Annotated in this window: 197 protein-coding genes, 7 tRNA genes, 1 other RNA gene and 18 pseudogenes (2 of these 223 only partly in view); 133 read left to right on the plus strand and 90 right to left on the minus strand. The window is 70.7% G+C overall.

Features of this window, described 5'->3' with window-relative positions; all coding sequences use genetic code 11:
• Positions 1–1,950, minus strand: partial view of an alpha-amylase family glycosyl hydrolase gene (locus tag QQK49_RS04520; RefSeq protein WP_284302905.1) — the 5' portion only. Its footprint begins 219 nt before the window's first position; the window shows 1,950 of its 2,169 coding nt (coding positions 1–1,950); its start codon is at positions 1,948–1,950; its stop codon lies off the left edge, out of view.
• A 601-nt stretch (positions 1,951–2,551) separates the two neighbouring features.
• On the opposite strand from QQK49_RS04520, the gene QQK49_RS04525 reads away from it, so the two are divergent.
• Both QQK49_RS04525 and QQK49_RS04530 read left to right on the plus strand, forming a co-directional pair.
• Positions 2,552–2,707, plus strand: a complete 156-nt coding sequence (locus QQK49_RS04525; RefSeq protein WP_284302906.1) for a hypothetical protein — start codon at positions 2,552–2,554, stop codon at positions 2,705–2,707.
• A complete protein-coding gene (locus tag QQK49_RS04530; RefSeq protein ID WP_284302907.1) occupies positions 2,704–4,203 on the plus strand; it encodes a M14 family metallopeptidase in 1,500 nt (499 codons plus the stop codon). Before QQK49_RS04525 ends, QQK49_RS04530 begins: the two co-directional genes overlap by 4 nt.
• Positions 4,204–4,328: 125 nt before the next feature.
• Here QQK49_RS04530 and lpdA read toward each other — a convergent pair whose 3' ends face one another.
• Positions 4,329–5,726 (minus strand): dihydrolipoyl dehydrogenase, encoded by a 1,398-nt coding sequence (gene lpdA, locus QQK49_RS04535; RefSeq protein WP_284302908.1) that lies wholly within the window; start codon positions 5,724–5,726, stop codon positions 4,329–4,331.
• 541 nt (positions 5,727–6,267) lie between these two features.
• Between lpdA and QQK49_RS04540 the strand changes: the two genes are divergently transcribed.
• The 3 genes and pseudogenes from QQK49_RS04540 to QQK49_RS04550 all read left to right on the plus strand — a co-directional run bounded on the left by QQK49_RS04540 (position 6,268) and on the right by QQK49_RS04550 (position 9,738).
• On the plus strand, positions 6,268–7,047 hold the full coding sequence (locus QQK49_RS04540; RefSeq protein ID WP_284302909.1) for a hotdog family protein: 780 nt from the start codon (positions 6,268–6,270) through the stop codon (positions 7,045–7,047).
• A gap of 61 nt (positions 7,048–7,108) precedes the next feature.
• The gene (locus QQK49_RS04545) at positions 7,109–8,800 is read left to right on the plus strand and encodes an ABC-F family ATP-binding cassette domain-containing protein (protein ID WP_284302910.1); all 1,692 of its coding nucleotides are present in this window, start codon (positions 7,109–7,111) and stop codon (positions 8,798–8,800) included.
• A 93-nt stretch (positions 8,801–8,893) separates the two neighbouring features.
• Positions 8,894–9,738: pseudogene (locus tag QQK49_RS04550) on the plus strand (PHP domain-containing protein).
• 434 nt (positions 9,739–10,172) lie between these two features.
• Here the strand turns inward: QQK49_RS04550 and QQK49_RS04555 are convergent.
• The 3 genes from QQK49_RS04555 to QQK49_RS04565 all read right to left on the minus strand — a co-directional run bounded on the left by QQK49_RS04555 (position 10,173) and on the right by QQK49_RS04565 (position 13,083).
• The gene (locus QQK49_RS04555; protein WP_284302911.1) at positions 10,173–11,801 is read right to left on the minus strand and encodes a DEAD/DEAH box helicase; all 1,629 of its coding nucleotides are present in this window, start codon (positions 11,799–11,801) and stop codon (positions 10,173–10,175) included.
• 267 nt (positions 11,802–12,068) lie between these two features.
• A complete protein-coding gene (locus QQK49_RS04560; RefSeq protein ID WP_284302912.1) occupies positions 12,069–12,293 on the minus strand; it encodes a DUF3107 domain-containing protein in 225 nt (74 codons plus the stop codon).
• Positions 12,294–12,393: 100 nt separating this feature from the next.
• On the minus strand, positions 12,394–13,083 hold the full coding sequence (locus tag QQK49_RS04565) for a TetR/AcrR family transcriptional regulator (protein ID WP_284302913.1): 690 nt from the start codon (positions 13,081–13,083) through the stop codon (positions 12,394–12,396).
• A 175-nt stretch (positions 13,084–13,258) separates the two neighbouring features.
• Between QQK49_RS04565 and QQK49_RS04570 the strand changes: the two genes are divergently transcribed.
• From QQK49_RS04570 to QQK49_RS04595, 6 genes and pseudogenes are all read left to right on the plus strand, one after another.
• Positions 13,259–13,807, plus strand: coding sequence for a UvrD-helicase domain-containing protein (locus QQK49_RS04570; RefSeq protein ID WP_284302914.1), 549 nt, complete (start codon positions 13,259–13,261; stop codon positions 13,805–13,807).
• Positions 13,792–16,872, plus strand: a complete 3,081-nt coding sequence (locus QQK49_RS04575; RefSeq protein ID WP_284302915.1) for a PD-(D/E)XK nuclease family protein — start codon at positions 13,792–13,794, stop codon at positions 16,870–16,872. The genes QQK49_RS04570 and QQK49_RS04575 overlap by 16 nt, the downstream gene beginning before the upstream one ends.
• On the plus strand, positions 16,869–17,567 hold the full coding sequence (locus QQK49_RS04580; protein WP_284302916.1) for a UvrD-helicase domain-containing protein: 699 nt from the start codon (positions 16,869–16,871) through the stop codon (positions 17,565–17,567). The genes QQK49_RS04575 and QQK49_RS04580 overlap by 4 nt, the downstream gene beginning before the upstream one ends.
• Positions 17,513–19,015: a UvrD-helicase domain-containing protein gene (locus QQK49_RS04585; protein ID WP_284302917.1), complete on the plus strand. Its 1,503-nt coding sequence runs from the start codon at positions 17,513–17,515 to the stop codon at positions 19,013–19,015. Before QQK49_RS04580 ends, QQK49_RS04585 begins: the two co-directional genes overlap by 55 nt.
• Positions 19,016–19,041: 26 nt before the next feature.
• A pseudogene (locus QQK49_RS23150) lies at positions 19,042–19,323 on the plus strand (hypothetical protein); the annotation flags it as partial.
• A gap of 593 nt (positions 19,324–19,916) precedes the next feature.
• Positions 19,917–20,381 (plus strand): PD-(D/E)XK nuclease family protein, encoded by a 465-nt coding sequence (locus QQK49_RS04595; RefSeq protein WP_431310569.1) that lies wholly within the window; start codon positions 19,917–19,919, stop codon positions 20,379–20,381.
• Between the two features lie 519 nt (positions 20,382–20,900).
• On the opposite strand, the pseudogene QQK49_RS23155 reads toward QQK49_RS04595, so the two are convergent.
• A pseudogene (locus QQK49_RS23155) lies at positions 20,901–21,170 on the minus strand (phosphotransferase); the annotation flags it as partial.
• Here QQK49_RS23155 and QQK49_RS04600 point away from each other — a divergent pair.
• Both QQK49_RS04600 and nudC read left to right on the plus strand, forming a co-directional pair.
• Positions 21,161–21,625, plus strand: a complete 465-nt coding sequence (locus QQK49_RS04600) for a hypothetical protein (RefSeq protein ID WP_284302920.1) — start codon at positions 21,161–21,163, stop codon at positions 21,623–21,625. The pseudogene QQK49_RS23155 and the gene QQK49_RS04600 sit on opposite strands and share 10 nt — an antisense overlap.
• Before the next feature lie 153 nt (positions 21,626–21,778).
• Positions 21,779–22,777 carry an NAD(+) diphosphatase gene (gene nudC, locus QQK49_RS04605; RefSeq protein WP_284302921.1) on the plus strand — a complete coding sequence of 333 codons (999 nt, stop codon included), beginning with the start codon at positions 21,779–21,781 and terminating at the stop codon, positions 22,775–22,777.
• A 60-nt stretch (positions 22,778–22,837) separates the two neighbouring features.
• Here the strand turns inward: nudC and QQK49_RS04610 are convergent, their stop codons facing one another.
• Positions 22,838–23,128, minus strand: a complete 291-nt coding sequence (locus tag QQK49_RS04610; RefSeq protein ID WP_284302922.1) for a glutaredoxin domain-containing protein — start codon at positions 23,126–23,128, stop codon at positions 22,838–22,840.
• 63 nt (positions 23,129–23,191) lie between these two features.
• On the opposite strand from QQK49_RS04610, the gene QQK49_RS04615 reads away from it, so the two are divergent.
• The 4 genes from QQK49_RS04615 (at position 23,192) to QQK49_RS04630 (ending at position 26,374) form a co-directional block, all read left to right on the plus strand.
• Positions 23,192–25,315, plus strand: coding sequence for an ATP-dependent DNA helicase UvrD2 (locus tag QQK49_RS04615; protein ID WP_284302923.1), 2,124 nt, complete (start codon positions 23,192–23,194; stop codon positions 25,313–25,315).
• A gap of 117 nt (positions 25,316–25,432) precedes the next feature.
• Positions 25,433–25,636: a hypothetical protein gene (locus QQK49_RS04620; protein ID WP_284302924.1), complete on the plus strand. Its 204-nt coding sequence runs from the start codon at positions 25,433–25,435 to the stop codon at positions 25,634–25,636.
• Between the two features lie 101 nt (positions 25,637–25,737).
• Positions 25,738–26,010: a WhiB family transcriptional regulator gene (locus QQK49_RS04625; protein WP_284302925.1), complete on the plus strand. Its 273-nt coding sequence runs from the start codon at positions 25,738–25,740 to the stop codon at positions 26,008–26,010.
• Between the two features lie 220 nt (positions 26,011–26,230).
• A complete protein-coding gene (locus QQK49_RS04630) occupies positions 26,231–26,374 on the plus strand; it encodes a hypothetical protein (protein ID WP_284302926.1) in 144 nt (47 codons plus the stop codon).
• Positions 26,375–26,456: 82 nt separating this feature from the next.
• Here the strand turns inward: QQK49_RS04630 and QQK49_RS04635 are convergent, their stop codons facing one another.
• From QQK49_RS04635 to QQK49_RS04645, 3 genes are all read right to left on the minus strand, one after another.
• Positions 26,457–27,776 carry an ABC1 kinase family protein gene (locus QQK49_RS04635; RefSeq protein ID WP_284302927.1) on the minus strand — a complete coding sequence of 440 codons (1,320 nt, stop codon included), beginning with the start codon at positions 27,774–27,776 and terminating at the stop codon, positions 26,457–26,459.
• A 91-nt stretch (positions 27,777–27,867) separates the two neighbouring features.
• Entirely contained in the window at positions 27,868–28,704 is an 837-nt protein-coding gene (locus QQK49_RS04640) for a hypothetical protein (protein WP_284302928.1), read from the minus strand.
• A gap of 178 nt (positions 28,705–28,882) precedes the next feature.
• Positions 28,883–29,047 carry a DUF5679 domain-containing protein gene (locus tag QQK49_RS04645; RefSeq protein WP_284302929.1) on the minus strand — a complete coding sequence of 55 codons (165 nt, stop codon included), beginning with the start codon at positions 29,045–29,047 and terminating at the stop codon, positions 28,883–28,885.
• A 221-nt stretch (positions 29,048–29,268) separates the two neighbouring features.
• Here QQK49_RS04645 and QQK49_RS04650 point away from each other — a divergent pair, with 221 nt between their 5' ends.
• On the plus strand, positions 29,269–29,838 hold the full coding sequence (locus tag QQK49_RS04650) for a SprT-like domain-containing protein (protein WP_284302930.1): 570 nt from the start codon (positions 29,269–29,271) through the stop codon (positions 29,836–29,838).
• Here QQK49_RS04650 and QQK49_RS04655 read toward each other — a convergent pair.
• From QQK49_RS04655 to QQK49_RS04665, 3 genes are read right to left on the minus strand one after another with little or no spacing between them, the layout of a single operon-like run.
• On the minus strand, positions 29,828–30,697 hold the full coding sequence (locus tag QQK49_RS04655; RefSeq protein ID WP_284302931.1) for a YwiC-like family protein: 870 nt from the start codon (positions 30,695–30,697) through the stop codon (positions 29,828–29,830). The genes QQK49_RS04650 and QQK49_RS04655 overlap by 11 nt on opposite strands.
• Positions 30,684–31,655 (minus strand): zinc-dependent metalloprotease, encoded by a 972-nt coding sequence (locus QQK49_RS04660; RefSeq protein WP_284302932.1) that lies wholly within the window; start codon positions 31,653–31,655, stop codon positions 30,684–30,686. Before QQK49_RS04660 ends, QQK49_RS04655 begins: the two co-directional genes overlap by 14 nt.
• Positions 31,652–32,251, minus strand: coding sequence for a zinc-dependent metalloprotease (locus tag QQK49_RS04665; protein WP_284302933.1), 600 nt, complete (start codon positions 32,249–32,251; stop codon positions 31,652–31,654). Before QQK49_RS04665 ends, QQK49_RS04660 begins: the two co-directional genes overlap by 4 nt.
• A 194-nt stretch (positions 32,252–32,445) precedes the next feature.
• Here QQK49_RS04665 and QQK49_RS04670 point away from each other — a divergent pair, with 194 nt between their 5' ends.
• Both QQK49_RS04670 and QQK49_RS04675 read left to right on the plus strand, forming a co-directional pair.
• Positions 32,446–32,871: a molybdenum cofactor biosynthesis protein MoaE gene (locus QQK49_RS04670; protein ID WP_284302934.1), complete on the plus strand. Its 426-nt coding sequence runs from the start codon at positions 32,446–32,448 to the stop codon at positions 32,869–32,871.
• 95 nt (positions 32,872–32,966) lie between these two features.
• The gene (locus QQK49_RS04675) at positions 32,967–34,040 is read left to right on the plus strand and encodes a YlbL family protein (protein ID WP_284302935.1); all 1,074 of its coding nucleotides are present in this window, start codon (positions 32,967–32,969) and stop codon (positions 34,038–34,040) included.
• A gap of 15 nt (positions 34,041–34,055) precedes the next feature.
• Here the strand turns inward: QQK49_RS04675 and QQK49_RS04680 are convergent, their stop codons facing one another.
• The gene (locus tag QQK49_RS04680; protein ID WP_284302936.1) at positions 34,056–34,658 is read right to left on the minus strand and encodes a PPA1309 family protein; all 603 of its coding nucleotides are present in this window, start codon (positions 34,656–34,658) and stop codon (positions 34,056–34,058) included.
• Positions 34,659–35,120: 462 nt separating this feature from the next.
• On the opposite strand from QQK49_RS04680, the gene QQK49_RS04685 reads away from it, so the two are divergent.
• Both QQK49_RS04685 and QQK49_RS04690 read left to right on the plus strand, forming a co-directional pair.
• Complete coding sequence (locus tag QQK49_RS04685; protein WP_348536249.1) at positions 35,121–38,066, plus strand: UPF0182 family membrane protein; 2,946 nt, start codon at positions 35,121–35,123, stop codon at positions 38,064–38,066.
• A 104-nt stretch (positions 38,067–38,170) separates the two neighbouring features.
• A tRNA-Met gene (locus tag QQK49_RS04690) sits at positions 38,171–38,247 on the plus strand.
• A 116-nt stretch (positions 38,248–38,363) separates the two neighbouring features.
• On the opposite strand, the gene QQK49_RS04695 is transcribed toward QQK49_RS04690, so the two are convergent.
• From QQK49_RS04695 to speB, 3 genes are all read right to left on the minus strand, one after another.
• On the minus strand, positions 38,364–38,684 hold the full coding sequence (locus QQK49_RS04695) for a hypothetical protein (protein WP_284302937.1): 321 nt from the start codon (positions 38,682–38,684) through the stop codon (positions 38,364–38,366).
• 26 nt (positions 38,685–38,710) lie between these two features.
• Positions 38,711–39,166, minus strand: coding sequence for a type II toxin-antitoxin system Phd/YefM family antitoxin (locus QQK49_RS04700; protein ID WP_284302938.1), 456 nt, complete (start codon positions 39,164–39,166; stop codon positions 38,711–38,713).
• Between the two features lie 69 nt (positions 39,167–39,235).
• Complete coding sequence (gene speB, locus QQK49_RS04705) at positions 39,236–40,198, minus strand: agmatinase (RefSeq protein ID WP_284302939.1); 963 nt, start codon at positions 40,196–40,198, stop codon at positions 39,236–39,238.
• A gap of 195 nt (positions 40,199–40,393) precedes the next feature.
• Here speB and QQK49_RS04710 point away from each other — a divergent pair, with 195 nt between their 5' ends.
• The 3 genes and pseudogenes from QQK49_RS04710 (at position 40,394) to QQK49_RS04720 (ending at position 43,792) form a co-directional block, all read left to right on the plus strand.
• On the plus strand, positions 40,394–41,476 hold the full coding sequence (locus QQK49_RS04710; protein ID WP_284302940.1) for an S-(hydroxymethyl)mycothiol dehydrogenase: 1,083 nt from the start codon (positions 40,394–40,396) through the stop codon (positions 41,474–41,476).
• Positions 41,477–41,517: 41 nt separating this feature from the next.
• Positions 41,518–42,140 (plus strand): annotated as a pseudogene (locus QQK49_RS04715) (MBL fold metallo-hydrolase).
• 61 nt (positions 42,141–42,201) lie between these two features.
• Positions 42,202–43,792: pseudogene (locus tag QQK49_RS04720) on the plus strand (IS1182 family transposase).
• Between the two features lie 256 nt (positions 43,793–44,048).
• On the opposite strand, the gene QQK49_RS04725 reads toward QQK49_RS04720, so the two are convergent.
• Positions 44,049–44,537: a hypothetical protein gene (locus QQK49_RS04725; RefSeq protein WP_284302941.1), complete on the minus strand. Its 489-nt coding sequence runs from the start codon at positions 44,535–44,537 to the stop codon at positions 44,049–44,051.
• A 568-nt stretch (positions 44,538–45,105) separates the two neighbouring features.
• Between QQK49_RS04725 and soxR the strand changes: the two genes are divergently transcribed.
• The 3 genes from soxR (at position 45,106) to QQK49_RS04740 (ending at position 48,221) form a co-directional block, all read left to right on the plus strand.
• On the plus strand, positions 45,106–45,588 hold the full coding sequence (gene soxR, locus QQK49_RS04730) for a redox-sensitive transcriptional activator SoxR (RefSeq protein ID WP_284302942.1): 483 nt from the start codon (positions 45,106–45,108) through the stop codon (positions 45,586–45,588).
• 37 nt (positions 45,589–45,625) lie between these two features.
• Positions 45,626–46,894, plus strand: coding sequence for a M16 family metallopeptidase (locus tag QQK49_RS04735; protein ID WP_284302943.1), 1,269 nt, complete (start codon positions 45,626–45,628; stop codon positions 46,892–46,894).
• A 184-nt stretch (positions 46,895–47,078) separates the two neighbouring features.
• Complete coding sequence (locus QQK49_RS04740; RefSeq protein WP_284302944.1) at positions 47,079–48,221, plus strand: M16 family metallopeptidase; 1,143 nt, start codon at positions 47,079–47,081, stop codon at positions 48,219–48,221.
• Between the two features lie 48 nt (positions 48,222–48,269).
• On the opposite strand, the gene QQK49_RS04745 is transcribed toward QQK49_RS04740, so the two are convergent.
• The 5 genes and pseudogenes from QQK49_RS04745 to QQK49_RS04765 all read right to left on the minus strand — a co-directional run bounded on the left by QQK49_RS04745 (position 48,270) and on the right by QQK49_RS04765 (position 52,903).
• A complete protein-coding gene (locus QQK49_RS04745) occupies positions 48,270–49,070 on the minus strand; it encodes an inositol monophosphatase family protein (protein ID WP_284302945.1) in 801 nt (266 codons plus the stop codon).
• 77 nt (positions 49,071–49,147) lie between these two features.
• A complete protein-coding gene (ppk2, locus tag QQK49_RS04750; RefSeq protein ID WP_284302946.1) occupies positions 49,148–49,987 on the minus strand; it encodes a polyphosphate kinase 2 in 840 nt (279 codons plus the stop codon).
• 43 nt (positions 49,988–50,030) lie between these two features.
• On the minus strand, positions 50,031–51,101 hold the full coding sequence (gene rsgA / locus QQK49_RS04755) for a ribosome small subunit-dependent GTPase A (protein ID WP_284302947.1): 1,071 nt from the start codon (positions 51,099–51,101) through the stop codon (positions 50,031–50,033).
• Positions 51,098–52,397: pseudogene (gene aroA / locus QQK49_RS04760) on the minus strand (3-phosphoshikimate 1-carboxyvinyltransferase). Before aroA ends, rsgA begins: the two are co-directional and overlap by 4 nt.
• A 23-nt stretch (positions 52,398–52,420) precedes the next feature.
• A complete protein-coding gene (locus QQK49_RS04765) occupies positions 52,421–52,903 on the minus strand; it encodes a DoxX family protein (protein WP_284302948.1) in 483 nt (160 codons plus the stop codon).
• Positions 52,904–53,118: 215 nt separating this feature from the next.
• Here QQK49_RS04765 and QQK49_RS04770 point away from each other — a divergent pair, with 215 nt between their 5' ends.
• From QQK49_RS04770 to rsrA, 3 genes are all read left to right on the plus strand, one after another.
• Positions 53,119–53,970, plus strand: a complete 852-nt coding sequence (locus QQK49_RS04770) for an SOS response-associated peptidase (RefSeq protein ID WP_284302949.1) — start codon at positions 53,119–53,121, stop codon at positions 53,968–53,970.
• A 297-nt stretch (positions 53,971–54,267) separates the two neighbouring features.
• Positions 54,268–55,047 carry a sigma-70 family RNA polymerase sigma factor gene (locus QQK49_RS04775; RefSeq protein WP_431310570.1) on the plus strand — a complete coding sequence of 260 codons (780 nt, stop codon included), beginning with the start codon at positions 54,268–54,270 and terminating at the stop codon, positions 55,045–55,047.
• Positions 55,044–55,325 (plus strand): mycothiol system anti-sigma-R factor, encoded by a 282-nt coding sequence (rsrA, locus tag QQK49_RS04780; RefSeq protein WP_284302951.1) that lies wholly within the window; start codon positions 55,044–55,046, stop codon positions 55,323–55,325. Before QQK49_RS04775 ends, rsrA begins: the two co-directional genes overlap by 4 nt.
• A 74-nt stretch (positions 55,326–55,399) precedes the next feature.
• On the opposite strand, the gene QQK49_RS23160 is transcribed toward rsrA, so the two are convergent.
• The gene (locus QQK49_RS23160) at positions 55,400–55,474 is read right to left on the minus strand and encodes a 50S ribosomal protein bL37 (protein ID WP_431310571.1); all 75 of its coding nucleotides are present in this window, start codon (positions 55,472–55,474) and stop codon (positions 55,400–55,402) included.
• Positions 55,475–56,005: 531 nt separating this feature from the next.
• Between QQK49_RS23160 and QQK49_RS04785 the strand changes: the two genes are divergently transcribed.
• The 5 genes from QQK49_RS04785 (at position 56,006) to thrC (ending at position 62,073) form a co-directional block, all read left to right on the plus strand.
• Positions 56,006–57,187 (plus strand): HD-GYP domain-containing protein, encoded by a 1,182-nt coding sequence (locus QQK49_RS04785; RefSeq protein WP_284302952.1) that lies wholly within the window; start codon positions 56,006–56,008, stop codon positions 57,185–57,187.
• A complete protein-coding gene (locus tag QQK49_RS04790) occupies positions 57,124–57,522 on the plus strand; it encodes an HD-GYP domain-containing protein (protein WP_348536250.1) in 399 nt (132 codons plus the stop codon). The genes QQK49_RS04785 and QQK49_RS04790 overlap by 64 nt, the downstream gene beginning before the upstream one ends.
• Positions 57,519–58,850: an HD-GYP domain-containing protein gene (locus QQK49_RS04795; RefSeq protein ID WP_284302954.1), complete on the plus strand. Its 1,332-nt coding sequence runs from the start codon at positions 57,519–57,521 to the stop codon at positions 58,848–58,850. The genes QQK49_RS04790 and QQK49_RS04795 overlap by 4 nt, the downstream gene beginning before the upstream one ends.
• A 56-nt stretch (positions 58,851–58,906) precedes the next feature.
• Positions 58,907–60,205 carry a nucleotide sugar dehydrogenase gene (locus tag QQK49_RS04800; protein WP_284302955.1) on the plus strand — a complete coding sequence of 433 codons (1,299 nt, stop codon included), beginning with the start codon at positions 58,907–58,909 and terminating at the stop codon, positions 60,203–60,205.
• 428 nt (positions 60,206–60,633) lie between these two features.
• A complete protein-coding gene (gene thrC, locus QQK49_RS04805) occupies positions 60,634–62,073 on the plus strand; it encodes a threonine synthase (RefSeq protein ID WP_284302956.1) in 1,440 nt (479 codons plus the stop codon).
• A 42-nt stretch (positions 62,074–62,115) separates the two neighbouring features.
• Here the strand turns inward: thrC and QQK49_RS04810 are convergent, their stop codons facing one another.
• Positions 62,116–62,922 (minus strand): GNAT family N-acetyltransferase, encoded by an 807-nt coding sequence (locus QQK49_RS04810; RefSeq protein WP_284302957.1) that lies wholly within the window; start codon positions 62,920–62,922, stop codon positions 62,116–62,118.
• 167 nt (positions 62,923–63,089) lie between these two features.
• Here QQK49_RS04810 and QQK49_RS04815 point away from each other — a divergent pair, with 167 nt between their 5' ends.
• Entirely contained in the window at positions 63,090–64,001 is a 912-nt protein-coding gene (locus QQK49_RS04815; protein ID WP_284302958.1) for an SDR family oxidoreductase, read from the plus strand.
• Between the two features lie 15 nt (positions 64,002–64,016).
• Here QQK49_RS04815 and QQK49_RS04820 read toward each other — a convergent pair whose 3' ends face one another.
• The 4 genes from QQK49_RS04820 to wecB all read right to left on the minus strand — a co-directional run bounded on the left by QQK49_RS04820 (position 64,017) and on the right by wecB (position 67,196).
• Positions 64,017–64,586: a Uma2 family endonuclease gene (locus QQK49_RS04820; RefSeq protein ID WP_284302959.1), complete on the minus strand. Its 570-nt coding sequence runs from the start codon at positions 64,584–64,586 to the stop codon at positions 64,017–64,019.
• Between the two features lie 108 nt (positions 64,587–64,694).
• Positions 64,695–65,270 (minus strand): Uma2 family endonuclease, encoded by a 576-nt coding sequence (locus QQK49_RS04825; RefSeq protein WP_284302960.1) that lies wholly within the window; start codon positions 65,268–65,270, stop codon positions 64,695–64,697.
• A 93-nt stretch (positions 65,271–65,363) separates the two neighbouring features.
• Positions 65,364–65,936 (minus strand): dienelactone hydrolase family protein, encoded by a 573-nt coding sequence (locus QQK49_RS04830; protein WP_284302961.1) that lies wholly within the window; start codon positions 65,934–65,936, stop codon positions 65,364–65,366.
• Positions 65,937–66,110: 174 nt separating this feature from the next.
• The gene (wecB, locus tag QQK49_RS04835; RefSeq protein WP_284302962.1) at positions 66,111–67,196 is read right to left on the minus strand and encodes a non-hydrolyzing UDP-N-acetylglucosamine 2-epimerase; all 1,086 of its coding nucleotides are present in this window, start codon (positions 67,194–67,196) and stop codon (positions 66,111–66,113) included.
• Between the two features lie 237 nt (positions 67,197–67,433).
• Here wecB and QQK49_RS04840 point away from each other — a divergent pair, with 237 nt between their 5' ends.
• The 3 genes from QQK49_RS04840 (at position 67,434) to QQK49_RS04850 (ending at position 71,428) form a co-directional block, all read left to right on the plus strand.
• Positions 67,434–68,528: a DegT/DnrJ/EryC1/StrS family aminotransferase gene (locus QQK49_RS04840; RefSeq protein WP_284302963.1), complete on the plus strand. Its 1,095-nt coding sequence runs from the start codon at positions 67,434–67,436 to the stop codon at positions 68,526–68,528.
• Complete coding sequence (locus tag QQK49_RS04845; protein WP_284302964.1) at positions 68,528–69,517, plus strand: Gfo/Idh/MocA family protein; 990 nt, start codon at positions 68,528–68,530, stop codon at positions 69,515–69,517. Before QQK49_RS04840 ends, QQK49_RS04845 begins: the two co-directional genes overlap by 1 nt.
• A 159-nt stretch (positions 69,518–69,676) precedes the next feature.
• A complete protein-coding gene (locus QQK49_RS04850) occupies positions 69,677–71,428 on the plus strand; it encodes a SpoIID/LytB domain-containing protein (RefSeq protein ID WP_284302965.1) in 1,752 nt (583 codons plus the stop codon).
• A 69-nt stretch (positions 71,429–71,497) separates the two neighbouring features.
• Here QQK49_RS04850 and QQK49_RS04855 read toward each other — a convergent pair whose 3' ends face one another.
• A complete protein-coding gene (locus tag QQK49_RS04855; protein ID WP_284302966.1) occupies positions 71,498–73,048 on the minus strand; it encodes a SulP family inorganic anion transporter in 1,551 nt (516 codons plus the stop codon).
• Positions 73,049–73,331: 283 nt separating this feature from the next.
• Here QQK49_RS04855 and QQK49_RS04860 point away from each other — a divergent pair, with 283 nt between their 5' ends.
• From QQK49_RS04860 to QQK49_RS04870, 3 genes are read left to right on the plus strand one after another with little or no spacing between them, the layout of a single operon-like run.
• Positions 73,332–74,462: an acyltransferase family protein gene (locus tag QQK49_RS04860; protein ID WP_284302967.1), complete on the plus strand. Its 1,131-nt coding sequence runs from the start codon at positions 73,332–73,334 to the stop codon at positions 74,460–74,462.
• A gap of 47 nt (positions 74,463–74,509) precedes the next feature.
• A complete protein-coding gene (locus tag QQK49_RS04865) occupies positions 74,510–74,920 on the plus strand; it encodes a MerR family transcriptional regulator (RefSeq protein WP_284305824.1) in 411 nt (136 codons plus the stop codon).
• Positions 74,921–74,964: 44 nt separating this feature from the next.
• Positions 74,965–76,584 (plus strand): peptide chain release factor 3, encoded by a 1,620-nt coding sequence (locus QQK49_RS04870; protein WP_431310509.1) that lies wholly within the window; start codon positions 74,965–74,967, stop codon positions 76,582–76,584.
• A 36-nt stretch (positions 76,585–76,620) separates the two neighbouring features.
• Here QQK49_RS04870 and QQK49_RS04875 read toward each other — a convergent pair whose 3' ends face one another.
• From QQK49_RS04875 to arsB, 6 genes are read right to left on the minus strand one after another with little or no spacing between them, the layout of a single operon-like run.
• Positions 76,621–77,037, minus strand: a complete 417-nt coding sequence (locus QQK49_RS04875; protein WP_284302969.1) for an arsenate reductase ArsC — start codon at positions 77,035–77,037, stop codon at positions 76,621–76,623.
• Between the two features lie 24 nt (positions 77,038–77,061).
• Positions 77,062–77,250 (minus strand): low molecular weight phosphatase family protein, encoded by a 189-nt coding sequence (locus QQK49_RS04880; protein ID WP_284302970.1) that lies wholly within the window; start codon positions 77,248–77,250, stop codon positions 77,062–77,064.
• Positions 77,251–77,261: 11 nt separating this feature from the next.
• Positions 77,262–78,089: an arsenate reductase/protein-tyrosine-phosphatase family protein gene (locus tag QQK49_RS22585; RefSeq protein ID WP_348536087.1), complete on the minus strand. Its 828-nt coding sequence runs from the start codon at positions 78,087–78,089 to the stop codon at positions 77,262–77,264.
• Complete coding sequence (gene arsA, locus QQK49_RS04895; RefSeq protein ID WP_284302971.1) at positions 78,086–79,945, minus strand: arsenical pump-driving ATPase; 1,860 nt, start codon at positions 79,943–79,945, stop codon at positions 78,086–78,088. Before arsA ends, QQK49_RS22585 begins: the two co-directional genes overlap by 4 nt.
• The gene (arsD, locus tag QQK49_RS04900; RefSeq protein WP_284302972.1) at positions 79,885–80,358 is read right to left on the minus strand and encodes an arsenite efflux transporter metallochaperone ArsD; all 474 of its coding nucleotides are present in this window, start codon (positions 80,356–80,358) and stop codon (positions 79,885–79,887) included. Before arsD ends, arsA begins: the two co-directional genes overlap by 61 nt.
• A gap of 43 nt (positions 80,359–80,401) precedes the next feature.
• The gene (arsB, locus tag QQK49_RS04905; protein WP_284302973.1) at positions 80,402–81,490 is read right to left on the minus strand and encodes an ACR3 family arsenite efflux transporter; all 1,089 of its coding nucleotides are present in this window, start codon (positions 81,488–81,490) and stop codon (positions 80,402–80,404) included.
• Positions 81,491–81,572: 82 nt separating this feature from the next.
• On the opposite strand from arsB, the gene QQK49_RS04910 reads away from it, so the two are divergent.
• Complete coding sequence (locus tag QQK49_RS04910; RefSeq protein WP_284302974.1) at positions 81,573–81,983, plus strand: ArsR/SmtB family transcription factor; 411 nt, start codon at positions 81,573–81,575, stop codon at positions 81,981–81,983.
• Positions 81,984–82,169: 186 nt separating this feature from the next.
• On the opposite strand, the gene QQK49_RS04915 is transcribed toward QQK49_RS04910, so the two are convergent.
• The 3 genes from QQK49_RS04915 to QQK49_RS04925 form a co-directional block, all read right to left on the minus strand.
• Positions 82,170–83,117, minus strand: a complete 948-nt coding sequence (locus tag QQK49_RS04915) for an aldo/keto reductase (RefSeq protein ID WP_284302975.1) — start codon at positions 83,115–83,117, stop codon at positions 82,170–82,172.
• A 101-nt stretch (positions 83,118–83,218) separates the two neighbouring features.
• Entirely contained in the window at positions 83,219–83,875 is a 657-nt protein-coding gene (locus QQK49_RS04920; protein WP_284302976.1) for a CoA transferase subunit B, read from the minus strand.
• Positions 83,875–84,660: a CoA transferase subunit A gene (locus QQK49_RS04925; RefSeq protein ID WP_284302977.1), complete on the minus strand. Its 786-nt coding sequence runs from the start codon at positions 84,658–84,660 to the stop codon at positions 83,875–83,877. Before QQK49_RS04925 ends, QQK49_RS04920 begins: the two co-directional genes overlap by 1 nt.
• A gap of 279 nt (positions 84,661–84,939) precedes the next feature.
• Between QQK49_RS04925 and QQK49_RS04930 the strand changes: the two genes are divergently transcribed.
• Positions 84,940–86,445 carry a peptidoglycan-binding domain-containing protein gene (locus tag QQK49_RS04930; protein WP_284302978.1) on the plus strand — a complete coding sequence of 502 codons (1,506 nt, stop codon included), beginning with the start codon at positions 84,940–84,942 and terminating at the stop codon, positions 86,443–86,445.
• On the opposite strand, the gene QQK49_RS04935 is transcribed toward QQK49_RS04930, so the two are convergent.
• Complete coding sequence (locus tag QQK49_RS04935; RefSeq protein ID WP_284302979.1) at positions 86,426–87,196, minus strand: TIGR03089 family protein; 771 nt, start codon at positions 87,194–87,196, stop codon at positions 86,426–86,428. The two genes, QQK49_RS04930 and QQK49_RS04935, sit on opposite strands and share 20 nt — an antisense overlap.
• Positions 87,197–87,369: 173 nt before the next feature.
• Between QQK49_RS04935 and QQK49_RS04940 the strand changes: the two genes are divergently transcribed.
• A complete protein-coding gene (locus QQK49_RS04940) occupies positions 87,370–88,425 on the plus strand; it encodes a DNA-3-methyladenine glycosylase family protein (protein WP_284302980.1) in 1,056 nt (351 codons plus the stop codon).
• Positions 88,426–88,543: 118 nt separating this feature from the next.
• Here the strand turns inward: QQK49_RS04940 and QQK49_RS04945 are convergent, their stop codons facing one another.
• Genes QQK49_RS04945 through QQK49_RS04955 form a run of 3 tightly spaced genes read right to left on the minus strand, consistent with a single transcriptional unit; the run spans position 88,544 to position 90,569 of the window.
• Positions 88,544–88,771, minus strand: coding sequence for a hypothetical protein (locus tag QQK49_RS04945; protein WP_284302981.1), 228 nt, complete (start codon positions 88,769–88,771; stop codon positions 88,544–88,546).
• Entirely contained in the window at positions 88,768–89,565 is a 798-nt protein-coding gene (locus QQK49_RS04950) for a hypothetical protein (protein WP_284302982.1), read from the minus strand. Before QQK49_RS04950 ends, QQK49_RS04945 begins: the two co-directional genes overlap by 4 nt.
• The gene (locus tag QQK49_RS04955; protein WP_284302983.1) at positions 89,562–90,569 is read right to left on the minus strand and encodes a 2-phospho-L-lactate transferase CofD family protein; all 1,008 of its coding nucleotides are present in this window, start codon (positions 90,567–90,569) and stop codon (positions 89,562–89,564) included. Before QQK49_RS04955 ends, QQK49_RS04950 begins: the two co-directional genes overlap by 4 nt.
• A gap of 393 nt (positions 90,570–90,962) precedes the next feature.
• Between QQK49_RS04955 and QQK49_RS04960 the strand changes: the two genes are divergently transcribed.
• A complete protein-coding gene (locus tag QQK49_RS04960; protein ID WP_284302984.1) occupies positions 90,963–91,229 on the plus strand; it encodes a WhiB family transcriptional regulator in 267 nt (88 codons plus the stop codon).
• Positions 91,230–91,342: 113 nt separating this feature from the next.
• Here the strand turns inward: QQK49_RS04960 and QQK49_RS04965 are convergent, their stop codons facing one another.
• Positions 91,343–91,783: a metallopeptidase family protein gene (locus QQK49_RS04965; RefSeq protein WP_284302985.1), complete on the minus strand. Its 441-nt coding sequence runs from the start codon at positions 91,781–91,783 to the stop codon at positions 91,343–91,345.
• Positions 91,784–91,866: 83 nt separating this feature from the next.
• On the opposite strand from QQK49_RS04965, the gene QQK49_RS04970 reads away from it, so the two are divergent.
• From QQK49_RS04970 to secA, 19 genes and pseudogenes are all read left to right on the plus strand, one after another.
• Positions 91,867–92,259 (plus strand): DUF3499 domain-containing protein, encoded by a 393-nt coding sequence (locus QQK49_RS04970; RefSeq protein WP_284305826.1) that lies wholly within the window; start codon positions 91,867–91,869, stop codon positions 92,257–92,259.
• A gap of 66 nt (positions 92,260–92,325) precedes the next feature.
• Positions 92,326–93,744 carry a phosphomannomutase/phosphoglucomutase gene (locus QQK49_RS04975; protein WP_284302986.1) on the plus strand — a complete coding sequence of 473 codons (1,419 nt, stop codon included), beginning with the start codon at positions 92,326–92,328 and terminating at the stop codon, positions 93,742–93,744.
• A gap of 46 nt (positions 93,745–93,790) precedes the next feature.
• Positions 93,791–94,006, plus strand: a complete 216-nt coding sequence (locus QQK49_RS04980; protein ID WP_284302987.1) for a Trm112 family protein — start codon at positions 93,791–93,793, stop codon at positions 94,004–94,006.
• Positions 94,007–94,010: 4 nt separating this feature from the next.
• Positions 94,011–95,192 carry an SIS domain-containing protein gene (locus tag QQK49_RS04985; RefSeq protein WP_284302988.1) on the plus strand — a complete coding sequence of 394 codons (1,182 nt, stop codon included), beginning with the start codon at positions 94,011–94,013 and terminating at the stop codon, positions 95,190–95,192.
• A 55-nt stretch (positions 95,193–95,247) separates the two neighbouring features.
• Complete coding sequence (locus tag QQK49_RS04990) at positions 95,248–96,612, plus strand: mycothione reductase (protein WP_284302989.1); 1,365 nt, start codon at positions 95,248–95,250, stop codon at positions 96,610–96,612.
• Between the two features lie 278 nt (positions 96,613–96,890).
• On the plus strand, positions 96,891–98,507 hold the full coding sequence (locus tag QQK49_RS04995; protein WP_284302990.1) for an Ig-like domain-containing protein: 1,617 nt from the start codon (positions 96,891–96,893) through the stop codon (positions 98,505–98,507).
• A 7-nt stretch (positions 98,508–98,514) separates the two neighbouring features.
• Positions 98,515–99,174, plus strand: coding sequence for a class F sortase (locus tag QQK49_RS05000; protein WP_284302991.1), 660 nt, complete (start codon positions 98,515–98,517; stop codon positions 99,172–99,174).
• A gap of 197 nt (positions 99,175–99,371) precedes the next feature.
• Positions 99,372–100,816 (plus strand): annotated as a pseudogene (ahcY, locus tag QQK49_RS05005) (adenosylhomocysteinase).
• A 321-nt stretch (positions 100,817–101,137) separates the two neighbouring features.
• Positions 101,138–101,814, plus strand: a pseudogene (mtrA, locus tag QQK49_RS05010) (MtrAB system response regulator MtrA).
• A gap of 218 nt (positions 101,815–102,032) precedes the next feature.
• Positions 102,033–103,220: pseudogene (locus tag QQK49_RS05015) on the plus strand (histidine kinase dimerization/phospho-acceptor domain-containing protein); the annotation flags it as partial.
• A gap of 68 nt (positions 103,221–103,288) precedes the next feature.
• Positions 103,289–103,396: pseudogene (locus QQK49_RS05020) on the plus strand (hypothetical protein); the annotation flags it as partial.
• Between the two features lie 114 nt (positions 103,397–103,510).
• Positions 103,511–103,723: a hypothetical protein gene (locus QQK49_RS05025; protein WP_284305977.1), complete on the plus strand. Its 213-nt coding sequence runs from the start codon at positions 103,511–103,513 to the stop codon at positions 103,721–103,723.
• Positions 103,720–105,489 carry an LpqB family beta-propeller domain-containing protein gene (locus QQK49_RS05030; RefSeq protein ID WP_284302992.1) on the plus strand — a complete coding sequence of 590 codons (1,770 nt, stop codon included), beginning with the start codon at positions 103,720–103,722 and terminating at the stop codon, positions 105,487–105,489. The genes QQK49_RS05025 and QQK49_RS05030 overlap by 4 nt, the downstream gene beginning before the upstream one ends.
• Before the next feature lie 73 nt (positions 105,490–105,562).
• On the plus strand, positions 105,563–106,423 hold the full coding sequence (locus QQK49_RS05035; protein ID WP_284302993.1) for a ComF family protein: 861 nt from the start codon (positions 105,563–105,565) through the stop codon (positions 106,421–106,423).
• Between the two features lie 274 nt (positions 106,424–106,697).
• Positions 106,698–107,348: a ribosome hibernation-promoting factor, HPF/YfiA family gene (hpf, locus tag QQK49_RS05040; RefSeq protein WP_284302994.1), complete on the plus strand. Its 651-nt coding sequence runs from the start codon at positions 106,698–106,700 to the stop codon at positions 107,346–107,348.
• A gap of 143 nt (positions 107,349–107,491) precedes the next feature.
• Positions 107,492–108,172, plus strand: a complete 681-nt coding sequence (locus QQK49_RS05045; protein WP_284302995.1) for a response regulator — start codon at positions 107,492–107,494, stop codon at positions 108,170–108,172.
• Positions 108,159–109,427 carry a winged helix-turn-helix domain-containing protein gene (locus tag QQK49_RS05050; protein ID WP_284302996.1) on the plus strand — a complete coding sequence of 423 codons (1,269 nt, stop codon included), beginning with the start codon at positions 108,159–108,161 and terminating at the stop codon, positions 109,425–109,427. The genes QQK49_RS05045 and QQK49_RS05050 overlap by 14 nt, the downstream gene beginning before the upstream one ends.
• Before the next feature lie 4 nt (positions 109,428–109,431).
• Positions 109,432–109,716: a GNAT family N-acetyltransferase gene (locus QQK49_RS05055; RefSeq protein WP_284302997.1), complete on the plus strand. Its 285-nt coding sequence runs from the start codon at positions 109,432–109,434 to the stop codon at positions 109,714–109,716.
• Between the two features lie 162 nt (positions 109,717–109,878).
• Positions 109,879–112,610, plus strand: a pseudogene (gene secA, locus QQK49_RS05060) (preprotein translocase subunit SecA).
• A gap of 19 nt (positions 112,611–112,629) precedes the next feature.
• Here secA and QQK49_RS05065 read toward each other — a convergent pair.
• Entirely contained in the window at positions 112,630–113,157 is a 528-nt protein-coding gene (locus tag QQK49_RS05065) for an Rv3235 family protein (protein WP_284302998.1), read from the minus strand.
• 146 nt (positions 113,158–113,303) lie between these two features.
• Between QQK49_RS05065 and QQK49_RS05070 the strand changes: the two genes are divergently transcribed.
• Positions 113,304–114,803 (plus strand): WS/DGAT/MGAT family O-acyltransferase, encoded by a 1,500-nt coding sequence (locus QQK49_RS05070; protein WP_284302999.1) that lies wholly within the window; start codon positions 113,304–113,306, stop codon positions 114,801–114,803.
• The gene (locus QQK49_RS05075; RefSeq protein WP_284303000.1) at positions 114,800–115,186 is read left to right on the plus strand and encodes a DUF6912 family protein; all 387 of its coding nucleotides are present in this window, start codon (positions 114,800–114,802) and stop codon (positions 115,184–115,186) included. The genes QQK49_RS05070 and QQK49_RS05075 overlap by 4 nt, the downstream gene beginning before the upstream one ends.
• Here QQK49_RS05075 and QQK49_RS05080 read toward each other — a convergent pair.
• Together QQK49_RS05080 and QQK49_RS05085 are read right to left on the minus strand one after the other, a co-directional pair.
• Positions 115,171–115,461, minus strand: coding sequence for a hypothetical protein (locus QQK49_RS05080; protein WP_284303001.1), 291 nt, complete (start codon positions 115,459–115,461; stop codon positions 115,171–115,173). The two genes, QQK49_RS05075 and QQK49_RS05080, sit on opposite strands and share 16 nt — an antisense overlap.
• Positions 115,458–115,646, minus strand: a complete 189-nt coding sequence (locus QQK49_RS05085; protein ID WP_284303002.1) for a hypothetical protein — start codon at positions 115,644–115,646, stop codon at positions 115,458–115,460. The genes QQK49_RS05080 and QQK49_RS05085 overlap by 4 nt, the downstream gene beginning before the upstream one ends.
• Before the next feature lie 184 nt (positions 115,647–115,830).
• Between QQK49_RS05085 and QQK49_RS22590 the strand changes: the two genes are divergently transcribed.
• The 4 genes from QQK49_RS22590 (at position 115,831) to QQK49_RS22600 (ending at position 122,352) form a co-directional block, all read left to right on the plus strand.
• Entirely contained in the window at positions 115,831–117,615 is a 1,785-nt protein-coding gene (locus QQK49_RS22590; protein ID WP_348536089.1) for a hypothetical protein, read from the plus strand.
• Positions 117,616–117,620: 5 nt separating this feature from the next.
• Entirely contained in the window at positions 117,621–120,758 is a 3,138-nt protein-coding gene (locus QQK49_RS22595) for an NAD-glutamate dehydrogenase (protein ID WP_348536090.1), read from the plus strand.
• A gap of 92 nt (positions 120,759–120,850) precedes the next feature.
• On the plus strand, positions 120,851–122,149 hold the full coding sequence (locus QQK49_RS05095) for a PAS domain-containing sensor histidine kinase (protein WP_348536091.1): 1,299 nt from the start codon (positions 120,851–120,853) through the stop codon (positions 122,147–122,149).
• Between the two features lie 8 nt (positions 122,150–122,157).
• Positions 122,158–122,352 (plus strand): ATP-binding protein, encoded by a 195-nt coding sequence (locus tag QQK49_RS22600; RefSeq protein ID WP_348536092.1) that lies wholly within the window; start codon positions 122,158–122,160, stop codon positions 122,350–122,352.
• Positions 122,353–122,470: 118 nt separating this feature from the next.
• On the opposite strand, the gene QQK49_RS05100 is transcribed toward QQK49_RS22600, so the two are convergent.
• On the minus strand, positions 122,471–122,719 hold the full coding sequence (locus QQK49_RS05100) for a WhiB family transcriptional regulator (protein ID WP_009482385.1): 249 nt from the start codon (positions 122,717–122,719) through the stop codon (positions 122,471–122,473).
• 414 nt (positions 122,720–123,133) lie between these two features.
• Between QQK49_RS05100 and QQK49_RS05105 the strand changes: the two genes are divergently transcribed.
• Positions 123,134–124,579: a nitronate monooxygenase gene (locus QQK49_RS05105; protein ID WP_284303003.1), complete on the plus strand. Its 1,446-nt coding sequence runs from the start codon at positions 123,134–123,136 to the stop codon at positions 124,577–124,579.
• 11 nt (positions 124,580–124,590) lie between these two features.
• Here the strand turns inward: QQK49_RS05105 and QQK49_RS05110 are convergent, their stop codons facing one another.
• On the minus strand, positions 124,591–125,562 hold the full coding sequence (locus QQK49_RS05110) for a helix-turn-helix transcriptional regulator (protein ID WP_284303004.1): 972 nt from the start codon (positions 125,560–125,562) through the stop codon (positions 124,591–124,593).
• A gap of 63 nt (positions 125,563–125,625) precedes the next feature.
• On the opposite strand from QQK49_RS05110, the gene QQK49_RS05115 reads away from it, so the two are divergent.
• Both QQK49_RS05115 and QQK49_RS05120 read left to right on the plus strand, forming a co-directional pair.
• Complete coding sequence (locus QQK49_RS05115; protein WP_284303005.1) at positions 125,626–126,651, plus strand: ABC transporter ATP-binding protein; 1,026 nt, start codon at positions 125,626–125,628, stop codon at positions 126,649–126,651.
• A 79-nt stretch (positions 126,652–126,730) separates the two neighbouring features.
• Entirely contained in the window at positions 126,731–127,474 is a 744-nt protein-coding gene (locus QQK49_RS05120) for an ABC transporter permease (protein WP_284303006.1), read from the plus strand.
• Between the two features lie 64 nt (positions 127,475–127,538).
• Here QQK49_RS05120 and QQK49_RS05125 read toward each other — a convergent pair whose 3' ends face one another.
• Positions 127,539–127,727, minus strand: coding sequence for a hypothetical protein (locus QQK49_RS05125; protein WP_284303007.1), 189 nt, complete (start codon positions 127,725–127,727; stop codon positions 127,539–127,541).
• 93 nt (positions 127,728–127,820) lie between these two features.
• Positions 127,821–128,423, minus strand: coding sequence for a TIGR03086 family metal-binding protein (locus QQK49_RS05130; protein ID WP_284303008.1), 603 nt, complete (start codon positions 128,421–128,423; stop codon positions 127,821–127,823).
• A gap of 127 nt (positions 128,424–128,550) precedes the next feature.
• Here QQK49_RS05130 and QQK49_RS23165 point away from each other — a divergent pair.
• Positions 128,551–129,321 (plus strand): annotated as a pseudogene (locus tag QQK49_RS23165) (helix-turn-helix domain-containing protein); the annotation flags it as partial.
• Positions 129,322–129,423: 102 nt separating this feature from the next.
• On the opposite strand, the gene helR reads toward QQK49_RS23165, so the two are convergent.
• On the minus strand, positions 129,424–131,562 hold the full coding sequence (gene helR / locus QQK49_RS05135) for an RNA polymerase recycling motor ATPase HelR (RefSeq protein ID WP_284303009.1): 2,139 nt from the start codon (positions 131,560–131,562) through the stop codon (positions 129,424–129,426).
• Positions 131,563–131,878: 316 nt separating this feature from the next.
• Here helR and QQK49_RS05140 point away from each other — a divergent pair, with 316 nt between their 5' ends.
• The 7 genes from QQK49_RS05140 to QQK49_RS05170 all read left to right on the plus strand — a co-directional run bounded on the left by QQK49_RS05140 (position 131,879) and on the right by QQK49_RS05170 (position 140,150).
• On the plus strand, positions 131,879–132,955 hold the full coding sequence (locus tag QQK49_RS05140; protein WP_284303010.1) for an NAD/NADP-dependent octopine/nopaline dehydrogenase family protein: 1,077 nt from the start codon (positions 131,879–131,881) through the stop codon (positions 132,953–132,955).
• 249 nt (positions 132,956–133,204) lie between these two features.
• Positions 133,205–133,489: a phospholipase D-like domain-containing protein gene (locus QQK49_RS05145; protein ID WP_284303011.1), complete on the plus strand. Its 285-nt coding sequence runs from the start codon at positions 133,205–133,207 to the stop codon at positions 133,487–133,489.
• Positions 133,438–134,280: a phospholipase D-like domain-containing protein gene (locus QQK49_RS05150; protein ID WP_284303012.1), complete on the plus strand. Its 843-nt coding sequence runs from the start codon at positions 133,438–133,440 to the stop codon at positions 134,278–134,280. Before QQK49_RS05145 ends, QQK49_RS05150 begins: the two co-directional genes overlap by 52 nt.
• A gap of 135 nt (positions 134,281–134,415) precedes the next feature.
• Entirely contained in the window at positions 134,416–136,605 is a 2,190-nt protein-coding gene (locus QQK49_RS05155; protein ID WP_284303013.1) for an ATP-binding protein, read from the plus strand.
• An 11-nt stretch (positions 136,606–136,616) separates the two neighbouring features.
• Positions 136,617–137,729: a peptide chain release factor 2 gene (gene prfB, locus QQK49_RS05160; RefSeq protein WP_284303014.1), complete on the plus strand. Its 1,113-nt coding sequence runs from the start codon at positions 136,617–136,619 to the stop codon at positions 137,727–137,729.
• A 20-nt stretch (positions 137,730–137,749) separates the two neighbouring features.
• The gene (locus tag QQK49_RS05165) at positions 137,750–138,559 is read left to right on the plus strand and encodes a Cof-type HAD-IIB family hydrolase (protein ID WP_284303015.1); all 810 of its coding nucleotides are present in this window, start codon (positions 137,750–137,752) and stop codon (positions 138,557–138,559) included.
• A 133-nt stretch (positions 138,560–138,692) separates the two neighbouring features.
• Positions 138,693–140,150 carry a sodium/glutamate symporter gene (locus QQK49_RS05170; protein ID WP_284303016.1) on the plus strand — a complete coding sequence of 486 codons (1,458 nt, stop codon included), beginning with the start codon at positions 138,693–138,695 and terminating at the stop codon, positions 140,148–140,150.
• 98 nt (positions 140,151–140,248) lie between these two features.
• On the opposite strand, the gene QQK49_RS05175 is transcribed toward QQK49_RS05170, so the two are convergent.
• The 4 genes and pseudogenes from QQK49_RS05175 to QQK49_RS05190 all read right to left on the minus strand — a co-directional run bounded on the left by QQK49_RS05175 (position 140,249) and on the right by QQK49_RS05190 (position 144,070).
• A complete protein-coding gene (locus QQK49_RS05175) occupies positions 140,249–140,638 on the minus strand; it encodes a biotin/lipoyl-containing protein (protein ID WP_284303017.1) in 390 nt (129 codons plus the stop codon).
• A gap of 34 nt (positions 140,639–140,672) precedes the next feature.
• Positions 140,673–140,960 (minus strand): hypothetical protein, encoded by a 288-nt coding sequence (locus QQK49_RS05180; RefSeq protein WP_284303018.1) that lies wholly within the window; start codon positions 140,958–140,960, stop codon positions 140,673–140,675.
• A gap of 28 nt (positions 140,961–140,988) precedes the next feature.
• A pseudogene (locus QQK49_RS05185) lies at positions 140,989–142,547 on the minus strand (acyl-CoA carboxylase subunit beta).
• Between the two features lie 23 nt (positions 142,548–142,570).
• Positions 142,571–144,070 (minus strand): methylmalonyl-CoA carboxytransferase subunit 5S, encoded by a 1,500-nt coding sequence (locus QQK49_RS05190; RefSeq protein ID WP_284303019.1) that lies wholly within the window; start codon positions 144,068–144,070, stop codon positions 142,571–142,573.
• Positions 144,071–144,374: 304 nt separating this feature from the next.
• Here QQK49_RS05190 and QQK49_RS05195 point away from each other — a divergent pair, with 304 nt between their 5' ends.
• From QQK49_RS05195 to QQK49_RS05220, 6 genes are all read left to right on the plus strand, one after another.
• Positions 144,375–145,232, plus strand: coding sequence for a cell division ATP-binding protein FtsE (locus QQK49_RS05195; RefSeq protein WP_348536093.1), 858 nt, complete (start codon positions 144,375–144,377; stop codon positions 145,230–145,232).
• On the plus strand, positions 145,229–146,137 hold the full coding sequence (gene ftsX, locus QQK49_RS05200) for a permease-like cell division protein FtsX (protein WP_284303020.1): 909 nt from the start codon (positions 145,229–145,231) through the stop codon (positions 146,135–146,137). The genes QQK49_RS05195 and ftsX overlap by 4 nt, the downstream gene beginning before the upstream one ends.
• Positions 146,138–146,241: 104 nt before the next feature.
• On the plus strand, positions 146,242–146,712 hold the full coding sequence (smpB, locus tag QQK49_RS05205) for an SsrA-binding protein SmpB (protein ID WP_284303021.1): 471 nt from the start codon (positions 146,242–146,244) through the stop codon (positions 146,710–146,712).
• 133 nt (positions 146,713–146,845) lie between these two features.
• Positions 146,846–147,268, plus strand: a complete 423-nt coding sequence (locus tag QQK49_RS05210; RefSeq protein WP_284303022.1) for a pyridoxamine 5'-phosphate oxidase family protein — start codon at positions 146,846–146,848, stop codon at positions 147,266–147,268.
• Between the two features lie 156 nt (positions 147,269–147,424).
• Positions 147,425–147,790: a transfer-messenger RNA gene (gene ssrA, locus QQK49_RS05215) on the plus strand.
• Between the two features lie 303 nt (positions 147,791–148,093).
• Positions 148,094–148,933: a class II glutamine amidotransferase gene (locus tag QQK49_RS05220; protein ID WP_284303023.1), complete on the plus strand. Its 840-nt coding sequence runs from the start codon at positions 148,094–148,096 to the stop codon at positions 148,931–148,933.
• A gap of 81 nt (positions 148,934–149,014) precedes the next feature.
• Here QQK49_RS05220 and hutG read toward each other — a convergent pair whose 3' ends face one another.
• Both hutG and QQK49_RS05230 read right to left on the minus strand, forming a co-directional pair.
• Positions 149,015–149,977 carry a formimidoylglutamase gene (hutG, locus tag QQK49_RS05225; RefSeq protein WP_284303024.1) on the minus strand — a complete coding sequence of 321 codons (963 nt, stop codon included), beginning with the start codon at positions 149,975–149,977 and terminating at the stop codon, positions 149,015–149,017.
• Positions 149,974–150,836: pseudogene (locus QQK49_RS05230) on the minus strand (PhzF family phenazine biosynthesis protein). The gene hutG and the pseudogene QQK49_RS05230 overlap by 4 nt, the downstream one beginning before the upstream one ends.
• A 160-nt stretch (positions 150,837–150,996) precedes the next feature.
• On the opposite strand from QQK49_RS05230, the gene QQK49_RS05235 reads away from it, so the two are divergent.
• The 5 genes from QQK49_RS05235 (at position 150,997) to hutH (ending at position 157,836) form a co-directional block, all read left to right on the plus strand.
• Positions 150,997–151,752 (plus strand): IclR family transcriptional regulator, encoded by a 756-nt coding sequence (locus QQK49_RS05235; protein ID WP_284303025.1) that lies wholly within the window; start codon positions 150,997–150,999, stop codon positions 151,750–151,752.
• A gap of 155 nt (positions 151,753–151,907) precedes the next feature.
• Positions 151,908–153,632: a urocanate hydratase gene (gene hutU, locus QQK49_RS05240; RefSeq protein WP_284303026.1), complete on the plus strand. Its 1,725-nt coding sequence runs from the start codon at positions 151,908–151,910 to the stop codon at positions 153,630–153,632.
• A complete protein-coding gene (gene hutI, locus QQK49_RS05245) occupies positions 153,629–154,822 on the plus strand; it encodes an imidazolonepropionase (protein ID WP_284303027.1) in 1,194 nt (397 codons plus the stop codon). Before hutU ends, hutI begins: the two co-directional genes overlap by 4 nt.
• 47 nt (positions 154,823–154,869) lie before the next feature.
• The gene (locus tag QQK49_RS05250) at positions 154,870–156,207 is read left to right on the plus strand and encodes a YjiH family protein (RefSeq protein ID WP_284303028.1); all 1,338 of its coding nucleotides are present in this window, start codon (positions 154,870–154,872) and stop codon (positions 156,205–156,207) included.
• A gap of 78 nt (positions 156,208–156,285) precedes the next feature.
• Positions 156,286–157,836 carry a histidine ammonia-lyase gene (gene hutH, locus QQK49_RS05255; RefSeq protein WP_284303029.1) on the plus strand — a complete coding sequence of 517 codons (1,551 nt, stop codon included), beginning with the start codon at positions 156,286–156,288 and terminating at the stop codon, positions 157,834–157,836.
• A gap of 125 nt (positions 157,837–157,961) precedes the next feature.
• On the opposite strand, the gene trxA is transcribed toward hutH, so the two are convergent.
• Positions 157,962–158,465: a thioredoxin gene (trxA, locus tag QQK49_RS05260; protein ID WP_284303030.1), complete on the minus strand. Its 504-nt coding sequence runs from the start codon at positions 158,463–158,465 to the stop codon at positions 157,962–157,964.
• Positions 158,466–160,095: 1,630 nt separating this feature from the next.
• Between trxA and QQK49_RS05265 the strand changes: the two genes are divergently transcribed.
• Together QQK49_RS05265 and QQK49_RS05270 are read left to right on the plus strand one after the other, a co-directional pair.
• On the plus strand, positions 160,096–161,271 hold the full coding sequence (locus QQK49_RS05265) for a DEAD/DEAH box helicase (RefSeq protein WP_284303031.1): 1,176 nt from the start codon (positions 160,096–160,098) through the stop codon (positions 161,269–161,271).
• A gap of 175 nt (positions 161,272–161,446) precedes the next feature.
• Entirely contained in the window at positions 161,447–162,685 is a 1,239-nt protein-coding gene (locus QQK49_RS05270; protein WP_284303032.1) for a YqgE/AlgH family protein, read from the plus strand.
• Positions 162,686–163,005: 320 nt separating this feature from the next.
• On the opposite strand, the gene QQK49_RS05275 is transcribed toward QQK49_RS05270, so the two are convergent.
• On the minus strand, positions 163,006–163,773 hold the full coding sequence (locus QQK49_RS05275; protein WP_284303033.1) for a polysaccharide deacetylase family protein: 768 nt from the start codon (positions 163,771–163,773) through the stop codon (positions 163,006–163,008).
• A gap of 163 nt (positions 163,774–163,936) precedes the next feature.
• Between QQK49_RS05275 and QQK49_RS05280 the strand changes: the two genes are divergently transcribed.
• The 4 genes from QQK49_RS05280 to QQK49_RS05295 all read left to right on the plus strand — a co-directional run bounded on the left by QQK49_RS05280 (position 163,937) and on the right by QQK49_RS05295 (position 168,458).
• Positions 163,937–164,236 (plus strand): DUF3039 domain-containing protein, encoded by a 300-nt coding sequence (locus tag QQK49_RS05280; RefSeq protein WP_284303034.1) that lies wholly within the window; start codon positions 163,937–163,939, stop codon positions 164,234–164,236.
• A gap of 184 nt (positions 164,237–164,420) precedes the next feature.
• Entirely contained in the window at positions 164,421–166,163 is a 1,743-nt protein-coding gene (locus QQK49_RS05285; protein WP_284303035.1) for a DEAD/DEAH box helicase, read from the plus strand.
• Positions 166,164–166,204: 41 nt separating this feature from the next.
• Positions 166,205–167,113, plus strand: a complete 909-nt coding sequence (locus QQK49_RS05290; RefSeq protein WP_284303036.1) for an RDD family protein — start codon at positions 166,205–166,207, stop codon at positions 167,111–167,113.
• Between the two features lie 94 nt (positions 167,114–167,207).
• On the plus strand, positions 167,208–168,458 hold the full coding sequence (locus QQK49_RS05295; protein ID WP_348536095.1) for an acetyl-CoA hydrolase/transferase family protein: 1,251 nt from the start codon (positions 167,208–167,210) through the stop codon (positions 168,456–168,458).
• Positions 168,459–168,490: 32 nt separating this feature from the next.
• Here the strand turns inward: QQK49_RS05295 and QQK49_RS05300 are convergent, their stop codons facing one another.
• Both QQK49_RS05300 and QQK49_RS05305 read right to left on the minus strand, forming a co-directional pair.
• On the minus strand, positions 168,491–169,108 hold the full coding sequence (locus QQK49_RS05300) for an isochorismatase family protein (protein ID WP_284303037.1): 618 nt from the start codon (positions 169,106–169,108) through the stop codon (positions 168,491–168,493).
• Complete coding sequence (locus QQK49_RS05305) at positions 169,105–170,427, minus strand: nicotinate phosphoribosyltransferase (RefSeq protein ID WP_284303038.1); 1,323 nt, start codon at positions 170,425–170,427, stop codon at positions 169,105–169,107. The genes QQK49_RS05300 and QQK49_RS05305 overlap by 4 nt, the downstream gene beginning before the upstream one ends.
• A gap of 22 nt (positions 170,428–170,449) precedes the next feature.
• Between QQK49_RS05305 and clpS the strand changes: the two genes are divergently transcribed.
• From clpS to rdgB, 9 genes and pseudogenes are all read left to right on the plus strand, one after another.
• Positions 170,450–170,743, plus strand: a complete 294-nt coding sequence (gene clpS / locus QQK49_RS05310; RefSeq protein ID WP_284303039.1) for an ATP-dependent Clp protease adapter ClpS — start codon at positions 170,450–170,452, stop codon at positions 170,741–170,743.
• A 1-nt stretch (position 170,744) separates the two neighbouring features.
• On the plus strand, positions 170,745–171,398 hold the full coding sequence (locus QQK49_RS05315; RefSeq protein WP_284303040.1) for a DUF2017 family protein: 654 nt from the start codon (positions 170,745–170,747) through the stop codon (positions 171,396–171,398).
• 165 nt (positions 171,399–171,563) lie between these two features.
• Positions 171,564–172,445, plus strand: coding sequence for a basic amino acid ABC transporter substrate-binding protein (locus QQK49_RS05320; RefSeq protein ID WP_284303041.1), 882 nt, complete (start codon positions 171,564–171,566; stop codon positions 172,443–172,445).
• 88 nt (positions 172,446–172,533) lie between these two features.
• Positions 172,534–173,367, plus strand: coding sequence for an amino acid ABC transporter permease (locus QQK49_RS05325; protein ID WP_284303042.1), 834 nt, complete (start codon positions 172,534–172,536; stop codon positions 173,365–173,367).
• A 2-nt stretch (positions 173,368–173,369) separates the two neighbouring features.
• Positions 173,370–174,284, plus strand: coding sequence for an amino acid ABC transporter ATP-binding protein (locus tag QQK49_RS05330; protein ID WP_284303043.1), 915 nt, complete (start codon positions 173,370–173,372; stop codon positions 174,282–174,284).
• A gap of 69 nt (positions 174,285–174,353) precedes the next feature.
• Positions 174,354–175,161 (plus strand): annotated as a pseudogene (gene murI, locus QQK49_RS05335) (glutamate racemase).
• Positions 175,158–175,925: an MBL fold metallo-hydrolase gene (locus QQK49_RS05340; protein WP_284303044.1), complete on the plus strand. Its 768-nt coding sequence runs from the start codon at positions 175,158–175,160 to the stop codon at positions 175,923–175,925. The pseudogene murI and the gene QQK49_RS05340 overlap by 4 nt, the downstream one beginning before the upstream one ends.
• A 154-nt stretch (positions 175,926–176,079) precedes the next feature.
• Complete coding sequence (gene rph / locus QQK49_RS05345; RefSeq protein WP_284303045.1) at positions 176,080–176,838, plus strand: ribonuclease PH; 759 nt, start codon at positions 176,080–176,082, stop codon at positions 176,836–176,838.
• Positions 176,835–177,446: an RdgB/HAM1 family non-canonical purine NTP pyrophosphatase gene (gene rdgB / locus QQK49_RS05350; RefSeq protein ID WP_284303046.1), complete on the plus strand. Its 612-nt coding sequence runs from the start codon at positions 176,835–176,837 to the stop codon at positions 177,444–177,446. Before rph ends, rdgB begins: the two co-directional genes overlap by 4 nt.
• Before the next feature lie 64 nt (positions 177,447–177,510).
• Here rdgB and QQK49_RS05355 read toward each other — a convergent pair.
• A tRNA-Leu gene (locus tag QQK49_RS05355) sits at positions 177,511–177,592 on the minus strand.
• Between the two features lie 52 nt (positions 177,593–177,644).
• On the minus strand, positions 177,645–178,121 hold the full coding sequence (gene bcp / locus QQK49_RS05360) for a thioredoxin-dependent thiol peroxidase (RefSeq protein WP_284303047.1): 477 nt from the start codon (positions 178,119–178,121) through the stop codon (positions 177,645–177,647).
• A gap of 185 nt (positions 178,122–178,306) precedes the next feature.
• Here bcp and QQK49_RS05365 point away from each other — a divergent pair, with 185 nt between their 5' ends.
• Positions 178,307–178,573 (plus strand): DUF3618 domain-containing protein, encoded by a 267-nt coding sequence (locus tag QQK49_RS05365; protein WP_284303048.1) that lies wholly within the window; start codon positions 178,307–178,309, stop codon positions 178,571–178,573.
• Positions 178,574–178,664: 91 nt separating this feature from the next.
• Here QQK49_RS05365 and QQK49_RS05370 read toward each other — a convergent pair whose 3' ends face one another.
• Together QQK49_RS05370 and tdh are read right to left on the minus strand one after the other, a co-directional pair.
• Positions 178,665–179,849: a glycine C-acetyltransferase gene (locus tag QQK49_RS05370; RefSeq protein ID WP_284303049.1), complete on the minus strand. Its 1,185-nt coding sequence runs from the start codon at positions 179,847–179,849 to the stop codon at positions 178,665–178,667.
• Between the two features lie 38 nt (positions 179,850–179,887).
• Entirely contained in the window at positions 179,888–180,934 is a 1,047-nt protein-coding gene (tdh, locus tag QQK49_RS05375; RefSeq protein ID WP_284303050.1) for an L-threonine 3-dehydrogenase, read from the minus strand.
• A gap of 152 nt (positions 180,935–181,086) precedes the next feature.
• On the opposite strand from tdh, the gene QQK49_RS05380 reads away from it, so the two are divergent.
• Positions 181,087–181,162 (plus strand) — tRNA-Lys (locus tag QQK49_RS05380).
• Between the two features lie 545 nt (positions 181,163–181,707).
• Positions 181,708–182,046 (plus strand): hypothetical protein, encoded by a 339-nt coding sequence (locus tag QQK49_RS05385; RefSeq protein ID WP_284303051.1) that lies wholly within the window; start codon positions 181,708–181,710, stop codon positions 182,044–182,046.
• 100 nt (positions 182,047–182,146) lie between these two features.
• On the opposite strand, the gene QQK49_RS05390 is transcribed toward QQK49_RS05385, so the two are convergent.
• The 3 genes from QQK49_RS05390 to orn form a co-directional block, all read right to left on the minus strand.
• A complete protein-coding gene (locus tag QQK49_RS05390; protein ID WP_284303052.1) occupies positions 182,147–182,740 on the minus strand; it encodes a copper resistance CopC family protein in 594 nt (197 codons plus the stop codon).
• A 141-nt stretch (positions 182,741–182,881) separates the two neighbouring features.
• A tRNA-His gene (locus QQK49_RS05395) sits at positions 182,882–182,957 on the minus strand.
• 167 nt (positions 182,958–183,124) lie between these two features.
• Positions 183,125–183,763, minus strand: a complete 639-nt coding sequence (gene orn, locus QQK49_RS05400; protein WP_431310510.1) for an oligoribonuclease — start codon at positions 183,761–183,763, stop codon at positions 183,125–183,127.
• 183 nt (positions 183,764–183,946) lie between these two features.
• Between orn and QQK49_RS05405 the strand changes: the two genes are divergently transcribed.
• The 4 genes and pseudogenes from QQK49_RS05405 (at position 183,947) to QQK49_RS05420 (ending at position 190,442) form a co-directional block, all read left to right on the plus strand.
• Positions 183,947–184,336 carry a PrsW family intramembrane metalloprotease gene (locus tag QQK49_RS05405; RefSeq protein WP_284303054.1) on the plus strand — a complete coding sequence of 130 codons (390 nt, stop codon included), beginning with the start codon at positions 183,947–183,949 and terminating at the stop codon, positions 184,334–184,336.
• Complete coding sequence (locus QQK49_RS05410; protein WP_284303055.1) at positions 184,291–185,097, plus strand: PrsW family intramembrane metalloprotease; 807 nt, start codon at positions 184,291–184,293, stop codon at positions 185,095–185,097. Before QQK49_RS05405 ends, QQK49_RS05410 begins: the two co-directional genes overlap by 46 nt.
• A gap of 101 nt (positions 185,098–185,198) precedes the next feature.
• Positions 185,199–189,094, plus strand: a pseudogene (locus QQK49_RS05415) (Pls/PosA family non-ribosomal peptide synthetase).
• On the plus strand, positions 189,087–190,442 hold the full coding sequence (locus QQK49_RS05420; protein WP_284303056.1) for a M1 family metallopeptidase: 1,356 nt from the start codon (positions 189,087–189,089) through the stop codon (positions 190,440–190,442). Before QQK49_RS05415 ends, QQK49_RS05420 begins: the two are co-directional and overlap by 8 nt.
• Positions 190,443–190,493: 51 nt before the next feature.
• Here QQK49_RS05420 and QQK49_RS05425 read toward each other — a convergent pair whose 3' ends face one another.
• From QQK49_RS05425 to QQK49_RS05445, 5 genes are all read right to left on the minus strand, one after another.
• On the minus strand, positions 190,494–191,258 hold the full coding sequence (locus QQK49_RS05425; protein ID WP_284303057.1) for a 4'-phosphopantetheinyl transferase family protein: 765 nt from the start codon (positions 191,256–191,258) through the stop codon (positions 190,494–190,496).
• A gap of 135 nt (positions 191,259–191,393) precedes the next feature.
• Positions 191,394–192,761 carry a polyhydroxyalkanoate depolymerase gene (phaZ, locus tag QQK49_RS05430; RefSeq protein ID WP_284303058.1) on the minus strand — a complete coding sequence of 456 codons (1,368 nt, stop codon included), beginning with the start codon at positions 192,759–192,761 and terminating at the stop codon, positions 191,394–191,396.
• Between the two features lie 558 nt (positions 192,762–193,319).
• On the minus strand, positions 193,320–193,751 hold the full coding sequence (locus tag QQK49_RS05435; RefSeq protein WP_284303059.1) for a hypothetical protein: 432 nt from the start codon (positions 193,749–193,751) through the stop codon (positions 193,320–193,322).
• A 150-nt stretch (positions 193,752–193,901) separates the two neighbouring features.
• Positions 193,902–193,975, minus strand: a tRNA-Arg gene (locus tag QQK49_RS05440).
• A 34-nt stretch (positions 193,976–194,009) separates the two neighbouring features.
• The gene (locus tag QQK49_RS05445; RefSeq protein ID WP_284303060.1) at positions 194,010–194,255 is read right to left on the minus strand and encodes a hypothetical protein; all 246 of its coding nucleotides are present in this window, start codon (positions 194,253–194,255) and stop codon (positions 194,010–194,012) included.
• An 869-nt stretch (positions 194,256–195,124) separates the two neighbouring features.
• On the opposite strand from QQK49_RS05445, the gene QQK49_RS05450 reads away from it, so the two are divergent.
• From QQK49_RS05450 to ettA, 4 genes are all read left to right on the plus strand, one after another.
• Complete coding sequence (locus QQK49_RS05450; protein WP_284303061.1) at positions 195,125–196,255, plus strand: hypothetical protein; 1,131 nt, start codon at positions 195,125–195,127, stop codon at positions 196,253–196,255.
• Positions 196,252–197,943 (plus strand): GTPase, encoded by a 1,692-nt coding sequence (locus tag QQK49_RS05455; protein WP_284303062.1) that lies wholly within the window; start codon positions 196,252–196,254, stop codon positions 197,941–197,943. Before QQK49_RS05450 ends, QQK49_RS05455 begins: the two co-directional genes overlap by 4 nt.
• 134 nt (positions 197,944–198,077) lie before the next feature.
• Positions 198,078–198,521, plus strand: coding sequence for a single-stranded DNA-binding protein (locus tag QQK49_RS05460; RefSeq protein WP_284303063.1), 444 nt, complete (start codon positions 198,078–198,080; stop codon positions 198,519–198,521).
• 93 nt (positions 198,522–198,614) lie between these two features.
• Positions 198,615–200,297: an energy-dependent translational throttle protein EttA gene (gene ettA, locus QQK49_RS05465; RefSeq protein WP_284303064.1), complete on the plus strand. Its 1,683-nt coding sequence runs from the start codon at positions 198,615–198,617 to the stop codon at positions 200,295–200,297.
• Positions 200,298–200,477: 180 nt separating this feature from the next.
• Here the strand turns inward: ettA and QQK49_RS05470 are convergent, their stop codons facing one another.
• Together QQK49_RS05470 and QQK49_RS05475 are read right to left on the minus strand one after the other, a co-directional pair.
• Positions 200,478–200,690 carry a hypothetical protein gene (locus QQK49_RS05470; protein ID WP_284303065.1) on the minus strand — a complete coding sequence of 71 codons (213 nt, stop codon included), beginning with the start codon at positions 200,688–200,690 and terminating at the stop codon, positions 200,478–200,480.
• A gap of 46 nt (positions 200,691–200,736) precedes the next feature.
• Positions 200,737–201,633, minus strand: coding sequence for an acyl-CoA thioesterase (locus QQK49_RS05475; protein ID WP_348536099.1), 897 nt, complete (start codon positions 201,631–201,633; stop codon positions 200,737–200,739).
• Between the two features lie 43 nt (positions 201,634–201,676).
• On the opposite strand from QQK49_RS05475, the gene QQK49_RS05480 reads away from it, so the two are divergent.
• Entirely contained in the window at positions 201,677–202,129 is a 453-nt protein-coding gene (locus QQK49_RS05480) for an acyl-CoA thioesterase (protein ID WP_284303066.1), read from the plus strand.
• Positions 202,126–202,746 (plus strand): DUF8185 domain-containing protein, encoded by a 621-nt coding sequence (locus QQK49_RS05485; RefSeq protein WP_284303067.1) that lies wholly within the window; start codon positions 202,126–202,128, stop codon positions 202,744–202,746. The genes QQK49_RS05480 and QQK49_RS05485 overlap by 4 nt, the downstream gene beginning before the upstream one ends.
• Positions 202,747–202,829: 83 nt before the next feature.
• Here QQK49_RS05485 and QQK49_RS05490 read toward each other — a convergent pair whose 3' ends face one another.
• The 5 genes from QQK49_RS05490 to QQK49_RS05510 all read right to left on the minus strand — a co-directional run bounded on the left by QQK49_RS05490 (position 202,830) and on the right by QQK49_RS05510 (position 207,297).
• The gene (locus QQK49_RS05490; protein ID WP_284303068.1) at positions 202,830–203,369 is read right to left on the minus strand and encodes a hypothetical protein; all 540 of its coding nucleotides are present in this window, start codon (positions 203,367–203,369) and stop codon (positions 202,830–202,832) included.
• Between the two features lie 206 nt (positions 203,370–203,575).
• The gene (locus tag QQK49_RS05495; protein ID WP_284303069.1) at positions 203,576–203,995 is read right to left on the minus strand and encodes an acyl-CoA thioesterase; all 420 of its coding nucleotides are present in this window, start codon (positions 203,993–203,995) and stop codon (positions 203,576–203,578) included.
• The gene (locus tag QQK49_RS05500; RefSeq protein WP_284305829.1) at positions 203,992–205,719 is read right to left on the minus strand and encodes a glycoside hydrolase family 13 protein; all 1,728 of its coding nucleotides are present in this window, start codon (positions 205,717–205,719) and stop codon (positions 203,992–203,994) included. The genes QQK49_RS05495 and QQK49_RS05500 overlap by 4 nt, the downstream gene beginning before the upstream one ends.
• A 78-nt stretch (positions 205,720–205,797) precedes the next feature.
• Positions 205,798–206,232, minus strand: coding sequence for a globin (locus QQK49_RS05505; RefSeq protein WP_284303070.1), 435 nt, complete (start codon positions 206,230–206,232; stop codon positions 205,798–205,800).
• A gap of 60 nt (positions 206,233–206,292) precedes the next feature.
• Positions 206,293–207,297 carry a mechanosensitive ion channel family protein gene (locus tag QQK49_RS05510; protein WP_284303071.1) on the minus strand — a complete coding sequence of 335 codons (1,005 nt, stop codon included), beginning with the start codon at positions 207,295–207,297 and terminating at the stop codon, positions 206,293–206,295.
• 422 nt (positions 207,298–207,719) lie between these two features.
• Here QQK49_RS05510 and QQK49_RS22610 point away from each other — a divergent pair.
• Positions 207,720–207,881, plus strand: a pseudogene (locus tag QQK49_RS22610) (hypothetical protein); the annotation flags it as partial.
• Between the two features lie 218 nt (positions 207,882–208,099).
• Positions 208,100–209,611, plus strand: a complete 1,512-nt coding sequence (gene malQ / locus QQK49_RS05515; RefSeq protein WP_348536100.1) for a 4-alpha-glucanotransferase — start codon at positions 208,100–208,102, stop codon at positions 209,609–209,611.
• Here the strand turns inward: malQ and QQK49_RS05520 are convergent.
• Positions 209,599–210,954, minus strand: a complete 1,356-nt coding sequence (locus QQK49_RS05520; protein ID WP_284303072.1) for an MFS transporter — start codon at positions 210,952–210,954, stop codon at positions 209,599–209,601. The genes malQ and QQK49_RS05520 overlap by 13 nt on opposite strands.
• Positions 210,932–213,497 (minus strand): annotated as a pseudogene (gene pepN / locus QQK49_RS05525) (aminopeptidase N). Before pepN ends, QQK49_RS05520 begins: the two are co-directional and overlap by 23 nt.
• A 186-nt stretch (positions 213,498–213,683) precedes the next feature.
• On the opposite strand from pepN, the gene QQK49_RS05530 reads away from it, so the two are divergent.
• Together QQK49_RS05530 and QQK49_RS05535 are read left to right on the plus strand one after the other, a co-directional pair.
• Complete coding sequence (locus QQK49_RS05530) at positions 213,684–214,289, plus strand: mycothiol-dependent nitroreductase Rv2466c family protein (RefSeq protein ID WP_284303073.1); 606 nt, start codon at positions 213,684–213,686, stop codon at positions 214,287–214,289.
• A gap of 86 nt (positions 214,290–214,375) precedes the next feature.
• A complete protein-coding gene (locus tag QQK49_RS05535; RefSeq protein WP_284303074.1) occupies positions 214,376–215,494 on the plus strand; it encodes a PP2C family protein-serine/threonine phosphatase in 1,119 nt (372 codons plus the stop codon).
• 82 nt (positions 215,495–215,576) lie between these two features.
• Here QQK49_RS05535 and QQK49_RS05540 read toward each other — a convergent pair.
• The 6 genes from QQK49_RS05540 to QQK49_RS05565 all read right to left on the minus strand — a co-directional run bounded on the left by QQK49_RS05540 (position 215,577) and on the right by QQK49_RS05565 (position 221,418).
• A tRNA-Gly gene (locus tag QQK49_RS05540) sits at positions 215,577–215,650 on the minus strand.
• A 61-nt stretch (positions 215,651–215,711) separates the two neighbouring features.
• Positions 215,712–216,623, minus strand: coding sequence for a 4Fe-4S dicluster domain-containing protein (locus QQK49_RS05545; protein ID WP_284303075.1), 912 nt, complete (start codon positions 216,621–216,623; stop codon positions 215,712–215,714).
• Positions 216,602–217,249 (minus strand): TorD/DmsD family molecular chaperone, encoded by a 648-nt coding sequence (locus QQK49_RS05550; protein WP_284303076.1) that lies wholly within the window; start codon positions 217,247–217,249, stop codon positions 216,602–216,604. The genes QQK49_RS05545 and QQK49_RS05550 overlap by 22 nt, the downstream gene beginning before the upstream one ends.
• Positions 217,246–218,247: a dimethyl sulfoxide reductase anchor subunit family protein gene (locus QQK49_RS05555; protein ID WP_284303077.1), complete on the minus strand. Its 1,002-nt coding sequence runs from the start codon at positions 218,245–218,247 to the stop codon at positions 217,246–217,248. The genes QQK49_RS05550 and QQK49_RS05555 overlap by 4 nt, the downstream gene beginning before the upstream one ends.
• Position 218,248: 1 nt before the next feature.
• Positions 218,249–218,878 (minus strand): DMSO/selenate family reductase complex B subunit, encoded by a 630-nt coding sequence (locus QQK49_RS05560; RefSeq protein ID WP_284303078.1) that lies wholly within the window; start codon positions 218,876–218,878, stop codon positions 218,249–218,251.
• A 17-nt stretch (positions 218,879–218,895) separates the two neighbouring features.
• Positions 218,896–221,418 carry a DMSO/selenate family reductase complex A subunit gene (locus QQK49_RS05565; RefSeq protein ID WP_284303079.1) on the minus strand — a complete coding sequence of 841 codons (2,523 nt, stop codon included), beginning with the start codon at positions 221,416–221,418 and terminating at the stop codon, positions 218,896–218,898.
• Between the two features lie 134 nt (positions 221,419–221,552).
• Between QQK49_RS05565 and QQK49_RS05570 the strand changes: the two genes are divergently transcribed.
• The 7 genes from QQK49_RS05570 (at position 221,553) to QQK49_RS05600 (ending at position 228,653) form a co-directional block, all read left to right on the plus strand.
• A tRNA-Pro gene (locus QQK49_RS05570) sits at positions 221,553–221,626 on the plus strand.
• A gap of 229 nt (positions 221,627–221,855) precedes the next feature.
• Positions 221,856–223,358 carry a trigger factor gene (gene tig, locus QQK49_RS05575; RefSeq protein ID WP_284303080.1) on the plus strand — a complete coding sequence of 501 codons (1,503 nt, stop codon included), beginning with the start codon at positions 221,856–221,858 and terminating at the stop codon, positions 223,356–223,358.
• 208 nt (positions 223,359–223,566) lie between these two features.
• Complete coding sequence (locus QQK49_RS05580; protein WP_284303081.1) at positions 223,567–224,187, plus strand: ATP-dependent Clp protease proteolytic subunit; 621 nt, start codon at positions 223,567–223,569, stop codon at positions 224,185–224,187.
• 24 nt (positions 224,188–224,211) lie between these two features.
• On the plus strand, positions 224,212–224,871 hold the full coding sequence (locus QQK49_RS05585; RefSeq protein WP_284303082.1) for an ATP-dependent Clp protease proteolytic subunit: 660 nt from the start codon (positions 224,212–224,214) through the stop codon (positions 224,869–224,871).
• Between the two features lie 202 nt (positions 224,872–225,073).
• Positions 225,074–226,594 (plus strand): arginine-ornithine antiporter, encoded by a 1,521-nt coding sequence (arcD, locus tag QQK49_RS05590; RefSeq protein ID WP_284303083.1) that lies wholly within the window; start codon positions 225,074–225,076, stop codon positions 226,592–226,594.
• Positions 226,595–226,807: 213 nt separating this feature from the next.
• Positions 226,808–228,067 (plus strand): ATP-dependent Clp protease ATP-binding subunit ClpX, encoded by a 1,260-nt coding sequence (clpX, locus tag QQK49_RS05595; RefSeq protein ID WP_284303084.1) that lies wholly within the window; start codon positions 226,808–226,810, stop codon positions 228,065–228,067.
• 91 nt (positions 228,068–228,158) lie between these two features.
• Complete coding sequence (locus QQK49_RS05600) at positions 228,159–228,653, plus strand: hypothetical protein (protein ID WP_284303085.1); 495 nt, start codon at positions 228,159–228,161, stop codon at positions 228,651–228,653.
• A 123-nt stretch (positions 228,654–228,776) separates the two neighbouring features.
• Here QQK49_RS05600 and QQK49_RS05605 read toward each other — a convergent pair whose 3' ends face one another.
• A protein-coding gene (locus QQK49_RS05605) for a PTS mannitol transporter subunit IICBA (protein WP_284303086.1) crosses the window boundary here: on the minus strand, positions 228,777–229,685 show its 3' portion. It continues 1,167 nt past the right edge of the window; only the last 909 of its 2,076 coding nucleotides appear in the window; the start codon falls outside the window, past its right edge — the gene reads right to left on this strand; its stop codon occupies positions 228,777–228,779.

Consider the following 229,685-nt stretch of genomic DNA (forward strand, 5'->3'; position numbering starts at 1 on the left):
CGCCACCCGCATCCGGCCGTCGCTCGTCATCGGCCACGTGGTCGCCATCCGCACCGCCGGCGTCGTCGCGACACGATCGACCTTGGTGGCGGCCTTGTGCGCCACCGCCGACAGAGGCGGCACCGTCACCGTGACCTTGCCGGTGCGGTCGGAGCGGACCGCCGTCTTCGTGCCGAACACCGGCGCGAAACTCTCTCGCGCGTTGTACGTCGGGAACGTCACCGTCTTCGCCGTCGTCGCGTTGTTCACCGCGACGACGTACTCCCGCTGGTCCTTCGCGTCGATCCGCGAGAACGCGAAGACCCCCGCACGTGACGGCGCCAGGCGGGTCACCTGCGCGCCGTCGGCCAGGGCCGGGTGCTCCTCTCGCAGGTTCGCGAGCCCAGAGAGCTGCCGGTAGAGACGCGAATCCGTGTCGAACCGGTCGCGGGCGCCGGCCGGGCCGAGGAGCGTGGGTTCCTCGGCGTACAGCTCGGTCTTCGTCGCGAACATGTCGTGACGCGCGGCCTGGTCGTTGCCGGTGCCGATGAAGCCCTGCTCGTCGCCGTAGTAGACGATCGGCTGGCCGCGGGTCAGGTACATGAGGGTGTTGGCCAACTCCACGCGGCGCAGCAGATCGGCCCGATCGAACGGCTTCTTGCCGTTCGCTCCCGTCCGGCCCTGATTGAGCAGGAAGGGCAGACGACCCATGTCGTGGTTGCCGGTGAACGTCGGCAGCGAGTACGCGTTGGAGTCGGCATCGGTGTAGAGGTCGTCATTGCGGTAGAAGGCGCCGAGGGCCTGCGGGGTGCCGCCGGCCACGAACTCCTGCGCCGCCTTCTGGAAGCCGAAGTCCAGCGCCGCGGGCAGCGTGCCGCGGGTCGAGTACCGGCTCATCTCCAGAGGATCGGGGTCGGCGATCTCGCCGAACATGAAGAAGTCGTCGTTGCCCGCCTTCTTCGCGCGCTCGATCATGCGCGGGGAGAACTGCTGCCAGAACTCCATGTTGACGTGCCGGGTCGTGTCGATGCGGAACCCGTCGATACCCAGGTCGACCCACGCCTCGTAGATCTCGCCCATCCCGTCGACCACCTCGGGACGCTCGGTGAAGAGGTCGTCGAGCCCGAAGAAGTCGCCGTACAGGGAGTTCTCGCCCTCGAACGTCGTGTCGCCCCGGTTGTGGTACATCGTCGGGTCATTGAGCCAGGCCGGGACCTTGACAGTGCGGTCCGCCTCCGACTCGAACGTCGGGGTGAGCGGGAAGGACGTCCGGACGTCCAGCTTCGGAAACACCGAGGTGCCGGCGTAGTCGCGGTCGTCGAAGACCCGCCCGGAGGCGTCGCGGTAGGGCTCCTTGCTCTTCGAGATGTACACGTACCGGTTCTCGGTGTACTTGATGACGTCGGCCGTGTGGTTGGTGATGATGTCGAAGTAGACCTTCATCCCCTTGGCGTGGGCCGCGGCGATGAGCTTCTTCATCTCCTCGTTGGTGCCGAAGTGCGGGTCGATCTGCGTGAAGTCGGTGACCCAGTAGCCGTGATATCCCGCGCTCTCCTGACCGGCGGGCCCCTGCACGGGCCGGTTCTTGAACGAGGGGGTGAGCCAGATCGCGGTCGTGCCCATGCCCTGGATGTAATCCAGCTTCTGCATGATTCCGGCGAGGTCACCACCGTGGAAGAAGCCCTTGTGGGTGGGGTCGAACCCGGTCTTGAGCGGGCCACCGGAGAGTCCGCCGCGATCGTTGGCGGGATTTCCGTTGGCGAACCGGTCGGCCATGACGAAGTAATAGCGCTCACGCGTCGGCGCGTGACGCAGTGAGGTGCGGGGTGTGGGCTGGACCCCGTCGGCCGACGGCGCCGCCGGGTGCGGCTGCTGCGCGGGAGCGGCAAGCGCGCCCCAGGCAGCCGGCGTCATCAGGGACAGGGAGAGGGCGGCAGTGGTGCCGATGACGAGGGTGCGGCGGGAATTCACGACAGCTCCTTTGCTGCAGTAGCAGATCCAGCGTCAGCGTAGGTCACCTCGGGCCCCGTGTGGGGTGGAGTCGTGTGGCGGTGTGGTGAACGGCCGCCGACACGGGCGGCCACGGTGTCGGCACCGGACGCCACCCGGAGCCGGCGGGGGCGACGAGACGCGCCTCGCGGGCGGTGCGCCCGGCGGCATCGGGTGGGGGCGCAGGGTAATGAAAAGGTAAAGACCCGTGGGTAACTCTGGGTCGTTCGCCTACCCGAGGGCTAGGTTCCTCGGACCTGCCAGGAATTCTGGGGCACCCTCGAAGATGCGGAGTCATCATGCCAGCACCCAGAGCACATCGGCTCGGCGGAATTCTCGCCGCGAGCCTGAGTACGTCCGCCCTCGTCGCCGGAAGTTTCGGCTTCTTCGGCACCGACCTCATGACCGAGAAGGGCGCTGCTCCCCACGCGTCCCCTGTGAAAAATGCCCCTGCCGCCGTCGGCCTGCAGACCGCCGCCGATCCCGGACCGTTCCCCGCCTCCGTCGTTCCCGCCGGTGGCAGCATCACGATCCCGGGTGAGCGCGAGGGGAAAGTACCCTCCCCATCGTCTCCTACCCTCAGGTGCAGCCGAAGAGCCCGGGAAAGATGGACTTCGAGCATTATCACACGGGTATCGAGATCGAATGGTGGCTCAAGAAGTGGGCCGCCGATCACCCCGACATCGTCGATCTGTACGTCGTGGGTGAATCCTTCTCCGGAAACCGATCTACCAGTTGACGCTCACGAACAAGGCCGCGGGCAAGGACACCGACAAGCCCGCCGCCTACTTCGAGGGCAACCGGCACTCCGGTGAGGTCACCTCGGCGGAGGCCTCGCTCTGGCTGGCCTGGCATCTCATCGAGAACAAGGACTCGCGCCAGATCGAATCGCTCCTGAAGGACAAGGCGATCTACATCCGCCCGGTGAACAACCCCGACGGGCACGACATGTACCTGTACACGGCACAGACGAACCGCTCGTCCGTGCGGCCCCACGACAGCGACGGCGACGGTCGCATCGACGAGGACCCCGGTGAGGACCTCAACGGAGACGGCTTCATCTCCCAGATGCGGCAGCACGTCGGAGCCGGCAAGGGCACCCACGTCATCGACGACCGTGACCCCGCCGGCAACGCGATGCGCAACGTCGGGCAGGGCAAGGGCGACTACCTCATCACGCCGGAGGGTATCGACAACGACGGCGACGGCCGCATCAACGAGGACGGCATCGGCGGGCTCGACCTGCACCGCAACTACCCGACCAACTGGCGGGTGGAGGCCTCCGCGGACGCGACCGGGCGAGGGTTCACGCAGAACGGCGCCGGTGAATATCCGTTGTCCGAACCGGAGACCCGTCACGTGTACACGTGGCTGATGTCGCACACCAACATCGGGGTCGTCAACAGCATGGACACGCGGGTTCCGATGCACCTGCGCGGCCCCTCGACCTGTGAGCAGGACGAATGCATGGCCCCCAAGGACGCGCAGTTGTACGAGGCGTTCGACAAGAAGGGTGTCTCCTTCACCGGCTACCCCTATGCCGGCAACGTCTACCGCGACTACGCCACCCGATTCGGCGGAAATCCGACCCCGCTGTTCGGCCACGGACCTGACTTCGGCTACTTCGGATACGGCGCCATGTGGTACGGCGACGAACTCTGGAACGGCGGTCAGAACACCGACTACGACAAGGATGGACGCTACGACGAATGGGAATTGTCGCGGTGGTGTCACGAGAACGGGCGCAAGAATTGCTTCATCCCGTGGACCAAGCAGGCACACCCCACCCTGGGTGAGGTCGAGATCGGAGGGATCAACCCCAAGTTCTGGTCGCAGAACCCGCAGCCCGATCTGCTCGAGCCGTGGGCGGCCAACCAGAGCAAGTTCAACCTGTGGATGACCAGGCAGTTGCCGGAGGTCGGGATCGTCTCCGCCAACGCCAAGGCCGTCCGCGGCAGCGAGGACGGGGCCACGCACGAGATCACGGTCCGCGTGCGCAACACCGGGCAGCTCCCGACCGCGCTGGAGATGGCCAAGCAGATCAAGATCGTGCGTCCCGACACGGTCCGGGTCGACGGCGCACAACCGGTGGGAACGCCACCCGCCTATCACCTGGACGCGCGGCAGGCCATGAAGGTCACGCTGCGGGTCAAGAAGACCGGCGGCGACAAGGTCACCGTGACCTCCGTGAGTACACGCGGAGGAGTGGACTCCACCTCCGTCGCGCTTCGCTGACCAGGCTCGTCGACGGTGGGCCGGCTCCCCGGAGCCGGCCCACCCCGGCGGTCCCCACCCCAGCGCGAACGGCCCGATCCTCACGAGGATCGGGCCGTTCGCTGCTGTGCTGGGGTGCTGCCGGGTCAGTAGTTGATCATGTGCCCGGAGATGCCGTGGACGGCCTCCTTGATCGCCTCGCCGAGGGTCGGGTGGGCAAACACGGTGCGCGAGAGCTCGTCGGCGGTGAGGTCCCACTGCTTGGCCACGTTGAGGGCCGGGAGGAGTTCGGTGACGTCCGGCCCGATCATGTGGCAGCCGAGGATCTCGTTGTACTTGGCGTCGGCCACGACCTTGACGAACCCGACGGCGTCGCCGAGCCCCTGCGCCTTGCCGTTGGCGGTGAAGGGGAACGTCGCCGTCTTGACGTCGTAGCCCTTGTCCTTGGCCTGCTGCTCGGAGTACCCCATCGAGCCGATCTGCGGGTGGCAGTACGTGGCTCGCGGGATGAAGTCGAAGTCGATCGGCATGGTGTCGGCGCCGGCGATGGTCTCGGCGGCGACGATGCCCATGGCCTCGGCGACGTGGGCGAGCATCAGCTTGGCCGTGACGTCGCCGATGGCGTAGACGCCGTCGATGTTGGTGCGGCAGTAGTCGTCGATCTTGATCGCGCCGCGCTCGGTGAGTTCGACGCCGAGGGTGTCCAGCCCGTAGCCCTCGGTGCGCGGCTGGAAGCCGATGGCCGAGAGCAGGCGGTCGGCCTCGAGGGTCTGGGACTCGCCGCCGTCGGCGGGCGCCACGGTCACCTTGACGCCGGAGTCGGTGTCCTCCACGCCCTCGACCTTGGTGGAGGTCATGACCTTGACGCCGAGCTTCTTGTAGTGCTTGGCGAGTTCCTTGCTGACCTCCGGGTCCTCGGTGGGCACCATGCGGTCGAGGAACTCCACGATCGTCACGTCGACGCCGAAGTTCTTCATGACGTAGGCGAACTCGACGCCGATGGCGCCGGATCCGGCGATGATGATGCTGCCCGGGAGTTCCTCGTCGAGGATCTGCTCCTCGTAGGTGACGACGTTCTTGCTGACCTTGACACCCGGCAGCATCTTGGTGACCGCGCCGGCGGCGATGATGAGGTCGTCGTAGGTGACCTCCTTGGCGCCGTCCTTGGTCTCGACGGAGATCTTGCCCTTCTCACCGAGGGTGCCCCAGCCGTCGATCTCGGTGATCTTGTTCTTCTTCATGAGGAAGTGGACACCCTTGACGATGCCCGAACTCACCTGACGGCTGCGCTTGTGCGTGGGGCCGTAGGACATGGTGGCGTCACCCTCGATGCCGTACTTCTTCTTGTCGTGGGCGAGGGTGTGGGCCAGTTCGGCGTTCTTGAGCAGCGCCTTGCTGGGGATGCAGCCGACGTTGAGGCAGACCCCGCCCCAGTACTGCTTCTCGATGACGGCAACGGACTTGCCGAGTTGCGAGGCGCGGATGGCGGCGACATAACCGCCGGGACCAGCACCGAGGACGACGACGTCGTAGTGATCAGCCATGGCGGTCAGCCTACCGGGATGCTCCCGCGTGCGGTCGGGGTACGCCACCCCCAGCCTCACCGCCCTCCGGTGGAGCCCCGGCGGCACCCCCGACGACGCGCCTCGGACAGGAGGCCACGACGAGACAGGAGGCCTGGCGCGACTGTGTCAGACCTCTCCTGCTGTTTCAGGTGAGGGGTGGGAGGATGGCGCCGGACGATGACGTCGATGCAGGAGGAGCGCGCACCGTGGCGAGCAGGACCCCCGACACAGCACAGAGGGCCAAGAACCGGACCGGGAACTTCTTCGAGGACTTCGAGATCGGACAGGAGATCCTGCACGCGACACCCCGGACCGTGAGCGAGGGCGACGTCGCCCTCTACACGGCTCTGTACGGCTCGCGTTTCGCGGCCACGAGCGCCGAGACGTTCGCCCGCGACCTCGGCTATCCGCGGATGCCGGCCGACTCCCTGCTCGCCTTCCACCTGGTGTTCGGCAAGACCGTGCCCGACATCTCGCTCAACGCCGTCGCCAACCTCGGCTACGCGGGGGCCGGTTCGGCGTGCCCGTCTACCCCGGCGACACCGTGTCCACCACCTCGACCGTCATCGGCCTCAAGCCCAACTCCTCGGGCCGCAACGGCAACGTGTACGTCCGGTCGGTCGGCGTCAACCAGGACGGGGAGGTCGCGCTCGACTACGTGCGGTGGGTCATGGTCAACCGCCGTGAGGCCACCGAGGAGATCGGCGAGGCCGTGATCCCCGACCTGCCCGGCGCCGTGGCCGCCGAGGACCTCGTCGTGCCGGTCGAGATCTCCGGCTACGACGAGGTGATGAAGACCCTCGCGGGCAGCGAACACCTCTGGGGCGACTACGAGGTGGGCGAGAAGATCGACCACGTCGACGGCATGACGATCGAGGAGTCCGATCACATGCTCGCCACCCGGCTGTACCAGAACACGGCGAAGGTGCACTTCAACCAGTTCGCGCAGAAGGACACGAAGATCGGGCGCCGCCTCATCTACGGCGGACACGTCATCAGCCTGGCCCGCGCGTTGTCGTTCAACGGGCTCGGCAACGCGTTCGCCATCGCGGCGATCAACGCCGGCGCGCACGCCAACCCCACGTTCGCCGGTGACACCATCCACGCCTGGAGCGAGGTGCTCGAGCGCATGGAGATCCCCGGACGCACCGACGTCGGCGCCCTGCGCCTGCGCACGGTCGCCACCAAGGACCTGCCCTGCGCCGACTTCCCTCTGCGGATCACCGAGGGCGACAAGGCCGGCGCCTACCACCCGCAGGTCGTCCTCGACCTCGACTACACGGTGCTCATCCCGCGCTGACCCGCGCCGGAGCACAAAACCGCTGGCCCGCACCCTCGGGCCTCTGTCAGGCTCGTGGCCCGTGGGACACATCGAAGCCAACGAGATCGACTACGTCCTCCCCGACGGCAGGCCGCTGCTCGGCGGAGTGAGCCTGCGCGTGGGCGAGGGCGCCAAGGTCGCGCTCGTCGGACCCAACGGGACGGGCAAGACGACGCTCCTGCGGATCATCTCCGGTGAGCTCGCGGCCCACGACGGGGCGATCACGCGCAGCGGGAACCTGGCCGTCATGCCCCAGTTCATCGGCCGTCTGGGGCGCGACGGCGAGGGGTCCACCATCCGCGATCTGCTGCTGACCGTCGCTCCGCCGGCCATCCGCGAGGCGGCGGCGCGCGTCGACGTCTCCGAGGTCGCGATCATGGAGGTCGACGACGAGCCCGCCCAGATGGCCTACGCCCAGGCGCTCGCCGACTGGGCCGAGGTCGGCGGCTACGACTGGGAGACCCTGGCCGACGTGTGCACCGTTGCGGCGCTCTCGGTGCCGTACGAGAAGGCGCAGTGGCGTGACGTGAACACGCTCTCGGGCGGGGAGCAGAAGCGGCTGGTGCTCGAGGCCCTGCTGCGTGGCCCCGACGACGTGCTGCTGCTCGACGAGCCCGACAACTACCTCGACGTGCCGACCAAGCGGTGGTTGGAGGAGCACCTGGTCGCCTCACCCAAGACGGTGCTGCTCATCAGCCACGACCGCGAACTCCTCTCGGCCGTCGCGACCCGCATCGCCACTCTCGAACCCCAGGCCTCCGGAGCCACGTGCTGGGTGCATCCCGGCGGCTTCGCGACCTACCACGAGGCGCGCCGCGACCGGCAGGCCCGGCTCGTCGAACAGCGCAAACGCTGGGACGAGGAGCACGCCAAGCTCAAGGCCCTCGTGCAGATGTACAAGCAGAAGGCGGCCTACAACTCCGACATGGCCGCCCGCTACCAGGCGGCGCGCACCCGCCTGGCGCGGTTCGAGGCCGCCGGCCCGCCCGAGGCGCTGCCGTTCGAGCAGAACGTCACGATGCGGCTGCGTGGTGGCCGCACGGCCAAGCGGGCCGTCATCGCCGAGCGCCTCGAACTCACCGATCTCATGCGGCCCTTCGACCTGGAGGTCTGGTACGGCGAACGGGTCGCCGTGCTCGGCTCGAACGGGTCGGGCAAGTCGCACTTCCTGCGGCTGCTGGCCGCGGGCGGCAGCGATCCCGACGTCGAGCACCGGCCGGTGGGCGACATGGTGCCCGACCGGGTCGCGCACACGGGATCCGTCAGGCTCGGGTCGAGGGTGCGGCCCGGCTGGTTCGCGCAGACCCACCACCACGCGCACCTGCAGGGACGGACGCTGCTGGAGATCCTCTACCGCGGCGACGACCACCGCGCCGGGATGCCGCAGGACCTCGCCGCCCGAGCGCTCGACCGGTACGAACTCGCCCGGTCGGCCGAGCAGACGTTCGGGTCGCTCTCGGGCGGGCAGCAGGCGAGGTTTCAGATCCTGCTGCTCGAACTCAGTGGCGCGACGCTGCTCCTGCTCGACGAGCCCACGGACAACCTCGACCTGCACTCGGCCGAGGCCCTGGAGGAGGGACTCGAGGCGTTCGACGGGACCGTCGTCGCCGTCACGCACGACCGTTGGTTCGCGCGCGGGTTCGACCGGTTCCTCGTCTTCGGTGCCGACGGGCGCGTGTACGAGGCCCCCGAACCCGTGTGGGAGGAAGGGCGCGTCGTGCGCTCGCGCTGAGGCGCGGTCGTGTCGCCTGGGCCTCCCGCTCCGGGACGCTGCCGGAGGGGAAGCGCTCCGGGACGCCGGATCCGCCTCGCCTACGCTGGCGTGATGATCGTCGACCTCCACGCTCACACGCTCGCCTCGGACGGCACGGACACCCCGACCGGTCTGGTCGAGAACGCTGCCGCGGCCGGGCTGGACGTCGTCGCCATCACCGATCACGACACCACCGCGGGGTGGCGCGAGGCCATCGACGCGGCGACCCGTCTCGGTGTGGGGCTGCTGCCGGGGATCGAGATCTCCTGCTCGTGGCGGGGGATCAGCGTCCATCTCCTGGGGTATCTCCACGACCCCACGGACGACGCCCTGCTCGCCGAACTCGACGCCGCGCGGGAGAGCCGGGACAGCCGCGCCCGGCGGATCACCGACCTCCTCGCCGCCGACGTGCCCGTCACCTGGGACGACGTTCTGCGCCAGGTGGCGACGGGCGCGACCATCGGGCGCCCGCACATCGCCGACGCGCTGGTGGCGAACGGTGTGGTGCCCGACCGCGACGCCGCCTTCGCCGAGTACCTGTACACCGGGTCGCCGTACTACGCCTCGCACTACGCGCCGGACCCGGTCGAGGCCGTCCGCCTCGTGCGCGCCGCCGGGGAGTGCCGGTGATGGCCCACCCGTTCGCCGCCAAGCGCGGACGCATCGTCGGCGACGACGTCGTCGCCGACATGGTCGCCGCGGGCCTGTTCGCCCTGGAGGCGGATCACCCCGATCACACCGACGACCAGCGGGAACGCGCCCTGTCTCTGGCCGCCGACCTCGGCATCCACGTCACCGGGTCCAGCGACTACCACGGCTCCGGCAAACCCCAGGGGCTCGGAGCGCGCACGACCGACCCCGCCGTCCTGGAGGCGCTGCTGGCCGAGCCGACGTACCGGGGGATCGTCCGCCCCTGAGCGGCTACGTGAGGCCGGGGCGCGCGTCGCGCCGGCGGGCGGAAAGGGCCGCGAATGCAGCGCGCCCCGGACCGCGGGGACGGTCCGAGGCGCGCGGGTGGCATGCCCGGGGAGAGCATGCGCACCCAGAAGGCGGACTGCGACCCGAAGGGGTGGGCCGCAGGCCGCGAAGGGCAGGCCATGCCAAGGAACACCCGCGGATCCCCAGACATCGCATCATCGATGCGCCCCGTCGTGCGATCCCCCCATGACGACGTCACAGACACCCCCAAGCGGTCTGTGACGGCCCTGAATCTAGGACGCGATGTGGTCACTTGTCCAAGTCATCCACGATACGGACGGCGCCCACCATCCGAGATTTTTCGGAGAGTGGGCGCCGTTGTGGAACAACGTATGTCGCTGCCGGCGGGGGCCGGCGGGCGTCGGTCGGTGGGTCAGTCGGCCGAGCCGGCGGGCTCGCCGCCACGGGTGCGGCGACGACGCCGCGGAGAGCGACGCTCGGAGGACGAGCCGCCACCCGCATCGCCCTCGCGCGGGGAGTCCGTGCCGCGGCGGCCACGCCCACGCGGACGGCCGGCTCCACGGCCGAATCCACCACCGGACTTGTCGGACTTGCCGGACTTGCCGGTCTCACCGAGATCCTCGATCTCCTCGGCCGCGAGACCGGCGCGGGTGCGTGCCGACTTCGGCAGGCGACCGGTGGCCTTGGGGGTGATCCCGAGGTCCTCGTAGAGGTGCTCGGAGGAGGAGTACGTCTCCAGGGGCTCGGGGATGCCGAGGCCCAGGGCCTTGTCGATGAGTCCCCAGCGCGGCATGTCGTCCCAGTCGACGAGGGTGACCGCGACACCCGTGTGTCCCGCCCGCCCGGTGCGGCCCGTGCGGTGCAGGTAGGTCTTCTCGTCCTCGGGGCACTGGTAGTTGATGACGTGGGTGACGTTCTCGACGTCGATACCGCGGGCCGCCACGTCGGTGGCCACGAGGATGTCGACCTTGCCGTTGCGGAACGCCCGCAGCGCCTGCTCGCGGGCGCCCTGCCCCAGGTCACCGTGGATGCTGGCGGCCGCGAACCCGCGGTCGACGAGCTCCTCGGCGACCTTGGCCGCGGTGCGCTTGGTGCGGCTGAAGACGATGGTGAGCCCGCGCCCCTCGGCCTGGAGGATGCGCGCGACCATCTCGACCTTGTCCATCGCGTGGGCGCGGTAGACGAACTGCTCGATGGCCTTGACGGTCTGACCCTCGTCGTCGGTCTCGATGGCGCGGATGTGCGTCGGACGGCTCATGTACCGGCGGGCCAGGGTGACCACGGCGCCGGGCATCGTGGCCGAGAACAGCATGGTCTGCCGCGAGGCCGGGGTCTTGGCCAGCAGCTTCTCGACGTCGGGCAGGAACCCGAGGTCGAGCATCTCGTCGGCCTCGTCGAGCACGAGCGTGCGCACCGAACTCAGCACCAGGTGGCCCTGCTGCATGAGGTCGATGAGGCGGCCGGGGGTGCCGACGACGACCTCGACGCCCTTCTTGAGCGCCTCGATCTGCGGCTCGAACGCGCGACCGCCGTAGATGGTGGTGACGCGGATGCCACGACGCTTGGCTGCGCGCTCCAGGTCGCCCGCGACCTGGTTGGCGAGCTCGCGCGTCGGCGCGACCACGAGGGCCTGCGGACGCCCGGGGTGGGCCAGGGTGTCGACGTCGTCGTCACCCGGGGCGATGACCCGGTCGAGCAGCGGGACGCCGAAGCCCAGCGTCTTGCCCGTACCGGTCTTGGCCTGGCCGATGATGTCGTGGCCCCCGAGGGCCACCGGCAGCGTCATGGACTGGATGGGGAACGGGGTGACGATCCCCGAATCGGCCAGGGCTGCAACGATGTCCGGGTGGACGTCGAAGTCGGCGAAGGTCTGGACCGGGGCCTCCGGCGCGGACGCGGTGGCGTCTGTCGATGTGGTGGCCTCTGTCGTCTCGGCGGCCTCGGTGGCGTCTGTCGCCTCAGCGGCAGCGGTGGTTTCTGTCGCCTCGGCGGCCTCGGTGGGCTCGCTCGTGACCTGGTCGCGGGGGTCGGTGGTGCGCATGGATGAAAGTCCTTCGATCGTCCCGGGCGCGTGGCGCAGCCGGGGTGAGACGGGCCGATCGGAGGTCATTCGCCGCGCCCGCAGGGCGCGTAGGCGGCTCGTCCGCCGAAGGAAATCGCAAGGTCGTGCCGACCGGTCACCGTGGTGGTCGACCCCAGTCTAACGGTGATGCCCGGCTCCGTCGGTGACGGCGCCGGGCATCGGGTCCGTTCCAGTGCACATCAGGGCGCGTACAGGCGCCCGTGAGGAGGACCGGAAGGGTCGGGCTCACTGCATGCCGAAGCCGACTCCACCCTTGCGCGCCGCACCGATCTCGACGTAGGCGATCGCCGGCCCCGGGACCAGCACGATGCTGCCCTTGGCGTCGGCCAGACGCAGCGAGCCGGAACTCTCGAACGCCGACTTCACCGCCGCCTCGATGTCCTCCTGGGTCTGGTCGGAGTCGATGGTGATCTCGCGGCTCGTGTTCTGGACACCGATCTTGACCTCCACGAGGTCTCCTTTCGGACGCGGCGGTACACGCCTTCGACGTGCACCGCGATGGCGATCGAACGACCCGTGGTTGCAGGTGAGCGATCGATTCTCGTCCAGGTTAACGGTCGCCGGTGTGGCGTTCTTCCCGCGTCTGGGTCGGGGAGGTCGATGCCCGGGCCTCGTCGACGACCGGGAAGGTGCGGATACCGCGCCACACGACGTCGGCGAGCAGCCTGGCGGCCTCCGCCTGGGGGATCTGGGAGTCCTGCGCCAGCCAGACCCGCGCGGCCGTCTGCCCCATCCCGACGACACCGGTCGCGACGAGGCGCGCCTCGGCCTCGCGCAGGCCGGTCTGGTCCATGACGATGTCGGCGACGGCCTTGGAGGTCAGGGTCTCGACCCGGCGGACCCGGTCGGCGACGTGGCTGTCCTGACGCAGGTCCGACTCGAACACCAGCCGGTAGGCACCGCCGTGGCGGGCCACGTACCCGAGGTAGGCCTCCATGGTGGCCACCACGCGCGCCTCGTTGTCGTCGGTCGACTTCAGGGCGGCGCCGACGTCGTCGAGGATCTGGTCGCAGGCGGCGTCGAGCAGCGCGAGGTACAGCTCGAGCTTGCCCGGGAAGTGTTGGTACAGCACGGGCTTGGAGACGCCGGCACGTTCGGCGATCTCGTCCATCCCCGCAGCGTGGTAGCCGGACTCGACGAAGACGCCGAGGGCGGCGTCGAGGAGTTGAACGCGTCGGGCCTCACGCGGTAGACGCGTTCCACGGGGGACGCTGGGATTGTCACCGGAACTCGTTGGCATGGCCGGCCGGCTCCTTCCGACTGATTCACGCGGATCCGTCGACCCGAGAAAATGCATCCTATCGACGCCGGTGAGGCTGGACGTGCGGTGGCCGCGAACTGGTATGAGAAGTGTCGTCATCGCAGGTCAAAGGCGGCCTCGCAGGGTTGTCGGTGGTCTCTGCTGCAATGGGCCCATGGTCGAGACGAGGCGCACTTCCACCCGCGGGGCGACCGCAGGTCCGCAGCGGCCGGCCCGCCGAGTCGACGAGCCGCTCGTCGGTGTCGAATCCCTCGACCCCTCCCAGCGCGCCGCCGTCGCCGCTCGGGGCCCGCTGGTGCGCGTCCTCGGCGGCCCCGGCACGGGCAAGTCGACGGTGGCGGTGCACTCGGTGCTGTCCCGGGTGGCCGACGCGACGGTGCGCCCGCAGGAGGCCGTGGTCCTCGCGCCGACGCGGGTGGCCGCTGCACGGTTGCGTCTGCAGCTCACGACGATGCTGGCCGCCACGACGGCCTCTCCGCTGGTGTGCAGCGTCCAGGCGTTCGCGTACGGGGTGCTGCGGCGCCGCGCCGCCGAGCAGGGAGATCCGGAGCCGCGGCTGCTCAGCGGGCCGGAGCAGGACGTCATCCTGCGTGAGCTGCTGGCGGGGCACGAGGCCGGTCTGGGGCGCCGCCCGTCCTGGCCGCCCGAACTGATCGAGGCCACGCGCACGCGGGGTTCCGGGCCGAGTTGCGCGACCTGTTGATGCGCGCGGTCGAGCACGGTCTCGACCCGGTGGGCCTGGCCGAGCTGGCCGACCGTGAGGGACGGCCCGTGTGGGCCGCCGCCGCGCAGGTGCTGGCCGAGTACGACGAGGTCACGGCCCTGTCGTCGCCCGGGGGCTACGACCCCGCGTGGATCCTCACGGCCGTCGGCGATCTGCTCGAGGACGACGCCGAGGCCAGGGCCGACGTCCACCGGCAGGTGAAGGTGGTCGTCGTCGACGACGCCCAGGAGCTCACCGCTCCGGCGGCGCGGCTGCTGCGACTCCTGCGCTCGGGGGCGGGAGAGGTGGTGCTCGTCGGAGACCCCGACGCCGCCACGCAGACGTTCCGCGGCGCCGACCCGCGTCTGATGATGGAGGAGGTCGCCACGCAGACGGTGCTCGAACGCACCTGGCGACTGCCCACCAAGGTGGCCACGGTGGTCTCCCGCGTGACCGACCGGATCGGGTCCTCCGGTGCCGTCGCGCACCGCCTGGGGCCCGACGGTCATGGTCGTGAAGCGACGGTGACCACGGGCGCGGGGAGTGACCGAGGCACAGACGCAGACGCAGACACACACACCGACACAGGCGCCGCTGGGGACACGCAGTCCCGGGAGGCTCGTGCCGCAGTTCGTGACGAAGGCGGTCGGGCCCACCAGCCGACCCTGTTCGATCTCCTCGACGGCGATGTGGTCGGTGGCGACCTGGCCGACAGGGGTGCCGAGGGCGCGGGTGCGACGGACGCACCGGCGGCCGAAGGTCACCCGGCTGCGGTGGCGGCCGCTGCTCCCGCCGGTTCCGTCACGTCGGTCGTCGGGGACGACGAGGGAGCTGACGACGGTGTCGGCGGCGACGGTCGTGAGGGGACGTCGCTCGAGCAGGGCGGGTCGCTCCTGCGGGAGGGGCGGGTGGAGACCGCGGTGGTGGCGACCGCGGCCGCCGAGGCGCGCTACATCTCGGCCCGTCTGCGGCGGGCGCACCTGGTCGAGCACGTCCCGTACTCCCGGATGGCGGTGATCGTGCGCGGCGCGGGGCGCAGTGCCACGATGCGGCGGGTGCTGGCCGGTGACGGGATCCCGATCGACGTGCCCGGCGCCCGCGTGCCGCTGCGCGACGAGCCCGCGGTGCGGCCGTTCCTGCGCCTGTTCGACGTCGCCCTGGCCACGGCGGCGCCGCCGGCCGAAGCGGAGGAGCAGCCCGGTGGACTCGACGCCGAGACGGTGCTCGACCTGCTCGCCTCCCCGTTGGGGACCACCGACTCCCTGGCCGTGCGCCGTCTGCTCCGGGCGCTGCGCCGGGCCGAACGCACTCGGGTGGGGCCTGACGGCGACGTCGCCCCACGCAGCACCGATGACCTGCTCGTCGCCGCCGTGCGGGGCGATGAGGTGCTCGATCACGTCGAGGACGGGGCGCCGTCGGCGGGGTTGCGGCGGATCCGCGATGTCCTCGCCGCCGGTGTGCACGCCGCGCGACGCGAGGGCGACGCGTGGGCCTCGGGCGTCACGGCCGAGACGGTGCTGTGGGCGATGTGGCAGGCCTCCGGGCTCGCCGAGCCGTGGCGACGAGCCGCGCTGGCCGGCAGCCAACGCGCCGACCGCGACCTCGACGCCGTGGTGGCGTTGACCGACGCCGCGGGCCGCTACGTCGACCGGCTGCCCAAGCGCGGGCCCGACGGCTTCCTCGAACACGTCCGCGGCCAGGACGTCGCGGGGGACACGCTGGTGGCCCGCGCTCCGAGCGACGAGTGCGTCACGCTGACGACACCGGCCGGAGCCGCGGGCCTGGACTGGGACCTCGTCGTGGTCGCCGGGGTGCAGGAGGGCGTGTGGCCCGACCTGCGGCTCCGTGGCTCGGTGCTGGGCTCGGCCGACCTCGTCGACACCGTCACCGGCCGGGGCCACTCGTCGGTGGCGGCCAGGAGCGCCATCCGTTCCGACGAGGCGCGCCTGTTCCTCGTGGCGGTCAGCCGCACCCGCGACACGCTGCTCTGCACGGCCGTGCGCAATGACGAGGAGACCCCCTCGCCGTTCCTCGACCTCGTCGACCACGCCGACGGACCCCGTCCGTACGCGCCGTTGCCCCCGCCGATGACGCTCCCCGACGTCGTGGCCGGCCTGCGTCGACGCCTGGCGGCGGGCGCGCTCGTCTCGGGGGAGGACGCCACCCCGGCCGAGATCGACGTCGAGGCGGCCCGACTCCTCGCGCGACTGGCCGAGGCCGGGGCGTCGGGGGCACACCCCGACGAGTGGTGGGGTCTGCACCGGATCAGTGACGATCGACCGCGACGCGGTGAGACCGACCGGCTCACCGTCTCACCCTCCAAGGTCGAGTCGTTCGCGCGGTGCGAAGTGCGGTGGCTGCTCGCCGGCAGCGGTGGACAGGCGGGCGGGGGCAGCATCGCGACCTCGCTCGGCACGCTCGTGCACGACATCGCCGCCACGACCGACAACGGCGACTACCCGGCGCTGGTGGCCGAACTCGACCGGCGCTGGTCCGAACTCGATCTGCCGCAGGGATGGCTCGAGCGGCGACAGCACGAGAAGGCGATGGCGATGCTCGACCGGCTGGCGCGCCAGCACACCGCCGCGCTGGCCTCGGGGTGGGAGGTCGTGGGCACCGAGATCGACGTCGAGGTGCAGGTCGGGCGGGCCGTCGTGCGCGGGCGCGTCGACCGGCTCGAACGCGACGCCGAGGGCAGGCTGCGGGTCGTCGACCTCAAGACGGGTTCCTCCTCGTCCAAGCCGAAGACCGAGGACCTGCCGCAGTTGCCCCAGCTCGGCGCCTACCAGGTGGCCGTCGAGGAGGGCGGCTTCGGCGGGCTGGGGCGTGACTCGGCCGGGGCGGCTCTCATGCAGATCGGTGAGGGCGGCGGCAAGAAGGGCTCCACCCAGCACCAACCCCCGCTGGCCGACGCCGAGGACCCCGACTGGGCGCGCACCCTGCTCACGAACACGGCCGAGGGGATGGCCGGCGCCACGTATCGCGCCCGCGCCGGAACCTGGTGCCGGATGTGCGAGTCGCGGTTCAGTTGCCCGATCCAACCCGAGGGGGAGACGCTCCGATGACCATCGCCGACGTGCGGTACTCCGCCGCGCAGATCGCCACGGCCCTCGGACTGCCGACGCCCACTCCCGAGCAGCAGGCCGTGATCGAGGCGCCCTTGACCTCGATGCTCGTCGTGGCCGGAGCCGGGTCGGGCAAGACCGAGACGATGTCCGGTCGGGTCGTCTGGCTCGTGGCCAACGGATTGGTCGACCCCGAGCGCATCCTCGGCCTCACGTTCACGCGCAAGGCGGCGGGCGAGCTGGCCGAGCGCATCGGGGGACGCCTCCGCCGCCTGACCACGACAGAGCTGCGCAGCGAATCGGCCGGTGGGGCGCTCGAGGCCGACGCGCTGCCGACCGTGGCGACCTACCACTCCTACGCCGGGGGCTCGTCACCGAGCACGGCCTGCGTCTCGGCGTCGAACCCGACGCACGTCTGCTCACCGAGGCCGCCGCCTGGCAGTACGCGCACGAGGTCGTCGTCCGCTACGACGGGCCGATGGAGGAGGTCCGCAACGCGGAGTCCACCGTCACTGCGGCGGTGCGCGACCTCGCGGGAGGCCTGGCCGAACACCTCACCACGACCGATGACCTGCGGCGATACCTCGCTGACCTCGAGGCGCACGTCCAGAGCCTGCCGTCCGGCTCGGGCAGGTCGAGCATGCCGGCCCCGGTCAAGGAGCTCGTGGAACACGTGCGGGCCCAACGCCAGGTGATCCCGCTGCTCGAGGCGTACGCCGCCGCCAAGGGCGCGGCCGAGTCGATCGACTTCGCCGACCAGATGGCGCTGGCGGCCACCCTGGCCGAACTGGATCCCGGTGTCGCCGCCGCCGAACGCTCGCGCTATTCCGTCGTGCTGCTGGATGAGTTCCAGGACACCAGCGAGGCCCAGATGCGACTGCTGCACGCCGTGTTCGCCGACCCCCGGGGCGGCATCACCCGACCGGTCACCGCCGTGGGCGACCCCCACCAGTCCATCTACGGCTGGCGTGGGGCGAGCGCGACGACGTTGGCGGCCTTCCCCCAGCGGTTCACCGTGCCCGACGCCGCGTGGGTCTCGGCCGACGCCGAGGCCGCGGCGCGGCCCACCGGTGACGGGGTCGCGGTGATCCCCCCGGTCCTGCCCCTCTCGACGAGCTGGCGCAACGACGCCGCCATCCTCACCGTGGCCAACACGACCGCGGCGCCGCTGTCGGCGGCGAGCCCGGTTCCGGTCCAGGAGTTGCGGCCCTCGCCCGTCGCCGGCGCCGGAACGGTCGAGGCCGCGCGGACGGCAACGGCGTGGGAGGAGGCCGACCTCGTCGCCGACTGGATCGCGGATCAGTGGTGGGACGCCGGATCCGCGCGACGCACCACGGGCGTGACCGCTGCCGTCCTGTGCCGCAGGCGAGCCCAGTTCGCCGCCGTCGCCGACGCACTCGGGGCCCGGGGGATCCCGGTGGAGGTCGTCGGTCTGGGCGGTCTGCTCACCCGGCCCGAGGTGAGCGACGTCGTCTCCCTGTTGCGCGTCGTGCACGACCCCTCCCGCGGCGACGCGCTCATGCGGCTGCTGACGGGATCGTTCGTGCGGCTCGGCGCGGCCGATCTCGACGGCCTCGGCGCCTGGTCCCGCGAGATGCGGTCCCGCCGCGACGCCGCAGACGTCCCTCCGCCGGACGGGCAGGACGGGCAGGACGGGCACGCCGGGCAGGACGGGCACGCCGGGCAGGACGGAGACGACGGTCACGGCCACCCGGAGGGCGGGGGGCATCTCGAGCGCGACGGCGGTGAGGGTGAGGACGTCGAGGAGGAACCGAGTCTCGTCGAGGCCGTCGACGCGTTGCCGGAGATCGACTGGGTGGGCAGACAGGGGCAGCGGCTCTCGCCGACGGCGCACCGGCGGTTGACCCGGCTCGCCGAGGCCATCGCCACCGTGCGGTCCGCGGTGGGGCATCCCCTGCCCGAGCTCGTCGTCCTGGCCGAGCGCACGCTGGGGCTCGACGTCGAGGTCGCGGCGAGCGTGGACACCCTGCCCGAGACCGCCCGCCTGCAGCTCGACGCCTTCGCCGACGCGGCGGCCTCCTTCGCCTACGGCGCGGACCGGCCGACCCTCGGCGGCTTCCTCGACTGGCTCGACGCCGCCCGTGACGAGGAGCGGGGCTGGACTCGCCCGCCTCGCACGTGAGTGAGGGCGCGGTCCAGGTGCTCACCGTGCATGCCGCCAAGGGGCTGGAATGGGACATCGTCGCCGTACCGGGCCTGGTCGAGGCGGCCTTTCCCTCTCACCGCAGTTACCGGCCACCCAAGGGCGGCGGGTTGCCCACGCCCACCTCCAAGGGGTGGCTCACGGGGCTCGGCTCGGTGCCGTATGACCTGCGGGGCGACGCCGCGGGCCTCCCGCACCTGCCGTGGCGCGCCGTGGAGGACCTCACGGAGCTGTCCACGGCCATCGGCACCTTCGCCAAGGAGGGCGGCGCGCACGCCCTGGACGAGGAACGGCGACTCGCCTACGTGGCGTTCACCCGGGCCCGGCACCGCCTGCTGCTCACGGCGAGCGTCTGGCTCGACGGCACGGCGCCACGCGTCCCCTCACGCTTCCTCACCGACCTCCTCGACCGCCCCGGGCTGGTCCGGATCCTCATGTGGGAACCCGATCCCGAGCCGGACGCGGTCAACCCGGCTCTCGCCGATTCGCCGGCCGCGCGGTGGCCGGTGCAGCGTGACGATCCGCGGGACGCCGCGGAACGCCAGGCGGCTGCCTGGGTCGCGGCCGCCCTGGCCACCGACCCCGCAGCCACCGGCACCTCCACGCGCGACGCCGAATCTGCGGGTGCTGGTGCGGGGGCCGGGACGGCCGACGAGCAGGAACGACGCGAGATGCGACACCTCGCGGACGCCGTCGAGGTCCTCCTGTCAGAGCGTGACGAGGCCCGCGGTGACTCCGGCGTCCCTCGCCTGCCCGGGCACCTGTCGACGTCGGCACTGGTCGAGTTGAACAGCGACCCCGCGGGGTACGCGGCCCGTCTGCGGCGTCCTATGCCGGCGCCCCCGGCCACCGCGGCGCGACTGGGGACGGAGTTCCACGCCTGGATCGAACGCCATTACCGCAGTGCAAGTCTCGTGGACGACCTCGATCTCGAGGGGTTCGCCGACGAGAGCGAGGAGATCCCCGATCTCGAGACGGCCAGACGCCTGTTCCTGCAGAGCGAATGGGCAGGTGCGACCCCCTGGAGGTGGAGGTGTCGCTGGAGACCGTGGTGGCCGGACTGCCCGTCCGAGGCCGGATCGACGCGGTCTTTCCCCGCAAGGGCGGTGGCGTGACGATCGTCGACTGGAAGACCGGAGCGCCCCCGGCGCCGGAGGTCCTGGCCGAGCGGGCGATCCAGCTCGCGGTGTACCGGCTCGCCTACTCCCGGTGGAGCGGGCTGCCGCCGGAGGACATCGACGCCGCGTTCTACTACGCCGCGACGGGCACGACCGTCCACCCGCCCATGCCGCAGGAGGACGACCTCGTCGCCCTCCTGGTCGAGCTCACCGCAGGGGAGGTCTGAGCTCGTCCGGCCCACCCGTGGGACGCACCTCGCCCCCGGGTCCTGGCCACGGGAGTCGCGACCACCCTCGGGGAGGGGCGCGGCCCGTCCGTCGTCGGGGACACGATCGCCCTCGTGGGCACCGGTCGCCGCGTCGCCGGTCCTCGCGGCACCGGTCGTCGCCCCGGTCCCCTCCGGTCCGGTGAGCGCGGCGGTCGATCCGGTGCGCCCGCTTCGGGAGGAGTAGAAGTCCTCGTCGGCGGGCTCCTCCTCGAACGTGACGGGCAGGGCGCCGCGGGCTGCCTCACCGGTGGAGGGAGCGGCGGGAACGTCGTCCTCCAGGTAGTCCAACAGCCGGTGCATGGTGCGCACGGTGTGCTCGACCGCCACCTCGTCGCCGCGGTGGTGCGCCGACAGCAGACGCGACAGCAGGCGGAGCTCACCCAACAGGCGGGCACGTTCGCGCAGGTGGGGGTCGACGGGCTCACGACGGTGCTGGGCGTACGCGCCGAACACGGTGTCCACGGCGTCGGGCGGGGCCGATCGGGCGAGCGCGGCCAGGTCCTCGGCCGGGTCCCCGATCTTGGCGCCCTCCCAACTGACCAGCGCCGAGACGTGTCCCGAGCTCGTGTCCTCGGTGGGGAAGTCGGCCAGCAGATGGGCGTTGGAGAGGTAGCCGTGCACGGGCACCGTCGCGAACCGCCACCACGACACGTCGTCGAGCAGGTGCTCCCAGCGGGACAGCAGCGCCGACGGCACGAGCCCGGTGCGGGCCCCCGGTCGACGTCGCTCACGAGACGGTGCCGGCATTCGCCCGCGTCGTACACCGGCACTCCGGTCTCGTCCAGGGCCTGGACCGGTACGTCGTGCAGGGCGGCCAGGGCGGCGCCGATGCCCGTCGCGATGCCGGGGCCGGCGGGCAGGAGCGCGAAATCGACGATGCGTCCGTGCAGGTAGGGGTAGACCATCGCCCGGCGGCCGTCGCCGAGAGCAGCGACGCCGACCGGCGCGGGGACGTCGAACGGCAGGTGGCGCGCGACCTCCTCCAGAAAGGGGATCGAGGTGTCCTGCAACGCCGCCGACACCGGATCTCCCGGCAGCCGCACCACCCAGGCCCGTTCACGGTCGTCGATGACGAACCCCACGTGGAACTGCTCCCCGACGCTCTCGGCGACCACGTGGATGCCGACCGGCAGCAGACCGGGCACGGCGCCGTCGGCGAGGGCAGCGAGATGGTGGGGGTGATCTTCACCCCGCCACGGTAGCCCGGCCGAATGCGACCTCGTCCGCGACGCACCCGGGCGGCCGAGGATCGCGCCCGGATGACGGCGGCGGGCCGCGACGGCGGGTCGAGATGACGGGTCACCGGAGCGTCGTCGCCGCGCGGCCCGGGGGAGGCGCCTCGTACCGTGGGGCCCATGAAGCTCGTCCACGATCGACACTCCGGGGAACGCATCGACCTCGACCTGCGCGGGCTGCTCAGCGACCCCTCGACCCGGGTCCTCCCGCTCGTGGGCGAGCGGGCTCCGGTGCAGGAGAACGAGAACGGCGGGATGCCCACCCTGTCGACACGCGCGCCGCGGGAGGGCGATGTCACCGGCGAGGTCGTCGTCTTCCTCGGCCGCGACGAGGCGGGACGGGCTCTGATCGTCGTCGCCGAGCCCGCCGAGGACCCGGCGGGCGTCGCCTCCCCGGCGGACACGATCACCGACGACCTCGACGCCCAGGGCGACACCGCCGACACCGCCGAGATCACCGAGATCTCTTGGCAGGGCTTGCGTGACATCGGGCCGTGGCTCCCACCGGGTGACGCCGAGGCGTTCATGGCCGCGCAGGGGATGGCCGCCTGGCATCGGTCCCACCGGTTCTGCCCGCGCTGCGGAGCGGCGACTGAGTCGGCCGCCGCGGGGTGGGTCCGCCGGTGCCCGGTCGAGGGGCGGGAGCTCTATCCCCGCACCGACCCGGCCGTCATCATGGGCATCCGTGACGCCGACGACCGGCTCCTGCTCGGCCGCGGGCCGCAGTGGCCGGAGGGCCGGCGGTCGGTCCTGGCGGGGTTCGTCGAGCCGGGGGAGAGCCTCGAGGACGCGGTGCGGCGCGAGGTCGCCGAGGAGGTGGGCATCGTCGTCGACCGGGTGGAGTACGTCGACAGCCAACCGTGGCCCTTTCCGGCCTCCCTCATGCTGGGGTTCGCCGGCTGGTCGACCACGACGGACATCGTCTGCGACCCGGCCGAGATGGCCGAGGCCGAGTGGTTCACGCGCGAGGAGGTCGCCCGTGCCGTGCGGGAGGGCGAACTCCTGCTGCCGGGGCGGTTGTCGATCGCGCGGCGGCTCATCGAGGGCTGGTTCGGAAAACGGATGTTCGTCCCGCAGATCGACGAGCGCGGCGGGCAACCCTGGATCCGCCCGTCCTGATCATCGGGTGAAGCGTCGGGCGCTGTGATCGGCGCGGTGACCAGCACCGACGCCGGTCCGTCAGGAGGCTGACAGGCGCAGCCGCACGTCGGCGACTCCCGGATTGGTGGCGGTCGTCCCGTCGGGGAACACGACCGTCGGCACCACGCGGTTGCCGCCGTTGATCTTCTCGACCGCTGCCGAGGCGGCGGCAGCGTCGGGGGCGTTCTCGACGTCGATCGTTTCGAACTCGATCCCCGCGTCGGTGAGGTCGGAGACGAGCAGTGAGCAGTAGGGACACCAGGAGGTCGTGTAGAGGGTCACCGTTCCGGCGCGAGGCGTGCGGGGGTGTGCGTGTGGGGAGGCGTTCATCACCGACGATCCTAGGAGACTGCCGAAATCCTGCCGTCGGGCGGTCTGACAGGATCGGTGGCGATGAGCACCACGCCCCCTCCCGCCGCCGTCGGTCCCGACGACATCCTGGCGGCTCTCGACCCCGATCAGCGTGAGGTCGCGAGCAGCCCCCTGGGTGCCATGTGCGTCCTCGCCGGGGCGGGGTCGGGCAAGACGCGGGCCATCACCCACCGCATCGCCTACGGCGTCGCCTCCGGCGCCTACCAGCCGCAACGCGTGCTGGCCGTCACGTTCACCGCGCGAGCCGCCGCCGAGATGCGCACGCGTCTGCGGCACCTCGGCATCGCCGGGGTCCAGGCGCGCACCTTCCACTCCGCCGCGCTGCGCCAGCTCCACTACTTCTGGCCGCGGGCGGTCGGCGGCGCCGCGCCCGAGATCATGCCGCACAAGGCGGCCGTCGTCGCCGAGGCGGCTGCGCGGGTGCGGATCTCCACCGACCGGGCGATCGTGCGCGACCTCGCGGCCGAGATCGAATGGGCCAAGGTCAGCATGCTCACCGACGAGACCTACCCGGAGGTCGCGGCCCGGGTGGGGCGCGACGTGGCCGGGGTCGATCTGCAGACCATGGGCCGGTTGCTCGCCCAGTACGAGGCCACCAAGACCGGGCGAGGGGTCATCGACTTCGAGGACGTCCTGCTCCTCATGGTCGCCATCCTGGGGGAGTCCGAGGAGATCGCCCGCGAGGTCCGCGGGCAGTACCGCCATTTCGTCGTCGACGAGTACCAGGACGTCAACGCGGTCCAGCAGCGCCTCCTCGACCTGTGGGTGGGGCAGCGACGCGACGTGTGCGTCGTCGGAGACCCGGCGCAGACGATCTACAGCTTCACGGGGGCCGGGCCGCAGTACCTGACGGGTTTCGCGCGCCGGTACCCCGATGCGCGCACGGTGCACCTCAACCGCAACTACCGCAGCTCTCCGCAGATCGTCGAGTTGGCCAACACGGTCCTGCGTGGGGCGGGTGGGCCCGCACGTCGCCTCGTGGCGCAGAGCGAGACCGGGCCGACCCCCACGTTGTCCGCGTTCCCCGACGACCCGGCGGAGGCGGTCGGTGTCGCCGCCGAGATCGCGCGGCTGATCGAGCGCGGCACCCCGGCCTCCGAGATCGCCGTCCTCTACCGCACCAACGCGCAGTCCGAGGCGTTCGAGGACGCGCTCGCCGACGTCGGCATCCCCTACCTCGTCCGCGGCGGTGAGCGGTTCTTCTCCCGCGCCGAGGTCAAGCGGGCCATCCTGCTGCTGCGCGGAGCCGTGCGCAGCGACGACCCGGCGACGCCCCTGCCGGACGCCGTCGGCGACGTGCTCTCCACCCTCGGCTGGTCGCCGGACGCGCCCGTGGCCCGTGGGGCCGTGCGTGAGCAGTGGGAGTCCCTCGACGCGCTCGTCCGGCTGGCGGCCGACCTCGTGACGACCGCGCCGGGTGCCCGCATGCGCGAGTTGGTCGCCGACCTCGACGAACGCGCCGCCGCCCAGCACGCGCCGACCGTGCAGGGCGTCACGCTGGCGTCCCTCCACGCCGCCAAGGGCCTGGAGTGGGACGTCGTGTTTCTCGCCGGGGTGGCCGAGGGCCTCATGCCCATCGCGATGGCCGAGGGCGCCGAGGCCGTCGAGGAGGAGCGTCGCCTTCTCTACGTCGGCCTGACCCGTGCCCGTCGCGAGCTGCGCCTGTCGTGGGCGGCGGCACGGACGCCGGGTGGGCGCGCGGGGCGCCGGCCGTCCCGGTTCCTCGAGGGCGCGACCTCCGTGCTCGGCGACGGCGCCCGCGCCGCGCGGGGTGGTCTCGGCGCCTCCTCGGCACGTCGTGAACGCCGTGCCCGTACCGGAGCCAGGCGTGTCACCTGCGCCCGGTGCGGCGCCGATCTCGACACCGCCTCGGACCGCACCCGAGGACGCTGCGAGGGATGTCCGCCCTCCTACGACGAGGCCCTGTTCGACGCCCTGACCGCATGGCGTCAGGAGACGTCGGCGGCCGCCAAGGTGCCCGCGTACGTGGTGTTCACCGACGCCACCTTGGAGGCGATCGCCGAAAGACGTCCCGTCGATCGCGCCGAATTGGCGACGATCCGCGGTGTCGGCGCACGAAAACTCGACATGTATGCCGACGACGTTCTCGACGTCCTCGCAGATCAGAGGGCTGGCGAGGAGTAATTCTCGCCGACGGGGACAGGCGGATCGAGACTGCTTCGTTAAATGCGTTGCACGGTTGATTCGGCTGGCCCTACGCTGGTCATGTCGCTACGGCGGCACGCCTCGATCAGGGGCGGAATGGAACAGACCGACCTCGAGAGCAGAAAGGGGAGACACCTGATGATGATCATCACCACCGGAGGCGCCGTTCACGGCGTCCACACCGAGCGCACGCTCGCCGATACGTCCGCAACGCCGACGTTCGACGCCACCGCCACGTGCGGTACGCGCTACTCCGTCTCCCCGCGATTTCGCCTCTCGACGCTCGCTCTGAACAGCTGACGCGTCAGCGGTACCCATCCGTCCAGTTCCAACGCATCCTCACCTTTCGTCGAGGATCGTCCGGGGTCAATGGCACCCCGGAGACCATCGAGGTTTCTCCCATGCATCCCGTGCGCCGAGTCCATCGCGACGTCCATCCCGTCCTGCCGTGCCGTAGGCACGACGCCGAGCTCTGGTTCGCCGACACCCCGAACGACGTCGAGCGCGCCAAGGAACTCTGCCTGGACTGCCCGCTGCTCCAGACCTGCCTGCAGACCGCACTCGAGCGTGCGGAGCCCTGCGGTGTCTGGGGTGGGCAGCTGCTGGTCGGGGGCAAGATCGTCGCCCGCAAACGACCCCGTGGGCGTCCCCGCAAGACCGAGGTCGCGGCCTGACCTACCCGTCAGGCCATCGCCCTCCTTGCTCCACCCACTCCTGTTCCGCGCGGCTCCTGTTCCGCGCGGCCGTGGCCGTCCTGTCGTACCGGTGAACCGGTACGACAGGAGGCCAGCCGCCGCTCACCAGACCGCTACACCCACCCGTCCTCCGCGTTGCGTTGCGCTTGCGCTTGCCCTGCGGAGGGCCCTTCGGCAGACCCCGAAAGGAGTGAACACCGTGCAGTCATGGCTGAAGTCCTTCCTCGTTCCCACCGACCGTGCGCGCCGAGTCGACGGACGCACCTGTGAACAGGATTTCCACCTGTCGACCTGGCACCCCGACCGCACCGCGCTCGGTTCCCAGGGACACCCCATCCGCTGAGCGCCGTCCGGCCTCACCTCACCCGAGAGCGGCACGACGATCGTCGTGCCGCTCTCGGCATGTCCGGGTGTTGCGGTGCGCCTCAGACCGGGGAGAACTCGGCACCCGGCAGGCCCTCGGCGAGGATGCGCCGGGCCGGGACGACCCCGTTGATCTGGCACAGGACGCCGATGCCGCCGGCCCAGACCCGCTGGATGAGCATGTATTCGGTCGGCAGGTTGAGCCGCAACGAGGTGCGGAAGTCGACCGAGCGGGGATTGCGCAGCCTCTCGGCGTGGCTGCGCAGCCAGTCGCGGGAGAACCGGTACTCCGGCTCGCGGACGGGGTCGATGAACGGGTCGATGAGGTCGAGGAGCTCTTCGGCGTCGACCTCCATGTGCGGACGGATGAACCCCTCCTCCCGCAGCCCGTCGAGCACGGTCTGCGCGTCGTCCTCCAGAGCCCGCGTGAGCAATCGCCCGATGGCCGTGGGCAACCCACCGGGCAGCCGGTCGGTGGAGCCGAAGTCCATCACCCCGAGGCGTCCGTCGGGCAGGATGCGGAAGTTGCCCGGATGCGGGTCGGCGTGCAGCAGGCGCGCGCGTTCCGGGCCGGCCAGATGGAACTCCAGGTACCGGGTGGCCGCGTGATCGCGCTGCTCGGTCGTGCCGCCGGAGATGATGCGCGACAGCGGCGTTCCCTCGAGCCATTGGCTGACGATGATCGTGGGGCCGTGGTGGACGACGGCCGGGACGACGATGTGCGGATCGCCCGCGAACGCCTTGGCGAAGACCTTCTGGCCCGCGGCCTCGCGTTCGTAGTCGAGTTCCTCCTCGACGCGGGCGACGAACTCCTCGAGCAACGGCTGGAGGTCGAGGCCCGGCAGCCAGCCCGCAGACATGCGGGTCACCCGCGCGAGTCGTCGGAAGTCGCCGACGAGAGCAGGGCCGGCGCCCGGGTACTGCACCTTGACCGCCACGTCGCGTCCGTCCTTCCACACGGCGCGGTGCACCTGACCGATGGAGGCCGACGCGGCCGGTTCGTCGTCGAAGTGGCGGAACTTCGAGGGCCACCGCGGACCGAGGTTCTCCGCGAGGACGCGGTGGACGGTGGCGGTCGGCATCGAGGGGGCCGAGTCCTGCAGCTTGGTGAGGGCGACCCGGTAGGGGGCCGCGAGATCCTCGGGCATCGCCGCCTCGAAGATCGACAGCGCCTGCCCCACCTTCATGGCTCCGCCCTTGAGTTCGCCCAGGACACTGAACAACTGCTCGGCGGTGCGGTTCTGCAACTGGAGAGCGATGTCCTCGGCCGGGACGCCCGTCAGGCGCCGGCCGGCCCCGAGCGCGGCGCGCCCGGCCACCCCCAACGGGAGGGAGGCCAGCTTGGCCGTACGCGTGATGGCACGGCGGGGCGGTTCGCTCACCTGCTCATTGTCTCCTGGGCCCCGTCGGGGTGCGCAACCGCGGGTGCCCCGCCGGGGGCCCGGGCTCGTGACCGCTCTTCGGCCCGGCCGCTCATCGAGGGTGACGGTGACACCGGGGATGGCGCGACCAGGTGCGTCGCACGACCCGCGGCGGGTGCATCGACATCTCGACGGAGACGTCCGGCTCGAGCAGATCCCGGCTCTCCGGCGTCGTCGCGTCGAGGTGGGCCAGGATGCGCGAACAGGCCAGCGCGGCGGCCATGGTCGTCAGCGCGGAGGCCGACGCCGGCTCGTGCAGTCGTCCCATCTGGGCGAGCAGATGGGCCCAGGCCGGGTCGTGGTCGGCGCGCGTGAGGTCCAGGCACAGCAGGCAGGGGCCGGTGGAGTCGACGAACGGACCGACGACGACCGAGCGCGGCCGCAGCAGGACCGGCAGGCAGACAAGATCGTCGACCGGCCGCCCACCGACCGGGGAGAGGGCGCCGGCGGCCACACGCACCAGCAGGTCGACCTGGTCACCGGCCGACGGCGTGTGGCCGGAGCGGTGGGCGAGATCGAGGTCGTCGAACGCCGAGCGCCCCTGCAGGACCTGCGCGCCCGACTGCCGCAGCAGGTCGGCCAGCTCGCGGCTCGTCGCGCCGTCCCCGTCGACGAGGATCGAGGGGTGCGGCCGGCGTGCGGACGATCGGGCGTCGACGAGGAGTCCGCGATCGAGCAGGTCCAGGACGAGCCGGCCGAACCGGTCGGACCCGGCCTGGGGAGCGAGCACGTCCTCCAGGGGGAGCGAACCGTCGAGCAGCTCCAGTGAACGGATCTCGGCCTCCGACAGCCCCGAGAGGACGACCGTGCCGTCGGGGTCGAGCCCCAGTTGGACTTCGGCGGGGCCGCGCCTCAGCAGCGGGACGGACGGACCGAGAGCAGGGAACACGGGCACTCCAGACCAGATCGGTGCGACGGGGACGGACGACGCCGGTGGGTCGACGGGGCCTCAGTGTGTGCTCCCGTCGCCGACCCACCGGCGTCCTCGTCCACAGGCGTCATCGGCCCGCGGGCATGCGAACGGGGTGGCCGCGCCGAGCGCGTGCCACCCCGTGTCCTTCGCGTCCTCAGGCCTTGCCGAGGATGCGGTTGAGCTTGGTGCTGCACTCGGGGCAGGTTCCCTTGGCCATCCGACGTCCGTTGGTCTCGACGACGTTGCCTTCGGTCTCGCGCTTCGCCTTGCACTTCACGCAGTAGAACTCGCCCTTGTAGGTCTCGCCGGTCTCGGTCATGTGCGTAGGTCTCCTTGTCGCTGTGGGCCGCCCGTGCGACGGCCCCGATCAAGAGCCCACCCTAGGGGCAGGCCGTGCCCGGTGCCCGTATTGGCCTGGCGACGCGCGGTGTCGTCGCGCCGGATTCGGGCCCGACACGCCGTCGCTCTCACGGGTCGTCCACACCGGGGAACCGCCTCTGCGGACCACCATTGTCGGAGGGAGGGGATAGCGTTTCGGCCATGTCCAGCAGGCCCCCGTCCCGCGCTCGCCGCGACCCCCGCCCCGATGCGTACGACATCGACGGCGAAGTGGTCGCGGTCCGTCGCAGCGCGCGCCGCCGGCGCACCGTCAGTGCCCGCCGTGAGGCGGGCCGTCTCGTCGTCATGGTGCCGGCGACCCTGTCGGCGGCCGAGGAACACCGGTTCGTGGAGCAACTCAGCCGCAAGATGCGCGACCGGGAACACCGTGGTCACGCCGGGGACTCCGCCCTGGAGACCCGGGCGGCGGAGCTCTCCGAGCTCTATCTCGGTGGCCGCGCGGTACCGACGTCGGTGCGGTGGAGCACGCGTCAACGGCGGCGGTGGGGCTCCTGCACGCCCGCCACGGGCGAGATCCGCATCTCCGAACACGCACGTGGACTGCCCGACGACGTCTTTGACTACCTCCTGCTGCACGAGCTGGCCCATCTGCTCGTGGAGGGGCACGGTCCGCGGTTCTGGGCCGAGCTGGCCGGGTACCCCGACCTGGAGCGGGCGCGCGGATTCCTCGACGGGGTCGCCTACGCGCAGGACCAGGGTCTCACCAGGTGAGAAGAAGGATGAGCGTCAGCACCGTCGACAGGGCGATCTCACCCAGCCCGACCTTCATCGGGCGGATCGCGCGGCCGGCCAGAACAGCGGCGCGGGCCGTCGTGACCGCGAAGAAGGCCACGAGCAGCCCCTGCGTCAGCGCCGGTGGCCGCAATGATTCCGGCAGGAGCCAGGGGAGGATCAGCCACAGTGCCGTCGCGGCGGCGTGGTAGGCGATCGAGGCGTGTTTGTAGCCGCGAGAACGGCGCTCGCGGATGAGGGTCTTGACGTACAGGCTCGTGCCCACGAAGTAGAGCGCCACCGCGAGCGTCATGCCGAGCAGCGGGGGATCGGTCAGCGCCGTGGTGACCGACCCCAGTCGTCCGGCGCTCGCGGCCACCAGCGTCATCAGGGAGGCGGCGAGGATCGTGACGATGTCGTTGCCCAGCGCGCGGTCGTCGCGGCGCCAGGAGTACCAGAGGCTGATGCCTCCGAGCGGGGCGAACACGGGAGCCCACACGAGCAGTGAGGGCTGCAGCGCCAGGAGCACCAGGCCGGCGGCCAGGCAGATCCCGCCGTAGGTGAGCATCGGCCGCAGGTAGACCGGCTTGCGGCGCGATCGCAGCCACAGGCCGGTGGCCGCAAAGCACAGGTACCCCACGATCCAGCAGATCAGCAGCGGCAGGTGCGTCGGCGCGAGGCCGGCGTGGACCGCCCCGACGAGGAACGGGACGACGAGCATGGCCCAGGCACCGTGTTGCTTCGGCACCCAGGCCGCGCGGGCGCTGCCCCGCTTCCCGCCCCGCCGCGCACCCGTCGGCGGGCGCGCGGCCGCAGCCGCGCGCCGCGCCCCGGTGGGGGCTTCGTCAGCGGCCTTCATCGGGCTTGCCGTCGCCGGACGGATCGCGTCGATCGGGCCCCTCGTTCCCCGTCGCCGTGTCGGAGTCGCCGGGCTTCGTGGGCCACGGACCCGCGTCGGCGGGACCCTCGTCGGCGTGAGCCTCACCCTCGACGTCGACCCGCTTGCGGGCGTCCTCACCGGCGAGGATCGCCTCGAGGGCGGCGTCGAGGTCGTCCCCGAGTTCGGAGGTGCCCGACCCGGCGGTGCGCTCGACGAAGCCGAGCGGGTCGTCCAGGTCCTCGGCGCCAGGGGCGACGTCGGGATGGGCCCAGGCGGCGTCACGGGTCGTCGCGTCGGAGGCGTCCTCCAGCGCCCGCCACAGGTTGGCGGCGTCGCGCAGGCGGCGCGGACGCAGCTCCAACCCCACGAGCTGGCCGAACAGCTGCTCGGAGACACCACCGGCGGCGCGACGGCGCCGGACGGCCTCACCGAGAGCGGCGGCCTGCGGCAGGTGTCCGGCGGTGGCCTTGTCCGTCACGACGTCGACCCAACCCTCCACGAGCGCCAGCAGCGTCTCGAGGCGGGTGAGCGCGGCCTTCTGGGCCGGGCTCGGGTCGGAGGTGAACAGCGAATCGGTGAGCGCCTCCTGCATGGCCTGCGGGTCGCTCGGGTCGAGCCCGGCGACCTTGGCCTCGATGCCCTCGGTGTCGATCGAGATGTCGCGGGCGTAGGCCTGGACGGCGGTGACGAGCTGCGGCCCGAGCCACGGCGCACCGGCGAACAGCCGCACGCGCGCGGCCTCGCGGACCGCCAGGTAGAGCTGGACCTGCGCCGCGTCGATCTCGAGGCCCTCGGCGAACTCGGCGATGTTGCCGGGCAGCACCACGACGGCACCGTTCGCCACGAGGGGGAGCCCGACCTCGGTGCCCGTGAGGACGTCGCCGGCGAGCACGCCGACGGCCCGGCCGATCTGCGCGCCGAACATCGAGCTGCTCATGCGCGTGAGCATCGGCTCCATCTGGCCGAGCACGGCCGACAGGTCCATCCCCGGGGGAGCCCCGGCATCCCGGGCATCGCCATGCCTTCGGGCAGCCCCTGCTCACCGAGCTGGTCGAGCTGGCTCTTGAGAGCCGAGGTGATCGCGGCGTTGACGCCCTGGGCGACCGGAGAGACGAGCTTGCCCCACATCGGCATGGTCTCGGCCACCCACTCGGCGCGGCTCCACGCCTTGACGACACCGGCACCGGGGGAGTCGAACGAGGTGACCTCGTCCAGCCACATCCCGGCGACGCGCCCGGCCTCCTCGGCGGCCCGTCGCTGCTGGTCACCCACGGAGGCGTCACCGCCCTCGGCCGCGACGGTCTTGCGTGCGACGTCGGCGCAGAGGTCGAGGTCGACGCCGTCGGTGGGCGGCGCGGAGAACATCGCCTGGAGCTGGGCACCGAGCATCGCCATCATGGACGGGTCGATGCGGTCGAGGCCCATGGACTTCATCGCCTCGGCCATCGCCGGGTCCCCGCCGCCCAGCAGCTGCTCGAACAGCTTGCCGAAGTCGGGCTGCTCGGGCTCGTTCGGGTGGGACGGGTTGGACATCAGGACTCCCATCTGCCTGAGACACTGTCTTCTCCACCTAACCACGGGCGGCTCCGGGAGGTTCCCGCGGACCAGGTCCGCGCGGGTCTTCGTCCCACGTATCGTCCGTTCGGCGTCCCGCATGTCGACGGTCGCCGCCGGTGGGGGCTGATGCAGCCCTCGCCTTCACGCATGACGATGAGGAGTCGAGACCCATGTCGCAGGTTCCGCCGCTGGTGGCCGTGAGCGAGACGCCGTTGTCGGTCGACGAGGTGCTCCGCGCCGTGGCCCACCCGCGCGTCGGAGGTGTCGTCACCTTCCTCGGGGTCGTGCGCGACCACGACGGGGGCAAGGACGTCGGCGCGCTCGACTACTCCGCGCACCCCTCGGCGCTCACGGCTCTGACCGAGCTGGTGGAGGCCACCCTGCGCCGCGAGGGGGTCGTCACCGCCGCCGCCGTGCACCGCAAGGGTCACCTGGAGATCGGTGACCTCGCGGTGGTCCTCGCGGTCGGCGCCGAGCACCGTGGCCAGGCCTTCGACGCCTGCCGGGCGCTCATCGACGACCTCAAGGCGCAGGTCCCGATCTGGAAGCACCAGGTGTTCGCCGACGGGTCGGACGAGTGGGTCGGCACGCCGTGAGGGGTTTTCGACGCCGAGACCCCCGAGATCGCACCCGGATCGGGGACATCCCACCCGAGCAGGCGCAGGACGGTCACGACGCGCCGGACCCGCAGGTGAGCGGATCCCCAGATCGCCGAGGCCGGCAGCCCCTGCTCGGCCGGACGCTGTCGCTCCTGCTGTTGCTCGTGGTCGTGGTCGGTCTGGTGGCGCAGTTCGTCACCCTGCCGTTCGTCATCCTGCGCCCCGGGCCGGCGGTCGACGTGATCGGCAAGCCCGAACAGGGCGCACCGGTCGTCACCGTCGAGGGCGCCCGCACCTACCCCACCTCCGGCGCGCTCTACTTCACGACGGTGGCCCAGTACGGAGGGCCGGACCGGCGTCCCAGCGCGTGGGACGTGCTCGGAGCGACCATCGACCCGCGCAGCGAGATCCGGCGTGAGGAGGAGGTGTTCCCGCCGCAGGTGACCCAGCAGCAGGTCAAGGAGCAGAACAGCGCCGCGATGACCCACTCCCAGGAGGGTGCGGTGGCCGTCGCGCTCCGTGAGCTCGGTCGGCCCGTGACGGAGGCGGCCGTCGTGGCCGAGGTGATCCCCGACGGACCGGCCCAGGGCGTGCTGCAGAAGGATGACGTCATCACGGCGGTGGGCAGCACGAAGATCACGCGGGCGCCTCAGCTGACCGACGAGATCCAGAAGGCCACCGGTGCTGTCACCCTCACCCTGACCAGGGGCGGAGCGTCCATGAGTAAGACCATCACTCCGGTCGAGCAGCAGGGGCGGCGGCTCGTCGGCGTCCTGGTGCAGCCGACGTTCTCCTTCGGGGTGGACGTCACGATCCACGCCGGCGACGTCGGTGGCCCGTCGGCGGGGATGATGTTCGCCCTCGGTGTGTACGACACCCTCACCCCGGGCGCGTTGACGGGTGGGCAACGGATCGCGGGCACCGGCACGATGAACTCCACCGGCGCGGTCGGGGCCATCGGCGGTCTGCCGCAGAAGATGGACGGCGCCAAGGCCTCGGGGGCCACGTTCTTCCTGGCCCCGAAGGACAACTGTGCCGACGTGCCCGGCAACGTCCCCGACGGGCTGACCGTCACCCCCGTGGACACCTTCGAGGTGGCGCTGCACGCCGTGCAGGAGATCGCCGCGGGCAAGGGAGACGCGCTGCCGCGCTGCCCGGGAGTCTGATCCGGCGCGCCCGCCTCAGTCCTGGAGCGTGGCGGCCAGAGCGCTGATCAGGCCGGGGGCGATGTCCTCGCCGGAGGCCACCTGGTCGTCGCTGTCGTGAGCACGCTGACGCACGAGGCAGACGCGCTCGCCGTCGCGCAGCACCGCTGCGAGCAGCCGGATGTCGGCGCGATCCGGATGATCGAGGAGCGCCTGGGTCGCCGCGGCCGGGTCGTCGGGGAGATCCTGCTCCGCCTCCGGGGGCAGGACGATGCGCTCCACCGCGACCGCCACCCCGTCGACCTGAGGCGGCCACGCGATCTGGGCCAGCAGTTCTTCGACGTCCTGGTGCGAGGGCAGGTCGTCCTGCTCGACGGAGACGTACGACGACCCGGGGGCGGGCGGCCCGTCCTCCTCGGTCTCGTCCGCCGCCCCGACGCCGTCGGGCCGGTCGCTGCGGTCGTGCTCGTCGTGCTCACGCAGATGGTCGGCGAGCCCGGGCTCGGCGTCGGCGAACTGCGCGCCGTCGACGAGCGCGAACAGGCGGATGGGTTGGTCCCATCCGGCGGCGGCCACGTATTTCTCGGCCTCGATCGCGCACGAGAGCAGGGGCGGGTGGACGGGGATGAACTCGGTCACCGGCTCATCGTGCCAAACGACCGCCGCCGGCGCGCGGACCGGTCGACGCGCCGCTGGAGGCCGGTCCACCGGCGATCACCGGCGGGCCATGTCGCAGATGTCCGGTGCGACTTCGCCGGGACGGGTTCTCGTATCGACGTGCGCGCTGGGTACGGTGGTGTTCGACACACCTGCCCGCGGGCCACGTGCCTCGATGCGGCGGTGTGCGTAGGCACACGACAGGACAGGTGGACACAGCGTGAGTGACCAGACCCCCCGGCCCGGCGACGACGTGCCCGAGGGTGGTGGCGGCAGCACACCGCGCGGATTCGGCGGCCCGGGTGGTTTCGGTGGGCCGACGGGTCCTGGCGGACCTGCCGGACCGGGACGCCCCGGCGGATTCGGTGGCCGGGGCGGCGGGCGGGGAGTTCCTCCGCCGGCGGCGCTCAGCGCAAGCCGAGCAAGTTCGGTCTGACGCTCGCGATCGTCCTCGTCCTTCTCGGCGCTCTCGCGGCGGGAGCGACGTTCTGGACCGACGTGCTCTGGTTCTCCTCGGTGGGCTACTCCCAGGTGTTGTGGACCCGCATCGGCGCCCAGGCCGGCCTGTTCTTCGTCGCCGCGCTCATCGTGGGCGGTCTGGTGGCGCTGTCGTTGATCGTCGCCTACCGCTCCCGGCCCATCTACGCGCCCTCGGACCCGCAGCAGGAGGCGCTGGACCGGTACCGCGAGATCCTCGACCCGCTGCGTCGCATCGGCCTCATCGTGGCGCCGCTGATCTTCGGCGCCTTCGCCGGCCTCGCCGCGGCGAGCCAGTGGCAGACGCTGCTGTTGTGGATCAACGCCCAGCCCTTCGGTACGGCCGACCCCACGTTCGGCATGGACGTCGGGTTCTTCGTGTTCACGCTGCCGTGGCTGCAGTTCCTCGTCTCCTTCGGCACGATGGCGCTCGTCCTCGCCCTCGTCACCGCGGCCGTGACGCACTACGTGTACGGCGGGCTCCAGCTGGCCGGCGGCGGTCCGCGCACGACGACGGCGGCCCGCGTCCACCTCTCGATCCTCGCCGCCCTGCTCGTGCTGCTGCGAGCCGTCTCCTACTGGCTGGAGCGGTACGAGCTGTCGACGCAGACCGGCAACCTCATCACGGGTCTGCAGTACACCGACAACAACGCGGTCCTGCCCACCAAGGCCATCCTCGCCATCGCCGCGCTCATCTGCGCCGGGCTGTTCGTGGCCACCATCTGGAGCCGGTCCTGGCGTCTGCCGATGATCGGTCTGGGCATGCTGCTCGTCACCTCCCTCGTGGTCGGCAGCCTGTACCCGCTCGCGTTCCAGAACCTGCGGGTGCAGCCCTCCGAGCAGTACCTGGAGGCGGAGTTCATCCAGAAGAACATCGACGCCACCCGGGCCGCCTACGGGTTCGACGACATCAAGAAGGAGGAGTACAACGCCACGACCGAGGCCTCGCCCGGCCAGTTGCGTGAGGACGCCGCGACGGTCCCCGGCATCCGCCTCCTCGACCCGACGATCGTGCCCCGCACCTTCACCCAGACCCAGGGTCTGCGCCGCTACTACGGCTTCCCCGACGTCCTGGACGTCGACCGCTACTCGATCGAGGGCCAGACCCGCGACACGGTGATCGCGGCGCGCGAGCTCGACCTCAACGGTGTGCCGCAGCGCAACTGGGTCAACGACCACACGGTCTACACCCACGGCTACGGCGTCGTCGCGGCCTACGGCAACCGCCAGACCAGCGACGGCGAGCCGAGCTATTACGTGCGCGACATCCCGCCACGAGGCGAGCTCGGTGAGTTCGAGCCGCGCATCTACTTCGGCGAGCGGTCCACCCAATACTCGATCGTCGGCAAGTCCGATGGCGGCAACGATCGCGAACTCGACTTCCAGTCGGCCGAGGGCGAGCAGTACAACACCTACGCCGGTGGCGGCGGTGTGGCGATGGACAACATCGTCAAGCGGGCCGCGTACGCCATCAAGTACCGCGAGTACCGCATCATGCTGTCCGAGCAGGTCGGCGACTACTCGACGATGCTGGACCACCGCACGCCTCGCGAGCGGGTGGAGCGGGTGGCGCCCTGGCTCACCCTCGACGGCAACGCCTACCCGGCGGTCGTCGACGGGCGCGTCCAGTGGATCATCGACGCCTACACGACCTCGGCCAACTACCCGTATTCGCAGAAGCAGTCGCTGGAGACGGCGACGACCGACGCCGTCACCTCGCGCGCCCAGAGCGTCGAGGCGGTCCGCTCCGGTGAGGTCAACTACATCCGCAACTCGGTCAAGGCGACCGTGGACGCCAGCTCCGGTGAGGTGCGTCTCTACAGCTGGGACGACCAGGACCCGCTGCTCAAGGCGTGGAGCGCGGCGTTCAGCGACACCGTGCGTCCGATGACGGAGATCAGCGGTGACCTGATGTCGCACCTGCGCTACCCCGAGGACCTGTTCAAGGTGCAGCGCCAGCTCATCACGCGCTACCACATCACCGACGCGGGTAGCTTCTACACCGGTGGTGAGTACTGGAAGGTGCCGGAGGACCCGACCTCGGGTAACCCGGGCCAGGCCGGTCTGCCCGACCAGCCTCCGTACTACCTCTCGATCGCGATGCCGGGGCAGGAGAGCCCGTCGTTCTCCCTGACGACGTCGTTCTCGCCGGTGGGTGCGGATCGCCCCTACCTGACGGGCTTCATGGCCGTCGACTCCGACGCGGGCTCCGAGGCCGGTAAACGCCGTGAGGGTTACGGCGCGATGCGGCTGCTGGCCCTGCCGAGCTCGACGAACGTGCCGGGTCCGACGCAGGTGCAGAACCGGATCGACTCCTCGAACGACAACTCCGAGGAGTTCGGCCTGACGCTGAGCCAGTTCCTCAACCTCAACAGTCAGGGTGGCTCGCGGGTGCACAAGGGCAACCTGTTGACGTTGCCCGTCGGTGGCGGTCTGCTCTACGTGCAGCCCGAGTACGTCAGTGGTACCGCAGGGTCGACCTACCCGCGTCTGCAGGCGGTCGTCGTCTCCTTCGGTAACGACATCGCCTGGGCCTCGACGCTCGACGCCGCGCTGGACGAGCTGTTCCAGGGCGATTCCGGCGCGCAGGCCGGGGACAGTGGGGTCTCACCGACGCCGGAGAAGCCGGGCGCGACGCCGACCCCGGGGCAGACACCCTCACCCTCGCCGACGCAGAGCGAGCAGCCGCAGGAGCTGCAGACGGCGTTGGCCGACGTCCGGCGTCACTACGACGCGGGTCAGAAGGCCATGCAGGCCGGAGACTGGGCCGCCTACGGCGAGGCTCAGAAGCAGCTCGACGCCGCGATCAAGCGGGCCATCGAACTGCAGCCCGAGCGGGGCCGGGTCTCGGTGCCGACGTCCACGGCGTCGCCGGCTCCGAGCCCGACGGCCACGGGGACGCCGACCGGCTGATCGAGCGCAGTGCGAATCGGGCGTCCGACGTGGTGACCGGATCACCACGTCGGACGCCCGATTTGGACGATGGGAGGGCCCTCGCGTAAGGTGGTGTTCACCGACGCGGGGTGGAGCAGTTCGGTAGCTCGCCGGGCTCATAACCCGGAGGTCGCAGGTTCAAATCCTGCCCCCGCTACCACAGAAGGGCCCCTGATCAGCGGAAACGCCGATCAGGGGCCTTTGTCATGCCTACGCACGGAGGCTCCCGCCGCCGTGACCCGTCGATGTGAAGTAGCTGGTCGACCGCCCCCAGGCTCAGGTCTTGGTCTCGTGCGGGTGGTTCGTCGACACGCGGATCAATACGACCTCCATCTCCTCGACGTAGAACCAGATCCGCGCACCGCCGGCCAGCTTGTGCTGCCCCTGCTCGTGTGTGCGACCGTCGCGTGTGACTGTGGCCAGGTCATCCTTGAGGGGGTAGTTGTCGGCAGTCCTGTCGCAGGGCCGGGTCGTCAAGAACTCCCAGGCGTCGACCACAACGCCGCGTTGTACGGCCAGGAGGTCTTGCCACCCTTTGGCCGCCTGACGGGTACCGAAGACGACCTTGAACTCGGACTTACGCAGCGGTCGTTCCACTCGGGAACTGCGCTTCGCCACCCAGATCAGTCCGTGGGGTGCGGGACCGGAGTCGGCTCGTCGAGCCAGTCGAGCTGGGAGTCGGTGGTGTAGCCGGCAGCCCTGCTTGCGGCAGTCTCACGCCAGGCGACGATTTCGGCCAGGAACGGCGTGAAGTCCTTGATGGACGCACAGGCGCGCGCGCTGTGGACGATCTCGTTCGCAAACATGTCCCGACCTGCAGGAGTAAGGAACCCCATCCAGGGGAAACGATCTGCAAGGCGATCGACGAAGGGGACCTCGTCGGGGCCAAGTGACGCGGCGATGAGGTCAGCCGCCATGGTGAGCACGGTGAACTGATCGTCGCGCTCGCTCTTGCGCGTGAGGATGAGGGTCTCGCCGTCACGACGAGTGATCTCGACCGGACCCTGATCGGCAGCGTGGAAGACCTCGGAACCCCTGCGGGAGAGGTCGGAAGAGGATGCACGAGTCATGAGGGCCATGACAGACATTGTTTCTGAATACGTTCAGAAGTGTCAAGCGGTGCCGGGAGGTGTCAGCGCCGAGGGTTCTCAGGTGTCGGCGCGGTCGTTCAGCCCCATGAGTGTGAGGAGTTCCCAGGCGCTGTGGGCGGCGGCGAGACCGGTGATGCCCGCGTGGTCGTAGGCCGGTGCCACCTCCACGACGTCGCCGCCGATGATGTCCAGGCCACGCAGCCGGCGCAGCACCGAGAAGAACTCACGGGTGCTGATCCCCGCCACCTCGGGCGTTCCCGTGCCCGGCGCCTGCGACGGGTCGAGCACGTCGATATCGATCGACACGTATACCGGGCGGGAACCGAGCCGGCCGCGGATCTGCTCGGCGATGCTCTGCATCGACTGCTCCTGGAACGCCTCGCTCCGGATGATGGCGAAGCCGGCCCGGCGGTCGTCGACCAACTCCTCGGGATCGTAGATCCCGCCACGGATGCCGACGTGCTGGCAGTGCTCGAGGTCGAGCAGCCCTTCCTCGGCCGCACGGCGGAACGGGGAGCCGTGCCAGACGTCCGCGCCGTGCAGCACGTCCCAGGTGTCGAGGTGGGCATCGAAGTGCAGGACCGCCAGCGGCCCGTGAACCCCCGCCGCAGCCCGCAACAGCGGGAGCGCGATCGTGTGGTCGCCACCGAGCGCCAGGATCCTCGTCCCCCCGGCCACGAGGCGCGCGGCGTGCGCATGGATCGTCTCGACGGCCCGGCCGATGTCGTAGGGGCCGACGCCGATGTCTCCGGCATCGACGACCTGCCGATCCCGGAAGGGGAAGGTGTCGTGGGACTGGTGGTAGGGATGGAGTTGGCGCGAGTTCTCGCGAATGTGCGCCGGCCCGAAACGGGCCCCGGGCCGAAAGCTCGTGCCCGAATCGAACGGGATGCCCAGGACCGCGAGATCGGCGTGTTCGACGTCCTCGATCCTCGGAAGCAGGGCGAAGGTGGCGATCCCTACGTAACGGGGAAGATCGGGATCGTCGCGCTGCCCGGTGATCCGTCGGTCGTTCGTCATCGACGATCCTCCCTCTGCGGCGCTCTCGGCTCGCGCGGCCCGGGCGAGGCGCCGTCGCGCCATGAGCCTCACGTCCGAGCCTAGGTCATCGGGTGCGGCCGGAGCCCGTCGCCGCGGCAGGTCCCGGTCGAGTACCCATTCCCCTGGCGCGGCTGATTGAATGGCGATCACCACAGCGCCGACGAAAGGGCAGTGATGCCGAGCACCGTCAAAGGAGTGATCGCCCGGGGCAAGGGGGATCCGGTCGAACTCGTCGACATCGTGATCCCCGACCCCGGCCCCGGTGAAGCGGTCGTCGCGATCCAGGCATGCGGGGTGTGCCACACCGACCTGCACTACCGCGAGGGCGGCATCAACGACGACTTCCCGTTCCTCCTCGGACACGAGGCCGCCGGCGTCGTCGAGGCGGTCGGTGAGGGCGTGACCGAGGTGGAGTCGGGCGACTTCGTCGTCCTCAACTGGCGGGCCGTGTGCGGTGAGTGCCGCGCCTGCCACAAGGGGCAGCCCCAGTACTGCTTCGCCACCCACAACGCCACGCAGAAGATGACGCTGACCGACGGCACCGAGCTGACACCGGCGCTGGGCATCGGCGCGTTCGCGGAGAAGACGCTGGTCGCGGCCGGACAGTGCACCAAGGTCGCGCAGGCCGACCCGGCCGCCGTCGGCCTCCTCGGATGCGGCGTGATGGCCGGCTTCGGTGCCGCCGTCAACACCGGCGGAATCCAGCGCGGTGAGTCGATCGCCGTCTTCGGGTGCGGGGGAGTGGGCAACGCGGCCATCGCCGGAGCCCGCGTCGTCGGTGCGACGACCATCATCGCCGTCGACGTCGACGACCGAAAGCTCTCGTGGGCCAAGGAGTTCGGCGCCACCCACACGATCAACTCCCGCGAGGAGGACCCGGTCGAGAAGATCCGCGAGCTGACCGGCGGATTCGGCGCCGACGTCGTCGTCGAGGCCGTCGGACGCCCCGAGACCTACGAGCAGGCGTTCTACGCCCGCGATCTCGCCGGGCGTGTGGTCCTCGTCGGCGTCCCGACGCCCGACCTCGAGGTCACCCTGCCCCTCATCGAGATCTTCGGCCGTGGCGGGGCGTTGAAGAGCAGTTGGTACGGCGATTGCCTGCCCAACCGCGACTTCCCGATGCTCGTGGAGCTGTACCGACAGGGCCGCCTGGACTTGGAGAAGTTCGTCAGCGAGCGCATCGACCTCGATGCGGTGGAAGGAGCGTTCGCCAAGATGCACGAAGGCACCGTTCTGCGGTCGGTGGTGGTCCTGTGAGCGCCTCGGAGATCGTCACGACGCCGGGATCGATCGACGGCGTGCGCGTCGAACGCGTCATCACGACCGGCACCTTCGCCCTGGACGGGGGCGAGTGGGAGGTCGACAACAACATCTGGCTCCTCGGCGACGACGAGGAGGTCGTCGTCATCGACGCGGCCCACGAGGCCGAGCCCATCATCGAGGCCATCGACGGGCGCACGGTGCGCGCCATCGTGCTCACCCACGGTCACAACGACCACATCAACGCCAGCAAGGAGCTGAGCGAGGCGACGGGCGCCCCCGCTGGATCCACCCCGACGACCGCATGCTGTGGGACGCGGTGTTCCCCGAGGAGGAGCCCGACGCCACGCTGACCGAGGGCCAGACGATCGAGGTCGCCGGCGCGCGCCTCACCGTCCTCCACACGCCCGGTCACGCCCCGGGCTCGGTGTGCCTGCACAGTCCCGAACTGGCCGTGCTGTTCAGCGGTGACACCCTGTTCCAGGGTGGCCCCGGCGCGACCGGCCGGTCGTTCAGCGACTTCGACACGATCGTCGCCTCGGTCACCGACCGGCTGCTGACCCTGCCGGGGGAGACCCTCGTCCTCACCGGGCACGGCGACTCCACGACGATCGGCGCCGAGGCCCCTGACCGTCAGAAATGGATCGACGACCAGGCCTAGGAGACTGCTGAACAATGGCGCGCCTCCCGAGGTCCTCGGGCTGACCTGAAATTCTGAGGTCATGCAGGGTGAGGCCGATCGGCAGCGTGAGCTGCTGGATGTTGAGTCAGTGGCTGGTCATCTGCTCGAGCCGGGCAGCGTGTTCGCGTTGTTGGCCGAGCATCGGGACCGGTTGTTCCCGAGCGAGTTGTTCGCCGACCTGTTCCCGACCGGCCGCGGTCGGCCCTCGATCCCGGGCGAGGTGATTGCCTCGGTCATCGTGCTCCAAGCGCTCTACGGCCATTCGGACCGCGAAGCCGTCGACGCCTTGACCTTCGACCTGCGGTGGAAGGCCGCGTGCGGGTACGCGATCGACAAGCCGGGTTTCGACCCGTCGACGCTGACCTACTGGCGTCGCCGGCTGGCCGCGAGCAACCGGCCGCAGCGGATCTTCGAGGTGGTCCGCGAGGTGATCACCGAAACCGGGGCGGTGGCAGGGAAGCAGCGTCGGGCGCTGGATTCCACGATCCTCGACGACGCGGTCGCCCGGCAGGACACCGTGACGCAGCTGATCGCGCAGATCCGCCGCGTGGGTCGTGAGGTTCCTGGCGCCAAGGGCCTGATCACCGAGCACTGCACCCGCCTGGTTGTGTTGACCGGACAGGACTACCACTTGACCGGGAAGCCGCCGATCGCGTGGGACGACCCGGCTGCTCGTGAAGGGCTGGTGTCCGCGCTGGTCGGCGACGCACTCGCCCTGCTCGCTGTGCTGGATGTCGAGGCCATCACCAAGACGGGCGGGAAGCCGGCTGATGCGGTCGCGCTGCTGGCGCTGGTCGCGGGCCAGGACGTGGAGCCGACCGAGGACTCCGATGGCACCGACGGCCGGTGGCGCATCGCCCGGAAGACGGCGCCGGATCGGGTGATCTCGACCGTCGACCCCGACACCCGACACCCGACACGCCCACAAGACCCGGAAACGACGCCAGGACGGGTTCAAGGCCCACGTCGTGGTGGAGCCCGATACCGGGTTGACCACCGTGTGTGCGTTGACCAAGACCAACGGCCCGGCCAACTCCGATGCCACCGTTGGTGCCGAACTGGTCACTGCCGACTCGACCCTGGCAACCGACCAGCAGGTCGAGGTGCTCGGGGACTCGGCCTACGCCACCGGCGACATGCTCCACACCCTGGACGGCAAGAAGTGGCTACCGCTGCTCAAACCGTGGCCGCTGCGCCCCACGGTCGAAGGCGGATTCACCCTCGATGACTTCCGCTACGACGCCGACGCCCTGACCTGCCCGGCGGGCATCACCAGGAAGCGGTCCGCGAAGGGTACCGTCACCTTCGGTGCCGCCTGTCGCGGCTGCCCGCTACGACAGCGATGCACCACTTCGGCAAGCGGGCGCACGGTGTTGATCGGCGAACACCACCAACTGCAACGCGAACACCGCAAACGAGCCGCCGATGACGGCTTCCAGGCCCACTATCGGCAGCACCGACCGATGGTCGAACGCTCGATCGCCTGGCTCACCCGCGGCGCCCGACGCGTCCCATACCGAGGCGTCGAGAAGAACAACAACTGGCTCCACCACCGCGTCGCCGCCCTCAACCTGCGTCGACTCCGCGCCATGGGTCTCACGATGATCGACGGAGCCTGGGCCCTGGCCTGACGGGGCCCTCGCGGGCTCAATCCGCCCCTTGCACGCGGCTGCAGAGCCGCGCAGGATGGCCCACGGCGGGCGGAACGACCCCGTTGTCGCACCCAGAGTGCTGACTCAAACTCTCCGCTCGACGGCCTTGGCGGCGATCCGCCCGCCACCCACGCCGCCAGATGACCGGTTGTTCAGCAGTCTCCTAGGTGGGCCTAGGTGGTTTCAGCAGACACCTGGTGACGTTGCCCGATCCGCGAGGGGCATCCGGTGGCGGTCAGGCGTCGAGTTCCAGGGCTCGTGCGGTCGCGTGCAGGCCGTCGTCGTTTCCGGTGCGCGCGGCTGAGGCCAGCGCGGTGTCGGCGAGCTTGATGACGTGCTCTCCGCCGTGCGCGAGGGCCGCCTGCCACAGGTCGTCGGCCGTCCGCCCCTCCAGTGCCGTGTCGGGGAGGTCGCCGGTCGCCCGATAGGCCGCGACGACCGCACACGTGGCGGCCCACGCAGCCCTGACCGACTGTTCGTGCAGTGATGTCGGGAGGTGCGGCAGCACCCGGGCGACCGCCGCGGGTGCCGTGGCCGCGTGGACGAGCATCGTCGGCTGTCCGTGCGCCCCTCGCGCGTAACGGGCGACTGCGGCGTCGACGACGGCCTCCAGCGCGTCGAGCGGCTCTGCCGGCGGGCCCCAGGCACCGACCGCCTCGATCCACCCCGGCGTGGTCGGCAGTTGCGCCAGCCGGGTGCGGATGCGGTCTTCCTGCTCGGGCACCGGGGGACTCCGGCGAGGGCAGCCTCGGTCGTCAGATCGCCGAACGGAACGCTGGTGGGCACCGGCTCCCACCGCGCCGCCCAGTACGCCAGCGCGTGGGCCAGTTCGTCCAGGCGCGGCCCCGTCTCGTGCTCCGTCAGCGCCTGCACGGCGTGACCGACACGGATGACGCCGTGCGTGGCCCCGGCGGCGATGCCGGGCAGGAGTCGCGGCCACCACGTCGTGAGGACCTCGTTCCACGGCTGTTCGCGGACCTGCGTGAGCATGAGACCGATCCAGTCACGGGAGCGGGTGGCGTCGCCGAGGGGGTCACGCCACGCCTCCGGGCGGATCGGGTCGACGCCGCGTGGCAGGTCGTCGAGGCGCTGGGAGTAGGCGTCGGTCCAGGCGTGGATGCGGTCGCCCTCGCCGCGGCGGGCGAGCGCCTCGACGACCATCGGGCCGTGGTTGGTCAGATGGCCGTCGAACTCGGGGCCGGTGGCGTGGTAGCGCTCGAGGGCCTCGTCATAGGTGCCGGGTGCGATCATGACGCCAGTGGACGATGTGAAGTGGACTTGAGGTCAACCCCATGAGCCGACCTGCGGACCCGATCCGGCGCACGGACCCGATGGCGATCGGCGACGTCGCAGCCCGCAGCGGTGTCGCGGTGTCGGCGTTGCGTCACTACGAGAGCCTCGGGCTCATCGCCGCCGAACGCACGCCGGGCGGGCACCGCACCTTCCACCGGGCCGTGCTGCGCCGCCTCGCCGTCATCCGGGCCGGTCAGCGAGTCGGGTTGTCGCTGGAGGAGATCCGCGCCTCGTTCGGCGGGCTCGACCCCCACGACGCGCCGACGCGCACCCAGTGGCGGACCATCTCCAAGCGGTGGGCCCCGCTGCTGGACGCGAGGATCCTCGAGCTGCAGAAGGTGCGCGACAGCCTCGAGTACTGCGTCGGCTGCGGATGCCTGTCGATGCGTCAGTGCGCCCTCTACAACCCGCAGGACACCCTCGGCGGCGGGTCCGCGCCCGGCGCGCGTCGCCTGTTCCCCGGCGCACCCGAGGAGGAGTGAGTCCGGCTCACCCGCGCCGGGACCGTACGCTGGGGTGATGCCGTTGGACTACCCGATCGAGGAGACGACGCTGCCCAACGGGCTGCGCGTCGTCGTCAGTGAGGACCACGCCGCGCCGGTGGTGGCGGTCAACCTGTGGGTGGGCGTGGGGTCCCGCCACGAACAGCAGGGAAGGACCGGATTCGCCCACCTCTTCGAGCACCTGATGTTCCAGGGGTCGCGCAATGTCGCGAGCGGAGAACACTTCTCGGCGTTGATGGGTGCCGGCGGGCGGCTCAACGCGACGACGTGGTTCGACCGCACCAACTACTTCGAGACGCTGCCCTCGAGCGCGCTCGACCTCGCGTTGTGGCTCGAGGCGGACCGGCACGGGTATCTCCTGGACGCCGTCAATCAGGAGAACCTCGACAACCAGCGCGACGTGGTCAAGGAGGAGAAGCGTCAGCGCTACGACAACCAGCCGTACGGCGAGGCGCTGCACCACCTCTACGCGAGCGTCTTCCCGGTCGGCCACCCCTACCACCACCCGACGATCGGGTCGATGGAGGATCTCGACGCTGCGACCGTGGAGGACGTGCACGCCTTCTTCCGGCGCTACTACCACCCGGGCAACACGGTGCTCACCCTGTGCGGAGACGTCTCGCCCGACGACGGATTCGCCGCGGCAGAGCGGTATTTCGGTCCGCTGACCCCGGGCGCGGACGTGCCCCCGGCCTCGACCCCGCCCCTGGCGCCGGGGGAGGCGAGCAGGGTCGAGGTCGACCAGGAGGTCCCCGCACCCCGCCTCTACCTGGGCTTCCGCCTCCCGCAGGACCACACGACCGACTTCGACGCGGCCTCCCTGGCCATGGAGATCCTCGGTGGGACCGCGATCTCCCGCCTGGAGAAGCGACTCGTCCGCGGCCGTGAGATCGCGACCTTCGCCTCGAGCGCCGCGCTCGGCCTCGCCGACGGGGTCTCGCTGGGATTCCTCGCCGCTCAGCCCGTCGACGGGGTGTCCTTGGACGAACTCGAGGACGCCGTGGTCGCCGAGCTCGAGGACCTCGCGGCCACCGGGCCCACCGATGTGGAGATGCAGGCCGCCTCGGCCCAGAACGAACGCGAGTGGCTCTCGACCCTCGGCGACGTCGAGCACCGCGCCGACCAGATCGGGCGACTCACGACCCTCTACGCCGACCCCGGCGGCATCAACACCTACCTCGACCGGCTGGACGCGCTGTCCGCGGACCACGTCCAGGAGGCCGCGCGCGCGTGGTTGCGGCCTGAGCATCGAGCCGTCGTCGCCTACGCAGGAGGCCAGGCATGAGCACCCGACCCGTCATCCCTCGCCCCGGCCCGTGGACCTTTCCCGAGCCGCAGCGGCACGACCTCGGATGTGGCGCCGACCTGCTGACCTTCGACATCCCCGGTCAGCACGTGGTGTCGGTGCAGATCGTCTCCCCGTTGCCGCTGGATTCCGAACCGGTGCACCTCGAGGGGTGGGCTCGATCATGGCACGCACCCTGGACGAGGGGGCGGGCGAGCACGACGCCGAGGAGATGGTCGAACTCCTCGAACGCACCGGTGTGGCCATGCACGCCGGCGTCGGCGAGCGGGGTCTGGCCGTCGACCTCGACGTCCCGTCGCGGCGCCTGGCCGAGGCGCTGGAGCTCGCGGTGGACGTCGTGACCCGGCCGCGCTTCGGCGAGGCGGAGGTGCGACGTCATGTCCGGACGCGCCTGGCCGAGATCGACCAGGAGGACGCCAACCCCGGCATGCGTGCGGCCCGCGAGTTCGCGGCCACGTTCTACGCCGACGGCACCCGAGCCTCGCGGCCCACGGCGGGTTCGCGCGAGACCGTGGCGGCCCTGACGTCCGAGGACGTCCGCGCCCATCACGCACGTCTCTCACCGCGCGGGTCGACCGTCGTCGTCGCCGGTGACCTGCGGGGACTCCCGGTCAGCCGTCTGGTGGACTCGGCGTTCGCCGGTTGGTCCGGCCCGGGTGCGCAGGGCGAGCCCGAGCCGCTGCGCCGCGCCACGGACGCCGCGCGCATCGTCGTGGTCGACCGGCCTGGCAGCGTGCAGAGCGAGCTGTATCTCGGCTGCGCCGGACCCGATCGCCGCGTCCCGGGCGGCTGGGCGCCGTTCCCCGTGCTCGCCTACCTCCTCGGCGGATCTCCGAACGCCCGCCTGGACGCGGTGCTGCGCGAGGAGAAGGGATACACCTACGGCATGCGTGCCGTGTCCCGGCCGCGCACCTCCGGTGGGTTGTTCATCGCCTCGGGATCGGTCCGCACCGAGGTCACCGCCGAGGCACTCGAACTCACCCTCGGGATCCTCGATGACGCCGCGCAGGGGTTCACCGCGGAGGAGACCTCCGCCGGCGTCGACTTCCTCGCCCTGACCGCTCCCGGCCGATACGCCACCGCCGACGCGGTGGCCGCGGAGGCCGCCGCGCGGGCCTTCGACGGACTGGGCACCGCCCACACCACGCAGGTGCTCGCCGACACCCTGGCCCTGTCGGCCGAGCGCGTCTCACAGGCCTACGTCGATCACATCGACCGGCGGCGGACCGTCGTGATCGTCGGTGACGCCGACCGGATCGTCGGTCCGCTCGAGGCGCTCGGCCACCCCGTGTCCGTCGTCTCCTGACACCTCACGTCCGCCTCGCTGCCGCGGGGGTGAGGCGGGGGTGAGCGGTCAGGAGGCGGCGGAGTCCGTCGCCCGAAGGCGGTCGAGGACCTGGTCGTGCAGCAGCCCGTTGGTGGCCAGGGCGCCTGCGCCCCACGGCCCGCCCTCACCCTGCAGGGAGGAGAAGCGGCCACCGGCCTCGGTGACGATCGGCACGAGAGCGGCCATGTCGTGCACCTCGAGCGAGGGCTCGCAGGCGATGTCGACACCGCCCTCGGCCACCATCATGTAGGACCAGAAATCGCCGTAGGCGCGGGTGCGCCACACGTCGTCGGTGAGGCCGAGGAACTGCTCGTGCAGGCCCGCCGCACGCCATTCGGTCAGCTCGGAGTAGGACAACGAGGCATCGGTCAGGCTCGAGACCGAGGACACCTTCATGCGCCGTGCGCCCGCGAGCGAGCGGCCCGTCCAGGCGCCCGTGCCCCGCGCCGCCCACCAGCGGCGGTTGAGCGCCGGCGCCGACACCAGACCGACGACGACCTCGTCGTCCTCCACCAGCGCCATGAGAGTGGCCCACACGGGGACTCCGCGGACGTAGTTCTTCGTGCCGTCGATGGGATCGACGATCCACTTGCGGCTGCCGTGCCCGGTGGTGCCGCCCTCCTCACCCTGGACGGCGTCGCGCGAACGCGCCCGCTTGAGCTGGCTGCGGATCAGCTCCTCGGCGTCCCGGTCGGCGTCGCTGACGGGCGTCAGATCGGGCTTGGACTCGACCACGAGATCCTCGGCCTGATAGCGCCCCATCGTGACGCGTTCGACGGAGTCGGCGAGGACATGGGCGAGGCGGAGGTCGTCGTTGTAGTCGGGCACGACTCCACGCTATCGCCCGAAAGGACCTGGAGGGGGCAGGGATCGGCGCCCGCGGCGCGTGTCCCGCCGATCCGTGCTCAGTCCTCGGGGTCGGTGTAGGGCGAGGGGATGGAGTCGTCGCCGACGGTGGAGGCGTGGTCGGGCACCTCGAGCTGCAGGGAACGGTCGGTGCGGCGGTACCCCGTCGACGCCGGACGCTTGGGCAGCTTGAGCTTGGGCTGGTCGACCTGCTCGTAGGGCACCGAATCCAGCAGGTGGGCGATCATGTTGATGCGCGCCGCACGCTTGTCGTTGCTCTCGACGACGTTCCACCGCGCCTCGGGGATGTCGGTGTGGACGAACATGTCGTCCTTGGCGCGGCTGTAGTCCTCCCACCGGGTGAGGGATTCCAGATCGGTGGGGGAGAGCTTCCAGCGCCGCATCGGATCGGTGAGCCGGGACTCGAAACGCTTGACCTGTTCGGCGTCGCTGACGGAGAACCAGTACTTGCGCAGCATGATTCCGTCCTCGATGAGCATGCGCTCGAAGATCGGGCATTGGCGCAGGAACCGGCGGTACTGCTCGGAGGTGCAATACCCCATGACGCGTTCGACGCCGGCGCGGTTGTACCAGGACCGGTCGAACAGACGGATCTCACCGGCGGCGGGCAGTTGCTCGACGTAACGCTGGAAGTACCACTGGGTCTGCTGCCGCTCGGTCGGAGCCGGGAGGGCGACGATCTGCGCGGTGCGCGGGTTGAGGTATTCGGTGACCCGCTTGATGGCGCCGCCCTTGCCCGCGGCGTCGCGGCCCTCGAAGACGATGACGAGACGCTGCCCGCTCTCCTTGATCCACTGCTGCATCTCGACGAGTTCCTGCTGCAGACGCAGGAGCTCGGCCTCGTACACGGACTTCTTCATCTTCTTCTTCTGAGCCATCCCTTGATGATGGCACCCCGGCGCGATCGGCGGAGGTTTGGCCTCAGCGGTTGTGCGCGCCGTGCGAGGTGTCGCCGCGGGCGTGCAGCAGGCGGCGCAACGAGTCGAGCCGCGCCCGACCGGCCGCCCCGGCGTGTCCGCCCTCGACCCACGCGTCCAGGCCGCACTCCGGCGCGTCGTCGTCGTGCGTGCACCCACGCGGGCAGTCTTCGAGGCCACCCGCCATGTCGGGGAAGTGGGTGACGATGCGGTCGATGTCGATGTGGGCCAGCCCGAAGGACCGGACGCCGGGGGTGTCGACGATCCATCCACGGGTTCCGGCCTCGTCGGGCGGCAGCTCGAGGGCGATCGCGGAGGTCGACGTGTGGCGACCACGGCCGGTGACGTCGTTGACGTGCCCGGTGGCGCGGTCGGCGTCGGGCACGAGGGCGTTGACCAGGGTCGACTTGCCCACCCCGGAGTGACCGACGAGGACGCTGACCCGACCCGACAGGTACTCCCGGACCTGCTCGACCGCCCCGATCTGCTGGATGCCGTCGACGGGCTCACCCGTGAACGACGTGACGACCATGGGCACCTCGAGCGCGGTGTAGGCCGCGAGCAGCGCGGGAGGGTCGTCGAGGTCGATGCGGTCGGCCTTGGTGAGCACGAGCAGCGGATCGAGCCCGGCGTCGTAGGCGGCCACCAGGCACCGGTCGATCATCCGCGGCCGCGGCTCGGGATCGGCGAGGGCCGTGACGACGACGAGCTGGTCGGCGTTGGCGACGATGACCCGCTCGACCGGATCGGTGTCGTCGGCCGTGCGGCGCAGCACCGACCGGCGGGGTTCGATCCGCACGATGCGTGCGAGCCGGTCCGGCCCGCCGCGCAGGTCGCCGACGAGCGCGACGTCGTCACCGACGACGGCGGCCTTGCGCCCCAGCTCGCGCGCCCGCATGGCGATGACCGTGTGGTCCTCGACGCGCACGGTGTACCGGCCGCGGTCGACGGTGACGACGGTGCCGATCACCGCGTCCTCGTGCCGGGGTCGCTCCTTGGTGCGCGGGCGGGATCCCCGGCGACCGGGCCGGACCCGGACGTCGCTCTCGTCGTAGCGGTTCGCGAGGCGGCTCACCCGCGGCTGCCGGTGTCGGGTCCGCCCACCATCGACTCCCACATGTCGGCGAACGCGGGCAGGGTCTTGCCGGTCGTGGCGATGTCCTCCACGAGGACACCCGGCGTGCCGAGGGCGAGCACCGCGGCGGCCATGCCCATGCGGTGGTCGGCGTAGGTCTGCAGGGTCGCGGGCCGGAACTCCCCGGGCCGGATGTGCAGGCCGTCGTCGAGGATCTCGACCCGGCCACCCACCGCCCCGATCTCGTGGGCCAGGGCGCTCAGCCGGTCGGTCTCGTGTCCGCGCAGGTGCTCGACGCCCCGCAACCAACTGGGCGAGTCGGCGAAGGCGGCCACCGCCGCGACGACGGGGGTCAGTTCGCCGACGTCGTGCAGGTCGACGTCGAGCCCGTGGGGCCGGTCGGGACCGGTCACCGTCAGACCCTCGCGGGTGAGGGTGACCTCGCCGCCCATCGCGTCGAAGATGTCGCGGATGCCGTCGCCGGCCTGGGTCGTGTGGTGCGGCCAATCAGGTACGTGCACACGGCCGCCCGTGACCATCGCGGCGGCGAGGAAGGCCGCGGCGTTGGACAGGTCGGGCTCGACGACCACGTCGAGAGGATGGATCGGCCCGGGCTCCACGCGCCAGGTGTTGGAGTCGCCGTCGTCGACGGCCACCCCGGCGTCGCGCAAGGCCTCGACGGTCATGACGAGGTGCGGCTCGCTCGGAACCGGCTTGCCGTCGTGGACGACCGTGATGCCGGCGGTGAAGCGCGCTCCCGCCAGCAGCAGCCCGGAGATGAACTGGGAGCTCTCGGAGGCGTCCATCTCGACCAGGCCACCGGCGACGGCGCCGCGGCCGTGGACCGTGAACGGCAGGAGGCCGGGTGCCTGCGCGGAGTCCTCGACGGTGACACCCAGGACGCGCAGCGCGTCGAGGCCGGTGGCCATGGGCCGCCGGCGTGCCCTCGTCGCCGTCGAACCGGACGGGGCCGTCGGCGAGCGCGGCCACCGGCGGCAGGAACCGCATCACGGTGCCGGCCAGGCCACAGTCGATGTCGACGTCACCGCGGACGACCCCCGGCGTGACGATCCAGTCGTCGTCGACCTCGACGATCTCGGCTCCCAGGGAGCGCAACGCGCCCGCCATGAGCTCGGTGTCGCGGCTGCGCAGCGGGGACCGCAGTCGTGAGGGCCCCTCGGCGAGGGCAGCCAGCACGAGGTAGCGATTGGTCAGGGACTTGCTGCCCGGCAGCCGCACCGTCGCGTCGACCGGGGTCGACGTCGACGGTGCGTGCCACAGCACGGGATCCGGGATCACCTGGAGCGCGTCCTCGGTGCTCAGTGGATGGCGAGCTTGGCCTGCGCCTTGGCCAGGCGGGCCTCGCGCTTGGCGACCTTGGCCGCGTTCTGGGCCCGCCAGGCGATCCCGGGCTTTCCGGCCGTGTCGACGGCGGCGAGCATGACGCCGCCGAGGAGGCCGAGGTTCTTGAAGAACTGGATGCGCTGCATCGTGCGCGCTCCGGCCTCCTCCTCCTTCCAGAAGGCGTGGCCGACCACCGTGGTGGGGACGAGGGAGGCGGCGAGGACCGTGCCGGCCAGGCGCGGCATCCGGCCGGTGGCCAGCATCAGGCCGGAGACGGCCATGAGGGCGCCGTTGGCGCGGACCAGCATCTCGGGGTCGTTCGGAGCCCCCGTCAGGTCGGCGACCTTCTCGGCCACCGGGGCCGCGACCTCGACGCGACCGCCCGGGTGGCGAAGGGCGTCGAGGCCCCCGCTGACGAAGATGGCGGCGAGCATGGGACGGGCGAGTCGACGGATCATCGGTGCTCCTTGTTGTCGGGTCGACGGACCCCGACCTCGACGGGGACCCGCTCCTACCGTAGTCGGCATGACCGACACGTGCCGTGCGGTGTCGGCCGCGGGGCTGCCGGGCTACCGTCCTGGAGAGGGTCCGGTGGGTCCGGTGCACAGCCGGGCGGGCGGGCGCATCGAGGCGTCGACCGGTGGGGGCGACGTGAGAACACGAGGAGGGCCGGATGTGCGGTCGGTACGCGGCGTCGGCGGGCAACGACGACCTGGTGGAGGAGTTCGACGTCGTCCTGGACCGCACCGGTGAGCCGGTGCGCTCCGTGCTGAAGTCCCCGCAGGACCCGCCGGCCGGGAGCCCCGATCACAACGTGGCACCCAGCAAGAACGTGCGGGTGGTGCTCGAGCGTGTGCCGAAGAACGGCGACGGGGGAGCCGGTGATGGCGACGGCAGCAGGGACCCGGTGCGTCAGCTGCGTCTGCTCACCTGGGGGCTCGTGCCGTCGTGGGCCAAGGACCCGTCGGTGGGGGCACGGATGACCAATGCCCGTGCCGAGACCGTGTTGGACAAGCCGGCGTTCCGCAAGGCGGCGTTGGCCCGTCGGGCGATCGTCCCCGCCGACGGATGGTACGAGTGGCAGAAGAGCCCGACCGTGAAGCTCGACGGCAAGCCCCGCAAGCAGCCGTTCTTCATCCACCGGGCCGACGGCGCGCCGGTGGCTCTGGCGGGGTTGTACGAGTTCTGGAAGGACCCCTCGCTCGATCCGGCCGACCCGGTGTCGTGGTTGACGACGGTCACGATCGTCACGACCGCTGCCGAGCCGGGCCTGGACCGCATCCACGACCGTCAGCCGCTCGTCCTCGAGCCGGAGGACTGGGGGCGATGGCTCGGTCCGGGCACGGACGACCCCGACGAGGTGGCGGCGTTGTTGGCGTTCGCCACGCCGGGCAGGTTCGACGCCTACCCGGTGGGTCGCGCGGTCGGGTCGTCGCGGGTGAACGGGGCGGGTCTGCTCGAGCCCGCCCCACCGGAGGAACTGCAGGGAGTCCTCGACCCGGCCACGGGGGAGATCGTCGGCTGAGGCCCGCACGTTCGCGAGCGCAGCGAGCCTGAACGTGCGGAACGGAGGTACGCCGCGGCGCCAGCCGTGTCAGTGCAGTTCCGGGGGTACACGGGGGCGGAGCCCCCGTGCGTAGTGAGCCTGAACGTGCGGAACGGGGGGCGTCGCGACGTAGTCGCGTCGATGCAGTCGGGGGCACACGGGGGCGGAGCCCCCGTGCGTGGGCGGAGCCCCCGTGCGTGTGGGAATGCGGGCGTCACCGGTTGTCGTTGACGCTGCTGTCCGCGAGTTGGCCCGAAGGAGAACAGCGTGCTGGTGATGACCGACCGCTTCCAGCCCTCACGCGTCGGGGTCGCCGGCGGGGAGAGCGCGAGCGGCATCCCGATCGGGGCACTACCCTGGAAGGTGATGAACCAGTCGCCTGCACCGCCGGCTTCGCGCCCTGCGCCCGAACCCGGTGAGAAGAGTCCTGTCAGAGCCGCAGACTCCTCGGAGTCCGACGAGCTGATCGTCGATGTGGCGAGTGAGTCGTCCGCGGATCGTGCGGCGCGTTTCGAGCGTGACGCGATGCCGTACCTGGATCAGTTGTACAGCGCGGCGTTGCGGACGACGCGTAATCCGGCGGATGCCGAGGATCTGGTGCAGGAGACGTATGCGAAGGCGTTCGCGGCGTTCCATCAGTACAAGCCGGGGACCAACCTCAAGGCGTGGCTGTACCGCATCCTCACGAACACCTACATCAACTCGTATCGCAAGAAGCAGCGTCAGCCTCAGCAGTCCGACGCGGCGGAGGTCGAGGACTACCAGTTGGCTCGTGCGGAGTCGCACACGTCCACGGGTCTGCGTTCGGCCGAGGTGGAGGCCCTGGATCATCTGCCGGACAGTGATGTGATCCGGGCGCTGGCGTCTCTGGGTGAGGACTTCCGGCTGGCGGTGTACCTGGCCGATGTCGAGGGCTTCGCCTACAAGGAGATCGCCGAGATCATGGACACGCCGATCGGCACGGTGATGTCCAGGCTGCACCGGGGGCGACGTCAGTTGCGTGAGCTCCTCACCGATTACGCGATCGAGCGCGGGTACACGGGGGTGGGGTCGTGAGTGCCGAGCCCGTCCGCCCCACCGACTGCTCGGAGTTCCGCTTGCGGGTCTACGAGTACATCGACGCCGAGATGGAAGAGGTCGACTGCGGCCGTATCCGGGCGCATCTGGCCGAGTGCGGCACCTGCATGAGCGAGTACGAACGTGACCTGGTGCTGAAGGCGCTGGTGCGTCGGTCGTGTGCGTGTGAGCCGGCGCCGACCACGTTGCGCATGCAGATCCTCGCGCGCATCACGACGGTCACCGTCGAGGTCCGCTCGGAGGACTCCCGCGGCTGAACCGTTGCCGGCACGCGCCGGAGGGCCCCTACCGATCGATCGGTGGGGGCCCTCCGGCGTTGACTGCGTCAGGCTCAGGCGTTGGGCTTCTTGCCGTGGTTGGCCTTGTTTCCCTTGCGGGAGCGACGCTTACGGGCTCGCTTGCTCATGTGTGCTCCTTCGTTGGCAGTTTCGTGCCTCGGCTGTATCCTCCCACAGGCGCCCGCCTGGTCCCAAGCCGCCGCGGGGCTCCCGTGTGTGTGTGGTGCCTGCGACCGGCGAGTCGGTCGAGTTCCGGCGAGTCGAGCGCGTCACGGGGTGAGGCCTCCGGTATTGATCTGCGTGGTCGGTCCTGCCTGCTGTCCAATTCGGACGTTCGACCATTTGTCATATTAGCGTAAAAGGAGCAAAGAATGGGCAAAGTCGCCCGAAACGTGTCTTGTCGGGCGTCCGAAGGTGGATATATTGAAGGCGCATTGAAAGCCGATGGGGGTCGGAACTTCATTGCTATTCCTCGATATTCATTGCCCGCCGGCCGCTCCGGTCAGTTACCGATCTGTCCCTGGGGGAGAGGTGCGGCGGTGGGCCTCACCACATGGAGTTGATTCCGATGACCGCTGCCCGCTGCTGGTGGTGGACCCCGTCCTTCTGACGGTGGTTCCCCTCCTGAAAAAACCCTGACCCTCGTCTACCATCGAGGGATGAATCGACAGCCGCCGCAACAAGATCGGCTCGGACCGCAGTCCGCGGGCCCCGGGTCGACGACGGCGGTAGGCATTCAGGACGCCCGTCCCGGCCCCGGCCGTGGCGGGCGTCCTGCCGTTCTCGTCCTCACCGTGGTGGTGGCGGTGCTCGCGGTCTGCATCACGTGGGCGGCCGACTCCTACCGTGAGGCGCGGATCGAGGACTTCCCGGCGTTCACCGTCCTGCTCGTGGCGGCCGCGGCCAGCGCCGGCCTCCGGTTCGGGCACGCGCAGCAGCGCGTCTCCTTCTCGTTCACCGCGGTCGTGCTCCTCGCTGCGATCCCGCTGGTGGGGCCGCTCGGGGCGGTCCTGCTCGGTGTCGGTGCGGCGGTCCTCGACGCACGTCAGGGGTGGTGGCAGGCCTGGACCTTCAACGGCATGATGTTCGGCCTCGCCGCGGCCGTGGCCTCCCTGGTCTACGGCGCCGTGGGTGGCGCCTTCGTCGTCGACGGGCGGCTCGTCGTGAACACCCCGGGCACGCCCGGCCCCGAGGTCCTCATCACGTCGGTGCTCGGCCCCCTGCTCCTGTCCGACATCGCGTTCCTCCTCACCAACCTGGCGGTGCTGCTGGTCGTCACGCGCAAGGACGCCGCCGCCCCGAGTCGGGTCCGGCTCGTGGCGGGGGTGTTGTGGACCTCGCCCCTGTTCCTCGCCTGGGGTGTCGTCGCGTTCGTCGTCATCGTGCTCTGGGCGCAGGCCGGGGTCGGTCCACTCGCGATCCTGCTGGTCATCGCGCCGTTGGTCATGGCTCGGCACATCTACGGGTTGTTGTCGGACGAGCGGCGGGTCCGCGCGAGCATCATCGACGCCCTGGCGGGTGCGGGTCGGGACAACGGCATGCTGGCCCACGGGGATCGGGTCGTGGGCTACGCGACGGCCATCGCCGCCGAGATGGGGCTCCGCCCGGCGGAACGGTCGGTGCTGCAGTACACCGCGCGCCTGCACGGCGTCGGGTCCCGGCAACCGTGCTCCCGCGCCCTGCGCCTGGGGGCCGACCCCGGGAGAGCGTGGCGGCGGCGCTGGTCGCCCACCAGGTCGTCGGCCTCATCGGCTTCCTCGACGCCTCGGCGCAGGCGATCCGCCACCAGGCGGAATGGTTCGACGGCTCGGGCGGCCCCGATGGCCTGTCCGGATCGGTGATTCCGCGGGACGCGCGGATCCTCGCAGTCGCCGACGCCGTGGACCTCGCCGTCCGGAGCTCCGGGTCGGACCGGCCGGCCTGTGAGGCACTCGTGGAGATCCGGGCGCTGGCCGGGACCAGGTTCGACCCGGCCGTCGTCGACGCCTTCGCCCGCACCCTCCGTCCGCCACCTGATGGACCCGAGCTCGAGATCGAGACCGAGTCCCAGCCCGAGCCCCTGGCACGGCCTGCGTCGGCGGTGGCTGCGGAGCCGGGGGTGTCGCGGGCCTCCACCGGACGGCGGCAGGGTCTGGGGAGGGCCCGGCGTCTGCGCTCCGGTGGGGCGGCGAGATGATGCGCTACCGGGCCGCGGTGGCCGTCACCGGAGTGTTCTTCGCGGCAGGTGTGGTCCTCGCGGTTCTGGCGGCCCTCGGTGCCTCACCCGCCGGCGCGCCGCAGGCCGACGGGACGCTGCTGCTGCTCATCTACTTCGCGGCGATCCTGTTCGGCGCCACCCTCCAGGTGCACGAGAGCGACGAGAGCTCGCACATGGTCGACGTCGGGGACACCGCCGCGCTGGCGTTGAGCATCACCTACGCGCTCCCGGCGGGTCCGGTGACGCCCGGTGTGAGCTGGGTGGTGGGGGTCTCGGCCGCCGGGTTGATCGGAGGCGGGATCCTCTCGGGCCTGATGTCTCCGGTGGGCCTCAGCGCGGTCGTCGGGCGGGCCCTGCCGCGCGTCGTCTCCGTCGCCATCCTCGCCACCCTCGTCCACGGCCGGATGGACGATTCCGAGATCGGTGACCTGCTGCGACAGGAGCCGGGGAATGCCGTCGCCGTGTTCCTGCTGGCCCTCGTGTATCTCGTGCTCCTGCTGGAGGCGCCGTTGCGGGCCGAGTTCACGGACCGTGAGACGGAGAGTCGGCGGGAGGCGCACCTGTCGGCGCTGCGCGAGAGCGTTCTGCTCGGATTCCTGCCGGCCTCGACGGCGGTCCTCATCGCCCTCGCCCAGCCCTACCTCGGCCTGGCGACCCTGCCTGTCCTGCTCCTGCCCCTGGCGTTCAACCAGATCGCCGTCCGCCGCCACGAGGAGCTGCGGGGCCACTCGCGGCAGAGCGTGCTCGCTTTGTCCCGGATGCCCGAGGCGATGGGCCTGGTCCGCCCCGGGCACGCCGCCCGCGTGGCGCGCCTCGCCGTCCGGATCGCCCGCGAACTCGATCTGGGTCGCCGGGAGATCGTCGAGATCGAGCGTGCGGCGCTCCTGCACGACCTGGGGCAGGTCCGGCTCGCCATGCCCGTGCCCTCCGGGGCCACCGTCCTCGCCGCGCCCGCCGACCAGGAGGACATCGCCGCCGTCGGTGCGGCGATCGCCCGCGCGACGGGCGTCCTCGACGCGGAGTCCGTCCTCATCGAGGCGCAGTCCCTGCCCTATCAGCACCACGTGTCGCACGTGCGCACGATCCCGCTGGGCAGCCGCATCCTCAAGGTCGCCAACGCCCACGACGACCTGCGCACCGGCGAGGTCGGCGGCCTGCCTCCCGGGGACGCCCACGCGGCCCTCGAACGGATCTACCTCGGGCTCGGCCACGAGTACGACCCCCGCGTCGTCGAGGCGCTGGCGGAGACTCTCGGCGCCGGGGTGTCGGGACCGGGCACCGGAGCCGCGGAGGTCGCGACGCCCTAAGATCGCCCAGGAAGCATCGAACCGTCGGCGGCAGCGCCGGAAGTGAGGAACCGCTCGTGAACATCACCGTCGTGGGCCTGGGCAAGATCGGCCTCCCGCTCGCCGTGCAGTTCGCCGGCAAGGGGCACCGCGTCCTCGGCGCGGACGTCAACCCGGCCGTCGTCGAGACCGTCAACGCCGGCAACGAGCCCTTCCCCGGTGAGGCCGACCTGCAGACCAAGCTGAGCACCGCCGTCGAGGCCGGTCTGCTCGAGGCCACGACGGACACCGCCGCCGCCGTGTCGGAGTCCGACGCCGTGGTCATCGTCGTGCCGCTGTTCGTCGACGCCGAGGGAAAGCCCGACTTCGGGTGGATGGAGTCGGCCACCCAGGACATCGCGCGTGGTCTGCGCCCGGACACCCTGGTGTCGTACGAGACGACCCTGCCCGTGGGCACCACCCGCACCCGGTGGAAGCCGATGCTCGAGGAGGGGTCGGGCCTGGTCGAGGGCAGCGACTTCCACCTCGTGTTCTCCCCCGAGCGGGTCCTCACCGGCCGCGTGTTCGCCGACCTGCGCAAGTACCCCAAGCTCATCGGTGGGCTCGACGGACTCGGCGGAGCCGGCGCCCGCCGCGGCATCGAGTTCTACGAGGCCGTCCTCGACTTCGACGACCGGCCTGACCTGACCCGCGGCAACGGTGTCTGGGACCTCGGCTCGGCCGAGGCCGCCGAGATGGCCAAGCTCGCCGAGACCACCTACCGCGACGTCAACATCGGACTGGCCAACCAGTTCGGCCGGTTCGCCGCCGCCAACGGCATCGACGTCTACCAGGTCATCGAGGCCAGCAACTCCCAGCCGTACAGCCACATCCACCGCCCGGGCATCGCCGTGGGCGGCCACTGCATCCCGGTCTACCCGCGCCTGTACCTGTGGAACGACCCGGAGGCCACCGTGGTCCGCGCCGCCCGCGAGGCCAACGCCGACATGCCGTCCTACACCGTCGGTGTCGCCACCGGCGCGGCCGGCGACCTGTCCGGCAAGACGGTCGCCGTGCTGGGGGCCGCCTACCGCGGCGGCGTCAAGGAAACGGCGTTCTCCGGCGTCTTCGCCACCGTCGAGGCGCTCCGGGCGCAGGGGGCGACGGTCGTCGTGCACGACCCCATGTACTCCGATGACGAGCTGGCGAAGTTCGGGTGGACCCCCTACCGGCTCGGTGACGCCGTCGACGTGGCCATCGTGCAGGCCGATCACGCGGAGTACCGGGAGCTGTCGGCGAGCGACCTCCCGGGCGTCTCCGTCGTCATCGACGGCCGCAACCACCTCGACCCCGCCCGGTTCGAGGGCGTCACGTTCCGGACCGTCGGGCGCGCCTGACCCGCGCCCCCGCCCAGATCGGCGACCGGCCGTCACCTCCTCCGAGGTGACGGCCGGTTCGTGTATCCGGTTGCGGTGATAGCAGGTTCGGTCCGTGAAGGATTCAGCTCGTGAGGGTGCGGTGCTACCAGGTGCGGAAGGTCGACGTCGCCTTGTCGGTCGGGACCGAGAGCACTTCACACCCGGCTCCGGCACGACGGCGGGGTATATGTCGTGGTGCAGCGGTGATCTCGACACGAAGAACAACACGGACAACATCGACGGCGTGGGCTCTCTGAGCGCTGCAGGTCAGGAGGTCGACCATGGCCATGGGGGCGTCTCGATGTCGTCGGTGTTGTTCTTCGCACCTCGCCTATCCGGGTGGTGAGGGCGGGCGACGCCGGTGGACGGTTCCCGGTTGTCGGGGACGCTCCGCCTACCCTGGGTGGGTGCGCTATCTCTCCACCCGTGACGCCAGCGGCGACGCCTCCCAGCGGTTCTGCGACATCCTCATCGGCGGGCTCGCCCCCGACGGCGGTCTGTATCTACCGGAGTCCTACCCGCAGGTCGACGACGCCACCCTCACGTCGTGGCGGCGTCTGCTCGAAGAGAAGGGGTACGCTGCCCTCGCGCACGCGATCCTGTCCCTCTACATCGACGACATCGACAGCGAAGACCTCCTCGGCATCTGTCGCCGGGCCTACACGGCCGAGAAGTTCCGCACCGAGGACATCGTGCCGGTCACCCGGCTCGACGAGCGCCTCGCCCTCGGGCACCTGTCGAACGGCCCGACGGCGGCGTTCAAGGACATGGCCATGCAACTCCTCGGCGAGCTCTTCGAGTACGAGCTGGCCCGCCGCGACCAGAGTCTCGCCGTGCTGGGCGCCACCAGCGGCGACACCGGCAGCTCGGCGATCTTCGCGCTCAAGGGCCGGGCGCGGATCCACGTGTTCATGCTCAGCCCGCTCGGTCGGATGACGCCGTTCCAGCAGGCGCAGATGTTCAGCGTGGACGACCCCAAGGTCGTCAACCTCGCCGTCGACGGGGTGTTCGACGACTGCCAGGACATCGTCAAGAAGGTGGCCTCCGACCTGGAGTTCAAGGAGTTGCACCGGCTCGGCGCCGTCAACTCGATCAACTGGGCGCGGCTGCTCGCCCAGGTCGTCTACTACGTGGCGTGCTGGATCCGCTGCACCGAGCGCAACGACCAGCAGGTCTCGTTCTCGGTGCCCACCGGCAACTTCGGCGACGTCTGCGCCGGCCACGTCGCCAAGCAGATGGGGGTGCCGATCGACGCCCTCGTCGTCGCCACCAACGAGAACGACGTCCTCGACGAGTTCTTCCGCACCGGCGTCTACCGGGTGCGCAGAAGCGCCGAGACGCAGGAGACGTCCAGCCCGTCGATGGACATCTCCAAGGCGAGCAACTTCGAGCGGTTCGTGTTCGACCTGCTCGGGCGTGACGGTGCCCGCACCGCCGAGTTGTTCTCGGGTCTGGGCACGGGCGAGGGGTTCGATCTGTCGGACGTCCCGGCCTTGGCGCAGGCGCGCTCCCGGTACGGATTCCGCTCGGGCCGTTCGACCCACGCCGACCGCGTCGCGACCATCGCGGCCGTGGACAAGGAGTTCGGGGTCGTCGTCGACCCGCACACGGCCGACGCGCTGAAGGTCGCCTTCGACGTCCTCGACGGCGACGACGTCGCCACCCCGGTGGTCGTCCTCGAGACGGCCCTGCCGGTCAAGTTCGCCGAGACCATCCGCGAGGCCCTCGGACACGACCCGGAGACCCCCGAGGCGTTCGCCCACCTGGCCGACGCCGAGCGCCACGTCACCGAGATCGACAACGACGCCGACCTCGTCAAGAAGATCATCGTCGAGACCCTCACCTGAGCGACGCTCTGTTTCGAGGCGCTCGGGGGCTCGCACCTGGGGTCAGGGTCGGTGCCACTCGTACGGGGTGGTGGTCGTGACCTCGACGAAGCCCGACCTCGCGAGGATGGGGCGGGAGTACGGCGTGCAGTCGCTCTGGATCAGCGTCTTGCCCCGGTCGAGCGCGGAACGTGCCCGTGCGGCGGTCAGCGCGCGGTAGATGCCGCGGCGGCGCCAGTGTGGCCGGGTCGCCCCACCCCAGATGCCGGCGAACTCGGTGTCCGGCACCGGTTCCAGCCGCCCCGCGGACACGATCGTCCCCTCGGCCTCGGCGATCCACAGCTCCATGTCGTCCGTGCCGAGCGACAACCGGTACAGGAGCGCGTCCGCCATCGACGTGCTCGGCGGGCCGCCGAACACCTCGTCCTGCATGGCGGCCATGGCTCGCACGTCGTCCTCGTCCGTGATGCGCCGCAGCGTGATCCCCTCCGGCAGCGCCGGTGCGTCGGCGAGATCGACGGCGCGGCCGATCATCACCGATTCCCGCTCGCCGGCGACGAACCCGTGCGCGATCAGCGCCGCGGCGAGCTCGGCGTCGCCCTCGTCGTGACCACGGGTCTTCCACTCCACCTCGACCACCTCGGAGTCGGCGAGGTAGTGGGCGAGGGTCTCGCCGACGAGCGCATCGAGGTCGGCGCGGGAGAGTCCCGCGAGGGCACCGAGCTCGTGGACGACGAACCCACGACCTCCGACGTAGGTCGAGCGCAGGACCGACCCGTCACGCTCCCACCGCAGGGCCGAGGCGAACTCGGCGTCGCCGCGGAGCTGGGTGTCGTAGGCGTCAAGGAGGTCCGCGCTCGAGTGTGTCATCTCCGAAGCATCGCCGGTGCGCTCCCCGGAGTCACCGCATTTTCTCCCTCCCGCGGCGCGGCGCCCCGGGCCTGCGGTGAGCACTCGCCGACGCGCGCCGCGGACCGGCCGGCCGTAGCGTGGGCGGAGATCTGTGGAGCCGATCCCCTACGCACTCAGGAGCATCCGTGAAGAAGCCCGACGTGGTACGCAACGCCGAGAAGCTCGTCCGCGACGACGAGGAGGGCAAGATCTTTCCGTCGCAACAGCAGACGCCACCCGGTCTCACCGGCGAGATGGACCCGGTGCCCGACCACGGCGAGCAGACGTGGAGGGGCCGCGGGCGCCTGGAGGGGTTGAAGGCGTTCATCACCGGCGCCGACTCCGGGATCGGTCGGGCCGTGGCCATCGCCTACGCCCGTGAGGGTGCCGACGTGGCGATCGGCTACCTGCCCGAGGAGCAGGTGGACGCCGAGGAGACCGCCCGCGTGGTCGAGGAGGCCGGACGCACCGCCGTCCTCGTGCCGGCCGACCTGCGCACGAACGAGGAATGCGTGCGGTCGATCGGCGAGGCCGTCGAGGGTCTCGGCGGCCTGGACATCCTCGTCAACAACGCGGGATACCACTGGGAACGCAGTGGCGAGGGTCTCGAAGGGCTGGACCTGGAGGAGATGGACCGCACGTTCCGCACCAACCTGAACGCGATCCTGTGGCTCAGCCGGGCGGCCTTGCCGCACCTGGGCGAGGGCGCCTCGATCATCAACACGAGTTCGGTGCAGGCCTACGATCCGTCGACGTCGCTGCTCGACTACGCGGCCACGAAGGCCGCCGTCAACAACCTCACGGTCAACCTGGCAGCGGACCTGGGCCCGAAGGGCATCCGCGTCAACGCCGTCGCGCCCGGTCCGATCTGGACGCCGCTGCAACCGGCGACGCGGTTTCCGGAGAAGGTCGAGTCGTTCGGCGCGAACACCCCGCTCGGTCGAGCGGGCCAGCCGTCGGAGATGGCGGGCGCCTACGTGTTCCTCGCCTCCCCGGAGGAGGCCAGTTACGTCTCCGGCACGGTGATCGGCGTCACCGGCGGCCGCCCGGTCTTCTGATTCCGACGTTTCGTCTCACCCGCGGCGGGCCTGGTCACCGACCAGGCCCGCCGGGCTGAGCGTGATCGGGAACGGGCGGCTCACCGACAGCGTCTGCTCACCCTCGGCCGCGCCGACCTCGACGAACAGGCCGTCCTGCAGGTCCCAGGCCGTGATGCTCGGCGGAGTGGCATCGGTGCCGGGATCGACGACCCAGTAGGAGGCGCATCCCGCCTCCTCGTAGCGCGCCTTCTTGAGGTTGAGGTCGTACAGGCGGGTGCTGGGGGAAAGGATCTCCACGGCGAGCAGGGGCGCGGTCGGCAGGCCTCGCTCTGTCAGCTCGTCCATCGAGGCGACGAGGACATCGGGCTGCAGCGAGGTGTCGGGCGCGAGCCGGACGTCGAAGGGGGCGGCCAGGACCTCCAAACCGGCCGGGCAGAGAGCATGTAACGCGCTGCCCAGCCGCATCGAGATGCGCTGGTGACGCCGGCTCGGCGCGGGTGTCACGACGAGCAGCCCGTCGAGCAGTTCGTACCGGTTGCCGTCGTCAGGCATGGTGTCGAGGTCATCGACGGTCCAGGTGTGTCGAGTCGGCAGGGTGGTCATGGTGCCCATGGTCGCTGTTCCCGTCGTCGTGGTCCAGGGTCATGAGGCGATCATCGACGTTGAGTGTGGTCTCGGCGCAGCGTCATCCACAGGGTGCCCCGCGTCGGTTCAGCGGCGTCTGTGCGTCTCGACGAGGGCTGCGGGCACGATGGTGACCGGGAACGGCTCGGCGAGCGTCAGGGACTCCTCGCCTCGGACGGTACCGACCTGCGTGTAGGTGTCCCCGTCGAGATCCCAGGCGGTGATCGAGGCGGCGGCGTCGTCGGTGCCGGGGTCGACGACCCAGTACGAGGGGCAGCGGGCGACCTCGTAGCGCGCCTTCTTGAGGTTGAGGTCGACCAGGCGGGTACTGGGCGAGAGGATCTCGACGGCGAGCAGTGGCGACCCGTCGAGTCCGCGTCGGGTGAGTCGGTCCTGATGAGCGACGAGCAGGTCTGGCTGCACGGCGGTGTCCGGGGCGAGCCGGACGTCGAAGGGGGCGCAGAACACCTCGAGGTCCGGCGGGCAGGCGCGCTGGAGGAGGAAAGCGAGCCTCACCGAGGCGCGCTGGTGCCGCAGGAGGGGTGCGGGCGTCACGACGAGCGTTCCGTCGATGAGCTCGTACCGATTGCCGTCGTCAGGCATGGTGTCGAGGTCATCGACGGTCCAGGTGTGTCGTACGGGCAGTGTCGTCACAGTGCTCATGGTCGTCGCTCCGCGGGGTGGGGTCCAGGGGCATGGACCGATCGTCGTCCGCGGTGTGGGTGGCGTGGCGTCGTCATCCACAGCCATCCGGACTCACGCCCAATCGAGGAAATCCCGGATCCGCGCGACGGTGAGATCGACGAGGTCGGCGTCGTACTCGGGCAGGTGCCGTTCGGTGAACAGATGTCCCGAGCCGGGCTGCACGTGGTCCTCGAACATCGCCCCGGACAGCTCCACGGCCTGCTGCAGCCGGACGACGTGCTCGGGCTTCACCCAGTGGTCGTGCTCGAACCGGTGGATCTGCACGGGTATCCCGGGCCACGACGCACCCTCGCGGACCGGGTTGGTGTTGCCGAGGAGGATCAGGTGCCGCGTGCGGGGTCGCTCGGCGACGAGCCGGTGGGCGAACGAGGCGCCGAGGGAGAACCCGATCATCGAGACGTCCTCGGGGAGTCCGGCGATGTCACCGCGGACCCGGTCCAGCAGGGTGTCATACCCCATGGAGTCCCGGTATCCGATGCCGTCGGCCTCGGTGGTGAACACCCGGCCGCGGTAGTAGTCGGGTGCCACGACCTCGCGTCCGTCCGCCGACAGCGCGGCGACGACGGCCTGAACGCCACGGGTCAGGCCGTAGGCCGAGTGCAGGACGAGTACGGGAGTCCCCATCACTCGATGATGCCCTGCCCTGCCGGTCGAGGGCAGAACGGTTGCATACACGGGTGTGGCGGGCGCCGTTGCGCGACAACGGCGATGCCCTTCGCAGGCGGCATCGAAGAAGGCAGCGTTCTGGTCGTGATGACGACCGTTTCGCTGCAGTCTGCGATGCAGTCCGGGGTGTCGTCAGCGGGCGCGTTCCAGGAGGACCTTCGCCACGCGGTCGGCGGTGTGGCCGTCGCCGTAGGGGGTGCCGCGCTCGGACGTCGGAGCCTGGCGCACCGCGACGTCGGCGAGCTGCGTCAGGTCGTTGTCGAGGATGTTCCAGCCGCCCTCGAGGGTCTCGACCCACTCGGTCTCCGGGCGGATCGTCGTGCACGGCGTGCCGAGGAGGAAGGCCTCCTTCTGCAGGCCACCGGAGTCGGTGACGACGCCCGCCGCGCCCATGACCGCGCGCACCATCTGCGGGTAGGCCAGGGGAGAGGTGCCGTACAACGAGCCGCCCACGAGGTCCAGGCCGTGCTCCTTCGCCTTCGCGACCAGCCGCGGGTGGGCCAGCAGCACGACCGGCGCCGGCGCGGCCCGCAACGCCTCGAGGATGGCCCCGAGCCGCTCCTTCGTGTCGGTGTTGTCGGGCCGGTGGATCGTGGCCAGCAGGTACGGCTGCTCCAGATCGAGGCCCTCACCGAGCCCGGACACGTCGAGAGCCTCCGCCAGGGGAGTGCCGGCGACCGTGTCCCGCACCAGGTGACAGACGTCGGTCATGACGTCGCCGACCATGACGCTGCGCTCGGCCAGTCCCTCATGGGTGAGGTGCTTCATCGCCTCGTCGGTGGGCGCGAGGAGCAGATCGGCCGCGTGGTCGGTGAGCACCCGGTTGTGCTCTTCGGGCATCCGCCGGTTGAACGACCGCAGCCCCGCCTCCAGGTGGGCCACGGGCAGGTGCATCTTGACCGCGGACACCGCTGCCGCCAACGTCGAGTTCGTGTCGCCGTAGACCAGGACCCAGTCCGGCCGGTGCTCCTCCAGCACGGGGTCGAGCCCGGCGAGCATCGTGCCGGTCTGCACGCCGTGGCTCCCGGAGCCGACACCGAGGTGCACGTCCGGGTCGGGGATGCCGAGATCGGCGAAGAACACGTCCGACATCACCGCGTCGTAGTGCTGCCCGGTGTGGACGATGACGTGCTCCACACCGGCACCGGTGAGGGCGGTGGCGATCGGGCCGAGCTTGACGAACTGCGGGCGGGCGCCGACGACACTCAGGACCTTCATCTGTGACCTTTCACGAGCAGAACACGGGGCGACTGTAGGCTGGCCGACAGTGACGGCCGTGCTGACGTCGCCCATTCTGCCCCGACCACGTCGTCGCGGCAGGAGCCGCCACCGACACGGCTTCCCGTGTCGGCGCGTGAGGGGTGTGCGCAACAGCAGCGGCCGCCCGCACGAACGGACCCGTGACGTCGCGGGCCGTCGACGAACAGCGGTACGCCTGGAAGGGGCATCTCCGACATGACCGACTTCATCCCTCCTGCCAAACCCCTCATCGGCGATGAGGAGCGAGCGGCGGTCGACCGTGTGCTGCGCAGCGGCATGATCGCGCAGGGCCCGGAGGTCAAGGCGTTCGAGGAGGAGTTCGCCGCCCACTTCGGCCTGGGCCGTGAGTGCGTCGCCGTGAACTCCGGCACCTCGGGTCAGCACCTCGGGCTGCTCGCGGCCGGCGTGGGCGTCGGCGACGAGGTGATCGTCCCCTCGTTCACCTTCGCCGCGACCGCCAACTCCGTCGCCCTCACCGGAGCCACCCCGGTCTTCGCCGACATCGAGGAGGGCTCGTTCTGCCTCGACCCCGCGAGCGTTCGGTCGGTCGTCACCGAGCGCACCGTCGGCATCATGCCGGTGCACCTCTACGGTCACCCGGCGAACATGACCGGCCTGCAGGCCCTGGCCGAGGAGCTCGGCCTCAAGATCTTCGAGGACGCGGCGCAGGCGCATGGCGCGTCGTTGAACGGCACCCCCGTGGGCGCGTTCGGCACGTTCGGCATGTTCAGCCTCTACCCCACCAAGAACATGACCTCGGGTGAGGGCGGCATGGTCTCCTGCGTCGACGCCGAGACGGCGCGCCTGGTGCGTCTGTACCGCAACCAGGGGATGGAGAAGCAGTACCACAACGAGGTCGTCGGCCTGAACAACCGCATGACCGACATCCACGCCGCCATCGGGCGTGAGCAGCTCAAGAAGGTCGACGGCTGGACGCGGACCCGGCAGGAGAACGCCGCGTTCCTCTCGGCCAACATCACCGGCGTGACCACCCCGCCGGTCGCCGAGGGCGCCGTGCACGTCTACCACCAGTACACGGTGCGGGTGCCCGAGGGGCGCGACGAGTTCGCCGCCGCGCTCAAGAGCGAGTACAACGTCGGCTCGGGCATGTTCTACCCGGTGCCCAACCACGAGCTCGCGCCGTTCGCACAGAACGCCCACGCCGACCTGCCCGTCACGGCGAAGGCTGCGAAGGAGTGTTTGTCGCTGCCCGTGCACCCCAGCGTCGACCAGGCCGGACTCGAGCGCATCGTCGAGGCCGTCAACGCCCTCGCAAAGGCAGGTGCGTGATGGCGAACCTCCGCGCAGGCCTCATCGGCCTGGGGATGATGGGCCGCCACCACGGGCGCGTCCTCGCCGGACTCGAGGGTGTCGACCTCGTGGCCGTCGCCGATGCCAGCGGCCAGGACCCGCACGACGTCGCCAAGGGTCGGCCCCTGCTGACGACCGTCGACGAGCTCATCGGGCAGAACCTCGACTACTGCATGGTGGCCGTGCCGACGGCCTACCACGTCGACGTCGCGCTCGCGCTGGCCGAGGCCGGCGTGCACGCGATGATCGAGAAGCCGCTCGCCCGCGACACCCCCGGCGCCGAGAAGATCGCGCAGGCCTTCGAGAGCGCCGGACTCGTCGGTGCGGTCGGGCACATCGAGCGGTACAACCCCTCGCTGCAGCAGGCGCGGGCCCGCATCGAGAACGGTGATCTCGGCGACGTCTACCAGATCATCACGCGCCGGCAGGGCCCGTTCCCCGCGCGCATCGCCGACGTGGGCGTGGTCAAGGACCTCGCCACGCACGACATCGACCTCACGAGCTGGGTGCGTCAGCAGCCGTTCACCTCGGTGGCGGCGCGGACCGCGTTCCGCAGCGGGCGCGAGTTCGAGGACATGGTCGCCGTCACCGGTCAGCTGGCCGACGGCACGATCACCAGCCACCTGGTCAACTGGCTCTCGCCGTTCAAGGAGCGCGTCACCGTCATCACCGGTGAGAAGGGCGCCTTCGTCGCCGACACCCTCACGGCCGACCTCACGTTCCACGCCAACGGCAGCGTCAAGACCGAGTGGGAGGACATCGCCAACTTCCGCGGCGTGTCCGAGGGCGACGTCGTGCGGTACGCCATCGCCAAGCGTGAGCCGCTGCTGGTGGAGCACGAGAACTTCCGGGACGCGGTGCTGGGCAAGGACGCCGACATCGTCACCCTCAGCCAGGGACTGGCCACGGTGCGGGTGGCCGAGGCCGTCATCGAGTCCGCCGAGACGGGCCGCACCATCGACGTCTGAACCGGTTTCGGCCGGGGAAGGGCGCACGATCTGCATTTTCTCCCCGACCTCCTCGACACGCCCCTGACCTGCGGATTCGTCCGCGTGTCAGGGGTTCGTCGCATCCGGGGTCGGTGAGTCGCCGGTCAGGAGCGCGGCGAGCCCGCCGATGGGGATGGCGTGAAGTCGTCGACCGCAGCCCTCGTCCGTGTCCTCGTCGTCCCCGCCGTCGGACTCTCCTTGTGCCTCACCGACGGTGCCTCCGCCCCGGCCGCACACGCCGCCCCCACCGCCGCCGACCCGATCTCCACGCTGGGATCGGACGGCAAGATCACCTTCGAGGGTCGCGGCTTCGGCCACGGCCGTGGCATGAGCCAGTGGGGCGCCTACGGAGCCGCCGATGCCGGTCTGTCCTGGCGGCAGATCCTCGGGTTCTACTATCCCGGCGCCACCCAGGCCTCCCAACGTGATTCGGAGATGCGGGTCTGGATCTCGCGCGACAAGGACGGGGCCACGCAGGTGCCCCCGCAGGCGGGTCTGACCGCAACGGTCGGCCGCCAGGTGTACCGCCTCCCCACCGGGGCGAACTACACCGCATGGCGTGCGCTGCAGAGCGGCTCCACCGTGGCGCTGCAGCACCGCGACGCACGCGGCACGTGGCGCGCCTACCGGATCCCGACGACCACCGCCGTCGTGTTCTCCGCCGGCGGTCTGGTGTCGGTGACGATGCCGAACGGCCGGACCGAGCAGTACGCCGGCTCCGTCGTCGCCCGCTCCCAGGGCGGAAAGGTCATCACCGTGGTCAGCACGACCACCGAGCGGTACCTGCGCGGCGTCGTCCCCAACGAGATGCCGTCGTCCTGGCACGTCGAGGCCAACGCGGCCCAGTCGGTCGCCGCCCGCACCTACGCCTCCTCCTACCGGGCGCGACAGCGGGCCAAGGGCGCGGTGTGGGACATCTGCGACACCGTGACCTGCCAGGTCTACCGGGGTCAGGCCGAGGTCGTCGGCGGCACCCGGCGCGTTCTCGACGATGCGCGCGCGACCGCCGCCATCGCGGCCACTGCCGGCACCGTGCTGAAGACCCCCGGCGGCAACTTCGTCCACGCCGAGTTCTCGGCCTCCAACGGCGGGTACACGGTCAACGGGGGAGCGTTCTCGCAGGTCGCCAAGCCCGACCCCTACGACGGGCGCATGAAGAACCCGAACTCGGCCTGGACCCGGACCGTGAACGCCTCCGTGCTGGTCTCCCAGTTCGGTCTCGGGCAACTCCGGTCGCTGCAGGTGCTCGACCGCGACGGCCGGGGTGCCGAGGGTGGTCGTGCGAAGACGGTGCGTCTGATCGGCGCGAAGAGGACCGTGGACGTGAGCGGCACGAAGATGCGGCAGGTCCTCGGCCTGAAGTCCGACTGGTTCACGATCCGCACGCAGGACGGCGTCACCAAGCCGAGCCCCGGCGGGCGTCCGGCCGCGGGCACGAAGCCGCCGGCGCTGCCCGGCACGACCGCGATGTTCGCGGAGTGGAGCGGCGACCGGACCCTGGACCGGCTGACCATCCGGAGCGGGCGGTTGATGATGGACCGCGGCCGCGGCGGCGGCACGTACGGACCCCGCACCCCGGTCGCGGGCGCTCCGGCCGGCCTGGCGCGGATCGTCGGGGTCGGCGACGTCGACTACGACCGCCGCGCCGACGTGGTCGCGATCGACACGCGCAACCGCCTCGTCGTGCTCAAGGGCAACGGCAAGGGCGCCGTCACCAAGGCCCTCGTCCACGGCGGAGGCTGGAGCGCCTTCCGATCCCTGGAGCTGCGCGACGTCACCAAGGACCGGCGGGCGGACATCATCGCCACCCGCACCGACGGTCGTCGCCTGCTCTACGTCGGCACGGCTCGCGGCGTGGTCGTGGGGAAGGGCGCCTACACCGGTCGGTGAGATCACGGGGCGCGACGTCGGCGGGCGCCCCGGGAGTCGAATGAGGAGTTCTCGGGTGGTCCGGGACCGTCAGTGGTCCGCGCCGAGATTCCCGCTGAGCCGTGCGTGGCGCTCCTGGGAGGCCTGGTTGAGTCCGACGATCTCCACGGTCTTGCCCTTGGCGGCGTACTTCGTCTCGATGGCGTCGAGCGCGGCGACGGTGGAGGCGTCCCAGATGTGGGAGTCGGTGAGGTCGATGACGACACGGGCCGGATCGCCCGCGTAGTCGAACTGGTAGACGAGGTCGTTGCTGCTGGCGAAGAACAGCTCGCCGGCCACGCGGTAGCGCACGGTGTCGACCCGGCCGTCGTCGGTGGTGTCGCCCTCGAAGGTCTTCTCGACGTTCGCGAAGTGCGCCACCCGGCGGGCGAACACGACGAAGGCGACGTTGACCCCGGCGATGACGCCGTAGGCGAGGTTGTGGGTGGCGACGGTGACGACGACGGTGACGAGCATGACCAGGGTCTCGCTGTAGGGCATCCGGCGCAGCGTGGCGGGATGGATGCTGTGCCAGTCCAGCGTCGCCACCGAGACCATGATCATGACGGCGACGAGGGCCGCCATCGGGATGCGGCCGACGGCATCTCCCAGCCCGACGACGAGGATCAGCAGGAACACCCCGGCGAGGAAGGTCGAGATCCGGGTCCGGGCACCGGAGGCCTTCACGTTGATCATCGTCTGACCGATCATCGCGCACCCGCCCATGCCGCCGAAGAATCCGGAGGCGAGGTTGGCGATGCCGAGACCGCGTGCCTCCGTCGACTTGTTCGAGTGCGTGTCGGTGACGTCGTCCACCAACTTGGCGGTCATCAGCGACTCCAGCAGGCCGACAAGGGCCATGGCCAGGGCGAAGGGGCCGATGATCGTCAGCGTCTCGAGTGTGAGGGGGACGTTCGGGAGGAACAGCGACGGGAGGGAGTCGGGCAGGTTGCCCTGGTCGCCGACCGTGGGCACCTGCCAGGCGAAGACGACCGCAGCCGTCGTCAGCACGACGATCGTCACCAGAGGCGCCGGGACGAGATTCGTGAGCCGGGGAAGACCGAACAGGATGACCAGCCCGGCCGCCACGAGGGCGTACACCGACCGGGGGGCGTCCGTCAGGTGCGGGAGCTGTGCCAGGAAGATGAGGATCGCGAGGGCGTTGACGAAACCGACCATGACCATGCGGGGGATGAACCGCATGAGCCGGGCCACTCCGAGCACCGCCAGGACGATCTGCAGCACCCCGGCGAGCAGCACCGTGGCGATGAAGTAGTCGAACCCGTGCTCGCGGGCGACGGGGGCGATGACGAGGGCAACCGCCCCGGTGGCGGCCGTGATCATGGCCGGTCGCCCACCGACGATCGAGATCGTGACCGCCATGACGAACGAGGAGAAGAGACCGACCCGCGGGTCGACACCGGCGATGATCGAGAAGCTGATCGCCTCGGGGATGAGCGCGAGGGCGACGACGAGGCCTGCGAGGATCTCGGTCTTCAGTCGCCGGGGATCGCGCAGCGCGGCGCGGACGGACGTCTCTCCGGCGTCGGCGTCGGGCACGTAGGCCGACGGCGGTCGAGCGAGGATGTCGGGTTCGGACATGGGGCTCCGTTCGTGAGGACCTGCGCAGGCAGGACACGGCGTCGCGTGAGGGGAATCAGGTCTGGGATGTGGGTTCGGCGTCGCGAGACGCGGCCCGACTCAACTCTCACGCTACGTTAGAGTTGGGTTCCCTGAGAAATCTCACCGAATCCAGGTCGGGCGTCCGGTTTCGCGTTGCTCTCACCGCCAACCTCCCGTAACGTGAAGGTTGAATCTGACGGGGCGTCAGAGTTGACGTGCGACTGGTCGGGGAGTTCGCCTCGACGCCACGATCCTGGGGGAAATGTGCATGGTGACCATGACCGGTGAGGCGGCTCAGCGGGGCTCCGGCGTCGCCTCTTCGCCGCGGCGTGCCGACGCCCTGTCCGCGCTCTTCGATCCGAAGGCCAACAGCCTCAACAACCTTCGACTCATCCTCGCGACCCTCGTGGCCGTCGTGCACGCCTCGGCGATCCTCACCGGCAACCAGCCCCACTTCGGCGCGACCGAGGTCGGCTCGATGGCCGTCGACGCCTTCTTCGTCCTCTCCGGCTTCCTCGTGGCGAGTTCGTACGACCGGCTGGGGTCGTTCGTGCGCTACGCCTGGCACCGGTTCCTGCGCATCATGCCGCTGTTCTGGGTCGTGCTGGTGGTGACCGCGTTCGTCGTCGCACCGCTCATCGCGGCCCTCGAAGGGCGGCCCGCGACATCGGCCTTGACCGGGCCCAACCCCTCGTGGCGGTACGTCACCGACAACTTCCTCCTCTACATCGCGCCGCACAACTTCGGCGTGGCCGGGCTCCCCACGGGAACGGCGACTCCCGGGGTGGTCAACGGTGCCCTGTGGACCCTGTTCTACGAGGCCGTCTGTTATGTCCTCGTCGCCGTCATCGGTGTCCTCGGTCTCCTGCGGCGTCGTCGCTGGCTCGTGATAGCCGCGACCGTGGCCGTGGCGCTCGTGACGATCGGCAAGGAGTTCGGGGTCATCGATCCTCCTGCTCAGCTGTTCATCCGCTTCTTCCTCGTCTTCCTCCTGGGCACCCTCGCCTACATGTACGCCGACCGGTTGCCGATCACGGGAAGGTGGGCGCTGGTGTCCCTGGGCGTCCTCGCGGTCAGCCTGGCGTTCCTCACGGACTACCGCGCGTTCGGCGCTGCGGCCTTCGCCTATCTGTGCATCTGGGCCGTCGTGAAGACGCCCTTCCTGCGCCGGAGCCTTCCGTGGGATCTGTCGTACGGGATGTACGTCTTCCACTGGCCGACCGAGACGGTCCTCGTCGTCTCGGGAGTGGCCGGCGCTCTCGGGCTCGCGGGGTACACGGTCCTCGCGGTGCTCATCGCTGCGAGCCTGGCCTTCGTCTCGTGGAACGTCCTCGAGAAGCCGGCGTTGTCCCACAAGAGCGCGCCGCTGCCCTTCGACCGGAAGCGGCGATGAGCCGACCGGAGGAGTCGCAGGCCGCTGAGCCTGCACGGGTGGGGACGATGCAGATCGGCGAGGTGGCCGAATGCGTCGGCCTCAGCCTGCGCACGATCCGTCACTACGAGGACGTGGGCCTGCTCACTCCGGCCGGCCGGACCAAGGGCGGGTTCCGCCTGTACGACGACGCCGACTGCGCCCGGTTGCGCATGCTCAAGCACATGAAACCGCTGGAGTACTCTCTGGAGGAGATGCGCGACCTCGTCCGGGTCGTGGATGCGCTCGCGACGACGGCTCCCGGAGGCGGGCCCGAGGCCGAGCTCATCGATCGATTGGACATCTACCGCGAGGGGATCGACCAGCGGGCCCAACGGCTCGCCCGTCAACTGGACCAGGTGACGGACCTGCGCGGACAACTCGCCTCCCTGGTGGAGGAGCGGCGTCCGTCCTCGATCACCCGCCCCCAGGCGGGGTGACCCGTCGCGGCGCCGCCGCACCGACCATGACCGGAGGACCACCTGTGTCGTCGACGACGACCCTTCACGACATCGACCTGCCCGCCCGAGTGAAGCAGGAGGCGGCGCGCCGTCGCACCTTCGCGATCATCTCCCACCCCGATGCGGGCAAGTCGACCCTGACGGAGGCCCTCGCGTTGCACGCGGCGGCGATCGTCCGCGCCGGCGCCGTGCACGGCAAGCACGGCCGTCAGGGGGTGACCTCCGACTGGTTGGAGATGGAACGCGCGCGCGGCATCTCGATCACGTCCTCGGCGCTGCAGTTCACCGTGGGGGACGTCCACATCAACATGCTCGACACGCCGGGCCACGCCGACTTCTCCGAGGACACCTACCGCGTCCTCGCGGCCGTCGACTGCGCGGTCATGCTCCTCGACGCCGCCAAGGGGTTGGAGCCGCAGACCCTCAAGCTCTTCGAGGTGTGCCGAGCCCGGCGGATCCCGGTCATCACGTTCGTCAACAAGTGGGACCGGCCCGGCCTCGAGCCCCTCGCCCTGCTCGACGAGATCCACGCGCGCCTGGGGCTGGAGACGGTTCCCGTGACGTGGCCCGTCGGTGTCGCCGGCGACTTCCGTGGGGTCGTCGACCGCCGGACCGGCGGGATGGTCGAGTACGAGCGGACTCCGGGCGGGGTCACTCTCGCCCGGGAGCAGGACCTCTCACCGGAGGAGGCCGTGGCCCGTCACGGCGAGGACTGGGTGCGGGCCCGCGAGGAGCACGAACTCCTCGCTCTCACCGCCGAGGAGGATCGCGACGCCTTCCTGCGTGGGGAGTCGACGCCAGTGCTGTTCGGCGCCGCCGTCCTCAACATGGGAGTGGGTGCCCTGCTCGACCTGCTCGTCGACACCGCGCCCGCGCCCGCGCCGTGGCCGCTGATCGACGGGGGCGCGCGGGAGCTCGACGCCCCGTTCTCCGGGTTCGTCTTCAAGGTGCAGGCCGGCATGGACACCGCCCATCGTGACCGCCTCGCGTTCGTGCGCGTGTGCTCCGGCCGGTTCGAGCGCGGCATGCCGCTGGTCCACGCGGCCACCGGCCGGCCGTTCGTCTCCAAGTACGCCCAGAGCGTGTTCGGTCGGGAGCGGCACACCGTCGACGAGGCCTACCCCGGTGACATCGTCGGCCTGGTCAACGCGGCCGCCCTGCGGGTGGGGGACACCCTCTACGACGGGCCACCGGTCACCTTTCCGCCGGTGCCGCGGTTCTCCCCGGAGCACTTCCGGGTGGCGCGGGTGGCGGACGCGGGCCGGTCGAAACAGTTCCGGCGCGGGATCACCCAGCTCGACGAGGAGGGCGTGGTCCAGGTGTGTCACTCCGACGCTCGGGGCAGCGCCTCGCCGGTGCTGGCGGCCGTGGGCCCGATGCAGTTCGAGGTCGTCTCCCACCGGATGGCCTCGGAGTTCAACGCCCCCATCCGGCTGGAGGCCCTGCCGTACGAGATCGCGCGGCGCCCGGTCCCCGAGGTCGTCGGTGACGTCACCCGGGCCATCGGCGCGGAGGTGCTCGAGCGCACCGACGGCACGCTCATGGCGGTGTTCCGCGACAAGTGGCGGCTCGCGACGATCGAACGCGACCTGCCTCCCGGCTCCCTGCGGCCCCTGTTCGGTGAGGAGCACGTGGCGCCGTAAGTCGGTTCCTGTGCCTGTACCTGTATCGGTACAAGCTCAGCTGAGGTGGCGCACCTCGACGCCCATGTCGGTGAGCAGGGCGGCGACGCGCGCCTTGATCTCATCCCGGATCGGGCGGACCGCCTCGACGCCCTGACCTGCGGGGTCGCTGAGCACCCAGTCCTCGTACCGCTTCCCCGGAAAGATCGGGCAGGTGTCGCCGCAGCCCATGGTGATGACGGCGTCGGAGGCCTGCACGGCCTCGGTCGTGAGGAGCTTCGGCGTCTCGGCCGAGATGTCGATGCCCTCCTCGAGCATCGCCTCACGGACGGCGGGGTTGATGGTCTCGGCCGGGGCGGACCCGGCCGAGCGGACCTCCACGGCGCCGCCGGAGAGGTGGTGGGCGTAGGCCGCGCCCATCTGCGAGCGGCCCGCGTTGTGCACGCAGACGAACATGACGGACGGAGTACTCATCGGATTGCCCTTCGGTGGGTGATGTCAGCGGCCGTTCAGCAGGTCGCCGAGGAGGTGGGTGACGCGCACCTGGATGTCGTCGGTGATCTCGCGGACGGTGACGAGATCGGCACCCTCGGGGTCGGCGACGGGCCAATCCTCGTAGCGCCGTCCCGGGTGGTAGGGGCATTCGTCGCCGCATCCCATGGTGATGACGACGTCGGCTGCCAGCAAGACGTCCCGCGTCAACGGCTTGGGGAAGGCGTCGGGCAGGGGATGCCACGCTCGGCGAGCACCTGCACCGCCACCGGATTGATCTCCCCGGTCGGTTGGGAGCCGGCCGACCGGACGTTGACCCGGCCGCCGGAGAGGTGCCGGGCCAAGGCGGCCGCGATCTGCGAGCGGCCCGCGTTGTGGACGCAGACGAAGAGCAGCTCCGGCAACGGCTTGGCCTGACGCCCCTCCGCCTGGGCTCGCGCCACCAACTGCTCCTTGGCGAACCGTTCCACCAGGACCGGGAGATAGGTGGGCACCGTGTTGGTCGGTGCGAGGGCCGCGTGAGCGCCACGGACCGCTGCACGCACGGACGCCTCGTCGAACACGCCCTCGAAGCGACGGACGAGGTCGTCCGCCACGGCCTGATAACGTTCGGCATGCCCTGCCGGCTGCCCGGTGAGGTCGAGGGCGAGTGCCGTCACCCGCGCGAAGACGTCTTCGCGGATGAGCCGCATGCGCTCCTCGCCCTCGATGCCGCGCGTCGACGGCTCGTCGGTCTCCCACACCTCGATCGGGGCGGTGCCGGGGCGCTCGATGACGGCCTCGGTGCCGAGCACGATCACCCGGTCGACGGAGTCGAGCAGGGCGGGGTCGATCGGCTTGGTGAACTCGCCCTCCATGGACGCGCCGACCTCCTCCACCACTGCGCGCGAGGCCTTGTTGAGGGAGCCGCCGGGCCTGGTGCCGGCCGAATGGACGGTGATCGCCTCCCCGGCGATCTGTCGCATGAGGGCGGCGGCCATCTGCGACTTGCCGCCGTTCTTGACACACACGAAGAGGACGGAGGGAGTACTCATGGGATCTCCTGGAGGTCGACGATCGAGGACGTGCTCAGGGCGAGCAACGCGGCGGCCCCGACGGGTTCGTCGGCCAGCGCGGGCACGATCGCGACACGGCGTGCCTGGTCGTAGACGGTGCCCACGGGGCCGGTCTCGGCGGCGGCCCGCGCGGTCAGCAGGGGATCGGTCGGGGCGGCGGCGAACAGGCTGTGGTTGACGACCCAGGCCCACGGCTCGATGTCCGCGCGACGCAGGTCGTCCTGGAGGTCCGTCGCCTCGAGCACGGGGGTCGTCTCGGGCAGGGTGACGATGACGACCTTGGTCTGCGCCGGGTCCTGCAGGCGCATCAACGGGGTCGTGTAGTGGGCCGCCGCACCCATCTGACGCGCCATCTGCCGGTGATAGGAGCCGGTCGCGTCCATGAGGAGCAGGGTGTGCCCGGTGGGGGCCGTGTCCATGACGACGTAGTGCCTGCGGGAGGCCGCGACCGCCTTGGAGAACTGCTGGAAGACGGCGATCTCCTCCGTGCAGGGGGAGCGGAGGTCCTCCTGGAGCACCGCGCGTCCGGCATCGTCCAGACCCTTGCCCTGGGTGGCCATGATGCGGCCGCGGTAGTCAGCCACCGCCTGCTCGGGATCGATCCTCGAGGTCTCGAGCCCCTCGACGGCCTCGGGCAGGGCGCGGGTCAGATGCGCCGCCGGATCGGTCGTCGTGAGGTGCACTCGATGGCCGCGGGCGGCCAGCGCCACGGCGATGGCGGCGGCGATCGTCGTCTTGCCGACCCCGCCCTTGCCCATGCACATGATGAGACCGGTGTTCCCGTCGGCCTCGATGGCGTCCACCAGGTCAGGCAGGGAGGCATCGTCCGTAGCGGCGGCGGGCTCGGCAGAGGTGCGGACCGACGGAGCCCCGAGGCTGGTCTCCGCCGGGTTCGCGAGCAGGAGGCGCAGGGCGTCGACACCCATCGTGTCGACGGGCAGGAGGCCGATCTCGGTGCGGGACAACCCGGCGAGCGGCCCGGGCAACTCGGCCAGCGCACGCTGTTCGCGCTCGCGGAGTGCGGTGGCGAGCCGGTCGCCGCTGCCCGTCTCCGGCATGAGCGCGTTGATCACCAGGTGGGGCTCGCGCATCCCGACGTCGGCGAGTTCGGCACTGGTGCGGGCCACCTCGGCGAGGCTGCTCGGCTGCGCCCGGGCCACGAGCACGAGGCGGGTGAGGGCCGGATCGCCGAGGACCTCGACGGCACGGGCGTACTCGGTCCGCTGCCGTTCGAGCCCGGCCATGGGCCCGAGGCAGGAGGCGTCACCCTTGCCCCGGTCGAGGAACTCGGTCCACTCGCCGGGCAGCTGCAACAGGCGGATCGTGTGGCCGGTGGGGGCGGTGTCGAACACGACGTGGTCGAACCCGCGGGTGTCCTCGGTGTCACCGAGCAGGCCGGTGAACTCGTTGAACGACGCGATCTCGGTGGTGCACGACCCGGAGAGCTGCTCGGTCATCGACGCGATCTCCGGCTCGGGCAGCAGCCCGCGGACCGGGCCGATGATCCGCTCACGGTAGGCCTCGGCAGCCTGCTCGGGGTCGATCTCGAGCGCGGACAGGCCCGGGACGTCCGGGACGGGGGTGATGCGGTTGCCGACGCTCACCCCGAACACCTGGCCGACGTTGGAGGCCGGGTCGGTACTGGTCAGCAGGACCCGTCGGCCCTGCTCGGCGAGCGCGACAGCCGTCGCGCACGCCAACGACGTCTTGCCCACTCCGCCCTTGCCGGTGAAGAAGACGAACCGGGGGAGATCGTCGAGGAAGGGCGCAGACATCAGCAGCAGCCGCTCGTGGAGGTGCCGGGTGCCGAGGCCGCCGGCGAGGGGGAGCAGCATGCCGAGTCCTCGTCGGTGGAGGAGCAACACCCGTCGTCGGCGCCGGCCGCGGTGAGGCCGAGATCGCGGTGCGTGCTGTCCTGGCCGTTCGAGGTGTCGGCCGCGTCGGCGGACAGCCCTGCCCACCGCAGGAGTTCGCCCCGGTCGGGGTAGCGCCCGGTCAGCACGGTCACTCCGTCGACGAGGGTCAGCGGCAGCCCGGCCGAGCCCGCGACCTGGAGGAACGAGCGGACCGTCTCGTCCTCGGCGAAGGCCTGGGGGTCATTCGCGAGGTTGTGTCGCTGCAGTTCGCCACCGGCGTCGACGACGTGATCCAGGTCGGCCGTGAACGTGACGAGCCGCTGGTCGAGGTCGGGGCCGCACACGCCGGTGTTGCAGCACAGAGCGGGTTCGTAGACGTGGATCGCAGGCATGATGACCTCCTGATGAGCTCTCGGGTGGCCTGCGTGGTGGGTGTCAGCGGTGCGTCGTCGACGGGGTGTCGGTCGTGTGCGGGAATCGGCGGCGCAGCCACAGGCTGACGTAGACGAGCCCGACGAGCACGGGCACCTCGATGAGGGGTCCGACGACCCCGGCGAGGGCCTGCCCGGAGGTGGCGCCGAAGGTGGCGATGGCCACCGCGATGGCGAGTTCGAAGTTGTTGCCGGCGGCGGTGAAGGCCAGGGTCGTCGTCCGCTCGTACGTCATCCCGACCGCGCGGCCGAGCAGGTAGCCGGCGCCCCACATGATGCCGAAGTAGGCCAGCAGCGGCAGCGCGATCCGGACGACGTCGAGCGGGCGGCTCGTGATCTCCTCACCCTGGAGGGCGAAGAGCAGGACGATGGTGAACAGCAGACCGTAGAGCGCCCACGGGCCGATCCTCGGCAGGAATCGGTTCTCGTATCCCTCGCGGCCCCAGCGCTTCTCGCCGATCGTGCGCGAGAGGTACCCCGCGAGCAGCGGGATGCCGAGGAAGATGATCACACTCACCGCGATCTGCCACATCGACACGTCCAGCGCGGCCTGTTCGAGCCCGAGCCAGGCGGGCAGCACGGACAGGTAGAACCAGCCGAGGACCGCGAACATGAACACCTGGAAGATCGAGTTGAGCGCGACGAGGACGGCCGCCGCCTCCCGGTCGCCGCACGCGAGGTCGTTCCAGATGATGACCATCGCGATGCAGCGGGCCAGCCCGACGATGATGAGGCCGGTGCGGTATTCCGGCAGGTCGGGCAGCAGGAGCCAGGCGAGGGCGAACATCAGTGCGGGGCCGACGAGCCAGTTGAGCACGAGGGAGCTCACGAGCATCCGCGCGTCGCCCGTGACGGTGCCGAGGCGGTCGTAGCGCACCTTGGCCAGCGGCGGGTACATCATGACGAGCAGGCCGATGGCGATGGGGAGTGAGACCCCCTGCAGCTGAACGGCGGCCAGCGCCTCGCCGAGGCCCGGGACGAGCCGGCCGAGCAGCAGCCCGGCGACCATCGCGGCCCCGATCCAGACGGGCAGGAAGCGGTCGAGCGTGGACAGGCGTTGCGCGACGGGCGCGGATGTCGCGGTGCTGGTCATCGGAACCTCTCATCGACGGTTGTCGATACGAATCTTGAACCATGTATTGATGAGTGTCAATCAGTGGGCGTACGGTGGGAGCATGACCGCCCACGTCGCTCCCGCCTCCCGAGCGTCCGCCCCCGCCACGGCGCCGGCGGCCGCACCCGGGATCGACGACACGTGCTGCGCCGCGTCCGACGACGCGCTGATGGAGGCCGACCGAGCCGCCTGCCTCGCCGCGGTCTTCAAGGCGCTCTCCGACCCCACCCGGGTGCGTCTCGTCGGCTACCTCGCGTCGGCGCAGGGCGGCACGGTCTGCGCCTGTCACCTGCCCGATCGTCTCGGCATCAGCCAGCCGACGCTCAGCCACCACCTCAAGAAACTCACCGCGGCCGGCATCATCACCCGTGAGCAGCGGGGGCGGTGGGCGCACTACGCCGTCGTCCCCAAGGTGCTCGACGTGGCCCGCGACTACCTCGGCACGTCCATCGGCGACGCACGCTGCTGCTGACCATCGACCGGAACGCGGCGCGACCGTCACCCACCGGATCCTGAGCCGGTGCACGATCCTGCCCGACGACACGCACGACTCGAGCGGCCCCGCCGTGCACGTGTGCACCTCAGCCGCCGAGACAGGGCGCGTCGTCGGCCGCATCGTGAAGGGGCTGCTGAGGGAGGACGCGTTGTCGGCCTGCTGTCAGGACACGCCGTCGAGGTCGGCCATGAGGTCGGGGGAGAGGTCCAGCTCGGCGGCCGTCAGGGCCTGGTCCAGCTGGTCGAGCGAGCTCACGCCGAGGATCGGGCGGGCGACGGGAGTAGAGGCCAGCAACCACGCGAGGACGACCTGACCACGACTCGCGCCCAGACGATCGGCCACGTCGCTCAACGCGGAAAGGCGCCGCGTCGTCCCGGGGTGGTCGTACTCCTGCGGGAACGGGCGCTCGGGCCGGTCGTAACTGCCCTGCACCAGCGGTGAGTAGGCCCACAGCTCCAGGTCCGGGTTCTCGGTCAGGTAGTCGACGGTCTCGTCGGTGACGAATCCGAAGCGGTGATCCTTGCCTGGTACGACGACGTCAGGCCGCGGACGCACGTAGGACGTCGTGAGCTGCAGCAGCGAGAACGGCTCCCAACCGTCGCGGGCGGCGATGCCCCGAGCCCGCTCGACCCGCCACGTCGGGTGGTTCGACAGGCCGATGCGGCGCACGACCCCCTCACGCACGGCCCCGCCGAAGGCGGCGACGACGTCCTCCAGTGGGGTGCCGCGGTCCTCGCCGTGCGCCCAGTACACGTCGATCACGTCGACGCCGAGGCGCTCACGGCTGCGGTCGAGTTCGCGCGCGACCACCTCGGGCGCCAGACCCTCGACGACGGAGAACTCGCCTGGCGTCACCGGCTCCTGACCGACCTTGGTCGCGATGACGAGCTCCTCCCGGAGGCCGGGGTTGCTCGCCAGCCACCGCCCGATGACGGTCTCGCTCGTGCCGCCCGCGCCCGTCCCGCTCTGCCAGAACGCGTAACAGTTCGCCGTGTCCAGCGTGCGGCCGCCGGCCTCGACGAACCGGTCGAGCAGCGCGAACGACGTCGCCTCGTCGGTGCGGGTGCCGAAGTACATGGTGCCGAGCACGAGATCAGCCGGAGATGCCATGGCTCACACCGTAGTCCGACGCGTCGAGGGCCCCGACAACGGCGGACGGGCCCGGGGAGTCCCCGGGCCCGTCGACGAGCGGTGATGCGCCCGTGTCGGTCTCAGATGACCTCGGGCGCCGCCTGCAGGTCGACCGTGAGTGGCGCGCCCGTGCGTTCCTTGATCTCCTCCTCGGTGACGCCCTCGGCGAGCTCACGCAGGACGAGACCGTCCTCGGTGACGTCGATGACGCCGAGGTCGGTGATGATGCGCTGCACGACACCCAGGCCCGTGATGGGCAGGGTGCACTGCTCCATGATCTTCGCGCCGCCCTTCTTGTCGTTGTGCTCCATGAGCACGATGACCTTCTTGGCGCCGTGGACGAGGTCCATCGCCCCGCCCATCCCCTTGACCATCTTGCCGGGGATGATCCAGTTGGCGATGTCGCCGCGGACGCTCACCTGCATGGCGCCGAGGATGGCCGCGTCGACCTTGCCCGAGCGGATCATGCCGAAGCTCGTGGCCGAGTCGAAGATCGAGGCCCCCTTGCGCAGGGTGACCGTCTCCTTGCCGGCGTTGATGAGGTCGGGGTCGACCGCGTCCTCCGTCGGGTAGGCGCCGACACCCAACAGACCGTTCTCGGACTGCAGGACCAGCTCGACGTCGTCGTCGACGTAGTTCGGCACCATCGTGGGCAACCCGATGCCGAGGTTGACGTAGTCGCCGTCCTTGAGCTCCTTGGCGGCGCGGGCCGCCATCTGCTGACGGGAGAGTGCCATCACTTGCCTCCTTCGTTCGGCTCGCGGACGGTGCGCTTCTCGATGCGCTTGTCGGCGGCCTGTTCGGGGGTGAGGGCGACGACACGCTGGACGAAGATGCCCGGCAGGTGCACGTCGTCCGGGTCGATGTCGCCGGGCTCGACGAGCTCTTCGACCTCGGCGATGGTGATGCGTCCCGCCATGGCGCACGGCGGGTTGAAGTTGCGGGCGGCCGTGCGGAAGACGAGGTTGCCGTGCCGGTCACCCTTCCACGCGCGCACCAGCCCGAAGTCCGTGGTGATGGACTCCTCGAGCACGAACGTCTTCTCCTCGCCGTCCCACTCGAACACCTTGGTGTCCTTGGGCGGTGAGGTCAGCACGACCTCGCCCTCGCTGCCGTACCGCAGGGGCAGGCCACCCTCGGCGACCCACGTGCCCACCCCGGTCTGGGTGTAGAACGCCGCGATGCCGGAGCCGCCCGCCCGCATCTTCTCGGCCAGGGTGCCCTGGGGAGTCAGCTCGACCTCCAACTCGCCGTGGAGGTACTGCCGCTCGAACTCCTTGTTCTCACCGACGTAAGAGGCCTGGATGCGCCGGATCCGCTTGTCGCGGAGCAGGATGCCCAGGCCCCAGTCGTCGACGCCGCAGTTGTTGGAGACGATCGACAACTCGGAGACGCCGGAGTCGTGGAGGGCGGAGATCAAGGTGGAGGGGATGCCGCAGAGGCCGAAACCTCCGACCGACAGCATCGCTCCGTCGGGAATGTCGGCGACCGCTTCGGCCGCGCTGCTGACGACTTTGTCCATGCACGCGACTCTATCCATCCGCCGCGGCGGGCTCAGGCGGTAGGTCGAAGCCGGTTCGGACGGTGGCGCGCCCCGGGGGTCTCCCGTGTCGCCGCCCTGACGCACCTGACCTGTCGCTGACGGGGTGAAGGGGCGATCCGCACACCCTCCGACGCGGTCCTTTACTCAGCAACGACGCCGCCCGGCCGACGATGAAGACATCCCCCGCAAGGTGGCCGGGACGGTCACCGCAGCAGGCGTCTCACCTGCCATGCGCCGCCGAACTCCCGGAGACCTCACATGTCCACCGCCGCTCGACGCCTGCTCACCCTCGCCCTGGTCGGAGTCACGCTCGCCACGGGCGCCCCACCGGCCTTCGCCGACGACAGCCACGCCGACGAGGATCTGGTCCTTCGGGGTCCGTCCGCCGGCGTGTCCCAGGTGACCCTCGCCCAGGCCGTGACGGCGGTGCCGCGCCCGGCCGTGTCGCTGCCCGCCGCGCTCGACGCGCGGCCCACGTATCAGGCGGGGGTGTCGTGCGACCCCGTCGACCGCCCGGGATCCACCCGGCTCGGCCGGCTCCTCGTCGACACCTACGGCACCGGCTACTTCGGGGTGTCGCGCTACTGCAACGGATCCACCAGCGAGCACCACGAGGGGCGCGCCGTCGACTGGATGCTCGATGCGGCGAATCCCGCCCACGCGGCGGTGGCCGATGCCTTCCTCACCCAGCTGGTGGCCGCGGACGGCGCGATGGCCCGGCGCCTGGGCATCCAGTACGTCATCTGGAACCGCAAGACCTGGCGCGCCTACGCCCCCGAGCGCGGCTGGACGCCCTACACCGGCGCCAGCCCGCACACCGACCACATCCACATCTCGCTCACCTGGGACGGCGCCATGGCGCGCACCTCCTGGTGGACGGGCCGGGCCGTGACGACCCGCGACGTCGGGACGTGCCGGGTGTACGCCGGGCAGCCTGCGCCGCTGTACACCGGCGTGCGGACCAAGTCGTGCGCCGGCGGACTTCCTGCCGCGCCGCCCTCGACGCTGCCGGTCGTGGCCATCGGCTCCCGGGACGCGACGAACGTCAAGCGCGGGCAGAGCGCCCTCGGCATCACCGCGGACGGCGTCTTCGGCTCGGGCACCCAGCGCGCGGTGCTCGCCTACCAGCGCAGCTCCGGGCTGCCGCAGACCGGCGCGTTCGACAAGGCCACGTGGAACCGGCTCGTGCCCTCGGCCGTGACCGCTCCGCCCGTCACGTCTCCCGGCCCGACGACGCCCGCTCCGACGACGCCGTCCACGACGACGCGCCCCCCGGTCGCCTCACCGCCGAGGACCTCTCGCCCCACGACGACGCTGCGGGTTCCCGCCGCGGTCGTCCGGCCCCTGGCCGCGCACAAGCGCACGGTCCTGCGCGCCGGCGCCACGGGCACCGCCGTCCGCTCACTGCAGAGCACCCTGGGCGTGCGTGTCACCGGCCGTCACGACGCGGCGACGGTCGCTGCCGTCAAGCGCGTGCAGGCGCGGTGGAAGCTGCCGCAGACGGGCGTGGTCGACCTGCGCACCTGGAACCGGGTCGAACTGACGCGCTACCCCTGGCTCGGCTACACCGGCACGACGCTGCGATCAGGCTCGAAGGGCCCCGGGGTCGTCGCCCTGCAGCGGGCGCTCAAGGTCGGGGCGGACGGGCAGTTCGGTCCGCGCACGGCCCAGGCGGTGCGCGGGGTGCAGGCGCGGTACGGCCTGCCGGCCACGGGTGTCGTCGACGCCGCCACGTGGCGCGCGATCAGTCACGCGGCGCGCTGACACCCTCGCTCGCGAGGACGTCGGCGAACGCACCGGAGCCGGGATCGCCGCCCTGCTCGGCCTCCCACTGCGGGTCGGTGAGGACGATCGAGCCGCCCGCCGCCCAGGTCGAGGCGGCGGCGCGCAGCACCTCGGGCAGGGGGAGTGATGCCGACAGGTGCACCCGCGCATCGCTCGCCGGCGACACCAGCTCGCCGTACGTGAGGTCGATCGAGCCGGTCACGGCCGGATCGTCCGCGCTCGCACTGTCGTAGGGCTCCATCTCGTCGGCGTAGGTGAGGAGCACGGCCGCCTCGTCGATCACCCCGGGCGGCAACGCGACCGGACTCGTGCGGGCCAACGCCGCACGGGTGAGCGCGACGACGGCGTCCGGCGTGGTGGTGTCGAACTCACCGGCGGCGATGCGGGACCCGTCGGCCACGACGATGTCGGCAGCGACGTCGATGCCTGCAGTGACGTCGGTGGCGCTCTCACCCGACTCGTCGACGACGACGGTCGCGCCGAGGGTCCACGTGCCGAGAGCCCACGCGAGCAACCGCCAGTGCGGGGCTCCCACGAGGAGCACGCGCGTGCCGACCTCGGCGTCGAGGTCCTCCTGGAGGAGGTCGGCCACCTTGGAGGCCCACGTCGCGAGCACGCGACCGGAGAGTTCGATGCGCTCGCCGGGGGCGTACCAGATGAGGCGAGGGCGGGCCGACTCCCCGGAGCGCAGGAGGCTGACGAGGGAGTCCGGACGGACGGCTGCAGGCATGACCCCTTGCTACGTCACGGAGGTCACGAAGAGCAAGACGAACGGGACGCGCCGACCAGACACGCCTCGGACAGCAGGGAATGTCCGAAACAGCCGCGCACGCGCTACGGTCTCGTCCTCGCCCACTGTCCGAGATCGGATCTCCGGGGCGAGGAGGGGAGGGACGCGGCGTCGTGAGCATCGACCGACCCCACCACCGCTCCGGAGACGCCGCCGATCTCATTCCTGACGCAGACCCGGTGCCGGGCGCCTCGGACGCGTCCGCTGCCGACGCCCCCGCCCACGACGCCTCGGTTCATGACACCCCTCCAGGCCCGGACGCGGAGCGCGTGTGGCGGCCGGGGAGGCCGGTGGATCTGGGGGCGACGCTCGGCGGCATGCGGCGCGGCTCGGGAGACCCGACGTGGCGCCGGCTCGGCGACGGATTCGCCAAGGCGTGGCGCACCCCGGCCGGTGACGTGACGGTCCGGTTCGCGACCCGGCCCGCCGACGGTGAGGTCGTGGTGTCGGCCTGGGGTCCTGGCGCGGAGTGGGTGTGCGATCGGACCCCGGTGATCCTCGGCGCCGACGACGACGTGTCCGGTTTCGTCCCGCGGCACGACGTGGTGGCCACGCTCTGGCGGCGTCACCCCGGCTGGCGCGTGCCGTGCACGGGTCTGGTGATGGAGTCGCTGGTCCCGGCCGTCCTCGAGCAACTCGTCACCGGCACCGAGGCGTTCGGCGGCTACCGCTATCTCGTGCGTCGCCACGGGGAGGCTGCTCCCGGCCCGTTCGGCCTGGTCCTCGCGCCCACCCCACGTGGGTGGAGCCGGATCCCCTCCTGGGAATGGGCGAAGGCGGGAGTCGACGGCAGCCGCGCCGAGACCGTCCTGCGCGCCGCCACGCGCGCCGGCCGTCTCGAGGAGTCCGTGACTCTCGGGGCGGTCACGGCCCGCCGCCGGCTGCAGTCGATCCGGGGGATCGGGGTCTGGACGGCCTCGGAGGTGCTGCACCGGGCGCTCGGTGACGCCGATGCCGTCAGCTTCGGCGACTACCACGTCGCCAAGAACATCGGCTGGGCGCTGCTCGGGGAGCAGATCGACGACCACGCACTGGCCGAGTTGCTCGAACCGTATGCGGGACACCGCTACCGGGTGCAGCGCCTCATCGAGCTGGGCGGTATCCACCGACCCCGCCGAGGTCCGCGCATGTCAGTGCGTACCCACACCCCCTCCGTCGTGCGCCGCTGACCCCGGGCCACCTGCGCATCTCCGCCGGATACGCCACGGCAACCCCTCTCGACCAGGAAGTGCACCGACCTCCTGAGCCTGCCCTTGGGGCCTCCGGTCCGGACGTCGCTCTCCAGTTTCAGGTGCTTGTGTCCCCCAGGAAGGCGACCAGTGCGCTGGTGCCCTCTGGTGTCGCGTCATGGCTCACCGGGGTGCTCAGGACGCCCTCGAGAGCGAGGGCAGCGACGAGGCGGCCGATCGCGGTGCCGAGGGTCAGGTCGTCGGGGGCGTCCAGACGGACCCCGACCTGCAGCACTGTCGCCGCGACTCGCGAGGGGTCGATCGTCGTCGAGACGCGTCGTCTCACCGGATGCCACTGCGACACCTCGGCGAACGGGCGCAACGCCAACCGGCAGGCGCGCGCCACGCGCTCCTCGACGGGGTCCGGAGTTCCCCGCCGGTCGGCAGGCCGACCTCGATCGCCTCCGCGGTCCCCGGTTGCACGCCGAGCGCGGCCCGCGCCGACTCGTAGCGTCCGGTCCAGTCGTCGCCGTTCGCCGTGGCCGGAATCCCCGACGCCTGCGCAGCGGGCGCCGACGCAGCGGCCGCCGGACCCGTGATGAGGACGGCCGGGGCGTCCGTCAGTGACAGCACGGCCGCGGTCGCCGGGGCGGCGATCCCGTGCTGCGCGAGCATCACCGGCACTCCGGTCGGTGTGGCCCGCGAGGCGAGCAGCACCGCCACGATCCCCTCGTCGCCGAGCACGGTCCAGAGGTCCGCCGCTGCCTGCTGCGGGTCCTCGGGAGGAAAGGCGAGCTGCGGGTCGGCCGTCGTGACGGTGGCTCCGGCATCGAGGAGTTCGGCCTCGCCGACGCGGACGAGCCGTCTGATCCCGGCCTCGTCGAGGAGTTCGGCGACGACCGCTCCACCGCGTCGCACGACCTCGACGACCCGGTGTCGGGTCGGCACCCGGGGTCCGATCGCGGCGGCGTCGACGACGAGGACGGCCGGTCCTCCTGCGGAGACGCGCGCTCGCCGGGCGGCCTCGATGATCTCCTCGGGGGAGGCGCCGGTGAGCGGCCGCAGAACGGTGCTCTCGGCAGCGGCCGACTCCTCGACCCTCACCGTGTCGTCGAGGTTCTCCGGCCGGTCGGTGGTCACCGGCGGCCTCCTGCGAGGCGTCCTGCCAGGGAGATCGCGTCGTCCGCGATCGCCCGCGGGTCCGAGGTGCACCCGGCGAGCGTGATGTCGGAGCGCCCCAGATCGAGGTCGGCCGGCTCGTCCTCGGGGACGAGATACCCGTCGAGGATGTCCTCGAACAGGCGGGCCATGTCTCTGGAGGTGTAGTCGAGGTTCAGAGTTGTGAGCGTCTCCTCCTCACCCCCACGAGGCGGAAGGAGCGCCGGGCTCACCCCGATGACCGGGGCCGTGGTTCCGCGCAGGGCGTCGCGCAGGCCCGGCAGGCCGAGCATGACGCCCAGGCCGGTGACGGGCATCGTCAGCGGGACGATCACCGCGTCGGCGGACCGGACGGCGTCCAGCACTCCGGGCGCCGGGTGGGCGGAGCCGAGCCCCGCGGCGGTCACGCCGACGGGCGCCTCCGACCTCTCCCTCCGAGCCGCCCACTCCAGGGCGTGGACCCCGCGTCGCTCACCCTCGCCCTCGAGGACGACGTGCGCCTCGATGGGGGAGTCGCTCATGGGCACCAGGCGCACCGGCCCCGGGCCGGTCATCCGCGCGCAGACCTCGGTCAGCGTGAGCCCCGCCCCCAGCCACCGGCTGCGGGCGATGGCGGCGGCGAAGGTGGCGTCGTCGAGGGGGTACCACTCCGGTGCCGCGTCGAGCCGTCGCAGCCGCTCGTAGACGGCGTGAGACTCCCGGTCGTCGCCGGCGCCGCCACCGTCGAAGCTCGGGCCGACGAGCGCGGCAACGGCGTCCAGATCGGGACAGAACCGGAGCCCGCAGAGGGTGATGTCCTCCGAGGTGCACCCGATCACGGTGAGCTCCACAGGCGGGTCGGGGTGGTCGGTGACGACAGGGGTCGCCGAGCCCTCGGCGCCCGCGGGCGACGTGGCCGACGAGGCCTGCGATGTCGTGAGAAGGTCGACGAGGCCGCGGACGACGTGCTGACCGCCGGGACCACAGGCGAGTGCGGTGAGCTGCATGGAGGTCAGTCTGTCATCGGTCACTCCGGTCGCCGCCGGTGTCCGACGGGCATGGTCGGGGCGTCTCCGATGGGTCGTTCTCGAGCCGGCTGCCGGTGAGGTCACGGCCCGATCAGGGGCGCCACACTGACCACAGGCGAGGCCCGCGAAATCGGCTTATGGATCACTTGACCAGGTCATACGTTCAGGAACGAAAGCCTTACAGGCTAAGCATCACCGGCTTGACTTCCCGGGATGACACGCGTGTAATTCTGCGTGTCGTCGCTCTCCGCGTCGGAGGATGAAACCCAGATGGTTTCATTCCCGGTCGGAGCGGTTCCTGGGGGAGGGGCCACGGCGCCGGCGGCCGCTTCGGCGGCACGGCCTAGCAGCAGACCGGAACCAGGAGGGGCCATGAACGAACTACTGCTCATCGCGAGTTCGGATGCCGTCGAGGAGACCGTACTCTCCTGGCAGGACCGGGCGCTGTGCGCTCAGACCGACCCGGAGGCGTTCTTCCCCGAGAAGGGCGGCTCGACCCGTGAGGCCAAGCGCGTCTGCGTCGGGTGCGAGGTGCGGGCCGAGTGCCTCGAATACGCCCTCGAGCACGACGAGCGGTTCGGCATCTGGGGTGGGCTGTCCGAGCGGGAGCGTCGCAAGCTGCGCAAGCGCGCCGTCTGACGGACGAGCAGACACACTTTTCGAGCGACTGCGGCGGGGGACATCGGTCCCTCGCCGCAGTCGTTCGGCGTTTCGGGTCGTTCCGGCGTCTCAGGTCGTCCGGCGCAAGCGCGTCAGGACTCGTCCTGGTCCCGGTACCCCGGATCGAGGGTCGTCGGTTCGACCCCGAGCGCCGCGGCGAGTTGCTCGACGACGATGTCGTTGACCATGACCGCGAGGTCGCGCGGGTCGTCGACACGGGTCTCGATCGGCCTGCGGAACAGGACGATCCGCGCCGGCAGCCCCCGCTCGGAGGGGAACAGGCGGCTGAGGGGGACCTGCTCGGGTTCGAAGGGCGTCGGGTCCGAGGGCGGCACGAGCTCGACGGCGAACTCGATGTCACCGATTCCGGAGGCGACGCGCCGTTCGATGCGTTCGACGGCGTCGAGGACGAGGTCGTCGAACATCTCCGAACGCGAGGTCATCGACGGCACCGGCGGCCACACCAACGGGCCGCGCACCCCGCGACCGCGCCGGTCGCGTCGACTCAGGGATCGGGTCGGACGGCGGCTCATGGCCGCCACTGTACGGCGTGGTTCCCGGCGTGGAGCGCCGCGCATCGGCGCCTCGGGACGCTACTCTCGGGGGCGTGAGTCTGATGCGACGGTGTTCTCGAACGGCCTGCGGGCGATCCGCCGTGGCGACCCTGACGTACGTGTACGCGGAGCAGACCGCTGTCCTCGGACACCTCGCCACGTTCGCCGAGCCGCACACCTACGACCTGTGCGCCTTCCACGCCGAGCGGCTCACCGCCCCCCAGGGCTGGGAGTTGCTGCGGCTCTCCATGCACTTCGAGGAGCCCGCCGACGGCGACGACCTGCTCGCGGTGGCCGACGCCGTGCGTGAGGAGCGCGGGGTCGTCTCGCCGCCGCTGCCCGGGCTCGGTGGGCTCGAGCACGACGAGCAGGCCCGTGCCGACGGCAACGGGACCGACGGCCTCGGCGGCCACCGCGTCTCCCATCTGAGGGTCCTGCGGGAGGGCCGGTCCTGACGGGCCACCGCCCGCCGCCACCCGGCGTGGTGGGCTCCCACCCCGGCACCGATTAGGCTGGCCTGCGTGAACGAGACCCGCCTGTCCGACTTCATCAAGGCCTACGACGTCCGGGGACTCGTCCCCGAGCAGCTCGACGCCTCCGTCGCCCGCGCCATCGGCGCCGCGTTCGCGCGGGTCGTCGCGGCTCCCGACGGCGCGAGGGGCATCGTCGTCGGTCACGACATGCGGCCCTCCTCACCCGAACTCTCGCGGGCCTTCGCCGAGGGGGCGCGCGCCAACGGGTTCGACGTCACCCTCATCGGCCTGTGCTCGACCGACGGTCTGTACTACGCCAGCGGCGCGCTCGATCTGCCGGGGGCGATGTTCACCGCCAGCCACAATCCCGCGCAGTACAACGGCATCAAGATGTGTCGCTCCGGGGCTCGTCCCGTGGGTCAGGACACCGGCCTCGCCGAGATCACCGCCGTCGCGCAGGCGATCTGTGACGGCGCCGAGCCCGAGGTGCCGGACGGGTCGACCCTCGAGCCGGGCGCCGTGGTGGAGCGCGATCTGCTCGCCGATTACGGCGCCTTCCTGCGCGGACTCGTCGACCTGTCGGGTTCGCGGCCGCTCAAGGTCGTGGTCGACGCCGGCAACGGCATGGGCGGGCACACCGTTCCCTCGGTGCTGGCCGATCTGCCGCTGGAGATCGTCCCGCTGTACTTCGATCTGGACGGCACCTTTCCCAACCACGAGGCCAACCCGCTCGAGCCGGAGAACCTGCGCGATCTGCAGGCCGCGGTCCTCGAGCACGGCGCCGACATCGGTCTGGCCTTCGACGGCGACGCCGACCGCTGCTTCGTCGTCGACGAGCGCGGTCTGCCGGTCAGCCCGTCGGCGATCACGGCCCTGGTGGCTGCACGAGAGATCGGCAAGGAGGTGGCCCAGGGCGTCGCGGCGCAGGACGTGGCGATCGTCCACAACGTCATCTCGAGCCGCGCGGTCCCCGAGGTCGTCGCCGAGCACGGCGCCCGCGCGGTGCGCACCCGCGTGGGGCATTCGTTCATCAAGGCCGAGATGGCCCGCGTGGGAGCCGTTTTCGGCGGTGAGCACTCCGCGCACTACTACTTCCGCGATTTCTGGTTCGCCGACACCGGCATGCTCGCGGCGATGCACGTCCTCACGGCGCTGGGGGAGCAGGACGCGCCCTGCTCCCAACTCGTGGCGGAGTACGACCGCTACCCGGCCTCCGGCGAGATCAACTCCCGCGTCGAGGACGTCCCCGCCGCGCTCGAGCGCGTGCTCGCCTGGGCGCCGCAGGACGCGACCACCGACCACCTCGACGGCCTCACCCTCGGCTCGGTCACGGGCCCGATGTGGTGGCTGAACATCCGCAAGAGCAACACCGAGCCGTTGCTGCGGCTCAACGTCGAGGCGCAGGACGTCGACACCCTGACCCGGGTCCGCGACGAGGTCCTGGGTCTCATCCGCCAGGGTTCCTGACCCCGCCCGCCTCACCCACCTCATCCACCCCGATCCAGGAGTAGACATGACCCAGTCCGCCGGTTCCGCCCCCATCGCCCCGTGGCTGCGGGAGATCCTGCGCTGCCCGGTGACGGGCTCGGAGCTCGTCGACGGCGTGGCCCCCGACGGCACGCCCGAGCTGCAGGCCGTCGAGGCCGATGCGCAGGGAGTCCGCCGCGCCTACCGCGTCGAGGGCGCGATCCCGGTGCTGCTGGCCGATGAGGCCAGGACGATCTCCTGACGCGATGAGCTACCTCGACGAGGAACGCCTGGACGACCAGGATCACCTGCGCGCCTGTGACAGCCGGGGCTCGCTGCGGGCGCTCGCGACGGCGGGCGCCCAGGTGCGCGAGGCGTTGTCGCTGTCGGCCGAGGCCGACACGGCCCGGCTCGCGCGGGGCGATCGGCCGAGGTCGGTCCTGGTCGCCTCCCTCGGCGGCTCGGCGGTCGTCGCCGACGTCCTCGATCTGCTGGCCGAGCCCACCTCGCCGGTGCCGGTCTCGGTGTGCCGCAACGTGCCTCTGCCGGGCTGGGTCGGACCGCTCGACCTCGTCGTGGCCGTGTCGTTGTCGGGGCGCGCCGCCGGTCCGCTGGCCGTCGCCGTCGAGGCGGCGCGTCGTGGCGCCCAGTTGCTCACCGTGGGTGCGGCGGATTCGCCGCTGGCCGCCGTCTCCCAGCGGGCGCGGGGAGTCCACGTCGATGTCGGGCGCGACCGCCTGTCCTCCCGCACGGCCCTCTGGTCGTTGCTCGTCCCGGTGCTCGTGGGTGCGCGTGACCTGGGCCTCTTCGAGTTGAGCGACGCCGACATCTCGGCCACGGCCGACCGGTTGGACGAGGAGGCGGAGGGCTGCCGTCCGTCCTCGGAGTCGTTCGTCAACCCCGCCAAGAGCCTGGCCCTGACCCTCGCCGAGACGGTGCCGGTCGTCCTCGGCGACGGCCCGCTGGGTGGGGTCGCGGCTACTCGGGCGGCCTCGATGCTCGCGCGCACCGCGCGCCTGCCGGCCACCCACGGGGAGTTGCCCGACGCGGCCTCCCAGGTGGTCGCCACGTTCGACGGCCCGTTCACCGCGGGCGGAGGCGAGGGCATCGGCGCCCGCCGCGGCGACGACATCTTCGCCGACCCGTTCCTCGACGGGCCCGCCCAACCGCGGCTGGGGCTGCTCATGCTGCGCGATCACGTCGGCGAGATCACCTCACCGCAGATGGCCGACCTGGCCGTGCTCACCGAGGCCGTGCTCGACACCGCCGGCGACGCGGGGGCGAGGGTCGCGACCATCGAGGCGGAGGCGGGTCATCCGCTCACCCGCCTCGCCGGACTCATCGCCCGCACCGACTTCATGTCGACCTACCTCGCCATCGGTCTGGGCATGGACCCGGCCGTGTCGCGCCACATCGCCGCCCTGCGCGATCACACCAGCGAGCGCTGAGCGGGCTCCCCGCAGCCGTGCGCGGAGCCCACGACCGGCTCGGTAGCCTGAAGAGGTGGACCACTACGACCTCGTCATCATCGGCACCGGCTCCGGCAACTCGCTCGTCACCCCGGATTTCGACGACAAGCGCGTCGCCGTCATCGAATCCGGACTCTTCGGCGGCACCTGCCTCAACGTCGGCTGCATCCCGACCAAGATGTTCGTGTACGCCGCGGAGGTCGCCGCGACGATCCGGTCTGCGAGCACCTACGGCGTCGACGCGCACGTGGACGGCGTCCGCTGGCGTGACATCCGCGACCGGGTGTTCGGGCGCATCGACCCGATCTCCGACGGCGGACGTCGCTACCGCCTCGAGTCCGACCACACGGACGCCTACCTCGGCCGGGCGAGGTTCGTCGACGCCCACACCCTCGAGGTCGCGCTGAACGACGGCGGTACCGCGACCGTGAGCGGCGACCAGATCGTCGTCGCGACCGGGTCGCACCCCGTCGTCCCCGAGCAGGTCGCCTTGGCCGGGGTCCCCTTCCACACCTCCGACACGGTCATGCGCATCGACGAGCTGCCCGAACGCATGGTCATCATCGGTGGCGGCTACATCGCGACCGAGTTCGCGCACGTCTTCTCCTCCCTCGGTGTGGAGGTGACCCTCGTCGTGCGGGGCGAGCACTTCCTGCGGCATCTCGACGGCGAGGTGTCCCGGCGGTTCACCGAGGTGGCGACGGACTCGTGGGACGTGCGACTGCGCACGCAGGTCACCTCCCTGACCACGGCCGGTGCGGACCGGGTCGACGTCGCGCTGACCGACGACTCGGTGGTCAAGGACGCGCTGCTCCTGGTCTGCACGGGACGCGCGGCGAGTGTCGACGATCTCGACCTGCCCGCCGCGGGCGTGGCCCAGCACGCCGACGGCCGGATCGTCGTCGACGAGCACGGCCGCACGTCGGTGCCGGGCATCTGGTCCCTCGGGGACGTGTCCTCGGACTACCAACTCAAGCACGTCGCCAACCACGAGGCCCGCGTGGTGGCGCACAACCTCGTCCACCCCGACGACCTGCGCTCGTACGAGGAGGCGTTCGTGCCCGAGGCCGTGTTCACGCACCCGCAGATCGCCGCGGTCGGCGCCACGCAGGAGGAACTCGACGCGGCCGGCGTCCCCTACCGGGTCAAGGTGCAGGAGTACGCCGACGTCGCCTACGGCTGGGCGATGGAGGACCGGACCGGGTTCTGCAAGGTGCTCGCCTCGCCGGAGGGCCGCCTGCTGGGGGTCCACATCATGGGTCACGAGGCGTCCATCGTCATCCAGCCCGCGATCCAGGCGATGAACGCCGGGTGGACCGCGCAGGAGACCGCCACCCGCCAGATGTGGATCCACCCCGCCCTCACCGAGGTCCTGGAGAACGCCCTGCTCGGCGTCTGACCCTCTGCTCGCACCGCCCGACATCGCGTCTCGGACCGCCTCCACGTGGGGGCGGTCCGAGCCGGTTCGGGGGACCGGTCAGGGAGGGGCCGGGGGATCGCCGGGTGCGGGTGACGTGGCGTATCTGCGGGCGGTTTGCCGGGATTCTTGGCCGAAAACTTAAGCGACTCAGACATTTTGGCCGCTTCTCCGATGCCTGTGCGTTCATACGATCGCAGCGGTGGACGTACTCGGCCGACCGGGTCGGGGCGTCGCCCGCGACAGAGAAGAGCCTGACGATGTTCCCCTCCACCCGTTCCCTGCGCCTGTGCGGCGCCGTCGTCCTCACTGCGTGCAGTGCCGGCGCCGGACTCACCGTGGCCCAGGCGGCCGAGGTCCCCGGAGCCGTGACCGACGTGCGCCTGGAGGAGACCCTCGCCACCAGTTGGTCCCAGATGCGACTCCAGCTCGACTGGAAGGTGCCCGACGGCACCGACGCCGGGGACACGTTCACCCTGAGGCTGCCCGAGCAGCTCCAGGCCACCGACGGACTCCGGTTCGGCTTGAAGGACGCGAGCGGCAACGTCGTCGCGAACGCCGACGTCGACGGCGAGCTGGTCACCTTCACGATGACCGACTACGCCGAGACGCACACCGGCGTTCACGGGTCGGCGTGGTTCTGGGTGCGGTTCACCTCGGCCGTCGAACCGGGTGACGACCTGTCGCTGGTGTTCGAAGTGGGGTCCACGACCTTCACCGACACGATCACGGTCGAGGCGCCCGGCCCCGACGACCCGCGCAGTGCGCTCAAATGGCAGCGGTGGGAGACCGACGACGCCGGCGAGCGTGAGGACCGCTTCCTCTGGGCCATCGACGGGCCCGTCGTGCAGGAGAACATGGTCGGCTCGACCTACCAGATCGTCGACACCCCCGGCCCCGGCCAGGAGATCGACTGCGAGGCGGTGTCGGTGTGGTCGGGCACTCGCGACGGGTCCTGGGCCGATCCGACGTTCGTCGCCGAGGACCGTTGGAACCTCGAGTGCGGCCCGAACCAGGTCAGCGTGACCGTGAAGCCGACCACCGACGAGATCGGCCGCGCGTTCCGGCTGCTCGGTGAGTCCGCTGTCACCGACACCACCCTGGAGGAGTACCGCAACTCCGGATTCGTGCGCCTGTGGGGCACGGCCGAACTGCCGGTCGACCAGGTCGTCCGCGCCGGCGGTGGTGGCGACGGGACGGGTGAGGTTCCCACACCCGGCCCCACCACGACGACCCCGGCGAGCCCGACACCGACCACGTCCGAGCCGACGACATCTACGCCCACCACGCCGGAGCCGACGACCCCAGAGCCGACCGTGACGGTCACCCAGCCCGGCTCACCCGCTCCGACGGTGACGTCGGAGCCCACCGTGACGGTCACGCTGCCCGGCTCACCTGCGCCGACGACGACGGTCACTGCGCCCGCGCCGCCGGTGGACGTCGATGTCGACGTGGACGTGACGGTGACACCCGCTCCGCCGGTGTCGATCACGCCGACGGCCACCTCGACGACGATCGTCCTGCCCGGGGCGCCGGCTCCCACCACTTCCGGTACGCCGGATCCGACGGTGACGGTGCCCGGCTTTCCGGCGGAGCCGACCACGACGGTGACGTTGCCGGGAGCGGCCACCCCCACGCCGACCACGACTACGACCACGCCCACCGCCACGACCACGGTGACCGTGAGCCCGGGCACGACGCCCGCTCCGGCCGCCACGCCGCGGACCGTCGCGCCGGCCAGTCCCACGCGGATCGACAGCGGTGTTCCGGCCGAGGGGATGAACCCGAAGGTCGCCGGCGCCGGCGGCGCGATCGCCCTGGTGAGCGGCATCGGACTCCTCGCGCTCTCGCGGCGCCGCACGTCCGCCGAGAGCTGAGCCGGGCGTGCCCGCACCACGACCCGTCACCGCCCGGAGCGTCCTCCGGGCGGTGTTCGGTGTCGGCGTGGCGGCCGGACTCGGCCTGGCGGGGTGGGGTCTGGTTCCGCCGCCCGCGGCGCCCGTCCCCACGACCACTTTCGACCACCGCGCCGCCGAGACGGTCGCCATCGGGTCGTCCACCTCGACGAGTGATCCGACCCCGGATCCCGTCGTCCTCGAACCGGCGCGGCTGCGGATCCCCGCGCTGGGCGTCGACGCCGCGGTCCGGGCGGAGTCGGTCACGGCCACAGGCGAACTCGTCGTCCCCGGTGACCCGGCCGTGCTCGGATCCTGGACCGCCGGTGAGACAGGGGAGGCGAGCGCCGCGCCGGACGGCGTCCTCGTCATCGCCGGACACGTCGACATGCGGGGTGATCTCGGCGCCCTGCACGACCTCGCCGAGGTGAGTCCCGGCACGCAGATCGATCTCGTCGGTGCCGGGGGAGGCGTCGAGCACTGGCGGGTCGACGCCCTCGAGGTCCGCGGCAAGGACGACCTGCCCGACTTCTCCGCGACCGGGCCGCGGCGCCTCGCCGTCGTGACCTGCGGCGGGCCCGTGGTCGACACCGCGACCGGTCGCGGCTACCGCGACAACGTCATCGCCTGGGCCACGCCCGCACGCTGAGGCACCCCGGCCCGACGTGCCCGTCGCGCGCAAGGGGCGTGGGGCGCGAGACGCCGGGGCGATAGACTGGCGCCAGTTCCGGCGTGGGTGATGACCCGCTGCGTGACGACCGGCTTCCCGACACGGGTGAGCGGTCCGTCCCGGCCCAGAAGGGCGTCGCCGGGGCCGATCTGACATCGACCCACGAAAGAGTGCACATGACTGTGGAACACCAGGTCCGCGACCTGTCCCTGGCCGAAGCCGGCCGACACCAGATCCGCCTCGCCGAGCACGAGATGCCGGGCCTCATGTCCCTGCGCGAGGAGTACGCGGGCAAGGCCCCCCTCGCCGGCGCGAAGATCGCCGGCTCCCTGCACATGACCGTGCAGACGGCCGTCCTCATCGAGACCCTCATCGACCTCGGTGCCGAGGTCCGCTGGGCCTCCTGCAACATCTACTCCACCCAGGACGAGGCGGCCGCCGCAGTCGTCGTCGGCCCCAACGGCACCCCCGAGGACCCCCAGGGCGTCCCCGTCTTCGCCTGGAAGGGCGAGACGCTGGAGGAGTACTGGAACTGCACCGACAAGATTCTCACCTGGCCCGGCGGCGAGTTCGCCAACATGATCCTCGACGACGGTGGCGACGCCACGATGCTCGTGCACAAGGGTCGCGAGTGGGAGCTGGCCGGCGGCGTGCCCCCCACCACCGAAGAGGACTCCGAGGAGTTCAGCGTGTTCAAGGCCCTCGTGCGTCGCACGATGGAGGAGAACCCCGACAAGTGGACCGAGGTCGCCACCCACATCAAGGGCGTCACCGAAGAGACCACCACCGGCGTGCACCGCCTCTACGAGCTGCACCGCGACGGCGAACTCCTCTTCCCGGCGATCAACGTCAACGACTCCGTCACCAAGAGCAAGTTCGACAACAAGTACGGCTGCCGCCACAGCCTCATCGACGGCATCAACCGCGCCACCGACGTCCTCATCGGCGGCAAGGTCGCCGTCGTCTGCGGCTACGGCGACGTCGGCAAGGGCTGCGCCGACTCCTCCGCGGCCAAGGCGCCCGCGTCATCGTCACCGAGATCGACCCCATCTGCGCGCTCCAGGCCGCGATGGAGGGCTACCAGGTGGCCACCCTCGAAGACGTCGTCGAAGACGCCGACATCTTCGTCACCACCACCGGCAACTACGACGTCATCACCGCCGACCACATGGCCCGCATGAAGAACAAGGCCATCGTCGGCAACATCGGCCACTTCGACAACGAGATCGACATGGCCGGCCTCGCCAAGCTCCCCGGCGTCACCAAGACCGAGATCAAGCCCCAGGTCCACGAATGGACCTTCGAGAACGGCAACTCGATCATCGTCCTGTCCGAAGGCCGCCTCCTCAACCTCGGCAACGCCACCGGCCACCCGAGCTTCGTCATGAGCAACTCCTTCGCCAACCAGACGATCGCGCAGATCGAACTCTTCACCAAGGCCGGCAAGGAAGAGCAGTACCCCACCGGCGTCTACGTGCTCCCCAAGCACCTCGACGAAAAGGTCGCCCGCGCCCACCTCTCCGCCCTCGGCGTCCGACTCACCGAACTCACCAAGTCACAGGCCGCCTACATCGGCGTCGACGTCGCCGGCCCCTACAAGCCGGACCACTACCGCTACTGACGCACGGGGGCTCCGCCCCGTGTACCCCCGGAACTGCACAGGGCTCGCTTCGCTCGCGCGCTCTGGACGTTCCGGAAAACCAAGCTCGCTTCGCTCGACGGTTTTCCGGGCCGCTCACGCGGCCTCAGGTGGTCGCCGTGGGTTCGAGCCTGGCCTTTCGGGTCTGGCCTGGGACCGGCGTTCGGTATGGCATTCGGGCCCCCGACTTTCTCGGAAGTCGGGGGCCCGTCGCCGTTCCGATGGATGCCACGCCGTCCGGGTCGGGATCTGGGCGGCTGCCGGGAGGTAAGATCGAGCCGGAACATCCGGCGGAGGAGATTCATGAAGGCACGCGTACTCGTCGTCGACGACGACCTGGCCCTCGCGGAGATGCTCGGTATCGTCCTGCGCAACGAAGGCTTCGACGTCGACCACGTCGCCGACGGATCCGAAGTCCTCGGAGTCTTCAGAGAGACCCGCCCCGACCTCGTCCTCCTCGACGTGATGCTCCCCGGCATGGACGGCATCGACGTGTGCAAACGCCTCCGCGGCGAGAGCCCCGTGCCCATCATCATGCTCACCGCACGCACCGACACCGTCGACGTCGTCGTCGGCCTCGAATCCGGCGCCGACGACTACGTCAGCAAACCCTTCAAACCCCAAGAACTCATCGCGCGCGTCCGTGCCCGACTCCGCCGCGGCGAAGACCCCGCACCCGAACGCCTCACCATCGGCGACCTCACCATCGACGTCGCCGGCCACTCCGTCAAACGCGGTGGCGTCGCGCTGTCCCTCACCCCCTCGAGTTCGACCTCCTCGTCGCCCTCGCCCGCAAACCCTGGCAGGTGTTCACCCGCGAGGTCCTCCTCGAACAGGTCTGGGGATACCGCCACGCCGGTGACACGCGCCTCGTCAACGTCCACGTGCAGCGGCTGCGCAGCAAGGTCGAGAAAGATCCCGAACACCCCGAGATCGTCCTCACCGTCCGCGGCGTCGGGTACAAGGCCGGCCCGGCCTGAGCATGCTCGCCCCGGCGGCCGAAGACGGCGACGGCCCGGTCGCCGACGGTCACGACCCCACACCCGCCGCCGCGACCGGTGACCCCACCACCGGAACGCGTCGCACCTCCGGAATCCGCGGATTCCTCACGCGCCTCTCCGATGCGGCCGCGCGCCTCTGGCGGGGCGCCCGCGGACTCTGGCGCACCAGCCTGCAGTTCCGCGTCGTACTCACGACGATGCTCATCGGGACCGTCCTCACCGTCACCCTGCAGTCCTTCCTCTACGGCCGCATCGCCGACGGGCTCGTCTCCGCGCGCATGGAGATGGCCCAGAACGACGCCGCCCAGAGCGCCGCCGACCTGCGCCGCGTCCTCGACGAACACGACCAGGCCGACGCCGAGGAGTTCCTCACCTCCACCCACGACGTCATCGGACGCCAGGAGGAGAACGAGAACCGCGAAATCACCCTCAACCGGTCCCCCTCCAACCGATCCGGCCCGGCGGCCATCGTGGCGTTCGACACCAGCTACCCGCCCGAGATGATGCCCGAGGACCTGCGCCAGGCCATCTCCGACGACCCCACACACCAGCAGGTGCAGATCGTGCCCCTGCCCGTGGGCGATCAACCCGACGTGCCGGCGGTCGTCGTCGGCACCCAGATCGTCATCCCCGAGGCCGGCCCCTACGAGCTGTACTACATCTACCCGATGGCCCGCGAAGAGCGCCTCATGGTCGTCATCTGGCGGGTGTTCCTCGTCGGATCGGTGGCCATCGTCGCCACCCTCGGGCTCGTGGCCTTCATCGTCACCCGCCTCGTCGTCGACCCTCTGCGTCAGGCCTCCGAGGTCGCCGGACGCCTCAGCGGCGGTCACCTCAACGAACGGATGCTCGTCCGCGGCGAGGACGACATCGCCCGCCTCGCCACCGCGTTCAACGACATGGCCGAACACCTGCAACAACAGATCCGCCAGCTCGAGGACCTCTCCCGCGTGCAGCAACGGTTCGTCTCCGACGTGTCCCACGAACTACGCACGCCGCTGACGACCATCCACATGGCCTCGGAGGTCATCCACGACCAGCGGGACGGGTTCGACCCCGTCGTCGCGCGGTCCACCGAGCTGTTGTACGCGCAGGTGCAGCGGTTCGAGGAGCTGCTGGCCGACCTGCTGGAGATCAGCCGGTTCGACGCGGGCGGCGCCGTCCTCGATCTGGAGCGGGTCGACCTGCGCGACATCGTCTCCAGGGCCATCGTCGGGGCCGAACAACTCGCCGTGTCCCGGGGCAGTGAGGTCCTCGTCGTCGGGGGCGAGGTGCCCCGGGAGGCGGCCGTGGAGCCGCGCCGGATCGAACGGATCCTGCGCAACCTGCTCGTCAACGCCATCGAACACGGCGAGGGCCGCCCGGTCACCATCGAACTCGGCTCCGACGACGACGCCGTGGCGATCGTCGTCGCCGACCGGGGCATCGGCCTGAAACCGGGGAGGCCGACCTCGTGTTCAACCGGTTCTGGCGCGCCGACCCCTCCCGTAAACGCACCACCGGCGGCACCGGCCTCGGCCTGGCCATCGCCCTCGAGGACGCCCACCTGCACCGCGGCTGGCTGCAGGCCTGGGGCGAGCCGGGCACCGGCGCCCGGTTCCGGCTCACGCTGCCGCGCACCGCAGGTGCCGACCTCGAGAGCTCCCCGGTCCCGCTCGAACCGCCGGTCATCGTCGTGAGTGACGCGTCCGGTGCCGGCGAGGGGCCCGGCGTCGAGGACGAGCCGGACACAGGCCCTGCGTCCGAGGTGAGCGCGGCCGGCACGACCACCGACACCGGCTCGATGTCCGACGACGGGGCCGTCGGGACCGGTGAGAACCACCCCGACGCGCACGGGAGGGCGTTCGACGACGGCTCCCGCCCTGCGCGGGCGGAGGATCGGCGATGAACGGCCACGGCAGGCGCGGGCGTCGCGTGTCCCGGGTGATCGGGTGGACCCTGGCGGCGTCCCTACTCGGCGCGTGCGGCGGACTGCCGTCCTCCAGCCCGGTGGGGCGCGGGCTGGAGGTGGGCGCCAACGACTACGCGCCGATCCGCCTGCAGTTCGATCCGCCGGCGCCGGGGGCCTCCCCGCAGCAGATCGTCGACGGGTTCCTCCTCGCGAGTTCCTCCGACGACGACGACTACTCGGCCGCCCGCCTGTTCCTCACGGGGGCGGCCTCATCGGCCTGGACCCCCCGCAGCGGCGTGACGGTCTACTCCGACTCGAACGACCTCACCCTGGAGGGCGACGGCGAGAAGGTGTCCGTGCGGGCACCGGTCAGGGCTCGTCTGGACTCCTCGGGCCGCTACTACGTCGCCTCGCCCGGCGAGGTCGCCACCTCCACGCTGGGCCTGACGCAGGTCGCCGGGGAGTGGCGGATCTCGGAGCTGCCCGACGACTTCGGCCTCTGGCTCACTCCGTTCCACTTCGGCCGCGCCTACGGCCGGTTCGCGTTGACCTATGCCGATCCGGTCGACCGTTCGCTCATCTCCGACTACCGCTGGTTCCGGCAGGGGCAGGGGTTGGCCACCTCCCTCGCGAAGGCCCAACTGGCCGACGTGCCGCCCTACCTCCAGGGCGCGGCGGTCACCGGATTCCCGCCCAAGAGCCGCCTGGTGGTGGATTCGGTGCCGATCGTCGAGAACGTGGCGCAGGTCGAGCTGAGCACCGAGATCCGGGACGTCGCGACCGTGGAGCAGCGCCGCAGCGCCTGGGCGCAGATGTTCCGGACGCTGCGTCAGGTGCAGGGCGTGACCGCGGTGTCGTTGTCGGTCGAGGGCGGTCGTCTGTCGTTGGTCGGTGTCGACGGTCTGCCCACCAGCCTCGCGGCGCTCGGGTTCGCCCAACCCGAGGCCGCGCCCCGCGCCATCGTGCTGCGCACGGGGACCCGGTTATCGGCCGCGGACTTCACCGGGTGGTTGACCGGTGGCGAGAACCAGCGCGCGGTGGACGCCCCGCCGCTGCCCGAGGTGCCGCTGCGGTGGGAGCGGCTCGCGATCTCCCAGGACCTCGGCAGCGGGATCGGCGTCGACAAGGCCCGCGCGTCGATCTACCGGTGGACCCCCCGCGACTCGGGCAGCCCACCCACCTTCGGGTCCTCCCTCACCGAGCCGGCGTTCGACCGCCGCGGGCAGGGCTGGATCGCCGGTGTGGACGGCGCCGGCCGGCCGCGCATCTGGTACATCCAGGCGGATCTGCCGGTCCGCACCGCCCCCGAGGTCATCGAGGCGCCCTGGCTGGACCAGCGGGTCACCGCGGTCAAACCCGCCCCCGGAGGCCGCAGGCTGGCCATCGCCCTGACCGACGGCGCCGGGCAGACCTCGGTGTACGTCAGCGGTATCGCGGTGGAACAGGGCGGGACCCCCGTCGCCCTGCAGAAGCCGTGGCGCATCGCGGCCGGGTTGACCGACGTCCGTGACCTGAGCTGGGTGGACGACTCCGCGGTGGCCGTGGTGGCCGGCCGCAAGGGAGCGAAAGTGGCGCCCCGGATCCTGCCGCTGGGCGAGCAGGAGGCCCCGCTGGCCGAGGTGAACGGAGCCGCGCAGATCGTCACCTCCGGCGGTGAACGTGGCGTGGTCGTCGTGTCCGAGGACGGCGCGGTCTGGCGACGCATCGGTGGTGGGTGGCATCGCCACGACGAGGTCGGCGAGCTCATCGTCCCCGGCTCCTGATCGCGCCGGGGTTCTCCACACGCGCGGGACCCGCGACGCGAGCAGGCCGCGCACGCGCGGCAGGCTGTCACCCATGTCACCCATGGCCTCCCTGCCACCCACGGCGCCCCTGCGCAAGACCGTCGGCCTCGCCCGGACGGCGGTGAGGCTCGCCTCGGCCCTGGTGGACCTCGCGCTCCCCGCGGTGTGCGCGGGCTGCGGGGAGCTCGGTACTCCCTGGTGCGCGACCTGCGCGTCCTTCCTCGACCGTTCCGCCGCGTACCCGCGCATCGTGGCCGGGCGCGTGGGCCGTGCCGCGACTCCGCACGGCGTCGTCGTCGCCGCCGGGCCCTACGACGGCCCGCTGCGTTCGGCGATCGTCGCGTTCAAGGACGGTGGCAGGCGCGACCTCCTACCCGTCCTCGCACCGGCGATGCGAGCGGCGCTGGTCACGGCGCTGACGATCACGGCCGACGAGCCGGGTGGACCGGGCGAACCATGCGAGGTCAGCGAGCCCGTCTACGTCGTCCCGGCGCCGTCCTCGCCCCGCTCCCGGCGTGTGCGCGGCGACGTGCCGACCCACCTGCTGATCCGCGCCGCGCTCGCCGGCGCAGGCGTGTTGCCCGGCCGCACGCTGGTGTGGGCCCCGGTGTTGCGCCACACCCGGCGGGTCGCCGACCAGGCCCGGCTGACGCGGCTCGAACGCACCGGCAACACCGACCACGCGTTCACCGTGCGCCCCGGCACGCCCGTCACGAGTGGCGCCCCGGTCCTCGTGGCCGACGACGTCGTGACCACCGGCGCCACCGCTCGTGAGTGCGTCCGGGCCCTCGTCGGTGTGGGGGCACGACCGATCGCGGTCTGTGCCCTGGCCTTCACCCCGGCGCGCGAGACCGGCACCCCGGGCACGACGGACACGACCGGCACGACCGGCATGTCCGTCTTGTCCACCTGACCCTGGTCACGAGCGTCGCCACCAGGTCGGGAATGTGCACATGACCCGCGCCACGGGCTGGGCATTCCTCGCGCGTCACACGCTTGTCGACTACCGTTCATCATGAGCGCCCAGCGCGGGGCGCGTGCTGTTGTCCTCTCCGACCGCAGTCGGGATCAGCCGCCGCACAGCGGAGTTCCGGAACCGGTCGCCATCGGTTTGGCGAAGGGGGTGAAGAACCCGTCGTCCGGGCTCGCGTGAGCCCGTCATCCCCGAACAGCACTGGAGGATTCCCGTGGAGATCGTCGTCACCGGCCGTCAGCTCAAGATCTCGGACCGCTTCAGAGAGGTCCTCGAGGACAAGCTCACCAAGGTCGAGCAACTCGCACCGCGCACGCAGCGCATCGAGGTCGTCCTCACCCACGAGACCGGGCGCGGCACCCCCAAGGGCAGCGAACGACTCGAGATCACCTGCTTCGCCAAGGGACCCGTCGTCCGCGCCGAGGCGTTCGCCGAGGACAAGTATTCGGCCCTGGACCTGGCGCTGGGCAAATTGCAGGAACGGCTCCGCCGAGCAGGCGACCGCCGCAAGGTCTCCCGTCGACGCGGCGGCCCCGACCTCGCCGAGGCGACCTCCGGGCTCAAGATCGCCGAGATGGGCGGACCCGAGCCCACGCAGGATCTCGCGGCCTCCGACGGTGACCCCGCCGAGCGCATCCCGGCCGAGGGCGATTCGCCGATCGGTGTGCGCGAGAAGGTCCACAAGACCTCCCCGATGACCCTCGAGCAGGCCGTGTCGTCGATGGAACTCGTCGGACACGACTTCTTCCTCTTCCACGACAGCGAGACCGACCGGCCGAGCGTGGTCTACAAGCGCCGCGGCTGGGACTACGGAGTCATCCACCTCGAGGTCGACGCCTCGGGCGGTCAGGCGGCCGCCGTCTGATCCACACGGACGCTGCAGTGGTGGGGGCAGGGCGACACGCTCTGCCCCCACCGGCGTCCGAGGCGCGCGTAGGTGCCCGCAGCGCCCACGACACCGGGTTCTCCGTCCCGGAGGGGTTCGGGCCCGCGTGACATGATGACCGGATGAGCGAACAGGCGACGACCGAGGGTCGACGCACGCGAGTCCTCATCGTCGATGACCATGTGCTCTACCGCCGCGGGCTCGAAGTGGTGCTGACCACCGAGGACGACCTGGAGATCGTGGGGGAGGCCGCCGACGGGCCCGAGGCCGTCGGCCGCGTGAAGGAGCTGGCACCCGACGTCGTCCTCATGGACGTGCGCATGCCGGGGGGCGACGGCATCGAGGCGTGCCGCGAGATCCGGGAGAACGATCCCAGCGTGGAGATCATCATGATCACCACCTCGGAGGACGAGCGTGACCTGGTGGCCGCCATCCGCGCGGGCGCCAAGGGCTACCTGCTCAAGGACGCCCCGCCGGAGGACATCATCGACGGCATCCGGGCGGTGCGCGCGGGTCGGTCGCTGTTGTCGCCCTCGCTCGCCTCGACGCTGCTGGAGGAGTTCGCCGCGCTCATCGAGACGGAGGAGCGCGTGGACGATCCCCGGGCGGCGCTCACCGACCGCGAGCGCGAGGTGCTGGCCGTCATCGGGGAGGGGCTGAGCAACCGGGACATCGCCGCGCGCCTGTTCATCAGCGAGAACACCGTCAAGAACCACGTGCACAACATCCTGGACAAGCTCCGGCTCACCTCGAGGACCGAGGCGGCCCTGGTGGCGGCCCGGTGGCGGCGTGACCGCTCCTGAGGCGGCGGCGGGCCCCGTCACCCGGTTGAGCGCGCGACAGGCCCGTCGGGTGGCGTTGGAGGCGCAGGGCTTCGGCCGTCGCCACCGCCCCCGCGGCGAGGTCACCACGGCCCACCTCAAGCGGGTCGTGGACCGCCTGGGCGTGGTCCAGATCGACAGCGTCAACGTCGTCACGCGCAGTCACTACCTCCCGTTCTTCTCCCGTCTCGGACCGTACGACCCCGCTCGCCTCGACCGTCTGCGCGACCGCGGTCCGCGGCACCTGGTGGAGTACTGGGCGCACGAGGCGTCGCTGATCCCTCCCTCGACGTGGCCGCTGCTGGGATTTCGGATGCGCCGCGTGCTGGAGGAGGCGTGGGGCAACATGCAGCGGGTCGTCGCCGAGCATCCCGGGCTCGTGGGGATGGTGCTCGAGGAGGTGGGCACCCACGGGCCCGTCACCGCACGGGAACTCGACGCGCGCCTCAGTCTGGACGCACCGCGGCGCCGCGACCAGTGGGGCTGGAACTGGAGCGCCGTCAAGACCGCCCTGGAGCACCTGTTCTGGGCCGGGCAGATCTGCAGCGCGGGCCGCACCACGCAGTTCGAGCGGCGCTACGTCCTGCCCGAGCGGATCCTCGCCCCCGAGGTCGTCGACCGGGGTCCGCACGGCGCGGCGCCGATGAGCGATGAGGACTCCTTCGCCGCGCTCATCGAGATCTCGGCGCGGGCCCTCGGGGTCGGCAGCGAGCGGTGCCTGCGCGACTACTTCCGGCTCTCGCCCGCGCAGGCGCGGTCGGCGATCACCCGGCTCGTGGCCGACGGAGTGCTGCTGCCGGTGCAGATCGAGGGTTGGCAGCGGCCGGCGTACCTGCACCGGGAGGCCCGCCTGCCCTCACGCCGCACGGAGGCGTGTGCGCTGCTCAGCCCGTTCGACTCGCTCGTCTGGCAGCGCGAACGCACCAGTGCGCTGTTCGGCTTCGACTACCGCCTCGAGATCTACGTGCCGGCGGACCGGCGGGTGCACGGGTACTACGTGCTGCCCTTCCTCCTCGACGACGACCTCCTCGCGCGCGTCGACCTCAAGGCGGACCGGGCCGCGGGAGTCCTGCAGGTCAGGTCGCTGCACTGGGAACCGGCGGCCCAGGGCGGCCGGACACGCGACGCGGCCGAGCGCCTCGCCGCCGAACTCGCGCGACTGGCCGACTTCCTCGGGCTGGGCGCGGTGGCCGGGCCGGACCCCGGCGCACGCGTCGGCGGCGGCGTGGCACGCTGAACCCATGAGTGACGTGCAGGTGACCAAGAACGAGCAGGCGGGTCGGTACGAGGCCCACATCGACGGCGAGCTCGCGGGTTTCGCCGAGTACGAGCGCTCCGAGGGCGTCGTGGAGTTCCCCCACACGGTGACCGAGCCGGAGTTCGGCGGTCGCGGCGTGGCCTCGGCGCTCGCCCGCACCAGCCTGGACGAGGCACGCGCGGAGGGGCTGCAGGTCATCCCCTCGTGTTCGTTCTACGCGGGATGGATCTCCAAGCACCCCGAGTACGCCGACCTCGTGCGTTCCTGAGCGTCCCGGCGCCCCACGGCGGGCCCACCAGGTCACTCGATCACGACCCGCCTGATCGGGGCGTGACAGGTTCGGGGTCTTCCAGCGTTTACCCTTGAGAGACCACCGAGTACGGCGCCGGGCAGGAGTCAGGCGCCGTCGCCATGTGCAAGGAGTCAGGCCGTGCCGAAGATCGTCGACCGAATCCTGCGTGCCGGAGAAGGACGTGTCGTCAAGCGTCTCGAAGGCATCGCGGCTCAGGTCAACGCCATCGAAGAGGACTTCGAGAAGCTCACCGACGCGGAGTTGCGCGAGGAGACCGACGTCTTCAAGAAGCGCATCGCCGACGGGGAGTCGCTCGACAGCCTCCTTCCAGAGGCGTTCGCGGCCGTGCGAGAGGCGGGCAAGCGCACGCTGGGCAAGCGTCACTTCGACGTCCAGATCATGGGTGGTGCGGCCCTGCACATGGGCAACGTCGCCGAGATGAAGACCGGTGAGGGCAAGACGCTGGTCGCGACCCTGCCCAGCTACCTCAACGCCCTCTCGGGCAAGGGCGTGCACGTCATCACGGTCAACGACTACCTCGCCGAGTACCAGTCGGAGCTCATGGGCCGTGTGCACCGCGCACTCGGGCTCGAGACCGGCTGCATCCTCGCGCACATGACCCCCACGCAGCGTCGGGCCGAGTACGCCAAGGACATCACCTACGGCACCAACAACGAGTTCGGCTTCGACTACCTGCGCGACAACATGGCCTGGCAGACCGCCGACCTCGTGCAGCGCGGCCACAACTTCGCCATCGTCGACGAGGTCGACTCGATCCTCATCGACGAGGCCCGCACCCCGCTCATCATCTCCGGCCCCTCGGACGCGGCCACCAAGTGGTACACGCAGTTCGCGCGGCTGGTGCGGCATCTCGACCGTGGCACCCCGGCCGACCGCATGCGCGGCATCGAGTCCACGGGCGACTACGAGGTCGACGAGAAGAAGAAGACCGTCGGCATCCTCGAGCCGGGCATCGAGAAGATCGAGGACCTGCTCGGTATCGACAACCTCTACGAGGCGGTCAACACCCCGCTCATCGGCTACCTGAACAACGCCATCAAGGCCAAGGAGTTGTTCAAGCGCGACAAGGACTACGTCGTCATCGACGGCGAGATCCTCATCGTCGACGAGCACACCGGCCGCATCCTCAAGGGACGCCGGTACAACGAGGGCATGCACCAGGCCATCGAGGCCAAGGAGGGGGTGGAGATCCAGAACGAGAACCAGACCCTCGCCACGGTCACCCTCCAGAACTACTTCCGTCTCTACGACAAGCTCGCCGGCATGACCGGTACGGCGCAGACCGAGGCCGCCGAACTCCACCAGATCTACAAGGTGGGCGTGGTGCAGATCCACACCAACCGCCCGATGATCCGCAAGGACCAGTCGGACCTGGTGTACCGCACCGAGAAGGCCAAGTTCGACGCGGTCGTCGAAGACATCGTCGAGCGTCACGCGGCCGGTCAACCGGTGCTGGTCGGCACCACGAGCGTGGAGAAGAGCGAGTACCTCAGCAGCAAGCTGGAGGAGCGTTCGGTCGCACACGCCGTGCTCAACGCCAAGCAGCACGAGCGTGAGGCGAGCATCGTCGCCGACGCGGGTCGCAAGGGCGCCGTCACCGTGGCCACCAACATGGCCGGTCGCGGTACCGACATCATGCTGGGCGGCAACCCCGAGTTCCGTGCCGTCGCCGCGCTCAAGCAGCGCGGACTCTCCCCGGAGGAGACCCCCGAGGAGTACGAGGCCGCCTGGGACGACGCGCTGGCGCAGGCCGAGCGCGAGGTGGTCTCCGAGCACGACGAGGTCACCGAGCTGGGTGGCCTGTACGTGCTCGGCACCGAGCGTCACGAGTCGCGCCGCATCGACAACCAGTTGCGGGGTCGCTCCGGCCGTCAGGGAGACCCGGGGAGTCCCGCTTCTACCTGTCGCTGCAGGACGACCTCATGCGCATGTTCAACGCCTCCCTCGTCGACCGGTTCATGACGTCGGCGGGCATGGACGACTCGGTCCCGATCGAGTCCAAGCTCGTCAGCCGCTCGATCCAGAGCGCGCAGACGCAGGTCGAGGGCCGCAACTTCGAGATCCGCAAGAACGTCCTCAAGTACGACGACGTGCTCAACACCCAGCGCAAGGTCATCTACGAAGAGCGGCGCCGCGTGCTCGAGGGCGAGGACCTCACCGAGCAGATGCGCCACTTCCTCACCGACGTCGTCGAGGGGTACGTCCACGCCGCGACGGCCGAGGGATTCTCCGAGGACTGGGACCTCGATCAGCTCTGGGCCGCCTGCGGCACCCTGTACCCGATGGGCGTCACCATCGACGAGGTCCTCGAGGCCGCCGGTGGTCTGCCGGGCATCGACGCCCAGGTGCTCAAGGACGAACTGCTCAGCGACGCCCACCGCGCGTTCGATGCCCGCGAGGCCGAGCTCGGTCCGCGCGCGCTGCGTGAGGTGGAGCGGCGCGTCGTGCTGTCGGTCCTGGACCGCAAGTGGCGCGAGCACCTCTACGAGATGGACTACCTCCAGGAGGGCATCGGCCTGCGGGCGATGGCTCAGCGCGACCCGGTCGTGGAGTACAGCCGCGAGGGCTACCAGATGTTCAACGCGATGCTCGAGAGCATCAAGGAGGAGTCGGTCGGTTACCTGTTCAACGTCGACGTGCAGATCGACGAGAGCCAGTTGCCGCCGGAGGAGGGCGAGGACTCCGGTGTCGCCGTCCGCGGTGACGGGCTCGAGGTCAACCGCCGTGAGGCGTTGCAGTACTCGGCGCCCGCGGAGGACGGATCGGTCGAGCGTCACCGCGACGACAGCAGTCGCGACCGCAAGTCGCGCCGGGCCGCCAAGCGCGCCCAGCGCAAGAAGGGCCGCTGAGCCTCGACACTCTCTGGCGCTAGCCGATCTCGCAGGCGGTGACGAGCCAGCGCCCGTCGAGTCCTTCGAGGCGTAGGGCCATGACGCGCACCCGCTGGTGGTCGTCGAGCACGGCGCAGGCCTCGACGATGCTCGTGTCCTCCGTCTGCGTGACGACGGTGGCGCGCACGCGTCGCAGTCGGATCGGGCGTCGGGTGTTGCCGCCCCGGCGGGCGGCGCGCCCGGAGCGGCGCACCACCGAGTCGTACACGTGCGGGCCGAGCCAGCGCATGACCTGGGTGGCCGGGCGTGCGCCGATGGCCGCCTCGTAGAGGGCGACGGCGACCCGGCACGTCCAGTCGTGCGGATCGGGCAGGGCGGACAGGGCCGTGCCGATCGGGCCGAAGTCGTCGACGAGTCGCAGCGTGGGAGCGCCCTCGCGAGGGTGATCCGTGCTCGCCTCGGACCCGGCCGCGCGAGGTGCCGCCTCCGCCAGGGGGTGGATGCGGATGGCCGGACGGTAGGCCTGCACGGCGAGGCCGGTGTGAACGGCGTGGACGGCGGTCATGACGACTCCTCGATGGGGACTGCCGGGAGGGGACCCGAGCGCTGCTGGTGTCAAGTATGGGGCGCGGGGTGCGACCCACATCCGGGCGCGTTCACAGACCCTGGGGACCGCGGTGCCGAGCCCTGTCCCCGTGGCACGATGACGAGGTGCCTGATCGACTGAGCCCCGTGGATGCCTCCTTCCTCTACCTCGAGGAGCCGACGACGGCCATGCACGTCGGGTCCGTGATGATCCTCGAGGGCCCGCAGGCGGCGCGGGAACGCGGCGGCGACCGCGGTGATGCGCCCGACCGGCGGGCTCTTCAGCACGAGGACCTCATGGCCCTCGTGGCCGACCGGATCGGGGAGAACTCGCGCTACCGGCAGCGGGTCCGTGAGCTGCCCGGGCGGATCTCGGGGCCGGTGTGGGTCGACGACGTCGACTTCGACCTCAGCTACCACGTGCGGCGCTCGGCGTTGCCCGCGCCGGGCTCGGAGGAGCAACTCGCCGAGTTCGTCGCGCGCATCCAGAGCCGGCCGCTGGATCGCGAACACCCGCTGTGGGAGCTGTACGTCGTCGAGGGCCTGGAGCACGGGCGGATCGCCCTGGTCACCAAGACCCACCAGGCGCTCGTCGACGGGATCACCGCGGTCGACATCGGCCACCTCATGCTCGATCCCGAACCGGTGACGGACATCCCGCGGCCCCCGTCGTGGACCTCGAGGCGTGAACCGAGCGACGTCCAGCTCGTGGCCGACGCGGTGCGCGACTTCGCCCGACGTCCCCTGACGCTCGTCGAGCGGATCCGCGGAGGGATCGTCGGTGGTGCCGTCGACGCCGCGCGGGGGACCCTCGGTGGGGCGGGCAGTCTCGTGACGCAGGTCGCGCGCACCGCGGCCAGCCCGGCCCCCTCCAGCGCACTCAACGCGCGCGTGCGGGCCACACGGCGCTTCCGGATGCTGCGCACCGATCTGGCGGAATACCGCGCGGTGCGCGACGCCATGGCCACCGCCGACAGGCACGTGGAGGTCACCGTGACCGACGTCGCGCTCACCGTCCTCACCGGGGGTCTGCGCACGTGGCTGCAGGCGCGCGGCGAGCCGGTGCACTCGGCGACCACGGTGCGTGCGATGGTGCCGATCAGCGTCTCCGAGGGCGGGGCCGAGATGACCTCGGGTGATCGCGGGGTCTCCTCCAGCCAGGTGCTCGCCTGCTTCGTCGACCTGCCCGTGGGGGAGCCGAGCAGCCGGCTCAGGCTGGAGCGGATCGCGTATCAGACCCGGCATCAGGCCCGGTCCTCGCATGCCATCCCTGCGGCTGCGCTGACCGGGGTCGCGGGCTTCGCGCCGCCGACGCTGCACCATCTGGGCGCCCGGCTCGCCAACGCCGTCACGCGGCGCCGGTTCAACCTCGTCGTCACCAACGTGCCCGGCCCCCAAGTGCCCCTCTACGTCGGTCGCGCCCGGATGGAGGCGACGTACCCGGTGATGCCGTTGAACCGGGGCCAGGCCCTCGCCATCGGACTGACCTCCTACGACGGGGAGGTCTTCATCGGTCTCAACGGTGACCGGGCGGCGATGGCGGATCTGGGGATCCTCGCCGACGGGGTCGTCGACGCGTTGGCCGAACTGCAGACGGTCGTGGGAGTCAAGGAGTTCGAGGTATGAGCGTGCGTGTGTACCTGGCCGCCGGAACGGACGGTGTGCGGGCGTTGCGGGACTCGGGTGAGCTGCGGGCACCCGCCTTCTTCGTCACCCCCGCCATGCGGGCCGAGGACCCGAGGGCGGACGAGGAGGACCTCGAGTACGAGGCGGCACTCCTCGCCGAGGAGGCGGCGCGGGAGGCCGATGCCGGTGTCGTGGTCGTCGCCGCCGACGTGCCCGCGAGCAGCGTCGCCGACGTCGAGACCCCACCTGTCGTCCTCGGGCCCGTGCCCCGATCGGCCGTCGTGTCACTGCACGTCGCCGAACACGGCGGGGGAGTCGAGGACGAGCTTCTCTGGTACGACGTCGCCGAACTCGACGACGTGGCGGCCTACCTTCGGATCTGACTCTCGTCGGCGAGGATCCGGCGCGCCGCGGAGGCCAGCGCAGTGTGCGGGTGCGGTCTGCCGGAGCGCGGTGGTGCGGGGTCGCGCATCTCGCCTGCGAAGCGGGTCAGCGCGCCGGCGAGTTCCTCCATCGCGCCGGCCAGCTCCGCCGCGTCGCGAGCAGCACCCTGGTCGAGGGCGTCGGCCTCGGCGATCGCCGCCCGCAGCATCCGTGCACCGGCCTGCAGATCGGCGGCGAGCGCCGCGCACGATCCCGCGTCACCCGCGCGGTTCACCGGTGATCCTCCGCGAGCCGCGCCAGCCGCGCTTCCAGGCGGTCCAGGGCGTCGTCGAGCACCACCTGCGTGCGGTCGTCACCGGTGTCCGGGGACGCCCGGTGCAGGCGTTCGACGATCTCCAGGGCCACTTGGCCGATCGATGTTCCGGAACCGGCCGGGCTGCCGGGTGCGGCGCTGTCCACGCCCCCAGCGTACGGCGCATGTCGCGCGGCACCGCCGGGTTGTTCCCGCCACGCCGCGGGCACGTCACCCGACCCGGGTCGCGGAGTAGCGCTCTTCACGTGGTTCCCGGCCCCCGATGTCGGTTTGTTCGAACCAGGGGCAGGAGCCCAAGCGGCCTCCTAGCATCGAGGGAGCAAGTACACCGTGGTGCGAGCGAAGGAGAAGGACGCGATGGCGACGTCGTTGGAGGAATCTCGGCAACAGCTGTTGGCCTCGGCCGCGGAGATGGTCGACCGGCACGAGGGCGGATCCGCCGAACTGCTCCTGACGCGGTACTACCGGCACATGCTCACCGAGGACCTTCTCGCCCGCCGCAGCGAAGACCTCCTGGGTGCCGTCGTCTCGCACCGCAGCCTCGCCCACGAGCGCCCGGTCGGCATGCCCAAGGTGCGCGTCTTCACGCCCTCGGTCGAGCAGGAGGGCTGGTCGACGGGCAACACCGTCATCGAGATCGTCACCGACGACATGCCCTTCCTCGTCGACTCCGTCAGCGCCGAACTCGCCCGTCAGGGCCGGGTGCTGCATCTCATGGTCCACCCCCAGATGGTCGTCCGCCGCGACGCGGCCGGCGTGCTGCAGGAGGTCCTCGACCGCGACGTGGCCGACGCGCCCGAGGAGTTCGGGATCACCACCGAATCCTGGATGCACCTGCAGATCGGCCGAGAGAGCGACCCGGCCGAGCGCGAGCGTCTCGCGGGTTCGCTGCTGCAGATCCTCGAAGACGTGCGGCTCTCGGTGGAGGACTGGCCGCGGATGGCCGCGCGTGCCAGCGCCGTCGCCGAACAGCTGCGCGACGACCCGCCGGTCGGCATCGACGCCGAGCGCGTCGGCCAGGTGCGGGGGCTGCTCGAGTGGATGGCCACCGACCAGTTCACCTTCCTCGGCTACCGCCAGTACCGCCTGGTGGAGAAGGACGGCCGCCCTGCGCAGATCCCGATCTCCGGAACCGGCCTGGGGTTGCTGCGCCACGACGGGCCGAGCGAGACCGTCGACTCCATCGACCGGGTGAGCTTCCTGCCGCCCGGTCCCGTGGCCGACAAGGCCGCCGAGAAGCGCCTCGAGGTCATCACCAAGGCCAACTCGCGCAGCACCGTGCACCGCTCGGCCTACCTCGACTACGTCGGCATCAAGACCTTCGACGCCGCCGGTGAGGTCACCGGCGAGCACCGGTTCCTCGGCCTGTTCACCGCCAGCGCCTACACGTGGTCGGTCAAGACCGTGCCGTACCTCAGCGAGAAGGTCGCCTCGATCATCGAGCGCAGCGGATTCGCGCCCGACTCCCACCTGGGCAAGGACCTCCTGGGAGTGCTCGAGACCTACCCGCGTGACGAACTGTTCCAGGCCGACGTCGGCGTCCTGACCGACACGGCCGTCGCCGTCGTCCACCTGCGCGAACAGCGACGCACCCGGCTCTTCCTGCGGCAGGACGAGTACAACCGCTTCATGTCGTGCCTGGTCTACCTGCCGCGCGACCGCTACACCACGCCGGTCCGCCTGCGCATGGAGGCGTTGCTCAAGGAGGCGTTCAACGGCGCGAACGTCGAGTACACGACCCGCGTGTCGGAGTCGAGCCTCGCCCGGCTGCACTTCGTCGTGCGGGTCGAGCCCGGTGAGAGTCTGCCCGCCGTCGACGTCGAGGAGTTGCAGCGCCGGCTCATCGACACCACGCGGTCGTGGGACGAGGACCTGGCGGACTCCGCCCGTGGCGAGTACGGGGAGGAGCAGGGCAGCCGGCTCGTCTCCAAGTACCGCCACGGATTCCCCGAGGGGTACAAGGCCGACTTCACGCCGCGTATCGCGGTGGCCGACCTGCGGCACCTGGAGGAACTCACCGAGGAGGGCCAGTTCCGGCTCAACCTGTACCAGCCCACCTCGGCCCCGCAGGGGAGCGCCGGCTCAAGCTGTACCGGCGCGGCCGGCTCACCCTGAGCAACGTGCTGCCGGTCTTCGCCGACATGGGCCTGGAGGTCACCGACGAGCGGCCGTACGAGGTCCTCGACTCCTCGGGCGCCGTCTTCCACATCTACGACTTCGGCCTGCGCGCCTCCTCCGAGGCGGCGTGGACCCAGGGTCCCGAGGGCGTGCGCGCGGTCTTCCAGGACGCCTTCGAGGCTGTCTGGACCGACCTCGCCGAGAGTGACGGGTTCAACGCCCTGGTCCTGCGCGCCGGCCTCACCTGGCGTCAGGTCGTCATCCTGCGCACCGTGGCCACCTACCTGCGTCAGGCGGGAACGACGTTCAGCCACCGCTACATCCAGGACACCCTGCGCACCAACGCGCACATCGCGCGGATGCTCGTGGAGTTCTTCGAGGCGCGGTTCGACCCCGCCCACCCCAGTGGCGAGGACATGGCCGGCCGCGACGAGGCGCAGCGGGTCGTGGAGGCGTCGATCCTCGAGGCGCTGGAGAGCGTGGCGAGCCTGGACGAGGACCGCATCGTGCGCGCCTTCCTCGACGTCCTCAAGGGGTCGCTGCGGACCAACTTCTACCAGCGTCGCGACGACGGGCACGGCGGGGAGACGTTCAAGCAGACCGTCTGCCTCAAGCTCAACCCCGGCGCGATCCCCGGCCTGCCCGAGCCGCGGCCGATGTTCGAGATCTGGGTCTACGGACCCCGCGTCGAGGGCGTGCACCTGCGCTTCGGCAAGGTCGCCCGAGGAGGTCTGCGCTGGAGTGACCGCCGTGAGGACTTCCGCACCGAGATCCTCGGCCTGGTCAAGGCGCAGATGGTCAAGAACGCCGTTATCGTGCCCACCGGCAGCAAGGGCGGCTTCGTCGCCAAGCAGTTGCCCGACCCCTCCGACCGGGACGCGTGGCTGGCCGAGGGCATCGAGTCCTACAAGCTGTTCATCTCCAGCCTGCTCGACGTCACCGACAACCTGATCAAGGGCGAGGTCGTGCCGCCGCCGAACGTGGTCCGGCACGATCCCGACGACACCTACCTCGTCGTCGCCGCCGACAAGGGCACGGCCAAGTTCTCCGACATCGCCAACGGCGTGGCGCAGTCCTACGGCTTCTGGCTCGACGACGCGTTCGCCTCCGGCGGGTCGGCCGGCTACGACCACAAGGGCATGGGTATCACCGCGCGCGGTGCGTGGGAGTCGGTCAAGCGGCACTTCCGCGAGATGGGCCACGACACCCAGACCGAGGACTTCACGGCCGTCGGTGTCGGTGACATGAGCGGCGACGTGTTCGGCAACGGCATGCTGCTCTCGGAGCACATCCGTCTCGTGGCCGCCTTCGACCACCGGCACATCTTCGTCGACCCCGACCCCGACGCCGCCACCGGATACGCCGAGCGCCGACGCCTGTTCGAGCTGCCCCGCTCCTCCTGGGCCGACTACGACACCTCCCTCATCAGCGAGGGCGGCGGGGTGTACCCGCGCACGGCCAAGTCGATCCCGGTGAGCGCGCAGATGCGCGCCGCTCTGAGCCTGGAGGACGGCGTGGAGAAGATGACGCCGACCGAACTCATGCAGGCCATCCTGCTGGCGCGGGTCGACCTGCTGTGGAACGGCGGCATCGGCACCTACATCAAGGCCTCCATCGAGGACCACGGCCGGATCGGCGACCGGGCCAACGACGCCATCCGCGTCGACGGCCGCGACCTGCGCGTCAAGGTCGTCGGCGAGGGCGGCAACCTCGGCGCCAGCCAGCTCGGCCGCATCGAGGCCGCGCTGGCCGGGGTGCGGATCAACACCGACGCCATCGACAACTCCGCCGGCGTCGACACCTCCGACCACGAGGTCAACATCAAGATCCTGCTCACCGACCTCATGCGCGAGGACGACCTCACGCTCAAGCAGCGCAACGAGTTGCTCGCGTCGATGACCGACGACGTCGGCCGCAAGGTGCTGCGCGACAACTACGAGCAGAACGTCCTGCTCGGCAACGCGCGCCGCCAGGAGTACCGGATGGTCGGCGTGCATCAGCGCTTCATGAACTGGCTGTCGGAGCGCGGGGAGTTGGACCGCCAGCTGGAGTTCCTGCCCAGCGACGCCCGCATCGAGGAGCGGGTCGCCGAGGGGCGCGGTCTCACCTCACCGGAGTTCGCGGTGCTGGTGGCCTACGCCAAGCTGGCGCTCAAGGCCGACCTCATCGAGGGCGACCTGCCCGACGAGCCCTGGTTCACCGGCACGCTGGCGGAGTACTTCCCGGCGCCGATCCAGGAGCGCTACGGCGACCGGCTGGCCGATCACCCCCTGCACCGCGAGATCGTCGTCAACTCGGTGGCCAACTCCATCGTCAACCGCGGCGGGATCACGTTCGTCTACCGCACGATCGAGGAGACGAGCGCGAGCACCGAGCAGATCGCCCGCGCGTTCGTCATCGCCCGCGAGGTGTTCGACCTCAAGGGGTTCGTCGAGCAGGTGGAGCGTCTGGACAACATCGTCTCCACCGACGCGCAGACCTCGCTGTACCTGGAGTTCCGCCGGCTGATGGATCGAGCGGTCCGGTGGTTCCTGCAGAACCGGCCCTCCCCGCTGGACGTCGGCGCCGAGATAGGGCGCTTCCGCGGCGCGGTGGAGGAGCTGGGGGTCCGGGTGCCGGACTGGCTGCTGGGCACCGAGCGCGGCCGGCTGCGCAGCGACGCCGAGGGCTACATGGCTCAGGGCGTGCCCGAGGAGCTCGCAGTCGAGACGGCCTCGCTGCTCGACCGGTTCAGCCTGCTCGACATCGTCGAGCTCGCGGCCGAGCAGTCCGCCGGGCCCGAGGAGTTGGCGGCGTTGTACTTCGCCACCTCCGAGCGGTTCGACGTCGACGTCATGCTCTCGCGGGTGGGCACGCTGCCGCGTGAGGACCGGTGGGACGCCCTGGCCCGCGGCGCCATGCGCGACGACCTCTACGCGGTGCTCGAGGGCCTGACGAGGGTCATCCACGAGACGACCGACACCTCCGCCGACACGGCGGCCCGCATCGACGAGTGGTGCGCGGCCAACTCCACCGCTCTCGAACGCAGCCGCACATCGCTGGCCGACATCGCCGAGCTCGAGTCCCCGGGCGTCGCACCGCTGTCGGTGGCGCTGCGGACCCTGCGCGGACTCGTGCGGGCCGGCAGCGTCACGAGCTGACCCCGGCGACGCCGGCGCACCCGCGCCCGCCGGTCCACCGCCTGCGGCCCGTCGCCCTTCGGGGGTGACGGGCCGCTGGCTACCCTGGGGTCATGCCGTCGTTGAGCAGCCTCCTCGAGCGGATCGGCACGGCGCCGGCCGATGCCGAATGGCTCCACCTCCTCGTCGGGGACTGGCAGCTCATCTCCGACCTGTCGTTCGCCGACCTCGCCCTGTGGGGTCGCACCGAGCAGGGGAGCGTCGCGAGGTGGACCTGCCTCACGCACGTGCGGCCCAACACGGGCCCGTTGGTCTTCTACGACGACATGGTGGGCAAGGAGGCCGACCCCTCCCGGCGCCGACTCCTCGTGCGGTGCCTCACGACCCAGCAGCTCGTCACCGACGAGAGGCCGGACTGGCGCGAGGACATGCCGCTGCGGGAGGAGGCCATCCCCGTCATGTCCGAGGGGCGGGTCATCGCGGTGATGACGCGCCACAGCAACCTCGCCTCGATGCGCACGCCGAGTCGGCTCGAGATTACCTACCGCGCCACGGCCGACGCCCTCGTGGGCATGGTCGCCAGCGGTCACTTTCCCCAGCGCGGGGCGATGACCGGCAGGCGGCGGGGGATGCCGCGGGTCGGCGACGGGGTCGCGCGTATCGACCTGGACGGGATCGTCACCTACGCCAGCCCCAACGCGATCTCGGCCCTGCACCGGTTCGGTGAGCACGGGCGGGTGCTGGGGGACTACCTCAGCCGGATGGTGACCGAGCACCTCGACGACCACTCGGTGGTCGACGAGTCGCTGCCGCTCGTGCTCACGGGCAAGGCGGCCATCACCACGGAGGTCGAGGGCCTGGGGGTCAGCCTGACCCTGAGGTCGATCCCGTTGAGCGACAACGGGCGACGCATCGGTGGCCTGGTGCTCGTCCGCGATGTCAGCGAGCTGCGGCGGCGCGAACGTGAACTCCTCACCAAGGACGCGACGATCCGCGAGATCCACCACCGGGTCAAGAACAACCTGCAGACCGTCGCCGCCCTGCTGCGTCTGCAGTCCCGGCGGGTCACCGACGAGCAGGCCCGCGGGGCGCTGCAGGAGGCCGAGCGGCGCATCGGGTCCATCGCCGTGGTGCACGAGGCGCTGAGCCGCACCATCGACGAGGCGGTCGACTTCGACGCCATCGTGTCGCGCGTGTTCACCTCACTGGTGGAGGTCGCGGGGCGGGGCAAGGCCGCGGAGTGGCGGTTCGACGGCAGCTTCGGGATGGTGGCCGCCGAGGACGCCAACGCGCTGGCCATGGTCGTCACCGAACTCGTCCACAACGCGGTCGAGCACGGCCTGGCCGACACCGACGGGGGACTCGTGCGCCTGCGGGCCACGCGGCACCGGCAGGGGAGGAGCAGCGGCTGACCGTCGACGTGGAGGACGACGGCAGCGGGCTGCCCGAGGGATTCCGGCCCGGGCGCTCCGGGCTCGGCACGCAGATCGTCACGGCACTCGTGCAGGACCTGCGCGGGTCGATCACGTGGTCGCGCCGCGACGAGGGTGGGACGCGGGTGACGTTCGACGCGCGCCTGCGCCCGATCTCGGGGACCGAACGCCGGGGGATGTGAACGCCGCCCTTGCCGTCGAGGGCGTAGGTCGAGGGAGGGGCCCCCGACGGACCGATGACCGGCCCCGTCGGGGCCGGTCATCGGGTCATCGGCTCGGGTGAGCCGGCGTGCGAACGGTTCAGCCGGCCCTGCGGGCCCGGGCGTTGCGGCGCTTGAGAGCGCGACGCTCGTCCTCGGACAGACCGCCCCAGACTCCGGCGTCCTGACCGGATTCCAGAGCCCACTTCAGGCAGGTGTCCTGGACCTCGCAGCGACGGCAGACGGCCTTGGCCTCTTCGATCTGCATGAGGGCGGGACCGGTGTTGCCGATGGGGAAGAAGAGTTCGGGGTCCTCGTCCAAGCATGCAGCGCGGTTACGCCAGTCCATGCGGGTACTCCTTGCCTCGCTGTTTGAACCAGGGCGGGGGTCGTGCCTGGGCAGGCACGGACGTCCGTCTTGGTCGGGGATGACATCATCGCGGGGAGCCGCAGGCTGTTGTCACAGCCTGTGCGACCCCCGTCGGGCACTCGAATCAACGCATCGTCGTTCGGTGTTGTTCCCTCAAGCCTCACAGAGATGCCCAGGGCACACAAGGGGATCGAGCTGTTTTGCGCACATGGTCGAAAGTGACCTTCGCCACAGAAGGGTGCAGAGACATCTTACTGCATCGGCATGAATTCGTCACCGCCCCGGGCGGCCTCGCAAGTGACCCGTCCGTATCGCGAAACCGGGCGTGCGCCCCCGGTTCCGACCCCCTACGTTACCTACGTTGACGTAAGTTACGGTTCCGGAGGTCCGAACGTGGTCGCACCCGACGCACCCCTGATCATCCAGGGTGGGATGGGCGTCGCCGTCTCGTCCTGGCAACTCGCCCGAGAGGTCTCCCTCGCCGGGCACCTGGGCGTGGTCTCGGGGACGGCGCTCGACGCCGTGCTCGCACGCTCGCTGCAGGACGGCGACCCCGGTGGCCACCGGCGCCGCGCCCTCGAGCACTTCCCCGACCAGGAGATGGCCGCGCGCGTCGTCGAGCGCTATCACCGGCCCGACGGACGGCAGGGGCGTCCCTACCGCCCGAACCCGACGCTGACGGTCACCCCGAGCACGGCGGCGATCGAGCTGAGCGTCCTCGGCAACTTCGTCGAGGTGTGGCTCGCCAAGGAGGGCCACGACGGGCTAGTCGGCATCAACTTCCTCGAGAAGATCCAGATGGGCACCCCCGCCGCGGCTCTCGGCGCGATGCTCGCGGGCGTCGACTACGTGCTCATGGGGGCGGGCATCCCGCGCGAGATCCCCAAGCTGCTGCGCGATCTCGAGGCCGGGCGCACCGGCGGCGTCACCATCGACGTCGCGGGAGCGACCACGCGGCACGTCAGCACCATCGACCCGGTATCGGTCATGGGTGCTCATCTGCCGCAGCTGCGGCGTCCGAAGTTCCTCGCCATCGTCTCGCTGCACTCCCTGGCCACCTACCTCAACCGCGACCCGGACATCCGCCCCGACGGCTTCGTCGTCGAGGGTCCGCCGGCCGGTGGCCACTCCGCCCCGCCGCGCGGTCGGATGACCCTCGACGAGCACGGCGAGCCGGTCTACGGCGACCGCGACATGGCCGACCTCGCGGCCGTCGCCAAGCTGGGACTCCCCTTCTGGCTGGCGGGCGCCCACGGCACGCCCGAGGGTGTGGTCGCCGCGCGTGAGGCCGGCGCCGTCGGCGTCCAGGCGGGCACCGTCTTCGCCCTGTGTGAGGAGTCCGGTCTCGCCCCCGAGATCCGCGGTGAGCTCGTGGCGGCCCTGGGTCGCGACGAACTCCACGTGCGCAACGACCCCCGCGCCTCGCCGACGGGGTTCCCGTTCAAGATCGCGAACATCGCCGGCACCATGTCCGAGCCCGAGACGTACGAGGCTCGCCCGCGGCTGTGCGACCTGTCCTACCTGCGCAGCCCCTACGAGCGGCCTGACGGCAGCCTCGGCTACCGGTGCGCGTCCGAGCCCGTCGACGTCTACCTCAAGAAGGGTGGCGACATCGCCGACACCGTGGGTCGGATGTGCCTGTGCAACGGCCTCATGGCCAACATCGGCATCGGGCAGGAGCGCAAGGACGGCTACGTCGAGGCTCCCGCGATCACGCTGGGGCAAGATCTGCAGGGCGCTCACCGTCTGCTCAAGGCGCACCCGGAGGGCTGGAGCGCCCGCGACGCGCTGGCCTGGCTCTGCTCACAGGTCGACGCCCCCGTCGGCGCCGTTCAGTAGTCACGACCGCCTCACCCGGGCGTGGTGCACCGCGTCAGACGGTCGCCGGCGGCGCGTACCCGCTCGGCCAGTTCGGGCGGGCCGAGCACCGTGAAGTCGGCGTCGACCGCCGCCAGGAGCATGACCGGCCACTCCAGGGTGTCCACGCCGAGGCGCCAGCGGACCGCCGTGCCCTCCTGCGTGAGCTCACCCCAACCGCCGGTGGCCTCCCGCACGACGTCCAGGCTCGTCTCGAACCGCACGTCGGCGACGTAGGCGCGGGGCCGGTCACGTCGGCCGCGCTTGACGTACTCCAGCGCCGACCCGCCCGGGATCTCGCGCGGGGAGAACCGGCCGCCGAACACCCGCACGTCGTCGACGCGATCCAGCCGGAACGACCGCCAGTCCTGGCGCACCAGGTCGAAGGCCACGAGATACCAGCGCTGCGCGTAGCTGACGAGCTGGTGCGGCTCGACCCGCCGATCGGTGCGTTCCCCGGAATGGGCGACGTACCCGAACCGGACGATGTCGTGATCGCGACAGCACGCGGCGAGGGTGGTGAGGATCGTGGCGTCGATGGTGGCCCGGCGGCGGCCATGGCCGTTCGGTCCCGTGAGCGCCCCCGGCATCGCCGCGTCGAGGGCCTCCATGCGGCCGCGTAGAGCCGGCGGCATCATCGCGACCACCTTGGTCAGCGCACGGACCGCCACCTCGCCTCCGCCGTCGAGCACGGAGGTCGCGTGCGAGCGGAGCCCCACGGCGATCGCCACCGCCTCGTCGTTGTCGAGCAGCAGCGGAGGCAGTGTCTTGCCCGCCCGCAGTTGGTATCCGCCGGCCACACCGCGGGCGGCGTCGACGTCGTAACCGAGGCCGCGGAGCCGATCGACGTCCCGGCGCAGCGTCCGCTCGCTCACCTCGAGCCGGTCGGCCAGTTCGCTTCCGGGCCAATAGCGGTGGGTCTGCAGGAGGGAGAGCAGCCGCAACATGCGCTCGCTGGTCGTCATGGTCTCGATGATAGGAATCATTGAGGTCAGAAAATGACCGGATCCCGCTCTAGCGTCCCGGCCATGAGAACCCCAGCAATCGAGACCACGGATCTCACCAAGACCTTCACCCGCGGGAAGAGCACGGTGGTCGCCGTCGACCGGCTCACCCTCGCCGTCGAGCCCGGCGAGCTCGTCGCGTTCCTCGGCCCCAACGGCGCCGGCAAATCCACCACGCTGCGGATGCTGACCACGCTCGTGGCACCCACCTCCGGCACGATGCGGCTGCTCGGGCGCGACGTCGTCGCCGATCCGGCCGGAGCGCGACGCTGCTTCGGTTTCGTCGGCCAGGGCAACGGCGCCGCCAACATCCAGTACGGCCGCGACGAGGTGATCGGCCAGGCGCTCGCCCACGGTTTCGGTCGCCGCGAGGCCCGGGTGCGCGCCGACGAGATCATCGAGGTGCTCGGCCTCACCGAGTTCGCCCGTCGCCCCGTGCAGACGCTCAGCGGCGGGCAGCGTCGCCGCTTCGACATCGCGATCGGCCTCGTCAACCGGCCCGAAGTGATGTTCCTCGACGAACCCTCGACCGGCCTCGACCCGGCCAACCGCGCCCACCTGCAGACCCTCATCACCGACCTCCATGCCCGCACGGGCTCCACGATCGTCCTGACCACCCACTACCTCGAGGAGGCCGACGCGCTCAGCCGGCGCATCCTCGTGATCGACCACGGGCGGCTCATCGCCGACGACACCGCCGACAACCTCAAGGCCGCGCTCGGCGACCTCGTGGTGCTCCACTTCGCCGATCCCGCGTCGGCGCAGACGGCCGCGCCTGTCCTGCAGCGTCGTCACGACCGGGTGGAGATGCTCGAGAACCGCGTGCACGTGCGCACCGGTCGGGGGCCGTTCGTGGCCCTCGACCTCGTGGAGGCCGTGCGCGCCGAGGGCTATGAGGTCGGCGGTCTCGAAGTGAGCCGCCCCTCCCTCGACGACGTCTTCCTCGACCTCACCGGCCGCAGCCTGCGCGAGTCGGCGCCGAACGCCGATCCGACCCTCGATCCCACCGTCGAACCCGGCACGACGATGTCTGAGGAGGCCGTGGCATGAGCGGCGAGGAAGGACGAGTACGGCCTGCAACGGAACTCACAGCCCGCACGTGTGAGTCCGACGAGCACGAGGAGTGGACATGAGCATCGCCCGTCACACCGGCATCGTCTTCTCCCGCGAGGTGAAGCCGTTGCTGCGTTCACCGTTCCAGATGGTCATCTCGGTGCTGCAGCCGATGATGTTCCTCGCCCTGTTCGCGCCGCTGCTGCCGGGCGGGGCGACTCCGGAGACCCTGCAGTGGTTCGTGCCCGGCATGGTGGCGATGTCGTGCCTCACGGCCGCCACGATGACCGGCTCGAATCTCATGTACGAGATGCAGACCGGCTCCCACGAGAGGCTGCTCGTCTCGCCGCTGTCGCGGTCGTCGTTGCTGCTCGGCCGCGCTCTCAAGGAGGTCGTGCCGGTCGTCGCGCAGGTACTCGTGCTCGTGCTGGTGACCTGGCCGTTCGGATTCGCGGTGCATCCGCTGGGTATCGCGGTCGCCGTGGTGCTGCTCGGCCTCTTCAGCGTGGGGGTGGGGGCGCTGTCGTTCGCGCTCGCACTCGTGAGCAAGCACAGCGACTGGATGTTCTGGACCGTGCAGCAGACCCTGCTCTTCCCCGTGCTGCTCTCGGCCGGCGTGCTCCTGCCCCTGGACAACGCACCGGCGTGGCTGCGCCTGCTCTCGCAGGTGAATCCGTTGGCCCACGTGGTCGAGGCGACCCGCGAGCTGTTCGCCGGACGGTTCCCGGTGGACGCGGTCGGAGCAGGCTTCCTCGCGACCGGCATCCTCGTGGCGGTCGGCCTCGCCGTCGGCATCCGCGCGATGCAGAAGGCGGACTGATCTCAGCGTGCGACCGGGGTGACGTGGTCGCGGGGGAGTCCGCGGCCGTGGGCAGGGTCGTGCGTCACCGGATCTCGACGCGCGCCCATTCCTCGCTGCGGTAGAAGCGGCGCACCTCTTCCCAGTACCCGGCGCGCAGGAACGACACCTTGAGGGTGCCGCTGTAGTCGTCGCGCTCGGCGGTCCAGGCGCCGTCGCCGGTGCGCCCGTACTCATCGACGGTGCCGTCGCGGCGGGTGACACGGACGCCCACGGGTGTTCACCTCCTGCGGGTGGCTGACGTCCTGCCATGGTGACGCAGCCCCCGCCGTCGGCGCCTCCTCACGTGTATCCCTGAGGTGGCGTCTCAGCCCTGCGCCGACGTCCATTCCGGATCGCGTCCCGCGAACCCGACGAGCCGGTCCAGCGCGGGCGCGTCGGCGGCGACGGGCACCTCCTCACCGAACATCCCTGCGGGGCCGCGGTACTCGGGCGTCACCATCCCCTGGAGGAACTCGTGGGCCGCGGTCACGGTCTCCTCCTCGGGCGCCCAGGACGATCCGGTGGCCCGCTCGAGGTCCCAGCCGTGCACGACGTACTCCCCGAGCATCATCGACAGCGCCATGTCACCGGGCATCCCACCCTGCGCGGCGATGACCAGCGGTCGCTCGTCGGCTCCGTCACGCAGGGCCCGGTCGAGCACGCCGGCCGCCGCTCGTACCCGCTCCGGTGCGTCCGCGCGGGGAACCTCGAGGTCGCTGACGTCGGAGCGTGGGCAGGTGCCGTCATCACTGGCGAATCCGGCCGCGAAGTTCTCCAGCCAGCCCACGACGTGACCGGTGAGTGCGGCGACGTCGTACTCGGAGCAGGGCGTGGGCAGGGAGCGCTGTCCGTCGTCGATCTCGTCGAGGAGAGTCGCGAGGTCGTCGAGGACGACCGCGATGCGGGCGCGGGTCTGATCTGTCGTCATGTTCAGGATCGTGCAGGACGTTCCGGATAAGGGTCTTGAACAAACGCGACACCGTACCGTGGCCGCTGTGAGCGAGTGGCGCGGCGAGCTGGCACGCGACAGCCGGGGCATCCTCGACCCGGGCCGGATGCACGAGCACGTCGACTTCGACCGGCGTCCGCCGAGCGGGGTGCTCGTCGGTCTCGTGCAGTGGTTCTGGGTCGTGCGGTGGTCGTTGCCGCAGGGGCAGGAGTTCGTCCAGCCGGTACTCACCCACCCGTCGGCCAATCTCAGCGTCGGCATGGCGAGCAGCCGAGGGCTCGACAGCGACGCGGTGGAGGCCACCCTCGTGGGCGTGCAGACGGGCCTCGATCGCCGCCGGTTGCGGGGAGAGGGGTGGAACGTCGCCGCCAAGCTCGAACCGGGGGCGCTGGGCGCGTTCATCGAGCAACCCGCCGTGGCGATGATCGATCGGATCGCGCCCCTGGGTGAGCATCTGCACCTCGACGCGGAAGCGCTGGTCGCCCGTGTCAGCGAGGCAGCTCCCGACGTCGCGGCGCAGATCGGAGCGCTTGCCGAGGCGCTCACCGGCGTCGTCGCGACCGTGGACCCCGGACGGAGATCGCGCGTGGCTCACGCCGTCGACGTCGCGTCGTGCATCGAGCATGACCGTTCCGTGACGAGCGTCGCCGAGCTCGCCGCCCGCACCGGATGTGGCGTGCGATCCCTGCAACGGCTGTTCCGCGACCACGTCGGGGTGTCGCCGTTGTGGACGATCCGTCGCCATCGGCTCATCGACGCCGCCGACGCGGCGCGTGCGGGACGGCCGCCGTCGTGGTCGGCCTTGGCCGCCGATCTCGGCTACGCCGACCAGTCGCACCTGGCTCGCGACTTCCGGGCCACGGTCGGCCTGACGCCGAGTGACTACGCCGCCTCGGTCGTGCCACTTCACCCGGAAGGCGGCGACCCCCGCGACGAGACGGTGCCTAGCGGACGACCACCATCGTCGAACGGACCGTGCTCAGCCGCTCGTCAGGACGACGAGTCTCCGTGTCGCCCGGGTCATCGCGACGTAGCGGTCGACGGCGCCCTCGACGCCGTCGCCGAACCGGTCGGGGTCGACGAGGACGACGAGGTCGAACTCGAGCCCCTTGGCCAGCTCGGGGGTCAGCGACCGGACCCGTGGCCGCGCGCGGAACGTGGGATCGCCGATGACCGCGGCGATGCCCTCGGGTTCGGCGTCGAGCCAGGCGTCGACGATGAACGTCAGCTCGGTGGTCGACCCGTAGGTGACGGGAATGCCGCTGTCCCGCACGGAGGTCGGGACGTTCGCGTCCGGCAGCACCGCACGGATCACCGGCTCGGCCTGCTCCATGATCTCCGTCGGGGTCCGGTAGTTGATGCTCAGCGTCGCGAGCCTCACCCGGTCGAGGCCGACCCGCTCGAGCCGCTCCTGCCAGGTCTCTCCGAAGCCGTGCCGGGCCTGGGCGCGGTCGCCGACGACCGTGAAACTCCTCGACGGACACCGCAGGAGCAGCATCTGCCACTCGGCGTCGGTGAGCTCCTGAGCCTCGTCGACGACGACGTGCGCGAACGGGCCTGCCGTGAGGTCGGGATCGACGCGCAGCTGCGCGGTCTCGTCCACGAGCGCGTCCTGCAGGTCCTGACCCCGCAGCATCGACATCACCAGGAGGTCGGAGTCGTCGGCCGCGATGAGGTCGTCGACGACGTCGGCCCGCAGCCTGCGCTCGTCGGCCATCGCCTGCTCGGCCCGTCGCCGGCGTCGCGACGTCTCCGGGTCACCCACGCGCTGCCGTGCCGCGTCGAGCAACGGCAGGTCGGAGATCGTCCAGGCCCGAGGGTCCTCGCGTTGCAACGCGCGGACCTCTTCTCGGCTGAGCCACGGCGCGCACCGGCGCAGGTAGGCGGGCACCGTCCAGAGATCCCCGACGAGGTCGGCCGGGTCCAGCAGCGGCCAGGCCCGGTTGAAGGCAGTCGTGAGGTCGGTGTTCGCGAGCAGCGAGCGGCGGAGCACCTCCGGCGGGACGCCCACGTCGCCGAGTCTGTCGAGGAGGATCTCGACGAGTTCGGTCCACACCTGGTCACGCGCGTCGTTGTGGGGTGTCCCCGGGTCCGGACACGCGAACGCCTCCGCCCAGTCGGCACCGCGGAGCACCACCTCGCCTCCGTCGGTCTCCACCACCATCGCCTCCGTCGGGGGTTCCTCGTAGAGGCGCACGGCGGGCTCGATCGCCGTCACCATGTCGGCGGAGGACTTGAGGCGGGCCACCTCGGCGTCGGTCTCGGGGACCGCCTGAGCCCCCTCGGCGACGAGGTCGCGCAGCGTGCAGGTCTGCACGCCCTCCTCGCCGAGGCTGGGCAGCACGTCGCCGACGTAGTGCAGGTAGGGCCGGCTGGGTCCGACGACGAGCACCCCGCCCCGGTGGTGGCCGAGTCGCGGGTCGGAGTACAGCAGGTACGCGGTGCGGTGCAGGGCCACGACCGTCTTGCCCGTGCCCGGGCCGCCGTCGACGACGAGCGCTCCCTTCGAGCCCGCGCGGATGATCGCGTCCTGGTCGGCCGCGATGGTGCCGAGCACGTCACGCATCCGCGGCGACCGGCTCTCGCCGAGACTGGCGATGAACGCCGACTGGTCGTCGAGCGCGGCGTGGCCCTCGAGTGCGTCGGGGCTGAACACCTCGTCCCAGTAGTCGCTGACGCGGCCGCGGGTCCAGCGGTACCGGCGACGACTGGACAGCCCCATCGGGTCCGCGTGCGTCGCACCGAAGAACGGCTCCGCCGCGGGGGAGCGCCAGTCGACGAGCAACTGACGCCCGGTGCCGTCGGTGAGTCCCAGGCGACCGACGTAGACGGTCTCGGAGGCCGTGACCATCCGCCCCAGGCAGGCCTCCACCTCGAAGCGGCGCAGGGCACGCAGGCGGGCGGTGAGCCGGTGGACCTCCTGGTCGCGGTCCAGCGCCTGCTGCCCGTGGCCGCCCGGCGCCCTGCGTGCGGCGTCCAGGCGCTCGGACAGGTCGGCGATCGATTCCTCGAGACTCGTCGCGATGGAGGCCAGATGCCGCTCGTCGGCCTCGACGAGCGCGGGATCGGCCTTGCCGGACAGATGGTCGCGCAGGTCGAAGATGCTCGGGATGTTCACGTCATCAGCTCCATGAGCAGCGGATTCGCGTCCGGATCGGGCCGCGGATGACGATTGTGCGCGCTCTTCGGGGCCTTGCCGCAAGCCCCCGGGCGCGGTATACGTTGGAGGTGGAAGGGGATCTCGATCCCCTTCCTTTCTTGTGTCCCGGTCCTGGTGCCCCGACGCATCCCGCCGGGCCCGATGCCCACGCGGCACGACAGTGGGCCGGGCCTGCCGCCCGAAGGGGTGAAAGCACCTACTCGCCCCGGACCCACGTGGCGCCGGGATCGGCAAGGATCACCGCAGACCCGACCGACGACGAAGGAGCACGATCATGCGCGTCACCATCATGGGATCCGGCAACGGAGCCACCGCAGCCGCGTTCGAGTGGGCGGAGGCCGGGCACGACGTCGCGATGTGGGACTTCGAGCGGTTCGGCGACAACATCGCCGCCATCGCGAAGGCCGGCGGTATCGAGGGACGCGTGAAGTTCGAGGGGACCGCCCCGATCGGCTACGTCGGCCACGACCTCGACCGCGCGCTGGAGGGCGCCGAACTCGTCATGATCGTCGGACCCGCCTACGCGCACGAGGCGATGGGCGAGGCGCTGCGCGGCAAGCTGACCACCGACGCGGCCTACTGTCTGCTGCCGAGCGCCTGCAACGGCGCGGTCGTCGTCAAGCAGACCCTCCGGCTCGACCTCATGGACGACACCTACCTCATCGGCGAGACGAGCACCCTGCCCTACGGCTGCCGCCTGGTCGAACCCGGTGTCGTGCGGGTGACCACCAGGGTCCTCGACGGCCTGTACGTCGCCGCGCTGCCGAGCACCCGCACCCCCGAACTCCTCGAGAAGCTGCAGACCGTGTGGCCGCAGGCCGAGGCCGCCAAGAACGTCCTGCAGACCACGCTGCAGAACGCCAACCCGGTCCTCCACCCGGCGATCATGCTGATGAACGCGAGCCGCATCGAGAACACCGGCGGCGACTTCCTCTTCTACACCGACGGCGTCACCCCGGCCTCGGCCCGGCTGATCGAGACCGTCGACAACGAGCGGCTGGCGCTCGGGCGCGCCCTGGGGATCGACATCGTCGCCGATCCCGAGCTCGGCCTGCGGCAGGGCTACCTGTCCGAGGCGACCTACCTCAAGGGGTACAACCAGGGCATCGGGTTCGCGAAGTCGCAGGCGCCGAAGTCGCTGGACTTCCGCTACCTCACCGAGGACGTGCCCTACGGCCTCGTGTTCGCCTCGGAGCTGGCCAGGCAGGTCGGTGTGCCCACGCCCGCCATCGACACCGTCATCTCGATGGCCTCGATCATCCTCGGCACCGACTTCCGGGCCGAAGGCAAGCGACTGCCTGCGGATCTCGGCTTCGGCGAGCTGAGTCTGGAGCAGGTGCGCGGGCTCTGAGCACGGCGCTGGGCGCCGCGGCGATCCGACTCGCTGCCAACACGTCCTCATCGGCTACGTTGTCCCAATGAAGTGGGCGTTGAGACAGCTCGGCCCGCGCAATCTGGCGCGCGCGTTCGGCTGGTACCTGGCCGCTTCGACGGCTGCGCAGGTGGCCACGGTGGCGGGTGTCGTGGCGGTCGACGAGATCCGCAAACGTCGTAACCCCCACCCGGCGGGTACCCCTCGGCCGAACCGGCGACGGTCGACGTGGCCGGGTCGGAGGTCACGACGTTCACCTCCGGCATCGACCTGTACGACGCGATGATCGAGGCGATCGGCGCCGCCGAGCACACCGTCTTCTTCGAGTCCTACATCTGGAAGGCCGACGACGTCGGGACCCGGTTCAAGGACGCGCTCATCGCCGCCGCCCACCGGGGTGTGGACGTCTACGTCGTCTACGACGCGTTCGCCAACCTCGTGGTCCCCCCTCCTTCTTCCGGATGCCCGAGCCGATCAAGGTGCTGCGCTTTCCGATCTTCCGCCTCGCGATGATCACCCGGCCCGGCGTGCGCAGCCTGGGCCGTGACCACCGCAAGGTCCTCGTCGTCGACTCCAAGGTCGGGTTCATCGGCGGGTACAACATCGGCCGGCTCTACGCCGACCAGTGGCGCGACACCCACCTACGGGTGCGCGGCCCGTCGGTGTGGGAACTCGACAACGCGTTCGTCGACTTCTGGAACGAGTACCGCGGGCGCCACCTGCCCGCCCTGCCCGACCAGGGGGCGGCCCAGTGGGACGCCCGGACCGAGGCTGCCCGAAACGCCCCGAGCCGCATGCTCTTCCCGGTGCGCGGCATGTACCTCAAGGCCATCGACCGGGCGTCGCGACGCATCTACATCACGCAGGGGTACTTCATCCCCGACGAGGAGATCCTCTCCGCGCTGCTCGCCGCCGCCCGCCGCGGCGTCGACGTGCGCCTGATCATGCCGGAGTACAGCAACCACGTCGTCGCGGACTGGGTCGCCCGCGGGTTCTTCGACCGGCTGCTCGACGGCGGCGTCAAGATCTGGCTCTACCGCGACGCGATGGTCCACGCCAAGACCGCCACGGTCGACGGCCGCTGGAGCACGGTGGGAACGGCCAACATCGACCGCCTCTCGCTCATCGGCAACTACGAGGTCAACCTCGAGTTGTACAGCGACGAACAAGCGGCCGAGATGGAGCGGATCTTCGAGATGGACCTCGGCAACTGCCGCGAACTCACACACGACGAGTGGTCGGCCCGCAGCCGGTTCCGTCGGGTCGTGGAGCGGGTGCTGGCCCCACTGCAGCCCCTTCTGTGAGGTCGGTGCGCGCGTAAACGGCACCGGCAGAACCGGCCCCGGCCCGGCGCATCCGCGCGACAGGGTCTCAGCCGTAACCCCTTCCTGCCGATCAGGCAACCGGAACCGTGGAGACGGACGTGAGGGGTTCGGTCGGTGGATGGCGAATCGGGATGGACGCATGTCCGCCGCGCCTGCCTGCGCGTCCTCGGGCCGCACACCCCCGCCCTGACACGGCACACCGCCTACGCCGTCCTGTTCGGCGTCAGCGTGATCGTGGGGCGCATGACGGTGGCCCCGGAGACGGGTCTCGCGCTGGTCTGGCCCGCTGCGGGGGTCGCGTTCGTCTGGTTCCTGACGACCGCTGCGGCCGGTGGGACCCTGCGGGCCAATGGATCGTCGCTGGTGACGGTGGCGATCCTCGTCATCACGACCCCCTTGAACATCGCCTCGGGCCTCGCGCCCTCGTACGCGTTCGTCTTCGCTCTGGGCAATGCGGCGGCCGGGTTCTTCGCGGCCTGGGCGTATCGCCTCGCCCGGCCCCGGGGCGCCTTCGACCTGACCCGGCTCCGCCATGTGCCCGCCCTCCTCGGAGCCTCTCTCGCAGCCGGGTTCGGCAGCGCGTTGTGGGGGCCGCTGTACTCCGTCGTGGTGACCGGCGCGGACCCGGAGCTGCTGTGGCACTCGATCGCCCGCAACGGCATCGGCACGTTGATCTTCGGGGCGGTGTCGTTGCGCCTGCTCTCACCGGCGCCCACCGTGCGATCGGCCGGTCCGGTCTGGCTCGTCGCCCTGGCCGTGTCGGGTGTGGCCGGCTACTGGTGGGCCTTCATCGCTGCACCACACCTGCCGATCACCTTCCTGCTCACCTGCCTCACCGTGTTCGCGGCCCTCGTGCTCCACGCCGACGGATTCATGGCCTACGTGCTCGTCACCGGTGGCTTCATCCTGTCGGCGAGCGTCGCCGAGATCGGCCCCTACGCGCTCGCGGACGCCTCGGGAGGTGTCTTCATCGCGCAGGCCTTCGTCGGGGCGCAGGCGGTCATCGGTCTGCTGCTCTGCCTGGGACGGGAGGATCAGGAACGCCTGATCCGGGACGTGCGGCGGTCGCGCCGGGAGGCCGAGAGGCAGTCCGAGCTCATCGGGCGCGTCGTGGCGGGGATGAGCGAGGCGGTCGTCGCCGTCGACGGGCGGCGCGTCATCGTCGGCAACGGGGCCGCCGAGGAGTTGCTCGGGATCACCACCGGGATGTCGATCGACGGTACGGTGCTGGCCGCCGGCGGGACCCAGGGCGAGTTGCCCTTGGACCGGGCCCTGCGGGGTCGGTCGGACGCGCAGGACATCCTGCTCGACGGGGGCGGTGGTTCGCGCCCCCGGGTGCTGTCCGTCCGGGCACATCCCCTCGCCGGTCATCCGGGCTTCGCGCTGGCCGTGGCCCGTGACGTGACCGATCACCGGCGCCAGGTCTCGGAGTTGTCGTCCTTCGCCAGCGTCGTGGCCCACGACCTGCTCAATCCGATCGGGGCGGTCGAGGGATGGCTCGAGATCGTCGAGGACGAGACCGATGCGCAGACCCCGGGGATCATCGTGTCCAGCCTCCGGCGCGCGCAGGGGTCGACCCGACGACTGCGTGAGATCGTCACCGGCCTGCACGGCTACAGCGTGGCGCGCGGCGGTGAGCTGTCGCCGGTGGAGCTCGGCCTGCAGGCGTTGGGCGAGCGCCTCGCCGCCGGGCGGGTGGAGGCGGCGGCCATGAACGGGGGTGGCGTCGTGCCGGACATCCGCGTGGACGCGGATCAGGCGGTCCTCGCCGACGAGGCGCTCATCGCGCAGGTCCTGGACAACCTGCTGGGCAACTCGATCAAGTACACCGCGCCCGGGCGGATCGCCCACATCACCCTCACGGCGACGCCCCCGGTCGAGGGGTTCGTCACCGTGCGGGTCGACGACGACGGCATCGGCATCCCCGAGGGCGAGCGGGAGAAGGTGTTCGAGGAGTTCCACCGGGTCGAGGGCCACGCGGGGGCGTATGTCGGAACCGGGCTCGGGTTGTCGATCTGCCGCCGCATGGTCGAACGCCACGGCGGCCGCATCCGTGCTCTCGCCTCACCTCTCGGCGGGACGCGGATGGAGTTCACCTTGCCCGCCGCGGCGACACCGGAGGCCCTCGACGACGACCGGGCGACTCGACGGCCGGAATCGGCCGACGGGCAGACCCGTGCGGCGGGGGAGCAGGCCAGGGCCGCACAGGAGGCGGTCCGCAGCACCGCGCCTCGTGGTTCCGAGCAGCGCAGCACGGCCACTGCCGCGGACGCCGTCGGAGCCCGGTCGCGCTTCGGCCGGTAGTCTTGGTTCTCGTGGCTACCGACTTCGCACAGGAACTCAAGGACCTCAAGACGACCATGACGTCCGTGCGGGAGGTCACCGATCTGGAAGCGCTCCGGGCGCAGATCTCCGACCTGGAGGCGAAGTCCGGCGCTCCCGATCTGTGGGACGACCCCGACGCGGCGCAGAAGATCACCTCGGCCCTGTCGCGCGCCAACTCCGAGCTCGAGCGGATCATGGGCATGGACCAGCGCATCGAGGACCTCGAGGTGTTGGTCGAGATGGGCCAGGAGGACGGCGGTGACGCCGAGACGATGGTCGAGGCGGAGGCCGAGCTCGTCTCGCTGCGCAAGGCCGTCGCCGAGCTCGAGGTCAGGACGTTGCTGGCGGGGGAGTACGACCAGCGTGAGGCGGTCATCACCATCCGGGCCGGTGCCGGTGGGGTGGATGCGGCGGACTTCGCCGAGATGCTCATGCGCATGTACCTGCGCTGGGCCGAGCGGCACGGCTACCCGACCAAGGTCATGGACACCTCCTACGCCGAGGAGGCCGGCCTGAAGTCGGCGACGTTCGAGGTCAACGTGCCTTACGCCTACGGCAACCTGTCGGTGGAGGCGGGCACGCACCGGCTCGTGCGCATCAGCCCGTTCGACAACCAGGGGCGCAGGCAGACTTCGTTCGCAGCGGTCGAGGTGGTGCCCCTCATCGAGGGCACCGACCACATCGACATCCCCGAGAACGAGCTGAAGATCGACGTGTTCCGCTCCTCGGGCCCGGGTGGCCAGAGCGTCAACACGACCGACTCGGCGGTGCGCATGACGCACCTGCCCACGGGGATCGTCGTGTCGATGCAGAACGAGAAGAGCCAGATCCAGAACCGCGCGGCCGCGTTGCGCGTCATGCAGTCGCGGCTGCTGCTGCTCAAGCGACAGGAGGAGGCGGCGGCCAAGAAGGAGCTCGCGGGCGACGTGAAGGCCAGCTGGGGTGACCAGATGCGCTCCTACGTGCTGCACCCGTATCAGATGGTCAAGGACCTGCGCACCGAACACGAGGTGGGCAACACCTCGGGGGTGTTCGACGGGGACATCGATGGGTTCATCGAAGCCGGCATCAGGTGGAAACTCGGCGAAAGGGATTCGGAGTGAGTGGGGCGCCCAGTCCCACCATGCCCGAAGGGACGGTCGACGTCCGTCTGGTCTCGGTGGACATGGACGGGACGTTGCTCGACGGTGACGGGGCGGTGCCTGCGGGGTTCTGGCCGTTGCTGGATGTGATGGCCGAGCGGGGCGTCGTGGTGGTGCCGGCGAGTGGTCGTCAGTACGCGACGTTGAGGTCGTTGTTCGGTCCTGCGGCCGAGGCGATGGGGTTCATCGCCGAGAACGGCACGTTGGTGGCCTACCGCGGTGAGGTGTTGGCGACGGACACGGTGTCGCCGGAGGTCGTGCGCGACATCGTCGAGGCGGTGCGGGAGTTGTCGACGTCCCGGAATCTGGGTGTGGTGGTGTGCGGGGTGCGTTCGGCGTACATCGAGCGCACGGATGTGCCGTTCCGGTCCGAGGTGGACATCTACTACAAGGAGTTGGCCGAGGTCGACGACCTGTCGGCGGTCGACGACGGGGTCCTCAAGTTGGCGATCTTCGACTTCGACGACGCCGAGCACGGGGCCGCGCCGCATTTCGCGCGGTTCCGCGACACGCATCAGGTGGTCGTGTCGGGTCGGCACTGGATCGACGTGATGAACCTCGGGGTGCACAAGGGCAGCGGCCTGGAGCGGTTGCGTGAGTTGCTGGGGATCGAGCGGGATCAGTGCGTCGCGTTCGGTGACTACCTCAACGACCTGGAGCTGGTGAAGGCCGCGGGGCATTCGTTCGCGATGGCGAACGGGCACCCGGACGTGCTGGCGGCTGCCCGGTACGTCGCTCCGAGCAACACGGAGAACGGTGTCGTCAGCGTGCTGGAACGTCTTCTGACCTGACCTGACCTGACCTGACCTGAGCGGGGCGTCGAGTCGCAGTCGGTGAGATCCGGACATGCCCGCAACGCCCGGAATGCGAGGCACGTGTCCTAGCGTGGGGGACACCACCGCCCGCGCAACCTTCGGAGGACCAATGTCGGCCGACAGCATCGGTTTTGCACTCTTGTTGCTGGGGATCATCCTGCTCGTCGGCAAGGGGATCCGCATCACGACGCCGTTGGTGCAGCGGCTGTTCCTGCCCAGTTCGATCATCGCCGGATTCCTCGCGCTGTTCCTCGGACCGGAGGTCCTCGGCGCGCTGGCGAACGCGATGGGCAGCGACCGGTTCTCCGAGGCTGGACTCTTCACCCCGGAGATCCTCGACGTGTGGAGTGCGCTGCCGGGGCTGCTGATCAGCATCGTGTTCGCGACGCTCTTCCTGGGCGCAGACCTCCCCAGCCCACGCCGGGTCACGCGCCTGGTGGGGCCTCAGCTGTCGATCGGTGTGATCTTCGCGTCGGGGCAGTACGTGGTGGGTCTGCTGCTGGCCGTGGCGATCCTCGTCCCGTTCTTCGGGAGCAACCCCATGACGGGCGCTCTGATCGAGATGGGCTTCGAAGGAGGGCACGGCACCGCGGCCGGCATGCGGGAGTCGATGGAGAGTCTCGGGTTCGCCGAGGGTGGTGACCTGGCGCTGGGTATCGCGACGGTCGGTGTGGTCGGCGGTGTGATCCTCGGTGTCGCGTTCATCAACTGGGCGGTGCGGACGGGACGCACCGAGTGTCTGGACGGGACGGTCGAACAGTCCCTGTCGGAGCAGCGCGGCCTGTTCCGCGACGACGAGAACTTCCCCGCCGCCACGATGACGACCCGGCCGGCGTCCATCGAACCGTTGTCCTTGCACTTCGCGTTCATCGCGGCCGCCGTCATCATCGGCGTGGTGCTGCTCGAGGCGCTCCAGGCCGCCGAGCAGTGGGGAGTGGCCAACGTCCCGGGATACGACGTGGAGATCCTCAGCCACGTCCCGTTGTTCCCCCTGGCGATGCTCGGCGGTGTGATCATCCAGGTGCTGCTGCAGCGCACGGGGCACACGGGGATCCTCGACCACCAGATGATGCTGCGCATCCAGGGGTTCGCCCTCGACGTGCTCATCGTCAGCGCTCTCGCGACCCTGTCGCTGACGGCCATCGCCGCGAACTGGCAGCCGTTCGTCATCCTCTGCGTGGCCGGGATCGTGTTCAACGTGTTCGTGCTGCTCGTCCTGTGCCCGCGCATCATCGGCCGGTTCTGGTTCGAGCGCGGCATCGGCGACTTCGGTCAGTCGATGGGCGTGACGGCCACGGGCCTGATCCTCATGCGCATCGCCGACCCCGAGAACGAGTCACCGGCGTACGAGGCGTTCGGGTACAAGCAGCTCGTGTTCGAGCCGTTCTTCGGAGGCGGGTTCGTCACGGCGGCGGCGATCCCCCTCATCTACGCCTTCGGGCCCGTCCCCCTGCTGGTCGCCATGACGATCGTGCTGCTCGTCGCACTCGGCGTCGGTCTGTTCTTCTACGGGCCACGCGGGCGGCGTGAGATTCGTGAGGCACGGGCCACGGCCGACGTCTCCTGAGCCACGTGCCGGCGCAGAAGCCGAGGGAGTCACGCACGACGAACGGGCGGCCTCCCCGAGGGGAGACCGCCCGTTCGTCGTGCGGTGGGAAGGGGAGGCTAGGAGGCCTCCTCCTCGTCCTCCTCGGACGCCCACTCGATGAGCACCTGTCCGCCCTGGACCGCGTCGCCGACCTCGACCTCGACGGCCGCGACCGTGCCGTCCTTGGGTGCGGTGACCTCGGTCTCCATCTTCATGGCCTCGAGGATCAGCAGCGTGTCACCCGCGGCGACCTCCTGACCGGCCTCGACGAGCACCTTGACCACGGTGCCCGCGAGGTTGGCCGTGAGGGCGTTGGACGACGTCGCCGGCGCCTTGGCGGTGGTCGGCGTGACTCCGTGCGCGCTCATGCTGCCCACGAGGACGGCCCCGAGCGCCGGGGTCGCTTCCTCTTCGACTTCGACGTCGACGTCGTAGACCTGTCCGTCGACCGTGACCTTCAGCTTCATGTCATTCCTTCACTCGGTGCGAAACGGATGGGTGTCACCGCGAACCGAACGCGGCGTGCGAGCGGTGGATGTCGGATCGTGCCTGAGCAGCCCATCCCGTACCGCGGCGGACCCTGACTCGCTTGACCTTGGCCCGCTTGCCCAGGTAGGCGGCCACGGCGGCGGAGATGGCCAGCGCGACCTCCTCGGGCAGCTCGTCGGCCGGGTGGTGACGACGCAACTCCTGGGTCACGCTGTCGAGCCGTTCGCTGAGGTCGTCTATCTGCTCGGTCAACCGGGCGATCTGCGCCTCGAGCTCTTCGGTGCGTTCCGTGTCGCTCATGTGTCCCTCCTTGTCGCGGCTCGCCCGATCACAGCGGGATCAGACCGTGCTTCTTGGCCGGCCGCAGCTCGCGCTTGCCGGAGAGCTGTTCGAGCGCGCGGGCGATGTACTGCCGCGTCTCGGAGGGTTCGATGATGGCGTCGACCTGGCCGCGGGCGGCGGCCACGTACGGCGTCGAGAACGCGTCGCGGTAGAGCTGGACGAGTTCGGCGCGCTTGGCCTCGGGGTCCTCGGCCGCCGCGATCTCCTTGCGGAACACGACTCCCGCCGCACCCTCGGCACCCATGACGGCGATCTCGGCGGTCGGCCACGCGAACACCCGGTCGGCACCGAGGTCCTTGTTGCACATCGCGAGGTAGGAGCCGCCGTACGCCTTGCGCAGGACCACCGTGATCTTGGGGACCGTGGCCGAGCTGTAGGCGTAGAGCATCTTGGCGCCGTGGCGGATGATGCCGCCGTACTCCTGCGACGTGCCCGGGAGGAAGCCGGGGACGTCGACGAGGTTGACGACCGGGATGTTGAACGCGTTGCAGAACCGGATGAACCGCGCGCCCTTGTCGGAGGCGTTGATGTCGAGGACACCCGACATGTGGTTGCTCTGGTTGGCGATGAAGCCGACCGTGCGTCCGGTGATGCGCCCGAACCCGATGACGAGGTTCATCGCGTACCCGGCCTGGACCTCGAGGAAGTCGGCGGAGTCGACGATCTGCCCGATGATCTCGCGGACGTCGTAACCCTTCTTGCCGTCGTCCGGGATGATCTCGTTGAGCTTCTCGTTCGGCGACACGTCGTCGTGGCCCTCGATGAACGGGGGCTCCTCGGTGTTGTTGTTCGGCAGGAAGCTCAGGAGCTTCTTGGCGATCAGCAGCGCCTGCTCGTCGTCGTCGGCCACGAAGTGCGTGACACCGGAGCGACCCATGTGGGCCTGAGGTCCGCCGAGGTCCTCCGCGGTCACCTGCTCGCCGGTCACCTGCTTGATGACGTCGGGGCCGGTGATGAACATGCGCGACTTCGTCGTCTGGATGATGAAGTCGGTCAGCGCGGGGAGTAGACGGCGCCACCGGCGCACGGCCCGGCGATGATCGAGACCTGCGGCACGACACCGGAGAGCGCGACGTTCTGGTAGAACACCTTGCCGTACCCGGAGAGGCTGTCGATGCCCTCCTGGACGCGGGCGCCGCCGGAGTCGTTGATGAACACGAACGGGGTGCCGGTGCGCAGCGCCGCGTTCAGCGCGTTCGCCACCTTGACCGAGTGCATCTCGCCCGCCGAACCGCCGGCGACGCTGAAGTCCTGGCTCGCCAGGTGGATCGGGCGACCGAACACCGTGCCACTGCCGGTGACGACACCGTCGGCGGGCATGACCGCCTTGTCCATGCCGAACAGCGTGGTGCGGTGCTGCGCGAACAGCCCCAACTCCTCGAACGAACCCTCGTCGACGAGGGAGGCCACACGCTCACGGGCGGTGAGCTTGCCCTGCTCGTGCTGCTTGGCGTGGCGGGCCTCGCCACCTCCCGCCTCGACCTCGGCGCGCCTGGCCCGGAGCTCGTCGATCCGCTCCTTCATGGTCTTCTGCTTCTCAGACATCTGTAGCAATCCTCTTTCCGGGGTCAGGCGGGCTTGACCGCGACGGAGTGGGTGTGGCCGTTGAGCGTGACCTGGTACTTGATCGGGCCACGCACCGATCCGCTACCCGTGTCGCCCTTGGCGGCGGCCTTCTCGGCCTCGATCTCGGCGGGGTCCTGACCGACGTTCTTCGGGCCCTCCGGACGGGTCTTGAAGAACCCGGGAGCGACCTTGGGGAACATCGAGTACGTGAGGACGTCCTCGTCCGAGCCGTCGAAGCCCTCGATGCCCTCGGCCTCCTGGCGGAGCTCGGCCCACTCGTCGGGGATGTGGTCGGCCGGGCGGTCGGTGATCGGCTCCTTGCCGGTCTGGGCCTTGGCCTTCTCGATGACCTCGGGGTCCATCTCACCCAGGGTGGTGCCGTAGTAGCCGAGCATGAGGTCGGCGAACTCGGCGGTGAGGACCTTGTACCGGCCCATCATCACGTTGAACACGGCCTGGGTGCCCACGATCTGGCTGGACGGGGTGACCAGCGGCGGGTAGCCGGCGTCCTTGCGGACCCGCGGCACCTCCTCGAGGACTTCCTGGAGCTTGTCGCCCGCGCCCTGCTGGGTGAGCTGGGACTCCATGTTGGAGATCATGCCGCCGGGGATCTGGCTGTCGAAGATGTCGGTCTCGACGTTGAACGCGGACATGAACTTGCTGTAGCGCGGCCGGATCTCGGCGAAGTGGCGTTTGATGTTGCCCAGGAGGGCCTTGTCGAGGTCGGCCACGAAGCCGGTGCCCTCGAGCATCTCCTGCAGCGACTCGGTGGGGTTGTGGCCCGGGCCGAGCGACATCGAGCTGATCGCGGTGTCGACGACGTCGGCGCCGCCCTCGATGGCCTTCATGAGCGAGACCAGCGTGACACCCGTGGTGGCGTGGCAGTGGACGTTGACCTGCAGGCCCGTCTCTTCCTTGATGGCCTTGACGATGTCGTAGGCCGGCTGCGGCTTGAGCAGGGCGGCCATGTCCTTGAGCGCGATGGAGTCGGCGCCCATGTCCTTGAGCTGCTTGGCCAACCCGACGTAGCCCTCGACGGTGTGCAGCGGGGAGGTCGTGTAGCAGACCGTGCCCTGGGCGTGCTTGCCCGACTTCTTCACCGCCGCCATGGCGTGCTCGAGGTTGCGGGGGTCGTTGAGTGCGTCGAAGACGCGGAAGACGTCCATGCCGTTCTCGGCGGCCTTGTCGACGAACCGGTCGACGACGTCGTCTCCGTAGTGGCGGTAGCCCAGCAGGTTCTGCCCACGCAGCAGCATCTGCAGGCGGCTGTTGGGCATCAGCTTGCGGAAGGTCCGAAGACGCTCCCACGGATCCTCGTTGAGGAACCGGATGCAGGCGTCGAAGGTGGCACCTCCCCAACACTCGACGCTCCAGAAGCCCGCCTTGTCGATATCCTCGCACGCGCCGACCATGTCCTCCATGGCCATGCGGGTGGCCATGAGGCTCTGATGCGCGTCGCGGAGGGCGAGTTCAGTGACACCAATCTCACGCTCTGAGGTCATGGCCCCATGCTTGCAGAGACGGGGCCCGATAAGGGCCGGAGCGTGCAGACCGAGGACCTTGGTCACCGCCGGGGTGGTGGCGGGTCAGGGAACGGTCATCGCGCGGTGTCCGGTTCGTCAGCAACGCGCGGCTCGGTGGCGCTTTCACCTGACGTCCAGCCGCGCCACGTAACCTGATTCGGCCCGGAGCGTCTTCGACGCCTCCTGACGCACCCCAGACGCCATGGACGCCGTCGACGCAGCCGCTCGGGGGAGCGCCGCTGTCCGACTCCACCACCACTTCGCCCGAGGACCACTGTCGCCGATGATCCGTTTCGACCACGTCGTCAAGACCTACCCGCGTTCGACGCGGCCTGCTCTGGACGGCATCGACCTCACCGTCGAGGCGGGTGAGTTCGTCTTCCTCGTCGGCCCCTCCGGCTCGGGCAAGTCGACGATCGTCCGCCTGGCCCTGTGCGAGGAGAAGGTCACCTCCGGTGGGTTGACGGTGGCCGGACGCGACCTCACGACGATCAGACGTCGGAACGTCCCGGCGCTGCGGCGCGAGGTCGGCACGGTCTTCCAGGACTTCCGGCTGCTGCCGGACAAGACCGTCGGTCAGAACGTCGCCTACGTCCTGCACGTGCTCGGTGAGACGCCGGAGGCCGTGCGCAGCGCCGTGCCCGCCGCGCTGGAGACCGTGGGGCTCGCCGGGCTCGAACACCGCCTGCCGCACCAGCTCTCCGGCGGGGAGCAGCAGCGCGTGGCCATCGCCCGAGCCCTCGTCCGCCGGCCCACGCTCCTGCTGGCCGACGAACCCACCGGCAACCTCGACCCGCGCACCAGCCTCGAACTGGTGCGTCTGCTCGAGGAGATCAACGCGTCGGGGACCACGGTCGTCATGGCCACCCACGACGACCGGATCGTCGACACGTTGCGACGTCGGGTCGTTCAACTCGAGGCGGGGCGGATCGTGCGTGACGAGGCGGCCGGCCTGTACCTGCGCGCCCCCGAACTCACCGCGGAGAAGACCTCCGGGGAGCCCGTCCGCGCGGATTCCGAGGTGGTGCCCGACGCGAGCCCGCCTCCCACCGCAGCCGAGGCCGACCCCCTGACCTCCAAGGAACCCGTGAACACGATCGATCAGGGCGGCCCGGCCGCGACGGACGGACCCCAGCGATGATGCGCCCCGGATTCCTGCTCGGTGAGGTGTGGACCGGTCTGCGGCGGAGCCTGTCGATGGCCGTCGCCGTCCTCATCGTCACGACGACGTCGTTGTTCTTCCTCGGCATGGGCCTGCTGGCCGACCGTCAGGTCGAGGCCGCCAAGGGGCACTGGTACGACCGCGTCGAGGTCTCGATCTTCCTGTGCCCGGAGCGATCCAACGAGGCGGCCTGCGCCGGCGGGGCCATCACCAAGCAGCAGCAGGACGCCGTCCAACTCATGCTCGAGTCGATGAAGCCGACGGTGAAGACCGTCTACTTCGAGTCCCAGGACGAGGCGTACGGCCGGTTCCAGGAGCAGTTCCGCGACAACCCGACGTTCGCCGACACCCCCAAGGAGGCGATCCCCGCGGCGTTCCGGGTCAAGTTGTCCGACCCCTCGCAGTACGCGCTCGTCCACCAGACGTTCGCCACGATGCCGGGAGTCGCCGCGGTCAACGACATCCGAGAGGTGCTCGATCCGTTGATCCGGGTGCTGTCGCTGCTGCGCACCGTGGCGCTCGGGTTGGCCGCCGTCATGCTGGTCGCCGCCGTCCTGCTCACCTCGACGACGATCCGGCAGGTCGCCTGGTCCCGTCGCCGCGAGGTGGGGATCAAACGGATGGTCGGCGCGTCCAAGCTCACGATCCGGTTGCCCTTCGTCCTCGAGATCCTCCTGGCCTCGCTCGTCGGCGCGGGACTGGCCGTGGCCTCGCTCGCGGCCGTCGTGCACTTCGGCGTCTCGGGCCTGGCGGCGCGGTTCCGGGACTTCGCCTGGGTGGGACTCGACGACGTCTGGGCCGTCTCCGGATGGCTCGTCCTCGTGGCCGCGGTCGTCTCGATCGTCGTCTCGTGGCTGTCGCTGTCCCGGTACGTGCGGGTCTGAGCGCGATATCTGCTTCGCCGCCGTGCCCGAGGTCGCCTATCCTGATGGGCCGGCCACATCCGGTGGACACATGCCGGTCGAGAAGTCGAGGAGGTGAGGACGCCATGGCCAAGGAGAAGGGCACGAACGTCGTCGCGCGCAACCGCAAGGCGCGTCACGACTACATCATCGAGGACACCTTCGAGGCCGGTCTCGTCCTCACCGGCACCGAGGTCAAGTCCCTGCGTCAGGGGCGGGCGAGTCTGGTCGACGGGTTCGCCTCGGTCGACGGGGGAGAGGCCTGGCTGGAAGGGGTCCACATCCCCGAGTACCACCAGGGCACCTGGACCAACCACGCCGCGCGACGCAAGCGCAAGCTCCTGCTGCACCGCGGTGAGATCGACAAGCTCGCCATCAAGAGCCGCGAGGCCGGACACACCATCGTGCCGCTGCAGCTGTACTTCAAGGACGGCCGGGCCAAGGTCGAGATCGCGCTCGCCAAGGGCAAGCGGGAGTACGACAAGCGCCACGCACTCAGGGAGCGCCAGGACCGCCGCGAGGCCGAGCGTGCCATGTCGCTGCGCATGGCCCGCTGAGTCCACGCCCCCACCTCCCGGCCGCCGGCGGCGGGAAATTCGTCACACCACTGCGGGCCCCGTCGTGGTCCGCCACGCCGATAGGGTGGTGACCCGGCCGCACCGAGGCGGCGCCGGGGCGAGAGGAGCAGCGATGATCTACGACGACAACGAGGGCGTCCAGGTGCTGGACGAGGCCGACAGCTGGGACCTGCTCGAGGCCCACTCGTTCGGACGCCTCGCCTACGCCATCGGGTCGCGCCCGGAGCTGGTCCCCATCAACTACTGCGCCCGCGACCGCAAGATCTACTTCCGCACCGCCGGCGGCAGCAAGCTGTTCGGCGTCACGGTCAACCACAACGTCGCCTTCGAGATGGACACCATCCGCGGCGACATCGCGAGGAGCGTCATCGTCGCCGGCACCGCCCGGCGTCTGGAGTCCGAGGACGAGATCGAGTTCGCCCAGTCGCTGCCGCTGCGCCCGTGGATCCCCACCGACAAGTTCAACTACGTCGAGATCGAGGTCGACGAGATCAGCGGCCGCGAGTTCCACCTCGGCCCCGAGCCCTGCGACTGACCCCGGGCATCCGGCCCGGGGCGTCCGGGCGGGAATGAGTTCGACGGCGTCGTCGTTGTGCTCATAGACTGATCGTCTCCGCCTCCACGGCGGGCCGTGCCGGTGAGGTCGCCGGCGATGACAACTGCACAGGGTGACGTACCCTCCGCCAACCGCGGGGGTGATCGGTTTCGACGTTGATCGTGTGAGCAGGAGAAGCGGGTCGAGGATGCTGAGTTATCTCGTAAACGCCCTCAGCAAACCTATAGGTGCCGATTCCAAGCGCACCGACTTCGCCCTCGCCGCCTGAGCGAGCCCGAAGTCTGTCAGCCTAGGTGTGATCTCGGCCTAGTGTCTGGCATCAGCTAGAGATCTTGCTGCGTAGCGGTGTCGGGACGCTACGTGGGACTCCTTCTCGACTGGGCCTGTCAGCGGACGTGTGCGTGCGAGCGCTGGGGCCGAGAAAATCCACAGCGCACTGCACCCGGAGAAGTCCTGGTCTAGCGTCAGCGGACGCGGGTTCGATTCCCGCCACCTCCACTCCTGCGGCGAGTGGGTACGTCACCTCAGTGCAGCCACGGGCCCCGACATCGACGATGTCGGGGCCTTTGTCATGCCTGCCTCGTCATGCCCGCGACACACGTCGGGAAAAGCGCAACACGACGTCCGCACAGGCGAAACAGTGCCGAAACACCGGCTCTCTACCTTCTGGGTATGACGACGCGTCACCTCGGTCGGGTACGGCGACCGCGGGCGTCACGAACAGCGCGAACCGCCTCGAAGCGCAGGCGGTCCGAGCGAGGACGGGGACCGGCTCGTTCTCACCCGAGAAGAAGGGATCGCCACATGTGCAGACTCCTCGCCTTTGCAGGCCCCACTCCCGGCACGTTCGCGCAGGCCGTGGGCGCCGCCGAGACCGCCGACTTCCAGCGCTTGGCCAGGCTGCACGGCGACGGCTGGGGAGTGATGTGGAACCGGGACGATCCGGAGCTGCCCTCCCTGGCCCGCTACCGCGCCCACTTCGACGGCCAGGACGACGCGGCGCTCACCCGGGCGCTCACCGCGTGCGTCGGCCGTGCCGGGGTCGCCCATCTGCGGATGGCCACGGCGGGGCTGCCGGTCGAGGTCGGCAACACCCACCCGTTCATCGACGGCACGTTCGGCATGGCCCACAACGGGACCATCGTGTCGCGCGAGGTCCTGCGGTCCTGGCTGTCGGACGACTCACGACGCGGCCTCACCGGGACGACGGATTCCGAGCTCTACTTCGCCCTGGTGCGCGAGCGGGTCCGCGACGGCGAGACGCTCTCCGACGCGGTGGCGGGCGTCGTGGGGGCCGTGGGGTCGATCGAACCGCAGTGCAGCCTCAACGCCGTGTTCCTCTCCCCGTTCGAGATGGTCGTGGTGCGCTCGAGCACCCACGCGCCCATCCCCGTCACCCACTTCGTCGAACGCGGCTTCGCGCTCACCGAACTACCCCTGCACCACCTCGACGAGTACTACCGGATGTCGATGCTGCGGAGGTCCGACGGCGCCGTCGTCTTCGCCTCCTCGGGGCTCGACACCACCGGGTGGGACGAACTGCCGGCCGACTCCCTCACCCACGTCGACCTCGCCACCATGGCGGTCACCACGAGGTCGCTGCTGCTCGGCGCCCCCGTGCTTCCGCTGTCCGCGGCGGCCTGATCCACGCGCCCACCCGCGTCGCCCACACGGCGTCGCTCACGAGGACGTCGCGTGGGCGGCGCCGTCGGGGTAGCGGCGTCGTCAGGTCGTGGGGCGGGCGTGGACGCAGGTCGTGACGAGGCGGGCCGCGGTCCGCGCGGTGCGGGAGTCGACGTCCATCGGCGGGCAGAGTTCGACGACGTCGAGCAGTGCGAGCTTGCCCGAGGCGGCGACCTGGCGGCAGACCGCCTCGATCACCTCCACCGGGACTCCGCACGCGGCGGGCGCGCTGACGCCCGGGGCGACCGCAGCGGGCAGGACGTCGAGGTCGATCGAGAGGTGGACGACGTCGACGCGCGTGAGCAGATCGTCGACGACGTTGAGCACTTCGCCCAGATGACTTGCGCCGCAGTCGATGTCGAGGACGTAACTGACGCCCAGCTCGTCGGCCTTGTCGAACAGGGCGGCGGTGTTGGAGGGTTCGGCGATGCCGATGATCGTGTAGTCGAAGATGCGCCCGGCCTCGGCGTCGGTGGTCGCCATCTGCAGGAAGGGCGTCCCGGAGGTCGCTCGCTCGGCCTCACGGAGGTCGAAGTGGGCGTCGAGGTTGAGCACGCCGACCCGGGCGTCCTGCAGGCGGTCGGCGCGGGTGCGGCCGAGGTAGCTGCCCCACGCCGTCTCGTGACCGCCACCGAGCACGACGACGAGGTCGTGGGCGTCGAGCAGTTCGGCGACCAGCCCGCCCACGGCCTCGTGACCGGCCTCGAGATCCTCACCCTCGACGACGACCGTTCCGGCGTCGAAGATCGGGAGGTCGGTGTGCAGGGCCAGCGGCGCCAGGGCCTCACGGAGGGCGTCCGGTCCGGCCGCGGCGCCGGGGCGTCCACCGTTGCGTCGGACCCCCTCGTCGCTGGCGAACCCGACGAGGGCGACCCCGCCGTCGCGCCCGCGGAGTCCGTCACCGGCCATGGTGAGCTGCACCTGCTGATGCCACCGCCGGTGCTCCCGGCCGTCGCCGTCGTCGCGTCCTTGCCAGATGCCGGGGTCGAAGCTGTTCCTGCTCATGACACCGACCCTAGTTCGACCGTGCCGGTCACGAGAGGCCTTGCCCGACCGCCGACCCAGATCTCCCCGTCGGCCGCGGCGATCGACACCCGGCCCGCGCGGCCGAGCACGGTGCCCTGCGCAGCGACGTACTCCTGCGGCAGGATTCCCGCGCCGACGAGCCACACCGCGAGCCCGGCGTTGAGGCTGCCGGTCACGGGGTCCTCGGGAACGCCGAGGCTCGGGACGAACGCGCGCACCTCGACGTCCGCGGGGCCACCAGGAGCGTCGGCCGAGGGCGTGGGGTGCGGTCCGATCACGCCGACCTTGTGTCCTCCCAGGGCGCTCATGTCCGGCCGCAGCCGCAGGACCGTGTCGGCGTCGTGGAGCAACAGACCCAGCCAGCCCGGTCCGTTGTCGACCCAGTTGGCGTCGCGAATCTCGCCCGGGTCCAGGCCGAGCGCCGCACCCACCTGCGCGAGGGTCGCCGGGTCGACCTCACCGGATCGGCGCAGCGGTGGCGCCGCGAAGGCGAGGTCGTCGCCGCTGCGGCGGATCCGCACGAGGCCGACACCGCACTCCTGGACGAGAGTGTCCTCGTCGTGCGGGCGGCCACCCGCCTCGAGCCAGGCCCGCGCGGAGCCGAGGGTGGGGTGCCCGGCGAACGGGAGCTCACCACCGGGGGTGAAGATGCGCAGCCGGTAGTCGGCCTCGGCCACGGTCGGGGGAGGAGGAACGTCGTCTCCGACAGGTTCGTCCATCGGGCGAAGGCGGCCATGTCCGCGTCACCGACGTCGGCGGCGTCGTGGACGACCGCGACCGGATTGCCTCGGAAGGGTTCTCGGGAGAACACGTCGACCTGCGTGAAGCGAAGCGTCATGGCCCCGACTCTAGGGTGGGTGGACGCTGCAGCGAGGGCGGCGGGACGGTCCGGCTCTGGACCTCTCGAACTCCACCTCGGACAGTAGGTGAGGACGAGACAGCAGGTCCTGCGCGGCTGTCTCGGACGTGAGCGGCTGTATCAGGTGGAGGGGAGTGGGATGTCGCGAGTACCGGCGGCGGCGAACACGCTGCGGATCCTGCGTCACCTGGCGGGTCGGCGCGGTCCGGTGTCGGCGATGTCCATCGCGACGGCGCTCGACCTGCCGCGCTCCAGCGTCTACCACCTGTTGTCGGTCATGGTCGACGCCGGCTTCGTCGTGCACCTGCCCGAGGAGCGGCTGTACGGGATCGGACCGGTCTCGGCCGAGCTGTCGACCGCGTACGTGCGTCAGGCTCCGCTGACCCGGATCGCCACCCCGGCGCTCGCGGCGCTGGTCGACCGGATGGGGGAGAACGCCCATCTGTCCGTGCTCCACGGCCGCGACGTCGTCTACGTCGTCGAGATGCGCGCCGCCGGTCGTCCCGTCCTCATCACCGATGTGGGGGTGCGGCTGCCGGCACACCTCACGGCCAGCGGCCGCGCGCTCCTCGCCGACCTGTCGGCCGCCCAGATCCGGGCCCTGTACCCGAGTGCGGACGCCTTTCCGGCGGCCACGGGCGAGGCCTGGTCGCCGACCCGCTTGCGTACGGAGTTGCAGGCCGTGCGGCGTCGTGGCTGGGCCGTGGAGTCGGGCGACGTCACCGCGGGCCTGTCGTCGGTGGCGGTCGCCGTGCACGACCACCTGGGCTGGCCGGCCGCGGCCATCGCGCTGACCTTCGAGGACGCCCGCATCGGTCCGCACGCCCACGCGGAGCTGGCAGCCGAGTTGACCCGGGTCGCCGACCGCCTCACCGCTCGGCTGCGCACCGGCTGAGACCGCCTCCGGTGCACGGCGATCCGCGAGGGGCGCGGTTCGGCCGCGACAGGATCTGGGATCCCAGACACCCATCGCGATTCCGACGGTGACACGGGTTGTCGGTGGCGGGTGTCATGGTGGGCAAGCACCAGACCCGACGAAGGAGTCGACCCATGGCCCTGCCCGGAGCACGAGAGGTCCGCGCACCACGCGGCACCGACATCAGCGCCAAGAGCTGGCAGACCGAGGCGCCGCTGCGCATGCTCTGCAACAACCTCGATCCCGAGGTCGCCGAGCGTCCCGACGACCTCGTCGTCTACGGAGGCACCGGCCGTGCGGCGCGGTCGTGGGCGGCGTTCGACGCGATCATCGCGACGCTGAAGACGCTGGAGGAGGACGAGACGCTCCTCGTGCAGTCCGGCAAGCCCGTCGGCGTCTTCCGCACCCACGTGTGGGCACCGCGGGTGCTCATCGCCAACAGCAACCTCGTGGGCGACTGGGCCACGTGGCCGGAGTTCCGCAGGCTAGAGGCCGAGGGGCTCATGATGTACGGCCAGATGACGGCCGGATCGTGGATCTACATCGCCACCCAGGGCATCCTCCAGGGCACGTACGAGACCTTCGCCGCCGTCGCGCTCAAGATGCACGCCGAGGGCCGCATCCCCGAGCCCACGCTGGCCGGCACCCTCACGCTCACCGGTGGCTGCGGCGGGATGGGCGGCGCGCAGCCACTCGCCGTCACGCTCAACGGGGGCGCCGTGCTCGTCGTCGACGTCGACCGTGCGCGCCTCGAGCGCCGCATGGGCAAGCGCTACCTCGACGAGGTCACCGACAACATCGACGACGCGCTCACCCAGCTGCGGGCGGCCAAGGACGCCGGGCGGGCCCTGTCCGTCGGTCTCGTGGGCAACGCCGCCGAGGTGTTCCCCGAGATGCTGCGCCGCCACCAGGCCGGCGAGATCGTCGTCGACGTCGTCACCGACCAGACCAGCGCCCACGACCCCCTGTCCTACCTGCCCGCCGACATCCCGATGGATCAGTGGGACGCCGAGGCGAAGGCCGACCCCGAGGGCTTCACCAAGAAGGCCCGCGAGTCGATGGCCGCGCAGGTTCAGGCGATGGTCGAGTTCGCCGACGCCGGCGCCGAAGTGTTCGACTACGGCAACTCCATCCGCGACGAGGCACGTCACGCCGGGTACACGCGCGCGTTCGACTTCCCCGGTTTCGTCCCGGCCTACATCCGCCCCCTGTTCTGCGAGGGCCTCGGCCCGTTCCGGTGGGTCGCGCTCTCCGGTGACCCGGAGGACATCAGGGTCACCGACGAGGCCATCAAAGAGCTCTTCCCCGACAACGAGCACCTGCACCGCTGGATCGACGCGGCCGCCGAGCACGTCGAGTTCGAGGGTCTGCCGGCGCGCATCTGCTGGCTCGGGTACGGCGAACGTCACCAGGCCGGCCTGCTGTTCAACGACCTCGTGCGCGAGGGCAAGGTCAAGGCGCCCATCGTCATCGGCCGCGACCACCTCGATTCGGGCTCGGTCGCCTCCCCGTACCGCGAGACCGAGGGGATGCTCGACGGCTCAGACGCCATCGCCGACTGGCCGCTGCTCAACGCGCTCACGGCCACGTCGTCGGGAGCCACGTGGGTCTCGATCCATCACGGCGGTGGAGTCGGCATCGGCCGGTCCATCCATGCCGGGCAGGTCGGCGTCGCCGACGGCACCGAGCTGGCCGCCGAGAAGCTGTCGCGGCTGCTCACCAACGACCCGGGCATGGGCGTCATCCGGCACGCCGACGCCGGGTACGAGCGGGCGATCGAGGTCGCTGACGAGCGTGGGGTCCGTATCCCGATGCGGGAGAACGACCTCGCAGCAGGCGAGGGCGGGGGAGCGCGGTGAGCGAGCTCTTCACCGGCATCGGCGAACTGCTGACCAACGATCCCGGGCGGCCGAGGATCATCGACGCGGCCCTCGTCGTCGACGGGGGCACGATCGCCTGGGTGGGGGAGCGCGCGCAGGCACCCACCGCGGATCGGCACACCTTCCTCCAGGGGCGGGCGATGCTTCCGGGCTGGGTCGACTCGCACACCCACCTCGTGTTCGCCGGTGACCGTTCGGCCGAGTTCGAGGCCCGGATGGCGGGGGAGTCCTACGCCGCGGGAGGGATCGGGGTCACGACGACGGCCACCCGCGCGGCGAGCGACGACACCCTCGCGGCACTGCTCGGCGACCGCGTCCGCGAGGCCGTGGCCGGCGGGACGACCTACCTGGAGACCAAGACCGGCTACGGCCTGTCCGTCGAGCAGGAGCAACGCGCGGCCAGGCTCGCCGCCAAGGCCGTCGACGAGGTCACCTACCTGGGTGCGCACCTCGTGCCCCGCGGTCCTGACGGCGAACCCGTCGACGCCGACGAGTACGTCGACCTCGTGTGCGGTCCCATGCTCGAGGCCGTGCGCCCGTACGTGCGGTGGGCCGACGTCTTCTGCGAGGACGGAGCGTTCACCCCCGAGCAGTCCCGCCGCGTGCTCGAGGCCGCCCGCGATGCAGGGCTCGGTCTGCGTGTGCACGGCAACCAGCTCGGCCGCTCCGGTGGTGTCGAGCTGGCGGTCGAGATGGGCGCGGCCAGCGTCGATCACGTCAACCACGTCGACGAGGCCGACGTCGAGGCGCTCGCCGGCTCCGACGTCGTCGCCACCGTGCTCCCGGCCTGCGACCTGTCCACCCGGGCTCCGCTCGCGCCGGCGCGACGTCTGCTCGACGCGGGGGCCACCGTGGCCATCGCGAGCAACTGCAACCCCGGAACCAGCTACACCTCGTCGATGAACTTCTGCGTCGGCACCGCGGTCCTCCAGATGGGAATGACCGTCATCGAGGCCGTTCGTGCCGCGACCTGGGGTGGAGCCCGAGCGCTGCGTCGGGAGGTCGGCACCGACGACCGTCCGGCCGTCGGCTCCGTGCAGGTCGGTGCCCGCGCAGATCTGCACGTGCTCGACGCCCCGGCCGCGATCCACCTCGCCTACCGGCCGGGCATGCCCCTCACCTGGGGAGTCTGGCGGGCCGGCCAACAGGTCGTCGCCCCCGTTCTGTAGGTCCAGCTCGGTCCGTCGCCCCCGGACCGGAACCCGAAGAGAGACCCATGAGCTCACCCACCCCTTCACCCCCGACGGATCCCGAAACCCGTTCGTCCCCGGCCGATCTGGCGCGCTTCGTCTGCTACAGCGCCGTCGGCATCTTCACGTTCTTCGTGCCGATCACGATCGCCGGCAAGAACACCATCCCGCTCGATCACATCGTCACGTGGCTTCGCAGCGTGGCGACACCCGCGCTGCCCTGGTACGCCCTCGCGGTCGTCCTCGCGGGCACGATCATGCCCTTCGCCACCGGACGCTGGCGCACCTCGCCGGTGCGGACGGCGTTCGCGTTCCTCAACATCCTCGGGCTCGTCGTCGGCGTCCTCCTGGTCATGGGCGCGGGGCCGGGCTGGCTGCTCGAGAAGGACATGGGTCCGTTCCTGTTCAACTCCCTCGTCATCCCGGTCGGGCTCATCGTGCCGATCGGCGCGATCTTCCTGGCCCTGCTCGTCGGATACGGCCTCATGGAGTTCGTCGGGGTGTTGATGCAGCCGGTGATGCGACCGCTGTGGCGCACTCCCGGCCGCTCGGCCATCGACGCGGTCGCCTCGTTCGTCGGCAGCTACTCCCTGGCCCTGCTCATCACCGACCGGGTGTACCGCGACGGCCGGTACACGGGTCGCGAGGCGGCGATCATCGCGACGGGCTTCTCGACGGTGTCGGCGAGCTTCATGGTCATCGTGGCCAAGGCCCTCGACATCATGGACCACTGGCTCCTCTACTTCTGGCTCGCCCTGGTCGTCACGTTCGCCGTCTCGGCCATCACGACGCGGATCCCGCCGCTGTCCCGCATCCCGCAGGACCACTACCCGGGTTCGACCCCGCAGCCGGAGGAGAAGGTCACCGGGTCGCGGTTCCGTCACGCCTGGTCGGAGGCGCTGGGCGCCCTGCACGCCGCGCCCCCGCTCGGCCGGAACATCCGCGACAACCTCCTCGACGGGTTCAAGATGGCCATGGCGATCCTGCCCTCCATCCTGTCGGTCGGGCTCATCGGCCTGGCGTTGGCGCGGTTCACCCCGATCTTCGAGTGGTTGGGCTGGATCTTCCGCCCGTTCATGTGGCTCGTGGGGCTGCCGCAGCCCGAACTGGCGAGCACGGCCGCCGCCACCGGGTTGGCCGAGATGTTCCTGCCGGCCACGCTCGTCGCGGGGCAGAGCGACCTCGTCCTGCGGATGGTGATCGCGATCATCTGCGTCTCGGCGATCGTGTTCTTCTCGGCCCTGGTGCCCACGATCCTCGCGACCGAGATCCCGCTGACCGTGTGGCAACTCGTCGTCATCTGGGTCGAGCGGGTCATCCTCACCATCCTCATCGCCACCCCGATCGTCCGCCTCCTGCTCTAGGCGTTCGGCAGACACCTGGGCGACCACCGTCGCCCGCAGCCACCGCTCACACCCGATCGATCATCGAGGAGCCGCCCCATGTCAGCCCCCATCACCGTCACCATCGGACCCGACGGGGTCACCGCGGAGGAGGTCCTCGCCGTCGCCCGCCACGGCGCGCGCGTCGAGCTCGCCCCCGACACGCTCGAGACCGTCACGCGCGTCCGTGCCCACGTCGACGAGCTGGCCGCGTCGGACACCCCCGTCTACGGCATCTCGACCGGCTTCGGTGCGCTGGCCACCGTGCACATCCCGGTGGACAAGCGCACCGACCTGCAGCGGTCGCTCATCAGGTCACACGCCGCGGGCATGGGGCCGGTCGTCGAGCGCGAGGTCGTCCGCGCCCTCATGCTCCTGCGGGCCAAGACCCTCGCCTCGGGGCACACCGGCATCCGCCCGGTCACCCTCCAGACGATGCTCGACGTCCTCGACGCCGGCATCACGCCGGTGGTCCACGAGTTCGGATCCCTCGGCTGCTCAGGCGATCTCGCGCCGCTCGCGCACTGTGCCCTCGTGCTCATGGGCGAGGGGAGGGCCACCGGCCCGGACGGACGTGAGCGACCCGTGCCGGAGCTGCTCGCCGAGGCCGGCATCGAGCCGGTCGTCCTCGCCGAGAAGGAGGGGCTCGCCCTCATCAACGGCACTGACGGCATGCTCGGCATGTTGCTGCTCGCCCTGGCCGACCTGCGCGTTCTCGCCGACGTCGCCGACATCACCGCGGCGATGTCCGTGGAAGGGCTGCTCGGCACCGACCGGGTCTTCCTCCCCGAACTCCACGCGCCGTTGCGCCCGCACCCCGGCCAGGCCCGGTCGGCGGCGCGAATGCTAGCCGCCCTCGCCGGGTCCGACATCGTGCTCTCCCATCACGAGGGCGACAAGCGCGTGCAGGACGCCTATTCGCTGCGGTGCGCCCCGCAGGTCACCGGCTCGTTGCGGGACACGCTCGAGTACGCCGCCACGGTCGCCGACCGCGAACTCGCGGCGGCGATCGACAACCCGGTCGTGCTCGACGACGGACGCATCAGCTCCAACGGCAACTTCCACGGCGCACCGATCGCGCACGTCCTCGACTTCGTCGCGATCCCGGTCGCCGACGTCGCCTCGATGGCCGAGCGCCGCACCGATCGGATGCTCGACGTGGCCCGCTCCCACGGGCTCCCGCCGTTCCTCGCCCACGACCCGGGCACCGACTCGGGCCTGATGATCGCCCAGTACACCCAGGCGGGCATCGTCTCCGATCTCAAACGGCTGGCCGTGCCGTCCTCGGTCGACTCCATCCCGAGTTCGGCCATGCAGGAGGACCACGTGTCGATGGGGTGGCACGGGGCGCGCAAGCTGAGGCGCGCCGTCGAGGGGCTACGACGGGTGCTCGCCATCGAGCTACTCACGGCGGCACGCGCGATCCGGTTGCGGCAGCCGCTGTCGCCGGGGGCGGTGTCGGCCGCACTCATCAACGCGCTGCCCGCGGGTGTCACGGCGCTCGGTCCCGACACGTTCCTCGCCCCCGAACTCGCCGCGGCAGAGACCTTCATCGCCGACGGATCGTTCCTGGCCACCGTGGACGGTGTGCTGGAGGCGCACCTCGACTGAGCCGCCACGCCGGCGGCGGTGGGCCGGGGCGGAGCTCACCGGCGCGAACGGGCCCGGACGCGAAGCGGCCCCCTCTCCCGCTCGGGGAGAAGGGGCCGGGATCGTGGACGGTCTGCCGGTGTGTGTCAGACGATGGCGCCGTTGCCGTCGGGGTAGTCGACGCCGGCGCGCGTGTCCTGCCGGGCGCGGTCGTCGGCGGGGTTCGTCGACGGGGCCGGACGACCCTGGGAGGCCTGGGCCGGGTCGGCCTGCTGCGGGGCGCCGCCGCCGGCGGTGGCCGCGGCCACCTGGGCGTGCACCTGCTCCATGTCGAGCGCGCGCACCTGGGCGATGACGTCCTCGAGGGCCTCGGCCGGCAACGCACCTGCCTGCGAGAACACCGGCACACCCTGCCGGATGGCCATCACGGTCGGGATCGACGTGATCTGGGCGGCGGTCGCCAGTTCCTGCTCGGCATCGGTGTCCACCTTGGCGAACGTGATGTCGGAGTGCTTCTCGGAGGCGGCCTCGTAGATCGGGGCGAAGTTGCGGCACGGGCCGCACCAGGAGGCCCAGAAGTCGATGAGGACGATCTCGTTGGAGGAGAGCGTCTCCTCGAAGTTCGAACCTGTCAGAGCGGTGGTGGTCATGGGGCGTTCAACGAGCGGCCCACACGTCACATTCCCCCGATGCTTGGTTAGGGTGACCGGGTACCCACTCGGCCGTCGTCGTCGTGAGGGCACCGCCACCGCTTTCGCCGCCGGTGGCAGCCACGAGGAGGAGGGGCCCCGTGGGGCCGGTGGCGTGGGCGGTGACGCGGGCCTGGTAAGGTGATAGGTCGCAGCCCGCGGTCTCCGCTTGTGGTCTGCGCTCACGATGTCGCTCCGGCCAGTGTCGGCCACCGAGCGATTCCCTCGATCAGGCACCACGGACGGCCCACCGCCTCCGTCGCAGGGTCAGTCCCTGCCCCGGGTCATCACGCCGCACGGCGCGAACACCCCGGATCTCCCAGGCGTCGCATGCCGACGCAACAGGCTCGTTCATCTCCGCTCGTCGGGATCAGGAGCGCGCCTCCGACTTCACGAAGAGAGATACACATGAGCCCCAAGCAACCCGGCGCGCCCAAGAAGCCCCGCTGGACCCAGGCCAAGAAGGCCGCCGCCCGTCGTACCGACGGCACGCCGCGACCCGCCCGCAAGCACCCCCGCCGTCCCGACGCCCCCGCCCGCGACGACCGTTGGGGTTCGCGCGACCGGCGTGAGGACACCCGCGGCGACGACCGCCGTCCGGGCGGATTCCGCGGCCGCGACGACCGGTCCTTCTCCCGCGACCGGCGTGAGGACACCCGTGGTGGCGACCGCCGCACGGGTGGATTCCGTGGTCGTGACGACCGCTTCCCGCCGAGCGACGACCGCCGTCGCGGAGACCGTCCGTACGCCCCCGGAGCGAGGACGACCGCCGCGGTGGGCGACGCTTCGACCGCGACGACAACCGCTTCGAGGACCGTCGCGGCTCGCGCGGTGGCTACGGCGACCGCCCCCGCCGTGACCGGCACGAGGACGTGGACGGCGGCTGGGCCGCCGGACGTGGCCGCGCCGAACGTCACGACGACCGCCGCTACGGCAACCGCGACGACCGCCGCCCCGACTCCGCTCGTCCGGATCGCCCGGACCGCCAGGATCGTCGCCCCTCCGGCAACCGGTTCGAGCGCCGCGACGACCGTTTCGGCGGACGTGACGACCGCCGTGGCGACACCCGTCGTGATGACCGTTACGGGCGCCGTGACGACACCCGTCGTGATGACCGCTACGGGCGCCGCGATGACACCCGTCGTGATGACCGTTACGGCCGCCGCGACGACACCCGTCGTGATGACCGTTACGGGCGCCGTGACGAGACCCGCCGCGACGAGCGCTACGGCCGCCGCGACGAGACCCGCCGCGAGGACCGTTACCCGCGACGCGACGACGCCCGCCGTGAGGATCGCTACCCGCGTCGCGAGGACACCCGCCGTGACGACGCCCGGCGCGACGGTGACAGCCGTGGCACCGAGGCCCCCGCCGCGAGCCCCACCGTGCCCCGGCCGACGCCCCCGCCGCGCGCGCCGAGCAACTGCATCGCAAGGAGGCGCCCGCCGTCGCACCGGTCGACCTGGAGACGAACGGTTTCGCCGCTCTGGGCGTCCCGGAGGCGCTGGTCAAGCGTCTGGCGCGGGACGGCATCACGACGCCGTTCCCCATCCAGGAGGCGACCATCCCCGATGCGCTCGCCGGTCGCGACGTGCTGGGCCGCGGACGCACCGGGTCGGGCAAGACCCTCGCGTTCGGTCTGCCCATGCTCGCCCGGCTCGCGCAGGGAGAGCGGGCGAAGCCCAACCGCCCCACGGCGATCGTCCTCTCACCCACGCGTGAACTCGCGATGCAGATCAGCGATGCCCTGCAGCCGCTGGTCCACGTCCTCGGGCTCCGGCACAAGCTCGTCGCGGGTGGCATGCCCTACCCGCCGCAGTTCGACGCACTCGACCGCGGGGTCGACGTGCTCGTCGCGACTCCCGGCCGCCTGGCCGACCTCATCGAGCGCGGCGCCTGCACCCTCGAGGGGTGCGAGATCGTCGTCCTCGACGAGGCCGACCACATGGCCGACATGGGCTTCCTGCCCGAGGTCACCGAGCTCATGGATCAGGTGCCGGCGGGCGGCCAACGGCTGCTCTTCTCGGCGACCCTGGACAAGGGCATCGACACCCTCGTGGAGTCCTACCTGCAGGACCCGGTGACGCACTCGACCGACGAGGCCCAGGCCAGCGTCACGACGATGGCCCACCACATCCTGCTCGTGGAGCCGGTGCACAAGAAGGTCGTCACGGCACACGTCGCCAACCGCGGCGGGCACACCATCGTCTTCGTGCGGACCAAGCTGGGCGCCGACCGCGTCGCCATGCAGTTGCGCGAGGAGGGCGTCTTCGCCGCCGCCCTGCACGGCGGGCTCTCGCAGAGCTCCCGCAACCGGGTGCTGAGCGCCTTCCGTGACGGGACGATCCCGGTGCTCGTCGCCACCGACGTCGCCGCACGCGGCATCCACGTCGACGACGTGGGCGTCGTGCTGCAGGTCGACCCGCCGACCGATCACAAGGACTACCTGCACCGCGCCGGGCGCACCGCCCGCGCGGGGGAGCAGGGCACCGTCGTCACGCTCGCGCTGCCGCACCAGAAGCGTCAGATGCAGCGGATCGCCGACCAGGCCGGCCTGGACATCACGCCCGAGAAGGTCGCGCCCGGCGACGACCGCCTGCACGAGATGACCGGCGCGAACCGTCCCGTGGGTGACCCCATCCCCGAGGAGCGTCTGCGCCGGCTGCTCGAGCCGCCGCAGCGCCCGCGGCGTGGGGGATACCGCCAGGGTGGCCGCGGTGGAGGTCGTGGCGACGGCGGATTCGCCCGTCGCCGCCCCCGCGACTGATCTCTCGCACGAGGTCGCGTCGGCCCCCACATCGGGGTCGAGATGACCGCGAGATCTCGCGCCGCACGACGGGTACCCGTCGTGCGGCGCGAATCGCGTTGTGGGGCAACATGTTGCAATCGGCCATGAGGTCGGCGAGGGTGGCAGGACCACCTGTCGATCAAGGAGGCCTCCCATGCGCCGCACAGCCCTGACCGCCGTCGCCCTCTTCGGAACGCTCACGCTGAGCGCCTGCGGGAGCACGCCCGCGGCCGAGACACCTCCGCAGAACCAGCCCGCCGAGCAGCCGGCCGAGCCCACGGGCACCGGCGCCGTCGGGGGCGAGGGATACGCGATCGCTCACGGTGAGCTGCGCAACCCCGCAGGTGAGAGCCGGGGGACCGTCGAGTTCGTCGACGTCGACGGCAAGACCGAGATCCACGTCGAGGCCAGCGGCCTCGAGCCGGGCTTCAACGGGCTGCACCTGCACGCCATCGGCAAGTGCGAACCCGACTCACCCGACCCCAAGGACGCCGCGAAGACCGGGAACTTCCTCTCCGCCGGCGGTCACCTCGGCGACGGGGAGCACCCCGACCACGCCGGCGACCTCCCGCCGCTGCTCGTCGGCACGGACGGAACCGCATCGCTGACCGTCAAGACAGACCGCGTCGACGCCGACACCCTTCTCGACGACGACGGCACCGCCGTCATGGTCCACGGAGGCGACGACAACTTCGCCAACATCCCCGACCGCTACGCCTCCGGCGGCGCCGACGAGGAGACCAAGAAGGCCGGCGACGCCGGCGACCGCGTGGCCTGTGGCACGGTCGAGGCCCCTGAGCGGCCCGGCCGACCCACCTCGCGGCAGAATAGGGGCGTGACCTACCTGGCCGGGCGACTGCTCGTCGCCACACCCGCCACCGGCGGAGAGATCTTCGAGCGCAGCGTGGTGCTGCTCCTGCACCACGACGACGACGGCGCGCACGGCCTGGTGCTCAACAAGCCCATCGAGGCCGACGTCGAGGCCGTCCTCCCCTCCTGGCAGCCCCATGTCGTCGCACCCGGACGCATCTTCCAAGGAGGCCCCATCGGCCTCGACACAGCCCTCGGCCTCGTCCGGCTCCCCGACGAGAACGCCGGCGACGACCTCGGCATCAAACGCCTCTTCGCCGAGATCGGCGTCATCGACCTCGACGCACCCCCCGAACTCGTCATGCCCCACATCAGCGCCGTCCGCGTCTTCGCCGGATACTCCGGCTGGGGCCCCGGCCAACTCGAGAGCGAACTCGACACCGGCTCCTGGCACGTCGTCGACGCCCGCCCCGGAGACGCCTTCATCCCCGTCCCCGAAATCCTCTGGAAGATGGTCCTGCGCCGAGCCGGCGGCAAGATCGCCTGGCTCGCCACCTACCCCGCCGACCCACACCTGAACTGAACTCACGCGGGGCTCCGCCCACGCACGGGGGCTCCGCCCCCGTGGGCCCCGCACTGCACCGGCGCGGCTTCGCCGCGGCGTCCCTTCCGTTCCGAAGAACCAAGCTCGCACGCACGGGGGCTCCGCCCCCGTGGGCCCCCGCACTGCACCGGCGCGGCTTCGCCGGGCGTCCCTACTGTTCCGAAGAACCAAGCTCGCTTCGCTCGACGGTTCTTCGGGGCTGCTTCGCAGCCGCACCGGGGGCTACGCCTCCCCGTGTGCTCCCGGTACTGCATCGGCGCGGCCTCTGACCACGCTCGGTTCGCCTAACGGTGCTCCGGTCAGCGGCGGACCGCGGCGGCCAGGTGCTTGGGGTGGAGGTTGAAGTGGGGGCGGGTGACGACGCTGCCGCGCTCCAGAGCCCGGCCCAGGCTGACCGCCCGCAGCCCTCTGGCCTGCGCGATGCGCAACACCCGGTCGAGGAGTTCGTACCGGTCCAGGTCGGGCTCGGGCACCGGGTCGCCCAGATCGGCCGGGCCGGCATGGCCGTCGTGGAACAGCAGGATCGTGCCGCGGTCCAGGTTGGCCGTGGCCTTCGCCACACGCTCGTCCTGGGTGGCGTCAGGGTTCCAGTCCCAGCTCGTGCCGCTCCAGATGACCGACTCCATGCCCGCCTCGCGGATGATGCGCCACGTCTCGACCGACTGGTCGCCGTGCGGCGGACGGAACCACCGCACCGGCAGCCCGAGTGCGTCCTCGAGCTCGGCCTTGCCCCGGGTGATCATCTCCGTCGCCTCCGCGCGCGACAGCGTCGGCAGGTGCCGGTGGTCCATGCCGTGCAGACCCACCTCGTGACCGGCGGCGACGACCTCGTCCAGCAGCCCCCGATTGGCGCGCACGCTGGTCATGAGCACGAAGAACGTGGCCGTGGCCTCGTGATCGGCCAGAGCGCGCAGCACATCGTGGGTGCGTCGCGGGGTCGGTCCGTCGTCGAACGTCGGCACGATGATCGCCTCGTCGGTACGCACCGAGCTGACGGACCCGATCGCGTCGGGCGCCTTCTCCAGCACCCGCATCGCGGCAAGCTTGAGATCGTGGACGAGCGTCATCGTGGACTTCCCCTGGCACGTGTGAGGCGGCCGGACCCCCGGCCGCAGACCTCAGTGTCCTACGCCCGGCGGACGCCCGTCCAACCGGCGTCGACCCGACCCCACCCATCCGGTGAATTGTCGGGGGCGTGCTGGGCGGCGGGTGTGACGCTCGCTCGGCATAATGTCCCGCATGACTTCCACGCCGGAACCGGAGCCGCTGCAGAATCCTGGCACGAGCACCTCCGTGCTCGAACGCACCGAGCCGGAGACCGACTACCGCACCGACTCCGGCGACCACGAACGCTTCGCGCACTACGTGCGCAAGGAGAAGATCGTCGAATCGGCCGTCTCCGGTGAGCCGGTCACGGCCCTGTGCGGCAAGATCTGGGTGCCCGGCCGCGACCCGAACCGCTTCCCGGTCTGCCCCATGTGCAAGGAGATCTACGAGGGCCTGCGCGCCCCGCAGGACGGCGGCGACTGACCCACACGTCCCCGGACCGATCTCGCACAGTAGGTGAGGACGAGACAGCAGCGCGTGCGGTGCTGTCTCAGACCTCGCCACCTGTTTCAGGTGGTGGGGTGGACGGGTTCGGCGCGCCCGGTGAACAGGGGCGCGGCCGGCGTGCACGGGGGTGTCGGCGGGCTCCGTTAAAGTCATCCCCGCCATGAGTACTTCAGCCGCGTCACACCTCTCGCCCGCCTTCCCCGAACGAGCAGCCTGGGGAACGGCGGGCAAGCTTCGTGCCTGGCAGGCCGAGGCGCTCACCGCCTACCTCGAGCGCAACCCCCGCGACTTCCTCGCCGTCGCCACGCCCGGCGCCGGCAAGACGACGTTCGCGCTGCGGATCGCCGCCGAACTGCTCGAACGGCGCATCGTCGACAAGATCACCGTCGTCGCGCCCACCGAACACCTCAAGACGCAGTGGGCCGACGCCGCCGGGCGGGTCGGCATCCGGCTCGACCCCCACTTCAAGAACACTGTCGGCGGTCACAGCCGCGAGTTCGACGGGGTCGCCCTGACCTACGCGGGCGTCGCGACCAAGCCGCTGCTGCACCGCGCCCGCACCGAGAACAACCGCACGCTCGTCATCCTCGACGAGATCCACCACGGTGGTGACAACCGCAGCTGGGGTGAGGCGCTGCGCGAGGCGTTCGAGCCCGCCACCCGCCGGTTGTCCCTGACGGGTACGCCGTTCCGCTCCGACACCAACCCCATCCCGTACGTCACCTACGTCGCCGACGAGGCCGGCATCCGCCGCTCGGCCAGCGACTACTCCTACGGCTACGGCGAGGCGCTCAAGGACGGCGTCGTGCGTCCCGTGCTGTTCATGGCCTACGGCGGAGGCATGCGGTGGCGCACCCGCGCCGGCGACGAACTCGAGGCGCGCCTGGGTCAGCCGCTGACCAAGGACATGATCAACCAGGCCTGGCGCACCGCGCTCGACCCCAAGGGGCAGTGGATCCCCTCGGTGCTGCTCGCCGCCGACAAGCGCCTCACCGAGGTGCGCCGGCACGTCGAGGACGCCGGCGGCCTGGTCATCGCCAGCAACCAGACACAGGCCCGCGCCTACGCCAAGCTGCTGCACGACATCTGCGGCGAGAAGCCGACCGTCGTCCTGTCCGACGACACGGGGGCCAGCAAGCGCATCGAGACCTTCGCCGAGGACACGAGCCGGTGGATGGTGGCGGTCCGCATGGTCTCCGAGGGCGTCGACGTCCCGCGGCTCGCGGTCGGCGTCTACGCCACCAACACCGCGACGCCGCTGTTCTTCGCCCAGGCCGTCGGACGGTTCGTGCGGGCCCGGCGCCGGGGTGAGACCGCGTCGGTGTTCCTCCCCAGCGTGCCGACCCTGCTCGACCACGCGGCGCGCCTGGAGGACGAGCGCGATCACGCCCTCGACCGGCCGAAGTCGGCCACCGATCCCGACTGGACGCCCGAAGAGGCGCTGCTCGAGGAGGTGAACCGTGAGGAGAAGGCGAGCGACTCCCTCGACCAGCTCTCCTTCGAGGCCATCGAGTCCGACGCCGAGTTCGATCACGTCCTCTTCGACGCCGAGCAGTTCGGCCTCGGCACGGCGCCGGGCTCGCCCGAGGAGGAGGAGTACCTCGGGCTCCCCGGCCTGCTCGAGCCCGATCAGGTGGCGCACCTGTTGCGTTCGCGGCAGAAGAAGGACACTCCCGGGCGTGCGGCCGAGCCCGAGCAGGCCGCCCACCGGGCGCTCGCGGCGACCCGCAAGGAGCTCAACTCCCTCGTCGGTGCCTACGCCCGCAAGACCGGAGCTCCGCACGCCGTCGTCCACGCCGATCTCCGCCGTCACTGCGGGGGACCGGCGCTGGACCGGGCCACCGGCGAGGAGGTCGACGCCCGCATCGCGACCATCCGCAACTGGTTCGTCGGCCGGCGGTAGGCGTTCAGAGTCCCCACGGGCTCGTCTGAGAGACTGCGCTCATGGACGATCGCCCTTCCGGTTGGTACGACGACCCTGACGAGCCGAGCCGCCTGCGCTACTGGGACGGTCAGTCGTGGACCGAGCGCACCCACGAGAAGGCGCCCATGCCGGCACCGCAGGCCGCACGCCAGCCGGTGACGCGACTCCGCCCCTCCCGCGAGGACCGCGACCGCGACGGCTCCGACGACACGAACGAGCGCCCGCGCGGTGACCACGCGGGCGCGCACGACGGCACGTCCTCGCGGCAGCCGTTGACTCCCACCGAGAGCCCGCGGCCGTGGTCCACGGGTGAGAGTCGTGATGCCCGGAGTCGTTCGGCGGGCAGGCACAGCGGAACCGCGCCCTCCGGCAGAGGCCCTCAGGACGGCGTCGTCGCCGACGTCCCCCGCGCCGGCTACGGGCGGCGCGTGCTGGGCTTCCTCATCGACCTGCTCGTGGTCTTCGTGCTCTACTTCGTCCTGCTGCTCGTCACGATCCCCTTCCTCGGCGACACGTTGACGATCGCGCAGGCGTACTCCGAGAGCGTCATCCAGGCGGTGAGCGCAGGGCAGCAGCCGCCGCAACCGCCCGCCAACGTCACCGCGCTCTCGGCCACACTCACGCTCATCTTCGCGGGCATGCTCGTCCTCTACGACCTCGTGCTCCTACGCCAGTTCGGTTCCACGCTGGGCGGATTGGCCACGGGAGTCCGGGTGCGTGACGCCGATGCCACGGCCACCCCGACGCCGGGTCGGCTGCTGCTGCGGTCGGTGCTCAAGTACGCCCTGTTCGTGCTCAATGCCTCGACGGCCACGGCACTCATCGGGTACGTGTTCACGATCGTCAACTACACGTGGCCGCTCGCGGACCGTGACCGCAAGACGCTGCACGACAAGTGGACCCGCACCGAAACCGTCCGCCGACGCTGACCGTCCGCGCGGGCGCCCCGGGTCAGTCGGACAGGAGGCGAGCCTTCCCCGCGAAATGCCCGCGCCGATCGCGTGGATCGGTCACAGTGTCAGGGTGAGGAAGATCAGCAACGACGCTCTTGTTTCCGTCCTGCGCCGCGCCCTGCAGGTCACCGACGAACCCCGCGTGGTCCTCTCGGGCAACCACGCCGTCCCGTGGCCGGCACTGGCCCTGGTCGACACGGCGTTCGAGCGCTACCGCCTGCACTGCCTGAACGCCCCCAAGGGCATCCCCGATCGTGAGGGTGTCGTCTACGAGAGTGCGTTCGTCGGAGGCGGGATGCGCCGCCACCCGCGCCTGCTGTACTTCCCGGCGCGGTTGTCCCAGGTGCCGGTGCTGCTGGGCCGGCACATCCCCGCCGACGTGGTCGTCGCCCACACCTCGACGCCGGTCGACGGCAAGGTGTCGCTCGGGTGCGAGGTCAACGTCATGCCCGCGGCGATCGAGGCGTGCAAGGCCCGCGGCGGCATCGTCGTCGCGCAGATGAACACGAAGATGCCCTACACCTACGGCGACGGTGAGTACGACCTCGACGTGTTCGACGCGGTCATCGAGGTCGACGAGCCCATCGCACACACGGGCGCGCAGGCGCAGATCGACGGTGCCCGGGCCGAGAGTGCCGCCACCATCGGCCGCCTGGTCGCCAATCGCATCGAGAACGGCGCGACGCTGCAGCTCGGCATCGGCGAGATCCCCGACGCGACCTTGAGGGAACTGCTCGACAAGCGTGATCTGGGGATCTGGAGCGAGATGATCTCCGACGGCGTCCTCTCCCTCACCGAGGCCGGGGCGCTCGACCGCGACCGGCTCCTCACGTGCTCGTTCATGTTCGGGCGACCCGAACTCTTCGAGTGGGCCCACCTCAACCCCCAGTTGCGGGTCCTGCGCACCGAGACGGTGAACTCGGTGGCCAACATCTCGCGCAACCCGGGAATGACGAGCATCAACACGGCGCTGCAGGTCGATCTGTTCGACCAGGCCAACGCCTCGCGCATCAACGCGCGCATCCATTCGGGCTTCGGCGGGCAGACCGACTTCACCGTCGGCGCCATCCATGCTCCCGGTGGTCAGGCGATCATGGCGCTGCGCTCATGGCACCCCAAGGCCGACGTGTCGACGATCGTGCCGTTGCTCGACGAGCCGGTCACCTCGTTCCAGCACTCCTGCGTGGTCACCGAGAACGGCATCGCCGAACTCATCGGGCACGACGACGACTCCCAGGCCCGCAACCTCATCGAGCAGGCGGCTCACCCGTCGGTGCGTGAGGAGCTGTGGGAGGAGGCCCACCACCTCGGGCTCGCCTGAGGATCGGTGGCCCGGCGGGGCGGCGCGAACGCTCAGACGCCCCGTGGGCTCCCGAACAGTTCGACGCCGCTCTCACGGAGGGTGGCCAGCGCCCGGGTGGTCGTCTCGGGCGCGACCCCGGCGGTGAGGTCGAGCAGCACCCGGGTGCGGAACCCCTCGCGTGCCGCGTCGAGGGCGGTGGCGCGCACGCAGTGGTCGGTGGCGATGCCGACGACGTCGACCTCGGTGACGCCGACCTCCCGCAACCACTGCGCCAGTCCCAGGCCGGCGCCCTCGCCCTCGCGAGCCTCGGTCGCCTCGGTGGTTCCCTCGAATCCGCTGTAGGCGGCGGAGTACTCGCCCTTGCGGAAGACCGCCTCAGCGACCTCCAGGGCCGGCGCGACGTCGGGGTGGAAGTCGGCGCCTGGGGTGCCGACGCGGCAGTGTGGGGGCCAGGAGTCGACGTAGTCGGGGTCGTCGGAGAAGTGGTCGCCGGGGTCGATGTGCCAGTCGGCGGTGGCGACCACGGTGGCGTAGTCGCCGGCGTGGTGGGTCAGGTGCTCGGCGATGGCGGCGGCGACGTCCTTGCCGCCGGTCACGCCGAGCGCGCCGCCCTCGCAGAAGTCGTTCTGGACGTCGACGACGATCAGGGCGCGGACCTCGCTGCTCACCGCGGGTCTCCGATCACGAGGGTGGGGTCGGGGTGCTCGTCGACGAAGAGGGTGGGGATGACCGGTTCGCCCTTGGACAGACGCTGGGACTTGCCGGGCAGTTGGGCGAGTCGGCTGCGGTGGCGTTCGCGGGCCACCTCCACCGATTCGGCGCCGACGATCTCGCCGTCGCGGACGAGCTCGACGAGCAGATCGAGGTCCTGGTCGCTGCCGGGGGCCTCGCCGACCCCGATGAGTTCGGCCGTCGCGCGGCCGTTCGCGTCGATGCGGCGGCGGGCGCACTTGCGGCCGCCGACGCTCGCCTTGTTCTTGCTGGCCTTGGCCACGTTGACGAGCGCGCCCGAGTCGTCGGCGCGGGCGACGAGCTTGTAGACCAGGCCCGCCGTCGGGGCACCGGATCCGGTGACCAGCGACGTGCCGACCCCGTAGGTGTCGACCGGCGCGGCCGCCAGGGCGGCGATCGCGTACTCGTCGAGGTCGGAGGTCACGACGATGCGGGTGGAGGTGGCGCCGAGGGCGTCGAGCTGGGCCCGCACCTCGTGGGCCTGGGCGACGAGGTCGCCGGAGTCGAGGCGCACGGCCCCGAGGCCGATGCCCGCGATGCGCACCGCGCGTTCGACCGCCTCGGCGACGTCGTACGTGTCGACCAGCAGGGTCGTGCCCTTGCCGAGGCTGGAGACCTGCGCCTCGAACGCGGCGTCCTCGCTGTCGTGCAGGAGGGTGAAGGAGTGGGCGCTGGTGCCGGCCGAGGGGATGCCGTAGCGGCGGGCCGCCTCGAGGTTGCTCGTGGTGGCGAATCCGGCGATGTACGCCGCGCGCGCGGCCGCGGCCGCGGCCCACTCGTGGGTGCGCCGCGATCCCATCTCGATACACGGACGTCCGCCGGCGGCCAGCGTCATGCGTGACGCGGCACCGGCCACCGCGCAGTCGTGGTTGTAGATCGAGAGGGCGAGGGTCTCGAGGATGACGGCCTCGATGAAGGTGCCCTCGACGATGAGCAGCGGGGAGCCGGGGAAGTACACATCGCCCTCGGCGTAGCCGAAGATCGACCCGGAGAACCGGTAGTCGCGCAGGTAGTCCAGCGTCGTGTCGTCGACCACGTTCTGGGCGGCGAGGAAGTCGATCTCGGCGGGTCCGAACGTGAAATCGGCGAGGGCGTCGAGGAATCGGCCGGTGCCCGTGACGACGCCGTAGCGGCGCCCCTCGGGCAGTCGGCGTCCGAAGAGCTCGAAGACGCTGCGTCGCGAGGCCGTGCCCGCGTGCAGCGCGGCCTGGGCCATCGTGAGCTCGTAGTGGTCGGTCAGCAGAGCGGTACTCACGCGAGCAGCATATGGTGAAGGGGTGTCTGTCAGTCCTGTCGAACCCGATGTCCGGGAGGACGATCAGCTCGACGAGCTCGTCGACCCGGGCTGGATCACGCTGGTCTGGAACGACCCGGTCAATCTCATGTCGTACGTCACGTACGTGTTCCAGGCCTACTTCGGGTACTCCCGCGAGAAGGCCGAGCTGCTCATGCTCGACGTGCATCACCGGGGCAGGGCCGTCGTGGCCCACGGTCCGCGTGAGGTGATGGAGCGCAACGTCGCGGCCCTGCACGAGTACGGCCTGTGGGCCACGTTCCAGAAGGACGAATGAGTTGACACACGGATTCCACCGCTCGCGCAAGGGCATCGTCGCCGATCTGGGGGACCCGGAGCGCGAGGTGCTCCTCAGCCTCCTGCAGCAGACGTTGTCCCTGCTGGAGTCCTACGGCGGACCCGTGAACGACGCCGGTGGCTCCGGGCAGGAGGAGGACGGCGACTCCTTCGAGGCGATGATGCGTCGCGCGGGGTTCCCCGAGTCCACCGACACCTCCGGCGAGCGGGCGACGGGGTCGGAGGCCGGGGCGGAGTTCGACGATCCCGGCAGCACCGACCCGGCGCTGCGACGGCTGCTGCCCGACGGGCACCGTGACGATCCGGAGGCGGCGGCGGAGTTCCGCCGGCTCACCGGAACCTCGGTGCGCGACCGCAAGATCGGCCACGTGCGGCGCGCGGCGACCCTCGTCGCCTCGGCCCACGGCGGGCGTTTCCGGCTCCAGGAGGAGGAGGCCGTCAGCCTCCTCATCGCGATGACCGACGTCCGACTCGTGCTGGCCGACCGGCTCGGGCTCGACGACGACGAGGCCGCGGAGTCGCTGTCGGATCAGGTCATGCAGATGGACCCCGACGACCCACGGTTCGCCCTCGCACTGGGGTATGAGTTCCTCACCTGGTTGCAGGAGACACTCGCGGTCGCGCTGACCCCCTGAGGGCGGCGGACGGCTCGGGAGGACCGGTCACCGCACGATCCGGTCGCTTCGGCGCGCGTTGACCGGATCGTGACCTGGAGGTGGATGCGTCCGGGGCGTGTCGGTGTGATCGTGGGCCCACCCATGCCCGCGCCCTCGCGGGCGCGTCCTGCAAGGAGATCCACCGTGACCCGATCCGTCTTCTCACATGGCCGCCTCGCTGCGGCGGTAGCCGCAGCCGCTCTCGTCCTCGCCGGGTGCGGTGGTGGTGGTGGTCAGGGCGATGCTCAGCCGGCCGCGACGAGCGGCAGCGCGGTCTCCGTGGTCAACGCGGGCAAGCTCACGCTGTGCACCCACCTGGAATACCGGCCGTTCGAGTTCCGTGACGAATCCGGCAAGCTCGTCGGCTTCGACATCGACATCGCGAACATGGTGGCCCAGGGGATGGGTCTCGCGGCCGAGGCCGAGGTCGTCGACGTGCCGTTCGAGCAGATCACCTCCGGCGCGGCGATGGCCGCCGGTCGATGCGACATCGGTATTGCGGGCATGACCATCACCCCCGAGCGCGCGAACGCGATCCTCTTCTCCGATCCGTACTTCGACGCTTCCCAGGCGCTCATCGTCAAGCAGGGCTCGGGCGTCACGAACCTCGCCCAGCTCAAGGGCCGCAAGCTCGGCGTGCAGACCGACACCACCGGGCAGATCTACGCCCAGGACAACGCCGAGGCCAACGGCTACGAGATCGTCGTCTTCGAGGACCTGCCCACGAGCGTCAACGCCGTGAAGTCGGGCCGGGTCGACGCTGCCATCAACGACAACGGCGTGCTGTTCGACTTCGCCAAGCAGAACCCCGACACCGAGGTCGTGGCCGAGTTCAACACCGGTGAGCACTACGGCATCGGGGTCCGCAAGGACACCGGCCAGGCACTCGTCGCGGAGGTCAACAAGGTGCTCACCGCCGCCCGTGAGGACGGTCGTTACGACGAGAGCTACAAGAGGTGGTTCGGTGATCTGCCCCAGACCGGGGTCGAGCCCGCCCCCGGCATGACGGGGGCGCCGACCGGCTGATCGTCCTCTTGTCCTCCTGACTCGGTGCCGCGCTCTCACCCGGGCGCGGCACCGCGTCGATCCCACGAACCCCCACAAGGGAGCACCCGTGACCTCCACCTCGGTACCAACGCGCTCGGCCCGCGCCAAGAAGCGCGGGTCCCCTCGACAGCGGGCCCGGCGGATCCGCCTTCTGCAGTATCTGATCCTCGCCGCGGTCATCCTCGCCGCGGTGCTGCTCGCCGACTGGAAGCAGGTCGGTGAGGTCTTCTTCCGGCCCGATCTGCTCCAGCGGACCATCACCCAGGGGCTGCCACGGGCGTTCACCAACACGCTGATCTACACCTTCGGCTCGTTCGTCGTGGGGCTGATCCTCGGCACGATGCTCGCCCTCATGCGGCTCTCCCAGGTGGCGGCCTACCGTGTCATCGCCACGGTCTACATCGAGTTCTTCCGTGGTGTGCCCGCGCTGATCGTCTTCCTCGCCTTCGGCATGCTGCCGCTGGCCTTCCCGGGTCTGACGATCCCCCTGGACCCCTACGGCACCGTGTGGGCCGCCCTGGGCCTCGTCAGCGCCGCCTACCTCGCCGAGACGATCCGCGCCGGCATCCAGGCCGTGCCCAAGGGGCAGGTCGAGGCAGCCCGGTCGTTGGGCATGAGTCCCGGGCAGTCGATGCGCAAGGTCGTGCTGCCGCAGGCGTTCCGCATCATCCTGCCGCCGCTGACGAACGAGTTCATCCTCATCACCAAGGACAGCTCGCTGGTGTACGTCATCGGCCTGTCGATGACCGCCTACGAACTCACCAAGTACGGTCGCGACCTGTCGAACTCGAACGCCAACCTCACCCCGCTCGTCGTGGCGGGCCTGATGTACCTGCTCATCACCCTGCCGCTCGCCTACGCGGTCCGCCGGCTCGAGGCCCACAACGCGAGAGGACGCTGACGATGTCGCACCCCGCCACCACGACGCCCGAGGACACCCGATCGAACCGGGACGTCGTCGTCGTTGCAGACCTGCACAAGTCGTTCGGCGACGTGGAGGTCCTCAAGGGCATCGACCTGAGCATCCATCGCGGCGAGGTCGTCTGTGTCATCGGCCCGTCGGGGTCGGGCAAGTCGACCCTGCTCCGCTGCGTCAACCTGCTGGAACAGCCGACCGGTGGCGCCGTCTTCTTCGACGGTGAGGACATCACCGACGTCGACTACGACATCGACGAGGCTCGCAGCCGGCTGGGCATGGTCTTCCAGCAGTTCAACCTGTTCCCGCATCTCACGGCGTTGGGCAACTGCATGCTCGCCCAGATGAACGTGCTGGGCCGGTCCAAGGCGGAGGCCCGGGAGGTCGCCCAGCGCAACCTCGAGCGCGTCGGCCTGGGGGAGCGCGGGGACGCCCACCCCTCCCAGCTCTCCGGTGGCCAGCAGCAGCGCGTGGCGATCGCGCGGGCGTTGTCGATGGACCCCGAACTCATGCTCTTCGACGAGCCGACCTCGGCGCTGGACCCCGAACTCGTCGGCGACGTGCTGTCGGTCATGCGCTCCCTGGCGGACGAGGGGATGACGATGATGGTCGTCACCCACGAGATGGCCTTCGCGCGCGACGTCGCCGACCGGGTGATCTTCATGGACGGCGGGGTCATCGTCGAGGAGGGGCATCCCGACCAGGTGATCGGCGACCCCACGGAGGAGCGCACCCGCTCGTTCCTGCAGCGCGTACTCGACCCCACCCACGTGGACCCGGGCGCCGAGGATCGCAAGTACGCCGAGCGGCACCGCACGAACTCCGCCGGGATCACGCCTGCGGAAATCGGCCGGGTCGGGCCGGTCGGCGGACGGGGCGCGGGCACGGATCCCGTGAGCTGACCTGCGGTTCGGTGACCCTCGCAACGGGTGTCACACTCCTCCCGCAGGCCGAGCGCCTATCCTGCGAACGTGCAGCAGGACTCGCCGATCGGCATCTTCGACTCCGGGTACGGGGGCTCACGGTGGCTCGCGCCGTGTTGGACCAGCTCCCCGACGAACCCGTCGCCTACCTCGGCGACACGGCCCGGGCGCCCTACGGTCCCAGGCCCATCGCGGAGACGCGCCGGTACGCGCTGGAGTGTCTGGACTCCCTGGTCGACAGCGGCGTCAAGGCGCTGGTCATCGCGTGCAACACGGCCAGCGCGGCGATGTTGCACGATGCCCGTGAGCGCTACGACGTGCCGGTCATCGAGGTGATCCGGCCGGCCGTGCGTCGGGCCGCGGCCGCCACCCGCAACGAACTCGTCGGCGTGATCTCCACGACGGGCACCCACCGCAGCCGCGCGTACGTCGACGCATTCGCCGCCGCACCTCGCGTCACGGTCATCAGCCGCCCGTGTCCGCGGTTCGTGGAGTTCGTCGAGGCCGGGGTCACCGGTGGGGACGAGCTGCTCGGGGTGGCGCGGGAGTACCTCGAGCCGATGCAGACGGCCGGGGTCGACACCCTGATCCTGGGGTGCACGCATTATCCGCTGCTCACGGGGGTCATCAGCTACGTCATGGGCGATCTGGTCACGCTCGTCTCCTCCGCGGAGGAGACGGCCAAGGACGTCTACCGGGTGCTCGCCGACCACGGGGCGTTGCGCCCGCAGGGGCGCCCGCGCCGGTCCACCAGTTCCGGACGACGGGGGACCCGGCCGAGTTCGCCCGCCTCGCTCGGCGGTTCCTCGGCCCGGAGGTCGGGCATCTCAACCTCGAGCAGGGAGCACTGGCGTGAGGGTCACCGTGATCGGATGCTCGGGGTCGATGCCCGGGCCCGCCTCCCCGGCGTCGTGCTATCTCGTGCAGACCGAATCGCAGGGGCGCACGTGGAGCATCGCGCTCGACCTGGGCAACGGCTCGACCGGTCCGCTGCGGGCTTTCATCGACCCGATCGACCTCGACGCGGTCGTGCTCTCCCACCTGCACCCGGACCACTGTCTCGACGTGTGCAGCCTCTACGTGGCCCTCAACTACACCCCGGGCCGCAGCCGGGACTCGCGGATGCCGCTGTACGCCCCCGCCGGCGCACCGGACCGCCTGGCCCGCGCGTACGGGGTGGAGCAGCCCGAATCGCTGGAGTCCCACTACGAGTTCGCCACCCTCGTGTCGCGCGAGGCGTTCACCGTCGGTCCGTTCACGATCACCCCCGTGCCGGTGTTCCACCCGGTCGAGGCGTACGGGTTGCGCGTCGAGGCCGGCGGGGTCGTGCTCGCCTACACCGGCGACACCGACCTGTGCCCCGAACTCACCGAGCTCTGCGCCGACGCCGACCTCGTGCTCGCGGACTGTGCGTTCGTCGACGGCCGCGACGAGGCGAGCGGGGTGCACATGAGCGGGTCCAAGGCCGCCCGCGCCGCGCTCGACGCCGGTGCCAGGCGCCTCATGCTCACCCACATCCCGGCGTGGAACGACCCGGAGGTCTGCCGCGCCCAGGCCGCCGCCCTCTGGCCGGGCGAGGTCGAGATCGCCGAACCCCTGGCCACCTACCGTCTGCCCTGACGCGACAGCCGACGACACGCCCGCGCACAGCGGCTCGAGGGGTGAAGTGCACGCTCCGGCCGTGGCTGGCGGGCGTGTCGTCGGCTCAGGTGCGCACGGTGCCCCTCCTTCGCCCGCCAGGTGGCGCCGCGTCGGCGAGGCTTAGGCTGCCACCATGTCTGACGCCACACCTCGGCACGACGGCCGGGCCATCGACCAACTCCGCGACGTCCGCATCACCCGCAACTGGCTCGACCACGCCGAAGGCAGCGTGCTCGTCGAGTTCGGACGCACCCGCGTGCTGTGTGCCGCCTCGTTCACCGCGGGTGTGCCGCGGTGGCGCAAGGGCAGCGGCCTCGGGTGGGTCACCGCCGAGTACGCGATGCTGCCGCGCTCGACCAACACCCGCAGCGACCGTGAGTCCGTCAAGGGCAAGATCGGCGGGCGTACCCACGAGATCTCCCGCCTGGTCGGTCGCAGCCTGCGGTCGGTGGTCGACATGGGCCAGTTGGGCGAGAACACGATCGTGCTCGACTGCGACGTGCTGCAGGCCGACGGCGGCACCCGTACGGCCGCGATCACCGGCGCGTACGTCGCCCTCGTCGACGCCATCGAGACGGGCCGGGCGGCCGGGCACGTCGCGAAGAAGGCCTCGCCGCTCACGGGATCGGTGGCGGCCGTGAGCGTGGGTGTCGTCGGTGGAAGGGCGGTGCTGGACCTCGATTACGTGGAGGACGTCGACGCCGATACGGACATGAACGTCGTCATGACCGGCGACGGCCGGTTCGTGGAGGTGCAGGGCACCGCCGAGGGCGAGCCGTTTGACCGCCGGTTGCTCGACGGGCTGCTCGACCTCGCGACCGAAGGATGTGCGGACCTCACTCGGATGCAGCATCTGGCTCTCGAGGATTCGGAGCGTGAGGTGGCCCGATGACCGAACGGATCGTGTTGGCCACGCGCAACCCGGGCAAGGTCGTCGAGCTCCGCGAGATCCTGCGCGGGGTGCTCGAGCGTCTGGGGTGTGAACTCCTGGGCATGGATGCGTTCCCCGACGTCGAGGACGTCGTCGAGACCGGCGTGAGTTTCGAGGAGAACGCCCTGCTCAAGGCACGGGCGGCCGCGCAGGCGACGGGGCTCCCCGCGTTGGCGGACGACTCCGGGCTCGCCGTGGACGTCCTCGGCGGCGCGCCGGGGGTGTTCAGCGCGCGGTGGGCGGGCCGGCACGGCGACGACCAGGCGAACCTCGACCTCCTGCTCGCGCAGATCGCCGACGTACCCGAGCAGCATCGGGGCGCCGCCTTCGTCTGCTGCGCGGCGCTCACCCTGCCCGACGGGCGCACCGTGACCCGGGAGGGCCGGTTCGAGGGAACGCTCGTGCGCTCCCCGCGGGGCACCAACGGCTTCGGCTACGACCCGATCCTCCAGGTGGCCGGTGACACGCGCACGGCCGCCGAACTGCCTCCGCCGGAGAAGAACGCGATCTCCCACCGCGGCAAGGCCTTCGCGGCACTGGCCGAGGTCCTGCCCGATCACCTCGGCTGAACCAGCGCCGCTCGAACGTCGACAGGTCGAACCGCCTCCACGTGGAGGCGGTTCGACCTTGTCGTGCGGAAGAAGGGACTCGAACCCTCACGCCCTGGGGCACAGGAACCTAAATCCTGCGTGTCTACCAATTCCACCACTCCCGCGCACCGGCCAGGGTAACCGCTGCGGCGGGGTCGCGAGCCGCGCTCGCCGACGTCAGGCGGGCAGGTCGACGCCCAGGGTCTTGGCCAGGGAGGCCACGTGGCCCTTGGCGCGGACGTTGTACTTGGCCAGCTCGATCTTGCCCTCCTCGTCGATGACGAACGTCGAGCGGATGACCCCGGTGACCTTCTTGCCGTACATCGTCTTCTCGCCGAAGGCGCCGTAGGCGGTCATGACCTCCTTGTCGGGGTCCGACAGGAGCGGGAACGTCAGGGCTTCCTTCTCGACGAAGCGCGCGAGCTTCTCCGGTGAGTCGGGGGAGAGGCCGTACACCGCGTAGCCGGCGTCGGTGAAGGGATCGAGGCCGTCGCGGAAGTCGCCGGCCTGCGTCGTGCACCCCGGCGTCATCGCGGCGGGGTAGACGTAGAGGATGGTCTTGCGGCCACGCAGGTCGGACAGGGACACGCTCTGCCCCTCGTGCGTCTGCAGCGTGAACTCGGGGGCGGACTCGCCTGGTTCCAGTCGGGACACGGTTCTGGCCTCCTGCTCGATTCGTTCACGGACGCGACCGATCCTGCGGCACGCGTCACCTCGTGGGGCGCACGGGTCGGGGGTAGGTTATCGTCGCCTCGGACCAGCATGCGGTCCGGGGACCGGCCGTCACCAGGGCGTCCGGCCAATCGGATCCACGAGCCACCGCCGAGAAGGAGCCGTCGATGAGCGCCAAGGACAACCGGTCACTCGACGAGATCGAAATGGACATCGCCCGTAACCGGGACAGCCTCGCCGCCACCATCGACGAGCTGGCCTTCCGGGTCAAGCCCGCCAACGTCGCCAAGCGGCAGACCGCCGAGGCCAAGTCGGCCCTGTACGCGGCCACCCACGGCCCCGACGGCAGCCTGCGTTACGACGTCGTCGGCGCGGCCGCGGGGGTGGCGATCCTGCTCGTCACCGTCGCGATCGTGCGTCGCGTGCGCCGCTGACACGCGGTCGATCTCGCGCTACACCGAACAGCGCCCCTCCCACCGATCCGGTGGGAGGGGCGCTGTCGTGTTCGGCGCAGTCCGGGCCGTCTCAGCCCACGTGGTCCCGGGCCTCCGTGAACGCGGTGACGCAGGCGCGGACGTCGTCCTCGCTGTGGGCGGCGGAGAGTTGGACGCGGATGCGGGCCTTGCCCTGGGGCACCACGGGGTAGGAGAACGCGATGACGTAGATGCCGCGGTTCAGCATCTCGTCGGCGATCGTGGCGGCCTGGCGGGCGCCGTCCTCACCGGGGAACATGACCGGGGTGATCGGGTGCGATCCGGGCAGGAGCTCGAAGCCGGCCTCGGTCATGAGCGTGCGGAACAGCTCGGTGTTGCGCTTGAGGGCCTCGCGCTTCTCGCCGCCGCCGAGGGCGAGTTCGATGGCCTTGAGCGACCCGGCGGCGACGGTCGGCGCCACCGCGTTCGAGAACAGGTAGGGCCGTGAGCGCTGCCGCAGCAGGGCCACGACGTCGGCCTTGCCCGCCACGTACCCGCCGGAGGCGCCACCGAGGGCCTTGCCCAGGGTTCCGGTGAGCAGGTCGACCCGGTCGAGGACCCCGCAGAACTCGTGGGTTCCCCGGCCGTTGTCGCCGACGAACCCGACGGCGTGGCTGTCGTCGACCAGCACGAGGGCGTCGTACTTCTCGGCCAGGTCGCAGATGCCCTCCAGCGGCGCGTAGTAGCCGTCCATGGAGAACACGCCGTCGGTGACCACGACCTTGCGCCGCGCCCCGGAGGCGGCCTCGAGCTGCGCCTCCAGATCGGCGAGGTCGGCGTTCTTGTACCTGTACCGGGCGGCCTTGGACAGGCGCACGCCGTCGATGATCGAGGCGTGGTTGAGCTCGTCGGAGATGATCGCGTCCTCGGCGCCGAACAACACCTCGAACACGCCGCCGTTGGCGTCGAAGCAGGAGGAGTAGAGGATCGCGTCCTCCGTTCCCACCAGCTCGGCGATGCGCGCCTCCAGGCGCTTGTGCAGCTCCTGTGTGCCGCAGATGAAGCGGACGCTGGCCATGCCGAAGCCCCACTCGTCCAGGGCAGCGCGGGCGGCGGCGACGACCTCGGGGTCGTCGGCCAGGCCGAGGTAGTTGTTGGCGCAGAAGTTCAGCGCCTCACCGGAGGCGGTGCGCACGTGCGCCGACTGCGGTGAGAGGAGCTCACGCTCGTTCTTGAACAGACCCGCGTCACGGATCTCCTCCAGCGTGGCGGCGATCGAGGAATCGAAGGCGGTCATCGAATCTCCTTGTCGAAGTAGGGATCGCGTGAGGCAGGTCAGAGCACGCCGGCGATGTCGAGGACCACCTTGCCGCACTCACCGGAGCGGGCCGCCTCGAAGGCGCGTGGCCACTCCTCCAGCGGCACCGTGTGGGTGATGACCGAGCCGACGGTCTGTCGCAGCAGCTCGCTGGTGTGCATCATGGCGCTGGCCGCGTACCAGGTCTCGAACATCTCGCGCCCGTACACGCCCCGGATCGTGAGCATGTGCGTGATGACGCGCCCGAAGTCGATCGCGAAGGCCTCCTTGGGCAGCCCGAGCAGGGCGATGCGTCCGCCGTGGTTCATGTTCTCGATGGTCTCGCGCAACGCGGCCGGGTTGCCGGACATCTCCAGTGCCACGTCGAAGCCCTCCGTCATGCCGAGGGTCGTCTGCGCCTCGTGGATGCGGGTGTTCGCGACGTTGACGACCATGTCGGCGCCGGCGCGGCGGGCGAGGTCGAGCCGGTAGTCGGACACGTCGGTGACGACGATGTAGCGCGCCCCGGCGTGGCGGGCGATCGCGGCACCCATGACCCCGATGGGGCCGGCGCCGGTGATGAGCACGTCCTCGCCGACCAGCGGGAACATCAAGGCCGTGTGGGTGGCGTTGCCCAGGGGGTCGAAGACGGCACCGACCTCGGGACGCATGTCGTCGGGCTGCACCCACACGTTGGTATCGGGGACGATGACGTACTCCGCGAACGCGCCGTCCCGGTTGACGCCGACGCTGTCGACCGCGATGCACATCTGGCGGCGACCGGCGCGGCAGTTGCGGCACATGCCGCACACGACGTGACCCTCGCCCGAGGCCTTCTGACCCACGGAGCACGAGGTGACGTCGGCGCCGACCTCGACGATCTCGCCGAAGAACTCGTGCCCGATGACCATGGGCGGATGGACCTGGCCCGCGGCCCAGTCGTCCCACTGCTCCAGGTGGAGGTCGGTGCCGCACAGTCCGGCCGCGAGGACCTTGATCTTGACATCGCTCGGGCCGCACTCCGGTTCGGCGCGGTCGATGAGTTCCAGGCCGGGGCCTGCATGGGTCTTGGCGAGAGCCCGCATGTTCGTCTCCTTACACAGGTGTGGTCCTACGCTAGGACTCCCGACACCTCAGGCGCACGAGAACCGCGAAAGGTGGCCGCGCGTGTCAGCAGGCCGCTGACCAGCGGATTTCATGCTTGGCGTCCTCGTCGGGTAATGTTCTTCTTCGTTGCGCGCCATTAGCTCAATTGGCAGAGCAGCTGACTCTTAATCAGCGGGTTCGGGGTTCGAGTCCCTGATGGCGCACCACCGAAGGGCCCTGGAGACAGGGCCCTTTTTCATGCCCGGAATCGGGCGCTGCGACGACGTCTCACGGGGCCGGTCGCGCGCCCAGCCCACACTCATGCCGCGCGGACCCCACGGCGTGTCGCGCTCAGGCCTCCGGTTGAGTGTTCCGGGCCTGCATTCCACGATCCGGACGCTTGGGGCGATCGGTCGGACGGCTGACCTGAACGAGTGCTCAGGGAATCGCCGTGAAGGGGGTCATCGCACGGACCGTGGTGTCGTGCACGGGGATTCGCAGCCCGTCTAAGAGATACATCAGCCGGGATCCCTCTAGGAGATTTCTCGCCGCGCGGAGAGGGCCGATTCGGTCGAATCATGTTGGTGCTGTAGCGAATCCATCCATTCCAGCGCCCCCTTTGACCGAATCGGCGACGAAATAGGCCCGATCGTGATCAGCGAGCGTCCAGGACACCTGTCGTAGAGTCGCCATGCGCCTACCGGGGGAACCGCGACCGAGCACGACCGCGGTCGGCGGGCGCAGCACGCACACTTTCGGACGAGGGGGAAGCTTGGACATCACGACCGACGTCACCACGCACGAAGGAAACATCGACCAGCGGAACATGTCCGCCGGCGAGCGTTTCGACCTGGCCTGCGTACTCCGCGATGCGTGGTGGGACTGCCACGGAGCCTTCGTGAGCGAGGTGGTCGACGTCACTGAGATCGGGCTGCGACCCGCGTCGCTGTTCGCGCTGGCGCAGGACCTTCAGGAGGCCGGCTACCCGGCCCACGCCGGAGCCGTGCGCGCGGCGGCCATGCCGACGCGGCCCAGGACGGACACCGTCGACCGCGCGTCGAACTGGCGTGTTCGCGCACACAGCGCCGCGGCCGCGGCGGTCGAGCGCTGACCGGACGACGACCCTGCGCGTGCGGACCGTGCGCACGTACCACGCACATCACGAGCGCCCCGAGCCGATCCGGCCGGGGCGCTTCGTCATGCTCGCGTGATCACCGCCGACGGCGGCCCATGAGGACGATGGCCACGCCGACGCCGACCACCAGGAGGGCGGCGAAGCCGGTGAGGACGTACATCCACAGCGTCGAGGCGCTCTCGTCCTGGCCTGCGGGGGTCTGGGCGGGGGCCGAGGGGGTCGCGGCGGGGGCCGGGGCCTGTGAGGTCGCTGCGGCGTCTGTGGCGGAGGAAGTGTCGCCGGTCGGTGCGGCGCCGGCGACGGTGAACCGGATCTCGCCGGCCACCGGGTGGCCGTCGGCGCTGACCACGCGGTACCTGACCTGGACGGCTCCCTGCCGCACCTCCGGGGGCACAGGAACGGTGACGCGCGGCCCCGAGACCTCCGCCGTGACCGGCCGCGCCACGTCCTGCTCGTCGGCGACGATCGCCTGGGCGAAGTTGGGGTCGACGTCCTCGTTGAACGTGAGGGTCACACTGCTCGGCATCGACCCCAGGCTCGCGCCGTCGTCGGGGTCGGAGGAGATGAGCTCGGAGTGTGCCAGGGCCGCCGTCGCGCCGCCGAGCAGCAGGACCAGGGCGGCCAGCGCGGAGATCAGAGGGACGGTGATCGAAGCTCGTTGTCGTGGCACGCAGCCCATCGTGGCACGGGCGGATGGATCGGCTCGGGGAGGCCCCAGGGGGCGCCGGACGGGGTGGACGTGCCTGGGGTAGGTGCCCGGGCGGGCACACGAAGAAGGCCCCTGACCTCGCAGGTCAGGGGCCCTCTTTCGTGGGGTGAGTGACGGGACTTGAACCCGCGGCCACCTGGACCACAACCAGGTGCTCTACCAGCTGAGCTACACCCACCATGCGAAGCGTTCGGAACGGGCGACCCCTCGAGGCCGTCTGCTCGTCGGCAGCGCGGCGACCATCGTACCTGCTTTCCGGAGTGCTCGTGACCACGGGGTCGCGGGCCTGCGGTGACGCACGGAGCCGGCGGGTCCGGTCGCCGACGGCCCGCCTGCTCCGCGCCCTCAGAGGTCGGCGCGGAGTGCGGCGTGCCGGGCGCCGAGCTCCTTGGCGGTCGCGGAATCGGGGCCGGGCAGGGGCACGAACACGGCCTCCCGGTAGTAGCGGAGCTCGGCGATGCTGTCCTTGATGTCGGCCAGGGCGCGGTGACCGCCGTGCTTGGCGGGAGCGTGGTGGAACACCCGGGGGTACCAGCGGCGGGCGAGTTCCTTGATCGAGGACACGTCGATGTTGCGGTAGTGCAGGTGCCCCTCGAGCTCGGGCATGTCGCGCACGAGGAAGGTGCGGTCGGTGCCGACGGTGTTGCCACCGAGCGGCGACTTGCGGGGCGTGGGGGCGTGTTCGCGCACGTAGTCCAGGACCGTGGCCTGGGCCTCCTCCATCGTCAGCCCGTCCTCGAGGACCGCGAGCAGGCCGCTCTCGGTGTGCATGGTGCGGACGAAGTCGCCCATCTGCTCCAGCGCCTGCGGCTCGGGGCGGATGACGACCTCGATCCCCTCACCCAGGGGCTGCAACTCGTAGTCGGTGACGAGCGCGGCCACCTCGATGAGGGCGTCCCGTTCGAGATCGAGTCCGGTCATCTCGCAGTCGATCCAGACGATGCGTTCGTGGGCGGAGCTTGAGCTTTTCGACACGGTGGCCACTCTAAGCTGCGCCTTCGTCGGTCGCCGGAGATAGGGAGGTCCGGAACGCTCGCGACCACCCGCGCCGGGAGGGTCGATCCGGTCGAACTCGGGAGTGGCGACGTCCGCCCCCGCCCGCATGCGGACGTGGTGTCGCATAGGCTGCGCGCGCCGCACTTCGCGCACCGCAGGAGGTCGCCCCGCATGTCCATGACGACGCCGATGCCTCACGGCTACGTGCCCGGCGCCGGTCCCCGCAACGCGACGCACCGGCCGCTGCTGCGCCGGTGGTTGGTCGCCGGCGGCCTGCTGCTGCTGTTCCTCATCGGGGGAGCGGTGCTCGCGGCCGCTCTCGGGATGACGCTGGGGGCCCAGGTGGCGATCCTCGCGGCGTTGATCGCGGTGATCCCGCTGGCCGTGGTGGTGCCGGCGTTCCTCTGGCTCGACCGGCACGAGGCCGAGCCGCCGAGTTCGCTGGTCGTGGCGTTCGCCTGGGGCGCGCTCGTGGCGACGTCGATCTCCTCGTCATCAACACCCTCGCGGCGTCCGTGGCGGCCGGACTGGGCGTCGACCCGCAGTTCTTCGCGGCGGTGATGGTCGCCCCGGTCGTCGAGGAGATCGCCAAGGGCGTCGGCATCCTCGTGATCTGGGCGATGCGCCGCCGCGAGTTCGACGGGGTGCTCGACGGCATCGTCTACGCGGGCATCATCGCCGCCGGGTTCGCCTTCGGCGAGAACATCCTCTACCTCGGGCAGGCCATGCTCGAGGGCGGAGCCGTGGGCCTGGCCGTCACGTTCGTGCTGCGGGGCATCGTCTCGCCCTTCGCCCATCCGCTCTTCACGCTGTGGACCGGCGTCGGCATCGGGATGCTCGTGACGGGCAGGTCGCCGCTGCGCTTCTTCGCGCCGCTGCTCGGTCTGGTGCTCGCGATGGTGCTGCACGCGATGTGGAACGGCGGGACGGCCCTGGGTTTCGAGGGCTGGGTCGGTGCCTACCTGTTCGTGCACGTGCCCGTGTTCCTCGCCACCATCGCCTTCGCCGTGTGGAGCCGGCGCCGGGAGGACCGCACGGCGGGGGCGAACCTGCGTCACTATGAGCGGCTCGGGGTGTTCCACCCGGCGGAGATCTCGATGCTGTCGGACTCGCGCCTGCGTCGCGCGGCCCGGGATCGGGCGGCCCAGGTGGGAGGGCGCCAGGCCAAGGCGGCCATGCGCGACTTCCAGGACGACGCCATCGAGCTCGCCTACCTGCGGGGACGCTCGCTGCGTGGCCACGCCGGCCCGGACGTCGTGGCCGAGGAACACCGGCTCGTCGACTCCGTCGTGCGTGCGCGCGCGGCGTTGACCGCTCGTTAACCTGGAAGAGGTCGGTCGGTCCCCGCTCGCGAGACTGGGGCGCCGTACCGTTCCACGGACGGGGCGCGCAGCCCCGACGACGAGCGCGAAAGGGTTGTCGAATGCCTGGAACCGTCGCGTCCACCGCCTTGCGCCGTGGACACCTGGCGCCGCCGGCCCGGACGCTGCTCGACATCCTGGGTGAGGTCGTCGAGCGTTTCGGCGAGGAGCACGCGATCGTCACCGACGGCGGCCGCCTGACGTACCGCGAGATGTGGGACGCCGCAGGGGAGATCGCCGACCGTCTTCACGAGGCGGGTGTGCGCACGGGCGACCGGGTGGGCATCCGGATGACGACCGGGCGCCCCGATCTGCACGTCGGGATCGTGGGCATCCTGCGCGCCGGTGCCGCCTACGTGCCGGTCGACGCCGACGACCCGCAGGAGCGTGCCGATCTCGTGTTCGGCGAGGCGAAGGTCACCGCGGTGCTCACCGACGAGGGCGTCCAGGGCCGTCCGGGGGAGCACGCCCCCGTCGCCGAGATCCGCCCGCTCGAGCTCACCGACGACGCCTGGATCATCTTCACCTCCGGGTCGACCGGAACCCCCAAGGGCGTGGCCGTCTCCCACCGCAGCGCCGCGGCGTTCGTCGACGCCGAGGCCCGCCTGTTCCTCCAGGACGCGCCGCTCGGCCCCGGGGACCGCGTGCTCGCCGGCCTGTCGGTGGCGTTCGACGCCTCCTGTGAGGAGATGTGGCTGGCCTGGCGCCACGGGGCCACCCTCGTCCCGGCGCCCCGGTCGCTGGTCAAGTCCGGCGTCGACCTGGCCCCCTGGCTGGAGCGACGCGGCATCACCGTCGTCTCGACCGTGCCGACGCTGGCCTCCCTGTGGCCCGAGGAGAGCCTCGCGGGGGTGCGCCTGCTCATCTTCGGCGGGGAGGGACTGCCCGCCGAACTCGCTGCCCGCCTCAGCTCGCCCGAGCGTGAGGTGTGGAACACCTACGGCCCCACCGAGGCCACCGTCGTCGCCTGCGCGGCGCTGATGACCGGCGAGGAGCCCGTGCGCATCGGGCTGCCGCTGGACGGGTGGGATCTGGCCGTGGTCGACGCCGACGGCATCGAGGTCGAGGACGGGCAGACCGGTGAGCTGGTCATCGGCGGTGTCGGCCTGGCGCGCTACCTGGACCCCGAGAAGGACGCCGCCACGTACGCACCGATGCTCGGCTGGGATCGCGCCTACCGCAGCGGCGACCTCGTCGTCCGCGACGAGGACGGCATCATCTTCGCCGGACGGGCCGACGACCAGGTCAAGGTCGGTGGTCGGCGCATCGAGCTCGGTGAGATCGACGCCGCGCTGGCGGCCCTGCCGAACGTGGCGATGGGGGCGGTCGCCGTCCGCGAACCCGCCCCGGGTGTCAAGGTCCTCGTCGGCTACCTCCTGCCCGAGGACCCCGAGGCCTACGGCGAGGAACAGGTGGCGGACGCGCGGGCACGACTGGAGGAGTCACTCCCGGCGGCGATGGTGCCGCGACTGCACGTCGTCGACACGATGCCCACGAGGACCTCGGGCAAGGTCGATCGCGACGCCCTGCCCTGGCCGATCGACGGTGACGCGCCGGCGGGGTCGGGCAGCGAGGGGCTGACGGGCACGGCCGCCTGGCTCGCCGAGCAGTGGCGGGCCGTCCTCGGCGTCGACCCCGGCGCCGACGACGACTTCTTCACCCTCGGTGGCAGCAGCCTGGCGGCGGCCCGACTCGTCTCCCTGCTGCGGGCGCACCACCCGCGCGTCACCGTCGCCGACCTCTACGACCACCCCCGACTGACGGCCCAGGCCGCCCTGCTCGACCACCACCGGGGGACACTGCGCATCGAGGGCCGCGACGACGAACCCCGGCCGATCCCCAAGCGGGTCCCGGCGTCGGCGCAGGCCGTGCAACTCGCGATCGACGTGCTCATGGCCGGCATCCGCGGAAGCCGGTGGCTGGTGCTCGTGTCGGCCATCTCGACCGTCCTGCACCTGGCCGGCTGGGTCGCGCTGCCCCAGGCGCACTGGGCCTTCCTTGTCGTGGGCTTGCTCATCGGGTGGACCCCCATCGGGCAGCTCGGTCTCTCGGTCCTCGTCTGCCGGCTGGTCCTGCGCGACCTGGAGCCCGGGACCTACCCACGCGCCGGCAGCGTGCACCTGCGGGTCTGGGGCTGTGAGAAGTTCGCCGACAGCATCGGGGCCACGTCCCTGATGAGCGCCCCCTGGATGCTCAACTACGCGCGGTGGCTCGGGGGCAAGATCGGCCGCGGCGTCGACATGCACGCGATGCCGCCGGTGACCGGCATGCTCACCCTCGGCGGTGGCGCGGCGATCGAGCCCGAGGTCGACCTCTCCGGCCACTGGGTCGAGGGAGACACCTTCCACGTCGGACACATCCGCATCGCCTCGCACGCCTCGATCGGCGCGCGCAGCATGCTCCTTCCGGGTTCCTCGGTCGGCAAGGGCGCCGTGGTGTCGGCCGGCTCCGCGGTCCACGGTGAGGTGCCGGCGGGGCAGGTCTGGGCGGGCTCTCCCGCCTCCCCGACCTCGGCGCGCAAGGTCGCCGGTGAATGGCCGGAGCATCGACCCGCGCGGGCCCGGTGGTGGGTCGGCCTGTACGCCGCATCGGGATTCGCGCTGGCGTTCCTCCCGATCATCGGGTTCCTGCCCGCCATCTGGCTGCTCCTGCAGCCGGTGGGCCGGGTCGAGGTCCTCAGCCAGGCGCTGCTGCCGACCCTCGCATTGACCCCGCTCGCGACCGTCCTGGGCATGGTCGGCTTCGCGATCGTCGTGCTCGTCGTGGTGCGGCTCTGCTCGATCGGCGTGATCGAGGGCCATCACGCGGTGCGCAGTCGCGTGGGGTGGCAGATCTGGGTCACCGAGCGCGTGCTCGACCTCGCCCGCACCATCCTCTTCCCGATCTACGCGAGTCAGCTCACCCCCTGGTGGCTGCGCGCCCTGGGCGCCCGCGTCGGCCACGGCGTCGAGGCCTCCACCGTGCTCCTGCTGCCCTGCATGACCAAGATCGGCGACGGCGCGTTCCTCGCCGACGACACGCTGGTCGCCTCCTACGACCTGCGGGGCGGGTGGATGCGCGTCGGCCGCGCCCGCGTGGGCAAGCGCGCCTTCCTCGGCAATTCGGGGATGACCGCCGCCGGCCGCAAGGTCCCCAAGGACGGACTCGTGGCCGTGCTCTCCGCGGCGCCGCGTCGGTCCAAGGCCGGGAGTTCGTGGCTGGGCAGCCCGCCGGTCAAACTGCGTCGCGTGGCCACCGAGACCTTCGACGACGCGCGCACGTTCTCACCCTCCCCCGGCTCCGGTTCTTCCGCGGTGTCATCGAGTGCTGCCGGGTCGTCCCCGTCATGGTCAACCTCGCGCTCGCCGTGCTGGTGGTCTTCACGCTGCTCGGCCTCGGCAAGATGTCGCTCCCGCTCGCGGTGCTGCTCAGCGGGTTCGTCCTCATCGGCGCCGGCGCCCTGGCCGCCACGATCACGTCCCTGGCCAAGTGGGTCCTCATCGGCCGGATCACCGTGTCGGAGCATCCGCTGTGGAGCCGGTTCGTGTGGCTCAACGAGCTGTCCGACACCTTCGTCGAGATGCTCGCCGGGCCGTGGTTCGCCTGGTCCGCCACCGGATCCCCGGCCCTGTCGGTGTGGTTGCGCAGTCTCGGGGCGCGCATCGGGCATGGCGTGTGGTGCGAGTCGTACTGGCTGCCCGAGGCCGACCTGGTGCGTCTGGCCGACGGCGCCACCGTGGGTCGCGGGTGCGTGGTGCAGACGCACCTCTTCCACGACCGGGTCATGAGCCTGGACGAGGTCACGCTCGGCGCGGGCGCCACGCTCGGGCCGAACAGCGTCGTCCTGCCCGCCGCCCACATCGACCGCGGGGCCTCCGTCGGCCCGGCGTCGCTCGTCCTGCGCGGGGAGAGCGTTCCCGAGGGGTCCCGTTGGGTCGGTAACCCCATCGCGCCGTGGGATGCTGAGCGTGATGCCTGAACGCGACTACGTCAAGAAGCAGGGGAGCCCCCTCTACGACGTCACCCACTACGACCTCGACCTCGACTACACGGTTCGCACCAATCGCCTGGTGGCCACCGCCCGCATCGACGTGACGTTGATCGAGCCGGCCAAGGAGTTGGAGTTCGACCTCGTCGGGCTCGTCGTCGGCGACGTGCGCGTCGACGGCGTCTCCGTCAAGGGCGTCAAGCGCCGGGGCGACAAGCTCGTCGTCCCGCTGCGGGGCGAGGGCGGCGCGCGCCGTCGCCTCCAGGTCGTCATCGAGTACGGCGGCACCCCGCAGCCGCGTCGTGGGCCGTGGGGCGAGGTGGGTTTCGAGGAGTTGACCGACGGGGCGCTCGTGGCCGCCCAGCCGGACGGCGCGCCGACGTGGTTCCCGTGCAACGACCGGCCTTCGGCGCGGGCGACCTACCGCATCTCGGTGACCACGGAGGCCGCCTACACCGTCGTCGGCAACGGCGAACTCATCTCGCGGACCCGCTCGGCCAGTCGCGCCACCAGCGTCTTCGACAACGCCACCCCGACGGCCACCTACCTCGCGAACATCCAGATCGGGCGGTACTCCGAGACGACGCCGGCGGGCTCGCGAGGTGGGGTCCCGCAGTCGATCTACCTGCCGGATCGGCTGCGCCGCAAGGTGGCTCACGACTTCGGTCGCCAGCCCGAGATGATGCGGCTGTTCGTCGGGTTGTTCGGGCCGTACCCGTTCTCGCGGTACGACGTGGTCGTCACCGACGACGCCCTGGAGATCCCGCTGGAGGCGCAGGCGCTGTCGATCTTCGGCAGCAACCACGCCGACGGCAAACGCACGAGCGAGCGGCTCGTCGCCCACGAACTCGCGCACCAGTGGTTCGGCAACGCGGTCGGTCTGGCCCGGTGGCGCGACATCTGGCTCAACGAGGGATTCGCCTGCTACGCGGAGTGGCTGTGGTGGGATCACATCGGTGAGTCGACCGCGCAGGAGTCCGCGGCCCGCGCCTACGACGTCCTGGCCGGTGAGCCCAAGGACATCCGCATCTCCGACCCCGGCCCCGACCTCATGTTCGACGACCGGGTCTACAAGCGCGGCGCCCTGGCGCTGCACGCGCTGCGGATCGCGATCGGCGACGAGGCCTTCTTCGACCTGGTGCGCGGGTGGGTGGCCGGGCACCTCGACACCGTGGTGACGACCGACGACTTCCGCCGGCACCTGTCGGTGGTCGAGCCCGGACTCGACGGCGTGCTGAGCCCGTGGATCGACGAGCGGGCCCTGCCCAAGCTGCCCGGAGGCCGGCACCCGGAGGCCGAGCACCGCGGGCTCGTGGCACGTCTCCTCCCGGGGCGATGACCCGAGTCCTCTCGCCGGTCGCCGCCGCCGCGTAGGTGGGGCGAGTCGGCGTCAGAGGGGTGAGGGCGCCACGTCGGCGACCTCGTGCACGTGGACCCGCAGGCGGACGTGCCCGGCGGCCGCGACGGCCGCCTCGTACCGTCCGGGGACCGGCACGTCGGCGAGGGTCACCTGGGGGCGGGCGATCTCGGGATCGGTCCAGTCGAGCAGCACCGGGGGGACGTCCGGGGCGGAGACGCGCAGGTTGAGGGCGTCGACGCGCAGGCCGTGGCCGGTCGCCTTGAGGACGGCCTCCTTGCGCGCCCACCAGGTCGCGCGTGCGGGCGAACGGTCGACGACGTCGAACTCGAGGAGTTCCCTGGCCTCGGCCTGGGTGAGGGCGACCGCCCCGAAGCCCGCGAAATCCGTCTTGTCCCAATGCTCGACGTCGACGCCGACCGGGCCGGCCTCGCGCAGTGCCAGGAGGATCCGGCTGCCGACGTAGGAGAGGTTGACCTGCGGGGTGTCGAGGGCGTTGACCGCGACGAGGTCCGCCGGGTCGACCCCCGGCGTGAGGAGTCGTGGTTTGCCGTGCGGTCCGCCGCAGAGGACGCAGCGCCGGTGGAAGCGTTGCTCCTGCTCGGGGATGCCGGTGTGCCGGGCGAGGACGCGGCGGAGCAGGACGTGGGCGCTGATGTAGCGGTCCCTGTCGCGGTCCAGGTGCAACCGGCTGAGCGTGGTCCGTTCGACCTCGTCGAGGAGGGACTCCAGCCCGGGCTCGTAGGACGGGCGGGTCCAGTACACGTGCACATCGTCCGTGCCGTCCCCGTGGCTCACGTCCTCACCCTAGTCGCACCGTGTGCGCCGCGTGACGTGGGTCACTAGGTGGATGGTGTAGGACGACGATGCGGCGCCGGACATCGCATCCGGCGCCGCATCGCATTCGACTGAGGTCTCGGCCGTCGGCCGGTCTCAGCCCTCGTAGGGCTCGATGGTCATCGTGGGCCGCTGCGGGTCGCTGTAGGTGCGCCCGGCGGCCGCCGCCGTCTCGTGGATCTTGCCCATGATGCGCGGGGCGATCTGACCACGCCAGTGGCCACCGGCGAAGACGCCGTAGTGTCCGGCGCCCTCCTGCTCGTAGAAGCTGACGTCGCTGGAGCCGGTGAACTTCCTCATGAACTCCCGCGTCTGGCCGGGCGCGGAGATGTCGTCGTTGGCGCCCTCGATGCCGATGACGGGGCAGGTGATCGCCTCGGGACGGACCAGGCTGCCGTTGTACACCATGGTCCCGCGGGCCAGTTCCTTCTTGATGAACACGCGGTCGACGGTGTCGGCGTAGAACTCGGCGGTGAGGTCGGTGACGGCGAAGTACTCCCGGTAGAAGCGCTCGATGCGCTCGATCTCGGGGTTGGTGTCGTCGGCGACGTAGTGCCGGTACAGGTCGCGGTGGGAGGAGAAGTGGTTCTCCGGGTTCATCGCGATGAACGACATGAGTTGCACGTATCCGGGGTAGACCGGGCGTCCGTTGGGTGCCCGCGCGATGAACGCCTGCAGGTAGGACGGCAGATGCATGCGGTCGGCCAGATCGGTGACCTCGGTGGGTGCCGCGGCCGGGTCGAGCGGGCCGGCCATGAGGGTGAGGGTGGCGGGCTGCCCGTCCGGCGTCTCCTGCGCGAGGCGGGAGACCGCCATGACGGCCGGGGCCGTGGACTGGCAGATGGAGACGACGTTGGTCTCCGGGCCGAGGTACTCGATGAACTCCACCAGGTAGTCGGCGTAGGTGTCGAGGTCGAACTGGCCGGCCTCGGTCGGGACCGCACGGGCGTTGGCCCAGTCGGTGACGTAGACGTCGGCCTCGGGCAGCAGCCGCTCGACCGTGGGGCGCAGGAGCGTGGCGTAGTGGCCGGACTGCGGCGCGATGAGCAGGACGACCGGGTCGTTGCGGTCGGTGTCGCGCTCGAAGTGGATGAGCTTGCAGAAGGGCTTGTCGATCGTGACCGACTCGCTGACCGCGACGTCCTCGCCGTCGATCTTCGTCGTCGCGAATCCGAACTCCGGCTTGGCGTAGTCACGGCTCAGCTGACGCATGAGGACGGTGTTGGCCTCGAGGACCTTCTCGATGCGCTGGAAGACGTTCTTGAGGACGAAGGGCTCGCCGTACCACTTGGCGACCCCGCGGTAGGCGCGCATCGCGTCCTGCTGGAGTTCGGTGCCGAGCGCCGTCATCTTGACGGTGTGCGACCACAACAGGTGGGAGTGCTCGAGCCAGGGGTTGAACGACCCGTCATACGCGTTCTGCCTCTGCTGCGGCACCGGTCCTGGCTGACTCTTCTGCAACATGCTGTGTTCCTCCATCTGCGATCGTCACGACACCGCCGCGTTGGCTGCCTCGCCTCGATCGCATCCGCTCGGACGTGGGTCGCGATGCACTTGCCTCGACCACGACGATCCCGTCCTAGGACAAGTGTACGCACGTCGCGACCGTGCAACCGCACCAAGAAATACTGCGCCGTCCACACCGCATCGGTCACATCGGGTGTGTGTGTTTCGTGCCACGTAGGGCTTGCCGGGTTCGTCTCCCGCTCAGGCCGACCGGCCGCTGCTTGTTCAGTGACCAGCAGGTATCCGAGGGGGATGTCCGGTCGGTACATGCACACAACCGGGTGGCAGTACAGGTCAAGAGGTGACCACGATGTGGACGCTTCTGTCCGCGTGGTGATTCCGGAGGCCGGACGGAGGCCTCCCGGCACCCTTGTATGGATCCCTGGGGGGCGCCCTGCTCGGTGCCTTCACTTCGTTCCAATCGCCTGTGACCGACGGCGCTCCCGGCCCGGCGGTCGGGTGGGGCCGCGGTCGGGTCCGGGCGGGGGACTCGGCCGGCGGTCGATCGCCGACGGCCTACGGCAGGGTGAGCGAGCGCAGTGCCGCGGCGGCGGTGGTGTACTGCTGGGCCTGCGCCGTCGAGAGGCCGGCGTCGGGGCCTCTGCTGAGCACGGTTATCCGGTCGAGCAATGCGGCCAGTCGAGTTGTCGCCTCGCGGGTGACACGCGCCATCAGAGCCGCGGCCTCGCCTTGGGCATGCAGGTACGACATCTCCGACACCGACGTGTCGACGAGCCATGCGGCGATCTCGGGGCGGTCGAGAGGGTCGGCAGCCTCGACCCAGGCCCGTGCGAAGTCGAGCCAGGGCTGCGCGTCGTCGGACAGGGCGTGGTAGTCGAGGTGCTCGGCGACGAAGCGGGGTCGTAACCGGGCGGCGTGCACGGCCGCCTCCTGGACGTCCCCGTCGCTCACCAGCGCATTGATCGCAGCCACGGCGTCGCGTGCCATCACTTCACCCACCCGTCGGAGATCTCACCCGTGTGCGTGGAGCCTACGGCTACGACTGTCCTGCCCTTGGTGGTGAGGGTTAGAGCCCGCCCCCGTCGGCGGCTTCACGTCGTTCCAGTCGCCTGTTGCTTCTGCCGTCGGCGCCTTCGGCGCCCCCGGCAGGACTCGAACCTGCGACCTAGAGATTAGAAGGCTCTTGCTCTATCCAGCTGAGCTACGGGGGCAACGCCGAGATTCTAGACGGCCGCCCCGTCGGGTTCAGTCCTGCAGGAAGCCGGCGCGACGCAGGAGCTGCTCCGCGTACGGGTCGCACGACCCCGAACGCAGGTAGCGGGCGCGCTCGGCGAACAGCCACGCCTGGGGATCGGTGCGGCGCAGGACGCCGATGACGGCCGCGCCCTGACGCGCGGCGGCGCCGACGACGAGGTCGCCCATCGCGACCGGGGCAGCAGGAACCTCAGTCTCGAAGACACGGGTGTCGAGGAGGGTGGTGGACGTGCTCATGGCAGGGCTCCTTCCGTGGGCCGGACGCCGTCCTGGCTGGGCCCCTACAGGGGTGGGGCCCTCCGGTATCGCACCCATCGGACGCCCGACCGTGATCGTGAGGCGTTTCTCGCCCTTCGGTCTCGAATGGGTCACGGCGCGGTGACCGGGCTCCCAACCGACACCTCCGAGGCACGCCAGGGGCACGCCGGGAGGCGACCGGCCCGGCCACGCCGGTACCGTTGTCCAGCAGCGGCGAAAGGGTGAAGAGTGACCGACGAATCGGACGAGGGCACGTCCCTCGAGGAGCGCGGCCCCGTCGGCGGCGACGCGCGACTGCTGGAGTCCGTCAAGGCACTGCGCGCGAACATCGCGGACACGCGTCTGCCGCTGGAGGCCGTCGACGCCGAGCAGGCCCGGCGCGACCGCACCGAACTGCTCGACCAGTTCGACGACTACATCATCCCCAGGCTCGTCGACATCGACGCGCCCCTGCTCGCGGTCGTGGGCGGCTCCACCGGCGCAGGCAAGTCCACCCTGGTCAACACCCTCGCCCGCCGGGTCGTCAGCCGCAGCGGGGTCCTACGCCCCACCACCCGCGCCTGCGTCCTCGTCCACCACGCCGACGACGCACGCTGGTTCACCACCCCCGCGTCCTGCCCCACCTCACCCGACTCAGCGGCGAGGACGGCACCGGCAACGACGACCCCTCGGCCCTGCGCCTCGCCGTCGCCGACGGACTCCCGCCCGGGATCGCGCTCCTCGACGCCCCCGACATCGACTCCGTGGTCGCCGGCAACCGCGACCTCGCCCGCCAACTCCTCGGCGCCGCCGACCTGTGGCTCTTCGTCACGACCGCCTCGCGCTACGCCGACGCGGTCCCGTGGGAGATGCTGCGCCGATCCGTCGAGCGCGGTACGTCGGTCGCCATCGTGCTCGACCGCGTCCCCGATGGCGCGAGCGAAGAGATCGCCGAACACCTCGGCGGGATGCTGGTCGACGAGGGCCTGACCAACTCACCGGTGTTCGCGCTCGCCGAGACGACGTTGGACGAGCAGGGACTCCTGCCGGAGCCCGATGTCGCGGACCTGCGGGGCTGGCTCTCCCGCCTGGGCGAGGACCAGCGTGCCCGAGGACTCGTCGTGCGCCGCACCCTGGACGGCGCGCTGGACTCCCTCTCCGCACGGGTCGATCGACTCGCCGAGGCGAGTTCGACACAGGTGCAGACGATCGAACAGATGCGCGCCGTCGTCGACGTCGCCTACGCCGAGTCGATCGAGGGCGTCTCGACCGGCATGAGCGACGGCACACTCCTGCGGGGTGAGGTGCTCGCCCGCTGGCAGGAGTTCGTCGGGACGGGCGAGTTCCTGCGCCAGATCGAGGTCGGTTTCGGCCGGCTGCGCGACCGCATCACCGCCGCCATCAAGGGACGTCCGGCGCCCGCCACCGAACTGGGTCAGGCCCTGCAGTCCGGCGTCGTCGACCTCATCATCGCCCACACCGAGGACGCGAACGCCACGGTGGCCAAGCGCTGGCGCACCATCGCCGGGGCCGACGACGTCCTCGCGAAGAATCCCGAGATCGCTACTGTGCCTGATGGATTCGAGGACGACGTCCAACGCCTGGTGCGCGACTGGCAGCAGGATCTGCTCGACCTCGTCCGCAGTGAGGGCAAGGACCGCCGCACCACCGCCCGGGTGCTGTCGATGGGCGTCAACGCCGTCGGGGTCGTGCTCATGCTCGTCGTGTTCAGCCACACCATGGGCACTCTCGGTGGAGCCGAGGTCGGCATCGCCGGCGGGTCGGCGGTCGTGGCACAGCGCCTGCTCGAGGCCATCTTCGGTGACCAGGCCGTGCGGACCCTCGCCGCCAAGGCCCGCGGAGACCTCCTGACCAAGGTCGCCGAACTCCATGAGGCACAGAAGGATCGGGTCTTCGCCGTCACCGACCGGATCGACGTCGACCCCGCCGGACCGGGCCGTCTGCTCGACGCCGCGGCCGACGTGGCGGTGGCCCGATGAGCCGCCGTGGACGTCGCGCCACGGCCCCGAGCCCCGAACAGCTCAAGGACGCCGTCGCCGGGTTGATCGCCGCCATCGACGAGGGCGGTGACCAGCTGCCGCCGGAGCGTGTCGCCTCGGCCCGCAAGATCCTGCGCAAGGCCTCCGAGCGGCTCGAACTCGTGGGCAACCACACCGTCGTCGCGCTCGCCGGCGCCACCGGCAGCGGCAAGTCGAGCACGTTCAACCGGCTGGTCGGGTCGGCCGTGTCGACCGTGGGGATGCTGCGCCCCACGACCACGACGATCAGTTCGGCCGTGTGGGGATCGGACCCGGCCAACGACCTCCTCGACTGGATCGGTTCGGCCTCGCGCCACCGGGTCAGCCCCGAGCGCGCCGAACGCAGCGGCGCCACCGAGCACCTCGACGGACTCGTGCTGCTCGACCTCCCCGACGTCGACTCCCACCGGGTGGCGCACCGCGCCGAGGCCGACCGGGTGCTCGGACTCACCGACGTGTTCGTCTGGGTGACCGACCCCCAGAAGTACGCCGACGGGATCCTGCACGAGGACTACCTGCGACGGATGCGCGCCCACGAGGCCGTGACCCTCGTCGTGCTCAACCAGGCCGATCGGCTCGCCCCCGACGAGGCCGCCGCGTGCCGGACCCACCTGCGCGAACTCCTCGCCGACGACGGTCTTCCGAACGCCGAGGTCATCCTCACCTCCTCGCGCACCGGGCAGGGACTGGACGAGCTGCGGGGCGCCCTGGCCGGAGCCGTGCGCGCCGCGACCGCAGCCCGCGTGCGCCTCGTGGGTGACCTGCACACCGAGGCCGAGGCGCTGCGCGCGTACGTCGGCGACACCGAGCCCACCGTGTCGTCCGAACCCGACGCCGCGCTGGTCGCCGCGCTCGCGAGGACGGCGGGGGTGCCGATCGTGCTGGACAGCGTCGAGCGCGACTACCGCGCCCGTGCATCCGTGCACACCGGGTGGCCGTTGACCCGCTGGGTCGGCGGCATGCGGGCCAACCCGTTGCGGCGGTTCCGCCTCGATCGGACCGTCCTCGGCGCCGAGGGCGCGAAGCGCCGCAAGCAGACCGAACAGGACCAGGAGATCGGGGCGGTGCTGGCGCGCTCCTCCCTCCCTGAGGCCACGCCGGCGGCCCGGGCGGCCGTCGCGACGCTGCGGCGCCGACTCGGCACCAAGGCGAGCCAGGGGTTGCCGGCGCTGTGGGCCGATGCGGTGGAGATCGCGACCGGCTCCGACGAGGACGATCTGGCCGACGCCCTGGACCAGGCCATCGTCGGCACCCCACTGCGAGCCCGCAATCCGGCGTGGTGGTACGTCGTCGGGGCGCTGCAGTGGATCCTCGTGCTGGCCGCCCTCGGCGGACTGTTGTGGCTGATGCTGCTGTGGGCCATGAGCGCCGCTCAACTCCCGCTGCCCGACACCCCCACCTACTCGGGCATCCCCGTCCCCACCGGACTCCTGCTCGGCGGCCTGGTCGCCGGGGGATTGCTGGCGTTGGTGTGCGTGCCGTTCGTGCGCATCGGCGGGCGGAGGCGTCGCCGCAAGGTCGAGAAGCGGCTGGGCGGTGCCATCGCGGGCGTGGCCAAGGCGCGCCTGCTGGACCCGCAGAACGAGATCCTCGGACGGCATCGACGCACGCGCGAGAACCTCGACCGCGTCCTCGCGACGCGTCGCTGAGTCCACACCCCGGCGCGCCGGGTCGCGGCGTCCACAGGTGCGCTCGAGGGTCGGCCACGGGCCCGGGGTTCGTACGAGCCTCGGTGCATCGGTCGCGTCCGCGGCCGGTGAGCCCAGCGCCGAGGAGCCTGCTCATGAACGACATGTACGTCACCGTCTGCGGCAACACCACCTCAGACCCCACGCCCAGGACCACCTCCCGCGGGGAGCCCATGGTCACGCTGCGCATCGCGTCGACGCCGTGGCGGTACGACTCCGAGCAGCGGCGGTACGTCGATCTGCCGACCAACTACCTTGACGTCGTCGCCTACCGACACCTCGCACGCCATGTCGCGGCCTCGGTGGGCAAGGGAGATCCGATCGTCGTCCACGGCAAGTTGCGGGTGAAGCAGTGGGAGAGGGACGGCCGCACGGGCACCAACGTCGAGATCGAGGCGGCGACCCTCGGGCACGACCTGGCGCGTGGCGTGTCGTCCTTCGCGCGGTCCAACCAAGGGGCGCCGACGCGGCCCGATGCGCCGGTCGTGTTCGATCCCGGGACGGCGGACTCCGACGACTACGTCGTCCGGAGCGCCTGAACCGGTCGTGGGGTGAGGGGGCCGCCCCGAGCCCCCGCACCCCTGCCGGAGCACGATTCGGAGCCAGGGCCGCGGGCCGATAGCCTTCGGCCCATGGCCGAGTTCATTTACACCATGACGAAGGCGCGCAAGGCGGTCGGCGACAAGCTGATCCTCGACGACGTCTCCATGTCGTTCTATCCGGGCGCCAAGATCGGCGTCGTCGGACCCAACGGCGCCGGCAAGTCGACGATCCTCAAGATCATGGCCGGCCTCGATCAGCCGTCCAACGGCGAGGCGCGACTCTCCCCGGGGTACAGCGTGGGCATCCTCCAGCAGGAGCCTCCGCTGAACGAGGAGAAGACCGTCCTCGGCAACGTCGAGGAAGGCCTCGGCGAGATCAAGAGCAAGGTCGACCGGTTCAACCAGATCTCCGCCGAGATGGCCGAGCCCGACGCCGACTTCGACACGCTCATGACCGAGATGGGCAAGCTCCAGGAGGACATCGACCACGCCGACGCGTGGGACCTGGACTCCCAGCTCGAGCAGGCCATGGACGCGCTGCGCTGCCCGCCCGGCGACGCCGACGTCACGGTGCTCTCCGGTGGTGAGCGTCGCCGCGTCGCCCTGTGCAAGCTGCTGCTCAGCAAGCCCGACCTGCTGCTCCTCGACGAGCCCACCAACCACCTCGACGCCGAGTCGGTCAACTGGCTCGAGCAGCACCTCGCGGCCTACCCGGGCACCGTCCTGGCCGTCACCCACGACCGGTACTTCCTCGACAACGTCGCGCAGTGGATCGCCGAGGTCGACCGCGGACGCCTCTACCCCTACGAGGGCAACTACTCGACGTACCTCGAGAAGAAGGCCGCGCGTCTGCAGGTGCAGGGCAAGAAGGACGCCAAGCTGCAGAAGCGCCTCAAGGACGAGCTGGAGTGGGTGCGCTCCAACGCCAAGGCCCGCCAGACCAAGTCGAAGTCGCGTCTGGCGCGGTACGAGGAGATGGCGGCCGAGGCCGAGCGCACCCGCAAGCTCGACTTCGAGGAGATCCAGATCCCGCCCGGCCCCCGTCTGGGTTCGACGGTCATCGAGGTCCAGGACCTCAAGAAGGGCTTCGGCGACCGGGTGCTCATCGAGGGGCTCTCGTTCAGCCTGCCCCGCAACGGCATCGTCGGTGTCATCGGCCCGAACGGTGTCGGCAAGACGACGCTCTTCAAGACCATCGTGGGCCTGGAGGAGCCGGACTCCGGCTCGGTCAAGGTCGGCGAGACGGTGCAGATCAGCTACGTCGACCAGTCCCGTGAGGGGTTGGAGGCGAACAAGACCCTGTGGGAGGTCGTCTCCGACGGTCTCGACCACATCCAGGTGGGTCAGGTCGAGATCCCGAGCCGCGCCTACGTGAGCCAGTTCGGCTTCAAGGGCCCGGATCAGCAGAAGAAGGCGGGTGTGCTCTCCGGTGGTGAGCGCAACCGTCTCAACCTCGCGTTGACGTTGAAGCAGGGCGGAAACCTGCTCCTGCTCGACGAGCCGACCAACGACCTCGACGTCGAGACCCTCGGCTCCCTCGAGAACGCCCTGCTGGACTTCCCGGGTTGTGCCGTGGTCATCAGCCACGACCGGTGGTTCCTCGACCGCGTCGCGACGCACATCCTCGCCTACGAGGGCACGGAGGAGAACCCGGGCGCCTGGTACTGGTTCGAGGGCAACTTCGAGTCGTACGAGAAGAACAAGGTGGAGCGACTGGGTGAGGAGGCGGCGCGTCCGCATCGCGTGACGTACCGCAAACTCACGCGCGACTGACGAAGGGCGAGGCCGGAGGTAGGAGCGCAGCGCAGCGAGCATCCTGCCGGAGGTCGAGGTCGAGGAAGTGCGCAGTCAGCACGCGCGACTGACGCCTCTCTGTCACTTCACGACGGGGGTGGCGTTGAAGCCGGAAGCTCACGGCTTCGGGCTCAACGCCACCCCCGTCGTCAAGCCCGTTCAGTCGATGTCGAAGAGCGAGTGCTTGTCGTAGAAGGTGAGCACGAAGCGGCATTGGCGGCAGATCTTCAGCGTCATGCGGTGGCTCGTGAAGCCCCATCGCGACTCCTGGCGGGACTCCTCGGTCTGGAACTCCAGGCAGCCGCACAGGGGGCAGCGCAGTGGGGGAGGTCCTGGGGGCCGCCGGTCACCGACGTGGTCCTGGATGCTCATGGCGTCCATCCTGCCGTGGGGGACCGACCCCGGACAGGAGTTCTCGCTACTGCTTGAGCCGGAGCATGCCCTCCTGGGCGACGGTGGCGACGAGGGTGCCGTCCTCGCTGAACATGTGGCCGAGCCCGAGGGCGCGCCCGCCTTGGGAACTGGGGGAGGCCTGGGTGTAGAGCACCCATTCGTCGGCGCGGGTCGGGCGGTGGAACCACATCGCGTGATCGAGGCTCGCGGCGCGGATGCGGCGGTCGCTCCAGGCGAGGCCGTGGCGACGCAGCGCCCCTTCGAGGAGGTTGTAGTCGGAGGCGTAGGCCAGGACGGCAGCGTGGATGAGGGCGTCGTCGGTGGGGATGGTGCCGTCGGCACGCAACCAGACGCTCTGCTCCGAGGCGGTCTGCCGGCGCGGATGCGCGTACAGGTGACCCTGGCAGTGGCGGAGGTCGATGGGGCGGGTGCGGGCGATGTAGTCGCCGACGGGATGCCCGAGCGTGGCGAGGTCCTCGGCGTCCGAGCGCAGGGTCTCCGGGTCGGGTACCGCCGGCATGAAGGTCTGGTGGTCGATGCCGTCGGAGTCGGTTTGGAAGGAGAAGATCATCGACAGGATCGGCCGGTCGGACTGGATCGCGTGGACGCGCCGGGCGCTGAACGACGAACCGTCGCGGAGGCGTTCGACCTCGTACCGGATGGACTGTGCCGGATCGCCGGGGCGCAGGAAGTACCCGTGCAGGGAATGCAGGTGCCGGGGTGGGCCGTCGAGCTCCCCGACGGTGCGTCCGGCGGCGACGACGCTCTGTGCGACGACCTGGCCGCCGTACACGCGTCCGTGGGCCTGGGGTTGGCTGCGGCCCTCGTAGACGTCGGCGTCGACGGCGTGCGGGGTGAGGTCGAGCACGTCGAGGAGGTCGGCGAGCGGGTCGAAGTCCTCGGGAGGCAACGTCAGATTCACACCCCGAAGACTAACCGCCGGGGCTGCTGGCAGGATCTCGACCATGAGCGCACCGCATCTCGTCGAGATCTCGCTGAGGTGGTCCGACATGGACGCCTTGGGTCACATCAACAACGCCACGTTCCTCACCCTTATCGAGCAGGCCCGCATCGAGGCCCTCTCGGCCTGGTTCGACGGGTCGCCCATCGTGGGGTCGGGGTTCCTCGTGGCCGGGCAGGAGATCGACTACCTGGCGCAGTTGCGGTACCGCCCGACGCCGGTCGAGATCGCGGTCTGGTGCAGCAAGATCGGCGCGTCGAGTTTCGAGGTCGCCTCCGAGGTGCGGGATCCGGCGTCCGCGGGTCGTGAGCGCTACGCCGTGTCGGCGACGGCGGTCGTGCGGTTCGACCCGGAGGCCGGACATCCCCGCCGGTTGGTGGAGGCGGAGCGCGCCGTGCTGGAGCGGTACTCAGGCGAATCGGCCCCACTCCGGCGCCGCGTGCGGAGTGAGCGGTGAGCGGCACCGACGGGCACGTCACGCTCGTCGACGCGGAGGACGTCGCCGACCTCGGCACGTTCCTGGCCCGGGCCCGCCGTCTCGACGCGTCGGCCGTGCGGTTGCACGCCCAGGGCGCGGTGCTGGCGGTCACGGTGTGCGCGATGGAGGGCCACGGGCTCATGGGGGAGGGGACCGTCCTCGGGCTGCGGGCGTTCGCGTTGGCGGAGCCCGCCTCCTGCGACGTGGTCGTGGGGATCGACGCCGTCCAGGACCGCCTGGCGCGCCTGCGTTCCGCGGACAGCCCCGGACCGCAGCGGGTCGCGCTCCCGCCGGTGCCGGTGATCGTCCCCTGGGCCGGCCTGGCACCGCCCCGCAGCGGCTGGGAACCGAGGGGGCAGTTGGCGGGAGAACTCGTGGCGCAGGTCGCGCAGGACGGCATCGCGGAGGTCGCCTCGGTCAAGGATCCGGCGACGCGGGATGCGGTGTGGCACCGCGCACTTCCCGACTCCGGCGTGCCGTCGGGGGCCGCGCTCGCGGTCCACGCGCTCGGGTTCACGGCGCCGCAGGTCCAGATCTTCGGGCACGGACGCTGGTGGCGTCTCTCGACGCCGAGCGGCCACGTCCTCTGTCGCTAGAGGACGTGGCCGCCGGTCGAGCGGGTGGGCCGGTCACGCGGTCACCGCGTCGGAGTGGCGGTGGATCTGCGCGACGCCGAGCCTCAGTGGAGGAACGAGGGCGCGACGCGCCGCCACATGCGTCCCAGTCCGAGGTACTCCCAGGACGCGGGGATCGTGGCGATGACGAGCATGACGATCGCATCGGTGAGGTGGTCGTCGAGGAACGGGTTGCTCGTGGTCGGAATGGACGCGCCGTACATGAAGAGGTACATGACGGCGCCGCAGAGGGCACCCACACGCGCACCCATTCCCAGGATGAGCGTCAGTCCGATTCCGGCCAGTCCCGCCATGAACAGGAAGTCGATGAACGCGTTGCCGGCCATTCCCTGGTAGAAACCGGCCAGCGGACCTTCGACCCGCGAGAGGAATCCCGTCGTGGGGCTGCCGCCGTTGAGCCAGGCCCGCTCGGGCGGGGTGGCGAAGCCCAATCCGAAGGTCTTGTCGATGAAAGCCCAGAGGAAATAGAAACCGAAGGCGATACGCATCAGGCCGAGCATGAAGCCACCGAGTGTGGGCAGCACATGCGCCTCGGATGCGTGATCGATCGGACGATCGATGTCGTGGTCGGACGTCGTACTCATGTCGTTCACCCCTCTTCATAGGGGCGGCCCCCGGCCACGCCGTCTGTGGTCCGAATGGTCCGGAACATGATCCGAATTGTCCGGACCAACTCCACGGTAACGGATCGTTCGGTACATGCCTCTGAGGCTGATGCGGATGCCAGGACTTTGGACCCGGTGAATGTCGCGATGCGATAGGCGCGACCGATGTGCAGGACGCCGACCGATCAATCCGACTCGCGCGGGATCAGATACCGCTCGAGGATCGCGCGATAACTCGGCTCCAGCGCAAGGGGGCGATGCGTGTCGGGGTCGAGCAGGACCATGACGGCGTGCAGGCGCACGCACCGGTGTCCTTGCTGGAGGAGTTCGTGCCCCACCGTGAACGAGGTCACGCCGATCCGCGAGATCCACGCCCGTCCCGTGAGCTCGGGGCCGTAGTGCACCGCCCGATCGAAGGAGACCTCGAAGGAGCGCAGCACACGCGGACGGTGCGGCCCGGGCGCCGGCAGACCCCACGCCTTCAACGCCCGCACCCGCACCTCCTCCACGAGCGTGACGAGTCGCGCGTTGTTGACGTGGCCGTTGATGTCCTGATCCGACCAGCGCACCTGCACCTCACAGGCGTACGGCTCGACCGTGCTCACGGCCGCAGCCCGATCCAGACGGCGGTGTCGGTGGGGAGGCGGCCACCCTCGAGCGGCCCGCTGGCGACGAGGACCTCGCCGGGAAGCTCGACCGGAGACGACGAGAGGTTGACGACGACACCGGTGTGCGCGACGCCGTCGTCGCCGCCGAGAGCGAAGGCGACGACGTCGTCGGGCAGACCCGTCAGAGGGGCGATCCCCGCCCACCCGAGGCCGCGCTCGCGACGCACCCGCAGCAGCGTGCGGTAGAGCTCCAGCGTCGAGCCCTCGACGCCCTCCTGCCGGTCGACGGCCAGCTCGGCGTAGGAGGCCGGCTGCGGCAGCCAGGTCCGACCGGTGGTGTTGAACCCGGCGGCAGGAGCGTCCGCCTCCCACGCCATGGGGACGCGGCACCCGTCCCGCCCGACGTCCTCACCCATCGACCGGTGGTGGGACGGATCCTGACGCACCTCGTGCGGGAGGCTCGTGTGCTCGGGAAGGCCGAGCTCCTCGCCCTGGTACAGGTAGGCCGACCCGGGTAGCGCCAGCATGAGCGTCGTGGCCGCACGAGCCCGCCGCAGCCCGACGACCTCATCCGGCTGGGGGTCGTCGGCCGCGATGCCGTGCGGACGCGGCGTGCCGACCGGCAGTCCCAGACGCGAGGCGTGACGGACCACGTCGTGGTTGGACAGCACCCACGTGGTCGGCGCGCCCACGGCGTCGTTGCCCCGCAGCGACTCCTCCACGGCGACGCGCAGGTCCTCGGCCCGCCAGGCCGCGTTGAGGTAGTGGAAGTTGAACGCCTGGTGCATCTCGTCTGGCCGCACGTACAGCGCCGCGCGTTCCATCGGCTCGACCCACGCCTCGGCCACGAGGATGCGCTGCCCGTCGGGGTCGACCGACCCGTCGGGGAGGTGGCGCGTGTACTCGTCCAACGTGCGCCGCCACGCCCGGTAGACCTCGTGCACGCCGTCCTGGTCCCACATCGGCGCGTCACCGGTGCGGATGTCCTCCGCGCCGGCCATCTCCGCCATCGCGTCCCAGTCGGGCAGCCCCGCCCTCTTGACCAAGCCGTGCGCGACGTCCACGCGGAACCCGTCGACGCCGCGGTCGAGCCAGAACCGCAGCACCGAATCGAACTCCTCCCACACCTCGGGGTTGGTCCAGTCCAGGTCGGGCTGGGTGGAGTCGAAGAGGTCGAGGTACCACTGGGCCTTGCGCTCCACGGTGCCGTCGGCCGCCATCACGGCGGGGTCGGCCTGCGTCCACGCCGACCCCCAGAACACCGACTGCCAGTCGTTCGGCGGCTCCTCGCCGCGCTCACCACGTCCCTCGCGAAAGATGTAGCGAGCCCGCTCGCGTGAGCCCGGCTCGGCCTCGAGCGCCGCCTGGAACCACGGGTGCTCGCTGGAGGTGTGGTTCGGCACCAGGTCGACGATGACCTTGAGGCCCGACTCGTGGGCGCGCTCGATCAACCGGTCGGCGTCGGCCAACGTGCCGAACAGGTCGTCGATGTCGCGGTAGTCGGCGACGTCGTACCCCGCGTCGGCCATCGGCGAGCCGTAGAACGGCGAGATCCACAGGGCGTCGACCCCCAACCGGGCCAGGTACGGCAGCCGGGCGGTGATGCCCGGCAGGTCGCCGACCCCGTCGCCGTCGGCGTCGGCCCACGACCGTGGATACACCTGGTAGATCACGGCATGACGCCACCAGGCCTCGTCGGAACGGCCGGGGGCGTGGAACATCTGGAGGGTCGACTTCGTCACGACTCCAGTGTGTCAACGCGTGCGCACGGGCTCCTGCGGCGGGGGCCGCGGGCCTTCTCAGCGCAGGTAGTCCCCGACCGGGCCGTCATGAGGGGCAGAGCCGCCCTCGGGGGCGTTGACCATCGAGTGCGCCGCGCGCGTGAGGTAGTCGACCAGCGTGTGTGTCGCCGCCGCGTCGAGGTCGAGCGTGTCGACGGCGCCGAGCATGTGGTGCAGCCAGCGGTCGCGCTGGCTCGGGGTGACCGCGAACGGCATGTGCCGCATGCGCAGCCGCGGATGTCCACGTTGCTCGGAGTACGTCGTCGGGCCACCCCAGTACTGCTCCAGGAACATCCGCAGACGCTCCTCCGCCGGGCCGAGATCCTCCTCGGGGTACATCGCCCGCAACTCCGGGTCGCCGGCGACGCCGCGGTAGAACTCGTGGACGAGCTTCGCGAACGTCTCGTGGCCACCCAGGCGGTCGTACGGGGTCGGCGCAGTGTTGTCGGTCACGTCCGCCATCCAATCAAACGAGGGGTCGGGGCGACGAGGGGCGGTCGCGTCGGGCGCGGCTCACGGCGCCGGGGGAGTCGGGCCCTGCTGCATCGCTCCCGGCACGTAGATCGGGCCCCGGACGCCGGCCCGGTGCAGGGCCGTCTTGCACCGCTCGCGGATCTCGCGCTGAGCACCCCAGTGCTTGTTCGGTGCGCACTTGGCGAAGATGCGGATCGTCATGGTGCCCGCCGTGATCGACTCGATCCCCGCCACGTCGGGCTTCTCGAGGATCACCGACTTCCACGCGGGGTCGGCGAACAGCTCGGTCATCTGCTGGCGCAGGATCGTCATGGCCTTCTCGGCCGACTCGTCGGAGGCCACCGGGATGTCGACGACCGCCGTCGTCCACCCCTGCGACCGGTTGGCGATGCGCAGGATCTCACCGTTGCGCACGTACCAGACGACGCCCTCGGCATCGCGGAGACGGGTGACGCGCAAGGTCACCTCCTCCACCGTGCCCACGACGTCTCCGGTGTCGACGATGTCGCCGACGCCGTACTGGTCCTCGAGGATCATGAACGTTCCGGACAGGAAGTCCTTGACCAGGCTCTGCGCGCCGAAACCCAGGGCGACACCGCCGACGCCGGCCGAGGCGATGACCGGCGTCATGTCCAGGCCGAGCTCGCGGCCCACCATGAGCGCCGCGATCGACCACACGACGATCGAGGCGATGCTGCGCAGCACCGACCCCAGGGTCGTGACACGCGCCTTCTGACGCTCGGTGGCCACGAGACCCGACTGGGAGATGGCCCGGCCGGCCTTGCGCCCGTACCGGCGCAGCATCGGCAGTTGGGCGGTGGGGGTCGCCTCGACCGCCCCCATCGTCGTCGTGTCGCCACTGGCCCGGCTCGCGACGATGGAGTCGACCAGGCGATTGATCGCCCGGTGGATGAGCCATCGGATGATCCAGGCGCCGAGCAGGATCGTCAGGATCGCCAGCGGGACCCCGAGGAACCATTCGGCCGCCTTCTCCCACGTCATGCCATCGAGCACGGTGAGGACGGTTCGAGTGTTGTCGGGCATGGCCCCCAGTCTCGCAGCGCAGTCTGGACCTCACCTGGCGATTGTCGACACCGCAGGTCAACGCGTCGCGAATCCGCCTGGTGTTCCCGCCGAGCCGCGCGCCGGTGTGCCCGAATAGGATCGTCCGTGGCCCGCCGCCCCCGATCGAAGGCACCCTCGTGAACGACTCCTCCCTCCCGGCCGATCTCGCGGAGCTCGCCCGCGCCTACGGCGTCGCCACCGACTACTGGGACTGGCAGGGCGAGCACGTCTCCGTCCCCGCCGCCACCGTTCGCGTCGTCCTGTCGGCCCTCGGGGTGGACGCCTCGGACGACGCCGCGACGCGTGGCGCCCTGGAGGACGTGCCGCTGCGATCCTGGCGCCGGCGCGTGCCCGCCGTGCGCGTCGTCACCGAGGGCGACTCCACGACGATCCCGGTGCACGTGCCCCACGGCGACGCCGTGCGGGTGTGGATCGAGGTCGAGGGCGTGGGGGAGCGGCGCGAGTTGCGGCAGACGCCGCAGTGGACCGACCCGCGGGTCGTCGACGGCGAGCTGACCGGCGAGGCCACCTTCGAGCTCCCCGCCGACCTCCCGCTCGGGTGGCACACGATCCACGTCGAGCACCACACCGGGGTCCAGACCGGCGCCGTCGTCGTCACCCCGCGGACGCTGCACCTGCCTCCGCGCATCGACGCCCACGGGGCGGCGGGCCTCATGAACCAGCTCTACTCGGTGCGGTCCCAGCACTCCTGGGGCGTCGGTGACTTCGGAGACGTCGCCGAGCTGGGGCCTGGGCGGCCCGCGCCCTGGACTCCGACTTCATGCTCATCAACCCGGTGCACGCCGCCGAGCCGAGCGCGCCCATGGAGGCCTCGCCGTACCTGCCGACGTCGCGGCGCTTCGTCAACCCGCTCTACATCCGGGTCGAGGACGTCCCCGAGGTCGCCTACCTGTCGGTGGGCGACCGGGCCGAGGTCGAGCGACTGGCTGCGAAGGCCCGTGAGCTCAACGACTCCGACCGGATCGACCGCGACGCGGCCTGGACGCTCAAGGAGCAGGCGCTGCGCATCGTGCACGCCCATCCGATGTCGACCCGGCGCGCGGCCCTGTTCGAGGCCTTCTGCGAACGGGAGGGCCAGGGGCTCGTCGACTTCGCCACCTGGTCGGCCATCGTGCGGACCCACGGCACGCAGACCTGGCCCGAAGGAGTAGAGACCTCCGCGGGCGACCGCGTCGCCGAGGTCCGCTCCGAGCTGGCCGACGAGGTGTCCTTCGCGATGTGGCTGCAGTGGGTGCTCGACACCCAACTCGCCACCGCCCAGCGCGAACTGACCGAGGCGGGCATGTCGCTGGGCGTCGTGCAGGACCTGGCGGTCGGCGTGCACCCCACGGGGGCGGACACCTGGTCCCTCGGCGACGCCTTCGCCCGGGGGATCACCGTCGGCGCTCCGCCGGACCCCTACAACCAGCGTGGTCAGGACTGGGGCCAGCCGCCGTGGCGCCCCGACCGCCTCGAAGAGCTCGCCTACGCGCCGTTCCGCGACATGGTGCGCGCCGCGCTGCGTCACTCGGGCGGACTGCGGATCGACCACATCATCGGGCTGTTCCGCCTGTGGTGGGTGCCGGCGGGGGAGTCGCCGCTCAACGGCACCTACGTGCGCTACGACCACGACGCGCTCATCGGCATCCTCATGCTGGAGGCGGCGCGCGCTCAGGCCCTGATCATCGGTGAGGACCTCGGCACCGTCGAGCCGTGGGTGCGCACCTACCTCAGCGAACGCGGCGTGCTCGGCACCTCGATCCTGTGGTTCGAGAACACCGAGGACGGCACGCCCCGCGACCCGAAGGACTACCGGCGGCTCTGCCTGGCCTCGGTCACCACCCACGACCTGCCCCCCACGGCGGGCTACCTCACCGGCGAACACATGCGGATCCGTGAGGAACTCGACCTGTTCACCCGTCCCGTCGAGGTCGAGCGGCAGGCCGACGAGGCCGAACGGGAGCGGATGATGCAGGCGTTGCGCCGTCGCGGGCTCCTGCCGGAGGCCGGCGCAGACCTCTCCTCCGATCCCGGCGAGCGGTTGCGGTCCACGGTCGAGGCGCTGCACCGGTACGTGTCGGCGACGCCGGCCGCGCTGGTCGGCATCGCGGTGCCCGACCTCGTGGGCGACCGGCGCGCCATGAACCAGCCGGGCACGCACCTCGAGTACCCCAACTGGCGACTCTCGCTGGCCGGCCCGGACTCCCGCCCCCTGATGCTCGAGGACATCGTGTCCTCACGGCAGGTGCGACGCCTGGCCCGCGCCGTCGACCGGGGCGATCACTCGGGCTGACGGGCCGCCGGTGGGCGCACCGGCAGGAGCAGGAGCAGACCGAGGGCCAGGACGAGCACGATGCCGAGGATGCCCCAGTGCTGGGCGCCGGATCCCTCCACCGCCGTGCCGAGGGCGATGGACGCCGAGAACAGCAGGGGCGCGAGGAAACTCACGGCTCGACCGGTGGTGGCGTAGAGACCGAAGATCTCGCCCTCCCGGCCCTCGGGGATGAGGCGGGCGAGCAGGGAGCGTGACGCCGACTGGGCGGGGCCGACGAAGATGCACAGGATGAGGCCGAGGACCCAGAACATCCCGGCGCCGCGGTCGTGCAGGAAGAAGATGCCGAGTCCCGCGGCCACCATGGCCGCCAGCGAGAAGATGATCAGCCTCTTGGGTCCGAGGCGGTCGTCGAGGACGCCGAACGCGATCGTCGCCAGCCCGGCGACGACGTTGGCGGCGATGCCGAACATGATGACCTCGCCGGGCGCGAAGCCGAAGGTGCCCTGGGCGATCACCCCACCGAAGGTGAACACGCCCGCGAGCCCGTCGCGGAAGACCGCCGAGGCGATGAGGAAGAACAGCATGTGCGGGTGCTCGCGGGCCAGGCCGGTGACGGTGCGCCACAGGGCCTTGTAGGACCCGACGAGGCCGAGCCGGTCGGCGCGATTCTCGCGCCCCCGCCGCTCGTCGCGGACGGCGAACAGCACGGGGATCGCGAAGATGGCGAACCAGATCGCCGACAACAGGACGGCCACCCGCACGTTGAGGCCGTCGTCGTGGGTGACGCCGAACCAGCCGACCTCGGGCTGGATGAACCCGACGAAGAGGATGAGCAGCAGGACGATGCCGCCGATGTACCCCGCACCCCATCCGATGCCGGAGATGCGACCGATCGTGGCCGGGGTCGAGACCCGGTGCAGCATGCCGTTGTAGTTGACGGTGGCGAACTCGAAGAAGATGTTGCCGGCGGCGAGCAGACCGATACCCCACCACAGGAACGACGGGTCCGGCCGCACCGTGAACATCAGGGCCGAGAGCACCACGACGATCGCGGTGTTGACCCCGAGCCACAGCGTGGCGCGCCCGGCGCGGTCCGCGCGCTGACCGGTGATCGGTGCGAGCAGGGCGATGGCCAGACCGGCCAGGGTCATCCCGATGCCGAGGGCCGACTGCGTGCTCGCCGCGTCCCCGAACCCGCTGCTGGTCAGGTAGACGGTGAAGACGAACGTCGTGATGACGGCTTGGAACGCGGCCGAGCCCCAGTCCCAGGCAGCCCAGGCCGCCACGCGACTCTTCGGCGGATGCACCGGCGTGACCTGCGTCGACACGGCGGAGTCCTCAGCGCCCGCCGGCGGCGTCACGCGCCTGGGCGGTGAGGGCGCGTTCGACCGCGTCGCGGCGTTCGGCGACGAGTCTGCGCAGCGCCGCGGGCGCGTCGCCGTTGTCGGCCAGCCAGGTCTGCGAGGCCTCCAACAGGGCGGCGTCGGCCAGGGGGAGCGGGTGGAAGCCCTCGACGATCGACTCGACGATGGCCGTGGTGCGCTCCTTCGCCATCGGTCGCAGCATCTCGTGGTAGCGCGCGGCGTACGGCCGGAGGATCTCCGGGTCGTCGCCGCACCGCAGGAATCCCGCCGCGGTCGCGTCGAGCATGGCATTGGGCATGGCGACCTCCCCGATCGCCGCCCAGGCGGCGGCCTTGGCCTCGGCGGTCGGTCGCGCGGCCCGGGCCAGCGCCGCGCGCTCGCGACCGGTGGCGGTGGCGTCGCGGCGTTCCTCCGCGGCGATGACGTCGTCCTCAGCCCGTCCCCCTCGGCGAGCGCGGCCACGAGGGTCCACCGCATCTCGGTGTCGACGGCCAGGCCGTCGGGGACGTCGATGCCCTCGAGCCACCCCTCGATGAGGTCGAGGTCCTCGGGTGCCGTGGCGTAGGAGGCGAACGCGGTGACGAGTTGCAGTTGCGCGTCGCTGCCCGGCGCGGCGGCCAGGGCGTGCTCGCGCAGCCGGCGTGCCGTGGTGGCGAGCAGCTCCCGGCGTCGGGCCGGGTCGCTGTACAGGCGGACCGCGGTGGCGAGCCGGGCCAGGGAGTACCGCATCCCCGTGGAGTCGAGGTCGGTGCCGAGGACCTCGAGGGTGAAACGGGCGTAGTCGTGGGCGGACAGGTCGGCGTCACGCGCCATGTCCCACAAGGCGGTCTGGACGATGGCCCGCGGCAGGCTGTCCAGCGCGGCGGGATGCTCGAGCACCGTGCGCAGCGAGACGTCGTCGAGCCGGACCTTGGAGTAGGCCAGGTCGTCGTCGTTGAGCAGCATGAGATCGCCTCGGCGCAGGCCGACCAACGCCTCGACGTCGGTCACCTCACCGGCTACGTCGATCTCGACGCGCTCCCGCCGGGTGAGGGTGCCGCCGTCGATGTCGTAGACGCCGATCGCCATGCGGTGGGGGCGCAGGTGCGGGTGCGCCTCCGGAGCGCTCTGCTCGACCCGCGCGGCGGTGACGACGTCGTCGTCGTCCACCTCGAGGATCAGCCGCGCGGTGGTGACGCCCGCGGTCTGCAGCCACAGCCGGGTCCACTCGGACAGATCGCGTCCGGAGGTGGCCTCGAGCTCGGTGAGCAGGTCGGGCAGGGTGGTGTTGCCGTAGGCGTGCCGCGCGAAGTAGGCGCGCAACCCGTCACGGAACGGCCCCCGCCCCACGTAGGCGACGAGCTGCTTGAGCACCGAGGCGCCCTTGGCGTAGGTGATGCCGTCGAAGTTGGCGTTGACCGCCTCCAGATCCCGCATGTCGGCGGCGATGGGGTGCGTGGAGGAGAGCTGGTCCTGCTGGTAGGCCCAGCTCTTGTCGGAGGTGGCGAACGTGGTCCACGCCTCGGTCCACCGGGTGGCCTCCGCGAGGGCGGTGGTGGCGGCCCAGTCGGCGAACGACTCGTTGAGCCAGAGGTCGTCCCACCAGCGCATCGTCACGAGGTTGCCGAACCACATGTGCGCCAGCTCGTGCAGGATCGTGCCCGCGCGACGCTCGACGACGGCCTCGGTGACCTTGGAGCGGAAGATGTAGGACTCGCGGAAGGTGACGGCGCCGACGTTCTCCATCGCCCCGGCGTTGAACTCGGGCGTGAAGATCTGGTCGTACTTGTCGAACGGGTAGGCCAGGCCGAACTCCTTCTCGTAGAAGGCGAACCCGCGCTTGGTGATGTCGAAGATCTCGTCCGCGTCGAGGTACTCGCGCATGGACCGGCGGCAGTAGAGGCCGAGGGGCACGGTGCGGCCGTCGCCGGTGCGCACGGAGTCCTCCACCCGCTCGTACGGCCCGGCCACGATGGCGGTGACGTAGCTCGACAGCCGTGGGGTGGGGGGAACGTCCAGGTGGCACGTCCCGCGTCGGTCGGGGCCGGCTGCGGGGTGGGTTGGCACGAGATGACGGTCCAGTCGGCCGGCGCGGTGACGACGAACGTGAACGGCGCCTTGAGGTCGGGCTGCTCGAAGACGGGGAACGCACGCCGCGAGTCGGGGACCTCGAACTGGGTGTAGAGGTAGGTCTGCTCGTCGACCGGGTCGACGAAGCGGTGCAGGCCCTCGCCGGTGTTCATGTAGCGGCCGGTCGCGCGCACGAGGAGGTGGTTGGTCTCCGCCAGGTCGGGCAGGGTGATGCGGCTGTCGGAGAAGTGCTGCGCCGGGTCGAGGTTGCGGCCGTTGAGGACGATCTCCTCCACCGAGGGACCGACGAAGTCGAGGAACGTGTCGGCGCCGGGCTCGCGACAGGTGAACGCGATGGTGGAGGTCACCGGAAAGGTGTCGCAGCGGACGTCACCCGCCCCGCTCAGGTCGAGATCGACGTGGTGGGAGTCGATGTCGAGGAGTGCGGCCCTGGCCTGGGCCTCGACGCGCGTGAGGTTGTCTGCGGGCATGCCATTCCTTCGTCGTCGGGGCGGGCAGCACATCGACGTGCTCCGGGGATCCGGAACGTCTCACCCCGACTGCCTGCGTTCGTGAGCATCTTCCCACGGGGCACCGACAACGCATCCGGACTGCGGAAACCGCCGGTGGCGGGGCCGGGAGGAGCGGCGTGCACGACCCCCTGGCAGCATGGAGGCATGAGCGATTCTGTGCGGATGTGGTTCGACCCCGTGTGCCCCTGGGCGTGGATGACGTCGCGGTGGCTGCTCGAGGTCGAGAAGGTGCGCGACGTCGAGGTCGAGTTCTCGGTCATGAGCCTGTCGGTCCTCAACGAGGGGCGGGACCTCGACGAGGACTACCGCGACCTCATGACGGTCGCCTGGGGCCCGGTGCGGGTCATCATCGCGGCGGCCCGCGACCACGGCCCGCAGGTCGTGCGAGGCCTGTACGACGAGATGGGCACCCGCATCCACCTGCAGCGTCGCCGTGACGACCTGCCCGCCGTCATCGCCGAGTCACTGGAGGCGATCGGCCTGCCCGCCGACCTCGCGCGGTACGCCGACTCGGACGAGGTCGACGAGGCGTTGCGTGCAAGCCACGCCGAGGCGATCGACAAGGTCGGCGACGACGTCGGGACCCCCGTCGTCGCCGTCGGTGACGTGGCGTTCTTCGGCCCCGTCGTCTCGCCCGCGCCCAAGGGTGAGGACGCCGGACGCCTGTGGGACGGCTGCGTGCTCGTCGCCGGAACGCCGGGGTTCTTCGAACTCAAGCGCAGCCGCGACGTCGGTCCGATCCTCGACTGAGCGGGACGCAGGCTACCGGCGAGTTCGGTTCGGGGACGGGACTTCCGTCTGTTGTCACGGCGGTCGCCGGAGGTTAATGTCCAGAAATGCCGAGCCTGTCAGCACGCACCTTGCGGCGGCGGCCCGCGCTCGTGGCCGCCCGCGCCTGGCGGGCGACGATGCCCGGAGCCGCCCATCGGCAGATCGGGCACGGCAGCGCTCTGTTGCTGGCGCTGCTGGCCGGCACGTTCCTCCATCTGACGCTGGGACCCTCCCCGTCTCCGCCCTGGTCGATCTTCCTCCCGCTGATCGTCATCAGCGGGGTCTTCCACAAGCCGGGTGAACACGCGTTCGTCGTGTCGGTGACGTTGGGCTGCATCGTGGCCGGCGGCATCCTCCTGACGCCTCGCACGTCCGAGGCCGCAGGGTCGTTGGTCGCCGGGTCGGTCATCGCGTGCGTGACGATGTGGCGCTGCGTGGCCCGGGCCCGGGTGGGCGTGCAGGGCACCAGCGGTGAGGATCTTCTCGGCGAACTCCGCGACGGCCTGGAGCGCCGCGGCCGGCTGCCGCGGTTGCGCGCCGGGTGGGACGTCGAGGGCACGATCAGCGCCGCTTTCGGGCATCCGTTCTCCGGCGATTTCATCGTGTCCCACCACACGCCGGACGGGTCGAGGTTCGAGGCGGTCCTCGTCGACGTCTCCGGCAAGGGGCTCATCTCGGCGCCTCGGGCGGTCCAACTCTCCGGCGCCCTCGATGCGCTCGTCGGCGCGGTGGCACCGGAGGAGCTGCTGCTCGCCGCCAACGACTACGTCGTGCGTCAGCAGTGGACCGAGGGGTACGCGACGGCGATCCACCTCGTCGTCGATCTCGAGACCGGTGAGTACCAGGTGTGGCGGGCCGGCCATCCGCCCGCGGTGGTGTTCCACGGTGGCAGCGGCACGTGGAGCATCCTCGAGGACGAGGTCGGTCCCGCGCTGGGTCTCGTGGAGGAGCCCGTCTACCGCTGCGACGAGGGCGTCCTTCGTCGTCACGACGCGCTGATGCTCTATTCGGACGGGCTCGTCGAGCAATCCGACCGCGCGTTGGACGAGGGGATCGAACGGCTGCTGGGCAAGGCCGAGTACCTCGTGGCGGCCGGCTTCGACGGAGGCTCCGAGCGCCTGTGCGGCCAGGCGGCCGCCGGCAACACCGACGACCGCGGCGTCGTCCTGCTCTGGCGCTCCTGAAGCGCGCTGGATGTCCGCCGGCACTGCCGGACACGCCCTGGAACGGCGAAAGGGCCACCGCGTGCGGTGGCCCTTCCCTCTGTGGAGCGGGTGACGAGAATCGAACTCGCGTAGCCAGTTTGGAAGACTGGGGCTCTACCATTGAGCTACACCCGCACGCGCGTCCGCGTGGCGGAGCGCAGCCAGCAGCATACCGTGCCCGCGCCGCTCACCCGAATCAGTGGCCGCGGCGGTTCGGCAGGTGCACGGCGAAGGGGTCGGCGAACGTCTGGGCGCAGATCCGGCACAGCCCGTCGGCGGTGGGCTGCGGAGTCCCGCAGCGTCGGCACGGGTGACGCAGGCCGGCGTCCAGCACGCGCGTGTCCCGGCCCGAGAGCAGTTCGCTCCACGTGAGCGACCGGTCGCTCGCCAGGGCCTGCTCGGGGCACGCGGTGGCGCACAGTCCGCAGCCGATGCACACGGTGTCGTGGATCGTCAGGCCCCACTGGCGGGGAGCACCGTCGTCGCTCTCGTCGTCGGCGGTGGCGGTGGGGGCGATGAGGTCGAGGGCCTGGACCGGGCAGATGCGGGCGCAGGCGCCGTTCTCGTTGCAGCCGCGGGTCTCCCAGCGGGGGACTCCGGTGGGGAGTCGGTCGAGCGCCGGTGGGATCGTGCCGCCGGTGAGGGCCGCGACCGCCCGGACGAGGCGATCGGTCTCCGAGCGCGGCGCGGCGCCCACGCGGTGCGCGCCGAACAGGGTCCGGCGGGGCACGGCCATGCGCCGCGGATCGAGGACGACCTCGGCGCGCTCCGAGGCCCGGTGCGTCGGGACGAGCGCGGGCGACACCCCGTGCCCGACCGCGCGCGCCAGGGCCGCCGCCTGCCGGACCGCCACCATGAGCATCGGATCGTCGGAGACGACGTGCAGGCCGGCGACGGCCGGCACGGCGAGCAGCTCGACGAGGACACCCGGAACGAGGTGTTCGGAGAGGTTCGGAACGAGCACGGCCGCGGTCGTCAGGTCCGAGGCCGCCGTGACCGGGGCGGAGTCCGCGTCGACGAGGGACACGTGCCACGGCCCACCGGTCGACAGGTGATCGATCACCGAGCGCAGGTCCACCGCCGCGCTCACCGGGTCAGGGCGGTCCATCGTCGCGCTTCCTCGGCCAGGAGCAGACCGACGCCGCGGTACAGCGTCGTGTCGGCGTTCTTCGTCACCAGGCCGGCGAAGGCGGGCAGCCACGTCAGCAGGTGCTCGCTCCAGAACGCGCGCAGATCGGTCGCGATGGCCTGCGCGGACTCGTGGTCGCCCCGGTCGAGGGCGTCGAGCACGAGCAGACACAGGTGCGCGACGAACGCGAGCTCGAGCCCGGCGTGGTCGTCGGTGGGGCGGCCGCCCGCGGGCGCCGCGAGGTCGTGCCTCGCGTACGCCTCGCGGACCTGCATCGTCACCTCGCCGAACAGCAGATGGTCCTCGGAGCGGTAGACCGACTCGTGCGGCGGCGCCAGGGCGGGCATGGCGCCACCGAAGAGCCTCAGGTGGTCCGCGGCCACCTCGTCCTGAGCCACCGGCGCACACAGGAGGAGCACCGCCTCCGGGGTGCTCCCCTCGGCGTCGGGGAACGGCCACTCCAGCTCCGCCGCCGACCGCAGCCGGGCCAGGGCCTCGGGATCCGGCGGCGTGAGCATCAGCGAGGACAACAGGGCGGTCGTGGCGGCGGTGCCGTCGAGTAGATCGACCGACAGGTCCGCGCCCGCCGCGGTGCCGGTGGTCACAGACCCGTCCGGTACATCGAGGCGTAGAAGAACATGCGACCGAGGAACTCGCCGGCGAGCACGAGGGCGAACGCCAGCGCGGCCATGGTCGCCACGGTGCCCCGCGCGGTGTCGCGCTGGGCCCGGCCCAGCCGCGACAGGAGGACCGCGAGGACGACGACCCCGGCGGCGATGAGCGCGGGGTAGAGGATCGCGAGGCCCGGGTGGAGGTCGGTGAAGACCGCCAGTGACAGCGCCGCCGCGGGGTCGGGGTGAGTGCCGAGCTGGGCGAGGTAGATCGGCATCGCCACGAAGCTCAGACCGAGGATGGCGACGGCACCGACCGTGATGCCCCTGATCGTGCGGATCAGCAGCCGCTCACCGTGGTGCGTCTCGGAGACGGTGGCGCCCCCGGAGACGGCGGCGTCCTCGTCGCGGCGTTCGACGGCCTCCGCCTCACGGGCCGCGCGCTTGCCGGAGCCCCGACGCAGCGCCGTGAACGCGAGCACCGCCGCGACCGCCAGCGACCCGAGCAACAAGGTGGTGGCCCAGAACCGCACGGGCGTGTACCAGGTGTTCCACGCCGGCACGGTGCGCAGCGAGTACACCTGCGAGATGCAGAACACGAGGACGACGCCGGCGAGGGCGGCGAGGACCGCCACGACCTGCCGCAGGCGCGCGCTGCCGAGCTTGCGCCACTGCATGAACGCGAACAGCGCACCGAGAGCGAGGAACACGCTGCCCGCGAGGATCTCGTTCGACAGCCAGCTCGTGCCGACGTGACCGAGCGCGTTGATCGCGCGCAGCGGGGTTCCCAGGTGGAAGGTGGACGCGAGGAACCCCAGGAGAAGCAACGGCCCGATGGCGTAGAGGGCGGGGTCGGCGACGCGGTCCATCACCGTCGCGGGCACCCGTGCGTTCAGCAGGTGCACGAGGCCGAGGACGATGAACGTCCCGACCGACATCTGCGCGCAGATGGTGAAGATCACCAGGGGGAGTTCGTGGGAGAGGCTGCCCATGTCAGAGCTCCGTCGGGTTGTTCACCCGGCCGGCGTCGCTGCCCGACGGCACGGCCTTGGGGTGGGGGGTGACGAGGAGGTGCGGCTTGGTGATGTCCGGTGAGGGCAGCGGCGCGATGTTCGCGTCACCGCCGTACTTGGCCACGAGGTCGTCGTAGTCGCCGAAGTCGATGACCCGGGAGGGGCAGGACTCCACGCAGGCCGGCGTGCCGCCTTCGAGGATGCGGTCCTTGCAGAAGTTGCACTTGGTCATGGTGCCGGTCTGCGCGTTGTACGCCGGCGCCGAGTAGGGGCAGGCCATCTCGCAGTAGCGACACCCGATGCACTTGCTCTGGTCGACCTCGACGATGCCCATCTCGCCGACGTGCATGGCCGTCGTCGGGCAGGACTCGACGCAGATGGGGTTCTCGCAGTGGTTGCACGCCACCGAGGTGTAGTAGGTGAAGACGTCCTGACGGTAGGTGCCGTCGGTCTCGTTGGGCGTCCAGGTGCCACCGCTGTACTCGGCCACGCGACGCCAGATGACGCCGTCGGGGAGGTCGTGCTTGTCCTTGCAGGCGATCTGGCAGGCCTTGCAGCCGGTGCAGTTGGCCTGGTCGATGTGGAATGCGGGCTTGCGGAGTTCGGCCATGATGTCCTCCTTCGTCCTCAGGCCTTGGCGATCTGGGCGAGGACGGAGTGCTGTCCGTTGCCCTTGCTGTAGGCGGTGGGGGTGTGACTGGTCAGGGTGTTGACCGAGCCTCCTTCGTCGAGGCCGTTCGCGCCGGGGGTGTACCAGGCGCCCTGCGGGATCGAGAGCACACCGGGCATGATGCGCGGCGTGACGTAGGCGGGCAGGCGCACCTTGCCGCGGTCGTTCCACACGTCGACGGAGTCACCGTTGCCGATGCCGCGGGACTGCGCGTCGATCGGGTTGATCCACACGTGCTGCGGGTGGGCCTCCTTGAGCCAGGGGCTGTTGCCGTAGCTGCTGTGGGTGCGCTGCTTGTAGTGGTGGCCGATGCACTGCAGCGGATACCTCTCCTGCAGCGGGTCGCCCGGCATCTCGCGGGTGCGCACGTACTCGGGCGTGGGGGTGATCTTGTTGTCACCCTCGACGGGCCAGTCCTGGCTCATCCGGTGCAGGTTGGTCGAGAAGATCTCGATCTTGCCCGACGGGGTCGCCAGGGGGTTGGCCTTGGGGTCGTCGCGGAACGCCTTCATGGCGATGACGGGCTCGAGCTTCTTCTTGAACACGCCCATCCTGCGGAACTCCTCGAAGGGCGGCAGGTCGGGGATGGTCTTGCGGCTCTCGTCGACGATCCACCGCACCCAGTCCTCCTGGCTGCGTCCCTCGGTGAACTTCTGCTTGACGCCGAGCTTGTCGGCGATGAGCGTGAGCTGCTCGTACACCGGCTTGGCCTCACCGGGCGGGTCGACGGCCTTGTCGGTGAAGATCGCGTACCCCAGGTTGCCCGACGAGCCCTGCTGGGCGAGGTCGACCTGCTCGGCGGTCACCGCGTCGGGCAGCAGGATGTCGCTGTACCGCGCGGAGACGGTCATGTGGTTGTCGATGCAGACGATCATCTCCAGGGCGTTCTCGTCGGAGAGGATCTCGAGGGTGCGGTTGATGTCGCCGTGCTGGTTGACCAGCGCGTTCGATCCGTACAGCCACATGAACTTGATGTTCGAACCGAGGGTGACGTCGTTGGTGACGTTGGCGTTGCCGTTGCGGTCGGCGTTGTCGCGGACGCCGTCCTTGTAGGTCCACCCCTCGCCGGAGGTGATCGCGTCGGTCCAGCGGTAGAAGGGGATGACCGGGCGGACGGGGTTCTCCAGGGTCGGGAACGAGGCCATGCCGATGTTGGCCGACGACTCGCGCTCGCCGGTGCCGCCGCCGGAGATCCCGATCTGGCCGGTCATCGCCGCGAGCAGCATCGGCGCCCGGGACTGGTTCTCGCCGTTGGAGTGACGCTGCGGGCCCCACCCCTGGGTGATGGCGCACGGCTTGGTCGTGGCGATCTCGCGGGCCAGGCGGGTGATGGTCTGCGCGGGCAGGCCGGTGATCTTCGCGGCCCACTCCGGCGTCTTGGCGGTGCCGTCGGCACCCTCACCCATGACGTAGCTGCGGTAGGACAGGTTCGCCGGCACACCCTCGGGCATGTGGTCCTCGTCGAACCCACTGCAGTAGGTGTCGAGGAACGTCTGGTCCAGCAGGTTCTCGCTGATCATCACGTGGGCGAACCCGGCGACCAGCGCCGCGTCGGTGCCCGGCCGGATCGGCACCCACTCGTCGGCGAGGTTCATCGCCGTCTCGGACTGGCGGGGGTCGATGACGATGACGCGGTGACCGGTCTCGGCCTTCGCCTTCTGGGTGACGAACACCTCGCCGCCGCCGCTCATGCGGGTCTCGTGCGGGTTGTTGCCGAACATCACGACGAGCTTGCTGTTGCGCGTGTCGTCGTTGCTGTTGGAGCCCTGCCACCCGCCGTGCTGGAAGTCGACGGCGATGCCGATCTGGCCGGTGCTGTAGTCGGAGTACTGGTCCAGGAATCCGCCGACACAGTTCATGAGGCGGGCCACGGCGGTGCCGGCCGGAGGCCAGCTACGGGCGACGGTGGCGCCGAGGACGCCGGTGCCGTACTGCAGGTACACCGACTCGTTGCCGTGCTCGGCGATCGTCTTCTTCAACTGGTCGGCGATGAGCGTGGTCGCCTCGTCCCAGCTGATCTTCTGCCACTTGTCCTCCCCGCGACGCCCGACGCGCTTCATGGGGGAGGTGAGGCGGTCGGGGTTGTAGATGCGGGTGCGGATCGAGCGGCCACGTACGCAGGCGCGGATCTGCTGGGTGCCGAGCTCGTCGTCGCCGGTGTCGTCGGGGTCGACCCGTACGACGCGCCCGTCGCGCACGACCAGCCGCAGGGGGCAGCGGCTGCCGCAGTTGACGTTGCACGAGCTCCAGACGATCTTCTCCTCCGCCGCCGGGGCGCTGTCGGCGGCGGCGGCCTGCAGCCCGTGCCTGGAGGCGCCGACCACGCCGGCACCCACGCCTGCGACGGCGCTCCAGGCCATGAAGCGCCTCCGCGAGACGGACGGCGTCGTCAGGGCTGCCAAGACGTCGGCGGTGTCCTTGGGCATCCGGTCCTCCTGGTCGTCGAGCGCGCCGGAACAGGGGTTGGACGGGCGGTTCACCCATCTCATCAGAGTCCCGGCGACTCATCAGAGGACTTTCGTCCGTGAATCTCGTTCGTCCTCGCGCCGTTCGGGTCCGTGGCCCCGACGGCGCACCGTCAGGCGCGGTCCAAGCGGTTACAGTGGCTCCTCGACGGGCTGTGGCGCAGCTTGGTAGCGCGCGTGCTTTGGGAGCACGATGTCGCAGGTTCAAATCCTGTCAGCCCGACTCATCTCGGAGACGACCGTCGAAGGGCGCCCGCGCCAGGACCCCTCTTCGCCGGGCGTCCTGGGCGACGAACACGCCCTGCCTGTTCGCCCGGTTCGACAGACCGGTCGGCGGACCCGCTAGCATGAACCGACCCCTGTGCGCAGTTGCGGCAGGGTGAATCGGTGTCGACCGGCCCCGGCCGTGTCCACCGAACCATCCGTCACCGATCGATGCTGGAGTGCCCGCAGTGAAGAGTTCCGTCGAGACCCTCTCTCCGACCCGGGTCAAGTTGACCATCGAGGTCCCGTCCGAGGAGCTCAAGCCGAGCGTCGACGCGGCGTACAAGGCCATCGGGTCGCAGATCGCCATCCCCGGCTTCCGCCCCGGCAAGGTGCCCACCCGCATCATCGAGCAGCGCGTCGGCAAGGGCGCCGTCATGCAGGAGGCCGTCAACGAGGCCCTGCCCAAGTTTTACGGCGACGCCATCGAGGAGAACGACCTGCGCCCCATGGGCCAGCCCGAGGTCGACCTCACCGAGCTGCCGATGGCGGAGGGTGAGCAGCTCGTGTTCACCGCCGAACTCGACGTGCGTCCCACGATCGAACTGCCCGAGTTCTCCTCGATCGCCGTCGAGGTCGACCCGATCGCCGAGTCCGACGTCGACGCCGAGCTCGACCGTCGCGTCGAGGAGTTGCGCACCCGCTTCGGCACGCTCGTCGGCGTCGACCGCACCGCCCAGGAGGGCGACTTCGTCACGATCGACCTGCGCGGCGAGATCGGCGGCGAGGAGATCGACAACGTGGAGGGCGTCTCCTACGAGATCGGCTCCCGCACGATGATCTCCGGGCTCGACGACGCGCTCGTCGGCATGAGCGTCGACGAGGAGAAGGACTTCACCGCGCCGCTGGCCGGAGGCGACCACGAGGGTGAGGACGCCGAGATCACGGTCACGCTCCGCACGCTCAAGGAGCGCGAGCTGCCCGAGCTCGACGACGACTTCGCCCAGATGGCCTCCGAGTTCGACACCCTGGAGGAGCTCAAGGCCGACCTGCGCACGCAGGCCGAGCAGGCCCAGTCCTTCCAGCAGGGACTCGCGGCCCGCGACAAGATCCTCGAGCGCCTCCTGGAGGACCTCGAGATCCCCGTGCCCGACTCCGTCGTCGAGGCCGAGGTCGAGGCCCACTTCGCCGACGGCTCGCACGAGACCGAGGACGCCGACCACCGCGCCGAGGTGCACGAGAACACCGTCAAGGCGCTGCGCACCCAGCTCCTGCTCGACGCCATCGCCGAGAAGACCGAGGTCACGGTCTCCCAGCAGGAGCTCATCGAGTACATCATCATGACCGCCCAGCAGTACGGCATGGACCCGAGCCAGCTCGCCCAGGCCATGGACGACAACCAGCAGGCCGGCGCCATGGCCGCCGAGGTCGCCCGCCGCAAGGCCCTGGCGTCCGTCATGGAGGAGGCCAAGGTCACCGACACCAACGGTGACGTCGTCGACCTGTCCGCCACCGTCGAGGTGGGCGACGAGGACGACGAGGTCGAGGCGCCCGCGAGCGACGCGCCCGAAAGCGACGACGACTCCACCGAGTCCGACGCCGAGGTTGACGCCGAGAAGGCCGAGAAGAAGAAGGCCGAGAAGAAGAAGGCCGACAAGAAGGACAAGGGCGAGAAGAAGGACAAGGCCGACAAGAAGCCGGAGAAGAAGGACAAGAAGTCCGACGAGGGCTCGGCCGACGACTCGAAGTGAGTCACGCACGACGGCGCCGCTCCGGCCGGGGCGGCGCCGTCGGCGTCTGTGCGGGAGCGGCGCGGCGCGGTCAGTCCGCCCAGGGCGAACAGGGCCCCGGGCGGGGAAGGGCCGGAGTGCCTGCGACGTTAGCCTCGTGTGAGATGCAGGATCGTATCGGTGCCTGCACCGCCGCGATCGCGACAGTCACGACCAAGGGAGACACAGCGTGAGCCACCGCAGCGATATCGTCGCCAGCGATCCGGGCCCCAAGGGTGGGCTCGACGACCACATCTACAACCGCCTCCTCAAGGAGCGGATCATCTTCCTCGGCTCCGACGTCCGCGACGACAACGCGAACGCCATCTGCGCGCAGCTGCTGCTGCTGTCGGCCGAGGACCCCGAGCGCGACATCTGGCTGTACATCAACAGCCCCGGTGGGTCGATCTCGGCCGGTATGGCGATCTACGACACCATGAACTGGGTCCCCAACGACGTGTGCACGGTCGCCATGGGTATGGCGGCGAGCATGGGCCAGTTCCTGCTGTCCGCGGGGGCCAAGGGCAAGCGGTACGCCACGCCGCACAGCCGCATCCTCATGCACCAGCCGCTGGGCGGCATCGGTGGTACGGCCACCGACATCAAGATCCAGGCCGAGCAGATGCTGTTCATCAAGAAGCAGATGGCCGAGCTCATCGCCGAGCACACGGGTCAGTCGGTCGAGCAGATCACCCGGGACTCCGACCGCGACCGCTGGTTCGGTGCCGAGGAGGCCAAGGAGTACGGCTTCGTCGACCACGTCTTCACCCGGGCGAGCGACACGCCGGGTGCCGGCGGCACGCAGGCCTGACCCGACGAGACTTTGGAGCTACGCATGGACATCACCACGCCCCGCCTGGCCGGTGGCCGACCCGTCGGACCCTCGAGCCGCTACATCTTGCCGCAGTTCGAGGAGCGCACGTCCTACGGGATGAAGCGCACCGACCCTTACACGAAGATGTTCGAGGACCGCATCATCTTCCTGGGTGCCCAGGTCGACGACGCGTCGGCCGACGACATCATCGCCCAGCTCATCGTGCTGGAGAGTCAGGATCCCGACCGCGACATCCTCATGTACATCAACAGCCCCGGTGGATCGTTCACCGCGATGACGGCGATCTACGACACGATGCAGTTCGTCCGCCCCGACGTGCAGACGTTCGTCGTCGGTCAGGCCGCGTCGGCGGCCGCGGTGCTGCTGGCCGCGGGTGCGCCGGGCAAGCGGTACGCGCTGCCCAACGCGCGCGTGCTCATCCACCAGCCGGCGCTCGCCGGTGGCGACTACGGCCAGGCCAGCGACATCGAGATCCAGGCCAACGAGGTCTTCCGCATGCGCACCTGGCTGGAGGAGGTCCTCGCGGAGCACTCGGGCCGTACCCCGCAGCAGGTGAACGAGGACATCGAGCGCGACAAGATCCTCTCGGCCCCTGATGCGCGTGACTACGGGCTGATCGATGAGGTCTTGGTCAGCCGTAAGGCTTCCCGCCAGGTCTGACACGCCAGGTAGGTAGGCAGTTCCGTAAGGGCCGACGGCAATGCCGTCGGCCCTTCGGCATGCCCGGGCGGGGTGGGCGTCCGAGTGTGATGCAAAGAACATCGTCTAAACCGTCCAGACGGTACAAAGTCCCTGCGCAGGGGACTGGGCAAGGGTCATCCTGGAAGGGAATGGTGAACAGCAGACCTGACGGAGGATGACCATGTCGACGACTGCAGACCCCCGCGTGTCCGGGGGTGGGACCGCTTCGAACGGCGCGGACGGAGGCCGATCTGCCGGCCTTCCGCTCTTCGCCCTGATCGCCCTCGTGGTGGGGTCGATGATCGGCGGTGGGATCTTCAACCTGCCGCGTCAGATGGCGAGCGCGGCGGCGCCCGGTCCGCTGCTCATCGGCTGGCTCATCACCGGCGTCGGCATGCTCATGCTGGCCTTCATCTTCCAGACCCTCGCCGAGCGCAAGCCCGACGTCGACGGCGGCGTCTACGGGTATGCGCGCGCCGGGTTCGGTCCGTTCATCGGGTCGAGTTGCGCGTGGGGGTACTGGATCAGCGCGTGGATCGGCAACGTGGGCTACCTCGTGCTGCTGGTCTCGGGCATCGGGTACTTCATGCCGGACGTGTTCGTGCAGGACAACACGCTTACGATGGCGGGGCTGGCGCTCGGGTCGGTCGTGCTCTGGGCGACGACGATGCTCTGCGTCGTGGGCGTGCGCGAGGCCGTCATCGTCAACACGATCGTGACGATCGCCAAGGTGCTGCCGATCCTCATGTTCCTGGTGCTGACGGCGCTGGCCTTCCGGATGGACCTCTTCTCGGCCGACATCTGGGGGACGATGACCCAGGTCCCCGACGGCGAGGGCGGGATGATGGGCCTGGGCGACACGATGCAGCAGGTCAAGGGCATGATGCTGGTGACCGTGTGGGTGTTCATCGGCATCGAGGGCGCCAGCATCTTCTCCCAGCGCGCGGGCAAGCGCAGCGACGTCGGCAAGGCGACCGTCATCGGATTCGTCATGGTGTTGGCGCTGCTCATCCTCGTCAACTTCCTGGCCTACGGCGTCATGCGTCAGGCGGAGCTGAGCGGCGTCGCCGACCCGGCGCTGGGATCGATCCTCGGTGAGGTCGTCGGGCCGTGGGGTGCGGCGCTCATCGCGCTGGGTCTGACGGTGTCGGTGCTCGGTGCGTTCCTGTCGTGGACCCTGCTGTGCGCCGAGATCCTCCGCCTGCCGGCGCAGCAGAAGGTCCTGCCGGCCTTCCTGGGCAAGGACAACCGCCGGGGTTCGCCGGCGGCCGCGCTGCTGCTGACGGGCGCCGTCACCCAGATCGTGCTCATCTGGGCCAAGACGCAGCCGAGCGCGTACGACTCCCTCATCATGCTGGCGTCTTCGCTCATCCTGCTGCCGTACCTGTGGGCCACGCTCTACCAGCTCAAGCTCGGGGTGACGGGGGAGAGCTACGAGACCTCGGCCCGGTCCAAGGGCCGTGACCTGCTGGTCGCCGGCGTCGGAACCGTCTACGCCCTGTGGCTCGTCTACGCCGCGGGTCTGGAGTACTTGCTGCTCGCCGCGATCTTCTACGTCGTCGGCACGGCCCTCTACATCTGGGCCCGCCGGGAGGCCCGCCTGCGGGTCTTCACCCCCGCCGAGCTCGTGGTGCTCGCGGTCGTCGTCGTCGGTGCGGTCTTCGGGATCATGGGACTGCTCGACGGGAGCATCAGCGTCTGACCGGTCCGCTCCGCGTCGTCTCACGCCGTCCGCGCCCCTGTCCGCCCTCAGCGGACAGGGGCGCGTCCGTGCCCGACACCGGGTTTCAATGGAGACGCGGGTGGAGTGTGGGCGGTACCGTCGCGTACGCACACGCCACCCGGGACCACGGGCCGAGGCCGGTCTGCAGTGGCGAGACGGCAGTGGTGAGACGGCGACGACGAGGGAGGACACGTGGCACGTATCGGAGAGGGCGGTGACCTGCTCAAGTGCTCGTTCTGTGGAAAGAGCCAGAAGCAGGTCAAGAAGCTCATCGCCGGGCCCGGTGTCTACATCTGCGACGAGTGCATCGACCTGTGCAACGAGATCATCGAGGAGGAGCTGGCCGAGGCCAGTGAGCTCGGCCTGGGCGAACTGCCCAAGCCGCGAGACATCTTCGATTTCCTGCAGCAGTTCGTCATCGGTCAGGACGACGCCAAGAAGGCGCTCGCGGTCGCCGTGTACAACCACTACAAGCGCATCCAGGCGGGCGAGGTCCTCAAGAAGGGCGACGAGCAGGTCGACATCGCGAAGTCGAACATCCTGCTCATCGGGCCCACCGGGTGTGGCAAGACCTACCTGGCCCAGACCCTGGCGCGGATGCTCAACGTGCCGTTCGCCATCGCCGACGCCACGGCGCTCACCGAGGCCGGCTATGTCGGTGAGGACGTCGAGAACATCCTTCTCAAGCTCATCCAGGCCGCCGACTACGACGTCAAGAAGGCCGAGACGGGCATCATCTACATCGACGAGGTCGACAAGATCGCCCGCAAGAGCGAGAACCCGTCGATCACGCGCGACGTGTCCGGTGAAGGCGTGCAACAGGCCCTGCTCAAGATCCTCGAGGGCACCACGGCCTCGGTTCCGCCGCAGGGTGGTCGCAAGCACCCGCATCAGGAGTTCATCCAGATCGACACCACCAACGTGCTGTTCATCGTGGGTGGCGCGTTCGCCGGGCTGGAGAAGATCGTCGAGTCCCGCGCAGGAAAGGCCGGACTGGGCTTCGGGGCAGCCCTGCAGACCGCTAAGGCCCCCAACGAGTACTTCGCCGACGTCATGCCCGAGGACCTCATGAAGTTCGGGCTCATCCCCGAGTTCATCGGCCGGCTCCCGGTCATCACGAGCGTCGCCCCGCTGGACAGCGACGCCCTCGTGCGCATCCTCGTCGAGCCGCGCAACGCGCTGGTCAAGCAGTACAAGAAGATGTTCGAGATCGACGGTGTCGAGCTGGAGTTCACCGACGGCGCCGTCGAGTCGCTCGCCGAGCAGGCCCTGTCCCGCGGCACGGGAGCGCGTGGCCTGCGGGCGATCATGGAAGAGGTCCTGCAGCCGGTCATGTTCGACGTGCCCAGCGACGACGACATCGCCCGGGTCGTCGTCACCCGTGAGGTCGTCCTCGACCGCGTGACCCCCACGGTCGTGCGTCATGGTGGCGCCGAACGCGAGTCCGCCTGAGGCACGTGGCCTTCCGGTTGAGTCCCGGGGCTCGGCTCCCGCGCAGCAGAGCGCGGTGAGCTGTGGCGCCGCCTGTCTGACGGTGGCTCGCATGTCGGTCGATCCGGACTACGCGGCGCACCTCACCTCGGACGGCGACGTCGTCGACCCGGCGGCCTTCGCCGCGCAGGAGCGAGCGATCCTGGCGCGCACCAACGCCTTTCGCGTCCGTAGTCGGGGCGTGCTCCACGACCTCGGCTGGCCCTCCTTCTTCGGCACCTCGCCCTGGGGAGCGCTGGAGGAGCTGGAGTGGGGGACCGGGCGCCGGTACGGCGTCGTCCCGCTGCGGTTCGGTGACGACCGGGTTCGTGCGCGCGCCTACGACGAGGTCCTCCTCTCGACCGTCCGCTCCCGGGCGCCCGCACTCCTCTACGTGGGTGACCGCGTTCTGCCGCGTCACGTGACGCTGTTGAGCGCCGGCGAACAGATCGTGCTGTACGAACCCGCCGCGGGCGTCGTCGTCGAGCCGCGACGCGAGCGGTTCACCTCCCGCTCGCTCGCCCTGGGCGGGTGGGACGTGCCGTGGTTCGCGCTCGTCCCTCGCTGAGCACCGCCGCGCTGCCGTGACCGCCCCGCCGCGCTGCCGTGACCGCCCCGCCGTGAACGCGACGCAGGGGGCGACCGGATCATCCGGTCGCCCCCTGCGTCGTCTCGGGTCGTGCCGGCTACCTCAGAGGGAGACCTCGGAGAGCAGGTCGTGGATCTCCTCCGGAGTCGTCGCGCGGTCCATCACGGCGACCTTCTTGTCGTCGAGGAAGACCCCGGCGAGCTGGGACAGGATGGCCAGGTGGTCGTCGCCGACCCCGGCGATCCCCACGACGTAGCGGACGGGCTGCCCGTTCCAGTCGATCGGCTCGTCGTAGCGGACGAACGACAGGCCGGTGCGGTTGACCTCGCCCTTGGCCTCGTTGGTGCCGTGGGGGATGGCGAGCATGTTGCCCATGTAGGTCGAGACGGACGCCTCGCGGTCGTGCATGGCCTCGACGTACTTGGGGCCGACGGCGCCCTGGCCGACGAGCAGTCCTCCGGCCTCCTCGATCGCGGCGTCGCGGGAGTCCGCTCGGCCGCCCAGCACGATGGCCTCGAGGGGGAGCGGGGAGTTCTTGTCCGACCGCTCCGACGGCTCGGACGCAGTCGTCGTGGACGCGGTCGTGGACGGGGTCGACGCCGCCGCCGAGGCACCGGCCGCCGAGGCACCGCCGGCCGTGGCCGCACCCGCCGTGACATCCGCGGGGGAGTTGGTGCGGGCGAGCAGGTCGACGATCTCGTCGTAGCGGGGGCTGTTCATGAAGTTGTCCACCGAGACGTGCATCGCCGAACCGGTGCGCTGCCGGGCCCGCGGCGTGAGGTCCTGGTGGGAGACCACGAGGTCGTAGGTGTCGGTGAGGTTGGAGATGGCCTTGTTGACGACGGTGACGTCGTCGTGGCCGGCCTGCTGGATCTTCTTGCGCAGCACCGAGGCTCCCATGGCCGAGGAGCCCATGCCGGCGTCGCAGGCGAAGACGATCTGGTGGATCGGGCCGGTGTGCTCGCCCGTGGACCCGGCGCCGGTGAGCGACCCCGCGACCGAGGACTTCTT

This window comes from Mobilicoccus caccae (assembly GCF_030161635.1).
Classification (GTDB): Bacteria; Actinomycetota; Actinomycetes; order Actinomycetales; family Dermatophilaceae; genus Mobilicoccus; species Mobilicoccus caccae.

What these genes read in the sequence shown, in the direction of transcription:
- ftsX (WP_284303020.1), top strand. Translation starts at nt 145,229, where the DNA reads ATGATGCGCCCCGGATTCCTGCTCGGTGAGGTGTGGACCGGTCTGCGG.
- QQK49_RS04620 (WP_284302924.1), top strand. Translation starts at nt 25,433, where the DNA reads ATGGAACAGACCGACCTCGAGAGCAGAAAGGGGAGACACCTGATGATG.
- QQK49_RS04825 (WP_284302960.1), bottom strand. Translation starts at nt 65,270, where the DNA reads ATGAGCACTGTGACGACACTGCCCGTACGACACACCTGGACCGTCGAT.
- QQK49_RS04840 (WP_284302963.1), top strand. Translation starts at nt 67,434, where the DNA reads ATGACCGACTTCATCCCTCCTGCCAAACCCCTCATCGGCGATGAGGAG.
- QQK49_RS04855 (WP_284302966.1), bottom strand. Translation starts at nt 73,048, where the DNA reads ATGTCCGAACCCGACATCCTCGCTCGACCGCCGTCGGCCTACGTGCCC.
- ettA (WP_284303064.1), top strand. Translation starts at nt 198,615, where the DNA reads ATGGCCGAGTTCATTTACACCATGACGAAGGCGCGCAAGGCGGTCGGC.
- QQK49_RS04710 (WP_284302940.1), top strand. Translation starts at nt 40,394, where the DNA reads ATGCCGAGCACCGTCAAAGGAGTGATCGCCCGGGGCAAGGGGGATCCG.
- QQK49_RS05045 (WP_284302995.1), top strand. Translation starts at nt 107,492, where the DNA reads ATGAGCGAACAGGCGACGACCGAGGGTCGACGCACGCGAGTCCTCATC.
- QQK49_RS05150 (WP_284303012.1), top strand. Translation starts at nt 133,438, where the DNA reads ATGCCCGAGCCGATCAAGGTGCTGCGCTTTCCGATCTTCCGCCTCGCG.
- QQK49_RS05450 (WP_284303061.1), top strand. Translation starts at nt 195,125, where the DNA reads ATGCTGCGCCGATCCGTCGAGCGCGGTACGTCGGTCGCCATCGTGCTC.
- hutH (WP_284303029.1), top strand. Translation starts at nt 156,286, where the DNA reads ATGTCAGCCCCCATCACCGTCACCATCGGACCCGACGGGGTCACCGCG.
- QQK49_RS05275 (WP_284303033.1), bottom strand. Translation starts at nt 163,773, where the DNA reads ATGACGCTCGTCCACGATCTCAAGCTTGCCGCGATGCGGGTGCTGGAG.
- QQK49_RS04665 (WP_284302933.1), bottom strand. Translation starts at nt 32,251, where the DNA reads ATGTCCAACCCGTCCCACCCGAACGAGCCCGAGCAGCCCGACTTCGGC.
- phaZ (WP_284303058.1), bottom strand. Translation starts at nt 192,761, where the DNA reads ATGTTGCAGAAGAGTCAGCCAGGACCGGTGCCGCAGCAGAGGCAGAAC.
- QQK49_RS05130 (WP_284303008.1), bottom strand. Translation starts at nt 128,423, where the DNA reads ATGACGACAGATCAGACCCGCGCCCGCATCGCGGTCGTCCTCGACGAC.
- QQK49_RS05460 (WP_284303063.1), top strand. Translation starts at nt 198,078, where the DNA reads ATGAACGACATGTACGTCACCGTCTGCGGCAACACCACCTCAGACCCC.
- hutG (WP_284303024.1), bottom strand. Translation starts at nt 149,977, where the DNA reads ATGAGCAGGAACAGCTTCGACCCCGGCATCTGGCAAGGACGCGACGAC.
- QQK49_RS05510 (WP_284303071.1), bottom strand. Translation starts at nt 207,297, where the DNA reads ATGCCCGACAACACTCGAACCGTCCTCACCGTGCTCGATGGCATGACG.
- QQK49_RS04810 (WP_284302957.1), bottom strand. Translation starts at nt 62,922, where the DNA reads ATGACACACTCGAGCGCGGACCTCCTTGACGCCTACGACACCCAGCTC.
- QQK49_RS05100 (WP_009482385.1), bottom strand. Translation starts at nt 122,719, where the DNA reads ATGGACTGGCGTAACCGCGCTGCATGCTTGGACGAGGACCCCGAACTC.
- QQK49_RS04865 (WP_284305824.1), top strand. Translation starts at nt 74,510, where the DNA reads ATGCAGATCGGCGAGGTGGCCGAATGCGTCGGCCTCAGCCTGCGCACG.
- QQK49_RS05065 (WP_284302998.1), bottom strand. Translation starts at nt 113,157, where the DNA reads ATGACCGCCGTCCACGCCGTTCACACCGGCCTCGCCGTGCAGGCCTAC.
- QQK49_RS04645 (WP_284302929.1), bottom strand. Translation starts at nt 29,047, where the DNA reads ATGACCGAGACCGGCGAGACCTACAAGGGCGAGTTCTACTGCGTGAAG.
- nudC (WP_284302921.1), top strand. Translation starts at nt 21,779, where the DNA reads ATGAAGCTCGTCCACGATCGACACTCCGGGGAACGCATCGACCTCGAC.
- QQK49_RS04735 (WP_284302943.1), top strand. Translation starts at nt 45,626, where the DNA reads ATGCCGTTGGACTACCCGATCGAGGAGACGACGCTGCCCAACGGGCTG.
- QQK49_RS05180 (WP_284303018.1), bottom strand. Translation starts at nt 140,960, where the DNA reads ATGAGCGACACGGAACGCACCGAAGAGCTCGAGGCGCAGATCGCCCGG.
- QQK49_RS04565 (WP_284302913.1), bottom strand. Translation starts at nt 13,083, where the DNA reads ATGCCAACGAGTTCCGGTGACAATCCCAGCGTCCCCCGTGGAACGCGT.
- ppk2 (WP_284302946.1), bottom strand. Translation starts at nt 49,987, where the DNA reads ATGGCTCAGAAGAAGAAGATGAAGAAGTCCGTGTACGAGGCCGAGCTC.
- smpB (WP_284303021.1), top strand. Translation starts at nt 146,242, where the DNA reads ATGGCCAAGGAGAAGGGCACGAACGTCGTCGCGCGCAACCGCAAGGCG.
- QQK49_RS05535 (WP_284303074.1), top strand. Translation starts at nt 214,376, where the DNA reads ATGCCGAGCCTGTCAGCACGCACCTTGCGGCGGCGGCCCGCGCTCGTG.
- QQK49_RS04930 (WP_284302978.1), top strand. Translation starts at nt 84,940, where the DNA reads ATGTCCACCGCCGCTCGACGCCTGCTCACCCTCGCCCTGGTCGGAGTC.
- QQK49_RS04955 (WP_284302983.1), bottom strand. Translation starts at nt 90,569, where the DNA reads ATGCAGCTCACCGCACTCGCCTGTGGTCCCGGCGGTCAGCACGTCGTC.
- QQK49_RS05530 (WP_284303073.1), top strand. Translation starts at nt 213,684, where the DNA reads ATGAGCGATTCTGTGCGGATGTGGTTCGACCCCGTGTGCCCCTGGGCG.
- QQK49_RS04555 (WP_284302911.1), bottom strand. Translation starts at nt 11,801, where the DNA reads ATGCGCACCACCGACCCCCGCGACCAGGTCACGAGCGAGCCCACCGAG.
- soxR (WP_284302942.1), top strand. Translation starts at nt 45,106, where the DNA reads ATGAGCCGACCTGCGGACCCGATCCGGCGCACGGACCCGATGGCGATC.
- QQK49_RS05490 (WP_284303068.1), bottom strand. Translation starts at nt 203,369, where the DNA reads ATGAGTACGACGTCCGACCACGACATCGATCGTCCGATCGATCACGCA.
- QQK49_RS05500 (WP_284305829.1), bottom strand. Translation starts at nt 205,719, where the DNA reads ATGTTCCACGCCCCCGGCCGTTCCGACGAGGCCTGGTGGCGTCATGCC.
- arsD (WP_284302972.1), bottom strand. Translation starts at nt 80,358, where the DNA reads ATGCCTGCGATCCACGTCTACGAACCCGCTCTGTGCTGCAACACCGGC.
- QQK49_RS04625 (WP_284302925.1), top strand. Translation starts at nt 25,738, where the DNA reads ATGCATCCCGTGCGCCGAGTCCATCGCGACGTCCATCCCGTCCTGCCG.
- QQK49_RS05405 (WP_284303054.1), top strand. Translation starts at nt 183,947, where the DNA reads ATGTCCATGACGACGCCGATGCCTCACGGCTACGTGCCCGGCGCCGGT.
- QQK49_RS05445 (WP_284303060.1), bottom strand. Translation starts at nt 194,255, where the DNA reads ATGAGCACGTCCACCACCCTCCTCGACACCCGTGTCTTCGAGACTGAG.
- tdh (WP_284303050.1), bottom strand. Translation starts at nt 180,934, where the DNA reads ATGCGGGCTCTCGCCAAGACCCATGCAGGCCCCGGCCTGGAACTCATC.
- QQK49_RS05220 (WP_284303023.1), top strand. Translation starts at nt 148,094, where the DNA reads ATGTGCAGACTCCTCGCCTTTGCAGGCCCCACTCCCGGCACGTTCGCG.
- QQK49_RS22585 (WP_348536087.1), bottom strand. Translation starts at nt 78,089, where the DNA reads ATGAGTACTCCCTCCGTCCTCTTCGTGTGTGTCAAGAACGGCGGCAAG.
- rdgB (WP_284303046.1), top strand. Translation starts at nt 176,835, where the DNA reads ATGACCGAACGGATCGTGTTGGCCACGCGCAACCCGGGCAAGGTCGTC.
- QQK49_RS05190 (WP_284303019.1), bottom strand. Translation starts at nt 144,070, where the DNA reads ATGACCTCAGAGCGTGAGATTGGTGTCACTGAACTCGCCCTCCGCGAC.
- QQK49_RS04775 (WP_431310570.1), top strand. Translation starts at nt 54,268, where the DNA reads ATGACCGACCGCTTCCAGCCCTCACGCGTCGGGGTCGCCGGCGGGGAG.
- malQ (WP_348536100.1), top strand. Translation starts at nt 208,100, where the DNA reads ATGCTCATCAACCCGGTGCACGCCGCCGAGCCGAGCGCGCCCATGGAG.
- QQK49_RS05370 (WP_284303049.1), bottom strand. Translation starts at nt 179,849, where the DNA reads ATGACCGCCTTCGATTCCTCGATCGCCGCCACGCTGGAGGAGATCCGT.
- QQK49_RS04580 (WP_284302916.1), top strand. Translation starts at nt 16,869, where the DNA reads ATGACCATCGCCGACGTGCGGTACTCCGCCGCGCAGATCGCCACGGCC.
- QQK49_RS04915 (WP_284302975.1), bottom strand. Translation starts at nt 83,117, where the DNA reads ATGGCATCTCCGGCTGATCTCGTGCTCGGCACCATGTACTTCGGCACC.
- QQK49_RS04875 (WP_284302969.1), bottom strand. Translation starts at nt 77,037, where the DNA reads ATGAGTACTCCGTCCGTCATGTTCGTCTGCGTGCACAACGCGGGCCGC.
- QQK49_RS04910 (WP_284302974.1), top strand. Translation starts at nt 81,573, where the DNA reads ATGACCGCCCACGTCGCTCCCGCCTCCCGAGCGTCCGCCCCCGCCACG.
- QQK49_RS05035 (WP_284302993.1), top strand. Translation starts at nt 105,563, where the DNA reads ATGTCACCCATGGCCTCCCTGCCACCCACGGCGCCCCTGCGCAAGACC.
- QQK49_RS05585 (WP_284303082.1), top strand. Translation starts at nt 224,212, where the DNA reads ATGGACATCACCACGCCCCGCCTGGCCGGTGGCCGACCCGTCGGACCC.
- QQK49_RS04995 (WP_284302990.1), top strand. Translation starts at nt 96,891, where the DNA reads ATGTTCCCCTCCACCCGTTCCCTGCGCCTGTGCGGCGCCGTCGTCCTC.
- QQK49_RS04830 (WP_284302961.1), bottom strand. Translation starts at nt 65,936, where the DNA reads ATGGGGACTCCCGTACTCGTCCTGCACTCGGCCTACGGCCTGACCCGT.
- lpdA (WP_284302908.1), bottom strand. Translation starts at nt 5,726, where the DNA reads ATGGCTGATCACTACGACGTCGTCGTCCTCGGTGCTGGTCCCGGCGGT.
- QQK49_RS05420 (WP_284303056.1), top strand. Translation starts at nt 189,087, where the DNA reads ATGCCTGAACGCGACTACGTCAAGAAGCAGGGGAGCCCCCTCTACGAC.
- QQK49_RS04770 (WP_284302949.1), top strand. Translation starts at nt 53,119, where the DNA reads ATGTGCGGTCGGTACGCGGCGTCGGCGGGCAACGACGACCTGGTGGAG.
- QQK49_RS04845 (WP_284302964.1), top strand. Translation starts at nt 68,528, where the DNA reads ATGGCGAACCTCCGCGCAGGCCTCATCGGCCTGGGGATGATGGGCCGC.
- QQK49_RS05235 (WP_284303025.1), top strand. Translation starts at nt 150,997, where the DNA reads ATGTCGCGAGTACCGGCGGCGGCGAACACGCTGCGGATCCTGCGTCAC.
- hutU (WP_284303026.1), top strand. Translation starts at nt 151,908, where the DNA reads ATGGCCCTGCCCGGAGCACGAGAGGTCCGCGCACCACGCGGCACCGAC.
- QQK49_RS04960 (WP_284302984.1), top strand. Translation starts at nt 90,963, where the DNA reads ATGAACGAACTACTGCTCATCGCGAGTTCGGATGCCGTCGAGGAGACC.
- QQK49_RS04935 (WP_284302979.1), bottom strand. Translation starts at nt 87,196, where the DNA reads ATGCCTGCAGCCGTCCGTCCGGACTCCCTCGTCAGCCTCCTGCGCTCC.
- QQK49_RS05435 (WP_284303059.1), bottom strand. Translation starts at nt 193,751, where the DNA reads ATGGCACGCGACGCCGTGGCTGCGATCAATGCGCTGGTGAGCGACGGG.
- QQK49_RS04765 (WP_284302948.1), bottom strand. Translation starts at nt 52,903, where the DNA reads ATGATCCGTCGACTCGCCCGTCCCATGCTCGCCGCCATCTTCGTCAGC.
- QQK49_RS05330 (WP_284303043.1), top strand. Translation starts at nt 173,370, where the DNA reads ATGTCGCACCCCGCCACCACGACGCCCGAGGACACCCGATCGAACCGG.
- QQK49_RS04965 (WP_284302985.1), bottom strand. Translation starts at nt 91,783, where the DNA reads ATGAGCCGCCGTCCGACCCGATCCCTGAGTCGACGCGACCGGCGCGGT.
- QQK49_RS05095 (WP_348536091.1), top strand. Translation starts at nt 120,851, where the DNA reads ATGCCGTCGTTGAGCAGCCTCCTCGAGCGGATCGGCACGGCGCCGGCC.
- QQK49_RS04670 (WP_284302934.1), top strand. Translation starts at nt 32,446, where the DNA reads ATGTCGCAGGTTCCGCCGCTGGTGGCCGTGAGCGAGACGCCGTTGTCG.
- arsA (WP_284302971.1), bottom strand. Translation starts at nt 79,945, where the DNA reads ATGCTGCTCCCCCTCGCCGGCGGCCTCGGCACCCGGCACCTCCACGAG.
- QQK49_RS04615 (WP_284302923.1), top strand. Translation starts at nt 23,192, where the DNA reads ATGAGCACCACGCCCCCTCCCGCCGCCGTCGGTCCCGACGACATCCTG.
- QQK49_RS05545 (WP_284303075.1), bottom strand. Translation starts at nt 216,623, where the DNA reads ATGGACCGCCCTGACCCGGTGAGCGCGGCGGTGGACCTGCGCTCGGTG.
- QQK49_RS05555 (WP_284303077.1), bottom strand. Translation starts at nt 218,247, where the DNA reads ATGGGCAGCCTCTCCCACGAACTCCCCCTGGTGATCTTCACCATCTGC.
- QQK49_RS04970 (WP_284305826.1), top strand. Translation starts at nt 91,867, where the DNA reads ATGCGACGGTGTTCTCGAACGGCCTGCGGGCGATCCGCCGTGGCGACC.
- QQK49_RS04655 (WP_284302931.1), bottom strand. Translation starts at nt 30,697, where the DNA reads ATGAAGGCCGCTGACGAAGCCCCCACCGGGGCGCGGCGCGCGGCTGCG.
- QQK49_RS05115 (WP_284303005.1), top strand. Translation starts at nt 125,626, where the DNA reads ATGAGAACCCCAGCAATCGAGACCACGGATCTCACCAAGACCTTCACC.
- QQK49_RS05365 (WP_284303048.1), top strand. Translation starts at nt 178,307, where the DNA reads ATGAGCGCCAAGGACAACCGGTCACTCGACGAGATCGAAATGGACATC.
- arsB (WP_284302973.1), bottom strand. Translation starts at nt 81,490, where the DNA reads ATGACCAGCACCGCGACATCCGCGCCCGTCGCGCAACGCCTGTCCACG.
- QQK49_RS05270 (WP_284303032.1), top strand. Translation starts at nt 161,447, where the DNA reads ATGCGCCGCACAGCCCTGACCGCCGTCGCCCTCTTCGGAACGCTCACG.
- arcD (WP_284303083.1), top strand. Translation starts at nt 225,074, where the DNA reads ATGTCGACGACTGCAGACCCCCGCGTGTCCGGGGGTGGGACCGCTTCG.
- QQK49_RS04650 (WP_284302930.1), top strand. Translation starts at nt 29,269, where the DNA reads ATGTCCAGCAGGCCCCCGTCCCGCGCTCGCCGCGACCCCCGCCCCGAT.
- QQK49_RS05285 (WP_284303035.1), top strand. Translation starts at nt 164,421, where the DNA reads ATGAGTACTTCAGCCGCGTCACACCTCTCGCCCGCCTTCCCCGAACGA.
- QQK49_RS04820 (WP_284302959.1), bottom strand. Translation starts at nt 64,586, where the DNA reads ATGACCACCCTGCCGACTCGACACACCTGGACCGTCGATGACCTCGAC.
- QQK49_RS04925 (WP_284302977.1), bottom strand. Translation starts at nt 84,660, where the DNA reads ATGGACAAAGTCGTCAGCAGCGCGGCCGAAGCGGTCGCCGACATTCCC.
- QQK49_RS05055 (WP_284302997.1), top strand. Translation starts at nt 109,432, where the DNA reads ATGAGTGACGTGCAGGTGACCAAGAACGAGCAGGCGGGTCGGTACGAG.
- QQK49_RS04585 (WP_284302917.1), top strand. Translation starts at nt 17,513, where the DNA reads ATGCCGGCCCCGGTCAAGGAGCTCGTGGAACACGTGCGGGCCCAACGC.
- trxA (WP_284303030.1), bottom strand. Translation starts at nt 158,465, where the DNA reads ATGACCACCACCGCTCTGACAGGTTCGAACTTCGAGGAGACGCTCTCC.
- QQK49_RS04860 (WP_284302967.1), top strand. Translation starts at nt 73,332, where the DNA reads ATGTGCATGGTGACCATGACCGGTGAGGCGGCTCAGCGGGGCTCCGGC.
- QQK49_RS04785 (WP_284302952.1), top strand. Translation starts at nt 56,006, where the DNA reads ATGAATCGACAGCCGCCGCAACAAGATCGGCTCGGACCGCAGTCCGCG.
- wecB (WP_284302962.1), bottom strand. Translation starts at nt 67,196, where the DNA reads ATGAAGGTCCTGAGTGTCGTCGGCGCCCGCCCGCAGTTCGTCAAGCTC.
- QQK49_RS04660 (WP_284302932.1), bottom strand. Translation starts at nt 31,655, where the DNA reads ATGAGCAGCTCGATGTTCGGCGCGCAGATCGGCCGGGCCGTCGGCGTG.
- QQK49_RS04985 (WP_284302988.1), top strand. Translation starts at nt 94,011, where the DNA reads ATGAGCTACCTCGACGAGGAACGCCTGGACGACCAGGATCACCTGCGC.
- QQK49_RS05165 (WP_284303015.1), top strand. Translation starts at nt 137,750, where the DNA reads ATGCCCGAAGGGACGGTCGACGTCCGTCTGGTCTCGGTGGACATGGAC.
- QQK49_RS05120 (WP_284303006.1), top strand. Translation starts at nt 126,731, where the DNA reads ATGAGCATCGCCCGTCACACCGGCATCGTCTTCTCCCGCGAGGTGAAG.
- QQK49_RS05560 (WP_284303078.1), bottom strand. Translation starts at nt 218,878, where the DNA reads ATGGCCGAACTCCGCAAGCCCGCATTCCACATCGACCAGGCCAACTGC.
- speB (WP_284302939.1), bottom strand. Translation starts at nt 40,198, where the DNA reads ATGACGAACGACCGACGGATCACCGGGCAGCGCGACGATCCCGATCTT.
- QQK49_RS05195 (WP_348536093.1), top strand. Translation starts at nt 144,375, where the DNA reads ATGATCCGTTTCGACCACGTCGTCAAGACCTACCCGCGTTCGACGCGG.
- QQK49_RS05250 (WP_284303028.1), top strand. Translation starts at nt 154,870, where the DNA reads ATGAGCTCACCCACCCCTTCACCCCCGACGGATCCCGAAACCCGTTCG.
- QQK49_RS04980 (WP_284302987.1), top strand. Translation starts at nt 93,791, where the DNA reads ATGACCCAGTCCGCCGGTTCCGCCCCCATCGCCCCGTGGCTGCGGGAG.
- QQK49_RS05290 (WP_284303036.1), top strand. Translation starts at nt 166,205, where the DNA reads ATGGACGATCGCCCTTCCGGTTGGTACGACGACCCTGACGAGCCGAGC.
- QQK49_RS05455 (WP_284303062.1), top strand. Translation starts at nt 196,252, where the DNA reads ATGAGCCGCCGTGGACGTCGCGCCACGGCCCCGAGCCCCGAACAGCTC.
- QQK49_RS05470 (WP_284303065.1), bottom strand. Translation starts at nt 200,690, where the DNA reads ATGAGCATCCAGGACCACGTCGGTGACCGGCGGCCCCCAGGACCTCCC.
- QQK49_RS05175 (WP_284303017.1), bottom strand. Translation starts at nt 140,638, where the DNA reads ATGAAGCTGAAGGTCACGGTCGACGGACAGGTCTACGACGTCGACGTC.
- QQK49_RS04610 (WP_284302922.1), bottom strand. Translation starts at nt 23,128, where the DNA reads ATGAACGCCTCCCCACACGCACACCCCCGCACGCCTCGCGCCGGAACG.
- QQK49_RS05140 (WP_284303010.1), top strand. Translation starts at nt 131,879, where the DNA reads ATGCGCGTCACCATCATGGGATCCGGCAACGGAGCCACCGCAGCCGCG.
- QQK49_RS05110 (WP_284303004.1), bottom strand. Translation starts at nt 125,562, where the DNA reads ATGACGACCAGCGAGCGCATGTTGCGGCTGCTCTCCCTCCTGCAGACC.
- QQK49_RS05210 (WP_284303022.1), top strand. Translation starts at nt 146,846, where the DNA reads ATGATCTACGACGACAACGAGGGCGTCCAGGTGCTGGACGAGGCCGAC.
- QQK49_RS05170 (WP_284303016.1), top strand. Translation starts at nt 138,693, where the DNA reads ATGTCGGCCGACAGCATCGGTTTTGCACTCTTGTTGCTGGGGATCATC.
- QQK49_RS04795 (WP_284302954.1), top strand. Translation starts at nt 57,519, where the DNA reads ATGATGCGCTACCGGGCCGCGGTGGCCGTCACCGGAGTGTTCTTCGCG.
- QQK49_RS04740 (WP_284302944.1), top strand. Translation starts at nt 47,079, where the DNA reads ATGGCACGCACCCTGGACGAGGGGGCGGGCGAGCACGACGCCGAGGAG.
- QQK49_RS04700 (WP_284302938.1), bottom strand. Translation starts at nt 39,166, where the DNA reads ATGGCCCTCATGACTCGTGCATCCTCTTCCGACCTCTCCCGCAGGGGT.
- QQK49_RS05075 (WP_284303000.1), top strand. Translation starts at nt 114,800, where the DNA reads ATGAGCGTGCGTGTGTACCTGGCCGCCGGAACGGACGGTGTGCGGGCG.
- rph (WP_284303045.1), top strand. Translation starts at nt 176,080, where the DNA reads ATGTCTGACGCCACACCTCGGCACGACGGCCGGGCCATCGACCAACTC.
- QQK49_RS05280 (WP_284303034.1), top strand. Translation starts at nt 163,937, where the DNA reads ATGTCCCGCATGACTTCCACGCCGGAACCGGAGCCGCTGCAGAATCCT.
- QQK49_RS05480 (WP_284303066.1), top strand. Translation starts at nt 201,677, where the DNA reads ATGAGCGCACCGCATCTCGTCGAGATCTCGCTGAGGTGGTCCGACATG.
- QQK49_RS05600 (WP_284303085.1), top strand. Translation starts at nt 228,159, where the DNA reads ATGTCGGTCGATCCGGACTACGCGGCGCACCTCACCTCGGACGGCGAC.
- QQK49_RS04920 (WP_284302976.1), bottom strand. Translation starts at nt 83,875, where the DNA reads ATGGCACTCTCCCGTCAGCAGATGGCGGCCCGCGCCGCCAAGGAGCTC.
- QQK49_RS04570 (WP_284302914.1), top strand. Translation starts at nt 13,259, where the DNA reads ATGGTCGAGACGAGGCGCACTTCCACCCGCGGGGCGACCGCAGGTCCG.
- QQK49_RS05030 (WP_284302992.1), top strand. Translation starts at nt 103,720, where the DNA reads ATGAACGGCCACGGCAGGCGCGGGCGTCGCGTGTCCCGGGTGATCGGG.